Source organism: Aestuariimicrobium sp. G57 (genome assembly GCF_050110855.1).
In the GTDB taxonomy this organism is placed as follows: Bacteria; Actinomycetota; Actinomycetes; order Propionibacteriales; family Propionibacteriaceae; genus Aestuariimicrobium.
In genome coordinates, this window is the sequence record NZ_JBNINW010000003.1 from 472,130 (window position 1) to 644,475 (window position 172,346).

The 172,346-nt window shown below is 68.3% G+C and carries 148 protein-coding genes, 3 tRNA genes, 1 other RNA gene, 1 pseudogene and 1 riboswitch (1 of these 154 cut by a window edge); of the genes and pseudogenes, 81 read left to right on the top strand and 72 right to left on the bottom strand.

Translation table 11 applies throughout. From position 1 onward, the window contains the following. The 3 genes in view from ACQCX5_RS09300 to dcd are tightly spaced (at most 25 nt apart) and all read left to right on the top strand, a layout consistent with a single transcriptional unit that may run on beyond the window. Positions 1–880, top strand: partial view of a glucosaminidase domain-containing protein gene (locus ACQCX5_RS09300; RefSeq protein WP_434541747.1) — the 3' portion only. The gene continues 56 nt to the left of window position 1, outside the view; 880 of the gene's 936 nt are visible here — the last part of the coding sequence; the start codon falls outside the window, past its left edge; its stop codon occupies positions 878–880. A 9-nt stretch (positions 881–889) separates the two neighbouring features. Next, positions 890–1,564, top strand: coding sequence for a ThuA domain-containing protein (locus tag ACQCX5_RS09305; RefSeq protein ID WP_434541748.1), 675 nt, complete (start codon positions 890–892; stop codon positions 1,562–1,564). A 25-nt stretch (positions 1,565–1,589) separates the two neighbouring features. After that, on the top strand, positions 1,590–2,180 hold the full coding sequence (gene dcd, locus ACQCX5_RS09310; protein ID WP_434541749.1) for a dCTP deaminase: 591 nt from the start codon (positions 1,590–1,592) through the stop codon (positions 2,178–2,180). 13 nt (positions 2,181–2,193) lie between these two features. On the opposite strand, the gene ACQCX5_RS09315 is transcribed toward dcd, so the two are convergent. From ACQCX5_RS09315 to ACQCX5_RS09340, 6 genes are all read right to left on the bottom strand, one after another. After that, complete coding sequence (locus ACQCX5_RS09315; protein ID WP_434541750.1) at positions 2,194–3,426, bottom strand: RDD family protein; 1,233 nt, start codon at positions 3,424–3,426, stop codon at positions 2,194–2,196. Positions 3,427–3,538: 112 nt separating this feature from the next. Then, the gene (locus tag ACQCX5_RS09320) at positions 3,539–6,025 is read right to left on the bottom strand and encodes a transglutaminaseTgpA domain-containing protein (protein ID WP_434541751.1); all 2,487 of its coding nucleotides are present in this window, start codon (positions 6,023–6,025) and stop codon (positions 3,539–3,541) included. Beyond that, positions 6,022–7,302: a DUF58 domain-containing protein gene (locus tag ACQCX5_RS09325; RefSeq protein WP_434541752.1), complete on the bottom strand. Its 1,281-nt coding sequence runs from the start codon at positions 7,300–7,302 to the stop codon at positions 6,022–6,024. Before ACQCX5_RS09325 ends, ACQCX5_RS09320 begins: the two co-directional genes overlap by 4 nt. Continuing rightward, the gene (locus ACQCX5_RS09330; RefSeq protein WP_434541753.1) at positions 7,299–8,270 is read right to left on the bottom strand and encodes an AAA family ATPase; all 972 of its coding nucleotides are present in this window, start codon (positions 8,268–8,270) and stop codon (positions 7,299–7,301) included. Before ACQCX5_RS09330 ends, ACQCX5_RS09325 begins: the two co-directional genes overlap by 4 nt. A 42-nt stretch (positions 8,271–8,312) precedes the next feature. Continuing rightward, complete coding sequence (locus ACQCX5_RS09335) at positions 8,313–14,471, bottom strand: Ig-like domain-containing protein (protein WP_434541754.1); 6,159 nt, start codon at positions 14,469–14,471, stop codon at positions 8,313–8,315. A gap of 72 nt (positions 14,472–14,543) precedes the next feature. Then, complete coding sequence (locus ACQCX5_RS09340) at positions 14,544–16,850, bottom strand: hypothetical protein (protein ID WP_434541755.1); 2,307 nt, start codon at positions 16,848–16,850, stop codon at positions 14,544–14,546. Between the two features lie 155 nt (positions 16,851–17,005). On the opposite strand from ACQCX5_RS09340, the gene ACQCX5_RS09345 reads away from it, so the two are divergent. The 3 genes from ACQCX5_RS09345 (at position 17,006) to ACQCX5_RS09355 (ending at position 20,602) form a co-directional block, all read left to right on the top strand. Continuing rightward, on the top strand, positions 17,006–18,061 hold the full coding sequence (locus tag ACQCX5_RS09345) for a class I SAM-dependent methyltransferase (protein ID WP_434541756.1): 1,056 nt from the start codon (positions 17,006–17,008) through the stop codon (positions 18,059–18,061). 22 nt (positions 18,062–18,083) lie between these two features. Beyond that, positions 18,084–18,923 carry a phosphoserine phosphatase SerB gene (gene serB, locus ACQCX5_RS09350; protein ID WP_434541757.1) on the top strand — a complete coding sequence of 280 codons (840 nt, stop codon included), beginning with the start codon at positions 18,084–18,086 and terminating at the stop codon, positions 18,921–18,923. 167 nt (positions 18,924–19,090) lie between these two features. Further along, on the top strand, positions 19,091–20,602 hold the full coding sequence (locus ACQCX5_RS09355) for an acetyl-CoA hydrolase/transferase family protein (RefSeq protein ID WP_434541758.1): 1,512 nt from the start codon (positions 19,091–19,093) through the stop codon (positions 20,600–20,602). 410 nt (positions 20,603–21,012) lie between these two features. Here ACQCX5_RS09355 and ACQCX5_RS09360 read toward each other — a convergent pair whose 3' ends face one another. Continuing rightward, the gene (locus ACQCX5_RS09360) at positions 21,013–21,741 is read right to left on the bottom strand and encodes an HAD family hydrolase (protein ID WP_434541759.1); all 729 of its coding nucleotides are present in this window, start codon (positions 21,739–21,741) and stop codon (positions 21,013–21,015) included. Positions 21,742–21,862: 121 nt separating this feature from the next. Here ACQCX5_RS09360 and ACQCX5_RS09365 point away from each other — a divergent pair, with 121 nt between their 5' ends. From ACQCX5_RS09365 to ACQCX5_RS09380, 4 genes are all read left to right on the top strand, one after another. Next, positions 21,863–22,573: a hypothetical protein gene (locus tag ACQCX5_RS09365; protein ID WP_434541760.1), complete on the top strand. Its 711-nt coding sequence runs from the start codon at positions 21,863–21,865 to the stop codon at positions 22,571–22,573. Positions 22,574–22,635: 62 nt separating this feature from the next. Then, entirely contained in the window at positions 22,636–23,205 is a 570-nt protein-coding gene (locus ACQCX5_RS09370; RefSeq protein WP_434541761.1) for a type II toxin-antitoxin system PemK/MazF family toxin, read from the top strand. Positions 23,206–23,232: 27 nt separating this feature from the next. Next, on the top strand, positions 23,233–23,793 hold the full coding sequence (locus tag ACQCX5_RS09375; protein WP_434541762.1) for a histidine phosphatase family protein: 561 nt from the start codon (positions 23,233–23,235) through the stop codon (positions 23,791–23,793). Between the two features lie 59 nt (positions 23,794–23,852). Then, positions 23,853–23,926 (top strand) — tRNA-Gly (locus ACQCX5_RS09380). Position 23,927: 1 nt separating this feature from the next. Here the strand turns inward: ACQCX5_RS09380 and ACQCX5_RS09385 are convergent. Beyond that, complete coding sequence (locus tag ACQCX5_RS09385; RefSeq protein WP_434541763.1) at positions 23,928–24,344, bottom strand: META domain-containing protein; 417 nt, start codon at positions 24,342–24,344, stop codon at positions 23,928–23,930. Positions 24,345–24,439: 95 nt separating this feature from the next. Here ACQCX5_RS09385 and ACQCX5_RS09390 point away from each other — a divergent pair, with 95 nt between their 5' ends. From ACQCX5_RS09390 to ppgK, 4 genes are read left to right on the top strand one after another with little or no spacing between them, the layout of a single operon-like run. Beyond that, positions 24,440–25,111, top strand: a complete 672-nt coding sequence (locus ACQCX5_RS09390; protein WP_434541764.1) for a DUF1707 SHOCT-like domain-containing protein — start codon at positions 24,440–24,442, stop codon at positions 25,109–25,111. Between the two features lie 28 nt (positions 25,112–25,139). Then, the gene (locus ACQCX5_RS09395) at positions 25,140–25,640 is read left to right on the top strand and encodes a PH domain-containing protein (protein ID WP_434541765.1); all 501 of its coding nucleotides are present in this window, start codon (positions 25,140–25,142) and stop codon (positions 25,638–25,640) included. Beyond that, entirely contained in the window at positions 25,637–27,136 is a 1,500-nt protein-coding gene (locus ACQCX5_RS09400; protein WP_434541766.1) for a PH domain-containing protein, read from the top strand. Before ACQCX5_RS09395 ends, ACQCX5_RS09400 begins: the two co-directional genes overlap by 4 nt. Continuing rightward, complete coding sequence (gene ppgK, locus ACQCX5_RS09405; RefSeq protein ID WP_434541767.1) at positions 27,105–27,974, top strand: polyphosphate--glucose phosphotransferase; 870 nt, start codon at positions 27,105–27,107, stop codon at positions 27,972–27,974. The genes ACQCX5_RS09400 and ppgK overlap by 32 nt, the downstream gene beginning before the upstream one ends. A gap of 64 nt (positions 27,975–28,038) precedes the next feature. On the opposite strand, the gene argS is transcribed toward ppgK, so the two are convergent. Beyond that, the gene (gene argS, locus ACQCX5_RS09410) at positions 28,039–29,727 is read right to left on the bottom strand and encodes an arginine--tRNA ligase (protein ID WP_434541768.1); all 1,689 of its coding nucleotides are present in this window, start codon (positions 29,725–29,727) and stop codon (positions 28,039–28,041) included. A 101-nt stretch (positions 29,728–29,828) separates the two neighbouring features. Between argS and ACQCX5_RS09415 the strand changes: the two genes are divergently transcribed. After that, on the top strand, positions 29,829–30,656 hold the full coding sequence (locus tag ACQCX5_RS09415) for an aldo/keto reductase (protein WP_434541769.1): 828 nt from the start codon (positions 29,829–29,831) through the stop codon (positions 30,654–30,656). 710 nt (positions 30,657–31,366) lie between these two features. Here ACQCX5_RS09415 and ACQCX5_RS09420 read toward each other — a convergent pair. After that, positions 31,367–33,412 (bottom strand): hypothetical protein, encoded by a 2,046-nt coding sequence (locus ACQCX5_RS09420; protein ID WP_434541770.1) that lies wholly within the window; start codon positions 33,410–33,412, stop codon positions 31,367–31,369. A gap of 598 nt (positions 33,413–34,010) precedes the next feature. Next, positions 34,011–34,649, bottom strand: a complete 639-nt coding sequence (locus ACQCX5_RS09425; protein WP_434541771.1) for a hypothetical protein — start codon at positions 34,647–34,649, stop codon at positions 34,011–34,013. Positions 34,650–34,787: 138 nt separating this feature from the next. Between ACQCX5_RS09425 and ACQCX5_RS09430 the strand changes: the two genes are divergently transcribed. Then, complete coding sequence (locus tag ACQCX5_RS09430; protein WP_434541772.1) at positions 34,788–35,954, top strand: nucleotide sugar dehydrogenase; 1,167 nt, start codon at positions 34,788–34,790, stop codon at positions 35,952–35,954. A 99-nt stretch (positions 35,955–36,053) separates the two neighbouring features. After that, positions 36,054–37,049 (top strand): 5-dehydro-2-deoxygluconokinase, encoded by a 996-nt coding sequence (gene iolC / locus ACQCX5_RS09435; protein ID WP_434541773.1) that lies wholly within the window; start codon positions 36,054–36,056, stop codon positions 37,047–37,049. 169 nt (positions 37,050–37,218) lie between these two features. Here the strand turns inward: iolC and ACQCX5_RS09440 are convergent, their stop codons facing one another. Genes ACQCX5_RS09440 through ACQCX5_RS09460 form a run of 5 tightly spaced genes read right to left on the bottom strand, consistent with a single transcriptional unit; the run spans position 37,219 to position 43,008 of the window. Beyond that, complete coding sequence (locus tag ACQCX5_RS09440; protein ID WP_434541774.1) at positions 37,219–38,400, bottom strand: zinc-binding dehydrogenase; 1,182 nt, start codon at positions 38,398–38,400, stop codon at positions 37,219–37,221. 23 nt (positions 38,401–38,423) lie between these two features. Beyond that, positions 38,424–39,290, bottom strand: coding sequence for a sugar phosphate isomerase/epimerase family protein (locus tag ACQCX5_RS09445; protein ID WP_434541775.1), 867 nt, complete (start codon positions 39,288–39,290; stop codon positions 38,424–38,426). 47 nt (positions 39,291–39,337) lie between these two features. Beyond that, on the bottom strand, positions 39,338–41,245 hold the full coding sequence (gene iolD, locus ACQCX5_RS09450) for a 3D-(3,5/4)-trihydroxycyclohexane-1,2-dione acylhydrolase (decyclizing) (protein WP_434541776.1): 1,908 nt from the start codon (positions 41,243–41,245) through the stop codon (positions 39,338–39,340). Between the two features lie 15 nt (positions 41,246–41,260). Then, on the bottom strand, positions 41,261–42,145 hold the full coding sequence (iolB, locus tag ACQCX5_RS09455; RefSeq protein WP_434541777.1) for a 5-deoxy-glucuronate isomerase: 885 nt from the start codon (positions 42,143–42,145) through the stop codon (positions 41,261–41,263). Next, positions 42,142–43,008 carry a Cgl0159 family (beta/alpha)8-fold protein gene (locus ACQCX5_RS09460; protein ID WP_434541778.1) on the bottom strand — a complete coding sequence of 289 codons (867 nt, stop codon included), beginning with the start codon at positions 43,006–43,008 and terminating at the stop codon, positions 42,142–42,144. Before ACQCX5_RS09460 ends, iolB begins: the two co-directional genes overlap by 4 nt. 326 nt (positions 43,009–43,334) lie before the next feature. Between ACQCX5_RS09460 and ACQCX5_RS09465 the strand changes: the two genes are divergently transcribed. Further along, on the top strand, positions 43,335–44,411 hold the full coding sequence (locus ACQCX5_RS09465) for a transaldolase family protein (protein WP_434541904.1): 1,077 nt from the start codon (positions 43,335–43,337) through the stop codon (positions 44,409–44,411). A 318-nt stretch (positions 44,412–44,729) separates the two neighbouring features. Here ACQCX5_RS09465 and ACQCX5_RS09470 read toward each other — a convergent pair whose 3' ends face one another. Continuing rightward, on the bottom strand, positions 44,730–46,229 hold the full coding sequence (locus ACQCX5_RS09470; RefSeq protein ID WP_434541779.1) for a CoA-acylating methylmalonate-semialdehyde dehydrogenase: 1,500 nt from the start codon (positions 46,227–46,229) through the stop codon (positions 44,730–44,732). Between the two features lie 291 nt (positions 46,230–46,520). Here ACQCX5_RS09470 and ACQCX5_RS09475 point away from each other — a divergent pair, with 291 nt between their 5' ends. Beyond that, entirely contained in the window at positions 46,521–47,264 is a 744-nt protein-coding gene (locus ACQCX5_RS09475; protein ID WP_434541780.1) for a GntR family transcriptional regulator, read from the top strand. Positions 47,265–47,289: 25 nt separating this feature from the next. Here the strand turns inward: ACQCX5_RS09475 and ACQCX5_RS09480 are convergent, their stop codons facing one another. The 4 genes from ACQCX5_RS09480 to ACQCX5_RS09495 form a co-directional block, all read right to left on the bottom strand. Beyond that, on the bottom strand, positions 47,290–47,949 hold the full coding sequence (locus ACQCX5_RS09480) for a hypothetical protein (protein ID WP_434541781.1): 660 nt from the start codon (positions 47,947–47,949) through the stop codon (positions 47,290–47,292). A gap of 1,581 nt (positions 47,950–49,530) precedes the next feature. Beyond that, the gene (locus tag ACQCX5_RS09485; protein ID WP_434541782.1) at positions 49,531–50,190 is read right to left on the bottom strand and encodes a SanA/YdcF family protein; all 660 of its coding nucleotides are present in this window, start codon (positions 50,188–50,190) and stop codon (positions 49,531–49,533) included. 55 nt (positions 50,191–50,245) lie between these two features. Next, a complete protein-coding gene (gene pgi / locus ACQCX5_RS09490) occupies positions 50,246–51,919 on the bottom strand; it encodes a glucose-6-phosphate isomerase (protein ID WP_434541783.1) in 1,674 nt (557 codons plus the stop codon). A 111-nt stretch (positions 51,920–52,030) separates the two neighbouring features. Then, positions 52,031–53,158, bottom strand: a complete 1,128-nt coding sequence (locus ACQCX5_RS09495; protein WP_434541784.1) for an SH3 domain-containing protein — start codon at positions 53,156–53,158, stop codon at positions 52,031–52,033. A 217-nt stretch (positions 53,159–53,375) separates the two neighbouring features. Between ACQCX5_RS09495 and ACQCX5_RS09500 the strand changes: the two genes are divergently transcribed. Further along, entirely contained in the window at positions 53,376–54,566 is a 1,191-nt protein-coding gene (locus ACQCX5_RS09500; protein ID WP_434541785.1) for a hypothetical protein, read from the top strand. Between the two features lie 40 nt (positions 54,567–54,606). Here ACQCX5_RS09500 and ACQCX5_RS09505 read toward each other — a convergent pair whose 3' ends face one another. Then, positions 54,607–55,287 (bottom strand): bifunctional 4-hydroxy-2-oxoglutarate aldolase/2-dehydro-3-deoxy-phosphogluconate aldolase, encoded by a 681-nt coding sequence (locus tag ACQCX5_RS09505; RefSeq protein ID WP_434541786.1) that lies wholly within the window; start codon positions 55,285–55,287, stop codon positions 54,607–54,609. Positions 55,288–55,349: 62 nt separating this feature from the next. On the opposite strand from ACQCX5_RS09505, the gene ACQCX5_RS09510 reads away from it, so the two are divergent. Together ACQCX5_RS09510 and ACQCX5_RS09515 are read left to right on the top strand one after the other, a co-directional pair. After that, entirely contained in the window at positions 55,350–57,860 is a 2,511-nt protein-coding gene (locus ACQCX5_RS09510; RefSeq protein WP_434541787.1) for a DEAD/DEAH box helicase, read from the top strand. Between the two features lie 206 nt (positions 57,861–58,066). After that, positions 58,067–58,828: a HEAT repeat domain-containing protein gene (locus ACQCX5_RS09515; RefSeq protein WP_434541788.1), complete on the top strand. Its 762-nt coding sequence runs from the start codon at positions 58,067–58,069 to the stop codon at positions 58,826–58,828. A 30-nt stretch (positions 58,829–58,858) separates the two neighbouring features. Here the strand turns inward: ACQCX5_RS09515 and ACQCX5_RS09520 are convergent, their stop codons facing one another. Then, a complete protein-coding gene (locus tag ACQCX5_RS09520) occupies positions 58,859–59,944 on the bottom strand; it encodes a HEAT repeat domain-containing protein (RefSeq protein ID WP_434541789.1) in 1,086 nt (361 codons plus the stop codon). A gap of 14 nt (positions 59,945–59,958) precedes the next feature. After that, positions 59,959–61,404 carry a GH1 family beta-glucosidase gene (locus ACQCX5_RS09525; protein ID WP_434541790.1) on the bottom strand — a complete coding sequence of 482 codons (1,446 nt, stop codon included), beginning with the start codon at positions 61,402–61,404 and terminating at the stop codon, positions 59,959–59,961. Positions 61,405–61,567: 163 nt separating this feature from the next. On the opposite strand from ACQCX5_RS09525, the gene ACQCX5_RS09530 reads away from it, so the two are divergent. From ACQCX5_RS09530 to ACQCX5_RS09555, 6 genes are all read left to right on the top strand, one after another. Continuing rightward, positions 61,568–62,035 (top strand): YbhB/YbcL family Raf kinase inhibitor-like protein, encoded by a 468-nt coding sequence (locus ACQCX5_RS09530; RefSeq protein WP_434541791.1) that lies wholly within the window; start codon positions 61,568–61,570, stop codon positions 62,033–62,035. Between the two features lie 55 nt (positions 62,036–62,090). Further along, positions 62,091–63,305, top strand: a complete 1,215-nt coding sequence (locus tag ACQCX5_RS09535) for a cutinase family protein (protein WP_434541792.1) — start codon at positions 62,091–62,093, stop codon at positions 63,303–63,305. A 65-nt stretch (positions 63,306–63,370) separates the two neighbouring features. Beyond that, positions 63,371–63,453: transfer RNA gene (locus tag ACQCX5_RS09540), tRNA-Leu, on the top strand. 494 nt (positions 63,454–63,947) lie between these two features. Then, positions 63,948–64,904 (top strand): alpha/beta hydrolase, encoded by a 957-nt coding sequence (locus ACQCX5_RS09545; RefSeq protein ID WP_434541793.1) that lies wholly within the window; start codon positions 63,948–63,950, stop codon positions 64,902–64,904. Further along, complete coding sequence (locus ACQCX5_RS09550; protein WP_434541794.1) at positions 64,901–66,286, top strand: alcohol acetyltransferase; 1,386 nt, start codon at positions 64,901–64,903, stop codon at positions 66,284–66,286. Before ACQCX5_RS09545 ends, ACQCX5_RS09550 begins: the two co-directional genes overlap by 4 nt. Further along, positions 66,283–66,957 (top strand): DUF6320 domain-containing protein, encoded by a 675-nt coding sequence (locus ACQCX5_RS09555; RefSeq protein WP_434541795.1) that lies wholly within the window; start codon positions 66,283–66,285, stop codon positions 66,955–66,957. Before ACQCX5_RS09550 ends, ACQCX5_RS09555 begins: the two co-directional genes overlap by 4 nt. 125 nt (positions 66,958–67,082) lie before the next feature. On the opposite strand, the gene ACQCX5_RS09560 is transcribed toward ACQCX5_RS09555, so the two are convergent. Further along, positions 67,083–67,652, bottom strand: coding sequence for a hypothetical protein (locus tag ACQCX5_RS09560; RefSeq protein ID WP_434541796.1), 570 nt, complete (start codon positions 67,650–67,652; stop codon positions 67,083–67,085). 119 nt (positions 67,653–67,771) lie between these two features. After that, complete coding sequence (locus tag ACQCX5_RS09565) at positions 67,772–68,818, bottom strand: MauE/DoxX family redox-associated membrane protein (RefSeq protein ID WP_434541797.1); 1,047 nt, start codon at positions 68,816–68,818, stop codon at positions 67,772–67,774. A gap of 71 nt (positions 68,819–68,889) precedes the next feature. Here ACQCX5_RS09565 and ACQCX5_RS09570 point away from each other — a divergent pair, with 71 nt between their 5' ends. Next, the gene (locus ACQCX5_RS09570; protein ID WP_434541798.1) at positions 68,890–69,378 is read left to right on the top strand and encodes a VanZ family protein; all 489 of its coding nucleotides are present in this window, start codon (positions 68,890–68,892) and stop codon (positions 69,376–69,378) included. Here ACQCX5_RS09570 and ACQCX5_RS09575 read toward each other — a convergent pair. The 3 genes and pseudogenes from ACQCX5_RS09575 to ACQCX5_RS09585 form a co-directional block, all read right to left on the bottom strand. Then, on the bottom strand, positions 69,353–70,381 hold the full coding sequence (locus ACQCX5_RS09575; protein WP_434541799.1) for a prephenate dehydrogenase: 1,029 nt from the start codon (positions 70,379–70,381) through the stop codon (positions 69,353–69,355). The two genes, ACQCX5_RS09570 and ACQCX5_RS09575, sit on opposite strands and share 26 nt — an antisense overlap. Positions 70,382–70,422: 41 nt before the next feature. Continuing rightward, positions 70,423–70,941 (bottom strand): annotated as a pseudogene (locus ACQCX5_RS09580) (acyltransferase); the annotation flags it as partial. A gap of 76 nt (positions 70,942–71,017) precedes the next feature. Beyond that, entirely contained in the window at positions 71,018–71,956 is a 939-nt protein-coding gene (locus tag ACQCX5_RS09585) for a glycosyltransferase (RefSeq protein ID WP_434541800.1), read from the bottom strand. 39 nt (positions 71,957–71,995) lie between these two features. On the opposite strand from ACQCX5_RS09585, the gene ACQCX5_RS09590 reads away from it, so the two are divergent. The 11 genes from ACQCX5_RS09590 to ACQCX5_RS09640 all read left to right on the top strand — a co-directional run bounded on the left by ACQCX5_RS09590 (position 71,996) and on the right by ACQCX5_RS09640 (position 84,099). Continuing rightward, entirely contained in the window at positions 71,996–72,970 is a 975-nt protein-coding gene (locus ACQCX5_RS09590) for a hypothetical protein (RefSeq protein WP_434541801.1), read from the top strand. Next, complete coding sequence (locus tag ACQCX5_RS09595) at positions 72,967–73,650, top strand: cytidylyltransferase domain-containing protein (RefSeq protein WP_434541802.1); 684 nt, start codon at positions 72,967–72,969, stop codon at positions 73,648–73,650. Before ACQCX5_RS09590 ends, ACQCX5_RS09595 begins: the two co-directional genes overlap by 4 nt. Positions 73,651–73,740: 90 nt before the next feature. Then, positions 73,741–75,984 carry an N-acetylneuraminate synthase family protein gene (locus ACQCX5_RS09600; RefSeq protein WP_434541803.1) on the top strand — a complete coding sequence of 748 codons (2,244 nt, stop codon included), beginning with the start codon at positions 73,741–73,743 and terminating at the stop codon, positions 75,982–75,984. Continuing rightward, positions 75,984–77,075: a glycosyltransferase family 4 protein gene (locus ACQCX5_RS09605; RefSeq protein WP_434541804.1), complete on the top strand. Its 1,092-nt coding sequence runs from the start codon at positions 75,984–75,986 to the stop codon at positions 77,073–77,075. Before ACQCX5_RS09600 ends, ACQCX5_RS09605 begins: the two co-directional genes overlap by 1 nt. After that, positions 77,075–78,070 carry a glycosyltransferase family 4 protein gene (locus ACQCX5_RS09610; RefSeq protein WP_434541805.1) on the top strand — a complete coding sequence of 332 codons (996 nt, stop codon included), beginning with the start codon at positions 77,075–77,077 and terminating at the stop codon, positions 78,068–78,070. Before ACQCX5_RS09605 ends, ACQCX5_RS09610 begins: the two co-directional genes overlap by 1 nt. Further along, positions 78,067–78,969: a glycosyltransferase family 2 protein gene (locus ACQCX5_RS09615; RefSeq protein WP_434541806.1), complete on the top strand. Its 903-nt coding sequence runs from the start codon at positions 78,067–78,069 to the stop codon at positions 78,967–78,969. Before ACQCX5_RS09610 ends, ACQCX5_RS09615 begins: the two co-directional genes overlap by 4 nt. After that, complete coding sequence (locus ACQCX5_RS09620) at positions 78,966–80,078, top strand: glycosyltransferase (RefSeq protein ID WP_434541807.1); 1,113 nt, start codon at positions 78,966–78,968, stop codon at positions 80,076–80,078. The genes ACQCX5_RS09615 and ACQCX5_RS09620 overlap by 4 nt, the downstream gene beginning before the upstream one ends. Further along, positions 80,075–81,016 (top strand): glycosyltransferase family 2 protein, encoded by a 942-nt coding sequence (locus tag ACQCX5_RS09625; protein ID WP_434541808.1) that lies wholly within the window; start codon positions 80,075–80,077, stop codon positions 81,014–81,016. Before ACQCX5_RS09620 ends, ACQCX5_RS09625 begins: the two co-directional genes overlap by 4 nt. Further along, positions 81,013–81,930 carry a glycosyltransferase family 2 protein gene (locus ACQCX5_RS09630; protein WP_434541809.1) on the top strand — a complete coding sequence of 306 codons (918 nt, stop codon included), beginning with the start codon at positions 81,013–81,015 and terminating at the stop codon, positions 81,928–81,930. The genes ACQCX5_RS09625 and ACQCX5_RS09630 overlap by 4 nt, the downstream gene beginning before the upstream one ends. Before the next feature lie 23 nt (positions 81,931–81,953). Then, positions 81,954–83,150, top strand: a complete 1,197-nt coding sequence (locus ACQCX5_RS09635; protein WP_434541810.1) for a glycosyltransferase — start codon at positions 81,954–81,956, stop codon at positions 83,148–83,150. Continuing rightward, entirely contained in the window at positions 83,134–84,099 is a 966-nt protein-coding gene (locus ACQCX5_RS09640) for a glycosyltransferase family 2 protein (protein ID WP_434541811.1), read from the top strand. The genes ACQCX5_RS09635 and ACQCX5_RS09640 overlap by 17 nt, the downstream gene beginning before the upstream one ends. Here ACQCX5_RS09640 and ACQCX5_RS09645 read toward each other — a convergent pair. From ACQCX5_RS09645 to ACQCX5_RS09670, 6 genes are read right to left on the bottom strand one after another with little or no spacing between them, the layout of a single operon-like run. Further along, positions 84,086–85,231 (bottom strand): glycosyltransferase, encoded by a 1,146-nt coding sequence (locus tag ACQCX5_RS09645; RefSeq protein ID WP_434541812.1) that lies wholly within the window; start codon positions 85,229–85,231, stop codon positions 84,086–84,088. The two genes, ACQCX5_RS09640 and ACQCX5_RS09645, sit on opposite strands and share 14 nt — an antisense overlap. Positions 85,232–85,281: 50 nt before the next feature. Continuing rightward, entirely contained in the window at positions 85,282–87,120 is a 1,839-nt protein-coding gene (locus ACQCX5_RS09650) for an ABC transporter ATP-binding protein (RefSeq protein WP_434541813.1), read from the bottom strand. Continuing rightward, on the bottom strand, positions 87,117–88,118 hold the full coding sequence (locus ACQCX5_RS09655; protein WP_434541814.1) for a hypothetical protein: 1,002 nt from the start codon (positions 88,116–88,118) through the stop codon (positions 87,117–87,119). Before ACQCX5_RS09655 ends, ACQCX5_RS09650 begins: the two co-directional genes overlap by 4 nt. A 17-nt stretch (positions 88,119–88,135) precedes the next feature. Next, positions 88,136–89,188, bottom strand: a complete 1,053-nt coding sequence (locus ACQCX5_RS09660) for an NAD-dependent epimerase/dehydratase family protein (RefSeq protein WP_434541815.1) — start codon at positions 89,186–89,188, stop codon at positions 88,136–88,138. Continuing rightward, entirely contained in the window at positions 89,185–90,429 is a 1,245-nt protein-coding gene (locus ACQCX5_RS09665; RefSeq protein WP_434541816.1) for a zinc ABC transporter permease, read from the bottom strand. Before ACQCX5_RS09665 ends, ACQCX5_RS09660 begins: the two co-directional genes overlap by 4 nt. Positions 90,430–90,465: 36 nt before the next feature. Further along, positions 90,466–92,055, bottom strand: coding sequence for a polysaccharide biosynthesis tyrosine autokinase (locus ACQCX5_RS09670; RefSeq protein WP_434541817.1), 1,590 nt, complete (start codon positions 92,053–92,055; stop codon positions 90,466–90,468). Between the two features lie 228 nt (positions 92,056–92,283). Between ACQCX5_RS09670 and ACQCX5_RS09675 the strand changes: the two genes are divergently transcribed. The 3 genes from ACQCX5_RS09675 to ACQCX5_RS09685 are packed head-to-tail and all read left to right on the top strand — an operon-like array spanning position 92,284 to position 95,550. Further along, positions 92,284–93,648, top strand: coding sequence for a sugar transferase (locus ACQCX5_RS09675; RefSeq protein ID WP_434541818.1), 1,365 nt, complete (start codon positions 92,284–92,286; stop codon positions 93,646–93,648). A 4-nt stretch (positions 93,649–93,652) separates the two neighbouring features. Further along, positions 93,653–94,609, top strand: a complete 957-nt coding sequence (locus ACQCX5_RS09680; protein ID WP_434541819.1) for a hypothetical protein — start codon at positions 93,653–93,655, stop codon at positions 94,607–94,609. Beyond that, positions 94,606–95,550 (top strand): glycosyltransferase family 2 protein, encoded by a 945-nt coding sequence (locus tag ACQCX5_RS09685; protein WP_434541820.1) that lies wholly within the window; start codon positions 94,606–94,608, stop codon positions 95,548–95,550. The genes ACQCX5_RS09680 and ACQCX5_RS09685 overlap by 4 nt, the downstream gene beginning before the upstream one ends. Here the strand turns inward: ACQCX5_RS09685 and mptB are convergent. The 4 genes from mptB to rfbA are packed head-to-tail and all read right to left on the bottom strand — an operon-like array spanning position 95,451 to position 99,488. Continuing rightward, the gene (gene mptB / locus ACQCX5_RS09690; RefSeq protein WP_434541821.1) at positions 95,451–97,073 is read right to left on the bottom strand and encodes a polyprenol phosphomannose-dependent alpha 1,6 mannosyltransferase MptB; all 1,623 of its coding nucleotides are present in this window, start codon (positions 97,071–97,073) and stop codon (positions 95,451–95,453) included. The genes ACQCX5_RS09685 and mptB overlap by 100 nt on opposite strands. Then, positions 97,070–98,077: a CgeB family protein gene (locus ACQCX5_RS09695; RefSeq protein ID WP_434541822.1), complete on the bottom strand. Its 1,008-nt coding sequence runs from the start codon at positions 98,075–98,077 to the stop codon at positions 97,070–97,072. The genes mptB and ACQCX5_RS09695 overlap by 4 nt, the downstream gene beginning before the upstream one ends. Then, a complete protein-coding gene (locus ACQCX5_RS09700) occupies positions 98,074–98,616 on the bottom strand; it encodes an acyltransferase (RefSeq protein WP_434541823.1) in 543 nt (180 codons plus the stop codon). Before ACQCX5_RS09700 ends, ACQCX5_RS09695 begins: the two co-directional genes overlap by 4 nt. Continuing rightward, positions 98,613–99,488, bottom strand: coding sequence for a glucose-1-phosphate thymidylyltransferase RfbA (gene rfbA, locus ACQCX5_RS09705; RefSeq protein WP_434541824.1), 876 nt, complete (start codon positions 99,486–99,488; stop codon positions 98,613–98,615). Before rfbA ends, ACQCX5_RS09700 begins: the two co-directional genes overlap by 4 nt. Positions 99,489–99,578: 90 nt before the next feature. Here rfbA and rfbB point away from each other — a divergent pair, with 90 nt between their 5' ends. The 8 genes from rfbB to ACQCX5_RS09745 are packed head-to-tail and all read left to right on the top strand — an operon-like array spanning position 99,579 to position 106,516. Further along, positions 99,579–100,586 carry a dTDP-glucose 4,6-dehydratase gene (gene rfbB, locus ACQCX5_RS09710; RefSeq protein WP_434541825.1) on the top strand — a complete coding sequence of 336 codons (1,008 nt, stop codon included), beginning with the start codon at positions 99,579–99,581 and terminating at the stop codon, positions 100,584–100,586. Between the two features lie 18 nt (positions 100,587–100,604). Further along, a complete protein-coding gene (locus tag ACQCX5_RS09715; RefSeq protein ID WP_434541826.1) occupies positions 100,605–102,017 on the top strand; it encodes a sugar nucleotide-binding protein in 1,413 nt (470 codons plus the stop codon). Positions 102,018–102,028: 11 nt separating this feature from the next. Beyond that, positions 102,029–102,799, top strand: coding sequence for a hypothetical protein (locus tag ACQCX5_RS09720; RefSeq protein WP_434541827.1), 771 nt, complete (start codon positions 102,029–102,031; stop codon positions 102,797–102,799). After that, complete coding sequence (locus ACQCX5_RS09725) at positions 102,796–103,098, top strand: hypothetical protein (protein WP_434541828.1); 303 nt, start codon at positions 102,796–102,798, stop codon at positions 103,096–103,098. The genes ACQCX5_RS09720 and ACQCX5_RS09725 overlap by 4 nt, the downstream gene beginning before the upstream one ends. Further along, on the top strand, positions 103,095–103,985 hold the full coding sequence (locus ACQCX5_RS09730) for a nucleotidyltransferase family protein (protein WP_434541829.1): 891 nt from the start codon (positions 103,095–103,097) through the stop codon (positions 103,983–103,985). Before ACQCX5_RS09725 ends, ACQCX5_RS09730 begins: the two co-directional genes overlap by 4 nt. Next, positions 103,982–104,842, top strand: coding sequence for a hypothetical protein (locus ACQCX5_RS09735; protein WP_434541830.1), 861 nt, complete (start codon positions 103,982–103,984; stop codon positions 104,840–104,842). The genes ACQCX5_RS09730 and ACQCX5_RS09735 overlap by 4 nt, the downstream gene beginning before the upstream one ends. Further along, positions 104,842–105,936: an LCP family protein gene (locus tag ACQCX5_RS09740; protein ID WP_434541831.1), complete on the top strand. Its 1,095-nt coding sequence runs from the start codon at positions 104,842–104,844 to the stop codon at positions 105,934–105,936. Before ACQCX5_RS09735 ends, ACQCX5_RS09740 begins: the two co-directional genes overlap by 1 nt. A gap of 16 nt (positions 105,937–105,952) precedes the next feature. Further along, entirely contained in the window at positions 105,953–106,516 is a 564-nt protein-coding gene (locus tag ACQCX5_RS09745) for a PH domain-containing protein (RefSeq protein WP_434541832.1), read from the top strand. Here the strand turns inward: ACQCX5_RS09745 and ACQCX5_RS09750 are convergent. Further along, a complete protein-coding gene (locus ACQCX5_RS09750; RefSeq protein WP_434541833.1) occupies positions 106,509–106,943 on the bottom strand; it encodes a thioesterase family protein in 435 nt (144 codons plus the stop codon). The two genes, ACQCX5_RS09745 and ACQCX5_RS09750, sit on opposite strands and share 8 nt — an antisense overlap. Before the next feature lie 38 nt (positions 106,944–106,981). Here ACQCX5_RS09750 and ACQCX5_RS09755 point away from each other — a divergent pair, with 38 nt between their 5' ends. After that, positions 106,982–107,731 (top strand): hypothetical protein, encoded by a 750-nt coding sequence (locus ACQCX5_RS09755; RefSeq protein WP_434541834.1) that lies wholly within the window; start codon positions 106,982–106,984, stop codon positions 107,729–107,731. 987 nt (positions 107,732–108,718) lie between these two features. On the opposite strand, the gene murJ is transcribed toward ACQCX5_RS09755, so the two are convergent. Both murJ and ACQCX5_RS09765 read right to left on the bottom strand, forming a co-directional pair. Beyond that, on the bottom strand, positions 108,719–111,019 hold the full coding sequence (gene murJ, locus ACQCX5_RS09760; protein WP_434541835.1) for a murein biosynthesis integral membrane protein MurJ: 2,301 nt from the start codon (positions 111,017–111,019) through the stop codon (positions 108,719–108,721). Between the two features lie 4 nt (positions 111,020–111,023). After that, positions 111,024–112,295: an aspartate kinase gene (locus ACQCX5_RS09765; protein WP_434541905.1), complete on the bottom strand. Its 1,272-nt coding sequence runs from the start codon at positions 112,293–112,295 to the stop codon at positions 111,024–111,026. A gap of 256 nt (positions 112,296–112,551) precedes the next feature. On the opposite strand from ACQCX5_RS09765, the gene ACQCX5_RS09770 reads away from it, so the two are divergent. From ACQCX5_RS09770 to cobS, 7 genes are all read left to right on the top strand, one after another. After that, positions 112,552–113,070 (top strand): DUF1707 SHOCT-like domain-containing protein, encoded by a 519-nt coding sequence (locus tag ACQCX5_RS09770; protein WP_434541836.1) that lies wholly within the window; start codon positions 112,552–112,554, stop codon positions 113,068–113,070. Continuing rightward, positions 113,067–114,068: a Gfo/Idh/MocA family protein gene (locus tag ACQCX5_RS09775; RefSeq protein WP_434541837.1), complete on the top strand. Its 1,002-nt coding sequence runs from the start codon at positions 113,067–113,069 to the stop codon at positions 114,066–114,068. Before ACQCX5_RS09770 ends, ACQCX5_RS09775 begins: the two co-directional genes overlap by 4 nt. Positions 114,069–114,228: 160 nt before the next feature. Further along, entirely contained in the window at positions 114,229–116,910 is a 2,682-nt protein-coding gene (locus ACQCX5_RS09780; RefSeq protein ID WP_434541838.1) for a S8 family serine peptidase, read from the top strand. A gap of 548 nt (positions 116,911–117,458) precedes the next feature. Continuing rightward, positions 117,459–117,782: a GNAT family N-acetyltransferase gene (locus ACQCX5_RS09785; RefSeq protein WP_434541839.1), complete on the top strand. Its 324-nt coding sequence runs from the start codon at positions 117,459–117,461 to the stop codon at positions 117,780–117,782. Positions 117,783–117,812: 30 nt separating this feature from the next. Beyond that, positions 117,813–118,874 (top strand): nicotinate-nucleotide--dimethylbenzimidazole phosphoribosyltransferase, encoded by a 1,062-nt coding sequence (gene cobT, locus ACQCX5_RS09790; RefSeq protein ID WP_434541840.1) that lies wholly within the window; start codon positions 117,813–117,815, stop codon positions 118,872–118,874. After that, the gene (gene cobU / locus ACQCX5_RS09795; protein WP_434541841.1) at positions 118,871–119,431 is read left to right on the top strand and encodes a bifunctional adenosylcobinamide kinase/adenosylcobinamide-phosphate guanylyltransferase; all 561 of its coding nucleotides are present in this window, start codon (positions 118,871–118,873) and stop codon (positions 119,429–119,431) included. Before cobT ends, cobU begins: the two co-directional genes overlap by 4 nt. After that, positions 119,432–120,205 (top strand): adenosylcobinamide-GDP ribazoletransferase, encoded by a 774-nt coding sequence (cobS, locus tag ACQCX5_RS09800; protein ID WP_434541842.1) that lies wholly within the window; start codon positions 119,432–119,434, stop codon positions 120,203–120,205. Positions 120,206–120,247: 42 nt separating this feature from the next. On the opposite strand, the gene ACQCX5_RS09805 is transcribed toward cobS, so the two are convergent. The 14 genes from ACQCX5_RS09805 to ACQCX5_RS09870 form a co-directional block, all read right to left on the bottom strand. Continuing rightward, entirely contained in the window at positions 120,248–120,721 is a 474-nt protein-coding gene (locus ACQCX5_RS09805) for a hypothetical protein (RefSeq protein WP_434541843.1), read from the bottom strand. Next, positions 120,718–121,191, bottom strand: coding sequence for a hypothetical protein (locus ACQCX5_RS09810; RefSeq protein WP_434541844.1), 474 nt, complete (start codon positions 121,189–121,191; stop codon positions 120,718–120,720). The genes ACQCX5_RS09805 and ACQCX5_RS09810 overlap by 4 nt, the downstream gene beginning before the upstream one ends. 2 nt (positions 121,192–121,193) lie before the next feature. Next, positions 121,194–121,727 carry a hypothetical protein gene (locus tag ACQCX5_RS09815; protein WP_434541845.1) on the bottom strand — a complete coding sequence of 178 codons (534 nt, stop codon included), beginning with the start codon at positions 121,725–121,727 and terminating at the stop codon, positions 121,194–121,196. Further along, the gene (locus tag ACQCX5_RS09820) at positions 121,724–122,059 is read right to left on the bottom strand and encodes a hypothetical protein (protein ID WP_434541846.1); all 336 of its coding nucleotides are present in this window, start codon (positions 122,057–122,059) and stop codon (positions 121,724–121,726) included. Before ACQCX5_RS09820 ends, ACQCX5_RS09815 begins: the two co-directional genes overlap by 4 nt. Beyond that, positions 122,056–122,448: a YbaB/EbfC family nucleoid-associated protein gene (locus tag ACQCX5_RS09825; protein WP_434541847.1), complete on the bottom strand. Its 393-nt coding sequence runs from the start codon at positions 122,446–122,448 to the stop codon at positions 122,056–122,058. The genes ACQCX5_RS09820 and ACQCX5_RS09825 overlap by 4 nt, the downstream gene beginning before the upstream one ends. Positions 122,449–122,473: 25 nt before the next feature. Then, positions 122,474–123,109, bottom strand: a complete 636-nt coding sequence (locus ACQCX5_RS09830; protein WP_434541848.1) for a 2'-5' RNA ligase family protein — start codon at positions 123,107–123,109, stop codon at positions 122,474–122,476. Between the two features lie 16 nt (positions 123,110–123,125). Then, complete coding sequence (ileS, locus tag ACQCX5_RS09835) at positions 123,126–126,332, bottom strand: isoleucine--tRNA ligase (protein WP_434541849.1); 3,207 nt, start codon at positions 126,330–126,332, stop codon at positions 123,126–123,128. Between the two features lie 1,125 nt (positions 126,333–127,457). After that, complete coding sequence (locus ACQCX5_RS09840) at positions 127,458–128,771, bottom strand: FG-GAP repeat domain-containing protein (protein ID WP_434541850.1); 1,314 nt, start codon at positions 128,769–128,771, stop codon at positions 127,458–127,460. 66 nt (positions 128,772–128,837) lie between these two features. Then, positions 128,838–128,958, bottom strand: a riboswitch (cobalamin riboswitch). An 85-nt stretch (positions 128,959–129,043) separates the two neighbouring features. Then, the gene (locus ACQCX5_RS09845; protein WP_434541851.1) at positions 129,044–129,730 is read right to left on the bottom strand and encodes an NAD-dependent epimerase/dehydratase family protein; all 687 of its coding nucleotides are present in this window, start codon (positions 129,728–129,730) and stop codon (positions 129,044–129,046) included. Positions 129,731–129,740: 10 nt separating this feature from the next. Next, positions 129,741–130,571, bottom strand: a complete 831-nt coding sequence (locus ACQCX5_RS09850) for a carbohydrate ABC transporter permease (RefSeq protein WP_434541852.1) — start codon at positions 130,569–130,571, stop codon at positions 129,741–129,743. Then, entirely contained in the window at positions 130,571–131,491 is a 921-nt protein-coding gene (locus ACQCX5_RS09855) for a carbohydrate ABC transporter permease (RefSeq protein ID WP_434541853.1), read from the bottom strand. Before ACQCX5_RS09855 ends, ACQCX5_RS09850 begins: the two co-directional genes overlap by 1 nt. Before the next feature lie 6 nt (positions 131,492–131,497). Further along, complete coding sequence (locus tag ACQCX5_RS09860) at positions 131,498–132,799, bottom strand: ABC transporter substrate-binding protein (RefSeq protein WP_434541854.1); 1,302 nt, start codon at positions 132,797–132,799, stop codon at positions 131,498–131,500. 17 nt (positions 132,800–132,816) lie between these two features. Beyond that, positions 132,817–134,421, bottom strand: coding sequence for an FAD-dependent oxidoreductase (locus ACQCX5_RS09865; protein WP_434541855.1), 1,605 nt, complete (start codon positions 134,419–134,421; stop codon positions 132,817–132,819). Further along, positions 134,418–135,488 carry a LacI family DNA-binding transcriptional regulator gene (locus tag ACQCX5_RS09870; protein ID WP_434541856.1) on the bottom strand — a complete coding sequence of 357 codons (1,071 nt, stop codon included), beginning with the start codon at positions 135,486–135,488 and terminating at the stop codon, positions 134,418–134,420. Before ACQCX5_RS09870 ends, ACQCX5_RS09865 begins: the two co-directional genes overlap by 4 nt. Positions 135,489–135,769: 281 nt before the next feature. On the opposite strand from ACQCX5_RS09870, the gene ACQCX5_RS09875 reads away from it, so the two are divergent. From ACQCX5_RS09875 to ACQCX5_RS09890, 4 genes are all read left to right on the top strand, one after another. Next, positions 135,770–138,157: an OmpL47-type beta-barrel domain-containing protein gene (locus ACQCX5_RS09875; protein ID WP_434541857.1), complete on the top strand. Its 2,388-nt coding sequence runs from the start codon at positions 135,770–135,772 to the stop codon at positions 138,155–138,157. 256 nt (positions 138,158–138,413) lie between these two features. Next, positions 138,414–140,105 carry an FAD-dependent oxidoreductase gene (locus ACQCX5_RS09880; RefSeq protein WP_434541858.1) on the top strand — a complete coding sequence of 564 codons (1,692 nt, stop codon included), beginning with the start codon at positions 138,414–138,416 and terminating at the stop codon, positions 140,103–140,105. Between the two features lie 57 nt (positions 140,106–140,162). Further along, on the top strand, positions 140,163–140,324 hold the full coding sequence (locus tag ACQCX5_RS09885) for a hypothetical protein (protein ID WP_434541859.1): 162 nt from the start codon (positions 140,163–140,165) through the stop codon (positions 140,322–140,324). Positions 140,325–140,352: 28 nt separating this feature from the next. Further along, positions 140,353–140,628, top strand: a complete 276-nt coding sequence (locus tag ACQCX5_RS09890; protein WP_434541860.1) for a metal-sensitive transcriptional regulator — start codon at positions 140,353–140,355, stop codon at positions 140,626–140,628. 130 nt (positions 140,629–140,758) lie between these two features. On the opposite strand, the gene ACQCX5_RS09895 is transcribed toward ACQCX5_RS09890, so the two are convergent. Together ACQCX5_RS09895 and ACQCX5_RS09900 are read right to left on the bottom strand one after the other, a co-directional pair. Next, entirely contained in the window at positions 140,759–141,004 is a 246-nt protein-coding gene (locus tag ACQCX5_RS09895; RefSeq protein ID WP_434541861.1) for a hypothetical protein, read from the bottom strand. Between the two features lie 75 nt (positions 141,005–141,079). Beyond that, positions 141,080–142,771 carry a threonine/serine ThrE exporter family protein gene (locus ACQCX5_RS09900; RefSeq protein WP_434541862.1) on the bottom strand — a complete coding sequence of 564 codons (1,692 nt, stop codon included), beginning with the start codon at positions 142,769–142,771 and terminating at the stop codon, positions 141,080–141,082. Positions 142,772–142,995: 224 nt separating this feature from the next. Here ACQCX5_RS09900 and ACQCX5_RS09905 point away from each other — a divergent pair, with 224 nt between their 5' ends. Beyond that, positions 142,996–144,366 (top strand): FAD-dependent oxidoreductase, encoded by a 1,371-nt coding sequence (locus ACQCX5_RS09905; RefSeq protein WP_434541863.1) that lies wholly within the window; start codon positions 142,996–142,998, stop codon positions 144,364–144,366. A 377-nt stretch (positions 144,367–144,743) separates the two neighbouring features. Here the strand turns inward: ACQCX5_RS09905 and recR are convergent, their stop codons facing one another. The 7 genes from recR to ACQCX5_RS09940 form a co-directional block, all read right to left on the bottom strand. Next, positions 144,744–145,343, bottom strand: a complete 600-nt coding sequence (recR, locus tag ACQCX5_RS09910; RefSeq protein ID WP_434541864.1) for a recombination mediator RecR — start codon at positions 145,341–145,343, stop codon at positions 144,744–144,746. Between the two features lie 130 nt (positions 145,344–145,473). Continuing rightward, positions 145,474–145,782 (bottom strand): YbaB/EbfC family nucleoid-associated protein, encoded by a 309-nt coding sequence (locus ACQCX5_RS09915; protein ID WP_434541865.1) that lies wholly within the window; start codon positions 145,780–145,782, stop codon positions 145,474–145,476. 75 nt (positions 145,783–145,857) lie between these two features. Continuing rightward, positions 145,858–148,239 carry a DNA polymerase III subunit gamma and tau gene (locus ACQCX5_RS09920; protein ID WP_434541866.1) on the bottom strand — a complete coding sequence of 794 codons (2,382 nt, stop codon included), beginning with the start codon at positions 148,237–148,239 and terminating at the stop codon, positions 145,858–145,860. Positions 148,240–148,309: 70 nt separating this feature from the next. After that, positions 148,310–148,406, bottom strand: an RNA gene (gene ffs, locus ACQCX5_RS09925) — signal recognition particle sRNA small type. A gap of 77 nt (positions 148,407–148,483) precedes the next feature. After that, positions 148,484–148,720 (bottom strand): DUF6457 domain-containing protein, encoded by a 237-nt coding sequence (locus ACQCX5_RS09930; protein WP_434541867.1) that lies wholly within the window; start codon positions 148,718–148,720, stop codon positions 148,484–148,486. Between the two features lie 31 nt (positions 148,721–148,751). Beyond that, positions 148,752–149,705: a 4Fe-4S dicluster domain-containing protein gene (locus ACQCX5_RS09935; RefSeq protein WP_434541868.1), complete on the bottom strand. Its 954-nt coding sequence runs from the start codon at positions 149,703–149,705 to the stop codon at positions 148,752–148,754. 166 nt (positions 149,706–149,871) lie between these two features. Further along, complete coding sequence (locus ACQCX5_RS09940; RefSeq protein ID WP_434541869.1) at positions 149,872–151,392, bottom strand: CHAD domain-containing protein; 1,521 nt, start codon at positions 151,390–151,392, stop codon at positions 149,872–149,874. A 215-nt stretch (positions 151,393–151,607) separates the two neighbouring features. Between ACQCX5_RS09940 and ACQCX5_RS09945 the strand changes: the two genes are divergently transcribed. The 7 genes from ACQCX5_RS09945 (at position 151,608) to ACQCX5_RS09975 (ending at position 158,619) form a co-directional block, all read left to right on the top strand. Beyond that, positions 151,608–154,064: a DMSO/selenate family reductase complex A subunit gene (locus ACQCX5_RS09945; protein ID WP_434541870.1), complete on the top strand. Its 2,457-nt coding sequence runs from the start codon at positions 151,608–151,610 to the stop codon at positions 154,062–154,064. 2 nt (positions 154,065–154,066) lie between these two features. Next, positions 154,067–154,690: a DMSO/selenate family reductase complex B subunit gene (locus ACQCX5_RS09950; protein ID WP_434541871.1), complete on the top strand. Its 624-nt coding sequence runs from the start codon at positions 154,067–154,069 to the stop codon at positions 154,688–154,690. A gap of 1 nt (position 154,691) precedes the next feature. Then, positions 154,692–155,612: a dimethyl sulfoxide reductase anchor subunit family protein gene (locus tag ACQCX5_RS09955; protein WP_434541872.1), complete on the top strand. Its 921-nt coding sequence runs from the start codon at positions 154,692–154,694 to the stop codon at positions 155,610–155,612. Then, positions 155,613–156,284 (top strand): TorD/DmsD family molecular chaperone, encoded by a 672-nt coding sequence (locus ACQCX5_RS09960; RefSeq protein WP_434541873.1) that lies wholly within the window; start codon positions 155,613–155,615, stop codon positions 156,282–156,284. Positions 156,285–156,346: 62 nt separating this feature from the next. Continuing rightward, positions 156,347–156,431: transfer RNA gene (locus ACQCX5_RS09965), tRNA-Ser, on the top strand. Positions 156,432–156,649: 218 nt separating this feature from the next. After that, a complete protein-coding gene (locus tag ACQCX5_RS09970; RefSeq protein ID WP_434541874.1) occupies positions 156,650–157,663 on the top strand; it encodes a TRAP transporter substrate-binding protein in 1,014 nt (337 codons plus the stop codon). Between the two features lie 95 nt (positions 157,664–157,758). Then, positions 157,759–158,619, top strand: a complete 861-nt coding sequence (locus ACQCX5_RS09975) for a TRAP transporter small permease (RefSeq protein WP_434541875.1) — start codon at positions 157,759–157,761, stop codon at positions 158,617–158,619. Positions 158,620–158,629: 10 nt separating this feature from the next. Here ACQCX5_RS09975 and ACQCX5_RS09980 read toward each other — a convergent pair whose 3' ends face one another. Next, positions 158,630–159,622 (bottom strand): cytochrome c oxidase assembly protein, encoded by a 993-nt coding sequence (locus tag ACQCX5_RS09980; RefSeq protein WP_019285889.1) that lies wholly within the window; start codon positions 159,620–159,622, stop codon positions 158,630–158,632. A 128-nt stretch (positions 159,623–159,750) separates the two neighbouring features. On the opposite strand from ACQCX5_RS09980, the gene ACQCX5_RS09985 reads away from it, so the two are divergent. From ACQCX5_RS09985 to ACQCX5_RS10000, 4 genes are all read left to right on the top strand, one after another. Beyond that, positions 159,751–160,128 carry an ArsR/SmtB family transcription factor gene (locus ACQCX5_RS09985; protein ID WP_013882290.1) on the top strand — a complete coding sequence of 126 codons (378 nt, stop codon included), beginning with the start codon at positions 159,751–159,753 and terminating at the stop codon, positions 160,126–160,128. Then, entirely contained in the window at positions 160,128–161,042 is a 915-nt protein-coding gene (locus ACQCX5_RS09990; RefSeq protein ID WP_434541876.1) for a cation diffusion facilitator family transporter, read from the top strand. The genes ACQCX5_RS09985 and ACQCX5_RS09990 overlap by 1 nt, the downstream gene beginning before the upstream one ends. Positions 161,043–161,619: 577 nt before the next feature. Further along, positions 161,620–161,979, top strand: coding sequence for a Cd(II)/Pb(II)-sensing metalloregulatory transcriptional regulator CmtR (cmtR, locus tag ACQCX5_RS09995; protein ID WP_006590980.1), 360 nt, complete (start codon positions 161,620–161,622; stop codon positions 161,977–161,979). Next, on the top strand, positions 161,976–162,578 hold the full coding sequence (locus ACQCX5_RS10000) for a cadmium resistance transporter (RefSeq protein ID WP_048695616.1): 603 nt from the start codon (positions 161,976–161,978) through the stop codon (positions 162,576–162,578). Before cmtR ends, ACQCX5_RS10000 begins: the two co-directional genes overlap by 4 nt. A gap of 238 nt (positions 162,579–162,816) precedes the next feature. On the opposite strand, the gene ACQCX5_RS10005 is transcribed toward ACQCX5_RS10000, so the two are convergent. The 3 genes from ACQCX5_RS10005 to arsD form a co-directional block, all read right to left on the bottom strand. Beyond that, positions 162,817–163,110, bottom strand: coding sequence for an ArsR/SmtB family transcription factor (locus ACQCX5_RS10005; RefSeq protein WP_434541877.1), 294 nt, complete (start codon positions 163,108–163,110; stop codon positions 162,817–162,819). Positions 163,111–163,193: 83 nt separating this feature from the next. Then, entirely contained in the window at positions 163,194–164,969 is a 1,776-nt protein-coding gene (gene arsA, locus ACQCX5_RS10010) for an arsenical pump-driving ATPase (RefSeq protein WP_434541878.1), read from the bottom strand. A gap of 7 nt (positions 164,970–164,976) precedes the next feature. After that, entirely contained in the window at positions 164,977–165,384 is a 408-nt protein-coding gene (gene arsD, locus ACQCX5_RS10015; protein ID WP_434541879.1) for an arsenite efflux transporter metallochaperone ArsD, read from the bottom strand. A gap of 177 nt (positions 165,385–165,561) precedes the next feature. Here arsD and ACQCX5_RS10020 point away from each other — a divergent pair, with 177 nt between their 5' ends. The 6 genes from ACQCX5_RS10020 (at position 165,562) to ACQCX5_RS10045 (ending at position 168,732) form a co-directional block, all read left to right on the top strand. Beyond that, the gene (locus ACQCX5_RS10020) at positions 165,562–166,212 is read left to right on the top strand and encodes a MarR family transcriptional regulator (RefSeq protein ID WP_434541880.1); all 651 of its coding nucleotides are present in this window, start codon (positions 165,562–165,564) and stop codon (positions 166,210–166,212) included. Continuing rightward, on the top strand, positions 166,209–166,817 hold the full coding sequence (locus tag ACQCX5_RS10025; protein ID WP_434541881.1) for a low molecular weight phosphatase family protein: 609 nt from the start codon (positions 166,209–166,211) through the stop codon (positions 166,815–166,817). Before ACQCX5_RS10020 ends, ACQCX5_RS10025 begins: the two co-directional genes overlap by 4 nt. A 36-nt stretch (positions 166,818–166,853) precedes the next feature. Beyond that, positions 166,854–167,279 (top strand): arsenate reductase ArsC, encoded by a 426-nt coding sequence (locus tag ACQCX5_RS10030; protein WP_434541882.1) that lies wholly within the window; start codon positions 166,854–166,856, stop codon positions 167,277–167,279. Further along, complete coding sequence (locus ACQCX5_RS10035) at positions 167,276–167,758, top strand: low molecular weight phosphatase family protein (protein ID WP_434541883.1); 483 nt, start codon at positions 167,276–167,278, stop codon at positions 167,756–167,758. The genes ACQCX5_RS10030 and ACQCX5_RS10035 overlap by 4 nt, the downstream gene beginning before the upstream one ends. Positions 167,759–167,860: 102 nt before the next feature. Next, positions 167,861–168,229 (top strand): recombinase family protein, encoded by a 369-nt coding sequence (locus ACQCX5_RS10040; RefSeq protein WP_434541884.1) that lies wholly within the window; start codon positions 167,861–167,863, stop codon positions 168,227–168,229. Next, on the top strand, positions 168,226–168,732 hold the full coding sequence (locus ACQCX5_RS10045) for a hypothetical protein (RefSeq protein ID WP_434541885.1): 507 nt from the start codon (positions 168,226–168,228) through the stop codon (positions 168,730–168,732). Before ACQCX5_RS10040 ends, ACQCX5_RS10045 begins: the two co-directional genes overlap by 4 nt. A gap of 403 nt (positions 168,733–169,135) precedes the next feature. On the opposite strand, the gene ACQCX5_RS10050 is transcribed toward ACQCX5_RS10045, so the two are convergent. The 3 genes from ACQCX5_RS10050 to ACQCX5_RS10060 form a co-directional block, all read right to left on the bottom strand. Continuing rightward, positions 169,136–169,546 carry a hypothetical protein gene (locus tag ACQCX5_RS10050; RefSeq protein WP_434541886.1) on the bottom strand — a complete coding sequence of 137 codons (411 nt, stop codon included), beginning with the start codon at positions 169,544–169,546 and terminating at the stop codon, positions 169,136–169,138. Between the two features lie 100 nt (positions 169,547–169,646). Next, positions 169,647–170,195 (bottom strand): hypothetical protein, encoded by a 549-nt coding sequence (locus ACQCX5_RS10055; RefSeq protein ID WP_434541887.1) that lies wholly within the window; start codon positions 170,193–170,195, stop codon positions 169,647–169,649. 739 nt (positions 170,196–170,934) lie between these two features. Then, positions 170,935–172,209: an IS256 family transposase gene (locus tag ACQCX5_RS10060; protein ID WP_434541906.1), complete on the bottom strand. Its 1,275-nt coding sequence runs from the start codon at positions 172,207–172,209 to the stop codon at positions 170,935–170,937. Positions 172,210–172,346 lie beyond the last annotated feature (137 nt).

Here is a 172,346-nt window from a genome sequence, read left to right on the forward strand (position 1 = left end):
GGGCACCGGGCTGGTCGCCGCCACCGCACCCACCGCCAGCGCCGCCACCGATGCCGAGGTCGAGGTGTTCCTGGCCACGCTGGCCCCCGGCGCCAAGGACAGCTGGTACCGCTTCGGCGTACCGGCCTCGGTCACCCTGGCCCAGGCCGCGCTCGAGTCGGGCTGGGGTTCGTCCAAGCTGTCGGGCGCACCCAACAACAACTACTTCGGCATCAAGTGCGGGCGCCTCAGCGCCCCCTGGGACAGCCCCTACCAGAACGGCTGCGTCGCGATGGTGACCACCGAGTACGACTCGAGCGGACGGGCCTACCAGATCACCGACTGGTTCAGGACCTATGCCTCGCCGGCGATGAGCATGGTCGACCACGGCTACTACCTCAAGACGCGCGGGCTCTACGACAAGGCATTCCTGGTCAATGAAGACCCCGTGCAGTTCGCGGTCGAGGTGCGCAAGGGCGGGTATGCCACCGACCCCAACTACGCCAACCTGCTCAAGACGCTGATGGACCAGCGCAACATGTACCGCTTCGACTGGCGCACCGGTGTCGGCTCGGCCCCCAGCGCGGGGGTGGGCGGTGCGGCGACGAAGCTCGCGACCGGCGGGGTGGTCAAGGCCGATGACCAGTTGCCGAACACTCCCCCGGTGGTGCTGGCCAAGAGGGCCGGGCTTGACACGACCGGGCTGACCCCGGTGGCTGAGCCGTCATCGACGGGGACGAGCAGTGCCCCGGCCACGACGAACGCCCCGGCGAGCACGGCCAGCGTGCCCGCGAGCCCATCGGCCCCGGCGTCCACTGCGGCGGCGGCAGCATCGTCCACGACGGGCGCGAATCGTGAGTACCAGGTGCAGGCCCGCCCGCTGCCGAGCACGGGAGCCTAGTCTTGCCCCATGAGCAACATCGTCGTGTTCAGCGGGGTCGCCCCGTTCGATGACCCCTGGCACCCCTTCCACGAGACGTCCACCGAGATCGCCCGCGTGCTCGACGGCCACGACGTCGTCGTGCGGGACGCCCACCCCGAAGTGCTCGCCTCGCTCGACGGGGTCGACCTGCTCATCGTGAACGCCGGCGGTGGCGGACCCGATGCGGTCGTACCCGACCCGGCCGACTGGGCCGATGCCTATGCCGCGGCCGAAGCGTGGCATGGCACGGGCGGGGCGATCCTGGCAGTGCACACCGGGCTCAACTCGTTCACCGGCTGGGGCGCCTGGCCCCAGATCATCGGTGGGCGGTGGGTGCGGGGCACGTCCGGCCACCCCGAGCGCAGTGTGGCGGTGTTCGAGCCGGCAGCGGGCGCCGACCAGCACCCGATCCTGGTCGGGCTCGACCAGGTGCAGGTCTATGACGAGCGCTACTGGCACCTGGCCATCGGGCCGGACGTGACGCCGCTGCTGCACCACGAGACGGGCGAGCAGTTCCACGTGATGGCGTGGGCGCGCGACCCCGGGCACGGCCAGGGACGCGTGGTCTACGACGGGCTGGGGCATGACGCCCGCTCGTACCATTCGGCCCCGCGCCGCGACCTGCTGCACCGTGAGGTGGAATGGTTGCTGCACGCGAGGTGAGTCGTGTGCCACTAGCCTGAAGACCATGCTGCTGTCTGATCGCGACATCCTTGCCCAGGTCGACCAGGGCCGCATCGCCCTGGACCCCTGGACCCCCGAGATGGTGCAGCCGTCCAGCGTCGACGTGCGCCTCGACCGGTTCTTCCGGGTCTTCGAGAACCACCGCTACCAGGTGATCGACCCGGCCGACGACCAGCCCGACCTGACCCGGCTCGTCGAGCCGACCGGCGACGAGCCCTTCGTGCTGCACCCCGGCGAGTTCGTGCTGGGCGCGACCTATGAACAGGTCACGCTGCCCGATGACATCGCCGCCCGCCTCGAGGGCAAGTCATCTCTGGGCCGACTGGGCCTGCTGACCCACTCGACGGCCGGGTTCATCGACCCCGGCTTCGTGGGGCATGTGACCCTGGAGCTGTCGAACGTGGCCAACCTGCCGATCAAGCTCTACCCGGGCATGAAGATCGGGCAGTTGTGCTTCTTCCAGCTGAGCTCGGCCGCGCAGAACCCGTACGGCAGCGCTGTGAACAAGTCGCGCTACCAGGGCCAGCGGGGTCCGACGGCCAGCCGCAGCCACCTGAACTTCCACCGGACGGACATCCCGGCGGGCGAGGCCTGAGGAGCCCCAGCTGTCAGAACGCCGGCTTGCGGCGCACCGTCATGGTGCGGTCGCCGAACGAGACCACCTGGCCCTCGCGCACACGCACCTGGACACCGGGTTGGCACGGCTCGAGGTCGCCGCGCACATTCACCACGGCCGTGCCATTGGTCGAGCCGGTGTCGGTGATCCACAGCCCGCGGGTGTCGACCCCGACCTGCAGGTGGTTCTTCGAGACCGCGTGCCCGCCGTCACCCGCCGGCACCAGCCGCGCATCGGCCACACCGACGGGCTGGGTCGGCTTGCGGCCGATCACGACCAGGCCCGTCACGTCGACCTGTCGTCCGTCGTCGAGCACGATGTACCAGCCCTCGTTGCCCGCGCGGGGCGCCGCCTGGGGACGCACCGCCAGATGGGTGCCGCCCTCGTCATCAGCGAGGTCGAGGCGACGTGGACGCACCGCGGTCTCACCCTGGTCGCTGCCCGGCGGTCGCTGCCACTGTTGCTGCGGCGCCGGCGCGGGCTGGCGCCCGGTCGGGGGCTCGGGCATGCCGACTGGCTGTTGCGGCACCGCTGCGGGTGCGCTGGGTGGACGCCACGTGGCCTCGCCCATGGGCTGCACGGGCACGGCGCCCGGTGCTGCCTGACCCGTGTAGCCGCCGCCGAACATCGCCGCCTGCCGCGCAATCTCTGCGGGGTCGGTCACCGGCTGCGGTGCCTGTTCGCGTCCCTCGAAGGCCTTCGCGACAAGGTGGGGCGGCAGCGCGACCGTGGTCGAGTGGTTGGTGCGGGGTGCGGCCACCGACCTCGGTTTGCCGACCACCCGCTCACGGGCCCTGATCGCCACCGACTTCGCCGCAAGGTCGTGCCAGCCCTGGTGCCGCTCGTGGATCAGCAGGAAGATCAGCATGAAGACCCCGCCGACGACCGTGCCCATCAGCGCTGACCAGACGAGCTGGCGCAAGAAGTAACGCCACCAGCCGACCGGGCGACCATCGGTCAACCCGACCAGCTGCAGCTTCATCACCGAGAAACCGACGCCGGCCCCACGGGTGCCGTAGCCCCACCAGAGCAGCAGGCCCCACGCCAGTTGCAGCAGCCCCAGCCCGATCAGCACGACCAGGGCCACGCTCTGGCTCTCGATGCGTGGCTGCAGCCACCAGGCCAGGGTGCCCAGCACCGCCGGCACCGACACGTCGATCAGCCAGGCCACCAGCCGAGAGAACAGCGGGGCGACCTGCACGCCCTTCGGCATGTTGCGGGCCATCATGTCCTTCCCGGGGTCGAAGGAGGAGCGCTCTGCGCATCGTCAACGCAGACCGTCGGCAGCAGGGGCTGCCTATCAGCACCAGACTCTATGGGATCGGCGGTCAGCCCCCTCAGCGGTACCGCCGGAACGAACGCACCGACAGTCGTGATGTCAGCCACCGACGCCATCCCACCGAGCGGCGCACGCCATGCTCGGCGGACTTCATCGTCGTCCAGTAGCCCTCGGCCGTCTCGTCGTTGACCGGGTCTGGGCTGAACACCAGCGAGTCGGCTCGCTTGGCCAGGTTGATGGGGTCGGCATCGGTGATCATCGAGGGGAACGCGATCACCATCGACTCAGCCTGTTCCGACCGGGTGGCCGTCGGCGTGGGGCTGCGGCCAAGGTCGCGGGCCTTGTCGACCAGCTCGGCCCAGGCCCCTGCCACCCGATTGGCCGCCACTGGGTTGTGGCGTCGCTCGCTGCGCCGTTTCGCCTTCAACCCGAGGATGAGCACGACCGGGCCCACCAGCGTGACCAGCGGCACCGCAGTGATGGCCATGAGGGTGCCGACCCGCTTCCAGTCGATGCTGGGAGGGGTGGCCGGCTTCTCACCGGTGTTCGCGGGCAGGTTCGAGTCGTTGGGCAGCTTCTCGGGCTTCTGCGGGGGCGGCGGCGGGTTGTCGACATGCGGACGGGGCTTCGGCGGGGCCTTCTTCTCCAGCTGCTTGAGCACGCGGTCATGGTCCGGCGTCGGGTTGAACTGCACCCAGCCGTAGCCCTGCAGGTTCAACTCGGCCCACGCGCGAATGTCGCGTCCACGCAGGTCACCCGAGCCCGACTCGGGCACCTCGTAGCCATAGACCACCCGGGCCGGGATGCCCAGCGTGCGCGCCATCAGCGCCATCGTCACGGCGTACTGCTCCTCGTCGCCGACCATGGCGTTGGTGTTGGTGAGCAGGGCCCCGATCCGCGCCGAGGTGTGACCGGACAGCGACGGCGTCTGCTCGGGCAGCCCGTTGGAGTAGTAGCCGGTGCGCAGCATCTGCACCAGCTTCAGCGCGGCCGCCCCCTTCGTGGTGGTGCCCTCGGTCCACGTGGTGGCCTGTTCGCGGACGAGGTCAGGCACCAGCTCGTTGTCGTTCATGGCGACATTGCCGGCTCCGGCTGCCGCGATCTGCTCATCGGTCGGCCGCTGCGGCACCACCGACTGCAGCACATAGGTGTCGCCGGGCCGCAGCCCGGCAGTGGTCAGCCCGGTGCCGGTGGCGCGGTTGTAGAAGAAGGTGTCACCCAGTGCGACCTGACGCTGTCCGTCGAACGAGATGCCTGTGGTCTGGCCCACGGTCGGCAGCCACACCCCACCCTGGGCACCGACCGTGATGCTCACCGTGGCCTGCTGGCCGTCCTGCAGGGGGGTGATCCGTGCGCCGACACGCCTGAACGCGTCCCCACTGACCGGCGAGGTCGAGTTCGTCACGTTGAAGGTGAGGCCGTTGAAGGTGTCCATGGTGGCGAGCCGGATCGTGGCACCCGTGGGCACCCCCGACACCGACAGCATCACGTTGTTCTCGTTCATCGAGTGCACACCGCGCAGCGACTGCAACGGCGAGGGGTACTGCTCGACCTGCAGGGGCGCGGACACCAGCGTGCGGGCAGTGAACCGGGGCTCGGTCGACTGCAGCAGCGGTGCCAGCAGCCACGTGCCCCCGGCCACCAGTCCGAGCACGGCCGCACCGACAGCCGCCGTGATGGGGTGTACCCGGCGTCGTTGACGCACCAGGGTCTCGCGCAGAACGCGGCGGCGCTGGCCGGCCCACAGCAGCACCACGGCGACGGTCGCGATGGCCACCCACAGCGGCCACCGGGTGACCTGGCTGCCCAGTGCCCACGCCACCGCGTACGCACCGACCGCAGGCACCCACGCCAGTTGCGGACGATGGGTGCGCAGACTGATGGTCGCCGCGCCGACCCCGATGAGCATTGCCAGCAGCAGCGGCACGGTGAGCAGGTTCCAGGTCTCACCGAGCGGCGGTTCGATGGTGAGCATCCCCTTCCAGGCGGTCACCGGACCCAGAGCGAGGCCACGAAGGGTGCGCAGCGTCGGGATGAACCCGAACATCGTCGAACTGGGCATGGCCAACACGCCGCCGAAGGCGAACCACGCTGCGGCGAGCGCCAGCGCCACCGCCCCCGTGCCCAGGCGGAACCTCCAGCCGAGCCAGCCCACCACCATGCCGAGCAGCCCACCGCCCAGCACGGTGACCCACAGCCACGACGTGCCATAAATGGGGTCGAAGGCGATGACGAGCAGCACCAGCAGGGCCAGCATCGCCACCGCGTCCAGGGCCAGCCAGCCGAGCGAAGCCCGTCCACGGGTGCGGGTGAACGGGGTCCGCTTGTCGACCTGTTTCTCAGGACGAAGCCTGCGCCGGCGCGGTGCCTGGCCGAGGGCCTCCGCGGCGGGGTCGGGGGCGCCCAGCCGCATCCGGCGGGTGGTGATGCCTGCCTCGGCGGCAGCGCTGTGCGGGTTGTGCGGCACCTGCTGGCCGACGGGGATACCGCGTCGAGGGCCACGGCCGGGGTTCGGGTGGCCGGAGTTCATGGGTCCCATGCTCATCGCATCGCCTGCCGCATCGCTCGGGCCAGGTCGCCCAGCGCGGGCACACGGGCCAGCGTCACATTCGACACGGTGCGCACCGACAACGGGCTGGCAGGGTCGGCCACCACGGCGATCACCCGGGTGTCGACATCGAAGTGCGCGGTGGCGCGGCGCACCTTGTCGATGCCGACGGTCGAACCTGTGGCGAAGATGGCGATCGAGGCGGTGGGTTCGCGCTGCACCATCGCGGTGACCAGGTCGAACAGGGTGCCGCGCGGGTGGGTGTCGACGCGGCAGAGTTCGTCGAGGGCACGCATCGCGCTGACGGCAGGCAGCACATCGATGGTCGTCATCAGCGCCAACGGGTTCTCTTCGCGCACGCACTGGATGGCCACCGAGCCGACGACACTGACGGCGAGTTCGAACTCGTCCTCATCGAAATAGCTCGCGGTGGCGGTGTCCAGTGCCAGCGCGACGCGCGACTGGCGGGTCTCTTCGAACTGCCGCACCATCAGGTCACCGGTGCGGGCCGACGACCGCCAGTGGATGTGGCGCCGGTCGTCACCGGGCACGTACTCGCGCAGCGCATGGAAGCTCATGTCGCTGGCGGTCAGCTGGTTGGTCGCATGGCCCTCGAGGTCATGGATGAAGCCCGTCTGGCGCCCGGGCAGGTTCACCGTGCGGGGGTGGACGAACAGTTCGGTGACCTCGGTCCAGTCGGTGGCGCGGCCCGACAGGCCGAAGGGGTCACCCTGCACCGAACGGGCCGGCCCGACGGGAATGACGCCGCGGCGACGGGTGGGGATCTCGAAGAGGTCTTCGTGCACGGCGCCGCCGCCCAGCGACGGGATGGCGAAGCTCGCGTCGTCCTCGCCCACGGGCAGGTCGAGCCGCGACGGGAATGAGCGGCGGCCCGCAGTGTTGCGCACCGCCAGGCGGCCCGCGGCGCCCTCGCCCACGATGACCCGCTGGTGCTGCAGTTGCAGCGCCACGTCGAAACGGGGTCGCCCAAGGGTGAACAGCAGCGCGATCACCACGAGCATGCCGAGCAGCACCGCGATGTAGAGCAGTTCGACCCAGTGGGTGAACAGCCAGCCGACGACGCACAACACGGCCAGCGCCAGGCCCACCCAGCCGGCGGTGCTCAACCCGACGACGCGCTTGACCTCGCCCAGTCGATCCCTGAGCCCGAGGCCAGGCGCCTCAACGGGCGGCGGGGCCTGCCAGCCCGCACCCCAGCCCGCATCCGGGGCATCCGGTTGCGGTGAGGCGGGTCGTTCGAGGGTTGCCGTCATGCAGACGCGCGTTCGGTCGGGGGCTGCACCGAGGCGATCACCCGCGACATCACGTCGACCTGGGTGATGCCGTTGAATTCCGATTCGGCGTCGATGATGATGCGATGGGCCAGGCAGGGCACGGCCAGCATCTTGATGTCGTCGGGAACGACGAAGTGGCGGCCCTGCGACGCCGCCCACACCCGCGAGGTGCGCACCAGCGCCAGCGCGCCACGCACCGAGACGCCCAGCTGCACGTCCTCGGTCTCACGGGTGGCCTCGACCAGGCGTGCGACGTAGTCGAGCACCGAGGGTTCGATGTGCACGGACGAGGCCAGCTGGCTCATCTCGGCGACCGCCTGGCTGGTGATGACCGCCGGCAGCGACGCCGACCGCGGTCGGGTGCCACCAGTCGACAGGATGCGCAGGGTGGCCTCACGGTCGGGATAACCCAGCGTCGTCTTCATCAGGAAGCGGTCGAGCTGCGCCTCGGGCAGACGGTAGGTGCCGGCCTGCTCGATTGGGTTCTGGGTCGCGATGACCATGAACGGCTGCCCGACCGAATACGACTTGCCGTCCACGGTGACGCGGTTCTCCTCCATCACCTCGAGCAGCGCCGACTGCGTCTTCGGCGAGGCACGGTTGATCTCGTCCGCCAGCACGACCGACGCGAAGATCGGGCCCTGGTGAAACTCGAACTGGCCCGTCTTCTGGTCATAGATCGTCACACCGGTGACGTCGGACGGCAACAGGTCTGGGGTGAACTGGATGCGCGACGAGGAGCCCTCGACGCTCTGTGCCAGCGCCCGCGCGAGCGTGGTCTTGCCCGTGCCCGGGTAGTCTTCGAGCAGCAGGTGGCCCTCGGCGACCAGGCAGGTGACGGCGAGACGGATGGCCTCGTTCTTGCCAATGATGACCCGCTCGACATTGCGGACGACGTTGGCGAAGGTGTCGGAGAACCAGTGCACCTGGTCGGGGGTGATGGCCATGCGGCTGTGTCTTTCTCTCGTACGGGCAGGCGCGGGAGGGGATTACCCGAGCGTCTTGGTCAGGGTCATGGGCGAGGACAGGATGCTTGCCTTGCAGCTCACGGTGGCGGTGTAGGGCGGTGGCGGCGGGGTCGCGCCCCCGTCGTGGTCGACGGTGAACGACCCGTTGTCGGGCAGGTAGGCATTCTTCTTGGTCGAGAACGGTGCCGAGACCGAGCACGAGAGGTCCGAGCCGATGCCACGTGAGGACACCTTCAGGGTGCTGCCCGACAGGGCCATCGTCAGCGGGGCCGTCACGGTGGTGCCCTCGGCAGGTGAGGCGCCGTGCCCGGTGCTGACTGCCCGGATCCGTACGGTCACGTTGGCGCCATTGGTCTTGATGTTGATGGTGCCGAACTGGCCGCCGCCCGCCGAGCCGTAGTGCTGCACATTGGGCACGGCCACCCAGCCGCCGCCGGCGTCGTACTGGATGGTCACCTGGTCACGGGAGTTGCCCTGCAGGTTGTCGTCCGGCATGGTCCAGCGGACTTCGCGCTGGGCGCCGTCGCCGCTGATGGCCACGGCATCACCCCAGTACGGGGCACTCGGCGTGCCGACCGGCGTGGCGCTGTTCGTGCCACCCCAGTCAGAGGCCTTGGTCTGGTTCCAGGCGCGGACCATCGCGTAGTAGGTCTGGCCGTTGCGGAAGGTACCGGGGATCTGGTCACCGACCTTCACCTTGACGGCGCTGCCGACGGCACCCCCGTCCTTGGCCATGACCTGCACCTCGTACTCGGTGACCTGCGGCTGGTTCGGGTCACCGGCGTTGAGCCACAGCGAGCCGTCACCGGCACGCAGGTTGGCACCCACGGGCTTCGATGGGGCACCGAAAGCGCTGACCGGGGCCGATTTCGCGGACTCCTGGCCCGGGTCGGGGCCGCGGTTGTAGGCGATGACACTGAACTGGTATTCGACGTCATTGGTCGCCCTGTCCCACAGCACCGACAGGGCTCCCCCGGCGTCAACGGTGGCAATCAGCTCACGGCGGCCATTGTTCACCTGGGTGGCAAAGACCTGGTAGCGCAGGATCGGATCCTTCTTGACCGGCGCCGCAGACCAGTTGACGGTGATGTGCTTGCCGATGCCCACGCCCGCGTCTGCCCCGGTCACGTTGGTGGCGGGCTGCGGAGGACCGGTGGGGTGCTCAGGCGTCGAGGCCGGTGACTCCTGCTTCGACCAGCCCACGACGTTCTTGGCCGCCACGGTGAAGGTGTAGTCCTCGTCGTTGGTGAGGCCCGTCCAGGTCAGCGACGTGGTCTTGGAGGGCAGCGTCTCGGTCTTGCCGCCGGAGTACTTGGTGACGCGGTATTCGGTGACGGGGCTGCCACGACTGACACCGGCCGGCCACGTGATGGTCAACTGCCCATTGCCGAACTTGACCTCGGGCTTGCCCACGACCTCGGGAATGACGTCAGGCTTCGAGGACCCCGACTCACCTGAGGTCGCCTGGCCCAGTTCATTGGTCTGGGTCACCTTGAACCAGTAGTTCTTGCCGTTGGCCAGCCCGTCGATGGTGCACGTGCTGGTCTGGCATTCCACCGACTTGCCCGTGGTGCCACCGGCATCGGCGCGGCTCACCTGCAGGATCCGGGACTTGATCGGCAGGCCGTTGACCGCCCCATCGGTCCACGTCAGCGTGACGTAGCCGTCGCCGGACTTCACCTCGCGCGGCACACCTGGTGCACCCGGCTCGCCGCGCACCTGCACCAGGATCTTGCCCGTGCGCTGCCGGTTCGGGTCCAAGGTGGCGTCCATGACGGTGTACTCGACCACCATCTCGGGCACGTATTCCCGCGGCGGTGTGACGACGACCTGCTGGCCGCTGACCTTCGCGTCACCGGCGCCGAGTGCGCGGGCGCTGACGATGGTGAGCGACTTGTCGGTGAGCAGGTTCGACTTGTCGTTCTCAAGCACGTTGACCGCGCGTGGCTGGCCGGCGTTGGCGTCGTTGACAGTGTCGGTGCCGACGTCGGGCAGGGGGCGGGTCGATGGCACGATCCTGATCGTCATCTGGGCGGGGCGATCATTGCCGTGGATGTCCATGACCCGTCCGCTGAGGGTGACCGAGCCACCGGGCTTCGCGTCGACGGGCGCGGTGGCATAGATCAGGTTCTGCTGGTCGCCGACGGCCCGCCAGGTGAGGTTGGCATCGCCGCCCGACTTGCCCCACTTCTCGAAGCGGAACTCATCGCCATTGGGGTCACGGAAGAAGTTGTTCAGGTCGAGGCGCGTCTCGTTCTCACCGGCCCCGACCTCGAGCACGGGCGCCGTGCCGATCAGCTCGGGCGGCAGCTGGGTGAGCTTCTTCTTGGTCTCTTCGTCGGTCTTCGCGTTCGGCGCGGGTTTGACCGTCATCGGCACCGAGATGAACGCGTTGCGGGCTGTCTTGTCACCCTCGGGCACCTCGTCGGTGACCTCGAAGACGACTGCGGCCGGGCCTTCGTAGTCGATGGACGGGGTCCACTCAATCTTTTGCGGTGAGGGGATGGCCGCGCCATTGGTCGCGCGCACCCGGTCGGCCGAGACGAGCCGTACCGGACGACCCCGGGTGCCCTGCACCAGCTGGTTCAGGTCGAGCACGAGCCGCTCCCCCGCTGTTGCGGTCAGCGGCGCCGGGTCCTTCAGCACGGGGCGCACGTCATTGCGCCCGGGCACCGTGATCACGGCGGTCGACGAGCCACCGTCCTTGTCGGTGATGGTGTAGCGCACCTGCTGGGCGCCGTCCAGCACCTTTGCACGCACGTTGCCGCCGGCGGCGACGCTGATGTCGGGGTTGGTGTTGCCGGGCAGCGTCACGGTCAGCTTGGCCGAGTCGTCGTCGAGGTCGTAGTCATTCTTGAGGGCCTCGATGTCGATGTATTCCTTGTCGACGACCGTCTGCGGCTGCACCAGGTCGTCGGTGGCCACCGGTGCCAGTGGTGGCGCCGACTCGTCGACGACGATCGTGATGGCACCGTTGCCGAGGGTGTTGGCCGAGTCGCGCACGTAGTACTTGCCTGCATAGGTGCCCGGCTTGGTGGGCGCCGTGAACGTGATGGAGTTGCCGTTGACGATCTTCGTTGCGAAGGGCAGGTCAATGGCATTCGTGTCGACGAAGCCGATGTTGTCGCCGTCGATGTCCTCGTCGTTGAGCAGCAGCGGCATGGTCACCGTGGCACCCGGCTTGACCCGGATCTGGTCATCGCCGGTGCTGGGCGGGTTGTTGCCACCAATCTGCGGGGCGACGCCCACGCGGATCTCGCCAGTGGCGGTGGCGCCATGGGAATCGACCACCTGGTAGCGGAAGACGTCGGTGCCCTGTGAGGTCGGGAATGCCTCATAGGACAGGTAGCGCTCGCCGACCTGGGTGATGCGGCCCAGGTGCGGTCCCGCTCCCAGGCCCACCAGCCGCACGGGGTCGCCGTTGGGGTCGATGCCATCCATCGGGATCAGGATGCGCGTGGTGGTGCCCTGCAACACCCGCGCCTCGATGAGTTTGGGCGTGGGTGCCTCGTTCTGGGCGTCGGGCGAGACGATGGTGATGTTGACGACGCTCGAGGCGGTGCGCCCGTCGGTGTCCCTGATCTCATAGGTCACCGACATCGAGGCCGAGGTGTTGCCGCTGGGCACCGCGACGCGCACCTTGTCTCCGTCGATCCACATGCGGTCCTTCGGGCCCTCGACCAGCCGGGTCAGCGAGAGGTCGAGGCCGACCGGTGAGGTGTCATTCGCGAGCACGGGGATGGTCACGATTGAACCGGCCCGGGCCTTCACCTCGTCCGGTTTCGCCTCGGGTCGCTGTGAGCCCGCCAGTTGCGTGGGCACGACCACGATGGTGCCCTGGGTGCTCGTGGTGCCGTCCGAGATCCAGTAGGTGATGGCCACCGGCCTGGTCGGCGTCCGGTTGGCGGTGACGGTCAGCAGGTGCCGGTTCTGCATGACGACGTTCAGTTCGGACGGGGCATCGAACGACTGGATCACCAGCACGTCACCGTCGGCGTCGAAGTCGTTGGCCAGGGGGTCGACCAGCACGCTGCCACCGGGGGGCAGCAGCACCACGTCGCGTGCCGCCACGGGCTTGTTGTTCTGCTTCGACGCCCCACGCACATCGACCCGGATGAGTCCGGTGCTGACAGGGCCGTTCGAGACGGTGTAGACGAGGTAGTAGGTGCCGGGGGCCTCGCCGGTGAACCTGATGGTGTTCTCGTGGTAGTTCGGCTGCAGCTGGGCCTTCTGGCCCGTGCCCTCGAGCGTGACCTCGCGCAGGGTGAGGTTCTCACCCTGGTCGTTCGCGAGCGGCGACATCACGAGTTCGGTGCCGACCGTGGCGTTGTAGAAGTCGCCGTTGGCGATCGGGGCGGCCACTCGTCCCTTGACCACTTCGACGACGAGTTCGCCCTCGGTCACTGCCACGCCATCAGAGACCTTGAGTTTGACGGTCTTGAGACCGGTGGTCTTGCCGACATCCTGGAAATGCAGCGTGCCATCGGCGGTGAACGTGACCTCGTCCTCGCCCTCGACATCGGCATCGACCAGGATGAGGTCATCGCCGTCCGGGTCACGCCAGTCGAGCAGCACGCGCTTGGTGCCCTGCTGCAGCTGGGCCAGGACGAGCTTCTCGTCGGGGCGCAGGTGGAACGGCTTCTGGTTGGACGCCTGCTGGTCTGCCGGCAGCACGTTGACGCGGGCGTGGGCCGTGGCGGACTTGCCGCGCCCGTCAGAGATCGTGTAGTCGAAGTCGATGGCACCCTTGTGGCCGCTCGGCACCGTGACCTGCAGCCCCGAACCGCCGTTGACCAGCTGGAAGGTCGGGCCACCCTTGGCCGTCGGCGGCCCGAGCACCGTCAGCAGGTCGCCATCGGGGTCGTAATCGTTGTCGAGCACCGGCAGGATGGTCGAGCGACCCTCGCGGGCGGCCAGCGACATGTCGGCCCGCGCCACCGGCGGCTGGTTGGGGCCCTTGCGGTCGGGGTTGATCACCTGCGTGTCAGGGCTGTCCTTGGACGAGTCATCGTCCTGGGTGGGGGTGACCTGGCTCCAGTCGGTGATCAGCTTCATGCCGTGCTCGACGAGCCAGATGTAGCCGGAGTCAGCATCGTTGAGCACCACCGAGCCACGGTTGCGCCCGAAGCGAAGGTCTGCGCCCTGGGGCACCTGCGGGATCGTCTGGGTGGTGGCGGCATCGCTGCCGGCGCAACGCTTGGCATAGGTGGTGCCGAACGCCCCGTAGACACAGTCCCCGAAAATCAGCGGCTTGACCGGTGCGGCGTTGACCAGTCCGGTCAGCGAGCGCGGCCCGTCCTTCGTCACGGCGATGAGCCCGGCGGCCGTGGCATAGATGGCCTGTGCACCCGCCACTCCCCCGGCGGCGGTGGGGCTGGGGTCGGGCAGCACGGCGCCCGTGCCGCCATCGACATCCCACACATCGTTGGTGCCCTCGACCCAGATGCGCTGGGTGGCGGTGTCGAGCACGACGGCCTTCTCACCGACTGCGCTCAGCCGCACCGCGCCGGCGTTGGCGGGGTCGATTGTGAGCGGAACCTGGCCCGAGAGCGGGGTGGCCGCGGCACCGGGCCGCACCAGCGTCGAACTCGTGACGTTGAGTGCGATCACCTTGCCGCTCGAGGTGGCGATTGCCAGGCCACCCTCACCGATCTCGAGTTGTGCCGGGGCCAACTGAAAATCGGTGCGCAGCATCTCGTCGACAGGCCCGTACCAGACGCGCCCATTGGTGGGGTTGGCCACGACCATGACCCCACCGTTGACCGACACCGTCGCCGAATTGGGCAGGTTGGTCGGGCTGCCCATCTGGTTGGTGGCGGGGTCATAGTTCGAGATCTGGTTCGGCGTCGACGACTTCACCAGCACCTGGTCGGCATTCTGGATGACCTCGTACTGCTGCGCACCGACCAGGGCGGCGTTGGCCAATTCCTCCGACGGCATGTTGAGGTTGCCGACCAAAGAGGTCGACTGCCGCACCACATAGACCGCCGCCTCGTTCAGACGCAGGTCAGCCACCCGGAATCCGGGGGTGACAACGGCGGCGATGATGACGCCGACCACGACGGCAACGACCAGCATCGTCGACCAGAACCGTCGCAGGAACCGGGTGGTGGCACGGAACCCCTTGGATTGCGCGAGGTCGGCAAAAAGCGCCCCTGCACGGCGACCTTCTTGCGACATGGTTCTACCCCTAGGAATCAGTCGGTTCGTCGTTCATCTCGTCAGTCGTGCTCACTGGCAGGTCGCCGACGATCAGGGCTGACCAATCTCGAGGGTCACCCCATCGCCCAGATCGATGACGGCACCGACCTCCACGGTGATTGTCTCACCTTGGTTCAACCGAACCGAATTCTCACCCGGATGCCTGACCAGGGTGCCATTGGTCGAGGTGTCCGTGACCTCGATCGCCCAGTCCTTGGGCTCGATGAACACATGGCTGCGGCTGATGTCGAGGCTGGGGCTCGGCACCCGCAGCACCTGGGTCTGGTCGGGGTGACCGTCTGCCGAGGGCGCTCGTCCGACAACGACAGGCAGGTCGAGGTCAACGGCGTCACCCGAGGACGAGCGCAGAACCGCCAGCACTGGACGGGTGACCAGGCGCGGGTTGTTCGCGTCGACCGGCGCAGGGCACAGCCGACAGCGGTGGCTGCCGGGCGGGTTGGCGTGGCCGGCGGCACACATCGAGGCGAGCACCAGGTTGGCATCGTCCTGGCGGTGCTGCTGGTGCGGCTTGTGCGTGGCGGCGATGCCGGTCATGAACACCGTGCCACCGTCGGTGTCATCGTCTGCCGGCGCCTGGGCCGGCTGGGCGGGTGGCGGTGCCGCGGACGGCGCCGATGCCGGCGGTGACCAGGCGGACTGCTGTGGTTCCTGCGGCTGGGGGGCACCCGCCCAGGGGTTGACCGGCGGTGGCTGCTGGCCGGGGGGCTGCTGACCGGGCTGCTGGTACGGGCCCTGCGACGGCTGGTAGGGGTTCGGGGGCTGCTGCTGGCCGTACTGGGGCTGCTGGGGCTGCTGGGGCTGCTGGGGCTGCTGGGGCTGCTGGGGCTGCTGGTAAGGATTCTGCGGCTGCTGGCCGAACTGGGACTGCTGGTAGGGGTTCTGTGGTGGCTGCAGGTTCTGTGGTTGCTGCTGGCCGTACTGACCGGGGCGTGGTGGCTGCTGCTGGTACGGGTTCTGCGGCGGTTGGGGCTGCCCGTACTGCGGCTGCTGCTGTGGGTAGTGCGGTGGCTGCTGCTGCCCGAACTGGGGTTGGGGTTGCCGCTGCCCGAACTGGGGCTGGGGCGGCTGCTGCCCGAACTGCTGCTGCCCGTACTGCGGCTGCGGGGGCTGAGTGCGCTGAGGGGGCTGCGCGCCGAACGGGGGCGGTCCGGGCTGGTAGCTCGGTGACTGGGGCATGCCCGGGCCGGACGGCTGGAAGCCCGGGCCGGACGGCTGGAAGCCCGGCACAGCCGGTTCTTCGTGGATGGCGGCGAAGTCACCCTGGACGGAGTGCTGGTCGTCCGCGGCGGCCACGGGTTCGGGTGCCACGGGTTCGGGTGCCACGGGTTCGGGTGCCACGGGTTCGGCTGCCACGGGTTCGGATGCCACGGGTTCGGGTGCACTCCCGAATCCCCCGAAGATCCCGGCCCCCGGGTCGCCGCCCTCGGAGCGGTACACGACCGGCTCCTCGGCCGCGGTGTGCTGCGCGGCAGGTTCGTGCGCCGGTGCGGCCGGTTCAGGTTCGGCCTCATCGGCGCTGAACCCGGCTGCGGGGGCATCCGTCCATTCGTCCTGCGGCTGGTCAGCGTCGTTGGGCTCGTCCTCGACCTCGACGTCAATCACCGGCGGGTACTGCACGGCCTCGTCCGGGCTCGGCTCGTCCGTCGACACCACGGGTTCCTGCTGCACCACCTCGGCCTCGACCTCTTCGGCCTGCGTGGCCTGCTCGTCCACGATGGTTTCAGATTCGGGTTCGGGTTCGGGTTCGGGCGCGCCTTCGGCAGCGAAGCCCTGCTGGCCCCCGATCGGGATCACCGGCGCGAGTGCCGCGATCGCCGGCTCGTCGCTCAGCGGCACCTCGCCCTCGCCCAACTCGCGCACTGCGGGGAAGACCACCTGGGTGGTGGCCGACGCGTCCAGCACGATGGCCGAGGCCAGCACGGCGCCGACCATGAGCGGCAGCTGCAACACGGTCTCCTGGTCAACAGCCTCCATGTCGACCCGCACCATGCGGCTCTCGATCGGCGCCTCGCGCCACGACACCACACCCTCACCGTGGTTCACGACGGCACCATCGCTCAGGTCGACGAGCTGCAACTGGCCGCGCACCAGCGAATGCATGCCCTGCTCGTCCCAGAAGAAGGCGGCAAAGTTGGGCATCTTGTTGGCGCCGTAGGCGGCGAGCTGCGACAACAGGTGCTCGATATTGCTGGAATCCACAACCCGGTCCCAGATGCCATTGAGCAGGGTCGACATCTTCGCCGGGGCCGGTTGCAGGATCACCAGCGAACTCGGGCCGGCCAGCACCACCCAGTTGCCGGGGGTGTAGGTGGCGCGCCATGCTGCGTACTGCTGCATCTCGGGATCCTCTCCGCAATGCCGTCGTCAGGGCATGCTCCGACCCATTCTGTCCCCCGACGGTGGCATCAGGGCAAGGGACAAGGAGATTCCTCAAGGCGCCCTGCAGGTTTGCGCGCCCGTCGCGCCCACCCCGATCCGCCTAGAGTGGGCGCGTGACCAACGCCCCCGCACTCGCCGACCCTGTTGACCGACTGGTCTGGGACGAGTCGCCCGTGGCGGCCGTGGACGGTGTCGCGGTGCTGGTGATCGGCTCGGCCGACCTGGCCGCCCGGGCGCTGCGGGCGGGCGCACGGGTGTATGCGTTCTGCGATGCCGCCAGTGACCACGACACGCTCGTCGACGGCATCACCCGGCTGACCCCCGACCAGCCACTGACCGGCATCGATGTCGTGTGGCTGCACCTGCCCCGCCAACTCGACGAGCTCGACCAGTACTGCGCCTGGGCGGTGGCGTCAGGCGCCGACCAGGTGGTGGCCGGTGGCCGCATCAAGCAGCTCAACCACTCGATGAATGACGTGTTGGCAAGGCATTTCGAGCGGGTCAACGCCAGCCGCGGGCGCGACAAGGCTCGGGTGCTGCACGCCGCGGGCGCGCGTCCCCGGGCCGTCGACCGACCCGGCGGCGCGTGGCCGCGGTGGCGAACGCTCGACATCGACCACGCCCCCACGCGAGTGGCCCACCATGGCGGCACATTCGCCTCGGGGCGGTTCGACCCCGCCACCCGCCTGCTGCTCGGCCAATTGGACGCGGTGTGCGCTGCGGCACCGTCCCGGGTGCTCGACTGGGGCTCGGGCGCCGGCATCATCGCCACAGCGCTGGCCCGGCGGCTGCCCCGCGCCGGGATCGATGCCGTCGACCTGTCGTGGGCCGGCGCCGACGCGACGCGGCTCACGCTGCACGCGGCCGGGCTGCCCGATGACACGTCGACGGGGCTGCGCACCCATTGGGCCGACGGCAATGCGTTGTTGACCACGCTGGCCGACCTCGACCTGGTCGTGAGCAACCCGCCCTTCCATGCCGGCAACGCCAAGGACTCCTCGGCCACGCTGGCCATGATCGACCTGGCGGCCCAGCACTTGGTGCCGGGTGGTGAGCTGTGGCTCGTCCACAACTCGCACCTGCCGTACTTGGCCGCGCTGCGCCGGCACGGGCGCGCAGGGGTGGTGGCGCAGGACCGCAGCTACACGGTCTCTCGGCTGGTTGCCTGAGGTTGCCCCTAGTGTGGGGCGCATGAGCATCGACACCAGCGACGCGACCCTGCATCCCACTGACAGCCGCTCCGTACTGATCGGTCCGGGGCTGCCGCCATCCGCGCTGCCCGGCATGGCCGGGCTGACCAATGTGCGCTCACATGCGTGGGGCTGGTCGGCAGAGGGCGAGGGTTCGGCAGCGCCGCTGGCCGACCACGCGGTGGTCACCGGCTGGCTGGCCAACCAGCCGCCGAAACTCGTCGTGCTCGACGTCGACGCCACCCTGGTCACCGGTGAGACCATCGACCTGCTCGCCGAGAGGGCCGGGGCGGGTGAGCAGGTCGCCGCGATCACGCAGCGGGCGATGAACGGCGAGCTGGAATTCGCCCAGGCGCTGGCAGCCCGGGTCGAAACCCTGGCGGGGCTGCCGGTCGAGGCCCTGGACGAGGTGCGCCACGGGCTTGAGTTCTCACCCGGCGCCCGCGAACTCGTCGAGGCCGTGCATGCTACCGGCGGCAAGGTGGCGATCGTGTCGGGGGGCTTCATCGAGATTGTGGCGAAGCTGGCCGAGACGTTGTCGATCGACTTCGCGGCGGCGAACACGCTCGAGGTGGCCGACGGGGTGCTGACGGGACGAACCCTGGGCCCCGTGGTCGACCGCGCCGCCAAGGCCCGCAAGCTGCTGGAATTCGCGGCCGGGATCGGGGCCACGCCTGACCAGGCCGTGGCCATCGGTGATGGCGCGAACGACCTGGACATGATGGGTGTGGCGGGCCTCGGCATCGCCTACTGCGCCAAGCCGGCCGCTGCCGCGCAGGCTGATGCGACGATCAGTTTCCCGCGGTTGGATGCAGCGTTGGGGTACTTGCAGCTGGGGTGAGTGTGCGGTGGGATTGTTGCGCCCGTCACACATTCGATCGCCCAGTTCGTCCAAGCGGGACCCCGAGCCGCCGCAATGTCAGCGGGGCACGGTAGCCTCAGCCCCATGAGCCCGTGCCGGCATCGCAAGTCGGTTGCGGCCAAGATGACCTTTCAAGGAGGAAAGCGATGTCAGAACGGATCGCCCAAGAGCACTTCCGCTCAAAGATCATGTCGGCCCACGAAGCGGCCGGGCTGATCAAGAACGGCATGAACCTGGGCTTCAGCGGGTTCACCGGGGCCGGCTACCCGAAGGCCTTCCCGGTGGCGCTGGCCGAGGTGATCACCGAGGCGCATGCCCGCGGTGAGGAGTTCAAGGTGGGCGTCTGGACCGGTGCCTCGACCGCACCCGAGCTGGACGGCGCGCTGGCCGAGACCGGTGGCATCAGCTTCCGCATGCCCTACCAGTCCGACCCCGAGATGCGCAATGCCATCAACTCCGGTGTCTCGTACTACCAGGACATGCACCTGTCGCACATCAGCCCCCAGGTCTCGCAGGGCTTCTACGGCAAGCTCGACGTGGCCGTCATCGAGGTCACCGCCATCACTGAGGACGGCGAGCTGATCCCCTCGTCGTCCATCGGCAACAACCGCACCTTCATCGAGTACGCCGACAAGGTCATCCTCGAGGTGAACGAGTGGCAGTCGATCGACCTGTTCGGCATGCACGACGTCTACTACGAGATCGGCGCGCTGCCCCCGAACCGCAAGCCCATCCCGCTCACCAAGCCGAGCGACCGCATCGGCCAGAAGACCCTGCGCATCGACCCCGAGAAGGTCATCGCCGTCATCAAGACCGACGCCAGCGACCGCAACTCGCCGTTCAAGCCGCTCGACGCCGACTCGAAGGCCATCGCGGGCCACTTCCTCGACTTCCTCGGCGACGAGGTCAAGCGGGGCCGCATCCCCAAGAACCTGCTGCCGCTGCAGTCGGGCGTGGGCAACATCGCCAACGCGGTGCTGGCTGGCCTGCTCGAGGGACCGTTCGAGCAGATCACCAGCTACACCGAGGTGATCCAGGACGGCATGGTCGACCTGCTCGACTCGGGCAAGCTGGCCGTCGCCTCGGCGACCGCCTTCTCACTGTCGCCCGACTACGCCAACAAGGTCAACGACGATGCCAAGAAGTACCGCGACCTGATCATCCTGCGCCCGCAGGATGTGTCAAACCACCCGGAGTTGATCCGGCGCATGGGCGTCATCGCCTGCAACGGGCTCATCGAGGCCGACATCTACGGCAACGTGAACTCGACCCACGTCATGGGTTCGCGCATGCAGAACGGCATCGGCGGTTCAGGCGACTTCACCCGCAACGGCTACATGGCGGCGTTCGTCACCCCGTCGACCGCCAAGGGTGGGGCGATCTCGTGCATCGTGCCGATGGTCAACCACGTCGACCACACCGAGCACGACACCGACGTGGTCATCACCGAGCAGGGTCTGGCCGACCTGCGTGGCCTGGCCCCGCGTCAGCGCGCCAAAGTGATCATCGAGAACTGCGCGCACCCCGATTACAAGGAAGCGCTCAAGGACTACGTCGCCCACGCCGAGAAGGTCGCCAACGGCCACCACACGCCGCACGACCTGCGCACGGCGCTCAGCTGGCACACCAAGTACCTCGAAGAGGGCTCGATGCGCTGACGTCGCGCTGATCATCTGGTCAGCGGCCCCCGGGTGGTTCACCGGGGGCCGCTGGTGTTGTGCGGTGGTTGGACGAGGCCAGGTGCGGCATGTGCGGTAGCTGGCGGGGGGTGCGGGCTGATCGGGCTGCATTCCCGTCATCAGGGCGCGGAATGCAGGCCGTGCGGGCTGGATGAGCTGCACTTGCGTCACCAGCGCACGAAATGCAGGCCGTGCGGGCTGAATGAGCTGCATTTCGGTCACCAGCGCACACTCTGCAGGTCGCGAGGCTCGTCCAACCACCACTTGGCTTGCGTAACTCGACTTGGCTTGCCCTGACAGCACAAGCCAAGTCAAGTTGCGCAAGCCAAGTGAGGAGGCGCTGGCCGGCGCAGCCTTACGCGGAATGCCCCGCGGCTCCCCCCACCGGCTCAGCCCAGCAGCAGCTCGCGCAGTTCGCGCACGCTGTTCACCACGCCGTGGCTCGGGTTCTCCGCAGCCAGGGCGTCCTCGCCGCTCGCACCCCACGCGACACCGATCTGGTCGATGCCCGCCGCAGCGCCGGCACGGATGTCCCAGATGGCATCGCCGACGTAGACGCAGGTCTCGTCGGTGGCGTCGAGCTTGCGCTGCGCATGCTGGATCGGGTCGGGGTGCGGCTTGTGCAGCACCGTCTCTTCGGCGGTGGTGGTCAACTCGACCAGCCCCGCCAACCCGGCGGCGTTGACGCTGCGAACGGCGCTGGTGCGGTCCTTCGAGGTCACGATGCCGACCTTCACGCCCGCACCGGACAGGTCGCGCAACAGGTCAGCCACCCCGTCATAGCTGGTCTGCAGCGTCTCGAGGTTGGCGGCGTTGAACTCGTTGTACGCATTGAGCAGGCCCTCGGCGTCCGGGGAGTCGCCGAAGATGTCGAGCAGCGATCGCCCCATCCAGGACTTCGCCTGCTCGGGGTCGACATGGTCGTCGAGCACTTCGCGGTGCGCATGCTGGAACGCCGCGACGATCAGCTCGAGCGTGTTCACGAGCGTGCCGTCCAGGTCGAAGATGACGGCGGTCCAGCGGGGGGCCGTGAGGGGCACGGTCGTCGGCGCCAGCGCGGGGTCGACCTGCTGGTCGATGGTGACACCCTTCGGGTGGGGACTGCTCGACTGGTTCACGTCCTCAGGCTATAAGCGTTCGCGGGGGCCCCGGACCAGCGTCCACGCCCGGGTGGACGAGGCGTAGGTAGACTCACGACAGGGCACGTTCGACGCGCGCGCCACGAAGGGAAGGTTGCCGATGAGCGAGCCAGGGGCCCCGGCCGGGTCGACGCCGAGCGCACCGGGCCTGCCGTACCCGCCGCCGCTGCAGCAACCCACCCAGCAGTACGCCCAGCAACCCGCACCGCACCACCCCCAGCTGCCCATCGGTCCCGACGGCAAGAAGGTCATCGCGACCCTGCCGCCCATCGACGAACTCGAACCCCCGCTGCCACTCAGCGAGTCAACCGGTCAGCCGCGCCGCGAGCCCGTGATGCTCATCGGCGCCGGCCTGCTCTATGCCAGCTCGGTCGCCGGTGCGCTGGGATTTGCGAAGTTCTGGTGGGACGCCATCAACATCGAACACTTCACGACCTCGGCGCGGCTGATGGGCTGGCTCGACCCCCGACCGGGGTCTTGGCAGTCGATCGTGTGGGTGTCCGTGGTCGCACTCATCGTCTGTGTTGTCGTCGCGGCCCCTGCGCTGGCAGCCTTCCAGGCCTGGAACGGTCACCGCTGGAGCCGCATCGCCGGCATCGTCGCCGCAGTGCTCTCTGCGCTCACCATTCTGCTCAACAACTGGGCCCTGCCCGCGATCCCACTGGCCGTGCTGGGCGCCGCCGTGCTCTGGCTCAAGCCCGTCGGTCGTTACTTCGACCAGTGGGCCCGGTTCCGCGCCGATGAACCCCGCGAGCGCAAGATCTTCACACGGGTGAACTACGGACGACTGCCGCGCTACTCCCAGGACTGACGTGACGGCCCCGCACGCGCCGCTGCCCCCTGCCCTGCCCCGCATGTTCTAGGGTGTCGGCCATGGCATCCTGGCGCAGCATCCTCACCAACGCCCTCAAGCAGGCGATCGGTGATGCCCTCGACCAGAAACTGCGAGACCGGCCGACGCGCCGGGCCTCGACCCGCCAGGGTGGACGCGCACCGCGTCCCAGCAGCCGCAGGCAACCGCCCGAACTGCACGACGACTACCCCGGCGACTTCAGCGGCCGGTTCGAGATGACCTATGCCCCGAACCCGGGAGCGCTGCCCGACCCCGGCGAGGTCGTGTGGACCTGGGTCCCTTTCGAAGAGGATCACGGCAGGGGCAAGGATCGTCCCGTGCTGCTGATCGGCCGCGACGGCGACTGGCTGCTGGGCCTGCCCTTGACGTCGAAGGACCATGACCGCGACGCCGCCCAGGAGGCCGGCGCCGGGCGTTACTGGGTCGACATCGGCACCGGCGCCTGGGACAAGCAAGGCCGCCCGAGCGAGGCCCGCGTCGACCGGATCGTGCGCGTCAACCCCGCCCGGGTGCGCCGCATCGGCGACAAGGTCAGCCCGGAAATCTTCAGCAATGTTGAACGGGCTGTGAAGGCGCATCGCCGGTCATGACGCCCGCCAGTCCCTAGGCTGGCCGCCATGACCGATCTGTACATCGTGCGCCATGGCGAAACGGCCTGGAGCAAGTCTGGCCAGCACACCTCGATCACCGACCTGGACCTGACCGACGACGGCGTCGCCGAGGCCAGCGCGGTGCGCGAGAAGCTCGACCGCGGCGACTTCGGGCTGGTGCTGAGCAGCCCCCGGCTGCGCGCCCGGCGCACGGCAGAGCTGGCAGGTTTCGGCGACGCCGAGGTGGACGAGAACCTGGCCGAATGGTTCTACGGCGACTACGAGGGCATGACGTCGAAGCAGATCCGCGAGCAGGTGCCCGGCTGGCGCATCTGGACCCACGAACTGCCCCACGGCGAGACCCGCACCCAGATCATCGACCGCATGACCAAGGTCGTGGCCAGGGTGCGTGAATCAGGTGTTGACAAGGCCATTTGCTTCAGCCATGGACACGCCTCGCGCGTGCTGGCGCTGTGCTGGCTGGGCATCGACGTGGCCCGGGGCCAGTCATTCCCGCTCACGACCGGGGCAGTGTGCGTGCTGGGCTATGAGAAGGAGTCACCGGCAATCGTCCGCTGGAACGCATGAACCGGGGGTGACCCGGTTCGAGCACAGACGATCACCTGCGCTATGGTGGGTGCTCGCATGCGGGCGTAGCTCAATGGTAGAGCGCCAGCTTCCCAAGCTGGACACGCGGGTTCGATTCCCGTCGCCCGCTCCATTCATGCCCGGACGAGCACCAGTTCACGGCCGTCGTCGGCCCGCAGCGTCAGCCGATTGCCGTCCACCACGAAGGTCGGACGATCATGCAGCAGCCGCATGAACCAGTCCGCCACCTGCTGCACCTCGGCAGGGCACCCGATCAGCGTCGAGGTGACATCACCCACGACCAGCCGGCCCGTCGTGCCCGAGAAGTCCTGCACAGACAGCTTGCCGAAGTAGGCGTTGCAGCCGTCCGAGCCGCTGATGCGGTCGCCGTCGACCACCAGCGTCACACCCCGCGGGGGCAGGCCCTGTGAACTGCCCTCGGCCGTCCACTGGGATTCGAGCTGCTGGGTCGTGCTGCAGCCCGCCAGCCCGAACGCCACCACCAGCACCACGATCAGTGCCGGCACCGTTGACAACCGCGTCGGGGTCATGCTTCGAGTGTAGGTTCCCGGTCCCATCCCCCACTCGTCCCTGATCTGACCGCCGAACCCTTCGCAAAGCCGCGCTGGTTACCTAGTCTGGACACATGTCAGACCTGATCCGTCCCCAGATCGACCGCGGCAGCATGCGCGCCTCCGATGCCGACCGGCAACTGGTCGAAGAGGTGCTCAACACTGCCTATGTCGACGGCAGGCTGTCGAAGGACGAACTGGATGAGCGTCTGGGCCAGGTGAATGCCGCCCGCACGTTCAACGACCTGGCACCGCTGACGCGCGACCTGGTGCTGGGCGCGGTGACCACGCAGTACGAATCGTCGCAGGGCAACCGCCCCGACGGGCAGCACGCCGTGCTGGACACCACGAACCCGGCGAGTGACACCGACCAGATCAGCGTGATCCTGGGCGATTCCAAGCGCACCGACCTGTGGCGCATGCACGCCAATACGAGCGTCAACGCCTTCCTGGGTGATGTCACCCTCGACCTGCGCAAGGCCGTGCTCGAAAGCCCGTCGCTGCACCTGACGGTCAATTCCTTCCTGGCCGACGTCAAGGTGATCGTGCCCGAGGGCGTGCGTGTGGTGAACAAGATCAACCCTGTGCTGGGTGAGTCGACCATGAAGGGTTTCGGTACCGAGAGCCCCAATCCGGTCGCCACCCTGACCCTGACCGGCACGATCGTGCTGTCGGACGTTTCGGTGCGTGGCCCGGAATACCAAACCTTCGGCGACAAGCTGCTCGGCCGCAAGAAGAAGGGCTGAACACCAGACCGCTAGGGTGAGCCACACCATGACTGCCCCCACACAGCCCGACGCCCTGTTCGCACCGCCCACCGAACGCTGGACGCCAGTCTCACCGAAGTTTGTGACCGTCGAGACGATCTCGCTGTTCCTCGGTTGGCCCCTCTTCATCATCGCGTCACTGGTGCCGACGATCATCTGGGCGCCGTGGTGGGTACCGGCACTGATCGGGCTGTTCTGGGTCGTCTTCCTCTCGTGGCGGTTGTGGGCGGTGCGGCGCACCGCGCGCACCTGGGCCTATGCCGAACGCGACACCGACCTGTATGTCACCCACGGACTGCTGTTCAAGCAACTGGTCGTGGTGCCCTATGGCCGCATGCAGGTGGTCGAGGTCAGCGCCGGGCCACTGCTGCGCCGCTACGGCTTGGCCAATGTCGAGCTCAAGACTGCTGGTCGCGACGTCATCATTCCCGGGGTGACCGCGGACGAGGCAGCACGCCTGCGTGAGTCACTCGCGAAGCTCGGCGAGACCCAGGCCGCGGGACTGTGACCGACCCCGGGCAGCGCACCCACCCCCTGTCACCGCTGGTCTCGTCGTGGATCGGGCTGGTCGGCATCGCCTTCTTCGTTGGACGCGACATCATCGAGCAGGGCGGACAACTGCCCGACGTGCGCGGCTGGGGCATCATCGCGATCATCGGTGTGCCCGTGCTGCTGGTGGTCATCGGGTTGGCGTTCGTCGACTGGTACTTCACCCGCTACCGCCTCGACGAAGCCGGGCTGACCCTCGAGAAGCGGTTCATCGTCCACCAGAACACCCAGGTGCTCTACCGCCGCATCCAGTCCGTCGAGATCCACCAGCCGTTGGCTGCCCGCTTCCTGGGGTTGTGCCGGCTGCACATCGACGTGGGCGGTGAGGGTGGGCAGAAGCTCAGTTACCTGACCCGGCATGACGCCGAGAACCTGCGCCATGTGCTGCTGGCCCGCGCCGTCGAGGCCAAGCGGACCGCGGCCGGCGAGCAGCTGCCCCCGCCCCAGCAGCCACCCGCAGCCACGCCGACCACCGCGGGGTTCCTGCGCCACGAGATCATGCACGGCGGCGACGACCTGGCCGACCACGAGGCACCCCGCCGGCTGGTGGTGCAGGTGCCGCCGAGGCGGCTCGTCGGCGCCGCCTTCACCTCGGGTGAGTTCTTCGGCACCCTGGTGGGCCTGGCGATCTTTCTGGGGCTGCGCCAGCTGACCGGCGATTCATTCGAGCTGAACATCGGCTTCGCGCTGGTGGTGCTCGTGCCCATCGGCACCTATGTGCTCAACCGCGTGGTCAAGGAATGGCGGTTCCGCGTCGAGACCGATGGGCACGGACTGCGCGTCAGCCACGGACTGACCGACCTGTCGACCAGCAACGTGCCTTTCGACCGGGTGCACGGGTTCAGGTTCGAGCAGTCGATGCTGTGGCGCCCGTTCGGCTGGTGGCGCGTGCGCATGACCGTGCTCGGCAAGGCGGGCCTCGACGAGGACGACTCCTCGGACGTCGCGCTCGCCATCGGTTCCTGGGACGAGGCGATGCTGGTGGTCAACGAGATCTGGCCCGGCGTCGACATCGCCGCGGTGCCGCTGCACCCCGTGCCCGAACGCGCGAAGTGGTTTCTGTGGTGGGCCCGCAAGGGCCACGGCTGGGCGTTGACCGATGACCTCGCCATCAGCCGCACCGGCCGTCTGGCCCGCCGCGTCAACGTGGCCGACCATTCCCGCGCCCAGGCGGTGACAGCCCACCAGGGGCCCCTCGACCGCAGGTTGCGGCTCGCAACGATCGACATCGACATGGTCAGCGGCCCGGTGTCGTTGCTGGTCAAACATCTGGACGAGGCCGACGCGCGGCGCCTGGTCGAGGTGCAGCCCGGGCTCGCCAGGGCGGTGCGTGAACGCCGCGCCCTCACTGGCCGCACGCTCAGCACCCGTCCGGCACATGAGCCGCAGCAGTCGTCCATGACACCCGACCAGTTCACCCACGGTGCTGTCACACCGGGCTCGCATCTGCCCTAGGCTTCACCCCATGAACCATGTGTTGGGCATTGACGTCGGCGGTTCTGGCATCAAGGGTGCACCGGTCGACCTCGAGGTGGGCGATTTCGCAGCGGAACGGTTGCGCATCGACACCCCCTCCAAATCCACCCCCAAGAACGTCGCCAAGGTCGTGGCAGAGATCATCGACCACTTCAGCGACACCATCGGTGATGGGCCCATCGGGCTCACGATCCCGGCACCGGTCGTGCATGGCAAGGTGCCCTTCATCGCGAACCTCGACCAGGAATGGCACGGGCTGCAGGCCGACGAATTCCTGCAGGACAAGCTCGGACGCCCGATCACCCTGGTCAACGACGCGGACGCCGCGGGCGTGGCCGAGGTGCAGTTCGGTGCCGCGAAGGGCGTCAACGGGTTGGTGATCCTGACCACCCTCGGCACCGGGATCGGCTCGGCGCTGATCGTGAACGGTCAACTGGTGCCCAACACCGAGCTGGGCCATGTCGAGCTCGACGGCCATGACGCCGAATCGAAGGCGGCCAGCTCGATCAAGGACAAGGAGGGCCTCAGCTATTCGGAGTGGGCGGTGCGGCTGCAGCGCTACTACGAGTTCATCGAGATGCTGTTCTGGCCCGACCTGTTCGTGGTCGGCGGCGGCGTCAGCAAGGACTACGAGAAGTTCATGCCCAAGCTGAAGCTGCACACCCCGATGGTGCCGGCGCAGCTGCGCAACAAGGCGGGCATCATCGGCGCCGCCTGGATGGCGCACGACCGCCTGGAACGACCCGACGTGGCGCCCACCATCCTGCAGAACTATGCCGGGGTCGCCGACGACGTGAAGAGGATCAAGAAGAAGTAGCAGCGCGGGAGCGATCCGCGCACCTGCCCTGATCCGCGCACTTGCGGTGGGCAGGTGCGGGTGGTCACATGCGTTCGGGGGCATCGATGCCGAGCAGGTACAAGCCCTGGCCCAGCACCTTCTTGGCCGCGCGGCACAACCCGAGCCGTGACTCGCGCACCTCGCCCTCGCTGCGCAGCACGGGGCAGTGCTCGTAGAACGTCGAATAGGCCCCGGCCAGCTCATAGAGGTAGTTGCACAGCTTGTGCGGGGCCAGCGAGTCGCCGACCTCGGCCACGACCTCACCGAAGCGCGACAACAGCAGGGCCAGCTGCTGCTCGGCGGGCTCGTCAAGCACTGTGATGGCCTGACCCGGGGCGGGCGTGCCTGCCTCGTCGGCCTCGGCCTCGGCCTTGCGCAGGATCTGGTTGATGCGCGCGTGGGCGTACTGCAGGTAGGGGCCGGTGTCGCCGGTGGTCTGCACCATCCGTTCGGCGTCGAAGGTGTAGTCCTTCTGCAGGCCACTCGACAGGTCGGCGTACTTGATGGCCGCCAGGGCAATGTTCGGCGCGGCGTGGGTGTTGGCCTCGTCCAGCAGTTCGTTCAACGGCACCGCGGTGCCCTCACGGGTCGAGAACTTCTTGCCGTCGGCGCCGAGCACCTGGCCGAAACCGACGAACTGCGCCGCCACCTCGTCGGGCAGGTAACCCGCGCGGCGGGCAATCGCGAAGACCTGCTCGAAGTGGAACTGCTGCGGCGAACCCACGACATAGATGATGCGGTCGGATTCCAGGTCGCCGACGCGGTGCCGGATCGCGGCGAGGTCGGTGGCGGTGTAGCCGTAGCCACCGCGCTGGTTGCGGATGATCGCCGGGGTCTGCGAGCCCTCGACGAACACCACCAGGGCGCCGTCGTCGACCTGCGCGATGCCGCGCGACTCGAGGTCGTCGCAGATGATCGGCAGGTCGTCGTTGTAGGTGGACTCCCCCGCCACGTCGGCGTCGGTGAGCAGCACGTTGAGGCGGGCATAGGTGGCGTTGAAGCCTGCCAGCGACACGTTGATCAGCTTGCGCCAGATGGCGGTCGTCTCGGGGTCGCCGGCCTGCAGCTTCACGACCCGGTCGCGGGAGGCCGTCGCGAAGTCCTCATCGGCCTTCAGGTGGGCGTTCGCGCGCTGGTAGAGCTGTTCGGCCCCCTCGAGGTCGAGCGTGTCGGGGTCGAGGTCCTCGTCCAGGATCTGTTCGACCAGCATGCCGAACTGACGCCCCCAGTCGCCGATGTGGTTCTGCGGGATCACGGTGTGGCCGAGCGCGCTGAGCACCCGGTTGAAGCAGTCCCCGATGATCGTCGAGCGCAGGTGGCCCACGTGCATCTGCTTGGCGACGTTGGGTGCCGAATAGTCGATGACGACCCGCTGCGGGTCAGCGCTGGGGACGATGCCGGCGTGCTCGTCGGGGATCAGCGCGGCCGCAGTGGTCGCCAGCACCTCGGCCTTGATGCGGAAGTTGATGAACCCGGGCCCGGCGATCTCGAGGGGCTCGCACAGGTCATCGAGGGCGAGCTGCGCCACCAGATCGGCGGCAACCTCGCGCGGCGGTCGTCCCGCTGACTTGGCCAGACGCATCGCCACGTTCGACTGGAAATGCCCGAACTGCGGCTTGGTGGCCGGGCGCATCTCGGGGTCGATGCCGGTGACGGCCTGCACACGCGCGGTGAGCTGGGCCGGCAGCGAGGTGGCGGGCGACGATGGTGACGGCGACGCAGAAGACGACATGGGGGCCATTCTTCCACGGGGCACGGGGTGGTCCGCCACGCGTGGGCGCCCGCCGGCGGCATAGGGTGGTGGGCGCAACCAAGCACTCTGAAAGGTGACACATGACTGTGCCCCAGGTGACGCTGAACGACGGCGTGCAGATTCCCCAGCTCGGCTACGGCGTGTGGCGGGTGCCGAATGACGAGGTGGTCGCGCCCGTGCTGACGGCCCTCGAGACCGGCTACCGCCACATCGACACCGCCGCCGTCTATCGCAACGAAGAGGGCGTGGGCGAGGCGCTGAAGCAGTCGGGGATCACCCGCGACGAGGTGTTCGTCACCTCGAAGCTGTGGAACGACAAGCACAAGGCCGCTGATGCCCGCGAGGCCATTGAGACCACGCTGACCAAGCTGGGCCTCGACCACCTCGACCTGTACCTGATCCACTGGCCGGCCACCGCCAAGTACGGCGATGACTACATCGAGGCCTGGGATGCCCTGCAGCAGTTCAGGGCCGAGGGCCTGACCCGTTCGATCGGCGTCAGCAACTTCAACCCCGAGCACCTCGACAAGCTGAACGGTGCCGTGCCGAGCCTGAACCAGGTCGAGCGGCACCCGTCGTTCAACCGGGCCGAGCTCTTTGGCGAGCTGAAGGCGCGTGGCATCGCGCTCGAGGCCTGGAGCCCGTTGGGCAACCAGCGTGACCCCAGCGACCTCGACCTGCCGGCGGTGAAGCAGGTTGCGGAGCAGACCGGGCTGTCGCCGGCGCAGGTGATCATCCGTTGGCACCTGCAGACGGGTGACATCGTGATCCCGAAGTCGGTCACGCCGAGTCGGATTGCGGAGAACTTCGACGTGTTCGGGGTGGAGCTGTCGGCCGAGCAGGTCGAGCTGCTGAGCGGTCTGGATGCGGGCAACCGTCAGGGCGGGGACCCGCTGACGCAGGCCTGATTTTGTTGGTCGGACAAGTGAGCGCCGCCGCTGGTGTGAACCGGCGGCGGCGTTTTGCGTTGTTGTGGGGGCCCGCGGCCGGGGGTCAACCCTGCACAAGTGACAAGGGTGCCGCTTGTGCAGGTGATTGCGCTGGTTCCGGGCGCAGACATGGCGCTGGTGCCAGTTCTGCAAGATTCTGGACGAGCCAGGGCTGGTGAAGCGCCGCGGACATGCTCGTCCGGCGACGGCTGCGGCGTGCTGAACCTGCACAACTGACACGGGTGCCGCTTGCGCATGCGCTGGCGCTGATTCCGGACGCACTCGTGGCACGGGTGCCACTTCTGCAAGATTCTGGACGAGACCGAGCTGGTGAAGGGCCGCGCACATGCCTCGTCCGACGACGGCTGCGGCGTGGAACCTGCACAACTGACACGGGTGCCGCTTGTGCAGGTGATTGCGCTGAGTCAGGGCGCGAACGTGACGCTGGTGCCACTTCTGCAAGTTCGTGGACGAGCCTGTGCTGATGAACGGCCGAGCGGATGCTCGTCCGACGGCGACCAACCCGAAGAACTCGCGCCCGAGCAAGTTCTTCGCCCTGATCGCGCGGACGCGGCCGAAGAAGTTGTATCTGGGCATGTATTCCGCCGACAGCCACACACCGCCGAACGCCGCCGCCCGTCTGACACCGGCGGCGGCGTTCGCTCGTCCATCAGGTTGGCAAGCGGCTGCTACAGCAGCTGGCGCCAGTCGACGCTGTTCAGCCGCTGGCCCGACACCCAGTAGGCGCGGTGGTCGTTGCCGAGCACGAGCTTGCTGCCCGAGGCACCATTGAGCACCTTGAGCTGGTGGTCTCCGGTCGGCTGCAGGCTGATGATCTTGCCGCCCACGATGCCATAGAGCCGGTTGACGTCCTTGTCGTAAGCCAGTGAGGTAGCCGTCCAGGTGCCACCGGGGAACTTCGACCAGTCGAATGGGGCGATCTCGTACATCACCGACTCGGCACCGGTCCTGGTGTCGAGTGAGTGCAGCGTCCCCTTGGTGCCGGCCCACAGCTGGTTGCCGGGTGTCACCGCCAGGGAAGTGACTTGGCCCTGACCCTCGACCTCGACGTTCCACAGCAGGGTGCGTGTGGCCATGTCGAAGGCAAACACCCGGGCATTGGTGTGGACGGGCGTGATGCCATTGCCACCGTAGACCGAGGTGCCCCCGTAGAGCACACCCTTGCTGTAGGCGAGCGCTGTAATGGAATGGTCGGCGATGAGGTTGAGGTACTTGTCGGTGGCGCCCGTCTTCGGGTTGTGGATCGCCAGCGCGCCCTGCAGGCTGCCGTAGCCGGGCACCGTGCCGACGGCGACGAGGCCACCGGCGTCGGCCAGCGCGAACGGGCGGTCCTGGTTCTCTGCGGTCAGGTTGAACACCTCGGAGGGGTTGCCCGACCCGAGGGGCTTGGTCGGGTCAATGGCCAGCACCTTGGCGCCGGGGTAACGACCGGCGTAGAGGGTGTTGCCGACGGTCGCGAAGCCCTCGGTCTGGCCGAGTGCGGCCTGGAACTGCCAGGTACCGGCGCCGGTGTCATAGCTGGCGAGCCCGCCGGACAGGTAACCACCGAAGTGCAGGCGTCCGTCCGGGCCGAGCACCGACGAGCGTGGGTCGGTGGATGTGCCCGGCAGGTTCAGGTTGACCTGGGTCGACTCGCCCGTGGCGGTGTTGTAACGATCGAGCACGTTGAGGTACATGCCGATGACGTACTCGGTGCCGCCGTCATTGATGACGCCGATGCCCTTGGAGCCGACGGCCGGCGCCATCCGGGTCACCTGGCCAGCGGGCGTGGACTTGTACAAGCTGGAGTCGCTGATGAACCAGGTGTTGCCAGCGCCATCGCGTCCCACGCGCTGGTCAACATAGTTGGGTTCGAAAGGACCCTGCTTCCAAGTCTTGGCGACCGTGTCGTAGACGTAGCCGATGTTGACCTTGGTGCATTCGAAACGCACCCACAGGTCGGTGCCCGAGGTGGCGAGCTCATAGGTGAACTGACAATTGTCACGGCCTGCAGGCAGCGGGATCTGGGTCTTGGCGCCCGTGGTGATGTCGACGGCGAAGAATGCGGCCGTCGTACCGGTGCCGACATAGACGGTATTGCCGACCACAGCGGTCGAGCGCAGGTAGGTGTACTGGTCACCGAAGGTGCCGTAGTCACGCCACTGCCCGGTGGCGCGGTTGTAGGCACCCAGCCGGGCGGGGGCGACTGAGCTGCCGGGTGTGTAGCCCTGGAAGGTGCCGGTGTAGGCGATGCCGTTGGCATCGGTGTCGACCTGCCACAGGAAGCTCGTGTAGGGGTGCGGTCGTCCGGCGTTGACAACCTGGTCGGCGCCCGGGGCGAGGTAGTACAGGTTGCCGTTGACGTAACTGGCCGCCCACACCGTGCCGTCGTCGGCGAGTTCGACACCCCAGGCACCGCTGGCACCGGGCATCGGGTAGGTCTTGATCACCTCGGCGGTGAGGGGGTTGATCTGCGCGAGGTATGCGGGGTTGCCGCTGACGACAGCCCAGGTGCGTGGGCTGCCGTCGGGCATGTGACCAGTCGCGGCCCCGGCGACAGTGGTGGCCGTCAGCGGAATGACCCCGTGGTCGGCGACGGGCAGGGTCACGGGGGTGATGGTGCGCGGTGGTGCGGCATGGGCGGTGGCGGGTGCGAGCGGTGCGACCAGGGCCAGTCCGATGGCGGCGGCCAGGGCCAGTCGGCTGAGCGGGGATCGCAGGGATGACAGCTTCATCGGAGTCTCCCGGTTGGAGGGTTGGGTTTCCCTCACCGTAGAGCAAACGTTATCTGCGATCGACGGCTTGGGAAGAATCGCTCAGTGGGGGCTGTGGGCGCGGGTGGTGTCGGCTGCAGGCGCGCTGAACCTGCACAAGTGACATGGGTGCCGCTTGTGCAGGTGATTGCGCTGGTTCCGGGCGCGAACGTGGCGCTGGTGCCAGTTCTGCAAGATTCTGGACGAGCCAGGGCTGGTGAAGCGCCGCGGACATGCTCGTGCGGCGACGGCTGCGGCGTGCTGAACCTGCACAACTGACACGGGTGCCGCTTGCGCATGCGCTGGCGCTGATTCCGGGCGCACTCGCCGCACCGGCGCCAGTTCCGCAATATTCTGGACGAGCCCGAGCTGGTGAAACGCCGCGCACATGCTCGTCCGGGGGCCGCCACACCGTACTGAACCTGCACAACTGACACACGTGCCGCTTGCGCATGCGCTGGCGCTGATTCCGGGCGCAGACGTGGCGCTGGTGCCACTTCTGCAACTTCGTGGACGAGCGTGGGCTGGTGAACGGCCACCCACATGCCTCGTCCGACGGCTGGCGCCAGCCGCCCCCACCTCAGATCATCATCGTCGCCGGGTGCAGGTTGTAATCGGCCATGTAGTCGAAGACCCGGCGCAGTTCGACCCGTTCAGGGTCCCGGTAATACGCCCGCTGACCCTCGGTGAACTCCTGCCACTGGCCCTGGAAGTCGATGGCCCACGTGAACTTCTGCATGGGCCGGTCGAGCACGGCGAACAGGCACCTGAACCCGTGGCGGTGGCGTACCGGCACGATGGCGTTCCAGACCTGCAGGAACTCGTCGATGTCCCCGACCAGGCTGTACCGGCGCATGACGGCGATGCGACCGTCCTCGCCGTCGAGTTCAGTGGGCGCCGCGTGGGTCATGGCCAGCACTTCAACGGGGCGGATATTGCAATTCTTGAAGACATGCGGCGCGAGCGCGTCCTCGATCTTCTGGTAGCGGGGGTCTGCGCGCAGTTCACGCTCGGCCTCGTCGGCATTCGGGTGGGAGTAGAGCCAGCTCACCTTGGGCTCGGCATCGGTCTCGACAAAGACGCGATGGGTCGTGAAGCCGTGGCTGGCGCGCAGCCCCACGGATTGGATGAACTGGTCGTGCCACTGCGGCATGTGCCGCGGTCGCACGGTGTAGCGATGCAGCGTGGTGTCACCCACGGGTGTGATCGGAGTGGGCATACCTCTACGCTAGCCCGCGTCGCACGGCACCTGAACAGAAGGGCCGAGAACGGTGTCGGTTGCCGCCATCGGCGCAGGCGTGGACGAGGCATTGGCGCGTCAACAGCACGATCGCCACCGACCACTACTGTGGGGCCCATGAAGATTGCCGTCGTCGGCCTCGGGTACGTGGGCCTCGCCAATGCCGTCCTGCTCGCACAGCACCACCCCGTCGTCGCCCTCGACGTCAACACCGAGCGGGTCGACCAGGTCAACAACCGCCACTCCCCCATCGTCGATGCCGAGCTGCAGGACTACCTGACCCACCGCGAGCTCGACCTCACGGCGACCACCGATGCCGCCACCGCCTATGCCGAGGCCGACTACGTCATCATCGCCACCCCGACGAACTATGACGAGACGACGAACTTCTTCGACACCTCGAGCGTCGACTCGGTGATCGCAGGGGTGGCCGAGACCAACCCCGGGGCCTGCGTCGTGGTCAAGTCGACGATCCCCGTGGGCTTCACCGAACAGAAGCGGGCCGAGCACCCCGACCTCGAGATCCTGTTCAGCCCCGAGTTCCTGCGCGAGGGCCGCGCCCTGTACGACAACCTGCACCCCTCACGCATCGTCGTGGGCGGCACCGGGCCCAGGGCCGAGCGGTTCGCCGAGTTGCTGCGCGAGGGCTCCTTGGACGAGAACACCCCCGTGCTGTTCACGGGCGCGACCGAAGCCGAGGCGATCAAGCTGTTTGCCAACACCTACCTTGCGCTGCGGGTGGCCTATTTCAACGAGCTCGACACCTATGCCGCGCGCTTCGGGCTCGACACCGGGCAGATCATCGAGGGCGTCGGTCTCGACCCCCGCATCGGCATGCACTACAACAACCCGTCGTTCGGTTACGGCGGCTACTGCCTGCCCAAGGACACCAAGCAGCTGCTGGCCAACTACGACCAGGTGCCGCAGACGCTGATCCAGGCGGTGGTCGACTCGAACTCGATCCGCAAGGACTTCATCGCCAGCGATGTGCTCTCGCGCAACCCCGAGGTGGTCGGCATCTACCGACTCACGATGAAGACGGGGTCCGACAACTTCCGCCAGAGCTCGGTGCAGGGCGTGATGAAGCGCATCAAGGCCAAGGGCGTGCCGGTGATCGTCTACGAGCCGGCGCTGGCCGATGACGAGTTCTTCCACTCCGAGGTCGTGCGCGATCTGGACGAGTTCAAGCGCCGGGCCAATGTGATCATCGCGAACCGGCCGGCGCAGGAGCTGCTCGATGTGAAGGACAAGGTCTACACGCGGGACCTGTTCAGCAGGGACTGACACTGGTTTGTCCTTACTCATGGACATTTGTCCTCACATATGGTTAGCTTGTTGCAAGGTGCCAACTGGCGCAACGATGCCCACACCTGAGGGGGAGCAGTGTCAACCGAGGTCTCCAAGAGCGAAGTCCGCAAGAACAACGTCATCACCATGGGTCGCATCGGTGTCGACCTGTACCCGCTGCAGACAGGAGTCGGGCTCGAAGAAGTCGAGAGCTTCGGCAAGTTCCTGGGCGGCAGCTCCACGAACGTCGCGGTCGCCGCGGCGCGGCTGGGCAATCCCGACGTCGCGACCGTCACCGCCGTGGGCGACGACCCGTTCGGCCGTTGGCTGCGCACCGAGATGCGTCGGCTCGGCGTGCGCGACGATTACGTCGAGACGTCCAAGAGCTTGCTCACGCCCATCACCTTTTGCGAGATCTTCCCGCCCGACAACTTTCCGCTGTACTTCTACCGGCGCCCGAGCGCCCCTGACCTCGAGATCAGCCCCTACGACATCCCTCTGCGCGACATCGTTGACGCGGGGTTGTTCTGGTTCACGGGCACGGGGCTGTCGCAGGAGCCAAGCTACTGGACGCACATGGTGGCCCTCGAGCACCGCAACCGTGCCCGCCACACTGTCTTTGACCTCGACTGGCGCGAGATGTTCTGGCGTGAGCGCCACATCGCGCAGGACCGCTACGCCGAAGCGCTGAAGTACGCCACGGTCGCCGTCGGCAACCGCGAGGAGTGCGAGGTCGCCGTGGGCGAGACCGTGCCGGATCGTGCGGCTGATGCCCTGCTGGAGCGTGGCGTGGAGTTGGCCATCGTCAAGCAGGGTCCGAAGGGCACGCTCGCCAAGAGCAGGGACGAGCGCGTCGAGGTGCCACCCACCCGGGCCACGACCGTCAACGGGCTCGGCGCCGGCGACGCGTTCGGCGGGTCGATTGTCGACGGCCTGCTGCGCGGGCTCTCACTGAAGGACATGATCGAGCGGGCCAGCGCCGCCGGCGCCATCGTCGCCTCGCGACTGGAATGTTCGACGGCCATGCCGACGCCTGACGAGATCGACCGTGTGGTGGCTGCGGGCAACACGGACGTGCTGCTCGGCAAGTAGTCGGCGGGCGCCGACCCAGCTGCACCACCAGAAGAAGTCGCACCAGGTGCGACTTCTTCTGGTTTCTGCATTCGACCCAGGCCGGTAAATGTCTACACATATCGAGATGGCGCACGAAAGGACCCACCCCGAGCGGGTGGGTCCCTTCGTTGTTCGTTGGTGGGGGTGCCTACAGGGACATGTCCACGACTGCCCTGCCCACTATCTGCCCCGCCTTGAGTTGGCTGTAGCCCTCGCCGGCCTCTGCCAGCGAGAACCGCTGCGTCACCAGGTCCTGGTAGTTGATCTGGCCGTTGGCCGCCATCTGGACCACTGCCGGCAGGTCGACCCGGGTGCGGGCGCCGTACGAGCCGCGAATGCTCTGGCTGCGGCGCACCGTGCGGTTGATCTCGACCTCGGCCGTCTGCACACCCGCACCAAGCCCGATGGGCACCATGCGACCGCCATCTGACAGGACGTCGAGCGCGGTCTTCCAGGTGGCCGGAATGCCCAGCGCCTCGAATGCCACGTCGACGCCTCGGCCGCCGGTGAGTTCGAACACGCGCTCGCGGGGATCAGTGGTCATGGAGTTGACGGTGGCCGTCGCACCGAACTGGCTCATGCCTGCGAGCTTCTCGTCGTTGACGTCGATGGCAATGACCTGGCTGGCCCCCATGGCGCGGGCGACCTGGCAGATGTTGCTGCCCACCCCACCCACGGCCACCACTGCCACCGTTTCACCGAAATGCAGTTCGGCGCCATGGCGCACCGCGCCATAGGCCGTCATGGCCGCGCAGCCGAGGATGGCCGAGGTCACCTCGTCGACGCTCTGTGGCAGCGGGGCCACGGACGTGGCGGGGATGACCGCGTATTCGGCCAGGCCGCCCATGGAGTACATGTAAACGGGGTCCCCGTCCTCGGTGGCCAGCCTGGTGGTGCCGTCGTAGAGCACCCCCTTGAGCCGGTTCAGCTCGAAGAATGGCGCGCAGAGCTCGTCGTGGCCGCGCGAACAGGCTTCGCACTGCCCGCAGGGCATCAGGAATGCGCCGGCGACCTTCTGGCCCAGTTCGAGGCCGGTGTGTCCGGTGTCCGGGCCCAGTTCCACGATCGTGCCCGCGACCTCGTGGCCGAGGACGCAGGGCATCGGGAAGGCTATGGCCCCGCCGATGACGTGCAGGTCGGAATGGCACATCCCGCAGGCGGAGACCTTGATCAGCACCTCGCCGGCCTTGGGGCGTGGAGTGCGCAGGGTCTCGATCTGCAGACCATCGCCGGGGTTGCGCAGCACGGCGGCCCGCATGGTCTCGGGGATGGTCGTGTCTGGGATGGTCGTGTCTCGAGTGGTCGTCTCGTGGCTGTCGATGGCGGTCATGGTTGCTCCTTCGGTCCCGGCCCTCAGGCCTTCAGCTCTCGCGTGATCCGCTCCAGCATTCGCCGGTTGATCTCGTCAGCCTTTTCGTGCCAGCCGAACACGCAGACGGAGATGACTCCGTCGAACTTGATGTCCCTCAGGGTCTGGAACACGACGTCCCAGGGCACCTCACCCATGCCGAGCTCGTTGTGCTGGTGCACGCGAGCATCGACCCCCGGGGGGTTGATGATGTAGCGGTTGCCGTCGTTCGCACGGTGGTTGAACACGTCCGCCATGTGCACCTCACGCAGCTTCGGCGCGCTGTCACGCAGCATCCGCTCCACGTCGCCGGCACCATCGGACAGGTGGAACGTGTGGGGGCAGCAGTATTCGTAGCCGATCCAGTCGACGTTCACACCCCGGACGAGGCTGTAGGCCTCGTCGTGCAGTTCGACGAAGTCATAGGGGTGGGCCTCCATGTTGAGGCGGATCCCGTACTGCTCGAAAGTCGGTGCCAGCTCTTCGATCGAGCGGTACCACTGCGCCTCACACTCACGCGGGGTGTTCGGGTCGCCCGCGAACTCCGAGGTGATCTCGCGAACATCCAATTGGTCGGCCAGCTCGAGCAGGCGCCGCCAGTTGCGCACCTGTGCGGTGCGCTCTGCCTCGTCCACTGACGACCAGTTGAACACCGGATTGAGCGTGCGGATCTTGACACCCGTCTCGCGCTGCGCCCGGTTCAGTTCTGCCACGTAGGCGTCGTCCGCCTTCGGGTAGTGGTGCCAGAAGTGGAAGTCAGAGCGGGGTGAGAGTTCGACGAACTCGAAGCCCAGGTCAGCCGCCTTGCGCAAGCAGTCGGGGGCCGACATGGTCAGGTAGTACATGTTGGGATCCAGGGCGATGTCGACCATGACGTCTTCCTTTCGGTGGTTGTTGTGCTCCCAGAGATGCGTGCGAGTCAGAGGTAGTGGCGCTGGGGACGACGCGATTCCACGTGCTGCTCGTACGCCGTGCGGGTGCTGTCCAGGGTCGAGACCTGCGAGACCGGGACGTCCCACCAGCTCGACGACGGCGGGTTGGGGCCGTACAGGTCGGTCTCGATGTGGATCATGGTCGGCCGGTCGGACGCCTCGGCCTTCCGGTAGGCCTCGCGGAACTCCTGGATGCCGTTGACCTTGATCACGTCCAGGCCCCACGAGGCTGCGTTGGCGGCGATGTCGACACCCTTGATCAATTCGTCATCGGCCAGGTGGCTGCCCGTGCCACGCTGGCGGTACTTGGTGCCGAAGCGCTGCGAACCGCGCGATTCCGACAGTCCGCCGATCGAGGCGAAGCCGTAGTTCTGCAGCAGCACGTAGATGACCTTGATGTTCTCCTGCACCACGGTCGCCAGCTCCATGGGCAGCATCTGGTAGGTGCCGTCGCCCACGATGGCCACGACCTCGGATTCGGGCCGGGCGAGCTTGACCCCCATGGCGGCCGGCACCTCGTAGCCCATGCAGCTGAACGCGTATTCCACGTGGTATTGCACCGGGGTGCGGGCCTGCCACAGCGCCTGCAGGTCGCCGGGCATCGAGCCGGCGGCGTTGATGACGACGTCGTCCTCGCCCATGAGTTCGTTGAGGGCGCCGAAGACCTCGGTCTGCGCGGGCAGCGGGGTCTGGTCGCGGTGGTAGCACTCCTGGGTGACCCGCTCCCACGCCTGCTTCTCGGCTGCGATCTCGGCCGAGTACGCGGCGTCGACGCGGTGGTCCTTGAGCAGGTCGATCAGCTCGGTGAGTGCCTCCCGGGCGTCGGCGACGACCATGACGGCGCTCTGCTTGGCGGCGTCGAAGGCGCCGACGTTGATGTTGACGAAGCCGACGTCCTGGTTCTTGAACTGCGTCTTGGACGCAGTGGTGAAGTCCGAGAAGCGGGTGCCGATGCCGATGACCAGGTCTGCGGTGTCGGCGAGGTGGTTCGCGGCGTCGCCGCCGGTCGACCCCACGCCGCCGACGGCGCACTCGTGGTCGAAGTTGATGGCACCCTTGCCGGCCTGGGTGTCTGCCACCGGAATGCCGGTCTGGCGGGCGAACTCACGCAGTTGCTCGGAAGCCTCTGCGTAGATGACGCCGCCGCCGGCCACGATCAGCGGACGCTTGGCCGCACGGATGCGTTCGACCGCCCGCGCCAGCGCGGCCTTCTCGGCCGGTGGGCGGCGCACATGCCACACGCGCCTGGCGAAGAACTCGACCGGCCAGTCGTACTTCTCGGCCTGCACGTCCTGGGGCATGGCGATGGTGACCGCGCCGGTTTCAGCGGGATCGGTGAGCACGCGCATGGCCCCCAGCAGCGACGGGATCAGCTGCTCGGGGCGGTTGATACGGTCGAAGAAGCGCGACACCGGACGGAAGCAGTCGTTGACCGAGATGTCGAGCGTGGTCGGGTCTTCGAGCTGCTGCAGCACCGGGTCGGGGATGCGGGTGGCGAACTGGTCGGAGGGGAACAGCAGCACCGGCACGCGATTGGTGGTGGCCAAGGCGGCACCGGTGACCATGTTCAGCGAGCCGGGTCCGATGGACGCGGTGCACATCCAGGTCTGCATGCGGTTGGTGGCCTTGGCGAAGGCGGCTGCCGCATGCACCTGGCCCTGCTCGTTGCGGGGCATGATGTAGGGCATGTCGTTCTCGCCCTCGGCGGGGTTGATCTCGTTCTGCAGCAGCGCCTGGCCGATGCCGGCCACGTTGCCGTGACCGAAGATGCCGAATGCACCCGGGATGAGGCGCTGTTCGACGCCGTCACGCTCGGAATACTGGTTGCTCAGGAACCGGATGGTGGCCTGGGCGACGGTCAGGGTGACAGTCCCCTGGTAAGCCTCGTTGCTCATGGGAATCTCCTTGGATCAGTTCTTGAATGGCAGGCGGGGATCAACGTCCTGATCCTGCCAAGTGGTGCGCAGCCAGTGGTGCTGGGGGTCGTCGACCGACATCCACACGCCGTCCTCGGCGGGGCCGGCCATGACGTTCAGGTAGTACATGTCGTAGCCGGGTGCGGCGACACAGGGGCCGTGCCAGCCGTGTGGCACCAGGGCCACATCGCCGGTGTGCACCTCGGCGATCAGGTCGATCGGTCGTCCGGGGGTGCCGTAGGTGCGGTGGAACCCGAAGCCCGGCCCGGCGGGGCCGTCCGCGATCTCGAAGTAGTAGATCTCTTCGAGCTCGCGCTCGACGTCGCTGTGCTCCTCGTGCTTGTGGGCGGGGTAGGACGACCAGTTGCCGCCCGGGGTCAGCACCTCGCAGACCAGCAGGTGCGAGGTCTCGACACCGGTGTTCAGGGCGTAGTTGTTGACCTGCCGCGAACAGTCGCCGGCACCGCGCAGGTCAGTGCGCACCTGTGAGGCCGGGTAGTACGCCGCGGGCAGGTCACTGGTGGCCCGAGCGGTCGGCACGGCGAATCGTCCGCCTGCACGCGACGAGATGACGACCTGCTGGTGGCGGGGGACGTAGACGAAGTCGGTGACGCCCTTGAACACGCCGGGGCGGCCCTGCAACTGGTGGCTGGCCTCGCCGAGGCGCACGTCGCATGCGCCTGCCAGGGGCAGCACAAGCGCCTCGAACTCGCCGGTGTCGAAAGTCTGTTCCTGGCCCGGCTCGAGGGTGAGCACCTTGAGGCCGGACCATTCCCAGCCTGCGTCCTCGGGGGTGATCAGCACCTGCCACGCGTCCTTGGCCGCAGTGCCTGCGGGACGGAAGATGTCTGCGTTGGGGTTCACAGCGTTGGTGGTCACAGCAGGTTCACCGCCTCGTCAACAGCAGCCGCCACGTCACCGCTGGGCGGGAAGAGCAGCGAGCGGCCGATGACCAGTCCGCGCACGGTGGGGAGGGCGAGCGCGGTGCGCCATTCCTCGAGCGCCTGGTCGGGGTCCTCCGGCACCACACCACCGAGGATGAGGGCCGGCAGGGTGCTGGCCTCCATCACCCGCTCCATGTCCTCGACCGCGGGCAGCTTCAGCCAAGTGTACGCCGAGGTGCGACCCAGGCCCGCAGCGATCGCGATCGACCTGATGACAGCCTCTGGCGTCAGTGTGTTGACGATGCGGCCCGACACCCATTCCGAGACGAAGGGCTCGACCATCGCCATCAGCTGGCGCTCGGCGAGCTCGTCCACGGCCTTCGCACACGACTCGATGGTGGCGACGGTCGCCGGGTCGGAGTAGTTGATGCGCATGAGCATCTTGCCGCCGTCGAGGCCCGAATCGGCCACGCCCTGGGCGTCGTACCCGGTGAACCGGTCGTCCATCTCGAATGAGGCACCGGCGAGGCCGCCGCGATTCATCGAGCCGTAGACGAGCTTGCCGTCCAGGGCCCCGAGGATCGCGAGGTCCTCGATCATGTCGGCTGTACCCAGGAAGCCGTGGACCCCGGGGCGCCCGAGCGCCTCGACGCAACGCCCCAGCAGTTCCTCGCGGGACGCCATGGCCATGTCGTCCTGGCCGGCCCCCAGTGCTCCGCGAGCCGGGTGGTCGCACGCGATGATCATCAGCTTCTGGTCATGCGCCGGCATCACGCCCCTGGGCCGCTCGGCAAGGATCTGCCGGACCTTCTCGGGGTGGCTGGCCCGCGTCTGCACGATGCGCTCCGTGAGAGACATGTCACCGTCCTTGTGTTCGCCACCCTCTCCGATGAGGCGGCTCGTAGCTCAACTGTGGACCACGATCCACTTTCATGTCAACACAATGTCAACATCTTGTCTGCGTAATGTTCGTCACAGCCTCGCCGCTCCGACGCGGTCACACGGGAGCGTCGGACGCCCCACGAAGGCGGAGGTTACCGTGCTGGCGTCGTCCAGATCACCGTGCTTGTGCATACATATACTTGACTTGACACTGTCATGCAGCGTTGAATGTCACCTGAGAGAGGCAGTGGCCACCCAGGAAGGCTGGCCCGATGCCTGAACCCATCAACGAGGAGGCTCACATGGCCATCGAGTACACCCCCGGACCACTGCTCGACGCAGTTCGCCAGTTCCCCACCGCCCTGTGGAACGACTCCGCGGACCCCGACGAGCTGCGCCAGTCGATTGCCTTTGGCGGCGTCGGCGCCACCTGCAACCCGAGCATCGCCTACACCTGCATCAAGCAGAAGGCGGACCGGTGGATCCCCCGCATCAAGGAACTCGCCGAAGAGATGCCCGACGTCACCGAGTCCGAGATCGGCTGGCAGGTCGTGCGCGAGATGTCGGTCGAGGCGGCCCAGCTGCTCGAGCCGATCTTCGAGGAGCACAAGGGACGCAACGGACGGCTGTCCATCCAGACCGACCCGCGGCTGGCCCGCAGCGCCGACGCCCTGGTGCAGCAGGCCGTGGAGTTCTCGCAGCTGGCCCCCAACATCGTGGTCAAGGCCCCTGCCACCAGCGTTGGCGTCAAGGCCATCGAAGAGGCCACGTACCGCGGTGTCTCGATGAACGTCACGGTCTCGTTCTCGGTGCCGCAGGTCGTCGCCACCGGCGAGGCCATCGAGCGTGGCCTGAAGCGCCGCGAGGCCGAGGGCATGGACGTCTCGACCATGGGCCCAGTGGTGACCCTGATGGCCGGGCGCCTGGATGACTGGCTCAAGATCGTCGCCGAGCGAGACCAGTTGTTCCTGGACCCCGGGCACCTCGAGTGGGCCGGCATTGCTGCGATCAAGCGGGCGTACCAGGAGTTCCAGAGCCGCGGCCTGCGGGCGCGCATCCTCAACGCCGCGTTCCGCAATGTGCTGCAGTGGTCGGAGCTGCAGGGCGGCGACCTCGTCGTCTCGCCGCCGTTCAAGTGGCAGCAGCGCATCAACGCGTCGGACTACAAGCCAGTCAGCAAGATCGACGAGCCGGTCGACCCGAAGATCATGAACACGCTGCTGCAGATCCCTGAGTTCGTCAGGGCCTACGAGCCGGACGGCATGACGCCTGAAGAGTTCGACACGTTCGGTGCCACTCGCCGCACCCTGCGCGGGTTCCTGGAGGCCGACAACGACCTGGATGCGCTGGTGCGTGACGTGATCATGCCGGCCCCCTGAGTCGGGGCGTGCTTGGCGCCTGCCGAGAACAGCCCCCGCACACCGACAGCATGCAGAAATACAGCCTCCGGGCTGTATTTCTGCATGCTGTCTCTGTCTGCGGAGGGGTGGGGTCCGGCTCGGCCAGGTGTCCAGAACCCGGCCGGCTTCTGCCGAGAACCCCTGCCAAGCCGTCACATCACCCGGTCCCGCCGGAAAACGGACACGGTCGGCACGCACCGCCGCGCATCCCACCAGCCCCACGCATGGCAAAGGGGGAGGGCCCGCAGCCCTCCCCCTCGCGTCATGCCCCGGCGTCATGATCCAGCTGGCAGCCGATCACTCCTCGCGCATGAACGACATCGTCGCGCTGTAGGTTCCCCGCTCTGACGGCCACCGCGAGGTGATCGCCTTGAGCCGCGTGTTGAACAGCACGCCCTCGGGGCCATGGATGTGCAGGTCGCCGAGCAGCGAGTCCTTCCACCCACCGAAGGAGTAGTAGGCCACCGGCGTCGGGATCGGCACGTTGACGCCAACCATGCCCGCCTCGACGTCGAGGGTGAAGCGCCGGGCCACTCCCCCGTCATTGGTGAAGATCGCCGAGCCGTTGCCGAACGGCGAATCGTTCACGATCTTGATGGCGTCGGCATACGTGTCGGCATGCACGATGGTCAGCACCGGGCCGAAGATTTCCTGGTGGTAGGCCGGGGCGTCCAGGGGGACATCATCCAGGATCGTCGGGCCGACCCAGAATCCGTCCTCGTGGCCATCGACCTCGAGGCCGCGGCCGTCCAGCACCACGCGCGCCCCGCGCTGCTCAGCGTCGTCGATGAGCCCCACAATGCGCTGCTGCGCCTTCTTGCTGATGACCGGGCCCATCTGCACACCCTCGTCCAGCCCGTTGCCCACCTTGATCTTCTCACCACTCTGCTTGACCAGCTCGGCGAGCTTCTCACCGCAGCCACCGACCGCCACGACGACCGGCAGCGCCATGCAGCGCTCGCCGGCGGCACCGAAGGCCGCAGCTGCGATGTGCTGGGCCGCGAACTCCAGGTCGCTGTCGGGCATGACGATGGCGTGGTTGTTCGCCCCGCCCAGCGCCTGCACCCGCTTGCCCGACGTCGTGCCCCGTTCCTGCACGATGCGCGCGACCGGCGTCGATCCGACGAACGAGACCGCGTCGATGCCGGGGTGGTCAAGAATGGACGAGACCACTTCACGGTCACCCGCGACCACATTGAAGACGCCATCAGGCAGGCCGGCTTCCTTGTACAGGCGCGCGATGATCATCGACGCCGTCGGGGTCGGGCTGGCGGGCTTGAGGATGAAGGCGTTGCCGGTGGCGATCGCGATCGGGTGCATCCACATCGGCACCATCACCGGGAAGTTGAACGGGCAGACACCGGCCACGACGCCAACTGCTTGGCGCACGGTGTGGATGTCGACGCCGCTGGAGATGTCGTAGGAGTACTCGCCCTTCATGGCCGCGTTGATGCCGCAGGCGAAGTCGAGGGTCTCACGGCCCCGCTGGATCTCGCCGATGGCGTCGTTGTAGTCCTTGCCGTGCTCGGCGACGATGCTGCGGGCCAGTTCGTCCTGGTTGGCGAGCACCAGTTCACGCATCTTGAACATGATGGCGGTGCGCTTGGCCAGCGACACCTTGGCCCACTTCTTCTGGGCCGCGCGGGCCACGGCCACTGCGTGGTCGAGGTCCTGGTCGCTGGCGGCCAGCAGTTCGGCCTCGACCTGGCCGGTGGCCGGGTTCTCGACCGGGATGCGATGAGTGGGCGAGCCCTCGTAGGGAGCGCCGTTGATCCAGTGCGGGATCGTGATGGTCATGCTGCAGTTCCTTCCACAGGTGCGGTCAACACCTCGACGAGCGCCTTCGACCGCCTCGGATCGCCACGGACATGGCGAGCATTTGTACTAACAATAACTGGTCTTGGCGTGTTCTTCAAGGCTCAACGACCACACTCCGGGCAACGTTGGCCGAGCAAACCCTGCGACCAGCGCACCCTGAGCGAGAGCTGATCTCTGAGTATTTGTCCTGACACACACACACGTTTCTGAGGCAGCATGTATGGTTGAGTGTTACCGACGAACCCGTCACCAGCACCCGAGGAGTTGACCATGAGCGAGCTCTATACGCCCGACATCACGCTCGATCGCGATTCGTTGACCCCTCTGTACGAGCAGATCGCCAAGCCGATCGAGGCCGCGATCCTGTCGGGCGAGCTGCCCGCGGGGGCCATGATCGAGGACGAGGTGTCGATGGCCCAGCGCCTGGACGTCGCCCGCCCCACCGCCCGCCGCGCCCTGCAGGAGCTGACGACCAAAGGCCTGCTCACCCGCCGACGCGGTGTCGGCACGCGAGTGACGCCACCACATGTGCACCGCCAGCTGCAGCTCTCGTCCCTGAACGAAGACCTCAGCAAGGCCGGCTTCAACCCCACCACCAAGGTGCTGACGTACGTGGTGCGCGAGGCAGACGCGGACGAGGCCGCCGAGCTCGGCGTCAACAAGGGTGACGGCATCCTCGCCGTCAGCCGGCTGCGCTACGCCGATGAGCACCCGCTCGCCCTGCTCACCAACCTGATCCCCATCGACCTGGCCCCCAGCTGGACCGACCTCGGCCAGCACGGCCTGTACCACTGCCTGCAGGCCAAGGGGGTCGAACTGGCGGCCGCAGAGCAGGAGATCGGCGCGCGCATGGCCACCGATGAAGAGGCCGAGCTGCTCGACGAGGAGCCCCAGGCCCCCCTGCTGACGATGCACCGAGTCGCACGCACCGCTGAGGGCAGGGTCATTGAGATCGGGCGCCACCTGTACCGGCCGAGCCTGTACTCGTTCAAGTTCTCGCTGTTCACGCCCTAGTCGTCCGAGGACTCAGGACTGAGGCTCACGACCCCAGCGGCACCACCTTGCCGAACCGGATGATCACCGGCATGCGTGCCACGCGCTCGAGCTCGGCCTGCAGTGCCGCATCAGGGGTGTAGTTGTCAGTCGCCATGATGATGCCACGCCCGTGCTGGTCGGGGTTCATCCACTCCGGCATCGGCGGCTTGCCGCGCTCGAACAGCCCGGCGTCTGTGATGCGCTTCATCGCCGCCAGCATCTCGACCTTGGTGTAGGCGGCGTCCGCATGGATCACGATGGTCTGCCCATAGGGTTTGCCGGCCACCCAGTCGCGGAAGGCCGAACCCGGGTCACCCTTGAACCACACGGCGACAACCTGCCCCTGCCACTCCGTTCCGGCGTGGGCTCCGGTGGCGGTCGCGCGCCGGTCCAGCTGCGCATTGAACTCGTTGGGTGGGTCACTGAAGCTGACCTGGGGCGAGCTGGACGACGTGGGCACCGGTGACGTGGGCTGGGACGACGATGGTGCCGACGACGATGGTGCCGACGACGATGGTGCCGACGACGTCACAGCGCTGCTGGCACTGCTCGCACTCGGCGTGCCGGCCGCATCCGTCCCCGACGCCGCGCAGGCACCCAGCAGGAGTACCGCGGCGACGGACAGGGCGCGCCAGTTCGAGATCGCAGGAATGGATCGATTCATGCCGTTTCAACCTCCAGACCCAGAGTATTCTGCACCACACTGATTGGCACATACAGTATCTCTCGATAGCACCACGCCGAGGACGCATCTGGATTCTTTGGGCCACACGTGGTGGTGAACTCCCCAGCTAGAAGCAGCCCGCGGGCCTGGCTGCCGCCCGACACCCCGGCAACCACGGGTCCCCCACTATCCCCCTCAGCGCCCAACCATGCTGGGCCCTCAGGATTCGGCGCTGTTCTGGCCCTAATGAAGTACGTATTCTGGAGCCCGGGGATTTGATCAGCGTCATCGACGATTTTTCCCGTCCTCACCCCCGAGGTTGCACCTGACTGATGGATCGTATCACCCGTGGTATTAGTGCCCCAGCTCTTGACGGTCGATTTCAAAGTACTGCCACCAAACGAACCCCAGTAGATTTCTGGACGAGTGGCCGGAGAAGCAGAAGGGTCTAGCCGAATGACGTCAATGTTCGGAGAAGCCGCCACATTCGCCGCAGGGGCAATCATTGCTGTGTGGTCGCCGACATAAACACCCCAATACGACGGTGAAGGCGCGCCGTCCAGGCAGTGATAGGCGCTCAACAGGAATCCGGTTCCATCAGTTGCCTTCATCGCGAAACCGCTAGTACACCTCCCCCAGCCGCGGGTTCCGCCCTTGTACACCGCGACTCTGGAGCCACCCGACCAGGGCGAGGTATCAACTTGTCGGGTGCCAAGTGGCGCAGGAGGTGTCGCATTGAATCGATGCTTCACTAGCGAGTTGGGCAAGTCAAGGAAATCTGGCAGTCGAGCCAGGGAATCCGCAGAGGGGCCTGCCCCTTCGAAGGCAATCGTTACAAACCCGTCAGTCGAGATCGACGTCCCCACCACACCCAATTCCCGACAGAGTCCGGTGTTCGCTATAAGCCTATTCGTGCGCAGAAGCAGATCCGATCGTGAATATGCTCGACCTTCGAAGAGTTGGATCTTCAAGTCGGCCTTCGCAGCCGCGATATCATTCTTAAGGTCACTGGGAGCAAACCCCTTCCAGTAGACACTCAATGAACCATCGGCCTCAAACTCGCGGCCAGCATACTTCCCCGAGCCGAATGCGTGCTCGTCGATCTTGTCGATAAGACGCGCGGCACCAGTCTGCGCGACACCTTCGACTCGCCGACCAAATTGCGCGGTAAGTACGGATCGCGGCACTTCACCCCTGGACCATTCAGGCGGGAGGGGATCATCAGGATCTCCATACGCAGGAACTCCGAGGCACACAAGCAACACCAGGTTCAAACAAATCGCAATTGGAAAAGGTCTCACGTGACCCCCTTCGGTAGTAGTCCACCCCGGCGAGCACCTATGCTTGCCGAAGCCGCGCACAACCATGCAGGTCTCGCGGGTACCCAATACGCTCATTATGATCTACTGACCGTCGCCGGACTCCCCTACGGCAAGCAACGTTGCGAGATCGTGACCTGCCGTGGGTATTCTGACTGCAATTCCCGCTCCCACAAGGGCATACCCACTGATCGTTGCCCAGCAGGGGCGACGTCGTTACCTCGCAAGCCGGTATTTCTATCCGTCAAGAGTCCGCCCCGATTCACTTCTTCGCCAGCGCCTCCTCGACCGCCGGGTCATGCGCCCCCAACACCGGGTCTCGGCCCATGGTGAAATCACGCGCCATCTTCATCGTCGCGCCCCATTCGCGCACCACGCCAAAGCGCCACGTGCCCGAAGCCGTACCCACTGACGTGTCGCCCAGCCCCTGCACCTCGATGCCCGCCTGCTGGCAGGTCGCCACGGTGCGGGTCAGGTGGTAGCTCTGCGTGACGACGATGGCGTGGTCGACGCCGAACACCTTCTTGGCGCGCACGCAGGTGCTGTAGGTGTCGTCACCATGCTCGTCCAGCACGATGCGCTCGGACGGGATGCCGCGGGTCTCAACCAGGTAGCGACGCATGGCCTTCGGCTCGTCGTAGTTGGACGCTGTCGCCCCCGAGAGCAGCAGCACCCGGGTCTTGCCGGCCTCGTACAGGTCCGCGGCCAGGCTCAGCCGCGCTGTGAGGTAGCGCCCGGGGCGTCCGTTCTGGTCGAGTCCGGCGCCGAAAACGATGGTGACGTCCGAGCTGGGCGTCGCGGCCACGGACGAATGCACCTGCCCGCGGCTCAGCCACCACGCCAGCACATTCGGGCCGACGACCGCCAGCGCAACGACGCCGACGAGCCCGAGGATCACCGTCCGCACCAGTCGCTTCGCCATGCGCACCAGTATGGCGGGCGCCCCCAAGGGACGCCCGCCACACCTGCTCAACGACTCAGCTGCGGTTCTCGCGGTAGTAGCGCACCAGGTTCTGGGTCGAGCTGTCCTGGTTCGCGAGCACGGCGTCGTCGCCCTGCACCGCCGGGGCGATCTCGAGCGCGAGCTTCTTGCCCAGCTCGACGCCCCACTGGTCGAACGAGTCGATGCCCCAGACAATGCCCTGCACGAACGTGATGTGCTCGTACAGTGCGATCAGCTGGCCCACCACCGACGGCGTCAGGGCCGGGGCCATGATCGAGGTGGTCGGCTTGTTGCCGGCGAAGACACGGGCCGGCACGATCGCCTCGGCCGTACCCTCTGCGCGCACCTCGTCCGCGGTCTTGCCGAATGCCAGCGCGGCCGTCTGGGCGAAGAAGTTCGACAGGAACAGCTCGTGCACGTCGGTCTCGCCGTCCTTGAGCGCGTGCGCCGGGGTGGCGACCGCGATGAAGTCGGCGGGGATGAGGCGCGTGCCCTGGTGGATGAGCTGGTAGAACGCGTGCTGCCCATTGGTGCCGGGCTCGCCCCAGAAGACCTCGCCGGTGCCAGTGGTGACCGGCGTACCGTCCCAGCGCACGGACTTGCCGTTGGACTCCATGGTGAGCTGCTGCAGGTAGGCCGCGAACCGGTGCAGGTACTGGGCATAGGGCAGCACGGCGTGGCTGTGGGCGTCGTGGAAGTTCGTGTACCAGACGTTGAGCAGGCCCATCATGAGTGGCAGGTTCTGCGCGGGCTCGGCCGTGCGGAAGTGCTCGTCCATCGCGTGGAAGCCGGCCAGCAGGTCGGCGAAGTTGTCGGGACCGATCGCGATCGCGACCGCGGTGCCCACGGCCGAGTCGACCGAGTAGCGGCCGCCGACCCAGTCCCAGAAGCCGAATGCATTCTGCGGGTCGATGCCGAACGCGGCGACCTTGTCGAGGGCGGTCGAGACGGCGACGAAGTGGGCGGCGACGGCCTCGGAGTTCTTGGCCTCGGAGCCGTCGACCGCGCCATTGGACTTGAGCGTGTCGAGCAGCCAGGTGCGCGCCATGCGGGCGTTGGTGAGCGTCTCGAGCGTGGTGAAGGTCTTCGACGCGACGATGAACAGCGTGGTCTCGGGGTCGAGGTCGGCGACCTTCTCGGCCAGGTCGTTGGGGTCAATGTTGCTGACGAAGCGGGCCTGCAGGGCATCGGACTTGTAGGGCAGCAGCGCCTCGTAGACCATCACGGGGCCGAGGTCAGAGCCGCCGATGCCGATGTTGACCACGTGGGTGATGCGCCTGCCGGTGACGCCGGTCCATTCGCCGTCGCGCACCTTGTTCGCGAAGGCATAGACCTTGTCGAGGATGGCGTGCACGTCGGCGACGACATCCTGCCCGTCGACGACCAACTGGGCGTCGCGGGGCAGGCGCAGCGCGGTGTGCAGCACCGAACGGTTCTCGGTGACGTTGATCTTTTCGCCGGTGAACATGGCCTCGCGGCGCCCGGGCAGGCCGACCTCGTCGGCGAGCTTGACGAGCGCGGCGCGCACCTCGTCGGTGAGCCAGTTCTTGGACAGGTCGGCATACAGGTCGCCCGCGACGATGGTGAAGCGGCCGGCCCGCTCGGGGTCGTCCGCGAACCAGGTGCGCAGGTCGGGCTTGAGGTTCTGGGCCAGCGTGGTCAGCTCTGACCAGGCCGCCGTGGACGTTGCATCAACCGGGGTCGTCATGGCGCCCAGCCTAGTGACTCGGGCCGCCACCGCTGCCGTTTGCCTGCAATACCAAACCTGCCCTCGAAATCGAGGGCAGGTTCTGGTACGGCGGGTGACTGCGAGCTGGTGTCAGGCCACCGTCACGTGCACGTGGTCGTAGTGGTTGGCCGTCGTCGAGCCGCGGTCCGACATCGACCGCCAGCCCTCGCCGGCGCGCTGGGTCGTCCAGATCTTCTGGGCATAGATGACCTCGGTCACGCCGAGCGCAGAGGCGTTGGCGCGCACCCAGTTGGCGACTTCCCAGCCAGCGGCGCCCGAGATCATGGCGTCGACGGCGCGCCCGGCTCCGTGCATGTCGGCCGAGGCGCGGTAGCCGCCGAAGCTCGACACAGCCGGGAAGTTGTTGCAGATGGCGCGGGCGACCCTGACACCGTTGGCGGTCAGGCCGCTCTCGATGCCGGAGACCTTGGCGCAGGCCGAGGTGTCGATGCCGCCGCTCGAGGTGCCACCCGAACCGCCGCTGCCCGAGGTCGACGTCGAGGACGAGGACGAGCTGGTGGTCTTCGTGGCGGGCTTGGTCCTGGTCAGGTACTGGGTGCTGACGTAGGCAGCCTTGCCGTTGTAACGCACCTGGGTGAACCCGTTCAGCGTCTTTGCGGTGATGCTCAGTTGCGAGCCCTCGGCGAGGCTGGCGACGACGTCGGACGAGGTGCTGGCCTGGGCGCGCACATTCACGCCACTCGTGGTGTAGCGGGTGCCGATGACCTCACCCAGCGCGGCGGTGACCGGTTTGGCCTGGGTGGTGACCTTGGCGGTGGCCTTGGTGGTGGCCGCGGCGGTGGTCTTGGCGGCGGCGGTGGTCTTCGGTGCGGTCGTGGTCGGCTTCGCCGAGGTCGCCGGCGCCGAGCTGGTCACGGGTGCACTCGACGTGCTCAGCGACGGGCGGCTGGCGTCACGGTTGGTGGTGTTGGCATCACGGGTGATGCTGGGCGCAGCAGCGGCAGCCGCCGGAGCGGCTTCGAGCGGGACATCTGCAGGTCGGGTCGCGGCAAAGGCGGTGCCGGCGATGCTCAGGGCCAGCAGCGGCGCTGCGACGATCGCGAGCCGGGAGCGACGACGGGTGAAGAACGGCGTCGCCTGCTCGGCGTCGGCCCGCTCTTGGACCTGCGCTGCGTCGACGACACCGCGCGATGGGGCGCGGTACTCGTGCGCGTCGTCCTGGGTCTCGGCGGCAAATCGGCGTCCGGACTGGGTCATGGGGATACTGCCTCACAGCTAGGGTCTGCGGTCTGGGACCGCGGTTCTCTGAGAGAAGCTTAGGTTTTTTCTCAGGAAAACCCAAACGCTGTCTGAGAATTTTTTGGAAACTGCGTGTTGCTACTGGGGTGACGCTAGCGCATCCGCCCGCCTAGACTCATCCCGATCGCCGATCTGACGAGCATCTGCGACCCAAACCCCTCTGAGAGGAGCGCGCATGTCACCGCAAGACCCGCCGCGCACCCACCTGCGCAGCCTGAGCCGGGTCTTCATCGTGCTCTCAGTGAGTCTGGTGGTCGCGCTGGCTTCGCTCAGCTTCACCTCACCCACCGCCGCCGCTGCGGGCAGTCGTCTGGCGCTCTCGGCGTCCGTGCAGACCAGTGCGGTCGCCGTGCGGGGCCAGTTGCTGCAGCACAACGGCAAGCCGGCCGGCGGTCGGCAAGTGACGATCGTCGGCCTGGGCGCCACCCGCGTCGTGCGCACCAGCGGCTCGGGCACGTTCTCGGCGTCGCTGCCGATCCCGGCACGCCAGCCGGCGGGCACGATCACGGTGCAGGCGCAGTTCGCCGGCGACAAGCAGTTGGATGCCTCGGTCGCCCGCGCCACCGTGCTCTACCAGCCGCGGACGACGGCCACCCAACAGCCGACACAACAGCCACCGAAGCCGCCGGCCACGCAGCAACCACCGAAACCGCCTGCCACGGGTCAGCCGGTGACCGTCGGCCCCACCGCCCCCGCCACCACCGGGGCCGCCGCGGTGCTGACGGCCACCACCATGACCCCGAAGGTCTGGCCCGGCGACCTGGTCACCGTGAGCGGGTCGCTGACCACTGCCGCCGGGCAGCCCGTGGTGAATGCAGCCATCCGGGTGGCCCCGCGGGGACAGTCGGCCGACACGTTCGACCACACCACTGCGGCCGGCACGTATTCGACGATGGCGCAGGTACCCATGGACGCCGCCGTCGGCCCGCTGGTCTTCGACGTCGTCTTCGCGGGCGGCAGCGGGCTGGCCACGGCCAAGGTCGCCTTCAGCGTCGACGTGCAGGCCACCCCGACACCGTCACCCAGCGCGAGCGCCAGCCAGTCGGCTGGCGTCGACCGGCCGACCGTCGACCAGAGCGAGGTGGGCGTGGCCGGGGGCGCAGAGTCGCCGTCCAGCAGCACCACGGTGCAGGCGACGGCCAACCGCCCGGGACCATGGCTTCCCGACACCAGGTCGACCCTGCTGCTGGTGGGCGGGGTCACCGGGGTCCTTCTGCTTGGCGGGTTGGTCGTGCTCGTGACCTGGCGCAGCCGTCAGCGCGCGCCGCAGGCATCAGGTGTGACGGGCGATTTCGCCGACCATGCCGAGAGCGTGGACGACGTGGCCATGGTGGACACCGCGCCCCGGGCACGCCGGGGGCTCTGAACAGGCCGGGGCCAGGAACGCCCGGCGATACGGCAGGCGCTCAGCCCTGTGCGTCGACGTCCTTGTCGGGCGCTGCCGGCACCACATCCCGGTAGGTACGGCACCGGTCGCGCAGGTGGCTCAGGTTGCCACCGTTGAAGGCATCACCGGTCAACGGCGAGTCGGCCACACAGGCCACCGCCCCGTGCTCGAACCAGCGGCCCATCGACCAGCCGCCCAGGTTGCCGCGGGCGATCAGCCCCACCCCGGGCAGCAGCCGCGCCAGGGCCTCGGGGTAGTTGCTGCCCAGCAGGTCGGCCGGCAGCACCTGCACTGCCGCCGCCCCCGACTGCCAGGCGGCCCGCAATTCGTTGGGCGTGAGTGCGGCCGGTACGGCCACCACGCCCCGCACGGCGGCCCGCTCGACCACGGCGTGGTCGTCCCCGCCTGCCAGCAGGAATTCAGGGGCGTGTGCCAGTGCCTGTTCGGTGTCGTCGAGCGTGAGCACGTCGTGCACCCCGAACCATGCCCGTTCGATGAACATTTCACGCAGTTCGGCCAGCAGCGCGATGTCGGCCAGGGGCAACGAGAAGACGGTCATGCCCTCTTGCACCATGACCTCGAGCACCGGCACCACGGTCGCGAGCCAGTCGGCGTCGTTCTGCTCGGGGTCGAAGCGACGGTCGACAAGGACGATCATGCGCGAGGCGGTGATGCACTCCGGCAGGGGCAGACGGGTCATGGCGCCCATCCTTCCATGCGCGCAGGCATGCCGGAATCTGGTCACCCGATAGGTTGGCCCCGATGAGACTTGATGCCGAGGCCCTGCGCGGGTCCGCCCCCGAAGCCGTGTTCGAGCAGGTCGTCGACGCGGCCGGCGCCGACGGCCTGGGCTTGTACCCGCACCAGGAAGAGGCGATCCTCGCCACGCTCACCGGCGCGAACACGATCATCACCACCCCCACCGGCTCGGGCAAGTCGCTCATCGCCATCGGCGCACACGCCGCGGCGCTGGCCCAGGGTGGCCGCACTTGGTACACCGCCCCCATCAAAGCCCTTGTCAGCGAGAAGTTCTTTGCCCTGTGCGACGTCTTCGGCGCGGCCAACGTCGGCATGGTCACGGGCGACTCGTCGGTGAACTCCGAGGCACCGATCATCTGCTGCACCGCCGAAATCGTCGCCAACATGGCGCTGCGTCAGGGGCCTGACGCACCGATCGACCAGGTCGTCATGGACGAGTTCCACTTCATCGGTGACCCCGACCGGGGCTGGGCGTGGCAGGTGGGGTTGACTGAACTGCCGCGTGCCCAGTTCGTGATCATGTCGGCGACCCTCGGCGACGTCACGGGGCTGGCGAAGAAGCTGGCCGAACTCACCGGCCGTGAGTCGGTGGTGGTGGGCGGGGCCCAGCGCCCGGTGCCGCTCGCCTACCGCTGGGCCATGACGCCGATCAACGAGACCGTCGATGAACTCATCGAGGCCGACCAGGCGCCGGTCTACATCGTGCATGCCACCCAGTCGCTGGCTTTCCAGCGGGCGCAGGCGCTGATGTCGACACCGCTGGTCGACAAGGACGGGCGTGCCCGCATTGTCGTGGCCCTCGGCGGGTTCCGGTTCGGCAAGGGGTTCGGGACGACCCTGTCGACGATGGTGCGGGCCGGGATCGGGGTGCACCACGCCGGCATGCTGCCGCGCTACCGCCGCGTGGTCGAGACCCTTGCCCAGCAGGGGTTGCTGCGGGCCATCTGCGGCACCGACACCCTCGGCGTCGGCATCAACGTGCCGATCCGCACGGTGCTGTTCAACGCGCTGACCAAGTTCGACGGGCACCGGTTGCGGGTGCTGCGCAGCCGTGAGTTCCACCAGATTGCCGGGCGCGCGGGCCGGGCAGGGTTCGATTCCATCGGCTATGTGGTGGCGCAGGCGCCCGAGCATGTGATCGAGAACGAGCGGGCGCTGGCCAAAATCGGTGACGACCCCAAGAAGCTGCGCAAGTTCCAGCGCAAGAAGGCCCCCGAGGGCTTCGTGAACTGGTCCGAGGACACCTTCTCGAAGCTGCAGGACTCGGTGCCCGAGACGCTGCACGCGCGCATGCGCATCACCCATGCGACGCTGCTCAACCTGCTCGAACGCGACCAGGACACCGTCGAGGCAGTGGTGCACCTGGTCGAGCATTCCACCGACGACCAGGCCGTGCGGCGGCGCCTGTACCGCCGCGCGTTGGCCCTGGGCCGGTCGCTGCTCTCGTCCGGGACTGTCATTCGCCTGACTGAACCCACGCCCGGCGGTCGCCGATTCGCCCTGTCGCCCGACCTGCAGGCCGATTTCGCGCTGAACCAGCCGCTGTCGGCGTTCGCGACCGAGGTGCTCGAGGTGCTCGACCCCGAGTCGCCCACGCATGTGCTCGACATCGTCAGTGTCATCGAGGCGACCCTCGAAGACCCGCGGCCCGTGCTGTTCGCCCAGCAGCACCGCGAGCGAGGCAATGCCGTGGCCGAGATGAAGGCCGACGGCATGGACTACGAGGAACGCATGCAGGCCCTCGAGGACGTGTCGTGGCCGCGTCCATTGGCCGAACTGCTCGAGCACACGTTCTCGCTGTTCCAGCCCCGCCACCCCTGGATCGCCGAGGCGGCGCTGTCGCCCAAGTCAATCGTGCGCGACATGTACGAGCGGGCCATGACGTTCGGTGAATACGTGGCGTGGCTGAAGCTCGAACGCGTCGAGGGGCTGCTGCTGCGCTACCTGTCGGATGCGTTCCGGGCACTGCGCCAGACGGTGCCCGAGTCGGTGCGCACGCCGGAATTCGAGGTGTTGCTGGACTGGTTGGGCGATGTCGTGCGCATGACCGACTCGTCATTGCTGGACGAGTGGGAGGCCCTCACGCAGTGGGACGGCACCACCGATCGTCCGGTGGTGACCCCGACCGAGCACACGCTCACCAGCAATGAGCGCACGTTCACCGTCATGGTGAAGAACGCGATGTGGCAGCGGGTGTCGCTGGCGGCGGCCGACAATGTCGACGCCCTCGAGGCGCTCGAACCGGGCAACAAGGCATTCACGGGCGATGACTGGGACGAGGCGCTGGGCGAGTACTGGGACGAGCACGACGAGATGCTGCTCGATGCCGATGCCCGGTCGGCGTCGCGGCTGCTGATCGACCGGACGAACCCCCGGGTGTGGGTGGTGCGGCAGATCATCAGTGACCCCGAGGGCAACCACGACTGGCAGGTCCATGCGGTGGTCGACCTGGATGCCAGTGACGAGGCCGAGGCGCTGGTGATGCGGACGAAGGCGTTCGGGCGGCTGGACTGAGTGCGCCCTCCCAGCTCCCCACGTATCCCAGCTCCCCACGTATCCCAGCTCCCCACGTAGCTGGCGTTGTTCGACATGGCTGGCGCTCTAGAGACCAGCTACGTCGATGACCGCCAGCTACGTGGGTTTGAGGCCCACAGCGAACGCCAGTTGACCTTGACGCGGCGTCAACCTCTAGCGTGATCCACGATCCCCAAGGAGGAACCATGACCATCGACACCACCAAGATCATCACCGCCCTGAACAGCGATGACCTGGTCGACCGGTTCCATGCCGCGTCCACGATCGGCATGTACCGCGTCACCGACGCCGCCGACGCCCTGGTCGGGCGGCTCGGGGTTGAGACCGACTGCCAGGTGCGCGAGCGCATCACCTGGGCGACCGTGCAGGTGATCGACCAGGCCCTGCCGGGTGTCATCGAGTCGCTGACCAGCGAGGACGATGCCACCCGCACCCAGGCCGCGCACGTGCTGAGCAAGGCGGGCCGCCCCGAGTTCGCCGACGCCCTGGTCGCCATCGTCAACGACCCGAACCCGCGGGTCGCCATCAAGGGCTACCGCGCGGCGGCGTCGACGGGCAACACGGCGATGATCCCCGTGCTCGTGGCCCGTCTGGGGCAGGGCGACAAGCTGCAGCTCGACCTGCTCACCAACGCCCTGCTCGTCTTCGGTGACGACGCCGTGCCGGCGCTGACCGAGGCCCTCGCGAGCGAGGACGCCGCCGTGCGTGCCCACGCCGCCGAGGTGCTCGGGTTCATGGGCGATGCGGCCGACCCGGCGCTGGACGCGCTGGCCGCCGCGTCGTCCGACGCCGACCAGACCGTGCGCATCGTGGCCACGACTGCGCTGGGCCAGCTCAGCGAAGTTGCGGACGAGGCACTCGCCAAGGCCGCGCAGAGCGCCGATGCCCACGTGGCCCACGCCGCCACCCGGCTGCAGCAGCGCCGCAGGGCGGCCCAGGAGGCCTGAGACACCTGCCAGCCTGACAAGACCCGGGCTTCAGCCGCCCAACCTGGCCGCGACCGCCGCCACCCGTGAATCGTGGTGGCGGCGGGCCGCGGCCACTGCCTCGCTGGCCGCGTCGTCGTCGATGCCCGCCAGCGCCAGCACCGCCGCCAGCCGCACCCCGGCCGAATCGTCGTCCAACAACCCCACCAGCGGCGCCACTGCACCGGCAACCCCGGCGTCACCCAGCGCCTCGGCAGCCCGTTCACGCACCTGTTCAGAGTCATCAGCGCTCGCCGCCACCAGCATCGCCACCGCCGGCTCGCCGAACCCCGACACCGCCTCGACGACCTTGCCCGCGACCACCTCGTCGGGGTCGCCCAGTGCCCCCACCAGGCCGCGCAGAGCCCGCTCGTCACCCGCGATCCGTCCCAACGCGAAGGCCGCCTTGGCCCGCACCGCCGCCACCTCGTCGTCGAGCAGCGCCACCAACCCGGGGACGGCCGCAGGGTCTGCCAGCTTCGAGGCCACATGCGCCATCTGCAGGCGCACGGCCGGGTCGGGGTCGCCCAGCAGGGCCACCACCGCCTCGACGGCCGCCGCACCGTGGTGGGCCACCGCCCATGTTGCGCCCTCACGCACCGCGGGCGCCGGGTCGGACTTCAACAACTCAATGAGCTCGGCCAGCGGCACCGCTTCGCGGGCCTCGAGCGTCGCCGCGAACCGCACCGCGGCATCGGGGTGCCGCAGCCGCTCAGTCAGGGCGATCACGTCGAGCACCTGCTGCCAACCGACGTCGGCCGCGCCCCGCAGCACCAGCAGCCGATCGAGCAGTTCGGCCTCGGCCGCCAATCGCGCCCGCACCACCGCGATGTGCCGCTCGAGGGCGGCCGGGGCGTCGAACCCTGCTGTGTCGTCGAGGGCCGCGCGCACCTCGTCCAAGGACAAGCCCAACGACTTCAGGTGCTGGATCTGCAACAACCGTTGCACGTCATCGGGCCCATACAGCCGGTAGTCACCGGCCGAGCGGCCACTCGGCTGCAACAAACCGAGGTGGTCGTAGTGGCGCAGCGTGCGGGTGGTCAGCCCCGTGCGCCGGGCCAGCTCACCGATCTGCAGCCAGTCGTCGTCCTCGGCCACGGGTCACCCGCGACTCAGGCCCAGGTGGCCGGGTCGGCAGACGGAATGGTCTTGGTGCGGGCCAGCTTCGAGTACCACTTCGCCGAGTCCTTGGGGGTGCGCAGCTGGGTCTCGTAGTCGACATGGGTGATGCCGAACCGGCGTTCATAGCCCCAGGACCACTCGAAGTTGTCGAGCAGCGACCACGCGAAATAGCTCGTGACATTGGCGCCCTGCTCGATGGCCCGGTGCACGGCGCTCAGGTGGTTGATGAAGTAGTCGACGCGGCCGGGGTCGTGCACCTGGCCGTCGCGGTCGACGACGTCTGCCTGCGACGCCCCGTTCTCGGTGACGCTCAGCGCCATGCCCGGCACGAGTTTCGACAGCGACACCAGCATCTCGGTCAGGCCGGTGTCATCGATCACCCAGTCCATGGTCGTGAACTCAGCATTCCCGGGGAATGCGTACCGGTTGCCCTCGAGACCGGGAGTCATCGAACGCACGTCGGCATCACCAGGCTGCCGCTCACCGGTGCCGACCCACTGCGGGGTGTACCAGTTGAGCCCGAACACGTCGATCGGCTGGCGGATGGCCTCGAGGTCGCCGTCCAGCACGAACGACCAGTCGGTGACATGGCTGGTGACGTCGAAGGCCAGCTGCGGGTATTCACCGAGCAGCTGCGGGCCGGTCCAGACCTCGTTGTGCATGGCGCGGGTGCGGGCGACCGCCATCACGTCGGCCTCTGAGTCGGGGTCGATCGGACGAAGCGTCTCGAGGTTGTTGGTGATCGAGAACAGCGCGTCGGGCTTGCTCACGGCCGCGCGCAGCGCCTGCAGGCCCAGGCCGTGGGCCAGGTTCAGGTGGTGCACCGCACGCAGCGACGCCTCTTGGTCGACCCGGCCCGGCGCGTGCACGCCGTAGGCATAACCCAGGTAGGCGGAGCACCACGGTTCGTTGAGGGTCGTCCACTGGTGCACCCGGTCGCCCAGTGCCGCGCCGACCAGTTCGGCATAGTTGGCGAACGCGTTGGCGGTGCCGCGCGCCGGCCAGCCGCCGTCGTCCTCAAGGGTCTGGGGCAGGTCCCAGTGATAGAGCGTGGCGACGGGTTTGATGCCGCGCTCGAGCAGCCCGTCGACCAGCCGGGAATAGAAGTCGAGGCCGGCCTGGTTGACCGCGCCGGTGCCGCCGGGGACGATGCGGGGCCACGCGATGCTGAACCGGTAGGCATCCACGCCATAGTCGGCCATCAGGTCCAGGTCGGACTGCCAGCGGTGGTAGTGGTCGCAGGCGACATCACCGGTCTCGCCGCGGGCCACCTTGCCGGGGGTGTGGCTGAAGGTGTCCCAGATGCTGGGGCCGCGACCGTCCTCGTGCACCGCGCCCTCGATCTGGTAGCTCGCGGTGGCGGTGCCGAACACGAACCCCTCGGGGAATTCCGCGCCGACGAGCGGCTGGCGTGCTGGCAGTGGCGCAACGGGCATCGGGGGCCTCTTTCGGTTCAGCGGTCATTCGGTTCAGCGGTCCAGCTGGGTCGTTGACCAGCCTAGTAGGGGCCACCGACAAGAACCGGGGCGAGGCGATCGATTCGACTCGATTGTCAGAGCACCCGAGTAGGGTGAAAGCACCCCCAGGGAGAGGACAGCAATGAAGCTGCACAGCGAAGGCATCGCCCCCAACGCCAGCATCGACATCCGCTTCGCCGAGAGCGGCATCGGTGGCCAGAACCTCGTGCCCGACCTGTCATGGTCCGAGGCACCCGAGGGCACCCAGTCGTATGCCATCACCGTCTATGACCCAGACGCGCCCACCGGTTCGGGCTGGTGGCACTGGGTGGCGATCGACCTGCCCGCCACGGTGACCCAGTTGGACGAGGGCGCCGCGCTGCCGGCGGCGGCACGTGAATGGGTCAACGACTACGGCTATGTGGGTTATGGCGGCCCGTACCCGCCGCCGGGACCCGCCCACCACTATGTGTTCACGGTCTATGCGCTGCCGGCTGCCCAGCTCGACGTGCCCGACACCGCGACGAGCGCGCAGGTGCGGTTCACCCTGCTGGCCACCGCACTCGATTCGGCATCGTTCACCGCCACGTTCGCCAACCCGAACAGCTGACGGGTTTGGGCTGCCTGATTCGGGCCGCCCGCACAGACCGGGTTGAATGGGTCGCGTGAGGTTGTCCACGAAGTTCACCCGCATCATCTCTGCCCTGCTTGTCGGCGCGCTCACCCTGACCGGGCTGGTCGCCACCGCCCCGGCCGCGCATGCCCAGGGGTGGTCGTCCGAGCCGGTGAAATCGACCCAGGCGGGTGGCCAGGAGTGCGCCGACTTCTTGTTCGTGGGCGTGCGTGGGTCGGGCGAGCCGGACGGGTTCGGGGACACCGTCAAGGGCGTGCGCAACGGGCTGGTCGAGCGCTGGAACCGCACCGGCACCGTGCGCCAGGTCTGGCTGGACTACCCCGCCGTGGCCCCGCAAACGCTGGGCAAGGTGAACTTCGAGGACCTGCTGTTCAAGAAGCCGATGCCCTCGACGGAATACTTCGACTCGGCCGACGTCGGCGCCACGCGGCTCGCGGCCGTGGTCAATGACTCGTTGCGCCGCTGCGCCGGTGAGCGGCTGGTGATGGCAGGGTTCAGCCAGGGCGCCCAGGTGATCACCCGGGCGATGGCGTTGACCCACCCGGGTGACCGGCTGGTCGCGGCGATCCTGCTGGGCAACCCGAACCACTACCCCGGCCAGAATGTCCGCGAACTGTCCGGGTCGGCGACCGCCGAGGCGATCGGGCTGGGCAGCTACCTGTACCTGATGCGGCAGTTGGGTGCCACGTCCGCGAACCGCCAGGTCGCGGTCGAGTCGATGCTGCAGGCCACCGTCGACATGTACGAGGGCAAGGTCAGCATGGACGACGTGCGCAAGGCCATGGCGAGCTCCGGCAACGAGATCCCGCCCGAGAGCTATGCCTCGACCTATTCGGTCTGCCAGGCCGGTGACATGGTCTGTGACGCCGCCCAGCCGATGGCCGAGATGCTGGTGGGCTCAACCACGATGACCGCCGAGATCGACCGCACCCGGCCGATCCATCTGGGCTATTCGGGTGCGGCGATCGCGCCGACACTCGATGCGGTCGGCGAGGCCATTGCTGCGGTCGACCTGTCGCAGACGCCGACGCCCGTGCCCGTGACGGTGGCGCCGGTGGCCCAGACGCCGTCGGTGCTGAGGCGTCCGACGTGGGTGCTGGCGGCCTCGATCGCGGTGGGCACGTTGGTGGTGGGGTTCGTCCTCGGGTTGGTGCGGGGTCGTTCGATCGGACGCGCCAGCGCGATGCAGGCGTACCGTCGCAAGTTGGGCGAGCGGCAGGTTCAGGGGCCGGGCGAAGATGGGTGATGGGCTCGATTCGCATCCTGCGGCGGGGGTCTGCTAATCTCTTCTGGCTGGAGAAATCCGGCAACGCGCGAGTGGCGGAATGGCAGACGCGCTGGCTTCAGGTGCCAGTGTCCCTTGGGACGTGGAGGTTCAACTCCTCTCTCGCGCACAATGAACCCCGGTTCGACAAGGTGAAATACCTTGTCTGGCCGGGTTTTGTGCGTCCACCCAGCCCAATCGGGCACAGCGGTGCTGAACCGTTCGACTACGAACGGTTCGGCACCGCTGTGACTGGATTGGGCCTTGAACCCGGGCTGGGACCCTGGCCCCGCACCCCCAAAGCTGCAGTCCTGGCACCGACGCCACTTGTGCAAGTTCCGGGCCTCACCCCCGGATGAGTTCAGGACACCGACCCCGAACCAACCGCCCGCCGCGCCCCCTCAAAGTTGCACTTCTGCCACCCACGCCACCAGTGCACCTCCTGGCGTCCAAACAGGCTGCACTTCTGGCACCCCTGCCACTTGTGCAACTTCCCGACCGCCGAACGCCGCCACCGGCCCCGTCCACACCCCTCAGCCCTCACAGCGGTGCCGAACCGTTGGTAGTCGAACGGTTCGGCACCGCTGCGACGAACCCTTCCACGCGCACCCATACAGTAGGTCCATGGTCACCGAACGGACCGAGAACCCGACGCCGCCCCCGCTGCTGAATGCCATGCTGGGGCTGGTCTCGGCGCCCAGGCTGAACATCCGGCAGAACTACCCGCGACTGCGGTTGCTCCAACGTCTCGTCGCCGGGCCGACCGGCCGATTCCAGGCCCTCGACCGGTCCATCGTCGCCGATGACGGCCACGAGATCCCCGTGCGGGTGTTCCTGCCCAAGCAGCAGACCCACGACGACGTGATCCTGTTCTTTCACGGCGGCGGCTGGGTGATCGGCAACATCGACACCTACACCGCCTCGTGCGCCGCCCTCGCCGATGCCACCGGACGCGTGCTGCTGTCAGTCGACTACCGGCTCGCGCCCGAGCACCCGTTCCCCGCCGGGTTTGACGACTGCCTGCGCGTCACCCAGGTGTTGCTGCATGAACCCGACGTCCTCGATCTGGACGACGCCGGCGCCATCACGCTGATGGGTGATTCGGCGGGAGGCAACCTCGTGGCGGTCGTCTGCCAGCAGCTCAGGTCGTCCGGTGGCCCAATGCCCAGTCGGCAGGTGCTGCTCTACCCGGCCACCTGGTACGACCACGACCCCGCCACCACACCCTTCGACTCGGTGCGGCTCTATGGCACCGGATACCCACTCAAGGCGCAGGACATCATGGACTACATGGCGCTCTACGTGCCCGACGCCGCAGCCAGGCGCGACCCGAGGGTGGCTCCCCTGCTGGCCGACGACCTCACCGGTCAGCCACCGGCGCTGGTCGTCACCGCCGAACTCGACGTGCTGCGCGACGAGGGCGAGGCCTATGCCGACAAGCTGCGCGAGGCCGGCAACAGCGTGCGCCTGGAGCGCCAGCCCAGCACCTGGCACGGTTACCTGTCGCTGCCGCGCTTCGCCGGGCCCGTCGTACGCCTGCACGACATGATCACCGAGTTCCTCGACCAGCCGCTGCCATGAACGAGCGCCGGGCCTGGGTGCGCCTCGACAACGCCTCGAACATCTTCCTCGCGTCAATGAGCAGCGTCGACACCAAGGTGTTCCGGTTGAGCGCGCAGCTCGACCACGACATCGACCCCGAGCTGTTGCAGCAGGCCCTCGACGTCGTCTTCGACCAGTACGTGCTGTACCACTCGGTGCTGCGGCGCGGCGTGTTCTGGTACTACCTCGAAGAGAGCGACCTGCGCCCGCAGGTGATGCCCGAGACGCTGCCCCCGTGTGCCCACCTGTACCGCTTCGACCGCCGCGACCTGCTGTTCCGGGTGCTGTACCACGGCCCCCGCCTCAGCCTCGAGGTGCTGCATGTGCTCACCGACGGCACCGGCGCCAGCTGGGTGCTGCAAGACCTGGTGGCCGAATACCTGCGACTCAAGTTCCCGGACGAGGCACGCCGCGCGGCCGAACCACCCGGGGTCAAGCAGGGGTTGGTGCCCGACAGCTTCACCCAGTTCCACCCCCGGCTGCCGCAGCAGTTCGCCGAGGCGGCCCAGGCGGCCCCGCTCGGGGCCTCGGACCAGGTCGAGGATGCCACCGGCGGTGGTCGTCCACCGGGACTGGCCCGCGAACTGTTCGGGTCACGAAAGCGCCGCGTGCACCGGGTGCGCGGCACCCTGACCCCCGACCACCGCAACCGGGTCGTCGAACTGGCGATGCCGGTCAGCCAGGTGCTGCCGATCGCCCGCGAACACGGCGTCTCACTGACGGTCTTGCTGACCGCGCTGTTCCTGCACGCGGTGCGCGAGGTCGACGGCGATTCCGCGAAGGGGCACACGATGGCGATCTCTGTGCCGGTCGACCTGCGCCAGCGGTTCGCCTCTGAGTCGGGGCGCAACTTCTTCGCCACCACGCGGCTCGAGTTCAACGAGGACGAGGCAGACTTCGCCCAGATGTGCACCGCACTCGCCGGTCAGCTGAAGCTGCAGACGACACCGGCCGCCCTGGAATCCAAGCTGCGCAAGTTCATCGGCTTTGAGCACCTGTGGGTCGCCCGGGTGCTGCCGCGCCCGGTGAAGGATGTCATTCTCGGGGTCGCGAACTGGCTCAACAGCCGACAACTGACGGTGGCCATGACCAACGTCGGCCGGCTCGACTTTGCCGAGGACATCAACCAGCACGTCCAGGCCGTGTTCATCGCCGTCTCGACCCCGCACCCACAGTTCAGCATGATCAGCCATGGCGACGTGCTGACGGTCAGCTTCACCTCGGCGTTCGTCGAGACAGCACATCAGGCGGCGTTCGTGCGGGGGCTGACGGGGCGCGGTGTCGACGTGCGGGTGGCTGCGAGCAAGGTGAACGAGGACGAGCTGGCAGCGTCGGGCGCTTCGAGCGGTGGCCGGCCATGACGCGCTGCCCAGCCTGTGGCGCCGAGGTGGTCGGCGCGTGGCCGCAATGCCCGCTGTGCCGGGTGGCCCTGGACGGGGCCGGGCACGACGAGGGCAGTGGCTCGTCCGCGGCGCAGCCCTGGCCGGACGTGGCAGTGCGCTACAACTGGCGCACCATCGCGCGGATTGTCGGCGGCGCGTCGCTGGTGGTGATCGCGGGCACGCTCGGGGCGATGGTGTTCATTCCGGAGCCCTGGGTGCGGCTGATGGTGCTCGGTTTCGCGGCGTTGTGGCTGGTGGCGCTGATCGCGGTGCGCAAAGGCCACCACGTCGCCAAGACGATCGTGTACCTGGTGGTGGTCTTCGCGGGGTTGTGCGTCTATGCCGACTTCTTGAGTGGCTGGCGGGCGTGGTCGACGACGTTCGTGATCCCGATACTGTGCGGCGCCTCGATCATCGCGCTGCTGGTCGCGGTGCGGATCGCCCGCATGCGGCCGGGTGACTACCTGGTCTATTCGTGGCTGACGCTGCTGTTCAGCATCGTGCCGGCGCTGTTCCTGGCGTTCGGCTGGGTGACGGTGACGCTGCCGTCGTGGATCTCGGTGGCGATGGGGTTCTTGATGCTGGTGTGGATGCAGGTGTTCCACGGGGCCGAGGTGCAGCACGAGGTGCGCAAGCGGCTGCATGTGTGAGGAATACGCAATTGGACGAGGCCCATGGTGCCCCCAGTCCGAAGTAGTTCGAGACCCGGCCGCGTCATAGCACGCAAAACGGCGACCCCGCGTGGGGTCGCCGTTTCAACTCTGTGGATCTCGGATCAGGGAACGACGCAGTCAGCCTGCGGTGCCTGGTATCCGGGGTTGGTGCAGGCGGGGAACCCAGCGGACTGGAGGGTGGGTGTGCCGCAGATCCGCCACGTGAGCGTGACCGGCGCGTGGTTGTCCGGGTCCGGCCCCGGGTAGTTGTGGCCCCATTCGATGCTGGCCGTCGCGGTGAAGGTGAGGTTGCCGCTGTCACTGCCGTTCGCGAACAGGCCGACATCAACCGTGCCGCCGGGGGGAATGGGCGTCCCGAACGCGGGGGTTGCGCCGATCACATTGAAGGTCAACCCAGTCGTCGTGGTGGTGATCGTCGCGCTGTACAGGTAGATCGTCTTGTCGGACGTGTTCGTCACCCGGAAGGTGAACAGGTATGCCTTCTGGGCATCCGTGAACGTGGGCGTACCGGGGCAGCTGTTGCCCGGCCACTTGTAGGCCTTGCCTCCCTTGATGGTCGGGGGCGTGCCCGACACTGCGTACGCGGGCACGGCACTGGCAACGGCCACAGCGGGCACCGACCAGGCGATTCCAGTCGCAACGGTGCGACGCGATACTACCTTCTCTGACATGTGTCCCCCACAGCACTTGGGTCGGGAGCCGACCGGGATGGCCCTCTCCCGAGAAACAATAAGCGAGTTTCATAACGTTGTCGAGTCATCTCAAGCGCATCTGCAGCTTGTGTGGGCGATCACTCGGCAGGGTTCGCCACGCTCGCCCGCACCTCGGAAATCTGCTCCGCCACCGACTCCACCAACTCCACGACCTCAGCCTCCCCGTTGGCCGGTCCGCCGGCGAGCATCCCATCTGCACCAAGCAGCACCGCACTCGGCATCCAGGGCATCTGAAAGGTTCTGGCCAGCACACCAGGCTGGTCGAAAATCGCGGTGGGCACGAGCGGGGCCAGTGTCTGACCAGGGTCGCCCAGCTCGTCCGGGTTCGACTTGCCCCCGAAGACGGGGCGCACCTGCACGAACGGTTCGAGCACGCCGACCCATTCGGGCAGCTGCTCGGTGATGCGCAGGCATGATGCGCAGGTGGTGCTGAGGAAGATCAACAGCTGCGCCCGTTGCGCGGCCAGCGCCCGCAGGTGCACCGGGTGTCCCTCGGCATCGAGCGCCTCGGCGAAGGGGATGGGGGTGCGCAGGTAGTCCAGCGGTTCACCATCACCGGTGTCCGCACCCTGCACCTGCGCTGCTGCAGTACGCAGCTGCCGCCCGTCCCCGATGACCAGCACGACGAGCGCCACGACACAGATGGCGACCAGCAACCATCCCCACGAATCCGCCCCTGCCTGCCACCAGCGGACGACCACCGCGCGGCCATCGGTGACGGCCGTCACGAGGGCAGCCGCCGAAAAGGCCACGAGCAGCACATTCCGCCACGCGGTCCGCCGGTCGACCTCACCCAGGCCCAGCTCACCGAAGCACCCGCACTCGACCGGTTCGTCGAACCCCAGGGCGCGCACGATGACCACCAGATAGACGAGCATCAGCACGAGTGCAGCCACTGCGGCCGCCACCCCCCACCAGCCCGGCAACACCAGCAGCGCCACAGCCAATACCAACTCGCCCCACGGCAACATCGCGGGCGCAGCAGAGTTCGTCAGCCAGCGTGGCAGCCGCAGTGAGGTGAACGAATCGCGCGCGGGTTGCGGGCTGCGCAGCTTGGCGGCTGCGCTGAGGGCGAGCACCGCGGCGATGACCAGTGGCGCGGCGAGTCCGAAAGCTTCCAGCACAGCATCAGCATAGGGACCGGCACCGCACCCGCGACATCATGCCAGTTGGCACGGCAGGGCAAGATCGAGCCATGGCAGTTCGCAGCAGGACGACCGCAGCAGTACTACTGGTGGCCTGTGCCGCTGGCGCACTGGCGCTGACCCTGCTGCCGATCGGGTGGCAGCTGAACCGGTTTGTCGTCTGGGTCTACTACGAGGGCCTGCGCATCTACAGCTGGCCGAACAACGAGTGGATCACGCTTGGGGTCGTCGCGGCGGCACTCAACGTCGCGCTGACAGTGCCGCTGGCGATCTGTGCGGCGATCGCCCTTCCGCGGGTGCCATGGTGGGTGATCGGGATTGCCGCCACCGTGCTCGGCGGTGCGGTGGAACTCGCCCAGCTGTACTTTCCGCTCGACCGCTCGGCGCAAGTTGTCGACGTGATCACGAATGGTCTTGGCGGCTTTATCGGTGCAGGTCTCGTGGCGGCCACCAGATGGTGGCGGCACCGCCGCGCAGCCCCGGTCCACCCAGCTCAGGTCAGTGCGGCCAAGGTCACAGCCCCACCGCCTTCGCAATGAGCGCCGCCGGTTCCTCGTCCCCCAGTTCCCACGCCGGCGTCGGGTCGTCCCCGAACTGCCTCAGCCCGTAGCGGGCCCAGAAGTCATGCACCCATTCCGGCGCAGTGGGGTGGTGCACCCATGCCGGCAGGCCCCGCTGGGCCGCCTCGAGTGTGCCCGTCGAAAAGATCGACACCACCGGACGACCGAGGTCTGGCAGCGCCGCGCCACTCGTCTCGAACGGCACCCCACGACGACGCAGCCACTGGTGGCCCAGCCGTGAAGCCACATCCGTCTCGACGGGGTGCGGTCGGTAGTCGGCGTCGTTGGCCAGGCAGAACTGCTCATAGACGCGCAGCTTCTGCAGCCTCGGCAGTTCGATGCCGTGCAGCTGCCCCAGCATCAGTGGCCGGTCATCAAGCACCTCGACCTTCGGCGCGTGCCCTGCCTGCCACAGCATCTGCGAGCCGACCACCTGCCACGTGATCGATGGCCGGTCGTCAGACCAGAAGTGGGCGTCGGCCTCGCTCCAGGCCAGCAGGTGGTCACCGTCGTTGAGCGGCGGCGCCCACGGCGTCATCAGACCGTGCTGCACCACCACGAACCGCACGTCGCGGGTCTTCGCCCAGCGCTCGACGACACCCGACAGGGCGTTGAATGCCCCCAGTGACAGCACCTGTTCGACAGTCCGGGGAATCTGGCCCGGCCCGATGAACTCGACCGCCGTCCACCCGTCGCCCGGCAGTTGCGGGTCGGCCACACCAGTGAGCACCGCGACCTGGTCGAGCCGTTCGGCGTACCTGAGCGGGTCGTGGATGACGAGTCGACAACTCGGCGACAGATTGTCCATCACGATGAGCGACGTCGGCTCACCCACCGGCAGGTACAACGTGGCCGAGCCCGGCGGGTGCCTCATCTCGCTGACGCGCCCCTTCGCGCGGCGCACGGCACCCTGTACGCCCGCGCGGCCATCGGCCCAGCGGCGCCACGCCGCCAGGTCACTGGGAAACTGAAGTCCTGTCATGACTACGTCCCCGACCGGGGCCCGGAGCCGTCCGACAGCACCCGCGCCGGCACCCCGGCCACCGTCGCACCCGCCGGTACGTCCCTGGTGACCACCGACCCGGCGCCCACGATCGCCTCGTCGCCGATGGTGATGCCGCCCTTGATCAGCACCCGCTCACCGATGAAGACATTGCGGCCGATGGTGATGGGGCCGTCCTTGAGCACCTCGTGGTGGTTCTCGGCGCCGTGGGCGCCCGAGCTGATCGTGACATCGTTGGCGATCATGGTGTGGTCACCGATGGTCAGGTCGTCGACGGCGTGGATGTGGCAGCGGTAGCCGATGAACACGTCATTGCCGATGGTCAGCACCGAGTCGAACTCGGTCTGCAGCCAGCCGTGCTCGCGCACCAGCAGGTTGCGACCGATGAACATCTGGGCGACGCCGCGCACCGCCAGGGGGCTGACAATCACCGAGCCCTCGCCGAGCCGCCCGAACGACGAGCGCACCACCGGCATCACCAGCTTCGACGCGTAATAGCGCAGCGCCGGCGCCTTTTCGAGCAGCACCCCGAACTTCATGCCCGATCCTCCTTGATCAGCCGATGCGCACAGTCTGGCACCCGCCCCCGACAAAAACAGCCCCGGGCCGGCACACTCACAACCCGACCCCCGGTCTCGGCTCGGGCAAGCGGCCCGCCACCCCGTAGCGCACCTGCCCGACCAGCATCCCTGCCTGCAGCGCCGCCCGCCGCGCCAACCCGCGCCAGTCCCGGTCGTCGGGCCGCAGCGCCATCTTCCCGGCCGCCACGCCACACCGGGCCAGCCCCAGCCACCAGCCTCGTCCCAGGTTCGGTGAACGCCCGAACAGCCCATGCCGGTGCGCCAGCAGCAGATGCAGTTCCCCCGCCCGGAACGACCGCGACAACGGCTGTTCCGACTCGGGGCGGGTGCGGTAGGCCAGCGCCATGCCGCTGCTGCGTCCCAGCCGGTACCCCGCTCGTTGCAGTCGCAGCGCCAGGTCGTTGTCCTCGACGCCGTAGCGCACGGCGACGTCATAGCCCCCCACCCCCACATAAACCTCGCGCCGCATCGCACACGACCCACCAAGAAGGATCGGGTAGGGCTCCGGCGCGCTCGGCACCCGCACCTGCACGACATCCCGCGGCTGCCCGATCAGCGCATCGAGGTGCTCGGGGCCGCGGTCGAAGTCCGCAGCCGCCACCGGCTGCGCGCCCCCATTGACCACCTCGGTCACCTCGAGGGCCGCGGCGGCATCGCGTACCCAGGTGCGTCCGACGTGGTCATCGGCATCACAAAAGGCCAGCTTGTCAGCCCGGGAATGGGCCACCCCGACGTTGCGCGCGTAGCCCGGGTTGGCCAGGTCGTCGGCCCGGACGACGCGCACGTCGAGCCTGCCGGCGAACTCGCTGGCGGCCGCAGCCAGGTCGTCGGTGGAGCGGTTGTCGACCAGCACGACCTCGAACTCCGGCGCGTCGACCTGCCGGGCCAGCGCCTCGAGTTGCACCCCGACGATGCGGGCGGCGTTGTAGCAGGGCACCACGACGGAGATCTGCGGCGTCGCCTCTGCAGCCATGTCACCTCCACCTGTCCACACCAACCCTAGGATGTCGCCATGCGCGACGTGGCACTGACCGACCCCGATGTGCACGTGCTTGCGCTGTCACCACACCTCGACGACGTACTGTTCAGCGCCGCCGCGGTCGTGCAGTCCCGCCCCGTCGAGGTCTGGACCGTGTTCGCCGGCGCCCCGGAGCCTGCCGTGACGACCGACTGGGACCGGGCATGCGGCTTCACCGATTCGGACGAGACGCTCGCCGCCCGCCGTACAGAAGACCTGCTCGCGTTCGAGGGCACGAACGCCACGGTGCGGCACCTGCCATTGCTGGACGGGCCATACTCCGACCCCGGACGACGCCGAACCGACCTCGGGGTGCTCGCTGCCGTGCTGGGCGCCTGGTGGGACGAGCACCCCGCGGGCCTGGTGATCGTGCCAGCCGGCGCAGGGGCCAGGGTCGCGCCCGGATTCTGGGAACGGCTGCGCCGTCACAGTGATGCCGACCTGCTCGAACCACCTGCAGCGGACGAGGCAGCCCGCACAGGGCGCCCTGCCCGTGAAGCCCCGCACCCGGCGAAACGCCTTGTCACCTTCGGCAAAACTACCGTCCGCCGACTGATGCACGCCGACTACCAGCGCCGCCGCGCCGCAGCCCGCCGGCGCGGGTTGGCCGTCAACAATGACCACCTGGCGGTGCGCGACCTGGCGCTGCACCTGGCCGCCGCGCGGTGGCAGCGGGGCGACCGCGCGGCCGTCGCGCTGTACGAAGACCTGCCCTACCTGTGGGCGGAGCCCGCCGACGCCGCGGTCGCCGAATTGTTGGCGAGGCACCGGCTCCGTTCGTCCGCAGTCGTGCTGCCCATCGACGTCGACGACAAGTTCACCCGCATTCAGCACTACGCCTCGCAGGTCGATGTGATGGACCCCGTCGAAAACAGGCTCTCGAAGCCCGGTCACCTGCCCACCACGGAGCGGTATTGGCTGCTGGAACCAGAATCCCACGAAGTCGCCCACGAAGGAGCACCGTCATGAGCGCAGTCGCCATCATCCCGGCACGCGGCGGGTCGAAGGGCATCCCCCGCAAGAACCTGCAACTGCTGCACGGCAAGCCGCTGATCGTCTGGACCATCGAACAGGCGCTGGCCGTGCCCGACCTGCAGGTGGTCGTCTCGACCGAGGACGACGAGATCGCCGCCGTGGCCGCGGCTGCGGGGGCGCACGTCGTCCGGCGACCCGACGACCTGGCCCAGGACACGACCGCGACTGAACCCGTGATCGTGCACGCCCTCGACGTGTTGACCGCCGAACAGGGCACCGAGCCCGACGTGACAATGCTGCTGCAGGCGACCTCACCCGTGCGCCGCCCGGGCACGCTGCAGCGGGCACTGGACGAGTTCATCGCAGGCGGCTTCGACTCGCTGGTCGGGGTGGTGCCGACACCGCCGTTCCTGTGGGGGCTGGACCAGGACGGAGCGGCCGTACCGTACTGGGACTGGCAGCATCGCCGGCGCCGCCAGGACATGTCCCCCAGCGACCTGCGCTACCGCGAGACGGGATCGGTGTATGTGACCCGCAGCGGGTTGTACCGCGAACTCGGCAACCGCATGGGTGGGCGGATCGGGTTGTTCGTGATGGACGAGGACGAGGGCATCGACATCGACACGCTGTTCGACCTGCAGACGGCGACGGCGGTGATGGCGAGACTGGGCTGACGATGAACTGATCCCCCTGCCTGCAGCAGTACAAAATGTCAGGGGGTCACGATAACGTCGTCACCACTCCCCCGGGAAAGGTGGCTGGACATGATCATCGATCGTCATGTGGCACCGTTCGTGATCGTCGAGACCGAGCCAATCCTCGCTGCCCTGCGCCGCATTGATGCGAACCAGTCGCGCATCGCGTTCGTCGTGGACGGGCGTGGCCACCTGGTCGGGTCGCTGTCCGACGGCGACATCCGGCGCTGGCTGATCGCGGCCGAGTCCGCATCACTCGATGCACCGTGTGGCCGAGCCGCGAACACCGCCGCCGTGCGCGCCCGGTTGGCCGACGACCACGCCGACATCGCTCGTCTCATCAGCGGCGCGGTGACCCACGTGCCCCTGCTGGACGACGCCGGCCGGGTCGTGGCGGTCGCGAGCAACGACCGGCGGGTCTTCCAGATCGGCCGCCACCGGGTTTCGTCCGATGACCCCACCTTGCTGATCGCCGAAATCGGCAACAACCACCAGGGTGACGTGGCTTTCGCCAGAGAACTCGTCGACCTTGCCGCCGACGCGGGCGCCGACATTGTGAAGTTCCAGTTGCGTGACCTCGATGCCACCTATCGGCAGGCCGGTGCCGCGTCGGCGGGTGAAGACCTGGGCGCGCAGTACACGCTGAACCTGCTGGCGAAGTACTCACTGCCCGCCGACAAGATGGTCGCGGTATTCGACCACGCCCGCTCGCTCGACCTCGATGTGCTGTGCACCCCGTGGGACGCCCCCAGCGTCAAGGTGCTGGCCGACTACGGGGTGCCGGGGCTGAAGGTCGCCTCGGCAGACATGACCAACCACACCCTGCTCGCCGAAATGTTCGCCACCGGGCTGCCGATGATCGTCTCGACGGGCATGAGCACCGAGGACGAGATCATCCAGGCGGCCGACCTGCTGCGCGCCTCGGGATCACCGTTCGCGATGCTGCACTGCCAGTCGACCTACCCCGCCCCGTTCAAGGACATCAACCTGCGCTACCTGCCCCGCCTGGCCGAGATCGCCGGCACCCCCGTGGGCTATTCGGGCCATGAGCGCGGGTTCCACGTGCCGCTGGCTGCGGTGGCGATGGGTGCGCGCATCATCGAGAAGCACTTCACCACCGACCGCTCACTCGAGGGCAATGACCACAAGGTGTCGCTGCTGCCGCATGAGTTCGCCCAGATGGTGGCCCGGGTGCGCGAACTCGAAGAGGCGCTGGGCAGCGGCACGGCCCGCACCGTCTCGACGGGTGAGTCGATGAACCGGGTGAACCTGGCCAAGTCGCTGGTGGCCACCCGCCGTATCGAGGTCGGCGAGGTGATCACGCGCGGCGACGTCGACGTGAAATCGCCGGGTCGGGGGCTGCAGCCGAACCACCTGGACGAACTGGTGGGCCGCACGGCCCAGCGCGTGGTCGAGTCCGGCGACTTCTTCTATCCCCGCGACCTGACCGACCAGGCCTCGCGTGGCCGTCCGTACACCTTCCGCCGGCCATGGGGCCTGCCGGTGCGCTACCACGACTACGCCGCGCTGGTCGAGCAGTCGAACCCCGACTTCATCGAGTTCCACATGTCGTACAAGGACGTCGAACTCGACATCGACGAGGTGTTCAGCGAGCGGCTGCCGTTCGGGTTCACCGTGCACCTGCCCGACCTGTACGCGGGGGACTTCATCGTCAACCTCGCCAGCCCTGATGACGCCGTCTGGCAGCGCTCCATCGCCGAGACCCAGAAGGTCATCGACATCACCCGCCGCCTCACGGCGTACTTCACGATCGATGAAGCGCCGATCGTCATTGCCACCATGGGCGGCTTCACCGCGGACGGTTTCATCGCCCCCGCCGAACGCCCGGCGATGTATGCGCGCATCGCCGCAGCGCTCGAGCGCCTCGACACCAGCGAGGTGCGGCTCACCGCCCAGACGCTGCCGCCCTACCCCTGGCTGATGGGCGGCCAGCAGTACCACAACCTGTTCATGGGGCTTGAGGACACGATCGACTTCGCCGTGCAGTATGGCCAGCGGCTGACGCTGGACGTCTCGCACTCGAAGCTGGCCGCGAACTACCACCGGCGCCCGTTCAGCGAATACGTCACCGCGCTGGCCCCGCACACCGAGCACCTGCACATCGTCGACGCCGAGGGTGTCGACGGCGAGGGTCCGCAGATCGGCGAGGGTGAGGTCGACTGGCCGGTGCTCGCGACCCAGCTGGACGAGTTGGCGCCCGGTGTCGGGTTCATCCCCGAGATCTGGATGGGCCACACCAACAACGGCGAGGGCTTCTGGACAGCACTGGACCGCTTGGAGAAGTGGTTCTGATGCCACATCGGCGGCCCCACACCGGCGAGAGCCCGCATGCGCTGTGGATCGTCCCCGTCTCGAACCTGGCCGGGGTGGCCAGGCATGTCATCGACGTGGCCCACGCCGGGCTGCCGGGCTGGACCCTGACCGTCGCCGCCCCCGAAGGACCGTTGCTGGACGAACTGCGTGCGCTCGGGGCGACGCCGATCCCGTTGGCGATCGAACCTGGGGTGCCGGTGCGGCGGGCGGTGGCCGCCCTGCGCCACGCGGTCCACGACGTACGACCGACGCTGGTGCACACCCATCTCGCCCGCGCCGACCTGCTGGCCGCGATGGCGGCGCCCGGCACCGCGACCGGCGCCCACCCGAAGCTGGTCTCGACCGAGCACCACATCCCGCCGAACCGGTACATGTTCCACAAGACGTGGGCACGGGCCAAGACCATGGAGACCATCCACCACTGGCGGCTCAAACGGTTCCACGGGCTGGTCGCGGTGAGCGAGTCGACGAAGCAGGACATGCTGACGTACTGGCGCCCCGGCCGCGAGGTCACGGTGATCCACAACGGCGTCGACCGACCGGCGAACCCGCCACGGCGCGAGCCCGGCTACCGGTTCCTGTCGCTGGCGAGGCTCTCGCCCGAGAAGAACATCGAAATGACGCTGCGGGCCTTCTCACGGATCGTGCGTGACGTGCCACAAGCCCGGCTGACCGTCGCCGGCACGGGTGACCACCAATGGGTGCTCAAGCGCCTGGCAGCAGCGCTGCGCATCGACGAGGCCGTGAGCTTTCCCGGGTTCGTCGACGCCAACGAGGCACTGGCAAGCCACGACGTCGTGTTGCAGCCCTCGCTGAGTGACAACTTCAGCTACACACTGCTCGATGCCATGGCCCACGGCCTGGGGGTCGCCGCCAGCCCGATCGGTGGCAATCCCGAGATGCTGCCCGAACGCTGCATCGCCGACTTCGATGATGTGCCGGGCTTCGCCGAGATCGCCATCGAGCAGGCGGAGCTGGTCGACCGGCGACCGACGCTGCCCGACTCGGTGCCGACCGTGGCGCAGATGTGCGCCCGGATCACGGCCAAGTACGCGCAGGTGCTGGGCTGATGCTGGTCTTCGACACGCGTTGGGCCGGCCCGCACGGCATCGGCAGGTTCGCCGCAGAGGTGCGCCGCCGCCTGCCGGGGCAGGTCGTTGACGTCGCGGGCGCCCACCCGGTGTCGCTGCGGGGGCTGGCGGCGTCCGAGGTGCTGCCCCACGTGACCGCTCGTGGCCGGGAGCGCGGGGTGACGTACTTCAGCCCCGGCTTCACGCCCTGCCTGAGCTGGCGCGGCACCCATGCGTTCACGGTTCACGACCTGATCCACCTCGATGTGCCCGCTGAGCAGTCCCGCGCCAAGTCGGACTATTACGACCAGGTCGTGCGCCGCGCGGTCCGGCGCGAGGCGGGCGCGGTGCTGACCGTCAGTCGGTTCAGCCGCGACCGCATCGCAGAGTGGGCGGGCGTCCCCGCGGAGCGGATCACGGTGGTCGGCAACGGCGTCGATGCCGCCTATGCGCCCCATGGGCGCACGGCCGTGCCGTCGTGGGGCCCGTACGTGCTGCATGTCGGCAACCACAAACCGCACAAGAACCTGACCCGGCTGGTGCTGGCGATGTCGCGGGTGCCCGACGTCACCCTCGCGCTCACGGGCGACCCGGACGACGCATTGCTGGCATTGGCCGAACGGCAGGGCAGCGCCGGTCGGCTGCGGTTCCTGGGCCGGGTGCCCGAGGCCGACCTGCCGGCCTGGTACCGCGGCGCGGCGGCGGTGGCGATCCCGTCACTGTATGAGGGGTTCGGGCTGCCGGCGCTGGAGGGCATGGCGTGTGGTGTGCCGGTGGTCGCGTCGGGCACCACGGCGCTGGCCGAGGTGGTCGCGGACGCGGGAGTGGCGGTCGTGCCGGACGACGTCGCGTCGATCACGGCAGGTATCGAGGCTGCGCTGGGCGACGCGGGGCTGCGGGCCAGGTTGGCGACGGCGGGGCCGGAACGCGCGGCACAGTTCAGCTGGGACCGGGTGGGCGCTGCCGTGAACTCTGCCCTGGGCGTGCATTCATGAATCCGATCGAAGCGAGCGTCAGCGTGGTCATGCCCGTGCGCAACGGGGCGGGCACCATCCAAGAGCAGCTGCGGGCGCTGGCACGCCAGGAGTATTCCGGCAGCTGGGAGGTGGTGGTCGCGGACAACGGGTCGACCGACGCGACACGGAGAATTGTTGAAGCCTTCGCCCGGACCGCCGCCATGCCTGTTCGCCTGGTCGACGCGAGTGCGCGAGCGGGCGCATCTCATGCACGCAACGTCGGCGCACGCGCCTCAACGGGGGTCGTGCTCGCCTTCTGTGACTGCGATGACAGGGTGGACAGCGGCTGGGTGTCCGGGGCAGCGGAGGCTCAGCAGTGCGAGGTGCTTGCCGGAATTCTCAAGCCTCTCAGCACTCCCCAGGACCCCGATGCACCGATCCTGTACCCGGACGGATTCATCCAAGCCGCGACCATGCGCACACTGATGTCGAGCAACTTCGCGATCTGGCGCAGCGACTACCTGTCCCTCGGCGGGTTCGACGAGTCCCTTCCTCCGTATGGATTCGAGGACACCGAGTTCGCCATCCGTCTGCATGCACGGGGGCTGCGGCTGAACGGCTCGCAGCAAATGCTCGTGCATTACCGTCTGCCCGCCCAAAATCGGCGCCTGCTCCGCAAGGTCTTCCTGTCCGCGAAGGCAGAGACCGTGCTCTGGCACCGGTATCCCCGGATGGCGGCAGGAACCGGTGTGCACTGGGCAGCCAGCCAAGTGCTGCGGCTACCAGTCGATGTCTTCCGGGGGCCATCGCGCAGCCCTCGGCGGATCGCGCGCGAAGTCGTCACCCGGTGGGGACGACTGGTAGCCACATGCGAGATCCGGCTGGGCCGATATCCGTCCGAGCCGCGTCTGCTCGATCCCGAGGCGATGACGCCATGACCCGCGTCGCCCTCGCCCATGACTACCTGACCCAGCGCGGTGGTGCCGAGCGGGTGGCGCTCGTGCTCACCCAGGTGTTCCCCGGCGCCGACCTGTACACGTCGTTGTACGACCCCGACGAGACCTACCCCGAGTTCAGGGGGGTGCGAGTGGTCACCTCGCCGCTGAACCGCGTCGGGCTGTTCCGGCGCGCCTTCCGGTGGGCGCTGCCGTTCTTCGGTGCCGCGTTCGACCGGGCGCCCGTCGACCCGTCGACGGAGGTGGTGGTGGTCTCGACGACCGGGTTCGCCCACGGCATCGCCACCAGTGCCCCGAAGGTCGTCTATTGCCACTCCCCCGCCCGGTTCCTGTACCTGGTCGATGACTACTTGGGCACCGACTGGTGGCGCACCCCGACCGGCTGGGGGCTGATGGCGCTGCGGCCGTGGCTGGTGCGCTGGGACCAGCGCGCCGCTCACCAGGCCGCGGTCTACCTGTGCAATTCAAGGGTGGTGCAGCGGCGCATCCGCGACGTCTATGGCATCGAGGCAACCGTGGTGCCACCACCCGCCGCCCTTGACCCGTCCGCAATCCAGGAGCCCTTGCCCGCCCTCGACGGTTGGCCCGACCACCACTTGCTCGTCAGCCGCCTGCTGCCCTACAAGAACGTGGACGCCGCGATCGACGCCTTTCGCCAGCTGCCCGACGAGCGGCTGCTGGTGGTGGGCAGCGGCCCACTGCGTGACCGCCTGGCGGCCGACCTGCCGGTGAATGTGCGGTTGGTCGAAGGCATCACCGATGCCCAGCTGCGCACCGCCTATGCCGGGGCCAGGGCCGTGATCGCGCCCAGCCATGAGGACTTCGGGCTGACCCCCGTCGAGGGGTTCAGCTTCGGCGTGCCGGCCCTGGCGCTGCGGGCCGGTGGCTACCTCGACACGGTCGTCGAGGGCGTCAGCGGTTGGTTCTTCGACGCCCCCACGGCAGATGACATCGCCGCCGCTGTGCGTCGTCTCGCCCGCCTGCCCCTCGACCGGAACATGGTGCTGGCCCAGGCGCAGCACTTCACACCCGAGGCTTTCGCTGCCAGTATTCGGGGCATCGTCGACCAGATCGCAGGGGGCAGCACATGACCGGCGCTCGGGGCACGCTCGACGCGTCGGTGGTGATGCCGGTGCGCAACGGTGCCGAGTGGATCCGCGGGCAGCTCGACGCCCTCGCCGCCCAGGACTTCACCGGCACGTGGGAGATCGTGATCGCCGACAATGGTTCGACCGACGCCACCAATGACATCGTCCGCGAGTTCGCCCGGGGCACCGACGTGCCCGTACGCATCGCCGACGCCACGGCCCGGGCCGGCATCTGTCATGCCCGCAACGCCGGTGCGCTGGCCGCCCGCGGGCGACTGCTGGTGTTCTGTGACTGCGACGACCTGGCCAGCCCGGGCTGGTTGTCGGCGGCCGTCTCGGCCAGTGCCGAGGGTCAAGTGGTCGCCGGGTTGAACCGCGAGCTGCAGGAGCCCGTGCAGGACCCCGACGCGCCGAAGATCAACCCGGGTGGCATCATCCGGGGCTGGCAGGCCGTGCTGTTCATCGGCTGCAATTTCGCGGTCGACCGCGACGCATACTTCGCCGTCGGCGGCTTCGACGAGTCGCTGCCACCGTACGGCTGCGACGACAGCGAGTTCGCCCTGCGCGCCAACGACGCCGGACTGACGTTCGTCGGCGACGAGGATATGCTCCTGTGGTTCCGCCGCACCACGGGGCTGCGTCGGGTGCTGCGCAAGGTCTACCTTTCTGGCAAGGCCGAGACGATCATGTGGCACCGCCACCCCCAACGGTTCGCGGGGCGGATCGGCTGGCGAGCGGCGGTGCGGACCCTCGTCCAAACCCCCAGGGCGCTGCGCGGTGGCGGGCTGCCCGCGGACCGCGCGAAGGCCCGCTACGTCGTCACCCGCTGGGCGCACGTCGTCGCAGAACTCGAACTGCTGCGCGCCCGGTACGAGCGTGAGCCCATCCGGGTCGGCGCCGATGACCCCGTCCCGCACGTTGAGGAGGTGCCCGGACGATGAAGGCCTCCGTCGTCATCCCCACGCGCGGCGGCGCAGCCCGGTTGCCGCTGCTGCTCAACTCGCTCGCAGCCCAGACCCACCCCGACTGGGAGGCCATCGTCGTCATCGACGGCGACATCGACAATTCCGAGGCGGTCGTGGCCGAGTACGACCACCTGCCCGTGCGCTGCATCGTGCTGCCCGAGAACCGCGGCCGGGTCACGGCCCTGAACACCGGGTTCGCGGCTGCGTCCGGTGACGTGCTGATTCGTGCGGACGACGACTTCGAACTGGCGCCCGGCCACATCGCCGCGCACGTCGCCCCCCATACCCAGGGACGGGTCGGCGTGGTCGGGCTGCCGATCAACGTGGCACCCGACAACGCCTACATGCGCGCCTACGGCACGTGGGCCGACCAAACCGGCCGCGAATCGGCCCGGACGACGCCCGCCGGTGACCGCTGGCGGCTGTGGGGCGGCAATGTCTCATGCACCCGCGCCGACTTCGACGCGGTCGGCGGCTACGACGACCGGTACCGCGGCTATGGCTGGGAGGACCTCGACTTCGGCTACCGGCTCGCCCAGCTGGGGGTGCCCATCGAACTGGTGGAGGGCGCGAACGTGCGGCACCACATGGCCTCGGTGACGACTCGCATCAGGGCCCGCCGGGCGTGGGATTCCGGCAGCGCCCGGGCGAGGTTCGAGTGGATCCATGGGGCTGGTTCGAGTGGCGCCGCGGTGCCGGCGGACGACTCGGCCTGGAACCGCCTCGTCCGGGGGTGGGCCGGGGCACTGACGCCGTCGCTGCTGGACGCGACCACCGGGCTGGTCGACGCCGCGCTGCCAGTTCTGCCACGACCAGTGGGACGCAAACTGGTGGCCCTGTCGGTCGAGGCTGGGGCGATGGCTGGGTTCCGGGCAGGGCTGGACAGGTGAACGCCGGCGCGCACGCGGGACCAATGGTCATCTTCATGCCCGGCTTGGCCAGTGGGGGCGGGGCCGAACGGTATGCCGTCGGGCTCGCCGCAGCCCTGCGCGCCCTCGGCCATCCACGGGTCGTGATCGCCAGCGACGGCGCGACCCGCGATGAGATTGCCCGCCAGTTCGGCATCGACATGACCGGTATCGAGGTCGCTGATGTGCCCACACCGCCAGGGTGGTTGCGCCGGGCGCCCCAATCGGTTTTCGACCTGGTTGAGCTGTTGGGCTGGCGACATGCGGTCGCGCACCTGAACCCGAGCGTCATGGTCAATTGCCTGTACCGGGCCGAACTGCCCGGGCTTGGCAGCAGGCAGAACGTCTACGTGTGCCATTTTCCACACCCTCTGCGCATCCGGTACACCCCGGCTGCGCGGGGCTTGTTCATGTCCGTCATGGGTTGGTTGCAGCGGGTTCTGGTGACCCGTGCGCCGTCCTTCCTGGACACCTATGACCAGGTCGTCGCCAACTCCGAGTTCACCGCTGACCATGTCCGCAAGCGCTGGGGAGTCGAGCCTGTGATCGTGCCGCCGCCTTGTGCCTCGATGCTCGTCCCGGGAGTACCGAAGCAGAGGCGCATCGTGACGGTCGGCCGGTTCGAGCCCCCCGTCCCGGGCGTGCCAAACAAGCGTCTGGACGTGCTGGTCGACACCTTCGCCGCCATGACCGACCTGCACGCCGAGGGTTGGGAACTGCACGTGGCCGGGGCATGCCCGGACGCGAGCCAGGCCTACCTGGACGATCTGCGCCGCGCTGCGGGAAAGGCGCCGGTCACGTTCCACCCCAACCTGCCATTCGACAACCTGCAACAGTTGTACTCCTCGGGACAGATCTATTGGCATGCCCAGGGTTACGGGGAATCGCTCGAGGACCGGCCCGAAACCCAGGAACATTTCGGCATCACCACTGTCGAGGCCATGAGCGCAGGTGCCATCCCTGTGGTCATCGACACCGCAGGCCCATGGGAGGTGGTGCTGCCGGTCGACGGGGCCGGACGGTGGACCACCACGATGCAGTTGGAGGGCGAGACTCGGCGCATCATCTCCATGCCTGCAGACCAGCGCGACGCCCTCGCGGCACGTTGCCAACGACGGGCAGAGGAATTCTCGCCGGAAGCATTCGGCAATCGAATTGCCGTGATCCTCGGGCGGAAGGGTCAGTATGGGAACGCTTCCTGAAGTCACGGTGATCCTTGTCACCTACAACCATGCGCCCTTCGTGGCCGAAACACTCGATTCGATCCACGTCCAGACCCTTCAGCCCCATCGTGTGCTGGTGATGGACGATGCCTCATCCGACGGCTGCGCCGACCAGGTGCGGGCATGGCGAATCGCGCACAGTCCCGACCTCGAACTGATCGCCCACGTCCAGAACCGCGGCCTGTGCCGCACCCTGAACGAAGCGCTCAACACGGTGCAGACCCCGCTGTATGCCTACATCTCCGGGGACGACGTCATGGCACCGCGACGGCTCGAAAAGCAGGTGCAGGCATGGGTGCGCGACGGCTCGCAGGCAGCCGTCGTGTACTCGAACGCCACACGCATCGATGAATTTGGCGCAGAGCTCACCCCCGACTACCGCACCATGCATGCCTGGCCCGAGCAGTTGTCAGGGCATCTGCACACCGAATTGCTGCGCAGGGACTGGCTGCCGGCCGCGTCGCTGCTGATGAACACGGCGTTCGTGCGCGAGGTTGGCGGGTACGACGAACGGTGGTTCTTCGAGGACTATGACCTGCTGCTGCGCCTCGCTGCGGGGCACCGCTTCGTTGCCGTCGATGAGCCGTTGGTGTCTTTCCGCGAGTTGTCGACGTCCCTCGGTTCCACACGCTTCCGCGATGAGGATCCTGACTTCCTCGCGGCGCGGGTGGGGATCTGGACCAAGCAGTTCGGCGTGAGCAGCGAGGGCGATGCATACCTGAGACATGCGTTGCCCCCATTGGCGATCCGGTTGTGGGCCTCGGGGCGGCACACTGACGTGGCGCTTGCCGCTCTTGAATCGGCCTCACAGGGGCGGGACGCGGCCAACCTGCGGCTTCGGGCCGCGCTGATCCGCCTAGGAGTACGAAAGCAACCGGCGGTGCTCTCACGGCTGACCAGGGTCGCCGCAACACTCAGACGGCGCTGAGCAGCGCCAGGAACTGCGCCCACTCGGCGAGGATTGACTCCGGAGAGAATCGGTCCGCCTGCACCTGCGCCTCGTCACCCCGTGGGCCGCGATCCTCGTCCGAACGCATTGCCTGGACAAGGGCGGATGTGTAAGCGTCCTTGTCACCGGGGGGAACAAGCCACCCCCCGGCACCGACCAGCGTCCGCACTCCGGGTGACACATCGAATGCCACGGTGGGAACCCCTGCGCGGGCTGCTTCCAGGATCGACATCCCGAAACCCTCGTATGCCGAGCTGAGCAGGTGCAGCCCTGCATCAGCGAGCACTGCGTCAACATCGTCGCTACGGCCGGGCAGGCGGACGATCGTCCCAGCAGCCAGATCGGCCACCATGTGCTCGAGCACCTCCCGTTCCGGCCCTTCGCCGTGGATGTGCAACTGCCACCCGGACAACTCGGGTGCGGACCGCACCGCTTGGACGAAGCAGCGCACCATGACGTCGAGTTGCTTCTCACCCGACAGTCGGGCCAGGGCCACGGCCGTGCGGGATCGCCGCACGGACTGGCGTCGTGGCGCCACGTGTGTCGGGCCATAGGGGTTGCCGATGCCGACGCAGCGCACCTGTGGCAGCAGCGGAGCGAACTTGTCGGCGTCCTCGACTGTCAGTGCGACGAAACCGTCGAGGTCGGCATAGTGGCGCACGATCGCGGGACGCAACCAGGCCTCGATGTCGATCGCCTCGAACTGTGAGTGGTGCATGCCGACGAGAATCGGACCGTCGGCACCCGGGCGCCAACCGCACTCGTCGACCACCTTCTTCGGTTTGACATGGGTGAACACCAGTACGGTGTCGCCACCGTAACCGTCGAGTTGACGCCGCAACCGACGGCGCAGCCACCACCGGTCACCGCGCTTGAACATCACCACCGGCACCGCGGCGGGAACCCGCCACCACCGGCGTGAGCCTTCGTCGGCACGCGAGCGCAGCGCAGGCCCCGAATGCAACTGCTCACGGGGGTTCGCGACGAATGTCGAGAACCCCGGCTGACGAGTACCCGGCACCAGCGAGATGTGCTCCACGGCGATGCCGCGCGAGACCAGCGCCACCGACATGTTCTCGACCCACGTGGCACCGCCGCTGGTCTCAGGCACCCGTGGGGCCACAAACACCACTCGGCGAACCCCTGCTGGCCAGTCAGGGATCATGCGGCAGGTGTCCCGCTCGGCACGGCATCATCGTCCAGACGCCCCAGTTCGACCATCCGGGCAAACGAGGCGTTCGCGTCCCGGACCTCAGTGAACGTGCCCAGCCCCGTCACCCGGCCGTCCTCGAGGAAGGCCAGTTGATCGACGTGCCGCACGGTGGAGAGCCGGTGGGCCACGATGATGGCCGTGATCTGGCCATTGAGGTCGTGGATCGTGCGCGATATCTGGTCTTCGGTTTCGTTGTCGAGGGCCGAGGTGGCCTCGTCCAGCACGATGACGCTGGGCCTGCGGTACAGCGCCCGGGCGATACCAATCCGCTGCCGCTGGCCACCCGACAGCCGTGAACCGCGCTCACCGAGCAGTGAGTCGAGGCCCTCAGGCAGGTCAGCGAGCACGTCGCCCAATCGGGCGCGTTCGAGGCAGTCGCGAATCCGGGCCTCATCGCGGTGCTGCGGCGATTCCCCGAACGCGATGTTGGCGGCCAGGGTGTCATTGATGACGAAGACATCCTGCGGCACATACGCCACCTGCGCGCGCCACTCCGCGTCCAGGTCGTCAATCGACTCACCGCCGTAGGTGACGGTGCCGCGCGTGATCGGGATGAGGCCGAGCATGATGTCGACCAAGGTGGTCTTGCCCGACCCGCTCGACCCACACAGCGCCAGCGACGTTCCCGGCGGCACCACCAGGTTGATGTCGCGCAGCACGTCGTGGTTGCCATCGGGGTAGCGGAAGGACACCGCCTGCACCTCGAGGGTGCTGGGCGTCGCGGATGCCTGCCCACCCAGCGCCCGGTGTGCGGACCCGGTGACAGCCGATTGCTGCTCGGGCAGTCGCTGCAGTTCACCGACCGCCAACCGCAGGCCCGCGCGACCGCTGCGGATGGTGCCCAATGTCGTGGTGAGCCCGCTCATGACAGGAAGCAGCCGAACCGTGGCCGCGACGAACACCGTCAGCGTTGGCACCATCTGGGAGGGGTCGTAGAAGAGCAGCACCAGCGCCAGGATGAGCGCGATGCCGGTGATGCTGGTGAGTTCAAGCACTTGCTTGGGGATGCTGCTGTAGACCAGGGCCCGGCGTCCGGCCGCAGCGTTCACCTCGCTGGCCTCGCGGAACCGGGTCAGGAATTCGTCCTTCGCGTCATGCATCCGCACCTCGCGGAAGCCACTGATCGCGTTGATGAGCGCGAGGCTCTTGGCCCACGACGACATCACGGCCTGCTCCCCGGCCTGGGTGTTGCGCCGGGCCAGCACCCGCTGGATCAGGTAGACCGCCACCCCGAAGTAGACCAGCGCGGCGATGGTGATGGTGGGGGTGATGGCCAGCAGCAGGCCCAGGATCAGCAGGATCGACAGCCCGGACGAGAGCAGCCCCAGCAGGCTGCCGAGCACCTGGCCGTGGGCCGCTGCGACAGCGGCATCGAGGGTGCGCAGCATCTCTGCTGTTGTCCGGCGACGGTGTGAGATGTAGTCCTCGCTCAAGTAGGCATCGAGCAGACGGGTCGAGGTCTGGATCTGCAGTCTCAGGATCACCCCTGAACTCCACCACTGGAACAGCAGGCTCGCTGCGGCCTTCAGTGCGAACGCCGCCACCATCAGGCCCGCCATCAGCAGCACAAACGCCGTGCGCGTGGGCTCGCCCACGGCCCGGTAGATCACGCCGATGTAGCCGGACTCGAGGTCAGCCCCGAGCATCACCTGCATCAGCGGCAGCACCGCCGCCAGTCCGATCAAGTCGAACAGGGCCAGCACAAACTGGGCCGCCGCGAGGATGATGAGCTTGACCTGGTCCGGCCGGGCAAACGTGCCCCACAGGAACTGGATGTCCTGCCTCATGCCGGGACCCCTTCATCGGGGGCGATCGCCGCATCGAGGGCCGCCAGCTCTGCCGTCAGGGTCGGGGTCGTCACGTCGAGCGCCTCCGAAATCTCGCGGATGCGATGCCGCCAGTCCAGCTCGGCCAAGGCATGGGAATGGAGCCGCTGGGATGCGCCCTCCGTCCACGCCGCCACCGCGGTGGCGATGGCATCAATGCCGGCCTCGCGCGAACTGACGTCGATCTCGACACGGGCCGCTGCGGGAATCAGCGAGGCCGCCCGCACCTGCGGAAACTGCCCTGCAATCCGCGTGCCGCACGTCACCGCGTCGGTGAACCGTGCCGTGATGTAGTCACGGGTCGGGTGCGTGTAGTCGGACGGGCTGACGAGGTTGCTCGAGGCGAGCACGACCTTGGCGCGCGACAGCTGGCGCACCACCTCACGCTGGTTCACCAACCCATCGGTCTGGCTGCCGGTGAACGTGCCCTGGTAGCTGAGCCCCCGCTCGGCGAACAGCGCCCGGTTGGCATCGTCATCGCCCCAGGCCTGTGGTTGGCGGCCGAGCCGCAACACGTCGACATCACGCCCGGACGACCCTGGCCACCCCAATGCGTCCGAGCCCCACGGGGCCCACCCCGCCGGCACGCGCATCGCCGACGCATAGCGGTCGACCAACTCAGCATCGGTGACCCACACCCGGTTGATCGTGCGCCGCTCACGCGCGAACCGCGGGATCCGCTCGTCCCAGAACGAGTCGATGACCCACGCCCCGACCTGGTCGAACCGGCCGAGCAGCACGCGGGCATCGGCCAGCGCCAACAGGTCACCGGGATGGGCCGCTATGACAAGCAACGGGCCGCGTCGGCCGCGCAGCCGCGGCAGCATCGAGGCGAGTTTGGTGGGCACCCCGTAGTCCCTGGTCGGGTGGATCTCGACCAGGGTGGTTTCCCACAACCGGGCCACCAAGTGGGCCAACGCCGTCACCGGTCCCCACCCGCCGGACGAGGCAGGGGTCACGCACCAGACTTGTGCCGTCACTGGGTGAGCCCCCGCTGCCGCAGTTCGGCCAGGGCCTCGTCCCAGGCCGTGGAATCGGCGCCGGGCTCGGCCCACGACCGGGTGATGAAGTCGGCGATCGCGTCGGCGCTCGACACCTGCGGCTCGGGGGCACCGACGGCCCGCAGCCGGGTCAGGTCGGCGCAGGCATGCTCGATGTCTCCGGCGCGCTTGACCTCGACATGCTCGAAGCTGCCACCCGTGGGGCTGGCGGCGATGGCGTGGCGGGCAATGTCGACCAGCGTCGTCCGCTGCCCTGTGCCGACGTTCAGCACCAACGGTTGCCCCACCTCGGTGCGTCCAAGTGCCCAGGCGATGACGGCGGCGACGTCGCTGACGTGGACGAAGTCGCGGGTCTCGTGGCCGTCGCCGTAGACCTGCAGCGGCTTGCCCTCACGCAGCCGGGCCAGGAACGCGGCGAGCACCCCGGTGTAGGGGTTGTGCAGCGCCTGCCCGTGGCCGACCACGTTCTGGGGGCGCAGGATGGTTACGGGCACCTCGCGGGCCGCCTCGACCAGCACTGCTTCGGCCTCGGCCTTGGTCTCGCCGTATACCGAGATCGGCATCAGGTCGTCGTCCTCGCGGGACGGTTCAGGCTGGGCCACGGCATCGCCGCGGGCCCCGAACGCGGTGGTACCGTCGGGCTCCCGGTAGCGTCCCTCGCCATAGACAGCACGCGAACTCAATGACACCAGCGGCGCACCCCAACGCCGGGCCGCCCCACCCGCCAGCCGGGTGCCCTCGATGTTGACCCGGCGGTAGCGCTCCTGTTCGTACATCGACTGCGCAGTGCCGGTCTCGGCGGCGAGATGGACGACGGCGTCGTGGTGCCCCAACGACCGCCATGCCGCTGGATCGGCCACATCGCCCTCGACCACCTCACCGGGAAACCGGTCCCGGTCAGCGGCGGGATCGGCGTGCACCTGCGGCAACAGGCTGTCGAGTGCCGTCAACTCGTGGCCGGCAGCCACCAGGGCACGGGCCAGGTGCTGGCCGATGAACCCCGCCCCGCCAGTGATGAGCACCCTCATACAGCCAACCCTTCGTGCGACAACCGCTGCGACCCGACGACCGGGTCGATGACGCGCCACGCCGCGAACGGATCATTGACCGGGATGCGCGTGGTCTGGTGCACCAGCATCGCAACGCCGAGCACCAGGAACGCTGGGGTGGTGAAGAACACCTCACCGAGCTTCCATGCACACACGAGCACGACGGCGATCGCAGCTTCAGTCACCACCTGTTCGGCGGTCGCGCGACGTGGGTTGAGGGCGTGCATGCCCACCAGCACGAACAGGCCCAGCACGACGACGACCATCACCCACCCACCCTCGACGCGCAGTGAGGCGTAGGAGTCGTGGAAATACATGAACCGCTGCCCCATCTGCACGAACGCGGTGTTCAGACCGTTGCCGAACCATGGCGACAGCTCGAGCTTCGCCGCGGTCGCGATGTCGATCTGTTCGCGGAACCAGTCGGTGCCATCGCGGTCGCGAAAGAACCAGATGCGGGCGAACTGCTCTTCGATGGTGGTCAACAACGCGACAACCCCGACCGCCACCCCTGCGCGGATGACCAGCGGCGCCGCATTGCGCACCCACAACCACAACAACCCCACCGCGAAGGCTGCCATCGACGTTCGCGAACCCGTCAAGGTCAGGGCGGCCCCGAAGACGAGCACATGGGCAATCTTCGCGGGCCAGTGCCTGTGCAGCAGCAGGCCCAGCACGCCGATGACCGCGTACATCATGCCCGCGATGTTCTTGTCGCCGAAGAAGCCGGTCAGGAACGGTGGGTAGTTGTTGGGGGTCAGGCCCGCATAGAACAGGGGGATGTTGAGCACCATCGCGATGGTCAGGCCCTGCAGCAGGCTGCGCAGGTGCAACCGGCCCACAGCGATGGTCAACGCAAAGGCCAACAGCACCACCATCTTGGTGCTGCGCTGCAGCCAGTCGAGCCCGTTCAGGTGCGACACGACGATCGCCCACACGAGCATGAAGGCAAAAGCCCCCAGGACCCACCCGAGGCGTCGCACCCGGTGCAGCGGACGTCGCGCGGCGCCCACGCCCACGGCGAGCGCCATGATGGGCACGCCCGCCGGTTGCCCGATCACCGGCAGTTCATAGCGGTCCCACAGCAGGGCGAAGCCGATCAGGAAGTCGATGACCACGACACTGGCCAGCCAGCGTCCCCACGACTCGGTCGGTTCGTCCCCGGAGTTCACCCGTGCCGGTTGCAGTGTCGGCAGGGCAGCGGCCTCGTCGCCCCGCATCAGTAGTCCCTGCGCATCACGTCACCGCACCACCGCTCAGTTGTGCGGCGCGTCGTGGATGGTGGTGTCATCGACCACCACGCCGCGGCGGGCGCGCAGCCCGGCGTGGGTCGCACCGTTGGCACCGTGGGGCTGCTTCGCGAAAGCCTTGGCAGACGTGCCCTGCTTCACCGACATAGGCGCAGCCGGGATGACCTCGTTCGACGTCGACGTGCCGGCCCCGTCGACGTAGTAGACCTCGCTCTTGGCGGCGTAGCCGTAGCTGTGGCCGTAGACGAGTTCGCCCATGGCGCGCTTCGGCACGCGGTTCAGCACGGTGCCGAGCATCTTCGCCCCGACCAGCTCGAGCTGCTTCATGCAGTGGGCGATCTGGTCCTTCGGGGTCTTGCCCGTCAACGTGACGAACAGGGCACCGCCACTCGCCCGGGCGAGCAACGAGGCGTCGGTGACGGCGAGCATCGGTGGCGCATCGATGATCACCAGGGCATTGCGCGACAATTCGGCGATGAGTTCGGCCATCTTGCGCGAACCCACGAGTTCGCTCGGGTTCGGGGGGATGCGACCTGCGGGCAGCACCCGCAGGCCGGGTACGTCGGTGCTGACGAGCGCGTCGGTGACGCTGACGTCACCGGCCAACACCTGCGACAGTCCCACGGTCGAATCAATGCCGAAGGCCGTCGCCTGCATGGGTCGGCGCAGGTCACAGTCGAGCAGCACGACGGGCTGCCCCGACAGTGCCATGAGCCGGGCCAGGTTTGAGGCGATCGTCGACTTGCCCTCACCGGGGTTGGCGCTGGTGACCACGAACGACTTGAGCGGGTCATCGACATTGACGAAACGCAGGTTGGTGCGCAGCTTGCGCAGCGATTCCCCCGACTGCCCGGACAGCGCTTCCACGCCGCCCTTGCGCTGCTTGCGCAGGTCCTTGCCGTCCGGGATGACACCGAGCACCGAATGCCCCGTGATGTTCTCGACGTCCTGCTGCGTGCGCACCCGCACGTCGAGCTTGCGGCGGGTGAACGCCCAGGCCACGCCCAGCACCAGCCCGGCGACGAGCCCGATCAGCACGTTGCGCACCAGGTTGGGGCGCGCTGGGGCCCCGGGCAGGGCGGCCGACTCGTACGGAAGGATGTGGATGCCGGTGAGCCTGCGCAGTTGGGCATCCGCCGGCGGGGTGGCCATCGTCTGCACCTGGCCGTAGGTTTCCATGCGCAACGCCTCGGCCACCAGGGCGGCCAGCGCCGCGTCAGCCGTGGCCTGGGCCGAGGCTGCGGTCGTCCCCGAACCCGAGACACGGATGAACGATGTGCCCTTCACGTTCGAGGCCCAGTAGCTGCCGACAGGCTGGCCCTTTCCGGTCACGGTCTGGTTGACCCGAGCGGCCACCGCGCGAGTGCCCACCAGGTTGACATAGGACTCGGCGCGTTGCTGTGCCAGCAGGTCGCCCGCGGTGGCGGCCCCGACCGATCCGGTATCGGCAACGACGACCAGCCCGGTGGCCTGTGCCTGGTAGATGCTCGGGCGCGTCAGCGTGTAGGCCGCTGCCAGCGCGACCCCGACCAGGGCACCCACGAGCAGGATGACGATGTTCTTGCGGAGCAGCCGCACGACATCCAACAAAGTCATCTGGGATTCCTGTCAAGTTGCTGGCGGGGGTTATGGCGACCCCGTTGATCATGCCATACTTCAAAACACTGTTACGCACCGCCTTGGTGCGTGACTTCGAGTGTAGGTGGCAAGACAGTGCGGTCCCAATCCCCATCAGCAACCAGTCAGCTGTCGCGACAGCTGCGCATGGTGCGCCCGGTCGCGGACAGCCGCGGTCTGCGCGTCGTGCAGGTTGCCCTCGTGGCAGTGGACACACTCGCAATCGGCATCTCGACCCTGCTGGCCCTGGTGCTGCGCACCAGCTTTCCGATCTTCGGCCCCACCAGCGATGTCAATGAACTGGTGCGGCCCGCCATGGGCCTGTTCATCGTCGTCTGGCTGGCCACCCTGGTGCTCATGGGGGCCCACCGCCAGAAGCACCTGGGTGCCGGCACCGGCGAGTACCGCACCGTGCTGAACGCCACGCTGGTCACAGCCGCGATCATCGGCATCGGCGCCTACCTGCTGAACTACCCGCTCTCGCGCGCCTTCTACTTCCTGAGCTTCATCATCGGCCTGCCACTGCTGCTGGTGCTTCGCTACACCATGCGGCGCCTGCTGCACGGTGCCCGGCGTCGAGGCCTGTTCCGCTCGCCCATGGTGATCGCAGGCCACCCGGGGGCCATCGACCATTTCGCCGCGATGCTCGACCGTGAACCATGGATCGGCTATGACCTCGTGGGTGCCCTCGTGCACCCCGGCGAGGCCCAGCCCGCGTCCGGCATCGCCGTGCTGGGCAACCCCAACGACGTGTTGCAGGCGGTGCGCTCGACGGGGGCATCGGCAGTGGTATTCGTCGAGGGCTCGCTGCGCGGTGCCAACCATTTCAACGAACTCGCCAGGGAGCTCGAGCGTGAGCAGGCCACGCTGATCGTCGTCCCGTCGCTGACCGAGATCTCATCCCAGCGGGTCGACCTGCAGACGATCGCCGGCGTGCCCCTGATGACCGTCGCCAAACCGCAGGCCGAACGCGCCGGACGAGGGCTGAAGCGCGGCTTCGACATCACCGCGACACTGTTGGCGCTGCTGCTGCTCAGCCCACTGATGCTGGTGACGGCCCTGCTGGTCAAGCTCGAGGACGGGGGTCCTGTGATCTTTCGCCAGCGCCGCGTGGGTCGCGGCGGTGTGGTCTTCCATTGCCTGAAGTTCCGCAGCATGGTGCCCGACGCCGAACAGCTGAAGCAGAAATTGGCGGCGAGCGACCAGGGCAACGGGGTCATGTTCAAGATGAAGGACGACCCGCGCATCACTGCGGTGGGTCGATTCATCCGCCGCTACTCGATCGACGAACTGCCGCAGCTGGTCAACGTGCTGCGCGGCGACATGAGCCTGGTCGGCCCCCGCCCCGCCCTGGGCGCCGAGGTCGACATGTACCAACGCCACGTGCTGCGCCGCCTCGACGTGCGCCCCGGCATCACGGGCCTGTGGCAGGTATCGGGTCGCTCCGACCTGAGCTGGGAGGACGCGGTGCGCCTTGACCTCTACTACGTCGACAACTGGTCATTCCTGCAGGACATCACGATCCTGATGCGCACCGTCTGGGCCGTGCTCAGGCCGAACGGGGCGTATTGATCCCGTGAAGATTGCAGTCGTTCACGCGATCCCGACCATCTCGTCAGCCTACGGCCAGGACTTCGACGGCTTCTCTGCGGCCATGGACGTGATCGCCCAGAAGCATGAGGTCGAATGGATCAACGTCCACCCCTACAACAGTGACGCCGCAGTCCAGCGGGCAAGCATCGGCAAGACCGACGCCGACTTCGTGTTGGTGCGCAGTGACTGGGGTTGGTACCCGGATGCACTGGCAGCGTCCGCGTTGGCACGCACCAACGCCTCATGCGGCCTGCTGATCGCCGGGTCGAGCCAGCCACAGTCGCTCAGGCAGTCACTGCGCTATGACGTGCTCTTCTACGAGACGCCGTGGTACGCACAATTCGTCCGACAACACCCCTTCGCGCTGCAGGGCATCGGCGTGGACACCCGGGTCATGCACGACACGCATCAGCCGCGCGACATCGACTGGCTGTTCGTGGGTCGGCTGGCCGACTTCAAGCGGCCCGAACGCTTGCTCGACAAGGCCGGCACGCGCGTCATCGTCGGTGACCTCTCATCGGCCGATGAGGCCCGGCGGCAGCCCTTCACCGACGCCGGCATCACGCTCGTTGACCACGTCACCCAGGCGGAGCTGGCAACCTTGTACAGCCGGTCGACGTCGGTGCTGGTGCCGTGCGTGCTGCAGGGCGGCGGCGAACGCGCCGTCCTCGAGGGGCGCGCCTGTGGGTGCGACGTCGAGATCGCGGACGACAACCCCAAATTGGCCAGCCTGCTCGACATCCCGGTGGCGACCCACGAGGACTACGCGGCGATCCTGCTCGATGGCATCACCCAGGTGGTGCAGGGACGGCGCACCACCCACCGACAGAAGCTCGAGGGTGAGGCGGCACGCCGGGCATGGGTATGGCGCAACAAGTTGCGCCGTGCACCCCAGACAGTGCGCATCCGCTGGACCAACTGGCGACGGGCACGCGCATGAGTGACCCGGCCGTCGCCCCCGAGGTCAGCGTGGTCATCCCCGTGTTCAACGGGGCAGATACCATTGGCGAGCAGTTGGATGCCCTGGTGCGCCAGCACGACGCACCGGCATTCGAAGTGCTGGTGTGCGACAACGGCAGCACCGATGGCACGCGAGCGGTCGTCAAGGGGTACACCGAACGGCTACCGAACCTGCGCCTGCTCCACGCGAGTACGCGACGGGGGGCGAGCCACGCCCGCAACGTCGGCATTCTTGCCGCCCGCGGACGCGTGGTGGCGTTCTGTGATGCCGATGACGTAGTGGCGGACGATTGGGTAGCAGCCATGGCGAAGTTCGTGAAACCCGGTGGGATTGTCGTGGGGTGGGATGATTTCGGACCGCTGAACCCGCCTGCATTGGCAGGCGGGGTGGAAAAAGAGCTCGGGATTATTGCGGGCTACCTGCCCAGTATCGATTCTGCAAACGTGGCACTGGAACGCAATGCGGCACTCGCCATCGGTGGCTTCGACGAGAGTTACCGCTACGGGGTCGAGGACATCGATTTCGGTTGGCGCGCGCAGCAAGGTGGGCTCACGCTCACTCGCGACCCCGCGGTCGTCCGTGTGCGGCACCGCGCCGGCGGCATGGCCACTTTCCGCCAGCACCGCAATTGGGGCCGAGGCAACATCATGCTTCGAGTGCGGCACCGCGCACACTTGGGGGATGTCATGAGCTTCCGGTACTCGGTCCTCGCACTCGCACGCACGTGGTCGAGACTCCCGATCGACCTGTGGCGCAGCTCGGAATCCGACAAGATCCGCCGTGCGCGTAGCGCGGGCATGACTCTCGGGGAGTTCGAGGGTCACTTCCTCTTTCGGTGGCTGGGCCGCATGCCAGCCCCGCTTCTACTGGACGGCGCGGACGCCTCGTCCAGGCGCCCGGAACGGAGTCGCTCAACATAGGCGGCTCCATCGTCATCACGGTCCTGCCACGCGCCCGTCGCTGCGTCGATCGCCTGGAGGTCTGCGTCAACGTCTCGCCGAGTGGCGCAGACCGACGCGATCGTCACCGCCAGCGACGCTGCCAGCCCCCACGACCACGCCTGCCGGCCCAGGTAACTCATCGTGCCGAACATCTCGCCCGAGAAGGCGACCAGCACGAGCACGGTGACGATCGCCTGCCGGGTGGGTGCCCAGCGCAGCAGGCCCAGCCCGAGCACAGCCGGCAGCAGGTACCAAGGCCTGCCAGCCGGCCCGATCGTGCAGACCACGAGCAGCGTCAAAGCCCCGAACATCGCAGCTTCCGGCAGCCGTACCGAGAGCACCACCACGAGCAGCACCATCACAGCGGCGAGGCTGCACCAGAGCAGTGCCTGGGGCGCAAGCGCCTCGTGCAGCATTGCCGGCGCGCCACCTGCGCGGCCTGCCACGTCGGCCCAGATCGACCACCACGACGAGGACGCCCACGACGGATCACCCGTGGCGCTGGTCCAGCGCGCCCCGAAGGGGCTGACCCTTGACAGTGCCGCCACCGCGCCCACGAGCACCGCTACCACCAGCGCGCTCGCCACGGCCTGCGCCAGCTGCCGCAGTCGCCAGCTGCGTCCACGCGTGAGCGCGAACGGCACCACAAAACACAACGCCAGGGCTGCCTGCGGCTTGATGCCCACCGCCATCAGGGCCAGCAGCGTGCCCAGGACCGCCTGTCGCACCAGTCCCGCGACACTCCCATGGCGGGTCGCACCACCGAGGCGAATCGCCACAGGGACGAGCAAGCAGAGCGCTGCAGCCGCGAGGGTGACCGCCACCATGTCGAGATGAATGCCCGCGACGCCGTGCACCCAGATCATCGGGTTCAGCCCCACCGCCCAGCCCGCCTGCCTGCCGGACACGCCGAACAGGTCGGCCAGCCGTGGCAGCGCGAGCCAGAGGCCAACCACTGCGACCACGCAGAGAAGCCGCATCAGCACCAGGGCCAGCCATGCGCTTCCCGCCGAGGCCCACACGACGGCGGCCTGCAGCGCCAGTCCCACGGGCGGATAGGCGACCGTCGTGCCGGTCCACGCCCCACCCCAGCCGGCATATGGCCCCGCAACGCTGCCGGACGGAACCACGGTGGGGTCGAGGCCCTGCAGCACGAGCCACCCCTGCTCCACGTAGTTGTAGACATCGCCCCTGCCCGGGGGAATGACCAGCAGCACGAGCGACCACACCAACAGGGCCCATGCCTGCGTCCGACGTGGCTGGTGACGCAGCGCAAACCACGCACCAACCAGCAACACAACGCCGAGCATGCGCGCCGTCGCCGCCAACTCGACCGCCCGGTGCCCTCCACCGGAACGAAATGGGGTCCACAGCCCGAAAGGACCATCCGGCATGACTTCGGTACCGAAGGCCGACGCGAGGGCGAACACAGCCAGCCCCGCGCCGCCCAGCCCCACGGCGATGCCAACAGCTGCTGCTTGACGGCCGCCGTGGGTGGTCACTGCCACAGCGCCTCGAGTGACCGCGCCCGGTGGACGAACGTGTGCTCGGCCCGCGTGCGCGCAGCGGCCGCCTCACGCAGGGCCGCCATGCGATCAGCCGAGGCCATCACGTTGCGGCACTGGCGCACCAGTTCGTCAGGGTCGGTGAAGACCAACACCTCGCGCCCGGGGTCGTAGTAGTGCTCCACATCCGGCCGGTCGACCAACTGCACCGCCCCCACGCCGGCCGCCTCGAACGTGCGCATCGTGAACCCGTCCTGGTCGCCGTGCACGTTCAGGGTTCCCAGTCCGGCGCGCATCACCCCGTAGGCATCGGGCAGGGCCAGGTCGCGACCGGCGGGCACAGGCGGCGCCTCGAGCCGGAACGTGCGGGCCCGATCCACGGGGTGTGACGACCAGTCGCGACCGTGGGCACGCACCGGGATCCCTGCAGCCACCATTGCCTGCAGGTATTCCTCGCGGCGACCATAGCGGGCCCCGATGAAGTTGAACTCGCCCATCGGCGCCATTGGCGACGGCACGACCGCGGGGTCGAAGGCCAGCGGCACGTGCAGCGCCTGCACCCCCTTGGCATTCAGCGCAGCGGCATCGACTGAGCTGTAGGTGGCGATCGCGCCCAGGTCGCCGATCGTGTTGATGTCGTAGCGCATGCGGCGGATCTCGTCATAGAGCCACATCGCCGGCACCGCGCCGACCTCGCGCACCTCGCCCCAGAACGCAGGCGTCAGCACGTCGCCGCGCACGACGAGCACGATGTCAGGGCGTGCCTCACGGACGGCGTGGGCGGCGCGGGCGCTGACCAGGTCGGGCGACAGGTGCCCCTGTTGGCCCCTGACCCGCGCAGGCAGTTCGTGGCGCACCTTGTTCCACAGTTTCTCGGCCTTCGGGGCAGCGTCGTAGCAGTAGGTGCTGGCGTCATACCCCAATGCACGGAAGGCGGCCTCGATCGAGCGCCAGTAGCCGTGGAACGTGGGGCTGACCAGCAGTAACCTGCGGGGGCTCATGACCCTCCGATCGGTTTCGCGGGCACCCCACCCACCAGGGCACCGGCAGCCACGTCCCTGGTCACCACGGCGTTGGCTGCCACGGTGGCCCCGTCGCCGATGGTCACCCCGCCCAGCACCACCACGTTCTGGCCCAGGAACACGCCGTCACCGATCACGATCGGTCCGGTGCCCGTGACGCCATGCCGATTGCCGCGTTGGTGGTCGGTGCTGGTGACCAGCACGTTGTCGGCGAACACGCATCCCGAGCCGATGCTGACCGGGTCGATCGAGTGCAGGTGGCAGTGGTGGCCGACGTAGTTGTTGTCCCCCACCGTGAGCGAGGCCTGCTCACCCTCGGCCGCCAACCACACGCCATCGCGAATGATCGTGTTGTCACCAATGCGGATCCGGTCGGTGCCGGCCAGCGTGAGCGGGTCGACGATGACCGTCCCGCGCCCGATGTGGGCAAAGGCCCGGCGCAGCACGGGCATGAACAGCTGCGAGCGGCGGTAGCGCAGCCCGGGCAGCTTCTCGACGAACAACCTGGCGAGATTCACCCGTGCCTCCCGAACCCCACCAGCTGCTCCAGGTACGCCCCGTACCCGGACTTCGCATACCGGCCCGCCCGCTCGAGCAGTTGCTCATCGCTCAAGAACCCCTGGCGCCAGGCCGCCTCTTCGGGGCTGCCCACCACCAGTCCCTGCCTGGCCTGGATCGTGCGCACGAAGTTGGTCGCATCATTCAACGAATCGAAGGTGCCCGTGTCGAGCCATGCCGTGCCCCGCGGCAGCAGCTTCACCTGCAACCGCCCCGCCTCGAGGTAATGCCGATTGACATCCGTGATCTCCAACTCTCCCCGTGCCGACGGCGTCAACCCGCGCGCGACCGCGACGACCTCGTTGTCATAGAAATACAGGCCCGGCACCGCGTAATGAGATCGCGGTGCCCTGGGCTTCTCCTCAATCGAGAGAGCGCGCCCGTCCTCGGCCACCTCGACCACGCCGTACGCCGTCGGATCAGCGACCCAGTACCCGAAGATCGCGGCACCATCAACCTCGGACAACGTCGCCAGCTGCGTGCCCAGCCCCTGGCCGTAGAACAGGTTGTCGCCGAGCACCAGGCACACTCGCTCACCACCGATGAAATCGGCGCCAATCGTGAATGCCTGCGCCAGACCCTTGGGTTCGGGCTGCACCGCATAGCTGATCGAAATACCGTAGGCCGACCCGTCGCCCAGCAAGTGCTGAAAACCCGCCGCCTCGTGCGGGGTGGTGATCACCAGCACGTCGCGAATACCCGCAAAGATCAACGTCGACAACGGGTAGTAGATCATCGGCTTGTCATAGACGGGCACCAACTGCTTGCTGACCCCGAGCGTGATCGGGTGCAGCCGCGAACCGGTGCCGCCAGCCAGAATGATTCCGCGCATGCCGACAGCATGACACACCCGCACCGCCGCCGCACCGATGGCCCCGAGCAACCGTGACATCGTTACCCCACCCTGCCCAACCCCACTAGCATGGGGCTCGTGACTGCCGTCCTGTGCACCGGCGGGGCCGGGTTCATCGGCTCCAACTACGTCCACCGCCTGCTCGCGACCACCGACGCGACGGTGACGGTGCTCGACGCGCTCACCTATGCCGCCCAGCCCAGTTCGCTGGACGGCCTGCCCGCCGACAGGTTCCGGCTGGTGCAGGGTGATGTCGCTGATGCCGCGCTCGTCGATGAGCTGGTGGCCACCCACGATGTCGTCGTCCATTTCGCGGCTGAAAGCCACAACGACAACTCGCTCAATGACCCGTCCCCTTTCATCCGGACGAACCTGGTCGGCACATTCACCATCCTTGAAGCGGTGCGCCGGCACGGCAAGCGGCTGCACCACATCTCGACCGACGAGGTCTACGGAGACCTCGAACTCGACGACCCCACCAGGTTCACCCCGACGACGCCCTACAACCCGTCGAGCCCCTATTCGGCCAGCAAGGCGGGTTCGGACCACCTGGTGCGGGCATGGGTGCGCTCATTCGGCATCACGGCGACCATCTCGAACTGCTCGAACAACTACGGCCCGCGCCAGCATGTCGAGAAGTTCATCCCCCGCCAGATCACCAATGTGCTCGACGGGGTGCGTCCCAAGCTCTATGGCGCCGGGCTCAACGTGCGCGACTGGATCCACGTGGACGATCACAACGCCGCGGTGCAGCGCATCATCGAGGCCGGCCGCCCCGGGCAGACCTACCTGATCGGCGCCGACGGCGAGATGAACAACAAGGCCGTGGTCGAACTCATCCTCGAACTGATGGGCCGGCCGCGTGACGCCTACGACCGCGTCACCGACCGGGCAGGCCACGACCTGCGCTATGCCATCGACTCGACCAGGCTGCGCGAAGAGCTCGGCTGGGCGCCCCAGTACATCGATTTCCGGGCAGGGTTGGCAGCAACCATCGACTGGTACAGGGACAATGAGGCATGGTGGCGACCCATGAAACAGCAGACCGAGGCAAAGTACGCGGCGAAGGGCCAGTGAGTTGGAAGGGCCGGTGACATGAGCGACTTGCGCATCGAGACGACCGCGATCGAGGGCCTGTTGGTGCTGCACCTGCCCGTGCACGGCGACTCCCGCGGCTGGTTCAAAGAGAACTGGCAGCGCGCGAAGATGACTGAACTGGGCCTGCCCGACTTCGGCCCCGTGCAGCACAACATTTCGTTCAATGCCGCGCGCGGCACCACCCGCGGTGTGCACGCCGAACCCTGGGACAAACTCGTCTCCGTGGTCACCGGCCACATCCTGGGCGGCTGGGTCGACTTGCGCGAGGGCCCCGGCTTCGGCACCGTCGTCACCGTCGACATCGGCCCTGACAAGGCCGTCTTCGTGCCCCGGGGGGTCGGCAACAGCTACCAGTCGCTGCAGGACGCCACCACCTACACCTACCTGGTCAACCAGCACTGGAGTGCCGCCGCCAAGCAGCACTACACCTATGCCAACGTCTACGACCCCGCGCTGGGCATCGACTGGCCGATCCCCCGCGACCAGGCCGAACTGTCCGAGGCTGACCAGAACCACCCGATGCTGGCCGACGTCACGCCCATGAAGCCCCGCCGCACCCTGATCGTCGGCGCCGGTGGCCAGGTCTCGCGGGCACTGCAGCGGCTGCTGCCCGATGCCGTGGTGGCCGGCAGCGGCACGCTCGACCTCACCTCACCCGATCAGGTCGCGGGCTTCGACTTCAGCGGTTTCGACACGATCATCAACACCGCCGCGTTCACCTCGGTCGACGCCGCCGAAACTGCCGATGGACGACGGATGGCCTGGCAGCTGAACGCCACCGGCGTCGCCCTCCTGGCCGAGGCCGCGCGGGCACACCGGCTGCGGCTGGTGCACATCTCGTCCGACTACGTCTTCGACGGCACCCAGCCCGAGCACGACGAACACGAACCCTTCGCGCCGCTCGGCGTCTATGGCCAGACAAAGGCCGCAGGCGACCTGGCCGCCGCCGGCGTGCCGCAGCACTGGATCGTGCGCACCAGCTGGGTGGTGGGCGAGGGCCGCAACTTCGTCGCCACGATGGCGGCGCTGGCAGCGAAGGGGGCTTCGCCGTCGGTCGTCGACGACCAGTTCGGCCGGTTGACCTTCGCGGACGACCTCGCGGCCGGCATCGTGCACCTGTTGTCGTCGGGCGCGGCGCCGGGCACCTACAACCTCAGCAACTCGGGGCCGGAGGTCTCGTGGGCCCAGGTCGCCGCACGGGTCTTCGAACTGTGCGGCCGCGACGCGTCCGATGTGACCCCGGTGAGCACCGCCGACTACGCCGCCGGCAAGCTGCTCGCGCCACGCCCGGCCCACAGCGGGCTGGCGCTGGGCAGGATCATCGCGACCGGCTTCACGCCACCGGATGCCGACGCGCGGCTCGTCGACTGGCTGGCTGCCCACGCGCCCGCACAGGGGAAGATGCGTTGACGAGGAGTGCCGTGCTGGGGGGGCTCGACCGACTTGTGCGGGTCGAGCTTGCCGACGGCGCCCGGGGCCCCGAGGTGGACGCCACCTTGTGGGCACGGTTCGAGCGGGCATGGTCGCGCTGTCTGGTGGCCGACCCGGGCGGGGTCGACGAGGTGGTCACCACCGGGCTCACGAAGTCGTCCGAGCTGGGCAGTGACCATGACATCGCCGTGGTGCTCACGCACCTGACGCAGGCTGTCACCCATGCCCTGATCACCCAGCAGGTGGGGCGCTTGTTCATGGTGCATGCGGGCGGGGTGTCACACCCCGTCACCGGCGACAGCCTCGTGTTCGTGGCACCGGGCGGCACGGGCAAATCGACGCTGGCCAAGGCGCTGGGCACGCACTACGGCTACCTGAGCGACGAAACCATCGGCATGCGTGCCGACGGCAGCATCGTGGCCTACCCCAAGCCGCTGTCGTTGCGCGGGGACGGGCCCGTCAAGCATGAGGTCAGTCCCGATGACCTGGGGCTGCAGCCCGCCCACACCACACCGCGGCTGCGCAAGCTGGTGCTGCTGCGCCGGGTGCACGGGGTCGAAGGACTGGACGTCGAACACCTGGGCACGCTGGACGCGATCGAGGCGCTGGGCCCTGAGACGTCCTCACTCGGCCACCTGCCGGGGGCGCTGCACGTGGTTGCCGACCTGCTCGCGGCCACCGGCGGCGCCGAACGCTGGACCTACGGCGACCACACCGACCTGCGCGCTGTCGCCGATGCGGCGCTGGGGTCGGCGCGATGACAGAATCCGGCACCATGGCCCACTACGTCGTCTCACCACAGTTCACCGACCTGCTGGTCGATGGGGACGACGCCCTGGTGCTGACCCGGCAGCAGCTGGTGCGGGTGGGGCCGATCGCGGCGGTGCTGGTTGCGCAGTGCGCCGAGCCTACCCCGCTGGACGACCTGGCCGCGACCTGCCGCGACCTGTTCGGCGAGCCCCCGGGTGGCGGACTGGCTGGGCGGGTCGGCGAACAGCTGGCCGACCTGGTGGCGGCCGGGGTGCTGGTCGAGACCGACCTGCAGGGCGAGGCATCATGAGTGCGGCCGGGGCGCAGCCGTCGGTGGACCTGCCCATGGGCGTGCGGGTCGAATTGATGCACGCCTTCCTGCAGTCGGTCGCCGACGAGGCCGGCATCGACCTGTTGCACGTCAAGGGCCCGGCGCTCGACGTGAGCCTGTTGCAGCGCGGTGCGCATGGCGAGCCGATGCCCCGGCATTCGACCGACGCCGACGTGCTGGTGCGTCCCGCCGACGCCGAGCGGCTGCTGTCGCGGCTGCGTGAGCATGGCTGCCACCAGCGCACCCGCTACCGGTCGGGGTCGCCGTTCGAGCACGCCGCCAATATTTGGCATGACGAGCTGGGTCACGCGGACATCCACCGGCACTTTCCCGGCATCGGTCTGCGACCTGCCACGGCGTTCGAGACCCTGTGGTCGCGCCGCCACGAGGTCACGCTCGCCCACTGGGCCTGTGCCGTGCCCCACGTCGACGACCAGCGGCTGCTGTTGCTGCTGCACGCCGCCCGGTCCGAGGGCACCAAACAGCTGGACGTCGACCAGGTGTGGGGACGTGCCGGCGAAGTCGACCGCGAACGGGTGCGCAGCCTTGCCGAAGACCTGGACGCCACCGTGGCGCTCGCAGCCGCGATCGGCGAACTCGACGACTACCGGCACCACCCCGAATATGCGCTGTGGAAGCAGTTCAGCGGCCCGGAGGCCCACAGCCGCACCGACGAGTGGCGTGCCCGGCTGCGGGCCGCCCGCACGCCGTGGCAGGCGGCGTCGGTCATGGTGCGGGCACTGCAGGTGAACACCGACCGCATGCGTCTTGACCTGGGCCGCGAACCCACCCGCGAAGAGATCGCCGCCAAGCGCCGGGAGCGGCTGCGCAGGGCCCTGCGGGAGCGCTTCGGGGGTGGCCGATGACCTGGCGGGTGCACTCGCAGGTGGCCTGGGTCGAGGACGAGGTGGGCCAGTTGATCGCGGTGATGCGGCTGCCCGGGGGCTCACCCATCGCACTGCAGGGCGTCGCGGGCGTCATCTTCGCCGACATCGCCGACGGGCTCGACCCGGTCACCGAGGCGGTGGCGCGGTGGGGCGATGAGTCGGACGACATCGCGACGACGGTGCGCGGCTTTGTGGACGAACTGGCCGCGAACGGCATCGTCGAGCAGGGCGCACCCAGACGAGCCGTGGTGCCCTCGGGTGAGGACGACGATTCCCAGGACATGCCGGGACCCCACGACCTCAAGCCCTATCGCGTGCTGTTCGTCTGCACCGGCAACATCTGCCGGTCCGCCTACGCCCAGGTGGTGGCCGCCGCTGCCCCGATCGACGGCGTCGAGTTCACCTCGGCCGGCACCCATGCCGTCGTCGGTGCCCGCATCGACCCGCCCATGGCCAGGCTCGTGCCGCGTGGTGTCGACCCCTCGGGGCATGTCGCCCGGCAACTGACCCGCGACATCGCCACCTCGGCCGACCTGATCATCGCCATGTCCGACCGCCACCGCCGCTACATCATGGACGAGTGGCCGGCGCTGGCCCCGCGCACGTTCCTGATCGGCCAGGTGGCCCGTGAACTCGATGGCCTCACCATGTCGGGGGCCGGTCTCGCCGACATGGCCCCACACCTGTGGCAGCACCGTTCGTCCCAACCAGGCGACGCCGTGCCCGACCCCTACGGGCGCGGGCCCGAGGCCGCCCGGGCCGCCTCGCAACAGATCGATTCCCACCTCAATGCCATACTGGGGGCGATTGGCAGGCTGGCCACACGGAGGACATGATGAGCAACACCGACGACGAGCGGGTCTCGCTGTTCGACGACGCCACCCCATCGGGTGCCGACGCCGGCGCAGCCGACACCGAGGCGGCCGCTGCCGCTGCGGCAGCACCCCGGCGGGGCAAGAAGCGGCTGCGTGACCGGTGGCTGCTGCTGACCGTGTTCGTGGTGCTGGGCGCGATCCTCGTGGGTGTGGCCGTGGTCGTGGGTTGGTACGGCAAGGCCACCCTCGACGGACTCAACCAGGTCAAGCGTGACCCCGAACTCACCGTCGTCGACTACGAGGGACGCCCGACGCCCGCGCCGACCAAGCCGGGAGCAAAGTACGCACCCATGAACATCGTGCTGATGGGTTCGGACCGCCGGTCGACCGCTGAGCGTGGCCGATCCGATGTGCTGATGGTGTTGCACATCTCGGGTGACCGCAAGAATGCCTACCTGATCTCGCTGCCGCGTGACTACTGGGTGCCGATCCCCGGCCATGGCACCGCCAAGATCAACGCCGCCTATTCGTGGGGCGGGCCGCAACTGACCGTGCAGACCGTCGAGCAGCTGCTGAACATCAGGGTCGACCACACGGCGCTGATCGACTTCGACGGCTTCACGAAGGTCATCGACGCCGTCGGCGGCATCCAGGTCTACAACCGGCACGCCTCGAAGATCGATGGACAGGTGTTTCCCGAGGGCTTCGTCCAACTCGACGGTGCGAAGGCACTGATGTTCGTCCGCAACCGCTACGACCTGCCCAATGGCGACTTCGACCGCAACGAACGCCAGCGTGACGTGATCAAGGCGGTGCTCGACAAGCTCGCCTCGCGCGGGGTGCTGACCGACCCGGTCAAGTTCCGCGACTCGGTCACCACGCTGGGCCCGAACTTCACCGTCGACACGGCGTTCACGAACCAGAAGATCATCGAGCTGGGCACCCAGATGCGCATCACCACGGGCAATGACGTGCGCTCGATGATGGCGCCCTATTCACACTTCGGCACCAGCAGCGACGGCCAGTGGTACGCGGCGGTCGACCAGCCGAAGCTGGCCGCGATCGCGGCGGCGATGCGTGGCGACACGATGGACCAGTACTGGGCGAGCCGCTGAGGCCGGCCGGCACGACATGATGAGACGACCGCAGCACCCCGGTGACCCGAGCCTGCGTCTCGGCCCACAACTGGCGTGGTTGGGCGACTACCCCGCCACCCGCGCGGGCAGCACGCATGTGAAGCTGATGTGGGTCTCGGCCGCGTTGGGCCTGGTGCCGCTCGGGTTGGCGCTGTACCTGTTGCGGCTTGCGCGCGAGCTGGGCAATGACATGCTGATGGTGATGTGCGTGGGGCTGGTGGTGCTCAGCGTCGCCGTGATCCTGCTGGCGCTGGTCGGCATTCGGCAGACGACCCGGGCCTCGGTGGCCGTGCATGTTGATGGCCTGCAGGTGAGGCAGCCGTGGTTCGTCGACCGGACGACGCCCTGGGCCGAGGTGGCGGCGGTGAAAGCCCCCGAGGCTGCGATGACAGGCCGGCGGTTCGTGCTGGCCCTGCACAGCGGCCGGCACCTGGTCGTGCTGCGCCTGGGCCAGCCACCGCAGCGGGCTGGTGACGGCAGCTGGGTGCCGCACCCCGACGTGCAGTTCGTGCTGACGGCCTTCGCCGACTGGCGCCGACGCCAGCAGCCGTTCAGCTGATCGGGTCGACCCCGACCTCGGTCGCCTTCTTGTGCAGCCCGCCCAGGAAGCGTGCCCTGTCCAGCACCGCGCGCTGGTGGGTGCCGGCCGTGATGACGTCGCGCTCGTCGCGGGCGGTGACGTCCCAGTTGACCACGCGTCCATCGACCGAGGTGCAGGTCACCTCGACGGTCACCACCTGGCCCGGCAGGGTGGCGGCGGTGTGGTTGACGCGAATGTCGGTGCCGACCGAGATCTGCTCATCGGTGACATGGCCCGTCTCGTCAAGGTGGCGCATGCAAGCCCATTCGAGCAGCCCGACCATGTAGCCGGTGGCGAACACCTCGGGCACGGTCTGGAACTCGTCCGACTCGGGGTAGAGGTGGGGCACCGTGCGCTGCACGGGCACCGTGTAGGTCATCGTCGACGTGCTGCCGGGTTCGATCATGGCGAAAGTGTGGCACACCGCGCCGCTACTGTGGCGCCATGACCCCGGACGACGCGACGCCGGACCCGCCGGAGCCGCAGACCCAGCCCAGCCGCCGCCAGCTCGAGGCCGTGTACCTGAAAGAGATCACGGTGCGGCTCGAGCAGCGCATCGCCGCCCGGTTCCCGCGACGCAACCTGCGTGCGGTCGCGCAAGACCTGGTCGTGCTCGTGGACGAGACTTTGGCCGATCTCGACCAGCAGCACCGGCGCATGAAGTGGGCGCGGATGGCATCGCTGGTCGTGATCGTGGCGCTGGTGGTGGCCGGGGTGGTGGCCATCTGGCTGCTGGTGCAGGGCGCCCGCGACGGCATCGGCGGGGCCTCGACATGGCCGTCATTCTTCGAGAGCCTGATCAACGACCTGGTCTTCGCCAGCATCGCGATCTATTTCACGTGGGCATGGCCGCAGCGGATTTTTCGCAGCGGCACGCTGCGGGCCCTGCACCGGCTGCGCTCGATCGCGCACGTGATCGACATGCACCAGCTGACGAAGGACCCCGAACGGCTGCGGCCGGACTTCCAGCCGACCGCAGCGAGCATTGCGGAGGATCTCACCGCGGCGCAGCTGTCGTACTACCTGGACTACTGCTCGGAGCTGTTGTCGGTGGTGAGCAAGATCTCGGCGCTCTATGGCGAGCAGACGAGTGACTCGACCGTGCTGGCGGCCATTGAGGGCATCGAAGACCTGACGACGGGCATGTCGCGCAAGATCTGGCAGAAGATCGCGTTGCTGCCGCAGAACCGTTAGGGGCTGTCCAGAATCCGGCAGACATGGGCTGCATCTCTGCCCAGATTGCCGATCCAAGCCACTCCTGCCGGGATCTGGACACCCCGGTCGGGGCTCCATGCGCCGGCGGGCGGGCCAGCGCACGCCCGAAACCTGCACACGTGACACTGGCGCCACGAATGCAGCTGGTTCTGGCTGATCAGGCTGCGGACGAGGCACTGGTGCCACTTGTGCAAGATCAGGGCGCTCGGCCAGGTCGAGCCCCCTCGTGACCGACCCGCCACCACACCGGCCAGGCGGGCCCCGACCCCGACGCAGTGCTGGCGCCGGCCATGACCAGATCCCGGCAGGAGTGGCTTGGATCGCCCCTCTGAGCAGCCATCTGGCGCAAGACGGCCGGATTCTGGTCATGCGCATTCGGACATCCCAGTGCTGGCGCCGGTTCTCGGGGTCTGGTCACCCGCGCCGCCCGCCACCGGCACGCTGGTGCACCTGCAGGCCCTGGCCCCGGCTCGGCGGCCGCCCAGAACCTGCGAAAGTGACACAGGTGCCACGTGTGCGCCTGGTTCTGGCTGATCAGGCTGCGGACGAGGCACTGCTGCCACTTGTGCAAGATCACAGAGGCCCACGCCTGCTCGAGCCCCCCTCGTCACTGGCTCTGCCACCACACCCGCCGCCGGGCAGGCCCTGGCCCCGGCTCGGCGCCCCCCAGAACCTGCGAAAGTGACACAGGTGCCACGTGTGCGCCTGGTTCTGGCTGATCAGGCTGCGGACGAGGCACTGGTGCCACTTGTGCAAGATCAGCGACCCTCGATCAGGTGGTCCTCCCCGCAAGCCCACCCGCCACCAGGCAGACGCCTACCCCCGACGCAGTGCTCGCGCCGGCCATGACCAGATCCCGGCAGGCATGGCCCGAATCGCCCCTCTGAGCAGCCATCTGGCGCAAGACGGCCGGATTCTGGTCAGCGGGGCCCACGCACCACCGCCGGCCTCACGAACGCCCGAGCCTCACGAACGCTTGAGCCGCCTCAGCACCGGGGCCAGCACCTCGTCGAGCTCATCCACACCCAGCTTCTTCAGCGCCACATACGCCACGGCCAGGAATGCCCCCCCACCGACCACCAGCTGCACCAGCGCCACGCCCACGCCCGACCCCAGCTGGCCAATCGCCCACGACAACCCGAACGCGACCACACCGGCGGCGACTGAACCGGCGACGAGCCGTCCATAGAGCCCCGCCACCGGACGCAACGCCCACCCGCCCAACTGGCGCTGCGCCACCCACAGGAACGCAGCCGCCGCGACGATGTTGGCGATCGACTGGCCCAGCCCGATCGTGAACACCCCCCAGCGCTGCGGCACCGCGAAGGCGAACAGGGCGATGCTGATCTGGACGACGGTCAACAACACCTGCAGGTACAGGTTGGTGCGACCGTCCTCACGGGCGAAGCAGTAGCGCTGCTGCAACGTGGTGATGCCGAAGGCCATGGTGCCGATCGACATCGCCGCGAGGATCCAGGCAACCGCCACATGGTCGGTACCCCCGCCGGGCAGCAGCACCCGGATGATCGGGTAGGCCAGCGCGATCATCGCCGCACTCATGGGGATGACCGCCACCGCCGGCATGCGCAGCGAACGCGTCAGCAGCTCACGCATGCGGCCGCTGTCACCGTCCTGGTGGGCGCGACTCATCGACGGGAACAGCGCGGTCAGGATCGACACCGTCACGAAACTGTGCGGCAGGATGAAGATCTGGAACGCCTGCGAATGGGCCAGCACCGAGGGCACGCGCTCGTCGTCGCCGCGGATCGTGGTCATCACCTGCTGCACCGCGAACCCGCCGACCTGGGCGATGACCAGGGCCGTGAACGTCCAGCCGAGGATCTTCGAGGCGCTGCCCAGTCCGTGGCCGCGAATGTCGAAGCGCGGCGTGAACCGGAACCCGCCCCGGTACAGCGGCCAGATCAGCGACAGGCCCTGCAGCACGATGCCGAGGGTCGCCGACAGGCCCAGCAGCCACATCATCGGCGCGGTGAAGACGTCGCCGGGCCGCTGCTCGCCATAGGCGACCAGGAACCAGATCAACCCCGCGATCTGGACGACGTTCGCGAGGGCAGGGGCCCACATGAACTCCGCGAACTGGCCACGGGCATTGAGCACCTGGCCCAACACGGCGTAGAGCCCATAGAAGGCGATCTGCGGCAGGCACAGATAGGCGTAGAACACCGCCCCCTGGTAGGCATCTGGTGGCAGGTTCGACGTGATCCTGACCAGCAACGGCGCGGCCACTGTCGCGAGCAGCGCGACGACGAAGACCAGCCCGAGCGAGACCGTCAGCAGCCGGTCGACGAACGCCTGGCCGCCGTCGGCACGCTTCATGGCCTTCGTGATCTGCGGGATGAGCACGGCATTCAGCACGCCGGCCGACAGCAGGATGTAGACGTAGTTGGGCAGCGTGTTCGCCACCTGGAACGCGTCACCCATCACGGTGACGCCGAACGCGGCCGCCAGCAGCGCCGTGCGCACCATGCCGAGCACGCGCGAGACCAGCGTTCCCGAGGCCATCAGCGCCGAGTTGCGGGCCACGGCGGTGGCCTCACCGGTGGCGGCGACGTCGGGCACGGCGGTGGGTTCACCGTCAGTGTCGGACGAGGGCTGCTGGGGTGTGGCCGGGCCGAGGCCACCCGCGCGGCGCACCTCTTCTGCGGCGAGGTCGGCATCGGTCAGCGGCGGCCGGGGCACAGTGCTGGTGAGGGCATCGGGGTCGACCGGGGCCCGCCATCCGGCATCGGCGGTGGGTGCCGGTGCTGCTGCCGACTCGGGGTGCTCCGAATGCTCGGGGTGCTCGGGGTGCTCAGGTTCGGTGCCGCGCCAGTCATCGAGCACCGGGTCGTACTTGTTCAGCGAACCGCCGAAGAAGTCATTCAGGCTGACGTACAGCGTGCTGTCGACCGAGGTCTGGTCCCAGTCCTGCCACTCGGCCTGGACCGGCGGTACGAAGCGATGCGGGGGCTGCTCGCCGGAGGCTCGCCGTGGCGCGGCGGCCGGTGGTGTGGTCGCAGACGGCCCGACCACCGGGGGCGGCGTGGCCGCTGCCGGCTCGTCCCGGAACAGGCCCGACGGCATCGCCCCGGTCGGCCGGCCCCACGACTCGTCGCGGCCCGAGGCCCCGGACTTGTCGTCGCGGAACAGTCCCTCGGGCACTCCCCTGCTCGAAGGGCTCACGTCGTCCGGCAGCCCACGTTCGGGTGGCCCGCCGTCAGCGGGCCCCCGGACGGCGCGTCGCGGACGACGCGGATGCTCGCTCATCGCGTCAGCGGCCGGTGCCCGCGTAGACCACGGCCTCGCCCTCGGCGTCGAGGCCGAAGGCGCTGTGGGCGGCGCGCACGGCGTCGTCCACCTGGTCGGCCGAGACGACAACCGAGATGCGGATCTCGGAGGTCGAGATCATGCCGATGTTGATGCCGGCCTGGGCCAGGGCGTTGAAGAACGTGGCGGTGACGCCGGGGTGCGAACGCATGCCGACGCCGATCACCGAGACCTTGCCGACCTGGTCGTCATAGAGCACGTCCTCGAAGTCGACCTCGGGCTGGATGGCCCGCAGCGACTCGATGGCCTTGCGGCCATCCGACATCGGCAGGGTGAACGAGATGTCGGTGCGGTTGTCGCTGACATGCGAGACGTTCTGCACGATCATGTCGACATTGATCTCGGCCTCGGCGATCGCCAGGAAGATCTTCGAGGCGACACCGACGCGGTCGGGCACACCGACCACGGTGATCTTCGCCTCGCCACGGTCGTGGGCGACGCCCGAGATGATGGCCTCTTCCATGGCCGTTCCTTCCATGTCGTTGATGTCCTTGACCCAGGTACCGGGCTTGTCACTGAAGCTGGAGCGCACGTGCACGGGCACGTTCTCGCGGCGCGCGTACTCGACACAGCGCAGGTGCAGGATCTTGGCGCCGTTGGCCGCCATCTCAAGCATCTCTTCGTACGAGATCTCGGGGATGCGGCGCGCACCGGGGACGATCCGCGGGTCGGCGGTGAACACGCCGTCGACGTCGGAGTAGATCTCGCAGTAGTCGGCATCCATGGCATCGGCCAGGGCGACGGCGGTCGTGTCGGACGCGCCGCGTCCCAGCGTGGTGACGTCCTTGGTGTCCTGCGACACGCCCTGGAAGCCGGCCACGATGACGATGTTACCCTCGGTCAGCGCCGAGACGATGCGGCCGGGCGTGATGTCGATGATGCGGGCATTGCCGTGCGAGCTGGTGGTGATCACGCCGGCCTGCGAGCCGGTGTAGCTGCGGGCCTCGGCGCCCAGGTCGGCCAGGGCCATCGCGAGCAGGGCCGCCGACTGGCGCTCGCCGGTGGTGAGCAGCATGTCGAGCTCACGCGGGGCGGGCTGGGGCGAGACCTGCAGGGCGAGGTCCATGAGTTCGTCGGTCGTGTCGCCCATGGCTGAAATGACGATGACCACCTCGTGGCCGTCCTGCTTGGCACGCAGCACACGCCGGGCGACACGCTTGATCGACTCGGCATCGGCCACTGACGAGCCGCCGAACTTCATCACGATCCGGGCCATCTTCACCTTCTTCCACTGCAGGGCGCTGGGCCCCGATGCCCCGCCGGGCGGCGAGGCACCCCACGAGTGTAGTAAATCCGGCGCGGCGGCGGCGTGGGGCGCGACGCGGCGGGCAATCAGCGCGTGGTTCGGGGGCTCCCCACTGTCCATTTCCCGGCAGGCTCGCCGGGTCTGACCGCACTGACCTGTCACAGGGGGCACGACCGCCGGAAAATGGACACCTGCCCCGCTTCACCCTTCTGGGTAGCATGACGCCATGACAGAGCCGCCCCGCCCGCCGCAGCGCATCGGGTTCGCCGAGCGCGACGCGGCTGTCGAGGCGCTGCAGCGCCACCACGCCGAGGGCCGCCTCACCGCCGAGGAGTTCGAGGAGCGCATGGAGGCTGCGCTGCAGGCGAAAACCCGCGATGACCTCGCACCGCTGTTCGCCGACCTGCCCCGCGCCGGGGACGAGGCCGTCGACCAGCCCGCTGCCCTCGTGGCCCCCGCCACCGACACCACCCGGCAACAGCTCGAGCACCACCACGGGGGTAGTGGCCTCGACCTGCCGGCGGACGAGCCCATCTCGATCAATGTGCTGCGCATCATCGGCTGGCTGGCCGTACCGGCCGGGTTCATTCTGGCGTTCACGCTGGGCATGTGGTGGGCCATCTTCCCGGGGTTCCTGGTCTCGGGCCTGCTGAATGGGATCGCCGAGACGGCCAAACGCCGCCACCAGGCAGCCGAGAGGCTGCGCCTCGAACAACAGCAACAGCAACGAAAGGAACTGTGGTGACCACTCCCCTGCGCTGGGGCATCGCCGGCACCGGTCGCATCGTCGACACCGTGCTGGCCGACCTCGCCCTGATCCCCGACGAGGTCACCCTGCAGGCCGTCGGCTCGCGCTCACTCGAGCGGGCCACCGAGTACGCCGCCCAGCACGGCATCGCCACCGCCCACGGCTCGTACCAGGCCTTGGTCGACGACCCCGATGTCGACGCCCTCTACATCGCCACGACCCACCCCCGCCACAAGGCCATCGCCCTGGCCGCGATCGCGGCCGGCAAGCCCATCCTCGTCGAGAAGGCCTTCACCGCCACCCATGCCGGGGCCCAGCAGGTCGTCGATGCCGCCCGCACCGCCGGCGTCTTCGCCATGGAGGCGATGTGGACCCGCTTCCAGCCCGCCGTCCAGGCGCTGCATGAGGTGGTCGCCTCGGGCGAACTCGGCGAGGTCCGTTCGGTGCAGGGCGACCTGTGCGCGTTCCGCGCCTATGACGTGGACGACCGGCTGTTCAACATTGCCGAAGGTGGTGGGGCGGTGCTCGACCTGGGTGTCTACCCCCTCAGCTTCGCCCAGGACTTCCTGGGCAATGCCATCTCGATGGCTGTGCACGGCACCCACTACGAGAACGGCGCAGATGCCGAGGTCGGCATGCTGTTGACCTATGCCGATGGACGATTCGCCACACTGGCCGCGGCCTTCAGGACCCCCGGCCCCGGCCGCATGGTGGTGCTCGGCACGAAGGGTTGGGCCGAGGTGCCGCCACGGTTCCACCATCCCGCCAGCGTGCTCGTCCACCCCCTGGAGGGCGAGTCACGCGAACTGGCACCCACCGTGCTCGGCAGGGGGTACGCGGCCGAGTTCATCGAGGTGAACCGGTGCGTGCGCGCGGGGCTCACCGAGAGCCCGGTCATGCCGCTCGACGACACCCTCGAGGTGATGCGACAACTGCAGCAGGCGCTGGACGAACTGGGTGTGCCGGCGGCGGATTCAGACGACCCGATCGACTGAGCCGGACCCGAACCTGTGTCGATCAGGTCACGGCCGGCGAACGATATCTCGGCGAAGCTCATGATTTTCACAGATTCGCCCCGACCGGCCCACCTGGACGCGTAGCTTCTACCGCATTCGTACACCTCACTCCTGTGGGGAGAATTCTGTGAGGAGAAGCATGAACAACGCTCGTCCGCGCCCAGCCGCCCGGCTGGCTGCAGGCGTTGCAGCAGTGTCGCTGGTGTGCACCGGCCTCGCGCAACTGCCCGCCTCAGCCGATGCCGATCTCGGCCGGCTGTCCGACTATGTCACCACCGTCAAGAAGCAGGCCGGCACCGCTGCCGTGCCGAACAAGTGGTTCGTCCAGGTCTCGGGCGCCCCGACTGATGACGGCGGCAGCGCCGCCCAGGCAAAGTCGACCCAGGACACCGTGCTCAAGAATGCCCGCAGCCGTGGCCTGAAGGTCGAGGTCACCCGGTCGTTCACCACCTCGTTCAACGGCATGACGGTCACCACCAGCGACTCCTCGGTGGCAGAACTGCTGGCCATCCCCGGTGTCGAAAAGGTGTTCCCGGTCGTCGAGGTCAAGCGCCCCGTGATCAACGCGACATCGTCCGCCACGCCCGACATGGCCTCGGCCATCAACATGACCGGTGCGTCCATCGCCCAGAATGAGCTCGGCCTGTCGGGCAAGAACATCAAGATCGGCATCATCGACACCGGCATCGACATCGACCACCCCGACCTGGGCGGCAACGGCACCCCGGGCTCGACCCCGTTCCCCACCACGAAGGTGGCCTACGGCTACGACTTCGTCGGTGACGACTACAACGCCGAAATCCCCGGCTCGCGCCCGGTGCCCGACAACAACCCCGACGACTGCGAGGGCCACGGCACCCACGTCGCCGGCATTGCCGCCGCCGATGGCAACCCGTCCGCTGAGGGTGTGCGCGGCGTGGCCCCCAAGGCCACCCTCGGCGCCTACCGCGTGTTCGGCTGTGAGGGCTCGGCCGACACCGACGTCATCCTTGCCGCACTCGAGCGTGCCGGGCAGGACAAGATGGACGTCGTCAACATGTCACTGGGCGACAGCTTCATGAGCTGGCCGCAGTACCCGACCGCGCAGGCCACCGACCGGCTGTCGAAGAAGGGCACGATCGTGGTGGCCTCGGCCGGCAACGAAGGCACCAATGGCCTGTTCTCGGGCGGTGCCCCGGGTGTGGCCAAGACCGCCATCGGTGTCGCGAGCTTCGACAACGCCTCGATCCGGCTGAACTCGTTCACCACCTCGCTCGGCACCAGCATCGGCTACGTCCCCGCCAGCGGCGCACCGCTGCCGCCCACGTCGGGCACGCTGAAGGTGGCCGTGGCACCGACCGATGGTTGTGTGGCCAATGGGCCGCTGCCGGCTGTTGGGCCCGGCACGGTGTACCTGATCCAGCGCGGCGGCTGCACGTTCCATGAGAAGGCGCTGGCGGGTCAGACGGCCGGTGCCGACGCCGTGATCCTGTACAACAACGTCGCCGGCATGATCAGCCCCACGGTGGCCGGCACCCCCGCGATCACCATCCCGGTGGGAATGATCACGCAGGCTGACGGCGAGGCCCTCGCGGCTGCAGCCGCCGCCGGTGAGGTCACCATCACCTGGACCCCCGGCACGGTGCAGACCCCCGATCCGCAGGGCGGCCTGCTGTCGTCGTTCTCGAGCTGGGGCCTGGCGGCCGACCTCGACCTGAAGCCTGACCTGGGTGCCCCCGGCGGCAACATCTGGTCGACTGTGCCGGTCGAGCAGAACTCGTACGGCGCGAAGTCGGGCACCTCGATGTCGGCCCCGCATGTGGCTGGCGCTGTGGCACTGCTGCTCGAGGCTCGTCCCGACCTCAAGGGCAAGGCGCTGGCCGTGCGCGAGCTGTTGCAGAACACCTCGAAGCCCGCGGACTTCAGCTTCGCGCCCGGCGCGGGTTACCTCGACATGGTCGCCCGCCAGGGTGCCGGCATGATCGACATCGCCCGCGCTGCCACCACCAAGCAGTCGGTCACCCCGGGCAAGATCGCCCTGGGCGAAGGTGGCAAGAAGGCGAAGACCACCACGCTCGAGATCAAGAACACGGGCACGACGGACGTCACCTATGCCATCAGCAATGTGGACGGTGTGGGGGCGTTCGGGCCTTCGGACCCGACCTTCTTCGACTCGCCGAACAATGTCAGCGCCCCGGCCTCGGTCGTGGTGCGGGCCGGCAAGACTGCCAAGGTCAAGGTGACCATCTCGGCCCCGGCCGATGCCCCCGATGGCTACATCTACGGCGGCTGGGTCGTGCTCACCGGCTCGAACGGTGAGACCCTTCGGGTGCCCTACGCCGGCATGGCCGGTGACTACCAGGCGCTGAACCCGCTGCAGGACAGCTTCGGCCTCGGGTTCCCGTGGCTCGCCAGGCTCGACGGCGGTGACCTCAGCCCTGTCGATGGTGGCAACTTCACCATGCAGGGCGACGACGTGCCGTTCCTGATCTTCCACGTGGAATACCCGGTCACCGACCTGCAGGTGTTCGCCTACAAGGTGAATGCCGACGGCTCGAAGACCCAGCTCAGCAGCAAGCCCGTGCTGAGCACGGGTTACGCAGGCCGTGATGACCTGTTCACGGCGCTGGCCTGGGATGGCACCTACAGCCAGGGCAAGAATGTGCTGAACGCCCCGGCCGGCACGTACGTGCTCGAACTGCGGGCCATCAAGGCGCTGGGCGGCCCCAACGATGTCCAGACCTGGACCAGCCCGTCGTTCACGATCGGCAGCGGCACGGTCGACCCGAACCTGAAGCAGATCCAGGTTGACCCGAACGTGAAGGTGAACCCGAAGCGCTGATTGTCGTTCACCAGGCCTGACGCGGTTCAGACGCAGTGGCGGGTGCCCCCATGGGGGTGCCCGCCACTGTCGTGTGTGGGGTGGACCCGGACAAGCCCAGCCCCGGCTCACCTCGCCCCTTCCACGGGTCGGCCATGCACCACCGGTCGCTCAGCTGCACGCCGACACCTTTGGGTGCACCTCGACACCCTTGTACAGGTGTCGACGTGTTCACAAGGGTGTCGGAGTGCTCGTCCGGCGGCTGTGGTCACCGCTGGGGGTCGCGGGGCACCGGCGTGGACGACGGGGACCTTGCACACGTGGCGCTGGTGCCACGTGTGCAACCGATCCCGGCCATACGAACTGCACAAGTGGCGCTGGTGCCACGTGTGCACGTTCCGGCACCCCGACAAGCCCAGCCCCGGCTCACCTGGCCCCGTCCACGGGTCGGCCCGCGCCCGCCCGACCCGCCACTGTCCAGAAACCGGCAGGCTTGGCCCGCACAGGCCAACCACGACCGCATCTGCGCGACTCCTGCCGGAATCTGGACCGCGCGCCATACTGGGCCCATGACTGACGCGCCCAAGCCGCACGTGCCCAGGACCAACACCGACCACGACGTCTCGATCGCCCGGGTCGATGACCGCCACCGCTACATCCTCAGCGCAGACGGCGTCGAGGCCGGCTACATCGAGTTCCACGAACGCGATGGCGTCAGCGAGATGCCGCACACCATCGTGGACGAGGCATTCGGCGGGCGCGGCTATGGGATGGCCCTGGCGAAGTTCGCGTTCGACGATGCCCGCGAGCGCGGCCTGAAGGTGCAGCCGACTTGTCCGTTCCTCGACCGGTACATGAAGAAGCATCCCGAGTACGAAGACCTGCGCGCCTGAGCCCAACCCGGGCATGAAAGGCTCGACGGCATGACATCTGCACGCCTCGCCCACCTCATCGCACGCATCACCCCGATCGATGAGCAGGCGATGCAGGCGGCCCGGCAACTGCAGGCCGACCTCACCAAGCCGCCCGGCAGCCTCGGCGCCCTCGAAGACCTCGGCATCCGGCTGGCCGGTATGTCGGGGCAGTGTCCCCCGCCGATCCCCGAGCAGGCTACCGTCGCCGTCTTCGCCGCCGACCACGGGGTCGTCGCCCGGGGGGTGACGCCCTGGCCCCAGCAGGTCACGGTGCAGATGTTGATGAACATGGCAAACGGCGGCGCTGCGGTCAACGTGCTCGCCCGCCGCGCAGGGGCCGAATTGGTGCTCACCGACATCGGCGTCGCGGGTGAGCATCCCGACCACCCCGCCATCGCCCGGCGCACCGTCCGACGCGGCACCGCCGACTTCACCACCGGGACTGCCATGACGCCGGCCGAAGCGGTGGCCGCGATCGAGGTCGGCATCGACGTTGCTGAGCAGGCCGTGGCCGACGGTGCCCAGATTCTGCTCACCGGAGAGATGGGCATCGGCAACACCACCCCCAGCGCCGCACTCGTGGCGGTGTTCACCGGCGCCGACGTGCACGAGGTCACCGGACGAGGCGCTGGTGCCGACGACGCCATGCTCACCACCAAGCGCGCCGTCATTTCCGACGCCCTGGCCCTGCATCGCCCCGACCCGGCCGACCCCCTCGCCGTACTCGCGGCCGTCGGCGGGCTCGAGCACGCCGCACTGGCGGGTCTGGTGCTGGGTGCCGCCGCCCATCGCGTGCCCGTGCTGCTCGACGGCGTCATCGCATGTTCGGCCGCACTGGTCGCCGTGGCGCTGGCGCCTGCTGCGTCCGGTTACCTGGTGGCCGGCCATGCCGGGGACGAGCCAGGCATCGCTGCGGCGATGCACCACCTGGGCCTGACGCCGCTGGTTGACCTGGGCCTGCGGCTGGGCGAGGGCACCGGGGCGGTGCTGGCGCTGCCGATGGTGCGCGCGGCAGCGGCCGTGATGCACGAGATGTCGACGTTCAGCTCGGCCGGGGTGAGCGGCCGATGAATACGCCGCAGACCCCTGCCGGCGCACTGCGCACCCTCGTGCTCGGCGGTGCTCGCTCCGGCAAGTCACACTGGGCCGAGCAGCAGTTCTCTGAGCGCGCCGATGTCGACTATGTCGCCACCAGCGCCAGCTACCCCGACGACCCCGAATGGAGTGACCGGGTGACCCTGCACCGCGCCCGCCGCCCTGACGGCTGGCGCACCCTTGAGACGCTCGACCTTGTGGGGGTGCTCGGCACTGCCTCGTCCACACCGGTGCTGATTGACTGTCTGACGCTGTGGCTCACCCGCACCCTGGACGGCCTCGACGCGTGGACGACCCCGCCGCCGCAGTGGCGGGACGGCCTCGACCGGGCGACCGATGCCCTTGTCGGGGCCGTTGCCGGCACGAACCGTGAGGTGATCATGGTCAGCAACGAGGTGGGCTGGGGCGTGGTGCCGGACACCCCCGAGGTGCGGATGTTCCGCGATGAGCTCGGCCGGCTGAACACGCGCGTGGCCGCCGAATGCGAGCGGGTGGTGCTGTGCGTGGCGGGCATCCCGCTGCAGGTGCGCTGAATGCGGGGCTTCATGGCCGCGCTCGGGCTGTTCACCACGCTGCCCGCGCCCGCCCTGGCGCGGATCGACAAGGCGACTGCGAGACGGGCGATGAGCTGGTTCCCGGCGGTGGGGTTGCTGTTGGGTGTGCTGGCAGGGGCGGTGTTCGGCCTTGTCAGCTGGCTGTCGATGCCGCTGCTGGGGGCAGTCGCGGCCGTGGGCGTGCTGGCGCTGGCGACCGGCGGCCTGCACCTGGACGGCGTCGCCGACACCGCCGATGGGCTGGGGTCGCGTCGTCCGGCCGATGAGGCGCTGGTGATCATGAAGCGCTCGGACATCGGACCCATGGGCGTGCTCGCGCTCGTGTTCGTGGTGCTGCTCGACATCGCGGCGCTGGTGTCATTGGCGGGCGTCGATGGCTGGCTGGGGGCCGTCGCCCTGGTGCTCGCCGCCGCCACCGGACGCCTCGCGGTGGTGTTCGCCACCGCACCGGGGCGCCCCAGCGCCCGTCCCGGGGGGTTCGGGTCGTTGTTCGAAGGGGCCGGCAGCCCAGTGCCGGCTGCGGCGTGGACGATCCTGCTGGCGGCGGGTGCCGTGGGCTCCGGCTGGTGGATCGCCGGCCCCGGGCAGGCGGTCGCGCTCGCCGGGGGCGTGGTTGTGCCGCTGGTGGTGGGCCGGCTGTGGCAGCGCTACCTGCGCCGACGGTTGGGGGGCCTCACCGGTGACACGTTCGGCTCGATCATCGAGGTCACCCAGGCGACGGGGCTGGTGGTGATGGCGCTGGTGGCGCCGTGACCTCGTCCATGATGACCGCCCGGCGGCCCCGGACCCTGGCCCTCAGAAATCCGCGGCCGTGACCCCCACCGTGATCAACTCGCCGTCGTCCGCGAACTCGAAGCGCAGCTGGTGGCGGCCGTCGTCCCCGGGCAGGTTGTCGTAGCGAATCCAGACGCCTTCCCACTCCCCCTGCTGGTCGGGCCCACCGAACTCGCCCTCGACCTGCGCACGCGTCGGGTGGGCGGGCAGGTTGTCGAAAAGGGGGCGGGGGTGGGCCGCGTAACCCTGGTCGGCATCGGGGGTCACGAAGATCGTCACCGAGACGAGCCGCTTGTCCGACCAGAGCAGCTCGACGCCATGGCTGTGGTAGCCCCAATAGGTCGACTGCTTATTGTCGCCGCGGTCGAACGGTGTCACCTCGGGCACCTCGGCGAGCGAGGTCAGCAGCTCGTCGAAGGCCTGCTCGTTGTCCGCAGGACGCGTGCCCACGGTCGCCAGGTAACGGTCGATCTCGCCGTAGGTGGTCCCGCTCACTTGATCCCCTTGTTCTGTGCTCGGAGCCTGGCGAGCGCGTCCTCAATGGCCTTGTCGCTGAACCCCTGGTCCTTCATGTCCTGACGGTACCGGTTGAAGTCCAGCTCAGTCGCCTTGGCCGGGTTGTTGGCGTCGTGGGCGACCTGGTCCTTGTTGTTGCGGCCACCATAGGTGCGGCTCTTCTGCTGGTGCGACTTGCGGGGCACTGCCATCGCCGAGCCCTCGTTGATCACCTTGTCAGCTTCGGCCTTGGTCAGTGGCTTGCCCTTGCGGGCCTCAGCACGCTTCAACAAGGCCGCCTTCGAGGGGATGTGGTCCATGTCCATGCCCCCGCGACCGGGCCGCGCCTTCATGGGGCCGTACTGGCCGACCTCCCAGGGCTTCACCGTGGGCGCCTTGCCACCCAGGTCGATCTTGCTGGCGATGGCCTTGACCAGTTTGCTGGTGCCGGACGGAACCTTGCGCGCCATGCTCAGGCCCCCATCAGCTCGTTGATGGCCTGGTCGATGGCCAGGTTGATGAGCAGCGTCGCACCCTTCTTGGCGAGGAACGACACCGCTGCCGACGCGCCGCCGGACAGGATCGCCGCAGCAATCGAGACCGCGTCCAGGATGATCTGGCCGATCACATACGCCTTCAAGCCCGTGATGAGCGTCGAGGCGCCGTGATATGCCGTGGCCGCCAGGGGTGCGGCCTCGGCCACCGTCCTCAGCGAGTGCAAGTTCGAGTCGCCGCCGTTCATGTAGGCCGCGACCGCCGTCGGCACATCGCCTTCGTTGTTCGAGACCAGGTGCGAGACACCGGCCTCGAGGTCACTGATGTAGGCCTCCAGCTGCCCCGCCAAACCGTCCCACTGGTCACCCCAGGCGTCCAACGTGCCCGCATCGGTGGTGGGCCACTCGTAGCCCATGTAGTTCAGGATCTCGATGACCTTGGCCTTGACGAACCCGATGGGGTCCGCCGGCAGCTCGACGTCGACCTCCAGGCCGAAGAGGTTGAACTTCACCATGCCCCCTCGATGGTGGTGGCCTCGGCCGTGTTCGCATCCTCCATCGACTCGAGGGCCTTGCCGGTACTGGTCAGTGCCTCGGCCTCGCCCGACAGCCCCGTCTGCAGGCTGGTCACGACGGAATTCTGCATCACCTCGCCGAAGACACTGAGCATGATCGACACGGCCCCGTCGACGGTTGCCAGCCCGCCCGCGGCACCACAGGCAGCGGGGTTCGTGGTTGACGACACGACCTGCGACAGCGTGGTGGATGCCCCCGTGGCTGCGTCCGAAAACGCACCGGAGGCGACTTGCCACGACCTGAAGTTGATCTTCATCTGGCCGCTCACGGGGTCTTCGCCTCTGCCAGGGTGGCGACCCACGCATCGTTCAGTTCGGAGCGCGCCGTGCTGATGGCCGCATACAGCTGCTTCATGTCCGGGGTGACGTTCTGGATCGCCTCGAGCTGCAGGGCATTCCACTCCTCGAGCGCGGCATTCGTCGTGCTCGTCACCAGGTCTGCGACCTCGTCGGCGGGTGTGTCGATGAGCCAGTTCTCGTCCAGCCACATGGACGAAACCTTGGCATCGGTGACCGTCACGTGCACGTGGCCGCCGTCGGAAACCTTGGTCACGGTCGGGGAGTCAACGCGTCGCTCGCGGTGGTCGGGCAGGGCTGCTGCCTGTTCGACGACCGAGGCGACGGAGTCGAAGGCATGCTCGAATCCGGTGGGTTTCATGGTTCCAATGTAGGTTTTTGCGGGGTCAGCCCCGATGCGGGCGCAACACCGCAGCCCCGGCCCACGCCCATCGCCCCGTCGCCAGGTCCACAGTGCCCTCGACCGCCAGCGGCCCCGAGATGTCGTGGGTCTCATAGCGCAGCAGCGCCAGCTCGCCCACCGCCCACTCCCCCTGTGCCGGGCAGTCGGCCAGCCGCTCCAACACCTTGTCAACGGGCATTCGGACGGCGTACTGCCCCACCGTCAGGTGTGGCCGGTACGGCGCGCCGGGGTCGTCGTCGGGCGCGGCCAGCGCACGGTGTGCGTCGTCCAGCCACGCACACTGCATGCCCAGGTAGGGCACCATCGGAAAGCTTGACCAGCCCGTCGCCCGCACCTGCGGCGGTGCCCCGGGCACCAACGCATCCAGCCCCGCCAGGTCGCGCCGCAACTGCTCGAGACCATAGCCCGGCAGCCCCGGCTCGCCCGCCAACCCGGCATAGCGCACCGTCACATGCGGTTGGCGGGCATAGCGCGGCAGCACCACCCCGCCCAACCGGCCTCGTGCGGCCGCGGTCAACTGGTGCGCGGGCTCGTCCAGCAACACCGCCCAGACCAGCGCATGCCGACGCCCGCCGTGCCAGTCCGGGGTGTCACCGATCCGGCTCGGCAGGGTCCACATGGGTCGCCTTCCGACCTCAGCCGGCCTTCGTCACCCGCACCGACAGCCCGAGCTCGTCGTCGACCGCCCAGCCCTCGCCATCAGCCTGCTCGGCACGCGTCACCGACGTCGCCAGCACCTCATCGGCGATGGACGCCGAATGCGCGACCAGGGCCTCAGCCAGGTCGCCGTCCGCGGCCCAGTCCAGCGCCACCCGGTCGGTGACCTCGAGACCGGCCTTCTTGCGGGCATCCTGCACGGCCCGGACGACCTCACGGGCGAGGCCGGCCGAGACGAGCTCGGAGGTCAGCTCCAGGTCGAGCGCCACCGTCTCGCCCTGCTCGTTGACCACCGACCAGCCCTCGCGGGGCCGTTCGCTCAGGATGATCTCGTCCCCACCCAGCTCGACCCCACCGTCGTAGTCGACGGTGACGCTGCCGGTCGCGGCTAGCGATGCGGCCAGGGCTGCGGCATCGGCGTCGGCGATCGCCTGCGCGACCAGCGGCGTCTGCTTGCCGAACCGCTTGCCCAGCGCCCTGAAGTTGCCCTTCGCCGAATAGTCGACCAGGTCACCTGCCGACGCGAAGGAGCCGACCTCGGCGACGTTGAGTTCCTGCTTCAGCTCCTCGACCAGGTCGTCGTCCAACTGGGCGAGCGCCTGCGAGGGAACGAGCAACCGCGCCAACGGCTGGCGGGTCTTCATCTTCGACTCGGCGCGCGCCGAACGGCCGAGTTCGACCAGGCGCCGCGTGACGTCCATGGACGACTCGAGCCCGGCGTCGACCAGCGCTTCATCGGCCACCGGCCACGTCGACAGGTGCACCGACTCCGGGGCGGACTCGTCCGTCGGCACGACCAGGTCTTGCCAGACGCGTTCGGTGACGAACGGCGCCATCGGGGCCATCAGCTGGGTCAGCAGCACCAGCGTGCGGTGCAGCGTCGACAGTGCGCCCTGGTCGCCGTCCCAGAAGCGGCGGCGGCTGCGGCGCACGTACCAGTTCGACAGGTGGTCGATGAACTCACTGAGCAGCGCGCCGGCCTGCTGCGTGTCGAACGCCTCGAGCGCCGCGGTCACCCGGGTGACCAGCCGTTGGGTGGCCGAAGTCAGCCAACGGTCGAGCACGTGGGTGGGTGCGACGAGCCCGGACGACGGCGACCAGTCATTGGCGCGGGCATACAGCGCGTGGAAGCTCACGGTGTTCCAGTAGGTGAGCATCACCTTGCGCACCAGTTCGGTGAGCGCGGTGTCACCGACACGACGGGCGCTCCACGGCGATCCGGCGGCGGCCATGAACCAGCGCACCGCGTCGGCGCCGTGGGTGTCCATGAGCGGGATCGGCAGCAGGATGTTGCCCAGGTGCTTGCTCATCTTGCGGCCGTCCTCGGCCAGGATGTGGCCCAGGCACAGCACGTTCTTGTACGAGCTCTGGTCGAAAACCAGCGTGCCGACCGCCATGAGGGTGTAGAACCAGCCGCGGGTCTGGTCGATCGCCTCACAGATGAAGTCGGCCGGGTAGGCCTTCTGGAATGCCTCGACCGAACCGGTCGCGTGCGGGAAGCCCCACTGCGCGAACGGCATCGACCCCGAGTCGAACCAGGCGTCGATGACATGCTCGACGCGTCGGTAGGTGCCGGACTCGCCGGGCAGCGTGAACGTCACGTCATCGACGAACGGGCGGTGCGGGTCGAGGCCCGACTGGTCGGCGCCGGTCAGCTCACTGAGCTCGGCCAGCGAACCCACACAGACCATCTTCGAGGGGTCCTCGTCGTTGCGCCAGATCGGCAGCGGCGTGCCCCAGTAGCGGGTGCGCGACAACGCCCAGTCGATGTTGTTGTCGAGCCAGTCGCCGTAGCGGCCGTGCTTGATGTTCTCGGGGTACCAGGTGGTGGCCTCGTTCTCGCGCAGCAACTCGTCCTTGATGCGGGTCGTGCGGATGTACCACGACGGCTGCGCGTAGTAGAGCAACGGGGTGTGGCAGCGCCAGCAGTGCGGGTAGCTGTGCTCGTAGTCGGTCTTGCGGAACAGCAGGCCACGCTGCGTGAGGTCAGCGACCAGGGCCTTGTCGGCGGTCTTGAAGAACTGGCCACCGACCAGGTCGAGGTCGGCCTCGAACGTGCCGTCGGGCCGCACCGGGTTGACCATCGGCAGGCCGTAGCGGCGGCACACGGCCATGTCATCGGCACCGAACGCGGGCGCCTGGTGCACCAGGCCGGTGCCGTCCTCGGTGGTGACGTAGTCGGCCAGCACGACGTAGTGCGAGCGGGTGCCGGTTTCCGGACGGTCCTGGGCCTCGGGGAACTCGACCAGTTCGAAGGGGCGCTGGTAGGTCCAGAACTCGAGGTCACGGCCGGTGAAGGTCTGGACGGTCCGCCATGGCGACTGGCCCTCGGCGGCAGCGCCGAACACCTTGTCAACGAGGGGTTCAGCCACCACCAGGGTCTCGTCCCCGAAGGTGGCGACGGCATAGGTGACCTCGGGGTGCACGGCGACGGCCGTGTTCGAGACCAGGGTCCAGGGAGTGGTCGTCCAGACCAGCAGCGAGGCCTTGCCGGCCAGCGGGCCACTGGTCAGCGGCATGCGCACATAGACCGACGGGTCGACGACGTCTTCGTAGCCCTGGGCCAGCTCGTGGTCGCTCAGGGTGGTGCCGCAGCGCGGGCAATAGGGCGCGACGCGGTAATCCTCGGTGAGCAGGCCCTTGTCGAAGATCTGCTTGAGTGCCCACCAGACCGACTCGACATAGGACGAGTTCATGGTCCAGTAGGCCTCGTCCATGTTGACCCAGTAGCCCATGCGGGTCGTCAGCTCGGTGAAGGAGTCAACGTGGCGGGTCACGGACTCACGGCAGCGGGCGTTGAACGCCTCGACGCCATACGCCTCGATGTCGGGCTTGCCGTTGAAGCCGAGTTCTTTCTCAACGGCGAGTTCGACGGGCAGGCCGTGGCAGTCCCAGCCGGCCTTGCGCTCGACGTGGTAACCCTGCATCGTGCGGAACCGGGGGAAGACGTCCTTGAAGACACGCGCCTCGACGTGGTGGGTGCCGGGCTGGCCGTTGGCGGTGGGCGGGCCCTCGTAGAAGGTCCAGGGTTCAGCGCCGCGGGTGCGTTCGAGCGAGGCCTCGAAGGTCTTGTGCTCGTCCCAGAACGTCAGCACCTCGTGGTCGAGGTCGGGGAACGAGACATGCGCGGGCACGGCGTTGTAGCTGCCGGCGGTCCCGGGGCTGGGCTGCTGCTGGGTGGTCATGTGGCTTGGATCCTTCAACACGCGGGTGCTGTGAACACTCTGACGGGGTTGAAGGGACGAGGCCTCGGCCCCGCGGTACCACCCTTCGTTGGGGCCTGGTCCGGCCTTTCGGCTGGGTGATGCCCCCACTCTTGCTCGCCGCGGCCGGGTCTAGTGGGGCCGCGGGTGGCGGCCTGTTCTTCCGGCAGCTCCGGGGTGATGGCCCCATCGATGCCTTGCGGACGCTGCCAAGTGTAGGACGGCCGGGCTGCGCGGCCAAACGGCTGGTCGGGGGTGGTTGGTGCGCGGCGGGTGGATTGCCTGCCGGCGGGAACATTGCCTGCCGGCGGGAAGTTTGCCGTGCGGCGCCGCGCGGCAAAGTTCCCGCCGAGAGGCAAGCTTGCTTCCAGGGGGCAAACATCGCGCCAGGGCCTCCACCACGGCCCAACACCTGCTCGACCGCCGGCACTGCCACTTCTTCAGAGCCACCAACCCGCCCCCTTGCCTGCGCGACCAGGGTCCAGCCGAGCCGCGTGACCAGAATCCGGCCGGACCGGACCGATGGGACACCTCAAGCGGTGATTCGAGCCAGGCCTGCCGGAATCCGGTCACGAGCTGATGCGCGCTGGGCGAGGGGACGACCTGGGCTCGGCCGATGCTTCGTCCGACGGCCTGGGGGCAGCGCGAGAGCGGCGTGACCAGAAACCAGCAGGAGTGTGCCGGATGAGCAATCAAAGGCGCGACTCGGGCCAGTCCTGCCGGAATCCGGTCACGAGCTGGGTCACGGATCTGGGACGGCGATCCGGGCTGGGCTGAGGGAAGCTTGCCTCCAGGGGGCAAACATCGTACGAGGGCCCCCACCACGGCCCAACACCTCGACCGCCGGCACTGCCCACCCCTCCAGGGCCACCCACCCCTGTGCGCGCCCGACCTGATGAAGCCGCGGACCAGAATCGGGCAGGAGCGGGCTGAATGGGCACATGACGTGGCGATCCGGCCCGAGACTGCCGGAATCTGGTCACGCCCGGCCGGGTGGCGGCGGGCTGGCTGCCGCCCCCGACAGCAACCCGGCCGGTGGACGAGCCCATCGTCCACCGGCCGGGTCTGGTGTCAGGCCTCGAGCGGCCTCAAGCCCTCAGCAGGGCATCACGCCATCAGCACATAACCCTGCGCACCGGTCAGGATCTGACGTGCACCGCTCCAGCTGCCGACGCGGTTGGTGTAGGCGAAGACCGCGCCGTCATCACGCTGGCCGACCAGGTCGCCGCGGCCGTCGCCCGACAGGTCACCGGGGCTGAAGGCGAGCGTGAACCCGGTCCAACCCCGACCGACCTGCTGGCCCCACGAGATGCCTCCGGTGGCGGTGCCGCGGTAGGACCACAGCGTGCCGTCCTCGCGAATCGCCAGCAGGTCGCTGAGGCCGTCACCCGAGAAGTCACCCACGCTCAGCAGCTGGCGCATGCCGCCCCAGTTCTGGCCGATGTGCTTGATGCCCGTCAGCCCCTGCGGGGTCAGCGTGTACCTGAACAGCGCACCGTCAGCAGCACGACGGGCCACCACGTACTGGGTCGGGCCGCCGTCGAGCGAGCCGACCGGCACGATCATGTCCATGCCGCCCCAGTTCTGGCCGGCCTTCTTCCAGCCGGTCAGGTAGCCATTGCCCACGCCCCGGAACAGCCACAGCGAGTTGTCGTCGCCGCGACGGGCCAGCAGGTCACTGCGCTTGTCACCATCGATGTCCGCGATCTGGGTGATGTGGGTCATGCCGTCCCAGCCAGTTCCCACACGGCCCTGCCAGGTCAGTTCGCGGGTCGTCGAGCCGGTGAAGACCATCAGCACGCCGTCCTGGTCGACGGCGTAGACATCGGCGACCTTGTCACCGTTCTGGTCACCCTTGACACCGGTGACCGGGGTCGCCACCTGCGCGGGCGCCTTGGGCGTGGGCTGCCAGACCGGCGGCTGCGCCGGGCCCGTCTGCCAGCTCACGTAGTGCCATGCCTCGACGGTGCCCGGCTTGGGCTTGGACGAGGCCGCGCCGACCGAATAGAACGTCCAGCCCACCTCAGCGCCAGACACGGCCCCTGACCAGTACGACCAGAAGAAGCCCGCCGGGATGGGGTCGGGGTAGCCGTCGAGGGTGTTGATGAAGCCCGACCGCTGGCCCACGGCGAACCCGGCACTGGCCAGTGCCGTCAGGCCGGTGCCGAACTCGGTGGCGCAGCCAGCACTCTGCTCGTTCTTGTCATTGACCACCAGCACCCAGACGTAGTTCGCGGCCAGGCAATCAGCCTCGGGCAACGATCCCGGCTTGACGGTGACCGCCGCCGGGACGACCGCCGGCACCACCTCGGACGCCGCGGGCACGGACGCCGCGGGCACGGACGCCCCGGCCGGCATGGCCAGCCCGAGCAGCAGGCTGGCAGCGGCCCCGACCGCCAGCAGTGAACGTCGAATACGCACGATGTATCCCTTTCGAAGAGCCCGCGAAGGGTTCTCGAAAGGGGTAGCCGGCTGTGGCCGCCGTCCCGATGTCCTCGCGGGCGATGGTGTGGACGTCGGCGTTGGTCCGGCTCGCCCGCCAGCCCCGTTCGCACGGGAATGGCAGGTCACGGTTGCGGGTCAGCCCGGGAATCACACCCGGTTCTCGGCACGACATCTGCACACTATCGGCCCGGTCAGCGGGCGCGGGCAGCAGGGGTGGGCCGTGGACGCCCAGCCCCCACCACCTGCCCTCAGCCCTCGATCAGTGTCACCGGTGCCCCCGTCACCGCCAGCGCCCGGTGCCCGAACGGCATCTGCAGGCACTCCTCGACCACGTCGGCCAATTGGCTCGCCGCCAGCGCCGGCACCGGCGTGCCGTCATCCATGAACCGCTCCGTGCGGCCAAGCCCCCGCGGCCGTTCCCACAGCGGCCAGGCCTCGTCCGATGTCGGGAACGCCAAGCGCAGCGACGTCACCCGCATGTCGAACTGCCCCGCGAACTCGTGGCAGGCAAACTCGGCCAGCCGCTTGCTGAACCCATAGGTGTCGGTGTTGTCACCACGCCCCCGCGGGTCGACCGGCACCCGCAAATACTGCTCGAAGACCGACATCGACGAGATGTGCACCATCGGGACGACGGCATCGCGGCATGCGCGCAGGCATTCGACGACCGAGCCGACGTTCACGGCATAGGCCAGCCCCGTGCGTGCGGGCGGCTCGTCGGCCTGCGGCACGATCGCGGCCAGGTGGACGACCAGGTCGGCGCCCTCGACGACCCTGGCCACATCGGCAGGTGACAGCGCATCGATGCGGGTCTGGTCGGGCGATTCGTCGGTGACGGCGGCGTCAGCCACCAGCACCTGGTGGCCCCGGCGGCGCAGGTTCTCGGTCAACCAGCCGCCCACGCTGCCGGCGCCACCGATCAGGGTGAACTTCATGGGGTTCCTCTCATTTGATGCCACTCATCGTGACACCCCGCACGAACCAGTTCTGCGCAAACAGGAAGATGATGAAGATCGGCACCAGGGTGATCACCGAGCCGGTCATCACGGTGGCCAGCGACGTCTCTTCGGCATTCAGCGAGGCCAGGCCCACCGTCAGCGTGTACATGTCCCCCGACTGCAGCGCCACGAGCGGCCACAGGAAGTCATTCCAGTGCCACAGGAACACGAAGACCGCGAGCGTGGCCATGATCGGCTTGAGCTGGGGCAGGATGATCGACCAGAAGATGCGCAGTTCACCCGCACCGTCGACCTTGGCCGCCTCGATCAGCTCATTCGGGATGCCGGCGATGAACTGCCGCATCAGGAACAGCGCCTGCACATTGGCCACCGTCGGCAGCACCAGGCCCCAGTAGGTGTCGAGGCCACCCAGTTCGCTGACCAGCAGGAACTTCGGGATCAGCGTCAGGTGGTAGGGAATCATCATCATCGCGATGATCAGCCAGAACATCAGCCCACGACCAGGGAAGTCGACCTTGGCGAAGGCATAGGCGGCCAGCGAGGCCAGGGCCAGCACCAGCACCACGCCGAGCACGGAATAGATGGTCGTGTTGAGCATCCATTGCACCATCTCGCCGCGGCCCAGCAGTCGGGTGTATTCCGACAGGTCGATGCTCGTGGGCAGCAGTGAACCCGGCAGGCTGAACGGCTTGCCCGGCTGCACCGACAGCACCAGCATCACGAAGAACGGGAAGCAGGTGACCACCGCCACCAGGGCCAGCGGCAGGTGCGCCCCGACGGCGCTCCAGACCTTGCGTCGTGTTGAGCGGGTGGCCATCAGTCGTCCTCCCGGAAGAATCGTCGCTGGATGATGGTGATCACGACCGTGATGATGAACAGCACGACGCCAGCGGCCGAGGCATAGCCGAAGTAGCCGTACTTGAAGCCCTGGTCATAGATCATGTAGACGAGTGAGTAGCTGGCGTTCACCGGTCCGCCGCCGGTCATCACATAGATCAGGTCGAAGACCTGGAACGAGGCCACGATCTCGAGCACGAGCACGAAGAACAGCGGCCGTTTCAGGCCCGGCAGCGTGATGTTGGTGAACCGCTGCCAGACATTCGCCCCGTCCAGTTCGGCGGCCTCGTAGTGGTCACGGGGAATGTCGAGGATGCCCGCCATCAGGATGAGCATGTCGTAGCCGAACCGGCTCCACACGGCCACCACTGCCAGCGACGGCAGCACCAGCGTGCTGCTCGAGATCCAGTCGATGGGACCGATGCCGAACAGCCCGAAGAACCAGTTCAGTGGACCATTGGACGAGTAGATCCAGGTCCAGATGACGCCGGTGGTCACCAGCGAGGTGATCACGGGCAGAAAGAACGCGGCGCGATAGATCTTGATGCCGCGCACCGACCTGGCGGCCATCGAGGCCATCGCCAGCGAGACGATGACCACCAGCGGCACCGCGATCAGCGAATACACCAGCGTCACGCGCAGGGCATTCCAGAACACGGGGTCGTCGAACAGCGTCTGGTAGTTCTCGACGCCGACCCACGAGAAGTCACCGGCAAGGTTCTGAGTCATGAACGACAAGATGATGCCGCCGACCGCGGGCCCGGCACGGAAGAGCAGGAACAGCAGGACATAGGGCAGCACGAAGACCAGGCCAAGGATGGCCGCCTGGCGCGCCCCGGGCCGGCGGGAGCGCTTGCTGGGCGCCCCCGCCGGCTCGATGACAGATGAAGGAATTGACATGGCCTCTTACTTCTTGGCCAATGCCGCGTCGATCTTGGCAGCGGCGTCGTCGAGGGCCTTCTGGGGCTCCTTCTGGCCCAGCAGGGCGGCCTGCACCTCAGGCTTGATGATGCCCATGATCTCGGTCGCCTTGGGCGACTTGGGCTCGGTGACGCCCTTGTCCATCATGGTCGACAGCACCGCCTCGGGCGTGCCTTCCTTGTACAGGCCGGTCACGTCGCTGCGCGGCGACTGCTGGTTGCGCGGCGGCAGGAACTCCTTGAGGTTCTCGGGGGTGTTCTGGAAGTTGAACCAGGCCGCAGCCGCCTGCTTGTTCTTCGACTCGTTGAAGATCACCCAGGCGCCGACGTTGCCGTAGCCGGCGGACTTCGCATCGGCGAGCGGTTCGGCGACGACGAGTTCGTCCAGCTTCAGGCCGTTGAGCAGCAGCGAGGCGGTCGAGCGCGAGAACAGCATCGCGACCTTCTTCTGCGCGATGGGGCTGGTCTCGACCGGCAGCTGCTGCGTCAGGGCGTCCTTGGGCGTGTGGCCGCCGTCGACCAGCCACTTGGCGAACTCCAGGGCACGCAGGCCCTCGGAACCATTCAGCGTGGCCTTGGTGCCCTCTTCGTTGAGCACGGTGCCACCCGCGCTCCACAGCAGCGGGTAGAACGAGCCGTTCAGCGTCATCGTCGGGGCGGCGTCGTACTGGGTGATGTAGTAGCCCTTCTCTTTCAGCTTCGGGGCCAGCTCTTTGACCTCGTCAAAGGTCTTGGGGTAGTTCGCGGCGTCGATGCCCATGGCGTCCCACACCGGCTTGACGTGCAGGGTGGTGGTCAGGCCCATCACGGTCGGCGCGCCGTAGAGCTTGCCGTCATAGGTCATGGTCGACAGCGCGTTCGGCAGGTACTTGTCCTTGTCGGCCAGCACGTCATCGAGCGGCACGAGCAGTCCGCCCGAGCCCCAGTTGTAGATGTCGGCCGGCAGCGCATAGGTCAGGTCGGGCGTGGTCTTGCCCTTGATGGCGGTGCTCATGCGCTCACCGCGGGAGTCCCAGGGAATGATCTCGACGCTGACCTTGACGTTGGGGTAGGCCGCGTTGAACTTCTTGATCTGGGCGTCCCAGTAGGGGCGCTCGATGTCGCCGCCGATCGGCGGGTACCAGACGGTGATCGATCCCGACAACGTCGACGGGTCGCTCGTGCTGGCGGGCACATCGCTGCCGCTGTCAGAGCCACAGGCAGTCAGTGCCATGCCGCCCGCGACACCGCCCGCGATCATGAGGGCGGAACGACGGGGCAGGCGATGCTGGAAGGGGTTGCTGGTCATGGTCTTTCTCCCATTGGTCAATAGCCGCGGACGTGGCCGGGCCATTCGAGTTCGACACCCTGCTGGACAAGGGTCTTCTGGAAGTCCGCGGTGAGCTGGTCGCTCGCCTGGACCTGGTGCGGTGTCAGCCCCTGCGCCAGGCAGTGGGCTGCCAGTGCTCCTGCCGCCTCGCCGGTGTTCCACTCGACCGGGTGCAGGCGGTAGCAGCCATTGGTGATGTGCGTCGTGCCGACCGTTTTCGCTGACGCGAGCAGGTTCGTGACCCGGCGGGGGATCAGGAACCCGAGCGGCAGTTGGAACGGGCTGGCGGGGACGTCGATGTAGTTGTCTCCCCCCGTGGAGGGGTGAAGGTCGATGCGGTACATGCCCACACCGATCGAGTCGCGGTAGGTCCGGGCACGGTCGTCGGGATGGCGCATCCAGACATCGGTCTCGGTGACGGTCGTGACCGCCTTGATGCGGCGTGCCTCGCGCCAGTAGGGCGCCATGGCCAGGCCGTCGTCGGTGCCTGTCACATCTGGACGAAGCCTGAGCCCCGGCCAACCGGTGCCGCCATCGGGGCGCGGCGCCTCGGTCTGCATCCAGTACAGGAACGACAGCGACAGCTGGCGGGCCTCGTCGAGGCGCAGGTCGGCATCGGGGGCGTCGATGATGGGATGGGTGAAGTAGTCGATCTGGGGCCAGTTGACCAGCGTGATGTCCGAGGCGAATGCGCCGGGCTCGAACAGGTCACGGGCCAGGATGCGCCGGAACGTCCACAGGTTGCCGTCGCCCGGGGTGACTGACTGGTCGGCGTCAACGGCCAGCGCGTCGTCGCCGGGGTTGGGTTCGAAGAACCGGGTCGTCGTGGCCAGCGTACGCGGGTCGGGCGAGGTCCACGACAGCAGCGGCGCCCCCCAGAAGTCCGGCTGGTAGCCGGCCCAGAAGTCATACATCGCGGGCTTGTCGATCACGTGGTTGCCGTCGACATGGTCGAGCGCGAAACAGATGCTCACGGCCTGGTGGTTGTCGGGCTGGGCCGCCTCGGGTGCGCTCGGTTCGTCGAACTCGCTGCGGGCCTCGGCGCCGATGGCGTACTCGGTACCGGTCAGGGCCAGCACCTCGCCGGTCTCGGTGGCCTCGATGACGTAGTCGGCGCTCACCGTGACCAGGCTCGCGTCGTCCAACCGGGTGAAGGTCACCGAGGTGACCCGGTCGGCGTCAGTGGTCGCGCTGGTCGGGCGAGCGGGCTGGACGACGATGAGCTGGCCCTTCGCGATCCAGGGGGCGAGCATGTTCTCGATCACGGTGACGGCGGCCCGGGGTTCGTGGCACAGCTTGCTCACCCAGCCGGCGCCGGGGTTGAGTTCTGCCCAGCCACGGGCGGCAGCGGTCAGTGGGTAGTGGTCGCGGTAGTGCTGGCGCACCCCGTCACGCAGGGCGCGGTAGCGGGCGGTGATGCCGAACTGCTCGACCCAGGGGTGCTCGTCGAAGGGCACCGCCTGTGAGGTCGACTGGCCACCGAGCCAGGCGAACTCCTCGGTGAGCACGACGCGCTGCCCCGCCTCGAGCGCGGCGAGCGCGGCGGCGACGCCGCCCAACCCCCCGCCGACGACGAGGATGGGCGCGTGCAATTCGGTCATGAGGGCTCCTTGACGGGGACGGTGGGGCTGGTGGGTGCTGACGGCGCCGAGGTGAGCGTGTGCCCGACCTCGACGCGACAGGCGAGCAGTTGGGCCGGGTCGAGGGCGTCGTCACCTTCGATGACCGAGGCGAGCAGCCGCAGCGCCCGGGCGCCCATCTCGACGCGAGGAATGCGGAAGCCGGCGAATCCTTCGGGATAGGGCTCGTTCTCGGGCTCACCCAGCAGGGCGAGTGACAGGTCTGCCGGCACCTGCACCCCCGCCGTGATGGCCGCCGCGCGCACTGCCACGACATCGACATTGGGCCCGAGCAGTGCGGCGGTGGCGCCGTGGTCGCGGATCACCTGGACGGCCTCGGCCGGGGTGAACGCGCCGCCGTCGAGCAGGATCGGGCGGTGGCGTGCCTCGTCCATCGCGCGGCGGTAGCCGAGCACGCGGTCGCGGGCCGAGGGCACCGCGCTCAAGTCACCCAGGAACACGATGCGCCGGTGGCCGAGTTGCAGCATGCGGCGGGTGATCTCAGCGGTGGCGGCGGCATAGTCGGCACCGACATAGGGCACGTGCCCGTCGACGTCGCTGGGGTCGCGGCGGCCGATGTAGACGACCGGGTAGCGGCGTTCGCGCAGTTCGTGCAGTTCGCGGTCGTTGCCGACGCGACCGATGAGGATGCAGCCGTCGGCGATGTCGAGGCGGTTCCAGCCTGAATCGGTGAGGCGGCGCTTGCCGGCGGCGACCGGCGCGCTGGTGAACAACAGCAGGTCGACGCCGACGTCGACGGCCTCGGCCTCCATGCCGACCAGGAAGGGGTGGTAGAAGTTCGAGCCGTCGCTGGGGAAGACCGACTCATAGGTGAACACGCCCACGATGCGGTTGCGGCCCCGGGCCAGCCCCTGGGCCAGAGGGTTGGCGACATAACCGGTCTCGCGGATGGCGTCGAGCACGCGACGGCGGCTCTGTTCGCCGACCCGGGCACGGGCATTCGAGGGCCCGTTGAGCACGAGTGAGACCGTGGCCTGGCTGACCCCGGCCATCCGGGCCACGTCTGCCTGCGTCGGACGACGATTCATGCTGCCCACCTCTCGCTGGTGCTTGGTTTCTGGTGCGTGGTTTCTGGTGCTGGCGGCCACCGTTGGCCGTCGCGAGCCGGGCATCGATGCCCCGGCGCCGGTTGTGCAATAGCGCCAATAGATCATGCGCATGACTGAATCGTCAACCCCTCGGATAGCGCTTGCTGTAGGGATGTTGCCGATTCGTGACCTGATAAAGGTTATTCGTATTAGGGCATTGCGGTTCGATCACGGTGGTGCGCATACTCGCCGCAAACCCCATCGAGGACGCTGGAGGAAACATGTCCCCTCTCACCCGCAGAACATTTGTCGCCGCAGGTGCCGCCGCGCCGCTTCTGTCGGCGATGCCGGCACTGGCGCCGACCGCCTTCGCCGCGACCCTGCCCCAGCCGGGCGACCCGGCCACACCGGCCCCGGGCGGCATGATCGAGGCCCTGGGCGCCCCCATCGTCGAGCGCAACATCCGCAGCGCGTCGTCCGGGGTGCTGCCCGACGGACGACCCGTGCTCTATGTGCCATCGTTCGGCGAACCGGCCGTGATGAGCGTCGTCGATGCCCGCGACGGCTCGTTGATCTCTGGCCACGAGCTCACGGGCAAGACCACCGCGATCTATACCGGCGTGGCCCCCGACCAGTCGTACGCATATATCGTCGGCACCACCCCGGGCGCGGCGCTGTTCCGCTACGAGACGGCGACCGGCGCCTTCACCAACCTGGGCAACCCGGTGCCGGGCGAGAGCAACATCAACCGCATCGCGTCGTTCGGCCCGGACGGCACGCTGTACACCGGCACGTTCCCCAACGGCCATGTCGCGACCTACCACCCCGACCGTGGGTTCGAGGACTGGGGACCGATCGCCGAGGGCGAGCAGTACGCCCGCTGCATGGCGGTGGTGGGCGACAAGCTGTTCGTCGGCACCGGCACCAATGCGCGGTTCTTCGAGGTTGACCTGGCCACCCGGGCCAAGCGCGAGATCGCGCTGCCGCCCGAGTATGCGGGCAACCAGTCGTATGTCAACGAGATGTACGAGCGCGGCGGGCTGGTGTTCGCCTTCTTCAGCCCGGCCTATGCCTGGGGCATCTACGACCCGGCAACCGGGCAGTGGCGCACCTCGCTGACCGACATGGCCGCCCTGGTGCCCGCCGAGGTCATCGACGGGCAGGTCTACCTGGTGGGCCGCGACGGCAACCTGTACGGCTACGAGGTCGCGACCGGTGCCCTGACCCAGCGGACGACCACCGGCCGGCTGACCTCGACCCTTGCCCGGGGCCTCGGCCAGGCAGACCTGGGCGACCCGGCATGGCCCGGGACCAGCGTGATCGGCATCGGGCTGACCGGCAGCATGTGGCACTGGAACCCCGTGACGGGCCAGTTCCGCACCCTGTCGTCGCAGGCCCTCGGCGGGGCCCTGAAGATCGCCGCCATGGGCTTCTCGCCCGGTCGCCAGTTGTACGTCTCGGGGTTCCTGACGCCTGGCCGGGCCGCCAGGATCGACCCGGACACCCTGGCCAAATCACAGATGACCGGCCCCCAGCAAGCCGAGTTCATCGGCAGTGTCACCTCGCGCAGCGGCACCCACCTGTACCTCGGCACCTATATCGATGCCGCCATCTGGCAGTTGGACGAGACGAAGGCCTGGCAGTGGGGCACCAACCCGCGCCGCGTGGTGCGACTGGACGACCGCCGCCAGGAAAGGGTGCTGGTGGTGGCCAATGCCAGCACCAATGTCGCCATCGGCACGCTCGCCGACAAGGGCGACCCGAACGGCGCGCTGACGATCGTCAACCCCGACACGGGAGCGGTCGTGCACAGCCTCACGCCGGTGCCCGAACACTCGGTGTCGGCGCTGCTGTTCCGGCGCGTCGGGCCGAAGGCGGTGATGATCGGCGGCACGTCGAGTGTGCAGCTGGGTGTCGAACCGACCGACAGGAGCGCCAAGCTGTTCGTCCTCGACCTGCTGGCCGGCACCACCCATGCCGTGACCACGCCGTCGGCGGTGGCCGAGAACATCAACCAGTTGGTCGAATTGCCCGACGGCCGGGTGTGGGCGCTGGTCAGCGACTCCTCGATCCACGAGGTGACGGCGACCCATTCCTATGACACCGCCAACCCGTTCACCCTGACCACCCGCAAGGTCGTCGACCTGTTCGGCGAGCCACGTTCAGCGGGCTCGTGGGGGGCGCCCAAGCTGCAGGTGCTCGACGCCGACACCCTGCTGGGCAATGCGGCCGGCCAGGTCTTCACGGTCACGATCTCGACGGGCCAGGTGCGCATCATCACCGAGGGCAGCTATGCGACCGCCGACCCGGTCGGCGACGGCCGGTTCTTCTTCGCCGACCTCACGAAGGTTTACCGCTACACGCCTGAGCGGGTGGCGCCGGCGACCACGGCGAGCTTCAGCGGCGACGCCAAGGTGGTGGTGACGCTGGATGCCAAGGATGACCGCGCCGGCGTCGCCCGCACCGAGTACCGCGTCGACGGCGGCGAGTGGCAGGCCTATGCGGCACCGTTCGGGGTGCGGCGGGCACCGCGGGTGCTCGTGGAGTACCGCTCGGTCGACCAGGCCGGCAACGTCGAACAGGTGCGCGCAGTCACCGTGGTGGCAGGGCCGCCGCTGCAGGTGACGCTCGCCCCCAGCCAGACACCGACGATCATCGGCGGTGCGTGAGGTCTGGCGAGCAGCACAGACTGCCCGGGTTGTGCAGGGGTGCTCCGGCCCGGGCGCCAGGGGGGTGGGTGGCGGTGCGGTCCACCCACCCCCGCTTCACGCGCGTGGGCACAACGCTTCCCAGCAGCGTGCATCGACCGGGCCGATTCGGGGCCAATCAGCTGTTTTGCGCCAGTCGATGCACACTGCTGGGCCAGACGCCGCCTGCAGGGCACCCGGTTTTGTGATCAATACCCCCGGGGGTATATTTCCAGACGTGAGCCCAGCACCCACCACCCCCACCCGCATCGTCGTCGTCGGCGGAGTCGCCGGCGGCATGAGCTTCGCCGCACGCGCCCGACGCCTCGACGAGACCGCTGCGATCGTCGTGCTTGACCGCGGCCAGCACGTCTCGTTCGCCAACTGTGGCCTGCCTTATTACGTGGGCGGCGAGATCACCGACCCCCGGGCACTGCTGCTGCAAACCCCCGCCTCGCTGAAGGCCTCGCTCAACCTCGACGTGCGCACCGGCCACGACGTCATCGGCCTCGACCCTGCCGCGAAGACGGTCACTGTGCGCACCGAGCAGGGCGAAGAGGTCATCGACTACGACCAACTGGTGCTCTCCCCCGGCGCCGCCGCCGTGCGGCCGGGTATCCCGGGGCTCGACTCGTCGCGGGTGCGCACCCTGCGCACCGTGGACGACGCGCTGTCCCTGCGCGGTGAGGTCATCGCCGGCGCCACCAGCGCCGTCGTGCTCGGCGCCGGGTTCATCGGGCTCGAGGCGGCCGAGGCACTCGCACAGGCCGGGCTCGACACCCAGCTGGTCGAACTGGCCCCGCACGTGCTACCGCCCCTCGAGAGCGAACTCGCCGCGCTGGTCACCGCCGAACTCGACGCCCTGGGCATCACCACCCACACCGGCGTCGCCGCCACCGCCATCGAGCCCGGCCCCGACCATGACGTGGTCGTGCTGGCCGACGGCACCCGGCTGCCGGCAGATCTGGTCGTGCTGTCGGTGGGCGTGCGCCCCGACACGGCGGTGTTCGAACGGGCCGGCGTCGCCTGTGAGCGCGGCGCCATCGTCACCGACGAGCACGGCCGCACCAACCTCGAGGGGGTCTGGGCTGTGGGTGACGCGACCGCGAGCACCAACCCCGTCACCGGCGCACGTCGTACGGTGGCGCTGGCGGGCCCCGCGAACCGCGCCGGACGCCTCGTCGCCGACGCCATGCTGCGCCCCGACCGGGCCCGCCCGCTGCCCGCACCGCTGGGCACCGCCATCGTGCGCGTCGGCTCGCTCACCGCGGCGCTCACCGGCGCGAACCGCGAATCGCTGCAGGCCGCCGGCGTCGAGTTCCGCACGCTGCACCTGCACCCAAACCAGCACGCCGGCTACTTCCCGGGAGCGGCCCAGGTGCATCTGGTCGTGCATGTCAGCCCCGAGGGACGCCTGCTCGGCGCCCAGGCCGTCGGCACCGAGGGCGTCGACAAGCGCATCGACGTGCTGGCCACCGCGATGCGGGCGGGCATGGACGTGCGCGACCTGATCGACCTCGACCTGTCCTATGCCCCGCCCTACGGCTCGGCCAAAGACCCGGTGAACTTCATCGGCATGGTCGCCGAGAACGTGCTGAACGACACCCTGACGCTCTGGTATGCCGACGACCTCGAGCAGGTGCGCCAGGACGCCCTGGTGCTCGATGCCCGCAGCCGCGCCGAGTTCGCAACGGGGCACCTGCCCGGGTCGGTGAACATCCCGCACACCGAACTGCGTGGAAGACTCGACGAGGTGCACGCCGCGGCCGCTGGGCGAGCCGTCCGGGTGCTGTGTGTCTCGGGCGTCCGCTCGGCGATCGCACACCGGGTGCTGGCCCAGGCCGGGTTCGACTCGGCATCGCTGTCGGGCGGCATGCTCACGCTGCGGGCGAGTCTGGGTTCGAAGGCCGACGACATGCTCATCCACTGACCACCACACCCACGCATCACCACACCCACGCATCACCACACCAGCAAGGAGAACATCATGTGCCGAGCCGTCACCTGCAAGCAGTGCGGAAAGACCACCTGGGCTGGCTGTGGCCAGCATGTCGACGAGGTCATGAAGGGCATCCCGAAGGCGCAGCAGTGCCCGGGACACCCCCAGGCACCCGCAGTGAACTGGTTCTCGAAGCTCGTCAACCGTTGAGCCTGCAGCACCTGAGAAACTGGGAACCATGAACGAACATGACCCCGCCGCGCAGCGGCGCGTCCTGAACCGGCTGCGCCGGGCGCGCGGCCAGTTGGACGCCGTGATCAATGCCGTCGAGGGCGGTGCCCCCTGCCGTGAGGTGGTCACCCAGCTGGCTGCCGTGGGCAGCGCACTCGACAAGGCGGGCTTCGCCATCGTGTCGACCGCGATGAAGGACTGCCTGGCCGATCCCGAGGGTGTGGAACAGCAGGAGGGCCTGACCACTGAGGAGCTCGAGAAGCTGTTCCTGATGCTGGCCTGACCCCGACGGGGGGTCAGAACGCCAGCCGCATCAGCACGCGCGGAAAGCCGTTGAGCACCGAGCCAGTGTCCGCCGCCCAGGGTGAACCCGGCCCGTTCGAAGGTCGACCGTGCACCCACATAGGCCATCGTCAGGTCGACCTTCTGGCCCCGGTTGTCGACCGGGTAGCCCTCGACCGCCGGCGCACCCCGGGCGGCGGGTCGTCCGCCACGAGTTCGCGGACACGCTCGCCCCGTTCGAGGCCGTGCAACTGCTGGTTCTGCTTCGAGCCCAGGCGGTAGCTCAGGCACCAGCACACGTTGGCATCGGGCCGCTTGGGGCCGATGACGGCGGCCACATCGTCGAAGACCGTCGCCGGGCGAATGTCGATCGGCATGGCCCCAGTCTGACACCGTGGACGAGCCCCGGGCCGGAGTTGTGCCGGGACGCCCACTGGGGCGTGGCAGCAGCTTCAGACGTCGCGCTGGCCCCGTCCGCGCTCCCAGGCCCTGCCCAGGGCCAGACGGGTCTGCCAGTCCTGCGGCATGCTCAGCGGTCGTCCGACGATGGTGCCCAGGCTGGCCCCGGCGGCGAGCATCACTGCGATCATCAGCGCCTGGAACAGCAGGTCAAACGAGTTGTACGAAACCTCGGCACCCTGGCTGATCTGCACCAGGCCCAGCAGGCCGCGGTACAGGGCCATACCGGGCACGAGCGAGACCACACCGGCGTTGACGAGCGCGATCGAGGGCACCCGTGCCGCCCTGGCGAGGGCTGCGGCGAGCAACCCGCACGCGAAGGCCGCGGCACCGGCCAGTGCGGCGTTGGTGGCGATGCGGCTGCCCGCGCCGGTGCCGATCAGCCACGCCAGCAGGCCGAAACAGGCAGTCAACGCCCAGGTGCGGGGCGGCAGGTGGTTGTTGATGGCGAACGCGACCGCGATCAGGGCCGAGGCGATCACCTGCAGCCACCACACCGGTTTCACGCCGGTGCTGGGCGACAGATAGGCGGGCACGCCCAGTTCGAGCCCCACCCACAGGGTGAGGGTCAGTCCCAGCACGATGCCGCCGGTGAGCGTGGCCACCTCGACCAGTCGGGCCGAGGCGGTGACGAAATAGCCGTCGATGGCATCACGGACGGCGGTGGTGAGCGAGAGGCCCGCCAGCATCGAGATCATGCCGGCGGCCACGATCAATGACGGCGAGATGTCGACCGCCCACGTCGTGGCCGACCTGGCCCACATCACCAGCAGGGCCACGATGCCGACCGTCGAGGCCCCGGCCACCTGCCCGAAGAACGTGGGCGCCTTGATGCGCGCCAGCACCCGCATCACACCGTCGACGGCGGTGGTCGCGAACCCGGCGACCAGCGCCTCGATGAGGTCGCCACCGAACAGGGCTGCGACCCAGAACCCCAGGATGCCCTTGGCCAGGCTCTGCACCCACCGGCGATAGGTGCGCGGCATCTTCGCGATGCCGGCGATCTCGTGGCGGGCCTGGGTCAGGCCGATGCTGTCGGTGGTGATCCGCTCGACCAATTCTTCAACCGCCTGCAGCTTGCGGTAGTCGGTGGTCTTGGCGGCGACGGTGCGCAGCACGCTGATGGGGTCACCCTCGAGGCTGCGGAAGTAGCTGATCGTCACCGACGACATTGTCACGTCGGCATGCACTGTCAGCTTGTAGTGCTGGGTCACCCGCAACAGCAATGCAGTCGAGTCTGCAGCTGCTGCGCCGGCACCCAGGGCCGCCGCGGCGACACGCGCGGCCAGGTCGACCACGGCCCTGCCGTGGCGCAGGTCAACCTCGTCGGTCGACAGCATCGCGGTGCCGGTCATCTCACGGTTCTCTGACCAGATCTGGGTGACGAGTCGGCGGAATTTGCGCACCGACGAGCGGCTGCGGGCGCCCTTGAGCGTGGGCGGTTCGTCGGGTTGGCCGGCAGACGGACGACCGACGCGAGGACGGTTCGGGGTGCCGTCGGCCACGAGCGGCAGCGTCACCGGTTCGCCGTCGACCAGGGTGGTGATCGTCTCGGGGGCGGCATCAGCCGCGGGCAGCGGGTTCAGCGCTGTCGCCGCCAACATGTGGGTGGGGTCTGCCGTGCGCGGCGACGATGCGGAGTCGCGGAACAGGTGGTCAGGCAGCACCGGCTCGTCAACGGCCACAGCATTCCTTCCCGGTTCGAGTGACGGCATCCAGCCTAGCCACGGCTGCCGTGGATCAAGGCCGCTCCACCGGCCCGCGACCATGGTCCGAGCAGCGGTCGTCCACGGTGGCAGACGAGCGCGGCCCGGCTCGGACCGCAACCGTACGCAGCGCCCAACTGACGCGAGTAGCGTGGGCTCGTCGCGTGGACGACCCCCGCCCGCGCCGGGTCAGGAGGATTTCGATGGCAGACCTCACGGCAGATGTGCTGGTGATCGGTTGGGGCAAGGGCGGCAAGACGCTGGCAGGCGTGCGGGCCAGGGCGGGTGACCGGGTGGTGATGGTCGAACAGTCCGACCAGATGTACGGCGGCACCTGCATCAACATCGGCTGCGTGCCGACCAAGGCGCTGGTGCACCATGCCGACGAGCGCCGCGACTCGGACGAGCCCGTCGTGTGGTACCACGACGCCATCGGTGCGGTGCAGAAGCTCACGGCGGCGATGCGCCAGAAGAACTTCGACATGCTCGACACCGTCGACACCGCCACGGTGGTGACGGGGCGGGCGAGTTTTGTGGACGACCACACTGTCGAGGTGGTGGCCGGTGACGACCGGCTGCTGGTCAGCGCCGAGGTGATCCTGGTCAATACCGGCGCGGTGCCGGTGATCGTGCCCATCGAGGGGTTGGCGGGGTCGTCGCGGCTGGCGACCAATGCCGAGCTGCTGCGCCATGACGTGTTCCCGCAGCGGCTGGTGATCATCGGTGGTGGCTACATCGGGTTGGAGTTCGCCTCGATGTACCGCGAGCTCGGCTCGCAGGTGACGGTGCTCGAGGCCGGGGAGTTCCTGCCGCGTGAGGATGACCGCGTCAGGGACACGGTGCGCGAGGTGCTGCAGAATGCGGGCACGGTGATTCACACCGGGGCGAAGGTGACGCGGGTGGTCGATGCGGACGATGCCACGGTGGTGCACTATGAGCTGGCCGACGGCACCACGGCCGAGGCGCCCGCCGACATCGTGCTGGCCTCGACCGGACGCAAGCCGGCGACCGAGGGGTTGAACCTGGCGGCGGCCGGGGTTGAGGTCGGGGCGCGCGGTGAGGTGGTGGTGAATGAATTCCTGCAGACGAGCCAGCCGCACATCTATGCGCTGGGCGATGTGAACGGCGGGCCGCAGTTCACCTATGTCTCACTGGACGACCACCGCATCGTGCTCGACCACCGCTGGGGATCGGGCAAGCGTTCGAACACCGACCGGGTCGCGGTGCCGCAGACGACGTTCCTGACCCCGCCGCTGGCCAGTGTCGGGCTCACCGAGAAGGCGGCACGCGAGGCTGGTCACGACGTGGTGGTGGCCGACAAGAATGTCGCCGACATGGCCATGATGCCGCGGCCGAAGATCGTGGGCGACCCGCGCGGGTTCATGCGGTTCGTGGTCGATCGGGGCAGCCGGCAGGTGTTGGGGGCGACGCTGATGGTGGTCGAGGCCCAGGAGGTCATCAACGTGGTCGCGCTGGCGATGCGCCACGGGGTCACGGCTGACGAACTGCGCGATGCGATCTATACCCACCCGAGCGTGACCGAGGGCTTCAACGATGTGCTGGGGCTGATCTGAGGGTTGATCCGCGGCCGCCGGTTTATCCTCGACCGGCGGTCCATCCGCGTTTGCCTCGAACCCGCCCACATGTACACGTCGACACCCTTGTGTGCGCGCTGACACCTGTCGACGGGTGTCGAGGTGCATCCAAGGGTGTCGGCGTGCGCGTGGGCGCGGTCGCGCTCCCCTGAAAGGGCATGACGCTCCCAATCGGCGCGCCGCGCTCCCGTGGGGTACGGCGCCTACGGGGGCACCGTGCACGCAAAGGGTGCGGCGTGCGCCTGCGGGGGTGCGGCGTGCACCTGACCGGGAAATGGCACAGGGCTCAGCTCCGTGAACCCATCCCGCAATTGCCCTTCATCACCAAAGGCAAACGCGGGTAGTGGGTGCAGCCCTCAGACCGTCAGGAACCGGCGGCCGTCCAGGGCCCGGCCCAGGGTGACCTCGTCGGCGTATTCCAGGTCGCCGCCCACAGGCAGGCCACTGGCCAGGCGCGAGACCTTCACCCCCATTGGCAGCAGCAGCCTGCTGAGGTAGGCGGCCGTGGCCTCGCCCTCGACGTTCGGGTCGGTGGCCAGGATGACCTCTTCCACCGTGCCATCACCCAGCCGCATGCACAGCTCACGGATGTGCAGGTCGGCCGGACCCCGGCCATCGATGGGCGAGATCGACCCGCCGAGCACGTGGTACAGCCCACGGAACTCACGCGTACGCTCCACGGCCATGACGTCCTTCGACTCCTCGACCACGCAGATTGAACTCTGGTCGCGGCGCGGGTCACGACAGATGCGGCAGCGCTCGTCCTCGGAGACGTTGAAGCAGACGTCGCAGAACTTCGCCTTCGACTTCATCTCGAGCAGCGCCGCGGCCAACTGCTCGACATCTTCAGCGGGGGCATCGAGCAGGTGGAAGGCGATCCGCTGGGCGCTTTTCGGGCCGATGCCGGGCAGCCGCCCGAGGGCATCGATGAGGTCCTGGATCGGTCCTTCGTACACGTGGGTCAACTCCTGCTCACACCCGCACCGGACGGACGCCGGGCGAGCGGGTCCATCCTAGTCCGGGTGTGTGACAGTCCCCCGCAGGCGCCCCGGGCCGGGCCGGGACGCACTGGGTGTGCTGGGTGGATCAGAAACCCAGGTTCGGCATCTGCGGCATCGAGGCTGCCGCCTTCGCCTGTGCCTGGGCCGTGGCATCGCGCACCGCGGCGACGACCAGGTCGGCCAAGGTCTCCGTGTCCTCGGGATCGGCCGCCTCGGGCTTGATCACCAGGCCCTTCAGCTCACCCGTGCCCGAGACGGTCGCGACGACGAGGTCGCCCGACGCCGAGCCGGTGAACTCGGCCGCGGCGAGTTCCTCCTGGGTGCGGGCCAGCTGCGCCTGCATCGCCTGGGCCTGTTCGAGCAGGGCGTTCATGTCCATGCCTTCGGGGAACATCCGTGTCCTTTCGGTCGCGAGGGTGCTGCCTCAATCGTAGGTGCTGCTGCGGGGGCGCTGCCCCCACGGACGAGCTCAGCGCTCGCGCTCGTCGATCACTTCGCCGCCGAGCTCACGCATGACCAGCTCGGCCGCCGATGCACCCGAGTCATCGAGCACCTCGTCGTCGCGATGTTCCGCCGCCATCGGCTGCTCGTTGGGCTGCGGCGGTGCGGACGGCTCCGCCGCGCGGGCACGCTCAGCCGGTGTGGGGTCCGGCGCCACATCCCAGGGGTCGTCGGGTGGGGGCGGCGGCTCGTCCTCGGCGGGTGGCACCTGGTGCTCGGGTGCCGCCGGCCTGGCGCTGCCCTGGTCGCGGGTCGGTGCGGGCTGGCGCGAGCCAGCCGACGGACCACCGGACGGGGCGCCGCCGCGCTGGCCGCCGCCACCACCACCCGAACCTCCACCCGGGCCACCGCGCGGGTCTTCGACCACCGGCACGATGCGCAGGTCGGCACCGAGTGTCTCGACGATCGCATCGCGCAGCACGTCGTTGGTGCCGCCGCTGGTGAAGCTCTCCTTGGCCCCGGTGCTGCTGAACACCAGCGTGAAGCTGGCGTCAGTGACCTCACCCACGTGCGCGTTCTTGCTCAGCAGGATGAAGCTGAACTTGCGTCGGTTGCGCACCTCTTCGAGCACCCGCGGCCATTCCTGGCGCAGGCGGGCCGTGTCGATGTCGCCCGGTCGCCCGGTCGCCGCAGCAGGCGCCTGCGGACGCAGCGGCACCACCTTGCCGGCGGCTGGGTCATCACCCACAGGCGTCACGCCCTCGACCGGTCCGGGCTGGTGCGGGCGCTGTCGCGGGCCGGCAGTGCGCTGTCGGTCCTGCAGCGACCTGGGCTGCTCGTCGCGGACCGGCGGTTCAGGTGCACGCGGTTGCGGCTGCCGGGGTTCCGGGGCGGGCTGTTCGGCGGACGGGGCCTCGGGTGCGCTCGGCCCAGCATCCCGTACCCCGGGCTCGCCACCCCCCGCCACCGGCGGTTGCTCCGCCGCAGGGCGTCCGACCGGAACCCCGCCATCAGCCAGCCGCCGCTCGAGGCGGTCGAGCCGGGCATGCACGCCCCGCTCGTCGACATCGGCCCCGGGCAGCAGCACCCGGGAGCACATCAGTTCGAGGTAGAGCCGCGGCGCGGTCGTGCCGCGCATGTCGGTGAGCCCCTTGGCGATCACCTCGGCGGCGCGGGTCAACTCGCCCGAGCCCATGGTCGAGGCCTGCAGCGACAGCCGGTCGGCCTGGTCACCCGCCACGTCGATCAACCCGGACGAGACCGCATCGGGCACCGCGGCCACGATCACCAGGTCGCGCAGGCGGCGCAGCAGGTCTTCGGCGAAGCGGCGCGGGTCCTGCCCCACCTCGATGACCTTGTCGATGGTCGCGAACACACCCTGGCCATCGCCGGCTCCGAACGCGTCCACGATCTCGTCGAGCAGCGTTTCGGGCGTGTAGCCCAGCAGCGCGGCCGCCGAGGTGTACTCGACCCCGTGGTCCCCAGCCGAACCCAGCAACTGGTCGAGCACCGACAGCGAGTCACGCACCGACCCCGCACCGGCGCGCACCACCAACGGCAGCACCTCGGGCTCGACCTGCACGCCCTCTTTCTCGCACAGGGTGCCCAGGTAGCCGATCAGCACCTTCGGCGGCACCAGCCGGAACGGGTAGTGGTGGGTGCGCGAGCGGATCGTGCCGATGACCTTCTCGGGCTCAGTCGTCGCGAAGATGAACTTCACATGCGGCGGCGGCTCTTCGACCAGCTTCAGCAGCGCGTTGAAGCCCGCGCTGGTGACCATGTGCGCCTCGTCGACGATGTAGATCTTGTAGCGGCTCTGCACCGGCGCGAAGAAGGCCCGCTCGCGCAGGTCGCGGGCATCGTCGACGCCACCGTTCGACGCGGCGTCCATCTCGATGACGTCGATCGAGCCCGGGCCGCCGCGGGCCAGGTCGCGGCACGACCGGCACTCACCGCACGGGGTCGGGGTGGGGCCCTGCTCGCAGTTCAGCGACCGGGCCAGGATGCGCGCACTCGTCGTCTTGCCGCAGCCGCGCGGCCCGCTGAACAGGTAGGCGTGGTTGACCTTGTTGTTGATGAGCGCACGCTTGAGCGGTTCGGTGACGTGTTCCTGCCCGATGACCTCGTCGAAGGTGTCGGGTCGGTAGCGGCGGTACAACGCCAGTGGGGCTTCAGGCACCTCGGGACGCGCCGGGCGCGGGGCGGACGCGGGCGCAGCGAGGCCCGCGGCGGGTTCTGCCGGGGGCTGCGCAGCAACGGGTTCGTCCACCGCCACCGGCTCGTCCTCGACAGGCACGTCAGCAACAGGCTCGTCCTCGAAGAGGCCGGGGCCGTCCTGCTGCGGGGCATCGAACAGGCCCTCGTCCTGTTCGTCCCAGAGCGCGTCGTCGTTGTCGTAGTCGTCGTCCACGGTGTCCACTCTAGAGAGGGGGTCCGACATGTTTGCCAGCTGCGCACACACGCCGACGGCGCCGGAAAATCAAAGGGGTCCCCCGTGCACCCGACAGAGCTCACTTACCCTTGCTGTCTTCCGACCCTGGGGGAGTTGGGCGAGGTAACGCCGCACGAGGGACCTTCCAAGAAGTGTAGTGGATGAGGCCACGACACACGAATGCCCTGTGGACAACCACCCGGGCGCCCTGCCCACGAGCACCTCAGTCGACGCTGATGACCTTCTCGATCTCGCCGCGCAGCTGCTGCGCGTCACCGCCCCGCCCGACCGCGATGCCCAGGATGAAGGCCCCGACCGGCGCCATCGGCCGCTCCCCCTCGTGGGCGATCGCCGCGGTCAGCCCCAGCACCAGGTCTTCGTCGACGAGGGCGGGGTCGATGCCCACCGCCCCTGCTGCCCGCTCGATGAACGGGCGCCAGCCACTGCGATCCTCGGCCATGGTTCGTGCTCCTCCTTGTGGTTGTCCCAACTCAGTTCATCCCGGCCCGACCACGCAGCTTGCGCTGCCATTCCGGGGACAGCTTGTCGCGCAGGTGCTCGGGCACATGCCAGCCGAACGGCTCGGCCTCGCGCCGGGCACACGCCTCACACAACGTCCTGCCGTCCGGGATCCGGTCGCCGCAACGGCTGCATGCTGTCGTGGCGAGCCTGGCCAGCGGCAGCGGCCGTCCGGCCAGCACCACCCCCCAGTCGAGCGTCCCGGCGGCGGTGACCGCGTCGCTCGGGCAGTGCGTCACACAGGCCAGGTCGCCCTGGCACCTGTCGGGGTGCTGCACCAGCGTGGACGTCCCCGAGGCGGTGCGCAGCTCGAGCGCATCGTGGGGGCAGGCGCGCACGCAGACACCGCAGGCGATACAGCCACTCACCTCGAGGCGGGTGGCCGGCGAGGCCTGCCGGGACAGCCCGGCGGCTCCGCCTGCACCACCACCGGCACCCAGCGCCCGCAGCGACTCGACCAACCGCTGGGCCGGGTCGTCCACGACATGCGCGACAGCGACCGGGACGCCGGTCTCGTCATGGCGGCGCAGCAACGCGCGGCGGCTCACCGGTGGGTGCGCCAGGCTCAGCGTGACCGCAGGGGGTTCAGCGCCGATGGCACCCCGGCGCACCCTCGCACCGGTGAGCGTCTCGAGCCGTTCCAGTGCCGCGACATCCGGGGCCATGCAGGTGCCGGTGTCGACGAGCACCGTGGCCCCGCCGGCGATCGCCAGGTCGACCAGCGCCCACGGCGGCACGTCGTTCGCACACCCTTCCAGCCGCACGATGACCGGGTGCACCGCCTCGAGCACCTCGGGCGTGCGTGCCGGGGTGCGACCGGTGGGCAGCGGGGTGGCGTGGGTGCAGCACACCAGGACGTCCCGGCCGGGGTTCTCACCGAGCCAGCCGAGCACCAACTGCCACCGGTGCAGTGCCGCTTCGTCCATTGGTCGTCCTGTTCTGGCGCATTTGTTGCCACACGTGGCTGACACCCGAGGTGGTTGATCCTTGAATTACCCGTCGCCCACAGATTGCATTATGTCTGGTCACCTGCGGGGGTATTTCGTCACCCCACATGTTTGTGCAGCCCGGGTTTGTGCCCCCCGATCCCTGTCACTCCCCGTCCACCGGCGCCAGCTCTTCGAGCTGCCGGGTCGCCTTCACCAGCGCCAGTCGGCCACGCTGCTGTTCGTCCGCGATCAACACGTCGTGGGTCGCGGTGGGCTGCCCCGCCGCGGCCGCCTCGGCGGCCAGTTGCCGCAGCGCCACCTCGGCGACCACCGTGTCCTGCCAGTCACCGAGCGATTCGGTGACCCCTTCCCACAGTTGCGCATGCTGCTTCGCCCCGGCATGTTCCAGGTCGCCGAACGCCTCGTGGGCATAGCGGGCGGCCTTCGCGCGTTTGCGCACGTCGTGCAGCCGTTCGAGCCGCTCCGCGCCGGACGCCGCCGCTGCTTCACGCCTCGCCTTTTCGACGCGCCGACGCACCTTCTTGCCGACCCGTCGGTGCACCTTCTGGGCGCTGTGCTTGGCCTGCGGGCCGAGCGGGGGGTGCACAAGCAGGTCGACGAGGGCCTCCATCAGGGCCGCGGCGCGCTCCCCGTCCATGGCCTCGACCAGTTCGGCATGCGCGGCCCCATGCCGCTCGGCCAGCTGCCGCGACAACCGTTCGCGCACGTCGCCGGCGATCTGGTCGTCGGGCAAGGCGTCGAGCGCCGGGACGAGCCTGGCCTGCAACACCTCGGCATCACGTGGGGCGCCGAGCACCTGCCCCCACCAGCGCACCTCGTCGCGCAGCGCCTGTGTTGCCGAGGCGTCCACGACTTTGCCGAACGAGCCCAAGGTGCTGCGCAGCCGCCGGGTGGCGACGCGTGACTTGTGCACGGTGTCCGGCGCATCCTCACGCACACCCGGTGCCAACGCCTGCAGCATGCCGACCTGGCGGCCCAGGTGGGCCAGCACCACCTCGGCGCCGCTGCCTTGTTTCGCCCGCCGGTCACGCGGGGCGTCATCTGTGCCGACCCCCAGCGCATGGGCGAGTTTGGGCCCACCCCCGGCCGCCGTCAGCCCGGCCGCCAGCAGGGCCTGGTCGAGCTCCGCGAGGTCGTCCGGGGTGCCCTCGACCAACTCGACTTCGACCTCGTGCCACGCGGTGCTGCGCCTCGCCAGCGGCGCCTCGGACCGCACCCGGTCGTCGGCGACGAGGGCGACCACCTGCGCGTCCGGACCGGCCCGCACGACCTCGCTCTCGACGCGGTGGGTCACCAGCCGTGCGACCCCCACCAGGGGTGCGCGGTCGACCACGTCATCAACCCGCGCACGCAATTGCGGCGGCACCAGCGACGCGCTGCGGCCGTCCTCGAGCGGCGCGCGCACCTCGACCCGGCTGTCGCCGTGCTTGGGCAGCTTCAGGTGCCAGCCGGCGTCGTCCCCGCCCTCGCGTCGGCGCAGGGTGTGACCCGACCGCAGCAGGGCCAGGTCGGGGGTGTCGACGTAGTCGGCGACGAGGTCAAGGTCGCGGGACGCACCCCAGCGATAGCCGGGTGGCAGGGTGATGAGGTCCGGCACGGGCGCCGCCACCCCATCGGCATCGTCGCCCAGCACGTACTTGCGTTCAGTCTCCACCTGTTCCATGCCGCACTCCCCCTCGAGTTGGTCAACCACCAGTCTGGCACCTGCCCATGCGCCTGGAGCGATACGGCCATGCACCCGCGCAACCAGAATTTGGCAACACAAAACTGTCGTAATCAATGTCGCAATTGTGCGCCCCGCCTCAAAACCTGTCACCCCCGATTCGTAGGATGTCCGCATCGTTTGTTGCCATTTCTTCTTCCTCAGGAGGATCCCCCGTGACGATCACGCAAGAAACAGGTCCAAGCCCGACGAGGCGGCGGTTCCTGGCCTGGAGTGGCATCGCCGGCGGCACCGCGGGCGTCCTGGGCCTGGGCGGTTGCGGCCTGCAGAAGAAGGACGCTGCCAGCGGTGACGCCTACCCAGAGGACCGCCGGGTGATGAGCTCGTGCACCGTGAACTGCGGCAGCCGCTGCCCGCTGCTGCTGGCGGTCAAGGACGGCCAGATCATCCGCGTCGACCCCGAAGAGACCGGCGACGACGAACTCGGCAGCCAGCAGATCCGCGCCTGCGTGCGTGGCCGCTCGATCAGGCAGCGCATCTATTCGGCCGAGCGCCTCAAGAAGCCGCTCAAGCGGGTGGGCAAGCGCGGCGAAGAGAAGTGGGAAGAGATCAGCTGGGACGAGGCCTACACGACCATCGCCGACAAGATCAAGGCCCTGATCGCCAGCCACGGCAACGAGTCGATCTACCTCAACTACGGCACCGGCGTGCTGGGCGCCACCGTGGCCACCTCGTGGCCGCCCGGCGGCACTGCGGTGGCGCGGCTGATGAACTGCGTCGGCGGGTTCCTCAACCACTACAACGACTACTCCGCCGGCAACATCGAGGCGGCCGTCGACTTCCACTACGGCGGCTGGGCCACGTCCAACTCCAACGACGACACCCGCAACTCCAAGCTCGTGGTGATGTTCGGCAACAACCCGCACGAGACCCGCATGAGCGGCGGCGGCGAGATCTTCGTCACCCAGAAGGCCAAGCAGCAATCGGGGCACCGGGTCATCATCATCGACCCCCGCATGTCGGACACGGTGATGAACCTGGCCGACGAGTGGGTGCCGATCCGTCCGGGCACCGACGCTGCGCTGGTGGCCGGCATGGCCCACGTGATGATTACCGAGAACCTGCACGACCAGGCGTTCCTCGACAAGTACTGCAGCGGCTTCGACGAGGGCCACCTGCCCGCGGGCGCACCGGCCAACGCGTCGTACCGCGCCTACATCGAGGGCAAGGGTGAGGACGGCATCGAGAAGACCCCGCAGTGGGCCGCCCGGATCACCGGCATCCCCGCCGAGACGATCACCAGGCTGGCCCGCGAGATCGCCACCACCAAGCCCTGCGCCGTGAACGCGGGCTGGGGCATCCAGCGCCACTCGAACGGAGAATCGGCCTCGCGCGCACCCATGCTGCTGTCGAACCTGATCGGCCAGGTGGGCATCCCCGGTGGCGGCACCGGCTGCCGCGAGGGATCGGCCAACCTGGGCATGACGGCGTTCCCGACGCTGACCAACCCGGTCAAGCCCCAGATCTCGTTCTACATGTGGCCCGATGCGATCGTGCGCGGCAAGGGCATGACCTACAAGGACGGCGTGCGCAACGCCGAGAACCTCAATGGCAACGCCAACGTCAAGCACGACGTGGTGCTGAACTCCAACATCAAGTTCATCTGGAACTACGGCTCGAACGCGCTGATCAACCAGCACGGCGACATCAACAAGACCATCGAGATCCTCAGCGACGAGTCGCTGGTCGAGATGATCGTGGTGATCGACAACCAGATGACCGTCTCGGCCCGCTACGCCGACATCGTGCTGCCTGACGTCACCACCTCGGAACAGGTCGACCTGGCCGCCCAGGGCAGCGCCGGCAACCTCGGCTACACGATCTTCGCCGACAAGGCGATCGAGCCGCTGTACGACTGCGTGCCCGTCTATGAGCAACTCACCGGCATCGCCGAGAAGCTCGGCGTCAAGGACAAGTTCACCGAGGGCCGCACCCAGGAGGACTGGGTGCGCTGGCTCGTCGCCGAGTCCCAGAAGAACATCCCCGACCTGCCGGGCTTCGACGAGCTGCGCAAGCTCGGCATCTGGAAGAAGAAGCTCGACCCGGTCATCGCGCTCAAGGACTTCCGTGATGACCCCGTCGCGAACAAGCTCGGCACCCCGTCGGGCAAGATCGAGATCTGGTCGTCGAACCTGCACCTGATGAGCCAGGACTGGCCGCAGGCCGAGGGCCACCCCATCGACCCGCTGCCGATCTATCGCCAGACCCGCGAGATGCCCGGTGACCCGCTGCAGCAGAAGTACCCGCTGCAGTGCATCGGCCACCACTACAAGCAGCGCACCCACAGCTCGTACGGCAACAGCCCGTGGCTGAAAGAGGCGCACCCGCAGATGGTGTGGATCAACGAGGCCGACGCCAAGCGGCGCGGAGTCGCCAACGGCGACCAGGTGGTCGTCCACAACGATCGCGGCGAGATCAAGCTGCCGGCCTATGTGACCAACCGGATCATCCCGGGTGTGGTCTCGGTGCCGCAGGGTGCCTGGTACACCCCCGAGAAGCCCGGCGGTGTCGATGTCGGCGGCTCAGTGAACACCCTCACGGCGCACGACCTCACGGCCTACGCCAAGGGCAACGGCCAGCATTCCGCACTCGTCGAGATCAGGAAGGCCTGACCATGGCAAAGTACAAACAACTCGGCTTCTCGTTCGACCAGAGCAAGTGCACCGGCTGCAAGGCCTGCCAGATCGCCTGCAAAGACAAGAACGACCTGCCCGTCGGCGTCACCTGGCGCCGCGTGGCCGAGTACACCGGCGGTGGTTGGACGACGCATGCTGACGGCTCGGCCAGCCAGGACGTCTACAGCTACTACACCTCGATCTCGTGCAACCACTGCGAGGACGCCATCTGCATGGAGGTGTGCCCGTCGACGGCCATGCGCCGCGGCGACAACGGCATCGTCTATGTGGATGCCGACGTCTGCATCGGCTGCAAGTACTGCGCCATGGCCTGCCCCTATTCGGCCCCCCAGTTCGATGCCGAGGCCGGCGTCATGACCAAGTGCGACTTCTGCATGGACCGCGTCGCCGAGGGCGGCGAACCGGCCTGTGTCGCCTCGTGCCCGACCCGGGCGCTCGGGTTCGGCGAGATCGTCGACCTGCGCAAGACCGGCAACGGGGCCAACGTCGCCCCACTGCCCGACCCCGACATCACCCACCCGAACCTGGTCGTCGTGCCCCACCCCAAGGCCAAGCCTGCGGGTTCGACCGCCGGCAAGGTCGGCAACCCCGAGGAGATCTGACATGCTGCACGAGATGCCACTGGTGATCTTCACCATCTTCGCCTCGATGTCGGCCGGCTCGTTCATCGTGCTGGGGCTCGTCCACGTCTTCGGGGTCAGGGTGCCCGAGAAGGTCATGGACAAGGTGACCGACCCGGCGCTGTACGCCATCGGCCCGCTGCTGGTGCTGGGGCTGGGAGCGTCGATGTTCCACCTGGGCTCGCCGTTGCGGGCGGTGAACGCGATCCGACACTTCCCCGCCTCGGCGCTCAGCCGCGAAATCGTCTTCGGCATCGCGTTCCTGGGCCTGGGTGCCGCCTTTGCCGTGCTGCAGTGGTTCAAGTGGTTCAACCACCGGCTGCGGCAGGTGCTGGCCATCGTCACCGCTGCGGTCGGTGTGCTGCTCGTCTGGACCATCAGCCAGGTCTATTCGCTGCGCTCGGTGCCGGCATGGGCCACCGCCTACACCCCGCTGCGGTTCTTCATCACGGCAGGGCTGCTGGGTGGGCTCGCAGTCGCCGCCGCGGTCGTCATCGCCAGCTACGTACGCACCCGGCGCAACGTGGCCTACAACGAGGACGAGCGTGGGCTGGTGCGTCGCGTGCTCGAAGGCATCGCCGTGGGCAGCGTGGCACTGATGGGCGCCAAGTACGTGGCCCAACCGGCCTATTTCGGCTATCTGGCCAACCACGCCGACCCGTCGGCACAGGCCTCGTTGTCGGTGCTGACCGACACCTATTCAGGGTTCTCGGCCGCGCAGAACATCCTGGTGTTCCTGGGCGTCATGGCGATGGTGGTGCTGCTGTACCGGCTGGCCCGCGGCGCCGAAGTGAAGGGGTTGCTGCCGGCCCTGGCAGTCGTGGCATTCGCGCTGGTCTTCGTCGGCGAGTTCTTCGGCCGTCAGCTGTTCTATGCCTCGATGGTCAGCTCGGGCGGGTTCTGAGTGGCCGCGATCGAGCTGGGCACCCCGACCCGGGTGCCCAGCGAGGACGACCTGGACCGCATCGCCGGCGCCTGCGCCTTCCTGGCCAACCTGCTGCTGCGACCCGAGGCCGGCGCCGCCGTGGTGGCCAACCTCACCCACGACGACGTCGTCCACTGGCCGTTCGCGGGCACGAACGCGGCCACCGCGCAGGGGCTCGACCACCTGGGGGCGGCCATCGCTGAACCCGTGGCGGCCGACGTGCTCGAAGAGGACTACCGGCGGCTGTTTGTCGGCCCCGGCACGATGCTCGCCCCGCCCTGGGAATCGGTGCACCGCGACCCTGAGGGGTTGATGTTCCAGGAAGAGACGATGAACGTGCGCCACGCCTATGCCGAGTTCGGGCTCGAGGCGCCGGCCCTGCACAAAGAGCCGGACGACCACCTGGGCCTCGAGCTGGCTTTCGTCGGCGAGTTGGCGGTGGCCGCACTCAGGGCGAGCGAGGACGGCGATGTCGTCGGCCAGACGATGCTGCTCGACGGCATGCGCCGGTTCACGGCCGAGCACCTGCTGGTGTGGGTGCCCGACTGGTGCGAACACGTGATCACCGGGGCCCAGACCCAGCTGTACCGGGCCACCGGGTGGCTGTTGCGCGGCGCGGTGCAGGCGATGGGCAAGGTGCTGGTCGGCTGAACGCCTCCCAGGTTCGCACCCCGGTTCGCCTAGCGGCGCGCCGTTCGGATAAGCTGCCCGACGGAGGATTCGCCTAGAGGCCTATGGCGCTCGCTTGGAAAGCGGGTTGGGTTCACGCCCTCACGGGTTCAAATCCCGTATCCTCCGCTGCTGGCCCCCGGTGATCCCGGGGGCCTTTTGCATGTGCCGACGCGCGTGCGCCTCGTCCGGGATACTCGTGTGAGCCATGCAACACATGGCAACACCTGCCATTGCGGCGGCCCCACTGGGGAGTATTTGCGTGCGGAGAGTTGCCGCCAGACCACCCGAACCAGCATGGCAAGGAAGCCACGACATGCGGACGGGGCCCAACCCAGGGAGACATCATGTGGAAGAAGTTCCGTGTCGCAGCGGTCGCTGCGACCGCCATCGCGAGCCTGGTGCTCGCCGGTTGCGGCAACGGCGGCGGCGCCGGCGCCAGCGGTGAGAGCTACACCATCAAGGTCGCGCTCAACCAGACCGAGACGCACCCGTCGTTCATCGCTCTCGACTCGTTCGCCAAGAAGCTGAAGGAGGACACGGGCGGCCGCTGGAACCTGCAGGTCTACCCGAACTCGCAGCTGGGCGACCAGAAGGAGTACCTGCAGTCGGTCAGCACCGGCGTGTACGACATGGCCGTCGTCTCGGCCCCCCAGCTCGAGAACCTCAACAAGGATTTCGTGATTTTCAGCCTGCCGAAGGTCTTCGATTCCATCGACCACCAGATGAAGGTGCTCTCGGACAAGAACGTCGTCGGTGACGTCTACAAGTCGCTCGAGACCAGCAACAACATCACCGTCGTCGGCGGCCTGACCCAGGGCGCACGCAGCGTCTACACCAAGGACAAGATCGCCAACACCCCGGCCGACCTCGCCGGCAAGAAGATCCGCGTGCAGGAAAGCCCCGTCTTCCTGAGCATGGTCAAGGCACTGGGCGCCTCGCCCACGCCGATGGCCTACTCCGAGGTCTACACCGGCCTGCAGTCAGGTGTCATCGACGGTGCCGAGAACAACGAGATCAGCTACGCCACCCAGAAGCACTACGAGGTGGCCAAGTACTTCTCCTACTCGCGCCACCTGATCGGTGCCGACTTCCTGATCATCAACACCAAGACCCTGAACAAGATGTCGTCCGAAGACCGCGCGGCCTTCGACAAGGGCTGGGACGCGACCTGGAAGCAGCACACCGAGCTGTGGAAGACCGACACCGAGAAGGCCATCAAGACTGCCACCGACGGCGGCGCGAAGTTCCAGGAAGTCGACGTCGACGCCTACGCCAAGGCGCTGGAGCCGCTGCAGAACGAGTTCCTGAAGACCGAGCCCCAGAAGGCCCTGCTCGAGAAGATCAAGGCCACCAAGTGAGCCACGGCTCCTGACACTCAAGCGCCGGTTGCCCCGTCCTGAGGTCGGCGGCAACCGGCGCTTGTGTGAGGCACCACCAACCAAGAGAGGCTCACGTGAGTACTCAAGAGACTCAAGATTCGACCCCCCAGCCGGTGCGCTGGGCCGGTCTGGTCACGGCCGTCCGCAAGGTGCAGAAGGTCGTCGACAACGTCATCGCCACCATCTGCCTGGTCGTGTTCGTGGCACTCGTCGTGATCGTGACGTGGCAGGTGTTCACCCGCCAGGTGCTGCACAACTCGGCACCGTGGACCGAGGAGGCCGCCCGCTACGCCTTCATCCTGCTGGCCATGTTCTCGGCGGCCTATGTCTTTTCGGAGCGAGGCCACATTGCGGTCGAGATGCTGCTCGAGAAGCTGCCCAAGGCCCCCCAGATGTGGCTGAGCGTGCTCATCGAGGCCATCGTGGCCTTCTTCATCGGCTCGTCCTTCGTCTACGGCGGCGCGCTGCTGTCGCAGAACGCATGGAACCAGCACAGCGCCACCCTTCCCGTGACCGTCGGCCAGGTCTATTCGCTGATGCCGATCGCCGGGATCATCATCCTGTTCTATTGCGTCGTCAACGTGATCAACCTGCTCGCAGGGGTCACCAAGCCGGTCGCCCACGTCAGCGGTGCGCTGGCAGGCAGTCGACGACCCGGCCGCGACCGCAGCCGCCGCCCCTTCCCGCGGCGGCTCCGCGCGGCCGACGACCACGCCCCGACGCTGCGGGTGCGGGCCCAGCGGGTGCGAGCCCTGCGGGTGCCGGGCCGGGTGTGGGTCACCCGCGTGTGGCCCTCGTGGCTGGAGTGGCGCCTGATCGTCGGGTTCCTCGTGCTGATGGCCGTCGCGGCCTACACCGGGATACGGCTCGGCCAGGACATCGTCGAGAAGACCACCACCGCGGTGTCGACAACGTCCGATGCTGCGGTCCCGTGAGGCTCGACCATCACGGTTGTGCAGGTGGCGCCCCCGAGGGCCGCGAGCCGTTCAAGCGCGCGAGGTAGGCGTTGTACTGCTCGAGCTCGGCGTCGGCGCCACCGTCGCGGTCGATCTGCCGGTCTCGGGCGGTGGAGCGCTCGGTGTCGTTGCGCTGCCACCTGCTGGCGATCAGCAGGAGCATCAGCAGTCCCGGCGCCTCCCCGTAGGACCAGGCCAGCCCACCGGCCAGCTGCTGGTCGCGCAGGGGATCGATCCCCCAGCCGGCCGGCGGCGCGGCGAACAGCGGGACCATCGGCGCGGTGGCCATCATCACGATCACCCCGAAGAACGCGTGCAGGGGCATCTCCAGCAGCAGGTCCAGTGCCCGGCCGTGATGGGTCTGCCGGATAGGCAACGGGTCGGTGGACAGCACCGGCACGGTGAACAGCAGACCGGCCACCAGGAACCCCACCTCCAGGGCGAGGTGCCCGGTCCAGGTGCGCAGCAGCGGGTCGGCGAGCTCGGCCAGGTACAGCCCGTAGAACGCCAGCAGGAACAACGGCACCATCACCGCCGGGTGCAGCACCACCCGACTGACCCGGCTGCGCAGGGCCCGCCGCGCCGTGACCAGCACCACCGTGCCCACCCCCCGGTGCGGGGTCGCGCGCAGCAGCAACGTGCCGGGCCGCCCCAGCACCAGCAGCGGTGGGACGAGCATCATCAACGTCAGCTGCTGGAACATGAACGCCGAGAACAGCCGCAACCCGTACCCCTCGATGCCCGCACCGGTCACCAGCGCCAGCACCACACAGCCCACCGTGAACGAGATGGTCGCACCGATCGACCAGCGCCGACCCCGCAGCCACAGCCGGCACGCGCCCGCCAGGTACAGCACCAGCAGCACCACCGCCAGCACCGGAAGGACCGGCACGGGCTGCAGCGTCGGTGCCAGCATCGTCTCCAGGGACGCCGGTGCGGTCGGCAGCCACACCGGCCCCGTAACGCCCGGGTCGTCCTGCATACGTTCCTCCCCGCCTGCGTCCCTGACAGCGACATGGGTCTGAAGACCGATCGACCGGTTGCGACCCCACGGCGATCGCAGCGCTAGGGTGACGTTATCTGAAGATCCGCGTAGATGAGGAGATGCCCATGGGTCGGGTCCTGCCGTTGGACGGCTGCGTCGGTGATGATCCCCTGTCGCAGCGCGTGGCGCTGGTCCGCGCCAGCGTCCCGGACGACGCCGAGGCAGGGACGCTGGCCGAGCTGTTCCGGTTGCTCGGTGACGTACGGCGCACCAAGATCCTCTACGCGCTGCTGGAGGCCGGTGAGCTGTGCGTGTGCGACATCTCCGCAGCGGTGCAGGTCCCAGAGGCGTCGGTGTCCCAGACGATGCGTCTACTGCGGGCCTCGGGGGTGGTGGGCAACCGGCGAGAGGGCCGCCGGGTGTACTACCGGTTGGCCGATACCCACGTGCGGATGCTGCTGGACGTGTGCCGCGAGCACACCGGACACGAAGGGATCCGCTGATGGGCGCCGGGCACGCTCACGCCCCCGTCGCTGAGCACGCCGGCGGGCGCTACCGCCGCCGCCTCGCCGCAGCGTTCTTCCTGACCGCGACGTTCTTCGCCGTCGAGCTGGCAGCGGGGCTGATCTCCGGCTCGCTCGCGCTGATCTCCGACGCCGGGCACATGGCCGCCGACGTCGTGGCCCTGGGGGCGTCCCTGCTCGCCACCCGGATCGCCACCCGCCCCGACCCCACCGGAAGAAGAACCTACGGCTCGTACCGCGCGGAAGTCTTCGCTTCCGGCCTGACCGTGCTGATCATGCTCGGCGTCGGGGTGTACGTGGTGGTCGAGGCGCTCAGCCGGATCGGCGAGGACCCGTCCCTACCCTCGGGCGTGATGCTCGCGGTCGGTTTCGTGGGCCTGGTGATCAACCTTGTCTCCATGCTGCTGCTGCGCAGCGGGTCCAAGGACAGCCTCAACGTCCGGGGCGCCTACTTCGAAGTGGTGGCCGACGCTGCCGGCTCCGTCGGTGTCATGGTCGCCGGTGTTCTGATCATCGCCACCGGGCGACCGGTCTGGGACCTCGTCGTCGCCCTGGCGATCGCCATCTTCGTCATCGTGCGTGCCGTCACCCTGGGGCGGCAGGTCGTCGCGGTACTCGGCCAGCACGCACCCGCCGGCATCGACCCGGAGGCCGTCAGCCGAGAGCTGAGCGCCGTGCCCGGCGTGAGCGCCATCCACGACCTGCACCTGTGGGTGCTGACCTCCGGGATGAACGTCGCCACCGCTCACCTCGTCGCGAGCAGCGGATCGGATCACGCCGCGGTCCTGACCGCCGCGCGGGACATCCTGCGGGATCGCTTCGGCATCGCCCACGCCACGCTCCAGGTGGAGACGGCCCAGCAGCAGCACGAGTGCTCAGACCTGATCTGGTAGCCGCTCAGTCCCTCGACACCTCCGCCGAGCGCTTGGGGGGCCCCTGGTTGCTGGGTGCGCCCAGGGGCGGTGGCATCGGCGCGCCGGGCCAGGCGTGCGAGCATCGCGTTGTAGGCGGCCAGGTCGGTGTCGCCCCTTCGTCGGCACGCTCGGGCGACGGCTCAGATGTGCTCGCGCTTTCAGGCGCCGCCTCAACGGTGAAGCGGAAGGTCCCGTCGACAGGGTGGCCGTCACCGGACACGGAGCGCAAGCGACCTGGAAGTCCCCGGCCGGGAGGCCATCGCCAAGGCGCTGGGTAACAGTGGCGCCGGACACCGTCGTGGCTCCGTCGCCCCACTCCTGCCCGTCAGGTCCGTTCACCGCGACGACGGCACCCACGGCCAGCTGGTCAGCGGATCGAACGCCCGGCCAGCCCACCGCCACTTAGTCCCGGCAGGAGCCCGCCAACTTCCGCCGGGAGTCACATCGTTCCTCTCGATAAGTAGCGGTGGTGTCCGGTGAGGGTTCCCCTTACGGGCATGCGATCTGGGCTGACGCCTGTGACCGAGTGTTCAGTGCGCGCTGTATAGTTCAGTCCATGCTGACTATTGCTTCGCGTCTCGACGTGATGAACCGCCTGGGTCGTGCACTGGCCGACCCCACTCGATCCCGGATCATCTTGACCCTGCTCGACCATCCCGCTTACCCGGCGGAACTGGCCCGAGATCTGGACCTGACACGCCCGAACGTGTCCAACCACCTGGCATGCCTGCGCGATTGCGGGATCGTCGTCTCCGAGCCCGAGGGTCGTCGGACACGATATGAGATCGCCGATTCGCACCTGGCGCAGGCGCTGACGGCACTGGTCGATGCCACCCTGGCAGTGGACGAAGACGCCCCGTGCATCGATCCCGCCTGCTCGCTTCCCGGATGCGACGCAGCTGGGGAGGGCGCATGATCCTCACCTCGGTCTTGCAGGCGATGGGCCTGTTCGCAGCGACCAACATCGACGACATCATCGTGCTCTCCCTCTTCTTCGCGCGAGGGGCAGGCCAGCGCGGCACTACCGCCCGCATTCTGGCCGGCCAGTACCTCGGATTCGCCGGCATCCTCGGTGCCGCGGTCCTGGTGACTATCGGTGCCGGAGCATTCCTGCCCTCGGCAGCCATCCCGTACTTCGGTCTCATCCCTCTGGGCCTCGGCCTCTGGGCCGCATGGCAGGCCTGGCGCGGAGACGATGACGACGATGACGACGAGGTCAAGGTTGCCGGCAAGAAGGTCGGCGTGTGGACAGTCGCAGGCGTCACCCTTGCCAACGGCGGCGACAACATCGGCGTCTACACCCCTGTCTTCCTCAGCGTGGAACCTCTCGCAGTAGTCGCCTACTGCATCATCTTCCTCGCGCTCGTCGCGGTCCTGGTGGCCCTGGCAAAGTTCGTCGCCACCCGCCCCCCGATCGCCGAAGTGCTCGAACGCTGGGAGCACATCCTCTTCCCCATCGTTCTCATCGGCCTCGGCATCGTGATCCTCGTCAGCGGCGGAGCCTTCGGACTCTGACGTAGCGGCAGCGATCCAAACGGCCCCGACCGGGCGCACCCCTCTCGGTTCAGACCGCGACACCTACCTGCAGCCAGTCCTGCGTGATCGCGGCAACAAGACCGCCACGGAGCGCTGCAAAAACCCCGCCACCAAGCGAACGAAGCCACACAGCGGCTGCCTGCCCGTCGGTGTCTCACAGGCGGTCGTCTGTGCGACACCGACGGCGGCACTCACCTCAGCGCGGGCGAGGTTGGGTTCACGGTTCCTGGGCGAGGGATGCGATGAGCCCTGTCAGCGGTGCCAACGCTTCGGCCCGGACGGTGTAGTGCGCCCAGCGGCCCTGTTGTTGACGGGTCAGCAGGTCGGCCTCAACCAGCGTCTTCAGGTGGTGGCTGAGGGTGGGTTGGCTGATGCCCAGCTCCCCGGGGAGGTGGCACGCGCATGCGGTGCCCCCGGGCACGCCGGAGAGGTGATGGAGCAGCCGGACCCTGGTGGGGTCGGCCATCGCTTTCAGCAGGGTTGCCAGAGCGGCTGCTTCATCGTGGCTCATCAGGGCAGGCCCGCTGGGCCCGTGGCAGGGGTCAAGGTCGAGCTCGGTCGTCTGCATCGTGGGCCCGGCGTGCCCGAGCTCGGTCATCGGGTACTCACCAGCTGCGCCGGCCCTTGGGTGAGTGTGAGCAATCCCTGTCGGCCGATTGGTGCCTGCTGCTGCAGTGGCACCAGAGCGACCCGCTCGCTGGTGCCGGTCACGGTCTCGAGGTGGGTGGCCTCGTTGCTGGCCCGCAGGCGCAACAGGGGGCTGGTCGTTCCACTGTCGGTGAGGGCCTGGTTGACTACCCAGGCCCACGGTTCAATGTCGGCTCGGCGCAGGTCGTCCTGCAGCTGCTGAGCCTCCAGGACCGGGGTGGTTTCGGGCAGGGTGACGATGACGATCTTGGTGTGGTCAGGGTCCTGCAGCCGCATCATCGGCGTGGTGAAGTTCACGCCCTGGGCCAGGTTGCGGGTCACGTCGCGGTGGTAGGAGCCGGTCGCGTCCATCAGTAGCAGGGTATGGCCCGTGGGTGCGGTGTCCATCACCACAAACCTGCGGCTGGCTTCGGAGACGGCCCGGGAGAACGCCTGGAACACGGCAACCTCTTCGGTGCAGGGTGAGCGGAGGTCCTCCGCGAGCGCCGCGCGTCCCTGATCATCCAACGAAGCACCCTTGGTGGCCATGACCCGGTCGCGGTACTGCCGAGTCGCCTCGTCGGGATCAATGCGCGACACGTCCAGGCCCTGGGCATCCTCGGCGAGGGTGTCGGCCAAGTGCGCGGCCGGGTCGGTGGTGGTCAGCAGGACATCCTTGCCCCGGTCCGCCAGGGCGGTCGCGATGGCTGCGGCGATGGTGGTCTTGCCCACCCCACCCTTGCCCATGCACATGATCAATCCATGCTCGTTGACCGCCAGTTCCTCGATCAACGCTGAGAGATCGGGCAGCGACCGTGGCGCTGCAGCCGGCTCTGGTGTCGGGATACCCGAGGCCTTGTTTGTGGACAGCAAACCCCGCAACGCCTCAACTCCGACCATCGCGTGTCCCGCGAGGTCGAACTGATCCTGGGCCAACGCCGCCAGTTCGCCGGGCAGCGCGGCGATCGCCGCCTGCTCGCGTTCGCGGACGGCGTCGGCCAACCCGTCGAGCTTCTGCTCATCGGGCAGCACTCCATTGATCACCAGATGAGTGGCTGCGATACCGGTCTGGGCCAGCTCTTCGCTGGTGCGCGCGGCCTCGGCCAGACTGGAGGGCTGAGGCCGAGCCACCAGCACCAGCCGCGTCCGAGTCGGATCGCCCAGGGCTGCCAGGGCCGCTGCGTAGTTGCCGCGGGTCTTCTCCAGCCCCGACATCGGGCCCAGACACGACGCATCGCCGAGCCCGTCATCGAGGAACTGGGTCCACTCACCGGGCAGTTGCAGCAACCGGACAGTGTGCCCGGTCGGTGCGGTGTCGAACACAACGTGGTCGTAGCCATCGGTGGCCGACTCATCGGCCAACAAGGCAGTGAACTCGTTGAACGAGGCAATCTCGGTGGTGCACGACCCGGACAGCTGTTCAGTCACAGCCGCCAAGTCGGCGGGCGACAGCAGATCCCTCACCGGCGCCAAAGTCCGGTCCCGGTAGGCCTGGGCGGCCTCCTCGGGGTCCATCTCCAAAGCATCCAGTCCCGGCACGTCACCGATCGCGGTGATGTGATTGCCGATCGTGACGCCGAACACCTGGCCCACGTTGGAGGCCGGATCGGTCGAGACCAGCAGCACCCGGCGACCCTGATCGGCCAGGTGCACTGCCGTGGCGCACGCCAAGCTGGTCTTGCCCACACCCCCCTTGCCGGTGAAGAACACGAACCGCGGGGTCTCATCAACCAGGTTGATCATCTTCACTTCACCGTCCACCACAGCACCCGGACGCCGCGGGAGCCTGCGTCCCGGGATCGGCGCCACAGCAGGACCCGCTCTCCACAGTGGGCAGCATCGTTGCACCCGCCGCCTCCAGCCCGGCGAACCTGGCCAGCTCGACCCTGGTCGGGTACCGACCGGTCAGCACCGTGACCTCATCGACCAGCACCAACGGCAACCCCTCCAGGCCGGCGGCCTGCACGAACTGCATCGCCATGGGGTGCTGGGAGAACGCCTGCGGATCCTGCGCCACGTTCGCCCGAACGACCTCAGCCCCGTGACTGCTCGCCCAGTGAGCATCGGCTGTGAAGTCGACCAACTGCTGATCGACGTCTGGCCCACACACCCCCGTGTTGCAGCACAGCGGCCCCTCGAACACCCGAACTACCTTCATCAACAACTCCTTCGCCACACGACCACGTCGCATTGATGGTTCTCGATATGACCTTGTCACTCGCATTGATGGCTGTCAATTCGTCGGGTGGGTTGACCCGAACGGCTCAAGGCTCGCAGAATTGACTCAACGAAAGTTGAGGGACTTGTGATGGATGTGGTGGCTGCGCACCAAGGCTTGGCAGATCCCCTGCGCCTGCAGATGGCCGAGTCGCTGCTCCAAGGTGACCTGTCGCCAAGTGAGATCGGTCAACGCTGGGGATTGTCGACCAGCTTGGTCGCCCACCACGTGAAGTGCCTGGTCGCTTCGGGGATAGCGGCCCGGACGCGCAGCGAGCACGACGGGAGGCGCTGGTACCTGACTCTGCGGCGCAGCGACCCGCAGGTCGTGGCGATGGTGGCGTTGGGACTGGCGCGCGACGCTGCACTGCCCACCCGGGTGGTGTTCGTGTGTACCCGCAACTCGGCACGCTCGAAACTGGCGGCCGCCTGGTGGCGCGAGCTCAGCGAGATCCCCGCCCTCGACGCAGGCACCCACCCGGCGCCGGCCCCGCACCCACTTGCTGTCGAGATCGCCGCCGGCCACGGACTGAGGATCGATCCGACGATGCACCAAGTCGCCACCACCGTGCAGCCCGGCGACCTGGTGGTGGCCGTCTGCGACCACGCCCACGAACTCCTCCCGGAGCGCTCCTCCCACCTTCACTGGGCCATTCCCGACCCCGTCCCGGCAGGTACCCGAGACGCCTTCCAACACTCCAGCGAGAACCTGCACGCCCGCGTCAGCCAGCTGTCCCAGACCCTGCCCCCCGACAGGAGCACCCCATGACCCCAGACCCCTACCAGGCCATCATCGAGGACCTCAGCTACAGCTACGAAGGGGTCTTCAACCCCGAGGTGGTGCGCGAGGTCGTCACCGCCGCACGCGACCAGCTTGGCTCCACGGCCACTATCACCCAGTACCTCCCCGTACTGGTCGCCCGCCAAGCCCGCGAACAACTGATGGCCAAGGCTCAGGCCGAGGGCACCATCGCCAAACCCGTACCCGAGCTGCTGTTCGTCTGCGTACACAACGCCGGACGCAGCCAGATGGCCGCCGCCCTGGCCGAACACCTGTCGGCGCGGCGGGTCCACGTCCGATCCGCCGGATCCCAGCCCGTCGACCAAGTCAACCCGGCCGTGATCGAAGTCCTCAAAGAGCGCGGCATCGGCCTGACCATCGCCTACCCCAAACCCCTCACCGACAGCGTCGTCAAAGCCGCCGACGTCATCATCACCATGGGCTGCGGCGACACCTGTCCCTACTTCCCCGGCAAACGCTACGAAGACTGGGACGTCCCCGACCCCGCAGGACAACCCATCGAGGTCGTGCGTGACATCCGCGACGACATCCAAGCCCGCGTCACCACCTTGCTCCGCCAGATCCTGAACTGACCGCACCAAACACCCCACCACTCGACAGGGACACCCATGAACGCGCCCACCACCCAACCCGCAGTGATGTTCGTCTGCGTCCACAACGCCGGCCGATCACAGATGGCCGCCGCATACACCACCCACCTGTCCGGCGGCACCGTCGAGGTCCGCTCCGCCGGCTCGGCACCCGCGGACACCATCAACCCGGCAGTGCGCGAGGCAATGCTCGAAGAGGGCATCGACATCTCCGCCGAGAAACCCAAGATCATCACCGCCGAGGCAGTGCAAGCCTCCGACGTGGTGATCACCATGGGCTGCGGTGACACCTGCCCGTTCTTCCCGGGCACCCGCTACGAGGACTGGCAACTCGACGACCCCGCCGGCCAGGGCATCGAGGCGGTCCGCCCCATCCGCGACGACATCAAAGTCCGAGTCCTGGCCCTGCTCGACGAACTCGGCATCACGCCGGTCGGCCAATGAGCACCAGCACCCCGGTCGTGCTGTTCATCTGCGTGAAGAACGGCGGGAAGTCACAGATGGCGGCGGCCCTGATGCGACACGATGCCGGCGACAGCATCGCAGTTCACAGCGCAGGCACCCACCCCCGACGCGAACTCAACGCGCTCTCCCGTCAGGTGATCGAAGAGATCGGCGCCACCATGAACGGCGAACACCCCAAGCCCATCGACCCTGACCTGCTCCGCACCGCCGACAGGATCATCATCCTCGGAACAGAAGCGGCCATCACCCCACCACCCGAACTGCGAGGCACCATAGAAACCTGGGACACCGATGAACCCTCTCACCGAGGCATCGAAGGCGTGGAACGCATGCGACTCGTTCGCGACGACATCCATCGCCACGTTCATCACCTGCACCAACAACTAGCCAGCTCCCCACCCGCAGACCCTCAAGGCGGGCCACCGGTCACAGACCGCCGCGAAAGTCGCGACCAATAACGGCGCGATCCACACGCTTGCGGGTCTGTCTCACAACAGCGTCCGCAACTGCTGGCCAGAATCCTGTACGTCCGACGCGTTGCGAGACAGATGGGAAGCGTGATGGCCGCGAAGTTGATCGGGTATGCACGGGTCTCCACCCGCGGCCAGGGAACCGACCGGCAGGTCGCCGACCTGCTGGCCGCCGGCGTCCGGCGCGACGACCTGTACGTAGACCACGGCGCCAGCGGTGCCCTCGCCCGCCGCCCCGAACTGGATCGTGCGATGGCCGCCCTCGAACCGGGCGACACCCGGGTGGTCTGCACCCTCGACCGGCTGGGCCGCAACACCAGCGCCATGCTCGACCTCGCTGCCTCTCTGAGAACCTCACACGCTTCGAGTGTTGCCTTTCAGTCTGCGGTAACACCAACGCGGATGCGTTCTTCCGGATCGGGGTCCTGCGCCAGGTCGAGGACATCTCCACGTTCGTGACCGGCGTCGCCGAGGACATCACCTCTGACCTCACCACCCGGATCGTGTACGACTCCTTGGCCGGGTTCACGGCCGACATGATGGATCACTACCCGCAACTCGCCCGCCGCACACAGCGCGCACCCCGACGGGCGTGGGATGGTTCGGGTGGCTGGGTGGAACACGACATCGAGCTGCCCGTCGCCAACGGGCGGCCGGTGTTGTTGGTCCCTCGTGACTGGGCCCGCAACTCCCTGATGATGGGGTCGCGCCGCTACTACAGTCGCGCCATCCTCGACTACTTTCAGCAGCAGCAGACCATCCAGGTGAGCGGCCACCGCTTCCAGCCGAGCAAGGAGGTGCTTCGCCGCCGCGACGCGACCGCATACTCCAGGCCCCTTGTACTGGACACGACCGTCACCGCCGCGCACCACGGGCAGGACCTGATGAAACAGTTCAAGGCCCTGATCGACGCCGAATACACGCCACTCACCAACGACATGCTGGAACGCAAGACCCGCTGATCCGGTCCGGGCCGGCCAGGGTCCCACCCCTGGTCGGCCACACCACCCGGCCCAGGGCTGCTCACATGACCGGCCATGCGAACCGTGATTCCTCGAGCAAACGGTTCGTCGAGCATCCTCACAGGACACCCGGCCCCAGGGGGACGCCGCCCCGTCCGCCCGCGCCACGGCATGACTGTCGGCGCGGTAGGCCATCACACTGAACAGGTGCGGCATGATGCGCTCATGGCCACCCGCGAGACGATCCATGATGTCATCGAGTTGTTCCGGCAGGCCCCGTCGAACGTGGAGCGTGGGACGAAGTTCGAGAACTTGATGGTGGCCTGGTTCCGCACCGACCCCGTGCTGGCCGCGCAATACGACGAGGTGTGCACCTGGCCCCTGTGGTCTCGGTCGGCCCACGTCAGCCTCGACCTATGCCATCGGGGTCGCCAAGACCAAGCCCGAACTGTGCCAAGCTGTCGCCGAGGCGCTGAACTCCTACATGCAGAGCGGCAGCTGGACGCATGACGTGACGGCCAACCTGGGCAGTCCGGGTTACGACGTCGCCGCGGCCAAGCCCCAGATGCCTGCCTCGTGCGACTGAGCCCGCATCCGGGGTCATGAGGATCGTCCTTCTGTGCCCGTGGGTGTGGTCGATGCGTTGCTTCAGGGAGCCAGCGACGCCGGCATCGGCGTGTTGGAGGGTGGGGTCGGCCGCCGGCAGCATGAGGCCCTCGATGCGTCCGGTGACGAGCTGGGGGTGGGCGTCGACGAAGTCGCTGATGATGTCGCGGAACCGCTGGTCGACGTCGGGCTGGTCGTCGTTGCTCATCGGTGCTGCCCGTCCGTCGAGGGTGTGGAGCGATCGTGCCTCGCTGTGAGGTCACGCCGGTGACGAGCTCCGCACCTGTGCCGGCCACGGTTTCTGTCCATCACCGAGGCACCCCGGCCGCGTCGAGCTCGAGGTCACCAGCAGCCCCCGCGGCTGCGGCTTGGGTGCCTGATGCGGCGATGGCTCGTTCGACCACGGCGGTGGCGTAGGCGAGACCGGCGTAGTCCAACCCGCGGGCTCTGGCCAGGTTCTTGCGCCACCAGCGGTGCGCCACGTCGAGGACGTGGTGCTGGTCCCGGTCGGGAGCGGCGAGGATCTGGGCCGCGATCCTGCCGGCGACCCAGCGGCCCATGTCGGTGGCGGCGTCGGTGTCGTCGTGAGCGAGGTCGTGGAGGGTTTCGCGGCGGGGCGCCGGGGCGGTCGAAACGGCGGCGATGGAGGCCACCCGGGTGGTGGGCGTTACCTCCCGGTCGGGGGCTGCTTTCAGGTCGGCCCACAGGCTGCGGATCGTCTCGTCGACGTGGCGGATGTAGTGCTCGTCGAGCGTGTTCTGGCAGCGCAGCCGCTCCGCCACCACCGCGCGGGTCGGCCCCAACGCTGTCGTGGCCGGCAACCTGCGCAGCCACCAGGCCAACCTCTGTCGGACCATCCCCCGCATCTGAGGGCTGGCCGTGGCCAGCAGGCGATGGCCCTTCACGATTTCGGCGGCCGCCTTGGCGGCAGCGTCCGTGCTGGCGGGCTTGGGATGTGCGGTTCGGGTTGTTGCCGGTGTCGCTTGCGACGCCGCCGCCCAGCCGCCCCTCAACGTAGGTGCGGTGCTCGCTTCGCTCGCACCGGACCGTCTGAAAGTCTGTCTAGAAGAAGCGTGTCTAATACTCGGAGACACCAGAGGCGTCGGTGTTGTAGACACCAGAGTCGGGGGGTTGTAGACACCAGAGGCACCGCTTCCGACGTTGTCCACAGGCCTCTCGGTGGCCGTTTCAGCCCCCGCATCGGGTCGCTCCGGGGCCTCCGTAGCCACCGAAAGCAGCTGTTCCGACGGCTCGTCGATTACCGGGGCCTCGACGGGCGCCGGCGCCTCGACCGGAGGCTGTGCCGCGACCGACGGTGCAGGGTGCTGATCGGTGAGGTCGCCGGAGTGCAGCCACACCACGGTGGTGTCACCGTGGCGCTGGTGGAGCTGCACCAGCCCGGCCTGGTGGAGCAGGTGGCGCTGCTTCGACGCGGTCGTCGACCGCACCCCCAACAGGCGACACTCCACACTCATCGGGGCAGTGGTGTGGCTGGCGGCCCCGGCGAGGCGCCGCAGCACCAGCCAGTGGCGGAGCAGCTCCGAGCCCATCGAGCTTGTCAAGATGTCTGTGTAAGTGTTGTGGGTCGGGTTGGGTTTAGAGGTGGGCGTTGATGCGGTCGGGGTAGACGAGGGCGAGCTCGCCGAGGGCTGCTTTCCAGCCGGTGACGAGTTGGCCTTCGACGAGCTTGCCTGGGGCCTTGCGTTTGGTGGGGGGCAGGCCTGCTTCCTTGGCGCGTTGCCGGGCCCTCTTGTCCTCGATGTTGCGGATCGCGAGCCAGAGCAGCTTGATCGCGGCGGCGTCGTTGGGGAAGTGGCCGCGGTTCTTGATGATCTTGCGTAGCTGGTAGTTCAGCGACTCGATGCTGTTGGTGGTGTAGATGACCTTGCGCAGCGCGGGCCCGAACGCGAGGAACGGGGTGAACCGGTCCCAGGCGTCTTCCCAGGAGCGGACCGCGGCCGGGTACTTCTTGCCCAGGTTGGAGTCGGCGAACGTGGTCAGCGCCATCAGCGCGGCGTCCTCGTTGGCAGCGGTGTAGATCGGGCGCAGCATCGCCGCGACGGCCTTGCGGTCGCTGTAGGACACGAACCGCATCGAGGCCCGGATCAGGTGGACCACGCAGGTCTGGACCAGCGCCCCGGACCAGGTCGCCTCGATCGCCTCGGGGAAACCGGTCAGTCCGTCGCAGCAGACGATCAGGACGTCCTTGAGGCCGCGGTTGGCGAGCTCGGCGCACACGCTCGCCCAGAACCTCGCACCCTCGGAGGCCTGGACCCAGATGCCCAGGACGTGCTTGACCCCGTCCATGTCGACACCGACGCCGATGTGCGCGGCACGGTTGGCCACGTGCGCGCCGTCGCGGATCTTGACCACCAGCGCGTCGAGGTAGATCACCGGGTAGAACCCCTCCAGCGGGCGGGTCTGCCACGCGGTGACCTCCTCGGCCACGGCGTCGGTGACCTTGCTGATCGTCTCGTGCGACAGCTCGGTGCCCAGCGTCGCCTCGAGGTGGTGCTGGATGTCACGGATCGTCATCCCGCCGGCATACAGGGAGATGATCATGTCCTCCAGCCCGCCCAGCCGCCGGCTGCCCTTGGGGACCAGCTTCGGGGCGAACGTGGAGTTGCGGTCCCGCGGCTGGTCCAGGGCGATGTCGCCGATCTCCGACCCGACGGTCTTGGGCGTGGTCCCGTTGCGCGAGTTGCCCGACCCGTGCCCGGCCCGGTCGCCCCTCTCGTACCCGAGATGGTCGCTCAACTCGGCGTCCATCCCGCGCTCGAGGACGGCCTTGATCATCTCCGGCAGGAAACCGCCCTCACCGGTCAGCGCAACGCCACGCTCGTCCGTCGCGGCCATCAACTTGTCGAGCATGTCGTCGTCGAACAGCTCCCGCCGCAGCTTCCGAGCCTCCGGCTCAACCCCGGAATCCTTCTTCGGATTGGTCATGGTCACAGTCAATCTCCTTCAAGTAGGGAGACCCTCACTTACACAGACCATCTGACACGTCC

Coding starts and splice junctions, on each gene's coding strand:
- ACQCX5_RS09500 (WP_434541785.1), top strand. CDS start 53,376: ATGTCACCGCAAGACCCGCCGCGCACCCACCTGCGCAGCCTGAGCCGG.
- ACQCX5_RS09650 (WP_434541813.1), bottom strand. CDS start 87,120: ATGAGGCAGGACATCCAGTTCCTGTGGGGCACGTTTGCCCGGCCGGAC.
- ACQCX5_RS09395 (WP_434541765.1), top strand. CDS start 25,140: ATGACTGCCCCCACACAGCCCGACGCCCTGTTCGCACCGCCCACCGAA.
- ACQCX5_RS09625 (WP_434541808.1), top strand. CDS start 80,075: ATGACCGGCGCTCGGGGCACGCTCGACGCGTCGGTGGTGATGCCGGTG.
- ACQCX5_RS09355 (WP_434541758.1), top strand. CDS start 19,091: ATGTCAGAACGGATCGCCCAAGAGCACTTCCGCTCAAAGATCATGTCG.
- ACQCX5_RS09585 (WP_434541800.1), bottom strand. CDS start 71,956: ATGGCTGCAGAGGCGACGCCGCAGATCTCCGTCGTGGTGCCCTGCTAC.
- ACQCX5_RS09750 (WP_434541833.1), bottom strand. CDS start 106,943: ATGATCGAACCCGGCAGCACGTCGACGATGACCTACACGGTGCCCGTG.
- cobU (WP_434541841.1), top strand. CDS start 118,871: ATGAATACGCCGCAGACCCCTGCCGGCGCACTGCGCACCCTCGTGCTC.
- ACQCX5_RS09685 (WP_434541820.1), top strand. CDS start 94,606: ATGAGTGACCCGGCCGTCGCCCCCGAGGTCAGCGTGGTCATCCCCGTG.
- ACQCX5_RS09335 (WP_434541754.1), bottom strand. CDS start 14,471: ATGTCGCAAGAAGGTCGCCGTGCAGGGGCGCTTTTTGCCGACCTCGCG.
- ACQCX5_RS09515 (WP_434541788.1), top strand. CDS start 58,067: ATGACCATCGACACCACCAAGATCATCACCGCCCTGAACAGCGATGAC.
- ACQCX5_RS09870 (WP_434541856.1), bottom strand. CDS start 135,488: ATGAATCGTCGTCCGACGCAGGCAGACGTGGCCCGGATGGCCGGGGTC.
- ACQCX5_RS09305 (WP_434541748.1), top strand. CDS start 890: ATGAGCAACATCGTCGTGTTCAGCGGGGTCGCCCCGTTCGATGACCCC.
- ACQCX5_RS09385 (WP_434541763.1), bottom strand. CDS start 24,344: ATGACCCCGACGCGGTTGTCAACGGTGCCGGCACTGATCGTGGTGCTG.
- pgi (WP_434541783.1), bottom strand. CDS start 51,919: ATGACGACCCCGGTTGATGCAACGTCCACGGCGGCCTGGTCAGAGCTG.
- iolD (WP_434541776.1), bottom strand. CDS start 41,245: ATGAGCAACGAGGCTTACCAGGGGACTGTCACCCTGACCGTCGCCCAG.
- ACQCX5_RS09430 (WP_434541772.1), top strand. CDS start 34,788: ATGAAGATTGCCGTCGTCGGCCTCGGGTACGTGGGCCTCGCCAATGCC.
- ACQCX5_RS09370 (WP_434541761.1), top strand. CDS start 22,636: ATGGCATCCTGGCGCAGCATCCTCACCAACGCCCTCAAGCAGGCGATC.
- ACQCX5_RS09420 (WP_434541770.1), bottom strand. CDS start 33,412: ATGAAGCTGTCATCCCTGCGATCCCCGCTCAGCCGACTGGCCCTGGCC.
- ACQCX5_RS09470 (WP_434541779.1), bottom strand. CDS start 46,229: ATGACCATCACGATCCCGCACTGGATCAACGGCGCTCCCTACGAGGGC.
- ACQCX5_RS09375 (WP_434541762.1), top strand. CDS start 23,233: ATGACCGATCTGTACATCGTGCGCCATGGCGAAACGGCCTGGAGCAAG.
- ACQCX5_RS09570 (WP_434541798.1), top strand. CDS start 68,890: ATGGCAGTTCGCAGCAGGACGACCGCAGCAGTACTACTGGTGGCCTGT.
- ileS (WP_434541849.1), bottom strand. CDS start 126,332: ATGACCACCCAGCAGCAGCCCAGCCCCGGGACCGCCGGCAGCTACAAC.
- ACQCX5_RS09330 (WP_434541753.1), bottom strand. CDS start 8,270: ATGGCCATCACCCCCGACCAGGTGCACTGGTTCTCCGACACCTTCGCC.
- ACQCX5_RS09915 (WP_434541865.1), bottom strand. CDS start 145,782: ATGTTCCCCGAAGGCATGGACATGAACGCCCTGCTCGAACAGGCCCAG.
- ACQCX5_RS10050 (WP_434541886.1), bottom strand. CDS start 169,546: ATGAGCAACGACGACCAGCCCGACGTCGACCAGCGGTTCCGCGACATC.
- ACQCX5_RS09390 (WP_434541764.1), top strand. CDS start 24,440: ATGTCAGACCTGATCCGTCCCCAGATCGACCGCGGCAGCATGCGCGCC.
- ACQCX5_RS09890 (WP_434541860.1), top strand. CDS start 140,353: ATGAACGAACATGACCCCGCCGCGCAGCGGCGCGTCCTGAACCGGCTG.
- ACQCX5_RS09745 (WP_434541832.1), top strand. CDS start 105,953: ATGATGAGACGACCGCAGCACCCCGGTGACCCGAGCCTGCGTCTCGGC.
- ACQCX5_RS09845 (WP_434541851.1), bottom strand. CDS start 129,730: ATGAAGTTCACCCTGATCGGTGGCGCCGGCAGCGTGGGCGGCTGGTTG.
- ACQCX5_RS09905 (WP_434541863.1), top strand. CDS start 142,996: ATGGCAGACCTCACGGCAGATGTGCTGGTGATCGGTTGGGGCAAGGGC.
- ACQCX5_RS09735 (WP_434541830.1), top strand. CDS start 103,982: ATGACCTGGCGGGTGCACTCGCAGGTGGCCTGGGTCGAGGACGAGGTG.
- ACQCX5_RS09615 (WP_434541806.1), top strand. CDS start 78,067: ATGAATCCGATCGAAGCGAGCGTCAGCGTGGTCATGCCCGTGCGCAAC.
- dcd (WP_434541749.1), top strand. CDS start 1,590: ATGCTGCTGTCTGATCGCGACATCCTTGCCCAGGTCGACCAGGGCCGC.
- arsD (WP_434541879.1), bottom strand. CDS start 165,384: ATGAAGGTAGTTCGGGTGTTCGAGGGGCCGCTGTGCTGCAACACGGGG.
- ACQCX5_RS09440 (WP_434541774.1), bottom strand. CDS start 38,400: ATGACCGCCATCGACAGCCACGAGACGACCACTCGAGACACGACCATC.
- cobS (WP_434541842.1), top strand. CDS start 119,432: ATGCGGGGCTTCATGGCCGCGCTCGGGCTGTTCACCACGCTGCCCGCG.
- ACQCX5_RS09480 (WP_434541781.1), bottom strand. CDS start 47,949: ATGAATCGATCCATTCCTGCGATCTCGAACTGGCGCGCCCTGTCCGTC.
- ACQCX5_RS09755 (WP_434541834.1), top strand. CDS start 106,982: ATGACCCCGGACGACGCGACGCCGGACCCGCCGGAGCCGCAGACCCAG.
- ACQCX5_RS09785 (WP_434541839.1), top strand. CDS start 117,459: ATGACTGACGCGCCCAAGCCGCACGTGCCCAGGACCAACACCGACCAC.
- ACQCX5_RS09425 (WP_434541771.1), bottom strand. CDS start 34,649: ATGCCCACTCCGATCACACCCGTGGGTGACACCACGCTGCATCGCTAC.
- rfbB (WP_434541825.1), top strand. CDS start 99,579: ATGGGGCTCGTGACTGCCGTCCTGTGCACCGGCGGGGCCGGGTTCATC.
- ACQCX5_RS09575 (WP_434541799.1), bottom strand. CDS start 70,381: ATGACAGGACTTCAGTTTCCCAGTGACCTGGCGGCGTGGCGCCGCTGG.
- ACQCX5_RS09930 (WP_434541867.1), bottom strand. CDS start 148,720: ATGGCCGAGGATCGCAGTGGCTGGCGCCCGTTCATCGAGCGGGCAGCA.
- ACQCX5_RS09935 (WP_434541868.1), bottom strand. CDS start 149,705: ATGGACGAAGCGGCACTGCACCGGTGGCAGTTGGTGCTCGGCTGGCTC.
- ACQCX5_RS09810 (WP_434541844.1), bottom strand. CDS start 121,191: ATGGCGCGCAAGGTTCCGTCCGGCACCAGCAAACTGGTCAAGGCCATC.
- ACQCX5_RS09415 (WP_434541769.1), top strand. CDS start 29,829: ATGACTGTGCCCCAGGTGACGCTGAACGACGGCGTGCAGATTCCCCAG.
- ACQCX5_RS09860 (WP_434541854.1), bottom strand. CDS start 132,799: ATGACCAGCAACCCCTTCCAGCATCGCCTGCCCCGTCGTTCCGCCCTC.
- ACQCX5_RS09695 (WP_434541822.1), bottom strand. CDS start 98,077: ATGAGCCCCCGCAGGTTACTGCTGGTCAGCCCCACGTTCCACGGCTAC.
- ACQCX5_RS09985 (WP_013882290.1), top strand. CDS start 159,751: ATGGGTCGGGTCCTGCCGTTGGACGGCTGCGTCGGTGATGATCCCCTG.
- ACQCX5_RS09980 (WP_019285889.1), bottom strand. CDS start 159,622: ATGCAGGACGACCCGGGCGTTACGGGGCCGGTGTGGCTGCCGACCGCA.
- ACQCX5_RS10055 (WP_434541887.1), bottom strand. CDS start 170,195: ATGGTCCGACAGAGGTTGGCCTGGTGGCTGCGCAGGTTGCCGGCCACG.
- ACQCX5_RS09525 (WP_434541790.1), bottom strand. CDS start 61,404: ATGCCCGTTGCGCCACTGCCAGCACGCCAGCCGCTCGTCGGCGCGGAA.
- ACQCX5_RS09530 (WP_434541791.1), top strand. CDS start 61,568: ATGAAGCTGCACAGCGAAGGCATCGCCCCCAACGCCAGCATCGACATC.
- ACQCX5_RS09635 (WP_434541810.1), top strand. CDS start 81,954: ATGGTCATCTTCATGCCCGGCTTGGCCAGTGGGGGCGGGGCCGAACGG.
- ACQCX5_RS09940 (WP_434541869.1), bottom strand. CDS start 151,392: ATGGAACAGGTGGAGACTGAACGCAAGTACGTGCTGGGCGACGATGCC.
- ACQCX5_RS09465 (WP_434541904.1), top strand. CDS start 43,335: ATGGCCATCGAGTACACCCCCGGACCACTGCTCGACGCAGTTCGCCAG.
- ACQCX5_RS09475 (WP_434541780.1), top strand. CDS start 46,521: ATGAGCGAGCTCTATACGCCCGACATCACGCTCGATCGCGATTCGTTG.
- cobT (WP_434541840.1), top strand. CDS start 117,813: ATGACATCTGCACGCCTCGCCCACCTCATCGCACGCATCACCCCGATC.
- ACQCX5_RS09620 (WP_434541807.1), top strand. CDS start 78,966: ATGACCCGCGTCGCCCTCGCCCATGACTACCTGACCCAGCGCGGTGGT.
- ACQCX5_RS09950 (WP_434541871.1), top strand. CDS start 154,067: ATGGCAAAGTACAAACAACTCGGCTTCTCGTTCGACCAGAGCAAGTGC.
- ACQCX5_RS10005 (WP_434541877.1), bottom strand. CDS start 163,110: ATGAGCCACGATGAAGCAGCCGCTCTGGCAACCCTGCTGAAAGCGATG.
- ACQCX5_RS10000 (WP_048695616.1), top strand. CDS start 161,976: ATGATCCTCACCTCGGTCTTGCAGGCGATGGGCCTGTTCGCAGCGACC.
- ACQCX5_RS09485 (WP_434541782.1), bottom strand. CDS start 50,190: ATGGCGAAGCGACTGGTGCGGACGGTGATCCTCGGGCTCGTCGGCGTC.
- rfbA (WP_434541824.1), bottom strand. CDS start 99,488: ATGCGCGGAATCATTCTGGCTGGCGGCACCGGTTCGCGGCTGCACCCG.
- ACQCX5_RS09460 (WP_434541778.1), bottom strand. CDS start 43,008: ATGTCTCTCACGGAGCGCATCGTGCAGACGCGGGCCAGCCACCCCGAG.
- serB (WP_434541757.1), top strand. CDS start 18,084: ATGAGCATCGACACCAGCGACGCGACCCTGCATCCCACTGACAGCCGC.
- ACQCX5_RS09865 (WP_434541855.1), bottom strand. CDS start 134,421: ATGACCGAATTGCACGCGCCCATCCTCGTCGTCGGCGGGGGGTTGGGC.
- ACQCX5_RS10060 (WP_434541906.1), bottom strand. CDS start 172,209: ATGCTCGACAAGTTGATGGCCGCGACGGACGAGCGTGGCGTTGCGCTG.
- ACQCX5_RS09955 (WP_434541872.1), top strand. CDS start 154,692: ATGCTGCACGAGATGCCACTGGTGATCTTCACCATCTTCGCCTCGATG.
- ACQCX5_RS09365 (WP_434541760.1), top strand. CDS start 21,863: ATGAGCGAGCCAGGGGCCCCGGCCGGGTCGACGCCGAGCGCACCGGGC.
- ACQCX5_RS09665 (WP_434541816.1), bottom strand. CDS start 90,429: ATGCGGGGCGACGAGGCCGCTGCCCTGCCGACACTGCAACCGGCACGG.
- ACQCX5_RS09830 (WP_434541848.1), bottom strand. CDS start 123,109: ATGTGGACCCTGCCGAGCCGGATCGGTGACACCCCGGACTGGCACGGC.
- ACQCX5_RS09590 (WP_434541801.1), top strand. CDS start 71,996: ATGCGCGACGTGGCACTGACCGACCCCGATGTGCACGTGCTTGCGCTG.
- ACQCX5_RS09315 (WP_434541750.1), bottom strand. CDS start 3,426: ATGGCCCGCAACATGCCGAAGGGCGTGCAGGTCGCCCCGCTGTTCTCT.
- ACQCX5_RS09670 (WP_434541817.1), bottom strand. CDS start 92,055: ATGACTTTGTTGGATGTCGTGCGGCTGCTCCGCAAGAACATCGTCATC.
- ACQCX5_RS09340 (WP_434541755.1), bottom strand. CDS start 16,850: ATGCAGCAGTACGCAGCATGGCGCGCCACCTACACCCCCGGCAACTGG.
- ACQCX5_RS10030 (WP_434541882.1), top strand. CDS start 166,854: ATGAACGCGCCCACCACCCAACCCGCAGTGATGTTCGTCTGCGTCCAC.
- ACQCX5_RS09885 (WP_434541859.1), top strand. CDS start 140,163: ATGTGCCGAGCCGTCACCTGCAAGCAGTGCGGAAAGACCACCTGGGCT.
- ACQCX5_RS09715 (WP_434541826.1), top strand. CDS start 100,605: ATGAGCGACTTGCGCATCGAGACGACCGCGATCGAGGGCCTGTTGGTG.
- ACQCX5_RS09640 (WP_434541811.1), top strand. CDS start 83,134: ATGGGAACGCTTCCTGAAGTCACGGTGATCCTTGTCACCTACAACCAT.
- ACQCX5_RS09595 (WP_434541802.1), top strand. CDS start 72,967: ATGAGCGCAGTCGCCATCATCCCGGCACGCGGCGGGTCGAAGGGCATC.
- ACQCX5_RS10035 (WP_434541883.1), top strand. CDS start 167,276: ATGAGCACCAGCACCCCGGTCGTGCTGTTCATCTGCGTGAAGAACGGC.
- ACQCX5_RS09495 (WP_434541784.1), bottom strand. CDS start 53,158: ATGACCCAGTCCGGACGCCGATTTGCCGCCGAGACCCAGGACGACGCG.
- ACQCX5_RS09660 (WP_434541815.1), bottom strand. CDS start 89,188: ATGAGGGTGCTCATCACTGGCGGGGCGGGGTTCATCGGCCAGCACCTG.
- ACQCX5_RS09560 (WP_434541796.1), bottom strand. CDS start 67,652: ATGTCAGAGAAGGTAGTATCGCGTCGCACCGTTGCGACTGGAATCGCC.
- ACQCX5_RS09725 (WP_434541828.1), top strand. CDS start 102,796: ATGACAGAATCCGGCACCATGGCCCACTACGTCGTCTCACCACAGTTC.
- ACQCX5_RS09320 (WP_434541751.1), bottom strand. CDS start 6,025: ATGAGCATGGGACCCATGAACTCCGGCCACCCGAACCCCGGCCGTGGC.
- ACQCX5_RS09630 (WP_434541809.1), top strand. CDS start 81,013: ATGAAGGCCTCCGTCGTCATCCCCACGCGCGGCGGCGCAGCCCGGTTG.
- ACQCX5_RS09550 (WP_434541794.1), top strand. CDS start 64,901: ATGAACGAGCGCCGGGCCTGGGTGCGCCTCGACAACGCCTCGAACATC.
- ACQCX5_RS09605 (WP_434541804.1), top strand. CDS start 75,984: ATGCCACATCGGCGGCCCCACACCGGCGAGAGCCCGCATGCGCTGTGG.
- ACQCX5_RS09850 (WP_434541852.1), bottom strand. CDS start 130,571: ATGGCCACCCGCTCAACACGACGCAAGGTCTGGAGCGCCGTCGGGGCG.
- ACQCX5_RS09855 (WP_434541853.1), bottom strand. CDS start 131,491: ATGTCAATTCCTTCATCTGTCATCGAGCCGGCGGGGGCGCCCAGCAAG.
- ACQCX5_RS09770 (WP_434541836.1), top strand. CDS start 112,552: ATGACAGAGCCGCCCCGCCCGCCGCAGCGCATCGGGTTCGCCGAGCGC.
- ACQCX5_RS09970 (WP_434541874.1), top strand. CDS start 156,650: ATGTGGAAGAAGTTCCGTGTCGCAGCGGTCGCTGCGACCGCCATCGCG.
- ACQCX5_RS09875 (WP_434541857.1), top strand. CDS start 135,770: ATGTCCCCTCTCACCCGCAGAACATTTGTCGCCGCAGGTGCCGCCGCG.
- ACQCX5_RS09555 (WP_434541795.1), top strand. CDS start 66,283: ATGACGCGCTGCCCAGCCTGTGGCGCCGAGGTGGTCGGCGCGTGGCCG.
- ACQCX5_RS09740 (WP_434541831.1), top strand. CDS start 104,842: ATGAGCAACACCGACGACGAGCGGGTCTCGCTGTTCGACGACGCCACC.
- cmtR (WP_006590980.1), top strand. CDS start 161,620: ATGCTGACTATTGCTTCGCGTCTCGACGTGATGAACCGCCTGGGTCGT.
- ACQCX5_RS09780 (WP_434541838.1), top strand. CDS start 114,229: ATGAACAACGCTCGTCCGCGCCCAGCCGCCCGGCTGGCTGCAGGCGTT.
- ACQCX5_RS10040 (WP_434541884.1), top strand. CDS start 167,861: ATGGCCGCGAAGTTGATCGGGTATGCACGGGTCTCCACCCGCGGCCAG.
- ACQCX5_RS09545 (WP_434541793.1), top strand. CDS start 63,948: ATGGTCACCGAACGGACCGAGAACCCGACGCCGCCCCCGCTGCTGAAT.
- ACQCX5_RS09510 (WP_434541787.1), top strand. CDS start 55,350: ATGAGACTTGATGCCGAGGCCCTGCGCGGGTCCGCCCCCGAAGCCGTG.
- argS (WP_434541768.1), bottom strand. CDS start 29,727: ATGTCGTCTTCTGCGTCGCCGTCACCATCGTCGCCCGCCACCTCGCTG.
- arsA (WP_434541878.1), bottom strand. CDS start 164,969: ATGATCAACCTGGTTGATGAGACCCCGCGGTTCGTGTTCTTCACCGGC.
- ACQCX5_RS10025 (WP_434541881.1), top strand. CDS start 166,209: ATGACCCCAGACCCCTACCAGGCCATCATCGAGGACCTCAGCTACAGC.
- ACQCX5_RS09730 (WP_434541829.1), top strand. CDS start 103,095: ATGAGTGCGGCCGGGGCGCAGCCGTCGGTGGACCTGCCCATGGGCGTG.
- ACQCX5_RS09610 (WP_434541805.1), top strand. CDS start 77,075: ATGCTGGTCTTCGACACGCGTTGGGCCGGCCCGCACGGCATCGGCAGG.
- ACQCX5_RS09505 (WP_434541786.1), bottom strand. CDS start 55,287: ATGACCCGTCTGCCCCTGCCGGAGTGCATCACCGCCTCGCGCATGATC.
- murJ (WP_434541835.1), bottom strand. CDS start 111,019: ATGAGCGAGCATCCGCGTCGTCCGCGACGCGCCGTCCGGGGGCCCGCT.
- ACQCX5_RS09990 (WP_434541876.1), top strand. CDS start 160,128: ATGGGCGCCGGGCACGCTCACGCCCCCGTCGCTGAGCACGCCGGCGGG.
- ACQCX5_RS09445 (WP_434541775.1), bottom strand. CDS start 39,290: ATGGTCGACATCGCCCTGGATCCCAACATGTACTACCTGACCATGTCG.
- ACQCX5_RS09825 (WP_434541847.1), bottom strand. CDS start 122,448: ATGAAACCCACCGGATTCGAGCATGCCTTCGACTCCGTCGCCTCGGTC.
- ACQCX5_RS09895 (WP_434541861.1), bottom strand. CDS start 141,004: ATGCCGATCGACATTCGCCCGGCGACGGTCTTCGACGATGTGGCCGCC.
- ACQCX5_RS09325 (WP_434541752.1), bottom strand. CDS start 7,302: ATGACGGCAACCCTCGAACGACCCGCCTCACCGCAACCGGATGCCCCG.
- ACQCX5_RS09600 (WP_434541803.1), top strand. CDS start 73,741: ATGATCATCGATCGTCATGTGGCACCGTTCGTGATCGTCGAGACCGAG.
- ACQCX5_RS09765 (WP_434541905.1), bottom strand. CDS start 112,295: ATGGCCCGGATCGTGATGAAGTTCGGCGGCTCGTCAGTGGCCGATGCC.